At 69.5% G+C, this 208,668-nt stretch carries 184 protein-coding genes, 6 tRNA genes, 3 pseudogenes and 2 riboswitches (1 of these 195 only partly in view); of the genes and pseudogenes, 123 read left to right on the top strand and 70 right to left on the bottom strand.

The genetic code is table 11. From position 1 onward, the window contains the following. The 5 genes from FHU35_RS23575 to FHU35_RS23600 all read right to left on the bottom strand — a co-directional run. Positions 1 to 850, bottom strand: the 5' portion of a protein-coding gene (locus tag FHU35_RS23575; protein ID WP_246110527.1) for an ABC transporter substrate-binding protein. It extends 95 nt beyond the left edge of the window; 850 of the gene's 945 nt are visible here — the first part of the coding sequence; its start codon is at positions 848 to 850; the stop codon falls past the left edge of the window. Positions 851 to 953: 103 nt separating this feature from the next. Beyond that, complete coding sequence (locus FHU35_RS23580) at positions 954 to 1,484, bottom strand: DUF5134 domain-containing protein (protein ID WP_145743398.1); 531 nt, start codon at positions 1,482 to 1,484, stop codon at positions 954 to 956. Positions 1,485 to 1,611: 127 nt separating this feature from the next. Then, on the bottom strand, positions 1,612 to 2,595 hold the full coding sequence (locus FHU35_RS23585) for a hypothetical protein (RefSeq protein WP_186459578.1): 984 nt from the start codon (positions 2,593 to 2,595) through the stop codon (positions 1,612 to 1,614). Between the two features lie 126 nt (positions 2,596 to 2,721). Next, positions 2,722 to 2,794 (bottom strand) — tRNA-Lys (locus tag FHU35_RS23595). 156 nt (positions 2,795 to 2,950) lie between these two features. Continuing rightward, positions 2,951 to 3,023, bottom strand: a tRNA-Lys gene (locus FHU35_RS23600). 256 nt (positions 3,024 to 3,279) lie between these two features. Here FHU35_RS23600 and FHU35_RS23605 point away from each other — a divergent pair. Next, positions 3,280 to 4,473 carry a L,D-transpeptidase gene (locus tag FHU35_RS23605; RefSeq protein ID WP_145743404.1) on the top strand — a complete coding sequence of 398 codons (1,194 nt, stop codon included), beginning with the start codon at positions 3,280 to 3,282 and terminating at the stop codon, positions 4,471 to 4,473. Between the two features lie 120 nt (positions 4,474 to 4,593). Here FHU35_RS23605 and FHU35_RS23610 read toward each other — a convergent pair. From FHU35_RS23610 to FHU35_RS23625, 5 genes are all read right to left on the bottom strand, one after another. After that, positions 4,594 to 4,666: transfer RNA gene (locus FHU35_RS23610), tRNA-His, on the bottom strand. A gap of 121 nt (positions 4,667 to 4,787) precedes the next feature. Next, positions 4,788 to 5,429 (bottom strand): oligoribonuclease, encoded by a 642-nt coding sequence (orn, locus tag FHU35_RS23615; protein WP_145743406.1) that lies wholly within the window; start codon positions 5,427 to 5,429, stop codon positions 4,788 to 4,790. A gap of 73 nt (positions 5,430 to 5,502) precedes the next feature. Beyond that, positions 5,503 to 7,071, bottom strand: a complete 1,569-nt coding sequence (locus FHU35_RS23620) for an AMP-binding protein (RefSeq protein WP_342788583.1) — start codon at positions 7,069 to 7,071, stop codon at positions 5,503 to 5,505. Between the two features lie 254 nt (positions 7,072 to 7,325). Further along, positions 7,326 to 7,457 carry a hypothetical protein gene (locus tag FHU35_RS30225; protein ID WP_281290263.1) on the bottom strand — a complete coding sequence of 44 codons (132 nt, stop codon included), beginning with the start codon at positions 7,455 to 7,457 and terminating at the stop codon, positions 7,326 to 7,328. A gap of 298 nt (positions 7,458 to 7,755) precedes the next feature. Further along, positions 7,756 to 8,493 carry a hypothetical protein gene (locus FHU35_RS23625; protein WP_145743409.1) on the bottom strand — a complete coding sequence of 246 codons (738 nt, stop codon included), beginning with the start codon at positions 8,491 to 8,493 and terminating at the stop codon, positions 7,756 to 7,758. A 263-nt stretch (positions 8,494 to 8,756) separates the two neighbouring features. Continuing rightward, positions 8,757 to 8,848: riboswitch (TPP riboswitch) on the top strand. On the opposite strand from FHU35_RS23625, the gene thiD reads away from it, so the two are divergent. The 3 genes from thiD (at position 8,836) to FHU35_RS23640 (ending at position 10,885) form a co-directional block, all read left to right on the top strand. Further along, the gene (thiD, locus tag FHU35_RS23630; protein WP_145743411.1) at positions 8,836 to 9,633 is read left to right on the top strand and encodes a bifunctional hydroxymethylpyrimidine kinase/phosphomethylpyrimidine kinase; all 798 of its coding nucleotides are present in this window, start codon (positions 8,836 to 8,838) and stop codon (positions 9,631 to 9,633) included. It overlaps the preceding riboswitch by 13 nt. 61 nt (positions 9,634 to 9,694) lie before the next feature. Further along, positions 9,695 to 10,405, top strand: a complete 711-nt coding sequence (tenA, locus tag FHU35_RS23635) for a thiaminase II (protein WP_145743413.1) — start codon at positions 9,695 to 9,697, stop codon at positions 10,403 to 10,405. 222 nt (positions 10,406 to 10,627) lie between these two features. Next, positions 10,628 to 10,885 (top strand): hypothetical protein, encoded by a 258-nt coding sequence (locus tag FHU35_RS23640; protein ID WP_145743415.1) that lies wholly within the window; start codon positions 10,628 to 10,630, stop codon positions 10,883 to 10,885. Here the strand turns inward: FHU35_RS23640 and FHU35_RS23645 are convergent. The 3 genes from FHU35_RS23645 to FHU35_RS23655 all read right to left on the bottom strand — a co-directional run bounded on the left by FHU35_RS23645 (position 10,876) and on the right by FHU35_RS23655 (position 13,480). Next, complete coding sequence (locus FHU35_RS23645) at positions 10,876 to 11,994, bottom strand: polysaccharide pyruvyl transferase family protein (RefSeq protein ID WP_145743417.1); 1,119 nt, start codon at positions 11,992 to 11,994, stop codon at positions 10,876 to 10,878. The genes FHU35_RS23640 and FHU35_RS23645 overlap by 10 nt on opposite strands. 100 nt (positions 11,995 to 12,094) lie before the next feature. Continuing rightward, positions 12,095 to 12,514: a hypothetical protein gene (locus tag FHU35_RS23650; protein WP_145743419.1), complete on the bottom strand. Its 420-nt coding sequence runs from the start codon at positions 12,512 to 12,514 to the stop codon at positions 12,095 to 12,097. 15 nt (positions 12,515 to 12,529) lie between these two features. After that, positions 12,530 to 13,480 (bottom strand): DivIVA domain-containing protein, encoded by a 951-nt coding sequence (locus tag FHU35_RS23655; RefSeq protein WP_145743421.1) that lies wholly within the window; start codon positions 13,478 to 13,480, stop codon positions 12,530 to 12,532. A gap of 300 nt (positions 13,481 to 13,780) precedes the next feature. Between FHU35_RS23655 and FHU35_RS23660 the strand changes: the two genes are divergently transcribed. The 9 genes from FHU35_RS23660 to FHU35_RS23700 all read left to right on the top strand — a co-directional run bounded on the left by FHU35_RS23660 (position 13,781) and on the right by FHU35_RS23700 (position 28,906). Then, a complete protein-coding gene (locus FHU35_RS23660; RefSeq protein ID WP_246110528.1) occupies positions 13,781 to 15,133 on the top strand; it encodes a GNAT family N-acetyltransferase in 1,353 nt (450 codons plus the stop codon). Between the two features lie 92 nt (positions 15,134 to 15,225). Next, entirely contained in the window at positions 15,226 to 22,293 is a 7,068-nt protein-coding gene (locus tag FHU35_RS23665; protein WP_145743423.1) for an amino acid adenylation domain-containing protein, read from the top strand. Between the two features lie 45 nt (positions 22,294 to 22,338). After that, positions 22,339 to 22,527, top strand: coding sequence for an MbtH family protein (locus tag FHU35_RS23670; RefSeq protein WP_145743425.1), 189 nt, complete (start codon positions 22,339 to 22,341; stop codon positions 22,525 to 22,527). 20 nt (positions 22,528 to 22,547) lie between these two features. Beyond that, the gene (locus FHU35_RS23675; RefSeq protein ID WP_246110529.1) at positions 22,548 to 23,912 is read left to right on the top strand and encodes a DHA2 family efflux MFS transporter permease subunit; all 1,365 of its coding nucleotides are present in this window, start codon (positions 22,548 to 22,550) and stop codon (positions 23,910 to 23,912) included. Positions 23,913 to 24,010: 98 nt separating this feature from the next. After that, a complete protein-coding gene (locus tag FHU35_RS23680) occupies positions 24,011 to 24,838 on the top strand; it encodes a siderophore-interacting protein (protein ID WP_145743428.1) in 828 nt (275 codons plus the stop codon). Between the two features lie 88 nt (positions 24,839 to 24,926). Continuing rightward, positions 24,927 to 26,225 (top strand): lysine N(6)-hydroxylase/L-ornithine N(5)-oxygenase family protein, encoded by a 1,299-nt coding sequence (locus tag FHU35_RS23685; protein ID WP_246110530.1) that lies wholly within the window; start codon positions 24,927 to 24,929, stop codon positions 26,223 to 26,225. 140 nt (positions 26,226 to 26,365) lie between these two features. Next, complete coding sequence (locus FHU35_RS23690) at positions 26,366 to 27,421, top strand: LLM class flavin-dependent oxidoreductase (protein ID WP_145743432.1); 1,056 nt, start codon at positions 26,366 to 26,368, stop codon at positions 27,419 to 27,421. A 157-nt stretch (positions 27,422 to 27,578) separates the two neighbouring features. Continuing rightward, on the top strand, positions 27,579 to 27,968 hold the full coding sequence (locus tag FHU35_RS23695; RefSeq protein WP_145743434.1) for a DUF3817 domain-containing protein: 390 nt from the start codon (positions 27,579 to 27,581) through the stop codon (positions 27,966 to 27,968). Further along, the gene (locus FHU35_RS23700) at positions 27,965 to 28,906 is read left to right on the top strand and encodes a heme o synthase (protein ID WP_145743436.1); all 942 of its coding nucleotides are present in this window, start codon (positions 27,965 to 27,967) and stop codon (positions 28,904 to 28,906) included. The genes FHU35_RS23695 and FHU35_RS23700 overlap by 4 nt, the downstream gene beginning before the upstream one ends. Before the next feature lies 1 nt (position 28,907). On the opposite strand, the gene FHU35_RS23705 is transcribed toward FHU35_RS23700, so the two are convergent. Continuing rightward, complete coding sequence (locus FHU35_RS23705) at positions 28,908 to 29,531, bottom strand: maleylpyruvate isomerase N-terminal domain-containing protein (RefSeq protein WP_145743438.1); 624 nt, start codon at positions 29,529 to 29,531, stop codon at positions 28,908 to 28,910. Between the two features lie 113 nt (positions 29,532 to 29,644). On the opposite strand from FHU35_RS23705, the gene FHU35_RS23710 reads away from it, so the two are divergent. From FHU35_RS23710 to FHU35_RS23720, 4 genes are all read left to right on the top strand, one after another. Further along, the gene (locus tag FHU35_RS23710) at positions 29,645 to 31,261 is read left to right on the top strand and encodes a GTPase-associated protein 1-related protein (RefSeq protein ID WP_145743440.1); all 1,617 of its coding nucleotides are present in this window, start codon (positions 29,645 to 29,647) and stop codon (positions 31,259 to 31,261) included. Between the two features lie 225 nt (positions 31,262 to 31,486). After that, entirely contained in the window at positions 31,487 to 32,095 is a 609-nt protein-coding gene (locus FHU35_RS23715; protein WP_145743442.1) for an Rv1733c family protein, read from the top strand. 285 nt (positions 32,096 to 32,380) lie between these two features. Then, entirely contained in the window at positions 32,381 to 32,557 is a 177-nt protein-coding gene (locus FHU35_RS29425) for a hypothetical protein (protein WP_186459579.1), read from the top strand. 995 nt (positions 32,558 to 33,552) lie between these two features. Next, positions 33,553 to 35,151, top strand: coding sequence for a FadD3 family acyl-CoA ligase (locus FHU35_RS23720; protein ID WP_145743444.1), 1,599 nt, complete (start codon positions 33,553 to 33,555; stop codon positions 35,149 to 35,151). Here the strand turns inward: FHU35_RS23720 and FHU35_RS23725 are convergent. Together FHU35_RS23725 and FHU35_RS23730 are read right to left on the bottom strand one after the other, a co-directional pair. Beyond that, positions 35,126 to 36,148: an acyl-CoA dehydrogenase family protein gene (locus FHU35_RS23725; RefSeq protein WP_145743447.1), complete on the bottom strand. Its 1,023-nt coding sequence runs from the start codon at positions 36,146 to 36,148 to the stop codon at positions 35,126 to 35,128. The genes FHU35_RS23720 and FHU35_RS23725 overlap by 26 nt on opposite strands. 46 nt (positions 36,149 to 36,194) lie before the next feature. After that, the gene (locus FHU35_RS23730; protein WP_145743449.1) at positions 36,195 to 36,803 is read right to left on the bottom strand and encodes a TetR/AcrR family transcriptional regulator; all 609 of its coding nucleotides are present in this window, start codon (positions 36,801 to 36,803) and stop codon (positions 36,195 to 36,197) included. Positions 36,804 to 36,915: 112 nt separating this feature from the next. On the opposite strand from FHU35_RS23730, the gene FHU35_RS23735 reads away from it, so the two are divergent. Further along, positions 36,916 to 38,457, top strand: coding sequence for an FAD-dependent monooxygenase (locus FHU35_RS23735; protein ID WP_145743451.1), 1,542 nt, complete (start codon positions 36,916 to 36,918; stop codon positions 38,455 to 38,457). Positions 38,458 to 38,466: 9 nt separating this feature from the next. Here the strand turns inward: FHU35_RS23735 and FHU35_RS23740 are convergent, their stop codons facing one another. Next, the gene (locus FHU35_RS23740) at positions 38,467 to 39,213 is read right to left on the bottom strand and encodes an oxygen-binding di-iron domain-containing protein (RefSeq protein WP_145743453.1); all 747 of its coding nucleotides are present in this window, start codon (positions 39,211 to 39,213) and stop codon (positions 38,467 to 38,469) included. 174 nt (positions 39,214 to 39,387) lie between these two features. Next, positions 39,388 to 39,642, bottom strand: coding sequence for an HC3 family zinc finger protein (locus tag FHU35_RS23745; RefSeq protein ID WP_145743455.1), 255 nt, complete (start codon positions 39,640 to 39,642; stop codon positions 39,388 to 39,390). A 189-nt stretch (positions 39,643 to 39,831) separates the two neighbouring features. Between FHU35_RS23745 and FHU35_RS23750 the strand changes: the two genes are divergently transcribed. The 10 genes from FHU35_RS23750 (at position 39,832) to FHU35_RS23800 (ending at position 49,048) form a co-directional block, all read left to right on the top strand. Then, the gene (locus tag FHU35_RS23750) at positions 39,832 to 40,704 is read left to right on the top strand and encodes a helix-turn-helix domain-containing protein (RefSeq protein WP_145743457.1); all 873 of its coding nucleotides are present in this window, start codon (positions 39,832 to 39,834) and stop codon (positions 40,702 to 40,704) included. Positions 40,705 to 40,731: 27 nt separating this feature from the next. Beyond that, entirely contained in the window at positions 40,732 to 40,932 is a 201-nt protein-coding gene (locus tag FHU35_RS23755) for a DUF397 domain-containing protein (protein ID WP_145743460.1), read from the top strand. 128 nt (positions 40,933 to 41,060) lie between these two features. Beyond that, a complete protein-coding gene (locus tag FHU35_RS23760; protein ID WP_145743462.1) occupies positions 41,061 to 41,648 on the top strand; it encodes a hypothetical protein in 588 nt (195 codons plus the stop codon). 302 nt (positions 41,649 to 41,950) lie between these two features. Next, on the top strand, positions 41,951 to 42,286 hold the full coding sequence (locus FHU35_RS23765; RefSeq protein ID WP_246110531.1) for a hypothetical protein: 336 nt from the start codon (positions 41,951 to 41,953) through the stop codon (positions 42,284 to 42,286). Between the two features lie 30 nt (positions 42,287 to 42,316). Continuing rightward, positions 42,317 to 43,894, top strand: coding sequence for a PPE domain-containing protein (locus FHU35_RS30230; RefSeq protein ID WP_145743466.1), 1,578 nt, complete (start codon positions 42,317 to 42,319; stop codon positions 43,892 to 43,894). After that, complete coding sequence (locus FHU35_RS23775; RefSeq protein ID WP_145743468.1) at positions 43,891 to 44,643, top strand: ESX secretion-associated protein EspG; 753 nt, start codon at positions 43,891 to 43,893, stop codon at positions 44,641 to 44,643. The genes FHU35_RS30230 and FHU35_RS23775 overlap by 4 nt, the downstream gene beginning before the upstream one ends. Positions 44,644 to 44,668: 25 nt before the next feature. Continuing rightward, complete coding sequence (locus FHU35_RS30330) at positions 44,669 to 45,310, top strand: type VII secretion target (RefSeq protein ID WP_222429479.1); 642 nt, start codon at positions 44,669 to 44,671, stop codon at positions 45,308 to 45,310. A gap of 54 nt (positions 45,311 to 45,364) precedes the next feature. Then, the gene (locus FHU35_RS23790) at positions 45,365 to 45,967 is read left to right on the top strand and encodes a YbaB/EbfC family nucleoid-associated protein (RefSeq protein ID WP_145743470.1); all 603 of its coding nucleotides are present in this window, start codon (positions 45,365 to 45,367) and stop codon (positions 45,965 to 45,967) included. 58 nt (positions 45,968 to 46,025) lie between these two features. After that, positions 46,026 to 47,690, top strand: coding sequence for a toxin glutamine deamidase domain-containing protein (locus tag FHU35_RS30450; protein ID WP_425474175.1), 1,665 nt, complete (start codon positions 46,026 to 46,028; stop codon positions 47,688 to 47,690). Between the two features lie 47 nt (positions 47,691 to 47,737). Next, on the top strand, positions 47,738 to 49,048 hold the full coding sequence (locus FHU35_RS23800) for a YrhB domain-containing protein (RefSeq protein WP_145743475.1): 1,311 nt from the start codon (positions 47,738 to 47,740) through the stop codon (positions 49,046 to 49,048). 35 nt (positions 49,049 to 49,083) lie between these two features. Here the strand turns inward: FHU35_RS23800 and FHU35_RS29430 are convergent, their stop codons facing one another. Continuing rightward, the gene (locus tag FHU35_RS29430) at positions 49,084 to 49,710 is read right to left on the bottom strand and encodes a hypothetical protein (protein WP_186459581.1); all 627 of its coding nucleotides are present in this window, start codon (positions 49,708 to 49,710) and stop codon (positions 49,084 to 49,086) included. A 132-nt stretch (positions 49,711 to 49,842) separates the two neighbouring features. Between FHU35_RS29430 and FHU35_RS23805 the strand changes: the two genes are divergently transcribed. Next, on the top strand, positions 49,843 to 53,673 hold the full coding sequence (locus FHU35_RS23805) for an RHS repeat-associated core domain-containing protein (RefSeq protein ID WP_246110551.1): 3,831 nt from the start codon (positions 49,843 to 49,845) through the stop codon (positions 53,671 to 53,673). Between the two features lie 19 nt (positions 53,674 to 53,692). Then, positions 53,693 to 53,998 carry a hypothetical protein gene (locus tag FHU35_RS23810; protein WP_145743479.1) on the top strand — a complete coding sequence of 102 codons (306 nt, stop codon included), beginning with the start codon at positions 53,693 to 53,695 and terminating at the stop codon, positions 53,996 to 53,998. Between the two features lie 91 nt (positions 53,999 to 54,089). Here FHU35_RS23810 and FHU35_RS23815 read toward each other — a convergent pair whose 3' ends face one another. Beyond that, positions 54,090 to 54,713 (bottom strand): LysE family translocator, encoded by a 624-nt coding sequence (locus FHU35_RS23815; RefSeq protein ID WP_145743481.1) that lies wholly within the window; start codon positions 54,711 to 54,713, stop codon positions 54,090 to 54,092. A gap of 231 nt (positions 54,714 to 54,944) precedes the next feature. On the opposite strand from FHU35_RS23815, the gene FHU35_RS23820 reads away from it, so the two are divergent. From FHU35_RS23820 to crcB, 3 genes are read left to right on the top strand one after another with little or no spacing between them, the layout of a single operon-like run. After that, positions 54,945 to 55,427: a fluoride efflux transporter FluC gene (locus FHU35_RS23820; RefSeq protein WP_145743484.1), complete on the top strand. Its 483-nt coding sequence runs from the start codon at positions 54,945 to 54,947 to the stop codon at positions 55,425 to 55,427. Further along, positions 55,424 to 55,771, top strand: a complete 348-nt coding sequence (locus FHU35_RS23825) for a DUF190 domain-containing protein (RefSeq protein ID WP_145743486.1) — start codon at positions 55,424 to 55,426, stop codon at positions 55,769 to 55,771. Before FHU35_RS23820 ends, FHU35_RS23825 begins: the two co-directional genes overlap by 4 nt. After that, entirely contained in the window at positions 55,768 to 56,124 is a 357-nt protein-coding gene (crcB, locus tag FHU35_RS23830) for a fluoride efflux transporter CrcB (RefSeq protein ID WP_145743488.1), read from the top strand. Before FHU35_RS23825 ends, crcB begins: the two co-directional genes overlap by 4 nt. A 61-nt stretch (positions 56,125 to 56,185) precedes the next feature. On the opposite strand, the gene FHU35_RS23835 is transcribed toward crcB, so the two are convergent. Beyond that, the gene (locus tag FHU35_RS23835) at positions 56,186 to 56,962 is read right to left on the bottom strand and encodes an IclR family transcriptional regulator domain-containing protein (RefSeq protein WP_222429480.1); all 777 of its coding nucleotides are present in this window, start codon (positions 56,960 to 56,962) and stop codon (positions 56,186 to 56,188) included. Between the two features lie 153 nt (positions 56,963 to 57,115). On the opposite strand from FHU35_RS23835, the gene FHU35_RS23840 reads away from it, so the two are divergent. The 17 genes and pseudogenes from FHU35_RS23840 to FHU35_RS23920 all read left to right on the top strand — a co-directional run bounded on the left by FHU35_RS23840 (position 57,116) and on the right by FHU35_RS23920 (position 72,788). Further along, the gene (locus FHU35_RS23840; protein WP_145743490.1) at positions 57,116 to 57,667 is read left to right on the top strand and encodes a flavin reductase family protein; all 552 of its coding nucleotides are present in this window, start codon (positions 57,116 to 57,118) and stop codon (positions 57,665 to 57,667) included. A 62-nt stretch (positions 57,668 to 57,729) separates the two neighbouring features. Then, positions 57,730 to 59,303, top strand: a pseudogene (locus FHU35_RS23845) (4-hydroxyphenylacetate 3-hydroxylase family protein). Between the two features lie 27 nt (positions 59,304 to 59,330). Next, the gene (catA, locus tag FHU35_RS23850) at positions 59,331 to 60,257 is read left to right on the top strand and encodes a catechol 1,2-dioxygenase (RefSeq protein ID WP_145743492.1); all 927 of its coding nucleotides are present in this window, start codon (positions 59,331 to 59,333) and stop codon (positions 60,255 to 60,257) included. After that, the gene (locus FHU35_RS23855; RefSeq protein ID WP_145743493.1) at positions 60,254 to 61,375 is read left to right on the top strand and encodes a muconate/chloromuconate family cycloisomerase; all 1,122 of its coding nucleotides are present in this window, start codon (positions 60,254 to 60,256) and stop codon (positions 61,373 to 61,375) included. Before catA ends, FHU35_RS23855 begins: the two co-directional genes overlap by 4 nt. 5 nt (positions 61,376 to 61,380) lie before the next feature. Continuing rightward, positions 61,381 to 61,668: a muconolactone Delta-isomerase gene (gene catC / locus FHU35_RS23860; RefSeq protein WP_145743495.1), complete on the top strand. Its 288-nt coding sequence runs from the start codon at positions 61,381 to 61,383 to the stop codon at positions 61,666 to 61,668. Next, complete coding sequence (locus tag FHU35_RS23865) at positions 61,665 to 62,465, top strand: adenylyltransferase/cytidyltransferase family protein (RefSeq protein WP_246110532.1); 801 nt, start codon at positions 61,665 to 61,667, stop codon at positions 62,463 to 62,465. The genes catC and FHU35_RS23865 overlap by 4 nt, the downstream gene beginning before the upstream one ends. Then, positions 62,462 to 62,956, top strand: coding sequence for a nuclear transport factor 2 family protein (locus FHU35_RS23870; RefSeq protein WP_222429481.1), 495 nt, complete (start codon positions 62,462 to 62,464; stop codon positions 62,954 to 62,956). Before FHU35_RS23865 ends, FHU35_RS23870 begins: the two co-directional genes overlap by 4 nt. After that, positions 62,953 to 63,723: a 3-oxoadipate enol-lactonase gene (gene pcaD, locus FHU35_RS23875; protein WP_145743497.1), complete on the top strand. Its 771-nt coding sequence runs from the start codon at positions 62,953 to 62,955 to the stop codon at positions 63,721 to 63,723. Before FHU35_RS23870 ends, pcaD begins: the two co-directional genes overlap by 4 nt. Before the next feature lie 8 nt (positions 63,724 to 63,731). Then, the gene (locus FHU35_RS23880) at positions 63,732 to 64,475 is read left to right on the top strand and encodes a CoA transferase subunit A (protein ID WP_145743499.1); all 744 of its coding nucleotides are present in this window, start codon (positions 63,732 to 63,734) and stop codon (positions 64,473 to 64,475) included. Continuing rightward, positions 64,475 to 65,131 (top strand): 3-oxoacid CoA-transferase subunit B, encoded by a 657-nt coding sequence (locus FHU35_RS23885; RefSeq protein ID WP_145743502.1) that lies wholly within the window; start codon positions 64,475 to 64,477, stop codon positions 65,129 to 65,131. Before FHU35_RS23880 ends, FHU35_RS23885 begins: the two co-directional genes overlap by 1 nt. Then, complete coding sequence (locus FHU35_RS23890) at positions 65,124 to 66,335, top strand: acetyl-CoA C-acetyltransferase (RefSeq protein ID WP_145743504.1); 1,212 nt, start codon at positions 65,124 to 65,126, stop codon at positions 66,333 to 66,335. The genes FHU35_RS23885 and FHU35_RS23890 overlap by 8 nt, the downstream gene beginning before the upstream one ends. Beyond that, a complete protein-coding gene (locus tag FHU35_RS23895; RefSeq protein WP_145743506.1) occupies positions 66,335 to 67,558 on the top strand; it encodes a CoA transferase in 1,224 nt (407 codons plus the stop codon). Before FHU35_RS23890 ends, FHU35_RS23895 begins: the two co-directional genes overlap by 1 nt. Positions 67,559 to 67,619: 61 nt before the next feature. Then, complete coding sequence (locus FHU35_RS23900; protein WP_145743508.1) at positions 67,620 to 68,993, top strand: MFS transporter; 1,374 nt, start codon at positions 67,620 to 67,622, stop codon at positions 68,991 to 68,993. A 25-nt stretch (positions 68,994 to 69,018) separates the two neighbouring features. Continuing rightward, a complete protein-coding gene (locus FHU35_RS23905; RefSeq protein ID WP_145743510.1) occupies positions 69,019 to 70,215 on the top strand; it encodes an acyl-CoA dehydrogenase family protein in 1,197 nt (398 codons plus the stop codon). Positions 70,216 to 70,251: 36 nt separating this feature from the next. Then, a complete protein-coding gene (locus FHU35_RS23910) occupies positions 70,252 to 71,136 on the top strand; it encodes an HpcH/HpaI aldolase/citrate lyase family protein (RefSeq protein ID WP_145743512.1) in 885 nt (294 codons plus the stop codon). Next, entirely contained in the window at positions 71,133 to 72,110 is a 978-nt protein-coding gene (locus tag FHU35_RS23915; RefSeq protein ID WP_145743514.1) for a MaoC family dehydratase, read from the top strand. Before FHU35_RS23910 ends, FHU35_RS23915 begins: the two co-directional genes overlap by 4 nt. Positions 72,111 to 72,236: 126 nt before the next feature. Beyond that, positions 72,237 to 72,788 (top strand): DUF488 domain-containing protein, encoded by a 552-nt coding sequence (locus tag FHU35_RS23920; protein ID WP_145743516.1) that lies wholly within the window; start codon positions 72,237 to 72,239, stop codon positions 72,786 to 72,788. A gap of 83 nt (positions 72,789 to 72,871) precedes the next feature. Here FHU35_RS23920 and FHU35_RS23925 read toward each other — a convergent pair. Together FHU35_RS23925 and FHU35_RS23930 are read right to left on the bottom strand one after the other, a co-directional pair. Beyond that, positions 72,872 to 72,945, bottom strand: a tRNA-Arg gene (locus FHU35_RS23925). A 132-nt stretch (positions 72,946 to 73,077) separates the two neighbouring features. Continuing rightward, positions 73,078 to 73,677, bottom strand: a complete 600-nt coding sequence (locus FHU35_RS23930) for a DUF3558 domain-containing protein (protein ID WP_246110533.1) — start codon at positions 73,675 to 73,677, stop codon at positions 73,078 to 73,080. A gap of 93 nt (positions 73,678 to 73,770) precedes the next feature. Here FHU35_RS23930 and FHU35_RS23935 point away from each other — a divergent pair, with 93 nt between their 5' ends. The 6 genes from FHU35_RS23935 (at position 73,771) to FHU35_RS23960 (ending at position 86,599) form a co-directional block, all read left to right on the top strand. Further along, on the top strand, positions 73,771 to 75,774 hold the full coding sequence (locus tag FHU35_RS23935) for a bifunctional copper resistance protein CopD/cytochrome c oxidase assembly protein (RefSeq protein WP_145743518.1): 2,004 nt from the start codon (positions 73,771 to 73,773) through the stop codon (positions 75,772 to 75,774). Positions 75,775 to 76,151: 377 nt separating this feature from the next. After that, positions 76,152 to 77,825 carry an energy-dependent translational throttle protein EttA gene (ettA, locus tag FHU35_RS23940; RefSeq protein ID WP_145743521.1) on the top strand — a complete coding sequence of 558 codons (1,674 nt, stop codon included), beginning with the start codon at positions 76,152 to 76,154 and terminating at the stop codon, positions 77,823 to 77,825. A 29-nt stretch (positions 77,826 to 77,854) separates the two neighbouring features. Then, entirely contained in the window at positions 77,855 to 80,398 is a 2,544-nt protein-coding gene (locus tag FHU35_RS23945) for a hypothetical protein (RefSeq protein WP_145743523.1), read from the top strand. Positions 80,399 to 80,539: 141 nt separating this feature from the next. After that, a complete protein-coding gene (locus FHU35_RS23950; RefSeq protein WP_145743526.1) occupies positions 80,540 to 85,474 on the top strand; it encodes an NAD-glutamate dehydrogenase in 4,935 nt (1,644 codons plus the stop codon). Between the two features lie 65 nt (positions 85,475 to 85,539). After that, positions 85,540 to 85,965: an acyl-CoA thioesterase gene (locus FHU35_RS23955; protein ID WP_145743528.1), complete on the top strand. Its 426-nt coding sequence runs from the start codon at positions 85,540 to 85,542 to the stop codon at positions 85,963 to 85,965. Further along, on the top strand, positions 85,958 to 86,599 hold the full coding sequence (locus FHU35_RS23960) for a DUF8185 domain-containing protein (protein ID WP_145743531.1): 642 nt from the start codon (positions 85,958 to 85,960) through the stop codon (positions 86,597 to 86,599). The genes FHU35_RS23955 and FHU35_RS23960 overlap by 8 nt, the downstream gene beginning before the upstream one ends. Positions 86,600 to 86,661: 62 nt before the next feature. Here FHU35_RS23960 and FHU35_RS23965 read toward each other — a convergent pair whose 3' ends face one another. The 6 genes from FHU35_RS23965 to FHU35_RS23990 form a co-directional block, all read right to left on the bottom strand. Beyond that, positions 86,662 to 87,972, bottom strand: coding sequence for a heparan-alpha-glucosaminide N-acetyltransferase domain-containing protein (locus FHU35_RS23965; protein ID WP_145743533.1), 1,311 nt, complete (start codon positions 87,970 to 87,972; stop codon positions 86,662 to 86,664). Between the two features lie 91 nt (positions 87,973 to 88,063). Further along, positions 88,064 to 89,170: an alpha-amylase family glycosyl hydrolase gene (locus tag FHU35_RS23970; protein ID WP_425474176.1), complete on the bottom strand. Its 1,107-nt coding sequence runs from the start codon at positions 89,168 to 89,170 to the stop codon at positions 88,064 to 88,066. Continuing rightward, positions 89,161 to 89,544, bottom strand: a complete 384-nt coding sequence (locus FHU35_RS23975) for a globin (RefSeq protein ID WP_145743535.1) — start codon at positions 89,542 to 89,544, stop codon at positions 89,161 to 89,163. The genes FHU35_RS23970 and FHU35_RS23975 overlap by 10 nt, the downstream gene beginning before the upstream one ends. A 336-nt stretch (positions 89,545 to 89,880) precedes the next feature. Then, the gene (locus FHU35_RS23980) at positions 89,881 to 90,186 is read right to left on the bottom strand and encodes a hypothetical protein (protein WP_145743538.1); all 306 of its coding nucleotides are present in this window, start codon (positions 90,184 to 90,186) and stop codon (positions 89,881 to 89,883) included. 152 nt (positions 90,187 to 90,338) lie between these two features. Further along, entirely contained in the window at positions 90,339 to 91,322 is a 984-nt protein-coding gene (locus FHU35_RS23985; protein ID WP_145743540.1) for a mechanosensitive ion channel family protein, read from the bottom strand. A gap of 137 nt (positions 91,323 to 91,459) precedes the next feature. After that, positions 91,460 to 93,568, bottom strand: a complete 2,109-nt coding sequence (locus FHU35_RS23990; protein ID WP_145743542.1) for a prolyl oligopeptidase family serine peptidase — start codon at positions 93,566 to 93,568, stop codon at positions 91,460 to 91,462. 279 nt (positions 93,569 to 93,847) lie between these two features. Here FHU35_RS23990 and FHU35_RS23995 point away from each other — a divergent pair, with 279 nt between their 5' ends. Beyond that, complete coding sequence (locus FHU35_RS23995; RefSeq protein WP_246110534.1) at positions 93,848 to 94,495, top strand: HNH endonuclease; 648 nt, start codon at positions 93,848 to 93,850, stop codon at positions 94,493 to 94,495. 33 nt (positions 94,496 to 94,528) lie between these two features. Here the strand turns inward: FHU35_RS23995 and FHU35_RS24000 are convergent, their stop codons facing one another. Further along, entirely contained in the window at positions 94,529 to 94,999 is a 471-nt protein-coding gene (locus FHU35_RS24000) for a hypothetical protein (protein ID WP_145743544.1), read from the bottom strand. 400 nt (positions 95,000 to 95,399) lie between these two features. Here FHU35_RS24000 and ctaJ point away from each other — a divergent pair, with 400 nt between their 5' ends. Both ctaJ and FHU35_RS24010 read left to right on the top strand, forming a co-directional pair. After that, positions 95,400 to 95,660, top strand: a complete 261-nt coding sequence (gene ctaJ / locus FHU35_RS24005) for an aa3-type cytochrome oxidase subunit CtaJ (protein ID WP_145743546.1) — start codon at positions 95,400 to 95,402, stop codon at positions 95,658 to 95,660. Further along, complete coding sequence (locus FHU35_RS24010) at positions 95,647 to 96,147, top strand: DUF5130 family protein (RefSeq protein ID WP_145743548.1); 501 nt, start codon at positions 95,647 to 95,649, stop codon at positions 96,145 to 96,147. The genes ctaJ and FHU35_RS24010 overlap by 14 nt, the downstream gene beginning before the upstream one ends. Before the next feature lie 131 nt (positions 96,148 to 96,278). Here FHU35_RS24010 and pepN read toward each other — a convergent pair whose 3' ends face one another. Continuing rightward, on the bottom strand, positions 96,279 to 98,852 hold the full coding sequence (gene pepN / locus FHU35_RS24015) for an aminopeptidase N (RefSeq protein WP_145743551.1): 2,574 nt from the start codon (positions 98,850 to 98,852) through the stop codon (positions 96,279 to 96,281). A 220-nt stretch (positions 98,853 to 99,072) separates the two neighbouring features. On the opposite strand from pepN, the gene FHU35_RS24020 reads away from it, so the two are divergent. After that, positions 99,073 to 99,690, top strand: coding sequence for a mycothiol-dependent nitroreductase Rv2466c family protein (locus FHU35_RS24020; protein ID WP_145743553.1), 618 nt, complete (start codon positions 99,073 to 99,075; stop codon positions 99,688 to 99,690). 170 nt (positions 99,691 to 99,860) lie between these two features. Here FHU35_RS24020 and FHU35_RS24025 read toward each other — a convergent pair whose 3' ends face one another. Genes FHU35_RS24025 through FHU35_RS24045 form a run of 5 tightly spaced genes read right to left on the bottom strand, consistent with a single transcriptional unit; the run spans position 99,861 to position 105,030 of the window. Further along, on the bottom strand, positions 99,861 to 101,276 hold the full coding sequence (locus FHU35_RS24025; protein WP_145743555.1) for an MmgE/PrpD family protein: 1,416 nt from the start codon (positions 101,274 to 101,276) through the stop codon (positions 99,861 to 99,863). After that, complete coding sequence (locus FHU35_RS24030) at positions 101,273 to 102,103, bottom strand: cyclase family protein (RefSeq protein WP_246110535.1); 831 nt, start codon at positions 102,101 to 102,103, stop codon at positions 101,273 to 101,275. Before FHU35_RS24030 ends, FHU35_RS24025 begins: the two co-directional genes overlap by 4 nt. Beyond that, positions 102,100 to 102,978 (bottom strand): HpcH/HpaI aldolase/citrate lyase family protein, encoded by an 879-nt coding sequence (locus FHU35_RS24035; RefSeq protein WP_246110536.1) that lies wholly within the window; start codon positions 102,976 to 102,978, stop codon positions 102,100 to 102,102. The genes FHU35_RS24030 and FHU35_RS24035 overlap by 4 nt, the downstream gene beginning before the upstream one ends. Positions 102,979 to 103,036: 58 nt before the next feature. Beyond that, positions 103,037 to 104,233, bottom strand: coding sequence for a CaiB/BaiF CoA transferase family protein (locus FHU35_RS24040; protein WP_145743557.1), 1,197 nt, complete (start codon positions 104,231 to 104,233; stop codon positions 103,037 to 103,039). Further along, complete coding sequence (locus FHU35_RS24045; protein ID WP_145743559.1) at positions 104,230 to 105,030, bottom strand: IclR family transcriptional regulator; 801 nt, start codon at positions 105,028 to 105,030, stop codon at positions 104,230 to 104,232. Before FHU35_RS24045 ends, FHU35_RS24040 begins: the two co-directional genes overlap by 4 nt. A 191-nt stretch (positions 105,031 to 105,221) precedes the next feature. Here FHU35_RS24045 and FHU35_RS24050 point away from each other — a divergent pair, with 191 nt between their 5' ends. The 5 genes from FHU35_RS24050 to FHU35_RS24070 are packed head-to-tail and all read left to right on the top strand — an operon-like array spanning position 105,222 to position 111,427. Next, on the top strand, positions 105,222 to 106,616 hold the full coding sequence (locus FHU35_RS24050; protein ID WP_145743561.1) for an FAD-dependent oxidoreductase: 1,395 nt from the start codon (positions 105,222 to 105,224) through the stop codon (positions 106,614 to 106,616). After that, on the top strand, positions 106,613 to 108,079 hold the full coding sequence (locus FHU35_RS24055; protein ID WP_145743563.1) for a dihydroorotase: 1,467 nt from the start codon (positions 106,613 to 106,615) through the stop codon (positions 108,077 to 108,079). Before FHU35_RS24050 ends, FHU35_RS24055 begins: the two co-directional genes overlap by 4 nt. A 53-nt stretch (positions 108,080 to 108,132) precedes the next feature. After that, a complete protein-coding gene (locus FHU35_RS24060; RefSeq protein ID WP_145743565.1) occupies positions 108,133 to 109,413 on the top strand; it encodes an MFS transporter in 1,281 nt (426 codons plus the stop codon). Further along, a complete protein-coding gene (locus FHU35_RS24065; protein ID WP_145743567.1) occupies positions 109,410 to 110,777 on the top strand; it encodes an MmgE/PrpD family protein in 1,368 nt (455 codons plus the stop codon). Before FHU35_RS24060 ends, FHU35_RS24065 begins: the two co-directional genes overlap by 4 nt. An 11-nt stretch (positions 110,778 to 110,788) precedes the next feature. Continuing rightward, positions 110,789 to 111,427 (top strand): aspartate/glutamate racemase family protein, encoded by a 639-nt coding sequence (locus FHU35_RS24070; RefSeq protein ID WP_145743569.1) that lies wholly within the window; start codon positions 110,789 to 110,791, stop codon positions 111,425 to 111,427. A gap of 86 nt (positions 111,428 to 111,513) precedes the next feature. Here the strand turns inward: FHU35_RS24070 and FHU35_RS24075 are convergent, their stop codons facing one another. Beyond that, positions 111,514 to 111,696, bottom strand: coding sequence for a hypothetical protein (locus FHU35_RS24075; protein WP_145743572.1), 183 nt, complete (start codon positions 111,694 to 111,696; stop codon positions 111,514 to 111,516). Continuing rightward, positions 111,693 to 111,977 carry an HC3 family zinc finger protein gene (locus FHU35_RS30455; RefSeq protein ID WP_145743574.1) on the bottom strand — a complete coding sequence of 95 codons (285 nt, stop codon included), beginning with the start codon at positions 111,975 to 111,977 and terminating at the stop codon, positions 111,693 to 111,695. Before FHU35_RS30455 ends, FHU35_RS24075 begins: the two co-directional genes overlap by 4 nt. A gap of 80 nt (positions 111,978 to 112,057) precedes the next feature. Here FHU35_RS30455 and FHU35_RS24085 point away from each other — a divergent pair, with 80 nt between their 5' ends. Together FHU35_RS24085 and FHU35_RS24090 are read left to right on the top strand one after the other, a co-directional pair. After that, positions 112,058 to 112,912 carry a helix-turn-helix domain-containing protein gene (locus tag FHU35_RS24085; RefSeq protein ID WP_145743576.1) on the top strand — a complete coding sequence of 285 codons (855 nt, stop codon included), beginning with the start codon at positions 112,058 to 112,060 and terminating at the stop codon, positions 112,910 to 112,912. Continuing rightward, positions 112,909 to 113,100: a DUF397 domain-containing protein gene (locus FHU35_RS24090; protein WP_145743579.1), complete on the top strand. Its 192-nt coding sequence runs from the start codon at positions 112,909 to 112,911 to the stop codon at positions 113,098 to 113,100. Before FHU35_RS24085 ends, FHU35_RS24090 begins: the two co-directional genes overlap by 4 nt. 87 nt (positions 113,101 to 113,187) lie before the next feature. Here FHU35_RS24090 and FHU35_RS24095 read toward each other — a convergent pair whose 3' ends face one another. The 3 genes from FHU35_RS24095 to FHU35_RS24105 all read right to left on the bottom strand — a co-directional run bounded on the left by FHU35_RS24095 (position 113,188) and on the right by FHU35_RS24105 (position 115,716). After that, positions 113,188 to 113,619: a hypothetical protein gene (locus FHU35_RS24095; protein WP_145743581.1), complete on the bottom strand. Its 432-nt coding sequence runs from the start codon at positions 113,617 to 113,619 to the stop codon at positions 113,188 to 113,190. Positions 113,620 to 113,711: 92 nt separating this feature from the next. Beyond that, on the bottom strand, positions 113,712 to 114,152 hold the full coding sequence (locus FHU35_RS24100; RefSeq protein WP_145743583.1) for a hypothetical protein: 441 nt from the start codon (positions 114,150 to 114,152) through the stop codon (positions 113,712 to 113,714). Beyond that, positions 114,139 to 115,716 (bottom strand): DNA/RNA non-specific endonuclease, encoded by a 1,578-nt coding sequence (locus FHU35_RS24105; RefSeq protein WP_145743585.1) that lies wholly within the window; start codon positions 115,714 to 115,716, stop codon positions 114,139 to 114,141. The genes FHU35_RS24100 and FHU35_RS24105 overlap by 14 nt, the downstream gene beginning before the upstream one ends. Before the next feature lie 652 nt (positions 115,717 to 116,368). Here FHU35_RS24105 and FHU35_RS24110 point away from each other — a divergent pair. After that, positions 116,369 to 118,033, top strand: coding sequence for a hypothetical protein (locus tag FHU35_RS24110; RefSeq protein ID WP_145743587.1), 1,665 nt, complete (start codon positions 116,369 to 116,371; stop codon positions 118,031 to 118,033). A gap of 44 nt (positions 118,034 to 118,077) precedes the next feature. Here FHU35_RS24110 and FHU35_RS30500 read toward each other — a convergent pair. The 4 genes and pseudogenes from FHU35_RS30500 to FHU35_RS24130 all read right to left on the bottom strand — a co-directional run. After that, positions 118,078 to 118,452: pseudogene (locus tag FHU35_RS30500) on the bottom strand (WXG100 family type VII secretion target); the annotation flags it as partial. 26 nt (positions 118,453 to 118,478) lie between these two features. After that, complete coding sequence (locus FHU35_RS24120) at positions 118,479 to 118,808, bottom strand: WXG100 family type VII secretion target (RefSeq protein WP_246110537.1); 330 nt, start codon at positions 118,806 to 118,808, stop codon at positions 118,479 to 118,481. Next, entirely contained in the window at positions 118,805 to 119,362 is a 558-nt protein-coding gene (locus FHU35_RS24125) for a YbaB/EbfC family nucleoid-associated protein (RefSeq protein ID WP_145743591.1), read from the bottom strand. The genes FHU35_RS24120 and FHU35_RS24125 overlap by 4 nt, the downstream gene beginning before the upstream one ends. A gap of 267 nt (positions 119,363 to 119,629) precedes the next feature. After that, on the bottom strand, positions 119,630 to 120,436 hold the full coding sequence (locus FHU35_RS24130; protein WP_145743593.1) for an MBL fold metallo-hydrolase: 807 nt from the start codon (positions 120,434 to 120,436) through the stop codon (positions 119,630 to 119,632). A 48-nt stretch (positions 120,437 to 120,484) separates the two neighbouring features. On the opposite strand from FHU35_RS24130, the gene FHU35_RS24135 reads away from it, so the two are divergent. Together FHU35_RS24135 and FHU35_RS24140 are read left to right on the top strand one after the other, a co-directional pair. Continuing rightward, the gene (locus FHU35_RS24135; protein ID WP_145743595.1) at positions 120,485 to 120,790 is read left to right on the top strand and encodes a hypothetical protein; all 306 of its coding nucleotides are present in this window, start codon (positions 120,485 to 120,487) and stop codon (positions 120,788 to 120,790) included. Between the two features lie 79 nt (positions 120,791 to 120,869). Next, a complete protein-coding gene (locus FHU35_RS24140) occupies positions 120,870 to 121,679 on the top strand; it encodes an Fpg/Nei family DNA glycosylase (RefSeq protein ID WP_145743597.1) in 810 nt (269 codons plus the stop codon). Between the two features lie 126 nt (positions 121,680 to 121,805). On the opposite strand, the gene FHU35_RS29435 is transcribed toward FHU35_RS24140, so the two are convergent. From FHU35_RS29435 to FHU35_RS24165, 5 genes are all read right to left on the bottom strand, one after another. Then, positions 121,806 to 122,555: a hypothetical protein gene (locus FHU35_RS29435; RefSeq protein WP_186459584.1), complete on the bottom strand. Its 750-nt coding sequence runs from the start codon at positions 122,553 to 122,555 to the stop codon at positions 121,806 to 121,808. 54 nt (positions 122,556 to 122,609) lie between these two features. Then, positions 122,610 to 123,788 carry a GNAT family N-acetyltransferase gene (locus tag FHU35_RS24150; protein WP_145743599.1) on the bottom strand — a complete coding sequence of 393 codons (1,179 nt, stop codon included), beginning with the start codon at positions 123,786 to 123,788 and terminating at the stop codon, positions 122,610 to 122,612. A 43-nt stretch (positions 123,789 to 123,831) separates the two neighbouring features. After that, positions 123,832 to 124,458: a 2'-5' RNA ligase family protein gene (locus tag FHU35_RS24155; RefSeq protein ID WP_145743601.1), complete on the bottom strand. Its 627-nt coding sequence runs from the start codon at positions 124,456 to 124,458 to the stop codon at positions 123,832 to 123,834. Positions 124,459 to 124,518: 60 nt separating this feature from the next. After that, complete coding sequence (locus FHU35_RS24160) at positions 124,519 to 125,982, bottom strand: MDR family MFS transporter (protein WP_145743603.1); 1,464 nt, start codon at positions 125,980 to 125,982, stop codon at positions 124,519 to 124,521. 183 nt (positions 125,983 to 126,165) lie between these two features. Next, a tRNA-Gly gene (locus FHU35_RS24165) sits at positions 126,166 to 126,236 on the bottom strand. Positions 126,237 to 126,363: 127 nt separating this feature from the next. Here FHU35_RS24165 and FHU35_RS24170 point away from each other — a divergent pair. Further along, positions 126,364 to 126,437, top strand: a tRNA-Pro gene (locus tag FHU35_RS24170). A gap of 152 nt (positions 126,438 to 126,589) precedes the next feature. Here the strand turns inward: FHU35_RS24170 and FHU35_RS24175 are convergent. Then, positions 126,590 to 126,793, bottom strand: coding sequence for a hypothetical protein (locus tag FHU35_RS24175; protein WP_145743605.1), 204 nt, complete (start codon positions 126,791 to 126,793; stop codon positions 126,590 to 126,592). A 137-nt stretch (positions 126,794 to 126,930) separates the two neighbouring features. Here FHU35_RS24175 and tig point away from each other — a divergent pair, with 137 nt between their 5' ends. The 5 genes from tig to FHU35_RS24200 all read left to right on the top strand — a co-directional run bounded on the left by tig (position 126,931) and on the right by FHU35_RS24200 (position 132,243). Beyond that, complete coding sequence (gene tig, locus FHU35_RS24180) at positions 126,931 to 128,337, top strand: trigger factor (RefSeq protein WP_145743607.1); 1,407 nt, start codon at positions 126,931 to 126,933, stop codon at positions 128,335 to 128,337. A gap of 252 nt (positions 128,338 to 128,589) precedes the next feature. Further along, positions 128,590 to 129,216, top strand: coding sequence for a ClpP family protease (locus FHU35_RS24185; RefSeq protein ID WP_145743610.1), 627 nt, complete (start codon positions 128,590 to 128,592; stop codon positions 129,214 to 129,216). A 41-nt stretch (positions 129,217 to 129,257) separates the two neighbouring features. After that, positions 129,258 to 129,890: an ATP-dependent Clp protease proteolytic subunit gene (locus tag FHU35_RS24190; protein ID WP_145743612.1), complete on the top strand. Its 633-nt coding sequence runs from the start codon at positions 129,258 to 129,260 to the stop codon at positions 129,888 to 129,890. Positions 129,891 to 130,152: 262 nt separating this feature from the next. Next, positions 130,153 to 131,433 (top strand): ATP-dependent Clp protease ATP-binding subunit ClpX, encoded by a 1,281-nt coding sequence (gene clpX, locus FHU35_RS24195; RefSeq protein WP_145743615.1) that lies wholly within the window; start codon positions 130,153 to 130,155, stop codon positions 131,431 to 131,433. Positions 131,434 to 131,604: 171 nt separating this feature from the next. Next, the gene (locus tag FHU35_RS24200; protein ID WP_145743617.1) at positions 131,605 to 132,243 is read left to right on the top strand and encodes an RBBP9/YdeN family alpha/beta hydrolase; all 639 of its coding nucleotides are present in this window, start codon (positions 131,605 to 131,607) and stop codon (positions 132,241 to 132,243) included. A gap of 60 nt (positions 132,244 to 132,303) precedes the next feature. Here the strand turns inward: FHU35_RS24200 and FHU35_RS24205 are convergent, their stop codons facing one another. Then, positions 132,304 to 133,158 carry an alpha/beta hydrolase gene (locus FHU35_RS24205; protein ID WP_246110538.1) on the bottom strand — a complete coding sequence of 285 codons (855 nt, stop codon included), beginning with the start codon at positions 133,156 to 133,158 and terminating at the stop codon, positions 132,304 to 132,306. A 52-nt stretch (positions 133,159 to 133,210) separates the two neighbouring features. Beyond that, positions 133,211 to 134,047 carry a formate dehydrogenase accessory sulfurtransferase FdhD gene (fdhD, locus tag FHU35_RS24210; RefSeq protein ID WP_145743619.1) on the bottom strand — a complete coding sequence of 279 codons (837 nt, stop codon included), beginning with the start codon at positions 134,045 to 134,047 and terminating at the stop codon, positions 133,211 to 133,213. A gap of 106 nt (positions 134,048 to 134,153) precedes the next feature. Here fdhD and FHU35_RS24215 point away from each other — a divergent pair, with 106 nt between their 5' ends. The 5 genes from FHU35_RS24215 (at position 134,154) to FHU35_RS24230 (ending at position 140,339) form a co-directional block, all read left to right on the top strand. After that, complete coding sequence (locus tag FHU35_RS24215) at positions 134,154 to 135,491, top strand: L-lactate MFS transporter (RefSeq protein ID WP_145743621.1); 1,338 nt, start codon at positions 134,154 to 134,156, stop codon at positions 135,489 to 135,491. Further along, positions 135,488 to 135,604 (top strand): MFS transporter small subunit, encoded by a 117-nt coding sequence (locus FHU35_RS30460; protein WP_425474177.1) that lies wholly within the window; start codon positions 135,488 to 135,490, stop codon positions 135,602 to 135,604. The genes FHU35_RS24215 and FHU35_RS30460 overlap by 4 nt, the downstream gene beginning before the upstream one ends. A gap of 128 nt (positions 135,605 to 135,732) precedes the next feature. After that, on the top strand, positions 135,733 to 138,384 hold the full coding sequence (locus tag FHU35_RS24220; RefSeq protein WP_145743623.1) for a valine--tRNA ligase: 2,652 nt from the start codon (positions 135,733 to 135,735) through the stop codon (positions 138,382 to 138,384). A gap of 135 nt (positions 138,385 to 138,519) precedes the next feature. Then, positions 138,520 to 139,878, top strand: coding sequence for a bifunctional tetrahydrofolate synthase/dihydrofolate synthase (folC, locus tag FHU35_RS24225; protein WP_186459596.1), 1,359 nt, complete (start codon positions 138,520 to 138,522; stop codon positions 139,876 to 139,878). Then, positions 139,875 to 140,339, top strand: a complete 465-nt coding sequence (locus FHU35_RS24230) for a DUF4233 domain-containing protein (RefSeq protein ID WP_246110539.1) — start codon at positions 139,875 to 139,877, stop codon at positions 140,337 to 140,339. The genes folC and FHU35_RS24230 overlap by 4 nt, the downstream gene beginning before the upstream one ends. A 259-nt stretch (positions 140,340 to 140,598) precedes the next feature. Here the strand turns inward: FHU35_RS24230 and FHU35_RS24235 are convergent, their stop codons facing one another. Then, complete coding sequence (locus tag FHU35_RS24235; RefSeq protein WP_145743627.1) at positions 140,599 to 141,699, bottom strand: zinc-binding dehydrogenase; 1,101 nt, start codon at positions 141,697 to 141,699, stop codon at positions 140,599 to 140,601. Positions 141,700 to 141,867: 168 nt separating this feature from the next. On the opposite strand from FHU35_RS24235, the gene FHU35_RS24240 reads away from it, so the two are divergent. From FHU35_RS24240 to FHU35_RS24265, 6 genes are all read left to right on the top strand, one after another. Next, complete coding sequence (locus tag FHU35_RS24240; RefSeq protein ID WP_145743629.1) at positions 141,868 to 143,397, top strand: alkaline phosphatase D family protein; 1,530 nt, start codon at positions 141,868 to 141,870, stop codon at positions 143,395 to 143,397. A gap of 300 nt (positions 143,398 to 143,697) precedes the next feature. Further along, positions 143,698 to 144,114 (top strand): nucleoside-diphosphate kinase, encoded by a 417-nt coding sequence (gene ndk / locus FHU35_RS24245; RefSeq protein WP_145743631.1) that lies wholly within the window; start codon positions 143,698 to 143,700, stop codon positions 144,112 to 144,114. Between the two features lie 88 nt (positions 144,115 to 144,202). Further along, entirely contained in the window at positions 144,203 to 146,167 is a 1,965-nt protein-coding gene (locus FHU35_RS24250) for a TIGR03960 family B12-binding radical SAM protein (RefSeq protein ID WP_145743633.1), read from the top strand. Between the two features lie 220 nt (positions 146,168 to 146,387). Beyond that, the gene (locus FHU35_RS24255; RefSeq protein WP_145743635.1) at positions 146,388 to 147,182 is read left to right on the top strand and encodes a TIGR03936 family radical SAM-associated protein; all 795 of its coding nucleotides are present in this window, start codon (positions 146,388 to 146,390) and stop codon (positions 147,180 to 147,182) included. A 167-nt stretch (positions 147,183 to 147,349) separates the two neighbouring features. After that, positions 147,350 to 150,394, top strand: coding sequence for a translation initiation factor IF-2 N-terminal domain-containing protein (locus FHU35_RS24260; RefSeq protein ID WP_145743638.1), 3,045 nt, complete (start codon positions 147,350 to 147,352; stop codon positions 150,392 to 150,394). 69 nt (positions 150,395 to 150,463) lie between these two features. After that, positions 150,464 to 151,369, top strand: a complete 906-nt coding sequence (locus tag FHU35_RS24265; protein ID WP_145743640.1) for a hypothetical protein — start codon at positions 150,464 to 150,466, stop codon at positions 151,367 to 151,369. Here FHU35_RS24265 and FHU35_RS24270 read toward each other — a convergent pair. The 4 genes from FHU35_RS24270 to FHU35_RS24285 all read right to left on the bottom strand — a co-directional run bounded on the left by FHU35_RS24270 (position 151,354) and on the right by FHU35_RS24285 (position 158,551). After that, positions 151,354 to 152,073: a helix-turn-helix transcriptional regulator gene (locus tag FHU35_RS24270; RefSeq protein WP_145743642.1), complete on the bottom strand. Its 720-nt coding sequence runs from the start codon at positions 152,071 to 152,073 to the stop codon at positions 151,354 to 151,356. The two genes, FHU35_RS24265 and FHU35_RS24270, sit on opposite strands and share 16 nt — an antisense overlap. 449 nt (positions 152,074 to 152,522) lie before the next feature. After that, entirely contained in the window at positions 152,523 to 155,750 is a 3,228-nt protein-coding gene (locus FHU35_RS24275) for an arabinosyltransferase domain-containing protein (protein ID WP_246110540.1), read from the bottom strand. 132 nt (positions 155,751 to 155,882) lie between these two features. Then, positions 155,883 to 156,854 (bottom strand): glycosyltransferase family 2 protein, encoded by a 972-nt coding sequence (locus tag FHU35_RS24280; RefSeq protein WP_145743644.1) that lies wholly within the window; start codon positions 156,852 to 156,854, stop codon positions 155,883 to 155,885. Then, positions 156,851 to 158,551: a hypothetical protein gene (locus tag FHU35_RS24285; RefSeq protein ID WP_145743646.1), complete on the bottom strand. Its 1,701-nt coding sequence runs from the start codon at positions 158,549 to 158,551 to the stop codon at positions 156,851 to 156,853. Before FHU35_RS24285 ends, FHU35_RS24280 begins: the two co-directional genes overlap by 4 nt. Before the next feature lie 440 nt (positions 158,552 to 158,991). On the opposite strand from FHU35_RS24285, the gene rplU reads away from it, so the two are divergent. From rplU to proB, 4 genes are all read left to right on the top strand, one after another. Next, positions 158,992 to 159,300, top strand: coding sequence for a 50S ribosomal protein L21 (gene rplU / locus FHU35_RS24290; RefSeq protein ID WP_145743649.1), 309 nt, complete (start codon positions 158,992 to 158,994; stop codon positions 159,298 to 159,300). Between the two features lie 14 nt (positions 159,301 to 159,314). After that, entirely contained in the window at positions 159,315 to 159,572 is a 258-nt protein-coding gene (gene rpmA / locus FHU35_RS24295) for a 50S ribosomal protein L27 (RefSeq protein WP_145743651.1), read from the top strand. Positions 159,573 to 159,754: 182 nt separating this feature from the next. After that, positions 159,755 to 161,254, top strand: a complete 1,500-nt coding sequence (obgE, locus tag FHU35_RS24300; protein ID WP_145743879.1) for a GTPase ObgE — start codon at positions 159,755 to 159,757, stop codon at positions 161,252 to 161,254. Beyond that, positions 161,251 to 162,366 (top strand): glutamate 5-kinase, encoded by a 1,116-nt coding sequence (gene proB / locus FHU35_RS24305; RefSeq protein ID WP_145743653.1) that lies wholly within the window; start codon positions 161,251 to 161,253, stop codon positions 162,364 to 162,366. Before obgE ends, proB begins: the two co-directional genes overlap by 4 nt. A 36-nt stretch (positions 162,367 to 162,402) precedes the next feature. Here proB and FHU35_RS24310 read toward each other — a convergent pair whose 3' ends face one another. Further along, positions 162,403 to 163,674 (bottom strand): MFS transporter, encoded by a 1,272-nt coding sequence (locus tag FHU35_RS24310; protein WP_145743655.1) that lies wholly within the window; start codon positions 163,672 to 163,674, stop codon positions 162,403 to 162,405. A 134-nt stretch (positions 163,675 to 163,808) separates the two neighbouring features. Between FHU35_RS24310 and FHU35_RS24315 the strand changes: the two genes are divergently transcribed. Next, positions 163,809 to 165,419 carry a DUF885 domain-containing protein gene (locus tag FHU35_RS24315; protein WP_145743657.1) on the top strand — a complete coding sequence of 537 codons (1,611 nt, stop codon included), beginning with the start codon at positions 163,809 to 163,811 and terminating at the stop codon, positions 165,417 to 165,419. Here the strand turns inward: FHU35_RS24315 and FHU35_RS24320 are convergent. Beyond that, positions 165,397 to 167,517, bottom strand: a complete 2,121-nt coding sequence (locus FHU35_RS24320) for a RecQ family ATP-dependent DNA helicase (RefSeq protein ID WP_145743659.1) — start codon at positions 167,515 to 167,517, stop codon at positions 165,397 to 165,399. The genes FHU35_RS24315 and FHU35_RS24320 overlap by 23 nt on opposite strands. Positions 167,518 to 167,641: 124 nt before the next feature. Between FHU35_RS24320 and FHU35_RS24325 the strand changes: the two genes are divergently transcribed. The 11 genes from FHU35_RS24325 to FHU35_RS24375 all read left to right on the top strand — a co-directional run bounded on the left by FHU35_RS24325 (position 167,642) and on the right by FHU35_RS24375 (position 178,656). Beyond that, positions 167,642 to 168,796 carry a cytochrome P450 family protein gene (locus FHU35_RS24325; protein ID WP_145743881.1) on the top strand — a complete coding sequence of 385 codons (1,155 nt, stop codon included), beginning with the start codon at positions 167,642 to 167,644 and terminating at the stop codon, positions 168,794 to 168,796. 52 nt (positions 168,797 to 168,848) lie between these two features. Continuing rightward, positions 168,849 to 170,177, top strand: a complete 1,329-nt coding sequence (locus FHU35_RS24330) for a glutamate-5-semialdehyde dehydrogenase (RefSeq protein WP_145743661.1) — start codon at positions 168,849 to 168,851, stop codon at positions 170,175 to 170,177. Positions 170,178 to 170,179: 2 nt separating this feature from the next. Next, positions 170,180 to 170,761 (top strand): TetR/AcrR family transcriptional regulator, encoded by a 582-nt coding sequence (locus FHU35_RS24335; RefSeq protein ID WP_145743663.1) that lies wholly within the window; start codon positions 170,180 to 170,182, stop codon positions 170,759 to 170,761. A gap of 86 nt (positions 170,762 to 170,847) precedes the next feature. Then, positions 170,848 to 172,056: a cytochrome P450 gene (locus FHU35_RS24340; RefSeq protein WP_145743665.1), complete on the top strand. Its 1,209-nt coding sequence runs from the start codon at positions 170,848 to 170,850 to the stop codon at positions 172,054 to 172,056. Between the two features lie 30 nt (positions 172,057 to 172,086). After that, positions 172,087 to 172,308, top strand: a complete 222-nt coding sequence (locus FHU35_RS24345) for a ferredoxin (protein ID WP_145743667.1) — start codon at positions 172,087 to 172,089, stop codon at positions 172,306 to 172,308. 281 nt (positions 172,309 to 172,589) lie between these two features. After that, complete coding sequence (gene nadD / locus FHU35_RS24350) at positions 172,590 to 173,198, top strand: nicotinate-nucleotide adenylyltransferase (protein ID WP_145743669.1); 609 nt, start codon at positions 172,590 to 172,592, stop codon at positions 173,196 to 173,198. 280 nt (positions 173,199 to 173,478) lie between these two features. After that, positions 173,479 to 173,862 (top strand): ribosome silencing factor, encoded by a 384-nt coding sequence (gene rsfS / locus FHU35_RS24355; protein WP_145743671.1) that lies wholly within the window; start codon positions 173,479 to 173,481, stop codon positions 173,860 to 173,862. Further along, positions 173,859 to 174,479 (top strand): histidine phosphatase family protein, encoded by a 621-nt coding sequence (locus FHU35_RS24360; RefSeq protein WP_145743674.1) that lies wholly within the window; start codon positions 173,859 to 173,861, stop codon positions 174,477 to 174,479. The genes rsfS and FHU35_RS24360 overlap by 4 nt, the downstream gene beginning before the upstream one ends. Positions 174,480 to 174,514: 35 nt before the next feature. Next, positions 174,515 to 175,375 carry a DegV family protein gene (locus tag FHU35_RS24365; protein WP_145743676.1) on the top strand — a complete coding sequence of 287 codons (861 nt, stop codon included), beginning with the start codon at positions 174,515 to 174,517 and terminating at the stop codon, positions 175,373 to 175,375. Positions 175,376 to 175,498: 123 nt separating this feature from the next. After that, positions 175,499 to 176,311, top strand: a complete 813-nt coding sequence (locus FHU35_RS24370; RefSeq protein WP_246110541.1) for a ComEA family DNA-binding protein — start codon at positions 175,499 to 175,501, stop codon at positions 176,309 to 176,311. Then, entirely contained in the window at positions 176,308 to 178,656 is a 2,349-nt protein-coding gene (locus tag FHU35_RS24375; protein ID WP_145743678.1) for a DNA internalization-related competence protein ComEC/Rec2, read from the top strand. The genes FHU35_RS24370 and FHU35_RS24375 overlap by 4 nt, the downstream gene beginning before the upstream one ends. A gap of 88 nt (positions 178,657 to 178,744) precedes the next feature. Here the strand turns inward: FHU35_RS24375 and thrC are convergent, their stop codons facing one another. Continuing rightward, the gene (thrC, locus tag FHU35_RS24380) at positions 178,745 to 180,016 is read right to left on the bottom strand and encodes a threonine synthase (RefSeq protein ID WP_145743680.1); all 1,272 of its coding nucleotides are present in this window, start codon (positions 180,014 to 180,016) and stop codon (positions 178,745 to 178,747) included. Between the two features lie 14 nt (positions 180,017 to 180,030). Continuing rightward, positions 180,031 to 180,168: riboswitch (SAM riboswitch) on the bottom strand. 97 nt (positions 180,169 to 180,265) lie between these two features. Between thrC and holA the strand changes: the two genes are divergently transcribed. Continuing rightward, positions 180,266 to 181,252: a DNA polymerase III subunit delta gene (gene holA / locus FHU35_RS24385; protein WP_145743682.1), complete on the top strand. Its 987-nt coding sequence runs from the start codon at positions 180,266 to 180,268 to the stop codon at positions 181,250 to 181,252. Here the strand turns inward: holA and FHU35_RS24390 are convergent, their stop codons facing one another. Further along, on the bottom strand, positions 181,253 to 182,116 hold the full coding sequence (locus FHU35_RS24390) for an EamA family transporter (protein WP_145743684.1): 864 nt from the start codon (positions 182,114 to 182,116) through the stop codon (positions 181,253 to 181,255). A gap of 21 nt (positions 182,117 to 182,137) precedes the next feature. After that, entirely contained in the window at positions 182,138 to 182,944 is an 807-nt protein-coding gene (locus FHU35_RS24395) for a TSUP family transporter (RefSeq protein ID WP_145743687.1), read from the bottom strand. Between the two features lie 207 nt (positions 182,945 to 183,151). Here FHU35_RS24395 and rpsT point away from each other — a divergent pair, with 207 nt between their 5' ends. Then, positions 183,152 to 183,412, top strand: a complete 261-nt coding sequence (gene rpsT / locus FHU35_RS24400) for a 30S ribosomal protein S20 (RefSeq protein WP_145743689.1) — start codon at positions 183,152 to 183,154, stop codon at positions 183,410 to 183,412. A 59-nt stretch (positions 183,413 to 183,471) separates the two neighbouring features. On the opposite strand, the gene manD is transcribed toward rpsT, so the two are convergent. Beyond that, positions 183,472 to 184,683, bottom strand: a complete 1,212-nt coding sequence (gene manD, locus FHU35_RS24405) for a D-mannonate dehydratase ManD (RefSeq protein WP_145743692.1) — start codon at positions 184,681 to 184,683, stop codon at positions 183,472 to 183,474. A 114-nt stretch (positions 184,684 to 184,797) separates the two neighbouring features. Here manD and FHU35_RS24410 point away from each other — a divergent pair, with 114 nt between their 5' ends. The 4 genes from FHU35_RS24410 to FHU35_RS24425 all read left to right on the top strand — a co-directional run bounded on the left by FHU35_RS24410 (position 184,798) and on the right by FHU35_RS24425 (position 186,900). Continuing rightward, positions 184,798 to 185,511: a GntR family transcriptional regulator gene (locus FHU35_RS24410; RefSeq protein ID WP_145743695.1), complete on the top strand. Its 714-nt coding sequence runs from the start codon at positions 184,798 to 184,800 to the stop codon at positions 185,509 to 185,511. 147 nt (positions 185,512 to 185,658) lie between these two features. Then, complete coding sequence (locus FHU35_RS24415) at positions 185,659 to 185,838, top strand: hypothetical protein (protein ID WP_145743697.1); 180 nt, start codon at positions 185,659 to 185,661, stop codon at positions 185,836 to 185,838. Further along, a complete protein-coding gene (locus FHU35_RS24420; RefSeq protein WP_145743699.1) occupies positions 185,835 to 186,218 on the top strand; it encodes a ribbon-helix-helix protein, CopG family in 384 nt (127 codons plus the stop codon). Before FHU35_RS24415 ends, FHU35_RS24420 begins: the two co-directional genes overlap by 4 nt. Positions 186,219 to 186,519: 301 nt before the next feature. Next, a complete protein-coding gene (locus FHU35_RS24425) occupies positions 186,520 to 186,900 on the top strand; it encodes a VOC family protein (protein ID WP_145743701.1) in 381 nt (126 codons plus the stop codon). Here FHU35_RS24425 and FHU35_RS24430 read toward each other — a convergent pair. Then, positions 186,897 to 187,082 carry a DUF397 domain-containing protein gene (locus FHU35_RS24430; protein WP_145743703.1) on the bottom strand — a complete coding sequence of 62 codons (186 nt, stop codon included), beginning with the start codon at positions 187,080 to 187,082 and terminating at the stop codon, positions 186,897 to 186,899. The two genes, FHU35_RS24425 and FHU35_RS24430, sit on opposite strands and share 4 nt — an antisense overlap. A 28-nt stretch (positions 187,083 to 187,110) precedes the next feature. Beyond that, positions 187,111 to 187,956 carry a helix-turn-helix domain-containing protein gene (locus FHU35_RS24435; protein ID WP_145743706.1) on the bottom strand — a complete coding sequence of 282 codons (846 nt, stop codon included), beginning with the start codon at positions 187,954 to 187,956 and terminating at the stop codon, positions 187,111 to 187,113. 238 nt (positions 187,957 to 188,194) lie between these two features. Here FHU35_RS24435 and lepA point away from each other — a divergent pair, with 238 nt between their 5' ends. From lepA to FHU35_RS24455, 4 genes are all read left to right on the top strand, one after another. Further along, entirely contained in the window at positions 188,195 to 190,048 is a 1,854-nt protein-coding gene (lepA, locus tag FHU35_RS24440) for a translation elongation factor 4 (protein ID WP_145743709.1), read from the top strand. 74 nt (positions 190,049 to 190,122) lie between these two features. Then, entirely contained in the window at positions 190,123 to 190,707 is a 585-nt protein-coding gene (locus tag FHU35_RS24445; protein ID WP_145743711.1) for a Uma2 family endonuclease, read from the top strand. A gap of 181 nt (positions 190,708 to 190,888) precedes the next feature. Further along, entirely contained in the window at positions 190,889 to 193,330 is a 2,442-nt protein-coding gene (locus FHU35_RS24450; RefSeq protein ID WP_145743713.1) for an arylsulfatase, read from the top strand. Between the two features lie 73 nt (positions 193,331 to 193,403). Continuing rightward, positions 193,404 to 194,288 (top strand): LysR family transcriptional regulator, encoded by an 885-nt coding sequence (locus tag FHU35_RS24455; protein ID WP_145743716.1) that lies wholly within the window; start codon positions 193,404 to 193,406, stop codon positions 194,286 to 194,288. Positions 194,289 to 194,389: 101 nt separating this feature from the next. Here FHU35_RS24455 and FHU35_RS24460 read toward each other — a convergent pair whose 3' ends face one another. Beyond that, complete coding sequence (locus FHU35_RS24460) at positions 194,390 to 195,856, bottom strand: helix-turn-helix transcriptional regulator (RefSeq protein WP_145743718.1); 1,467 nt, start codon at positions 195,854 to 195,856, stop codon at positions 194,390 to 194,392. Between the two features lie 119 nt (positions 195,857 to 195,975). Here FHU35_RS24460 and aceA point away from each other — a divergent pair, with 119 nt between their 5' ends. The 8 genes from aceA to mmsB all read left to right on the top strand — a co-directional run bounded on the left by aceA (position 195,976) and on the right by mmsB (position 204,887). After that, positions 195,976 to 197,289, top strand: coding sequence for an isocitrate lyase (aceA, locus tag FHU35_RS24465; protein WP_145743720.1), 1,314 nt, complete (start codon positions 195,976 to 195,978; stop codon positions 197,287 to 197,289). Between the two features lie 249 nt (positions 197,290 to 197,538). Then, entirely contained in the window at positions 197,539 to 198,585 is a 1,047-nt protein-coding gene (locus tag FHU35_RS24470; protein ID WP_145743722.1) for an NAD(P)H-dependent flavin oxidoreductase, read from the top strand. A 57-nt stretch (positions 198,586 to 198,642) separates the two neighbouring features. Then, positions 198,643 to 199,308 carry an MOSC domain-containing protein gene (locus tag FHU35_RS24475; RefSeq protein WP_145743724.1) on the top strand — a complete coding sequence of 222 codons (666 nt, stop codon included), beginning with the start codon at positions 198,643 to 198,645 and terminating at the stop codon, positions 199,306 to 199,308. A 111-nt stretch (positions 199,309 to 199,419) separates the two neighbouring features. Continuing rightward, complete coding sequence (locus FHU35_RS24480; protein ID WP_145743726.1) at positions 199,420 to 199,941, top strand: EF-hand domain-containing protein; 522 nt, start codon at positions 199,420 to 199,422, stop codon at positions 199,939 to 199,941. Positions 199,942 to 200,146: 205 nt separating this feature from the next. Next, positions 200,147 to 201,646 (top strand): CoA-acylating methylmalonate-semialdehyde dehydrogenase, encoded by a 1,500-nt coding sequence (locus FHU35_RS24485; RefSeq protein WP_145743728.1) that lies wholly within the window; start codon positions 200,147 to 200,149, stop codon positions 201,644 to 201,646. A gap of 59 nt (positions 201,647 to 201,705) precedes the next feature. Beyond that, the gene (locus FHU35_RS24490; RefSeq protein WP_145743730.1) at positions 201,706 to 202,869 is read left to right on the top strand and encodes an acyl-CoA dehydrogenase family protein; all 1,164 of its coding nucleotides are present in this window, start codon (positions 201,706 to 201,708) and stop codon (positions 202,867 to 202,869) included. A gap of 46 nt (positions 202,870 to 202,915) precedes the next feature. Beyond that, positions 202,916 to 203,950 (top strand): enoyl-CoA hydratase/isomerase family protein, encoded by a 1,035-nt coding sequence (locus tag FHU35_RS24495; RefSeq protein WP_145743732.1) that lies wholly within the window; start codon positions 202,916 to 202,918, stop codon positions 203,948 to 203,950. A 49-nt stretch (positions 203,951 to 203,999) separates the two neighbouring features. Then, positions 204,000 to 204,887 (top strand): 3-hydroxyisobutyrate dehydrogenase, encoded by an 888-nt coding sequence (gene mmsB, locus FHU35_RS24500; RefSeq protein WP_145743734.1) that lies wholly within the window; start codon positions 204,000 to 204,002, stop codon positions 204,885 to 204,887. Positions 204,888 to 204,897: 10 nt separating this feature from the next. Here mmsB and FHU35_RS24505 read toward each other — a convergent pair whose 3' ends face one another. The 3 genes from FHU35_RS24505 to FHU35_RS24515 form a co-directional block, all read right to left on the bottom strand. After that, positions 204,898 to 206,079, bottom strand: a complete 1,182-nt coding sequence (locus FHU35_RS24505; protein ID WP_145743736.1) for a cytochrome P450 — start codon at positions 206,077 to 206,079, stop codon at positions 204,898 to 204,900. Continuing rightward, complete coding sequence (locus tag FHU35_RS24510) at positions 206,076 to 206,927, bottom strand: DUF4097 family beta strand repeat-containing protein (RefSeq protein WP_145743738.1); 852 nt, start codon at positions 206,925 to 206,927, stop codon at positions 206,076 to 206,078. The genes FHU35_RS24505 and FHU35_RS24510 overlap by 4 nt, the downstream gene beginning before the upstream one ends. A gap of 76 nt (positions 206,928 to 207,003) precedes the next feature. Further along, on the bottom strand, positions 207,004 to 207,501 hold the full coding sequence (locus FHU35_RS24515; RefSeq protein ID WP_145743740.1) for a toxin-antitoxin system HicB family antitoxin: 498 nt from the start codon (positions 207,499 to 207,501) through the stop codon (positions 207,004 to 207,006). 349 nt (positions 207,502 to 207,850) lie between these two features. On the opposite strand from FHU35_RS24515, the pseudogene FHU35_RS24520 reads away from it, so the two are divergent. Together FHU35_RS24520 and FHU35_RS24525 are read left to right on the top strand one after the other, a co-directional pair. Beyond that, positions 207,851 to 208,267, top strand: a pseudogene (locus FHU35_RS24520) (guanyl-specific ribonuclease). 50 nt (positions 208,268 to 208,317) lie between these two features. After that, a partial coding sequence (locus FHU35_RS24525; RefSeq protein ID WP_425474178.1) for a barstar family protein occupies positions 208,318 to 208,668 on the top strand: 351 nt, incomplete at its 3' end.

The raw sequence follows: 208,668 nt of genomic DNA on the forward strand, positions 1-208,668 counted from the left end.
AGGCCTGGCCCGCGCGCACCGCGCCGAGCGTGGTCCACTGCACCGAGCCGGTCACCTGGTTCATCTGCTCGCGCGCGTTGTCGCCGTAGGCTGCGTAGAACAGCATGTCGCCGTCGGCCTGGGAGATCTGCTCGCGGCTGAGCTTGGTGAAGGTCTTGTCGCCGAGCTGGTTGGGCGGGCGGTTGAGACCGGCGTCGGCGAGGATGCTGCCGATGAACGATCCCTTGTTGTAGAGCCGGATGTCGCCGGGGATGAACCGGAGCATGCTGACCTGGCGCCCGGCGGCGTGCTTGCCGATCTCGGTGGCGCGGGCCTGGTAGTCGGCGAGCAGGCGGTCGGCCTCCGCGCTCTTCCCGAGCGCTTCGGCGTTGAGGCGGAAGTTCTCCTTCCAGGTCTTGCCGACGGTTTCGGCGAAGACGGTGGGCGCGATGGTGTTGAGCGCCTCGTAGTGCTCGTCGTCGCGGGTCTTGCTGGACAGGATCAGGTCCGGCTTGAGCGCGGCGATCTTCTCCAGGTCGGGGGAGCCGATGGTGCCGACGATGTCGACCGGGCCCGCCTTCTCCGCCAGGTAGGGCTGGATCTGGGTGTTGGCGTCGGGCAGCACGGTGGCGATGGGCTTGACCCCGAGCGCCAGCACGGAGTCGAGCTCACCGGTGTCGAGAACGACCACGCGCTGCGGTGTTCTGGGAACGTGGGCCTCGCCCTTGGCGTGCTTGACGACGCGGGTCTGCTCGGGCGGCGGTGCGTCGGCGGTCGGTGTGCCGCAGCCGGCGAGGGCCAGTGCGAACGCGGCGGACAGCCCCGCGATGAGTCTGCGATGACGCAGCATGGGCACCCAATCTGTAGGCATCTTCTTGAAGTTTGGGTAGCCTAACCTCGCGGTCGGCTGGGGAACAGGTCTCCTGCTTGTAATAGTGATCATTAGCAGGGCCAAGTGTCAGCAGCTGCTCACCTCACAGCATCACCAGGAACATGTGCGCCATCGCGATCGAGAGAGCCAGCTCGACGAGCGAGCGGAGCCGGGGCGGCGGGGTGCGCGCGAGGTCCGCGGCGGCGAACCCGGCGGAGAGTACGCAGTAGGACATGAGGGTCCAGCCCAGCAGGGGCAGCGCGAGGCCGGGGCCCGTCGCCGCGACGGTCACCGGCGCGTGGTGGTGGCCCACGGCGACCAGCGGCGCCCCGGCGGCCCCTGTCTGCTGCCCGGCGAACATGTAGGCCATCGCCAGGGATCCGATCGCGTGGTGCAGGTGGGAGCCGGTGCGCAGCTTCGCCGCGCGCAGGCCCAGGCCGCACCCGAACACCACGAAGGGCACGGCCAGCACCGGTGACGACGCCCAGTGCATCACGACCATGCCCACGCCCATGAGCAGGTGAGCGAGGTCGACGTGGGCGGGGAGCCGCCGGTCGCGGCGCCCGATGCAGATCCGGGCCGTCGCCGCAGCTGTCGCGAGCACGACTGCGCCGGTCATCACCTGCTCGAACATGCGCCTCCGCCGTCGGGGGACTCCGCCGGACCGATTGTTCGTGCCGGGTGCTCCCGCAGATACCGCCTTGCGAGCAGACTTCGGCCGAGCGGTGGTGACCACGCGTGTTCATGTCCGAAGTGGACCGTCAGGACGCTTCGCGGTGCGCAAAGTCCTCCAGGGAGACGGAGACCTCGTGGCGGGTCTCGCTGTGGCGCGTGCAGTAGGTGGAGGGGTACCAGCCGGTTTCCCGCCACGCGGCGGGGAGCTTGTACTCGTGGCATCCGTCCTGGACGGCACCGGTGCGCAATCCTTCGAGCCACTCCGCGGTGATCATCGGTTCGTAGTAGGTCACCTCGCGGTTCCAGGTCCCGTAGATCCACGTGTGCCGGAAGGGCTGCCCGTTGAACTCCGGTGCCGTCGGGTCGACCAGGTGGTTGCCCATCGCCGGCTCGATCGCATCGGCGTCGCTGAAATCGGTGGGCACGTAGCGGGAATCGGGCAGCCGCTTGCCCAGCTCGTAGTCGTCGCAGTGCACCAGTTGCGGGCACGGGCCGGTGCGGATCGCCAGACGCTCGGCGTTGTCGTTGAGGTAGAAGTGCACGTCGTAGTGCGGCTTGTCGTACACCCCGAGAGGGATGTGGCCGTGCGGGTTCCAGTTGTTGAGGACGTAGGTGAACGGGAAATCCGGTTGCTGCTGGGCGTGCTCACCGAGTTCGAGCTTCTTCCCGTAGCCGCCGGAACACTCCTCCATCGGGTCGGTGCTTCCGTCGCCGTTCTTGTCGAAGCACAGCGTGCCGTCGGTGGGCGGGTCGTGCGGCAGTCCGCTGAAGCTCGCATCCGTCATCCGCACGCCGACGGAAACCGGCCGCGAACCGACGAACTGGGTGTAGGCCGTGATCTGACCGTCGCCGAGCGGTGCGGTCTCGCCGTACTCGGCGCACGGGCCGCGGTAGGAGGGCGTGCCGGCCACGAGCTGGTCCACCGCGGTGCCGGGGAGCAGCAGCGACTGCTCGCGATCGGTCACCGCGCACACCCATTCGAGCTGGTCGGCGGCGGCCTGGGTCGTGGCGACTCCGCTCGCCGCCAGGGCGCAGGCCCCTGCGGACGCGATCAAGAACCGGATCTTCATGATTCCTCCGGAGTGGTCCTGGTTGACCACGCCAGAGTCCCGCCGGGCGCTGTCCTGCCGCTTTCATCCGGATCGGGATCGCGCGAAGGCCTCGGAAATGCGTCGAGGAATGCGCGGAAAGAAGAGTGCGCCAACAGGGACTCGAACCCCGAACCCGCTGATTAAGAGTCAGCTGCTCTGCCAGTTGAGCTATTGGCGCCGGCACGTCCACCGGATCTCTCCGGCAACGCGAAAAAGATTAGCACGCGCCCGGAACGGGCTGCGCAGGAGCCCCAGGGGGAGTGCTCTGGGTCATGTTTTCGATGGAATTGAGAAACGAAAAAGGCCCGCCGAGTGGCGGGCCTTTCATTCGCTGTGCGCCAACAGGGACTCGAACCCCGAACCCGCTGATTAAGAGTCAGCTGCTCTGCCAGTTGAGCTATTGGCGCTGGTGTCCTCCAGGGTTTCCGTCCGGTCCCCCTGGCGACGTCGAAAACGTTAGCACGGGTTGTTGACGCTCCCGACGGGGGGTCACCTCCTCGGCGGAGGGCAACCGCGGGCCTCCGCTGCGCGTCCACCGCAGGTGCGGGAGGGCAGGGGATATGACTCTGAGTGTGGACCCGGTCGCCTCACGCACGGTCGGGTGATTGCGGCACACTGGTCATCAGGCGCAGGTGCGGTTTGTGACGGGACGGATAGTTGCCAATGAGTGAAAGGCATAACCCGGTCGGGGTTCCCACGCGGGTTGGCCGGTGGAGCGGTCTGCTGGTCGTCGGGCTGGTGGGTCTGCTGGTCGCCGGGTGCAGCGGCGGAGGTGCGGAGTCCGGGCAGGATGAGGGGCCGCCGGCTCCGGTGGTGCGGTTCACACCGCCCAACGGTGCCAAGGACATCTCCCCCGCGGACCCGTTGAGCGCGAGCGTCCGCGGCGGGCGGATCGTCAACGCCACGCTGACCAACTCCGAGGGCACGCCGGTGGCGGGTCAGGTGTCCCCGGACGGCGCCGCCTGGACGTCGACGGAGAAGGCCGGTTACGGCAAGACCTACACGTTGGCGGTGACGGCTCAGGGCGAGAGCGGTCCGCCCATCACCCAGCAGTCGACCTTCACCACGGTCGCGCCGAACGCGCAGACCTACGTCTCGATGATCCCGCTCGACGGCGACACCGTGGGTGTCGGGCAGCCGCTGGTGTTCCGGTTCAGCAAGAACGCACCGGCTCCGGACAAGGCGAAGGCCGAGGAAGCGATCAAGGTCGCCACCGAACCGGCCGTGGAGGGCGCGTTCTACTGGTTCAACAGCCGCGAGGTGCACTGGCGGCCCAAGGACTACTGGCAGCAGGGCACCAAGATCTCGATCGAGGTGGACGCCTACGGCCGGCAGTTCGGCGAAGGGCTGTGGGGTGAGGAGGACCGCAGGGCGACCATCAACATCGGCGACCGCGTGGTGCTCAAGGCCGACGGCGCGTCGCACCAGATGAGCGTGGAGAAGAACGGCCAGGTCCTCCGCACGATGCCGGTGTCGCTGGGCAAGCCGGAGTTCCCCTCGAACAACGGCGTGCACGTGGTCACCGAGCACCACCGCAAGAAGATGATGGACTCGACGACCTACGGGCTGCCGCTGGAGGCCGGTGGCTACCAGACCGAGGTCGAGTGGGCGGTCCGCATCTCCAACGGCGGTGAGTTCCTGCACGCGGCCCCGTGGTCGGTGTCCGACCAGGGCCGCCGCAACGTCAGCCACGGTTGCATCAACATGAGCAACGAGAACGCCCAGTGGGTCTTCAACCTGCTCAAGAAGGGCGACGTGGTCGAGATCACCAACGCCAACGGCCCGAACCTCCGCTCCTGGGACGGCTTCGGGGATTGGCAGATCCCCTGGGGCGAGTGGCAGAAGGGCAACAAGTAGGCCGAACGTCAGCGGCTGCGCCTCCCCAGCGGCGCAGCCGCTTTCGCTCACCGCAGGATCGAAAGCGGTGGTGGAAGCAGAAAGAAGGCCCGTTCCATCCGGAACGGGCCTTCTTCGAAGGGTGAGTGACGGGATTCGAACCCGCGACCCCTGGGACCACAACCCAGTGCTCTACCGACTGAGCTACACCCACCTCGGCGGCTCGGACCGACCCTCTCGGGCCTCTCCGGAGCAACGAAAACCATCTTAACGTGTGCTCACCACGGGATCGTCACCGGCTCCGGTTTCGGTGTCCGAGCAGCTCAGCGGCAGTCTCAGGACTGCTCGCGGGCCTTGGTGGTCCCGCCGACGCCCTCGGAGTCGCTGAGCAGTTCGGCCGCGACCGACTGGGCCTGCTCGCTGCTCGGCCCGGGGTGCGGGACGAACGCCGTGCGCCGGTAGTAGGCCAGCTCGCGGATGGACTCGCGGATATCGGCCAGCGCGCGGTGGGCGAGGCCCTTCTCGGGCTGCGCGTAGTAGATCCGCGGGTACCAGCGGCGGCAGAGCTCCTTGACGGAGGAGACGTCGACCATCCGGTAGTGCAGGTGCGCGTCGAGCTCCGGCATGTCGCGGGCGATGAAGCCGCGGTCGGTGGCGATGGAGTTGCCCGCCAGCGGCGCGGACCGCGCGTCGGGAACGTACTGCCGGACGAATTCCAGGACCTGCTGCTCGGCCTGGGCGAGGGTCACGGTGGACGCGCGGACCTCCTCGGTGAGCCCGGAGCGGTCGTGCATGTCGCGCACGACCTCGGGCATGCCCGCGAGGGCCTCGTCGTCGGCGTGGATGACGATGTCCACGCCTTCGTCGAGGATGTTGAGGTCGGCATCGGTGACCAGGGCGGCGATCTCGATCAACGCGTCCTTGCCGAGCTCCAGCCCGGTCATTTCGCAGTCGATCCACACTAGACGGTCATTCACTCGACGCAGCCTAACTCCCGCGACCGCGTGATCGCGGGAAGAGTGTCGTGATCGTTGGACGGGGCGACGCGGATCAGCCGTCGAGATGCGTGCGCAGCTGGGCCGGTACGACCTTGCCGGTGGCGTTGCGCGGGAGCTCGTCGAGGAAGATCACATCGCGGGGGATGGCGAACTTCGACACCCGGCCGCGGACGTGGTCGCGGACCTGGTCGGCGTCCAGGGAGCCCTTCTCGCGGGTCACCACGAACGCGGCCAGGCGCTGGCCGAAGTCGGTGTCCTCCACCCCGATGACCGCGGCCTCCGCGACGCCGGTGAGCCCGGCGATGACGTCCTCGGTCTCCTTGGGGTAGATGTTCTCGCCGCCGGAGATGATCATGTCGTCCTCGCGGCCCGCGATGAACAGCCGTCCGGAGTGGTCGAACCTGCCCAGGTCGCCGGTGGACATCAGACCGTCGCGGCTCTCGCGGCTGTTGCCGTTGGTGTAGCCGTCGAACAGCATGTCGTTGCCCGCGAAGATGCGGCCGGTGTCGCCGCGGCGCACGGCTTCGCCGTTGTCGTCGAGGATGCGCACGACGGTGCCGCGAGGCGGACGGCCGGCCGAGGACGGTGCGGCGCGCAGGTCGGCGGGCGTGGCGATGCTGACCCAGGAGACCTCGGTGGAGCCGTAGAGGTTGTGCAGCACCGGGCCGAAGGCGCGCTGGAACGTGGTGGCCAGGTCGCCGGGCAGGGCGGAGCCGCTGGCGGCCACGATGCGCAGCGACGAGGTGTCGAAGCTCGCGCGCTCCTCGGCGGGCAGTTCGAGCATCCGCTGGAGCATGACGGGCACGCCGAACATCGCGCCGACCCGGTGCCGCTGCACGGTCCGCAGCGTGTCGACGGCGTCGAACTTGCGGCGGAGCACCAGGGTCGCGCCGAGGACGGCGGAGAGCTGGAACCCGGCGATCCCCCAGGTGTGGAACAGGGGAGCGCTCAGCAGGACGCGCTCACCGGCGCGCAGCGGGATCCGGGAGAACACCGCGGCGGCGGGGTTCAGGCTCGGCGGGTCGGGCCGGCGCGCGCCCTTGGGCGTGCCGGTGGTGCCCGAGGTCAGCACGATCAGCCGCGAGTGCCGCTTCGGCCGGGCCAGGCGCTTGCCGTCGCCGGTGGCGATGAGGTGGTCGAGCGTGTCGTGCTCGGTGAGGCCTTCGACCCAGCCGAGGACCACGTCGAGGTCGCCGGGCAGGTCGGGGAGGTGCCCGGTGAACTCCTCGTCGAGGACCAGCACGCTGATGTCCTGCTCGGCGAGGACGTCGGCGAGCTGGCGGGTGCTGAGCCCGACGTTGAGCAGCACCACGTCGACGCCGAGCTTGGCCGCGGCGACGATGACCTCGACGGGGCCGTGGTGGTTGCGGGTGAGCACGCCGATGCGGGTCTTGCCGGGCACGCGATCGCGCAGCGCACCGGCGAGGCGCGTGGTGCGGCTGGCGAGCTCGGCGTAGCTGAGCGCGCCGCGCTCGTCGATCACGGCGGGTCGATCGGGGTGGCGCGCGGCCCCGACGGCGAAGCCGAGCGGCAGGGTGATGCCCCACCGGCGGTAGGCAAGCGCGATGCGCGCCAGCTTGTCCGGCCGCATCGGGCGGACGACGCCTTGTTTGACCAGCACGAACAAGGTGTGCAGAGCCGGTGCGGCATGGTTCGTGAGAAAACTGGACAATCGCCGCAATGCGCTCACTCGTCACCCCTCGTTCGTGGAACCTACTCAAGAGTAGATTGTGCCGTGAGTCGCCCTCCCGGCCAAGTCCTCTTTGTCGAGTATCCAGATCTCATGCCTGGCAAGCCCGGCCGCTCCGGGGTGACGAGGGGTGAGCGGCGCGACGGGGGAGGGGGAGCCCGCTCCCGCCGCGCCGACCCCGGGTTCTACTCGGCCGCGCTGACGACCGCGTCGCGCAAGGCCGCGCGCAGGCGACCGACCTCCAGCGGCGAGAGCACCGCCGTTTCGCCGGGTGGCGACACGATCACGACCCGGCCGTGGTTGACGAACACCGACATGTCTTGTCGCCGTCCGGCGACGTCGCGGCAACTGACGTGCCACTCCTGGTGGGGCCCCACAGTCCCAGCCTCCCTGTGCCGATCCGCTTGATGCGGTGAGGCGCGCAGCGCGCGCTTCCGGTGGGGGGACGCGCCGAGCCGGCGGGTGTGACGGCACTTCGTCGAAACGGTGGGGACGTGCGCGTGATCACAACCGGGTTCGTGATCGCCCGGACATGACTCAGGGGCGACCCCCACTACGGGAATCGCCCCTGCGCGAGCGTTGTTAGCCGGCACCGCTCGTCCGGCCCAAGAACGGTCAGACCGGGCGCACCTTCAGCCCTGCGGGCTCGGCGGAGAGCACGACAGCGCCCTCGAAATCGGCGATCGGCAGCTCGTCGCGCACCAGGCGGTGCGGCGCATCGGACGCCTCGATCCGGATCCGGCCGCAGCTCACCGACTGCTCGGCCAGGTCTTGGCCGCCGAACTGCACGCTGAGCCGACCCTCCGACACCGTGGCCGTGAGCCAACCGCCGTCGATGACCTGCTCGGTCTCGTCGAAGGTCACGGTCAGCCGGCCCTCGGCCGGGTTGTCGCCGCGCACCGCGATGTGCGAGAGCGCGACGTCCCGCTTGCCGGACTCCTCACCGGCCAGCGCGATGACGTCCCTGCTGACCTCCTCGCCCGGCTCGGTGCTGGGCTTGGGCGTGAGCACAGGAGCGCGCAGCTGCGCGGCCAGCCGGTAGGGCTGCCACGAGCCGGCGCCGATCAGGTTGACCACCGCGCTGACCGCCACGTCTGCCAGCAGTCGATCACTCCCCGGAGCAGGGGTGACCTCGATCGCGGGCACGTCGCGCTGGGAGAGCAGATCTCGCAGCGCCTTGGCGCGCTGACGGCTGTTGCGGTCGAATCCGCGGGTGATCGCCACCGTCCCCGAACCGGCCGCGACAGCAGCCTCGGTCAGGTCCGCTAGCGGCGCCCAGATCTGCGCCGGGTCCTGTGCGGGACGCTGCCGGCGAGAGCGGGCGAAGCCTGGGGCATCGGTCGTGGTTTCCATCGTCCTCCACTTTAGTCCGCGAGGAAGGGTTACCTCGCCTTCCGGTGGGTGCTTTCACGGTGTGAAATCGATCGCGGCCGCGCTGCTCCATAGGAGTGGCACGCGGCTCCTATCGGCCTACCCGCGGCGGCATTCGTCGCAATCATCGAGGCTCCTCGCACGCCGCGAGGCCAGGATGACCCATCTGGACGTGCCGGGCGAGCGCGGCCTCGACGCCCAGGGAGCGCGCGGGCTGGGGGCTTGCCCGTTGTTGTTAGGTTGGTGCCAGTGACGCGGGGTGCCCGGCAGGGCTGAGAACACACCCGTCGAACCTGACCTAGCTCGTACTAGCGGAGGGACGTCATGGCTCCCAACGTGCTGACCATCGCGGGGACCGATCCCAGCGGTGGCGCAGGAATCCAGGCCGATCTCAAGGCCTTCTCCGCCAACGGCGCCTACGGCATGTCGGTGATCACCGCGCTGGTCTCGCAGACCACGACCGGGGTGAGCCGAGTGCAGGAGGTGCCGCCGGACTTCATCACCGACCAGCTGGTGACCTTGTTCGACGACGTCCGGGTGGACTCGGTCAAGATCGGGATGCTGGCCAACGCCGAGGTGATCCGCGCCGTCGCCGCTGTGCTGGAGCGCTACTCGCCGCAGCACGTGGTGCTCGACCCGGTCATGGTCGCCAAGAGCGGGGACCGGCTGCTCGCGCCGGAGGCCGTCGGCGCGCTGCGCGACGAGCTGCTGCCGAGGGTGGACCTGATCACGCCCAACCTGCCGGAGGCCGCGGACCTGCTCGGGGAGGCCGAGATCGGCAGCCCGGACGAGATGCCCGCGCAGGCGGAGCGGCTGGCCGCGCTCGGCGCCAAGCAGGTGCTGCTCAAGGGCGGGCACCTCAGAGGTGAGTCCAGCGTCGACCTGCTGCACGGAGACGGCCTCGCGGAGTTCCTCAGCAGCGAGCGCGTCGACACCACCAACGATCACGGCACCGGGTGCACGCTCTCGGCCGCGATCGCCGCGCTGCGCCCGCAGCGGGCCGGCTGGCTGGAAGCGGTCGGCGAGGCCAAGCAGTACCTGACCGAAGCCCTGCGCGCCTCGGAACGCCTGGACGTCGGTCATGGGCACGGTCCCGTCCACCACTTCCACCGGTGGTGGTGACCGGCCGAGGGCAGTTCTGCGCGCCACCGCACCCGAGATTTCGATGTCACGAGGAGTTGCCATGAGCACGTTGCCCGCTCCGCCTGCCGGGGGGTTCTGCGCCGAGGCGTGGGAGCGCACCGCCGACCTGCAGCAGGCGATCGTCGACCACCCGTTCAACAAGGCGCTCGCCGACGGAGGCCTGGAACGGGACGTCTTCGCCTTCTACATCGTCCAGGACGCGCGCTACCTGGTCGGGTTCGCCCAGGCGTTGTCGGCCGCGGCGACCCGCGCCGATGACCCCGCCGACGCGGCGTTCCTCGCCGGGGCGGCCCAAGGCGCGCTGGTCGAGGAGCGCCGGCTGCACGCCGGGTACGTCGAGGAGTTCGGCCTGACCGACGAGGAGATCGACGGCGTCGACACCTCTCCGACGTGCCTGGGCTACACGTCCTACTTGCGCTCCTGTGCGCTCATCGAGTCGTACCCGGTGCTGCTCGCGGCGATCCTGCCCTGCTTCTGGGTGTACCAGTACGTCGGCAGCAAGATCCTCGACGCGACCGGGGACATCGAGGGGCATCCCTACAAGGCGTGGATCACGACCTATGCCGACGACGAGTTCGCCGACGCCGTGCTGGCCGCTCGCGAGCTCACCGACAAGGTCGCGGCGCGCTCCGACGCCGCGACGCGGGAGCAGATGTTCGCCGCGTTCAGCCGGGCGACCGAGTACGAGTGGCTCTTCTGGAACAGCGCGTGGGTCAAGGAAACCTGGCCGACCGCGAAATTCCTTGCCTGACAACGGTTTCACGTATCGCGGAACTCGATGACGGCTCGCCGGGAATGGCGGGCCGTCATTCGTTTCGCAGTACCCGAAAGCGTGATCTCGATTGTGAGGCGCGACACAAAGTCGTGCTGTTAACGAAGTGGCTCACACAGCGACATGCTGGGCGAGGCCCCTGTCTGAGCAGGGTGTTTCATCGAGCGGGTCTTCCGCGAGCGTGGATGGAGTTCCGGGACTGTGAGCACTTCTCTTCTGATCGTTTTCATCGGCATGTCGGTCCCGATCCTGGCGGCCGCGCCGTTCTACATCGCTGACCGCCGTCGCACCGCTCCGGAAGCCGTCGGCGGCGCGGAACTGCGTCCCGGCGTCGCGGCGCCCCAGATCTGGCCCGCGGCGGAGCCGGAGGTCGAAATCCCCCAGGCCCGCACCGCGGAGGAGGCCAACGCGCTCGCCGACACCGTGCGCATCGAGCGGTCCCGGGTGGCTCAGCCGTAGATGGACTTCGCCAGCGCCGCCTTGCGCTGCTGCAGCTCGCGCAGCGCGGCGGTGCTGAAGCCGCCGCCCGACGGACTCGCCGGAACCCGCAACCCCTCGCTCAGCTCCCAGCCGGAACCCCGTTCGATCAACGACCGGTGCTTGTTGGTGTAGTACCCGGAGTTGATCGACACCGCCACGCCGCTCGCGCCCGCCGCCGCGGCCAGCAGGTGCAGGTGGAACCTCGTCGACAGCCAGCGCTGACCTGGCCTGGCCGGCAGTCCCTCCCGCAGGATCTCGTCGAACGCGTGGAAGCGGGCGCCCGGCAGGTCGTGCTCGACCAGCGAGAAGACCTCCCGGTCGGCGCGCGGTATCCCCTCCACGAACGCCACCTGCTCCGGCTTGACCCGCCACTCGCGCAGCGTGTCCAGCAGGAACCCGGCCAAGGCGGGCACGGACTCGTCCAACAGGTCCGACTGCATGCAGATCATGACTTCGCGGACGTCGTCATCATCGGTGCGGAACAGTCCGGACTCGACTCCGAAGAACATGTCGTCCCCGGTGACGGTCGGGTTCACCAGCGCCGCCGCCGACGGCTCGTCCCGGACGTCGACGACCTCGAACTGCTCGGTCAGGCTGCGCAGCAACGCCCCGGCGCCCTCGGCGACCGGGGAGAGACCCTGCCCGGTCATCACGGCCCGGCCGCCAGACCGGTGCGCCGCCGCAGCGGTGGCCGCGAGCAGGCCGATGTGGCGCGGCCAGATGCCGTTGATGAAGCCGCCGCCGATCACGTGGAACAGATCCATCTGGGCGGCCAGCTCGATGCCCGCGACCCAGCGCGGAGCGAGTCCCGGGTTGTGGATGGCGTGCTGCGCGAACGCCGCGACAGCCCACGGCTCGTCCTCGGGGGCCTCCCAGCACAGCCGCCAGAACGTGTCGGTGAACTTGACGTTCGGGTGCAGGTGGGAGAGCAGCACCGAGCTGGGGCCGGGGTTGGGGGAGTCCAGCCAGATCTCGCTGTGGGGAGCCACCTTCGCCAGGTGCTTGAGCCAGGCCGCGGCGATCAGCTCGTCGCCGTAGTTGGGGTTGCCGGTGGTGGCGACGAGGTAGATCCGGGGCGGATTCTTCACCTGGGAGGCTCCAGCCGTAGGTTGCTAGGTTCGCTCCCGAACCTAGCAACCGGCAAAACGCCCCTGCCACAGTCGCACCGCACCCGGTGTTCGACCGTTGTCAGCTGGCCTTTTCGATCTCCGCGCGAATGCGCTCCAGGCGACGCTTGGAGCGGTTGAACTTCGCTCGGAAGCGGGTGTCGAAGATGTCGGTCGGCAGCTCGGGCATCTCCATCGGCACCGGCTCGCGAGGCGCCGGTGCGACCGCCTTGATCTTCACCGGTTGCGTCGCCTCGCCGTCGCCTTCGCTGTCGGTCTTCTCCTCGCCACCGGCGGTCTCGGCGTCCTTCGGCGCGATGTCCTTCGAGGTGGCGTCCTCGGACTCGGCGGCAGGGGCCGAGGCGGCGCCCAGCGCGTGCCTGCCGTGCGGGGCAGTGGGCTGCGATTCGGCCGCCTTGCGGTTGGCGCGGTTGAGCAGCGGCCAGAACACCAGCGTGGCCACCGCGAGACCGCACACGAACATCAGCACCAGCATTTCCACCAGCCGCCTCCCTGATCAGTTGTGCCGCGCGCTCGGAGCCTTCGCTCCGTTGGTCGTGTGCTGCGACTCGATCGGAATCGTGTAGGTCTGCACGTCGTCGCGCTGCTCGGGCAGCGTGACCTCCTGCAACCGGTGCTCCTCGGGCTCCACCGGTCCGTCGGCCTCGGCGGTGTCCGCGTTGCCCGACCCGGCCGGGTCGATCTTGGCGCGCAGGGCCGCGGTCGACCCGTCGAGCGTCCGCCGGGCGTCGTCCATCGCGGAGAGCACCGAGGTTCGCAGCTCCTCCAGCCGGTACCGCTCGACGCGGATCTCCTCCAGCGCTTCCAGCCGCAGCTGCTCGGACTCGGCGTCCCACTGGCCGCACTGCTTGCGGGTCTCGGAGATCAGCGCGTCGGATTCCTCCTGAGCGTTGGAGACGACCCGCTTGTACTCGTTGCGGATCTCCTGCCGCAGCCGGTACTCGCGGCTGCGCTGCTCGCTGATCTTCTGCTCGTGCTCGCGCTGCAGCTTGGCGCGCCGGTTCTCGACGTCGGTGACCAGTTCGCTGCACTGGTCGCGGAGCTCGGAGGCGGCCTGCTCGGCCTCGCTGATCAGCGCGCGAGCCTCGGTCTCCGCGGTGCCGCGGATGATCTCGGCCTGCCGTTTGGCCTGATCGCGCAGGGTCTGGACCTCGTCCTCGGCGATGGCGAGCATGTTCTGCACTCGCTGCGAGGCCGCGGGGAGGCCGGTGTCGGAAGATTCGATGCTCTTGAGCCGCTGTTCGGTCTGGTCGAGGCTCCGGCGGGTGTCGTCGCAGAGCTTGCGGAGGTCGTTGTTGAGCCGGACCGCTTCGTTCCGGTCGATGGTGACCATGCGCAGCTGGTCTTCCAGGACCTCGATGTGGTCGACGACCTGGTTGCGGCTGAACCCGCGGACCTGGATGTCGAAACCCGGCCGGAGCGGTACGACTGCGTCGGCGTCATCCATGGGTGATCTCCTCTCCGGACGGTAGGCCCATTCGATGAATCGGAGAGTAGGGCGGATATTCACGCAACGCCCAGTGAGACACAACGGTCGTCACCGGATCAGGTGTTGATCAATCGTGTTGTCTTGCTGACACGTCCGAGGATGTTGACACGGATCTGTCCACAGTGCACGACATCGGAGGATGGTCGATTCGTCCGGTCGGACCGATCGATCCCGATCTCCGGGTGATGGCCTGTCGACCAGCAGGATGATTAGGTTAGGCTCCGCTTACAAATCGGTGTCCTCGGAGGGGAGCGCGGCGTGTCGAACGGAGCCGACCTGGTCGGGCGACAGCACCAACGGGCCTCGGTGCTGTTGCGGCGTTGGCTGGCCGAGACTCACACGTCGGTCGCCGAAGGTCCGCTCCGGCTGACCATCGCATCCTTGTCGCTGCACGTCGATGTCGTCTACGACTCACCGACCGGAGCGCACGGGTTCGGTTCGATCAGCGTGCTCGACGAGTCCGGGCGGACGCTGGTCTCGGCGGACCCGGCGTTGCTGGCGGCGGCCTGCTCGGCTGACGCGCGGGCGCGCTCGCGGGCGGAGGCGCCGATCAACGCCCCGGAGTCGGGGACTCTGGTCGACTGGCTGCTCGACGCGCTGCCGCGTCGCGAGGTCGACCCGCTGCCGTTGCCGGACGACCTGGTGACCGTCGGCCGCTCATTGTCCAACGCCGCCGAGGCGCAGCGCTGGCTGACCAGGCACATCGAGGAGCGGCTGCTCCCCGGAATCCTCGAGTTCGACGGGAAGGACCGCGCCGGGCTCACCGCCCGGCTGCTCAGCAGGGGTGTGCTGGTGGTCGTCGGCCTGCTGGGCAGGCGGGGCGTGGTGCACGAGGAGTACCTGCTCGCCGACCTGGCGAAGCGGCTCGGCGCGATCGCCGAGCAGCACCCGCAGACCGCGGACCTGATCGACCACTGGCTGAACGATCCGACGCTGACCGACCTGGCGGCGCTCAACGGGTCGCAGCTGCGCTACCGGGACGAGACCGGCGCGGCCCGGGTCCAGCCGGTTCCGTTCGAAGTCGGCAACCCGCTGCGCACCGAGCCGCCGGCCGAGGTGCCCGGGGTTCCGCTGCCGGAGCTCGGCGACGGCTGGGTGCTGCGGCCGGTGGCGATCGCCGGTGAGGACGGCGGCCCGGACGTCGAGCTGGTGCACCGCTGGATGAACCGCGAGCACGTCGCGGTCAACTGGGAGCAGGACTGGCCGCTCAAGCAGTGGTTCGACGAGATCTCCGCGCAGCTGTCGGGTGAGCACTCGGTGCCGTGCATCGTCGCGCGCGACGGCCGTGACATCGGCTACCTGGAGCTCTACCGCGTGCAGCGCGACCAGCTGGCCCGCTGCTACTCGCACGCGCCGCACGACCTGGGTGCGCACATCGCGATCGGGGAGCCGGACGCGATCGGCAAGGGCGTGGGGTCTGCCCTGCTCGGGGCCGTCGCGCGGGGACTTCTCGCGGCCGACCCGGCGTGCCGGAGCGTCGTCGCCGAGCCGAATGTCCACAACGGAGCTTCGGTGGGTGCGTTCGGCAAGGCGGGCTTCGCCCAGGCGGCGGAGGTCGGCTTGCCGGGCAAGAACTCCGCGCTGATGGTGTTCCCACGTCCGAGTGAGTAGCCCCACGCCCGGCGGCCCGGTGTCCGGCTGTACTCCCGATCCCATCTGAACTAAGGTAAGCCTTACTTATCTTGTTGATCGTGGGGAGAGCAATGCCGTCGCGAGCTGACCAGTTTCCGCTGTCCGCTGCGCAGGCGGGCATCTGGTTCGCCCAACAACTCGACCAGGCGAATCCGGTCTTCAACACGGCCGAGCGCGTGGAGATCGACGCGGCGGTAGACCCGGAGCTGTTCGCGGAGGCCTTGCGCGCGGTGGTCGCGGAGGCGGAGACGCTGCGGATGCGCGTCGTCGACGACGGTGACGGTCCGCAGCAGGTCATCGACGCCTTCGACGCCGTCGAGCTGCCGGTCCTGGACTTCTCCCGCGAGGACGACCCGGTGGCCGTCGCCGAGGAGTGGATCCAGGCCGACCTGGTCGCTCCGGTCGATCCGACCCGGTCGCACCGGGACGGCGGCAGGGTGTGGACGGCCGCGTTGTGCAAGCTCGGGGAGCGGCGCTGGTGGTGGTACCAGCGCATCCATCATGTGGCCATCGACGGCTACGGGTTCTCGATCATCATCCGGCGGGTTGCCGAGCTCTACAGCGCGCTGGTCACCGGGGAGGACCCGGTGGAGTCGTCGTTCGCCGGCCTGGATGAGCTGATCGCCGACGAGCGCGAGTACCTCGACTCGCCCAAAGCGGAACGCGACGCGGCCTACTGGCGGCAGCGCTTCGAGGACGATCCCGACGTCGTCACCCTGACCGAGCGCTCGCGGCCGACCGCGCACACCTTCCACCGCCAGCCGGCCGCGAGCTCCTCCCTGGAGGAGCTGGGAGCCGCGGCCGAGGAGGCGCGCACGATCTGGCCGGACGCGCTGATCGCGGCCTTCGGCGCCTACCTGCACCGGATGACCGGGGCGAACGACGTCGTGCTCGGGCTGCCGGTGATGGGCAGGATGGGGTCGGTCGCGCTGCGCGTGCCCGGCATGGTCGTCAACGTGCTGCCGCTGCGGCTGCAGGTCGAGTCGTCGACCACCCGCGACGAGCTGATCGCGCAGGTGGCCAAGGCCGTGCGGGAGCTGCGCAAGCACCAGCGCTACCGCAGCGAGCAGCTGCGCAGGGACCTGATGCTGCTGGGGTCGGACCGGGCGCTGTTCGGGCCGATGATCAACATCAAGTCCTTCGACTACGACCTCGACTTCGCCGGCGCGCGGGGGACGGTGCACAACGTCGCGGCCGGGCCGGTCGACGACCTCAGCGTCCTGGTCCACACCCAGGACGACGAGCTGCGGTTCGAGTTCGACGCCAACCCCGACCGCTACACCGCCGAGGAGCTGACCGCGCACCGCGAGCGCTTCCTGCGGTTCCTGGATTCCTTCGCCGGCAGCGAGGCCGACGCGCCGGTCGGCCGGATCGACCTGCTCACGCCCGAGGAGCGCCACCTCGTCCTGGAGGAGTGGAACGCTCCGGTGCCCGGCGCCGTGGAACCGTCGCCGGCCACGCTGCCGCAGCTGTTCGAGGAGCAGGCCCAGCGCACGCCGGACTCGGTGGCGGTGACCTTCGAGGACGAGTCGCTGACCTACGCGGAGCTCGACGCGCGCGCCAACCAGCTCGCGCACCACCTCATCGACCACGGCGTCGGACCAGAGCAGCTGGTGGCGCTGGCGCTGCCGCGCTCGGCGGACCTCGTCGTGTCGCTGCTGGCGGTGCTCAAGTCCGGGGCCGCCTACCTCCCGCTGGATCCGGGGCATCCGGCCGAGCGCATCGCCTACATCGTCGGCGACTCGCGGCCCGCCATGCTGATCAGCGACCGGGAGCACGCGGACCGGCTGCCGGCAGGGCTCACGAGGGTCCTGCTGGACGACGAGAAGGCGATCGGCGAGATCGTCCGGCACTCCCAGCGCAACCCCAAGCCCGGCGAGCGCGGTCCGCTGACCAGCGAGCACGCCGCGTACGTCATCTACACCTCGGGTTCCACCGGACAGCCCAAGGGCGTGTCCATCCCGCACCAGAACGTCGTGCGGCTGTTCTCGGCCACCGAACCGTGGTTCGGTTTCACCGGCGAGGACGTGTGGACGCTGTTCCACTCCTACGCCTTCGACTTCTCGGTGTGGGAGCTGTGGGGAGCGCTGCTGCACGGCGGCAGGCTCGTGGTGGTGCCGCACGAGGTGAGCCGCTCGCCGGAGGAGTTCCTGGCCCTGCTCGAACGCGAGCAGGTCACCGTGCTCAACCAGACGCCCTCGGCCTTCTACCAGCTCAGCCAGGCGGACCGGGAGAAGCCGGGGGCCGAACTGGCGCTGCGCTACGTCGTCTTCGGCGGTGAGGCGCTGGAACTGTCCAGGTTGGACGACTGGTACCGGAGGCACCCGGACCCGCCCAAGCTGATCAACATGTACGGGATCACCGAGACCACCGTGCACGTGTCGTACGTGGAGCTCGACGCCGATCTGGTGGCGCGGCGCGACGGCAGCGTCATCGGTCGCGGCATCCCGGATCTGCGGATCTACCTGCTGGATTCGCTCCTGCAGCCGGTCCCGCCCGGGGTCACCGGTGAGATGTACGTCGCCGGTGAGGGTGTGGCCCGCGGCTACCTCGGGCGGCGCGGGCTGACCGCGCAGCGGTTCGTCGCCGACCCGTTCGGCGAACCGGGCACCCGGATGTACCGCTCCGGTGACCTGGGGCGCTGGCGGCCGGACGGGCTCATCGAGTTCATGGGCAGGGCCGACCAGCAGGTCAAGGTGCGGGGTTTCCGCATCGAACTCGGTGAGATCGAGGCGAACCTGGCGGTGCACCCGCAGGTCAGGCAGGCCGCGGTCGTGCTGCGCGAAGACGTCCCCGGCGACGAGCGCCTGGTCGGCTACACCGTCGGCGACGCCGATCCGGCAAAGCTGCGCGCGCATCTCGCCGACCGGCTGCCCTCCTACATGATCCCGGCCGCGTTCGTCGCCATCGAGGAGATCCCGTTGACCGCCAACGGGAAGCTCGACGCCAGGGCCCTGCCCGCGCCCGATGTCGCCGGGCGCGGCCGGCAGGCGCGCAACGACACCGAGCACGCGCTGTGCCGCTTGTTCGGCGACGTGCTCGGGGCCGAGGACGTCGGCATCGACGACGGGTTCTTCGAGCTCGGCGGCCACTCGCTGCTGGCGACCCGGCTGCTGGCCCGGGTGCGTGCCGAACTCGGTGCGGAGGTGGGCATCCGAACCCTCTTCGATCACCCGACCGTCGCGGAACTGGCCGAGCGCCTTCAGGTCTCGCGCGGTGGCAGGCCGGAGCTGCGTCCTGCGCGACGCCCGGAGGAGATCCCGCTCTCGTTCGCGCAGCAGCGGCTGTGGTTCCTCAACGGGCTCGAAGGCGCCAGCGCCACCTACAACATGCCGCTGGTGCTGCGGATGGCCGGCGAACTCGACCTGCCCGCGCTGCGCGCCGCGATCGGCGACGTCGTCACCCGGCACGAGAGCCTGCGCACCACGTTCCCGGACACCCTCGGCGAACCGCGGCAGGTGGTCGGCGATCACGTGCCGGAGCTCGCGGTCACCGATGTGTCCGATCTGGACAAGTCGCTGACCGAGGCGGCGCAGCGGGGATTCGACCTGGCGCAGGAACCGCCGATCCGCGTCGAGCTGTTCCGCGACGCTGAGCGCACCGCGCTGCTGGTGCTGCTGCACCACGTCGCGGGCGACGAGTGGTCGGTGCGCCCGCTGGTGCGGGACCTGTCCACCGCCTACGCCGCGCGGCTGGAAGGGCGTGCGCCGGAGTGGGAACCGCTGCCCGTGCAGTACGTGGACTACGCGCTGTGGCAGCGCGCACTGCTCGGTGATGAGGAGGACCCCGGCGGTCTGGCGGCCCAGCAGCTGCACTTCTGGAAGCAGGCGCTCGCAGGGCTTCCCGACCAGCTCGAACTGCCCACCGACTACCCGCGGCCCGCGGTGTCGAGCCACCGAGGTGAGTCCGTGCGTTTCGGCCTGGACGCCGAGCTGCACGAGCGGATCCGCGAGCTCGCCACCGAGCACCAGGCCAGCGCGTTCATGGTGCTGCAGGCCGCGCTCGCCGCGCTGCTGACCAGGATGGGCGCGGGAACCGACGTCCCGATCGGCTCACCGGTGGCCGGTCGAGCCGACGACCGGCTCGACGACCTCGTCGGTTTCTTCGTCAACAGCCTGGTGCTGCGCACCGACACCTCGGGTGAGCCGACCTTCGCCGAACTCCTCGACCGGGTCCGCCACACCGACCTGGCCGCCTTCGACAACGCCGAGCTGCCGTTCGAGCGGCTCGCGGAACTGCTCAACCCGGCCCGGTCGCTGGCCAGGCACCCGCTGTTCCAGGTCATGCTGGCCTACTGGGGCGCGGGCGAGTCGGTGCGCGCCGACATGCCCGGCGTCGAGACCTCTGCGGGCACGATCCCGGCGGGGGCGGCGAAGTTCGACCTGGCCTTCAGCCTCCACGAGAGCGCTGACGGGGACGTCCGCGGTCTCGTGCAGTACAGCACCGACCTGTTCAGCGAGCGCACGGTGGAATCGCTGGTCGACCGGTTCGTGATGCTGCTCGAATCCGCCGTGGCGGCACCGGGAACGCCGATCGGGCGGCTGGACATCCTCGGAGACAGCACCCGCAAGCAGGTCCTGGCCTGGGGCGACGCGACCGGTGACGTCGGCCCGGCGGGCACCTTCCCGCAGATCCTCGCCGAGCGGGCCCAGGCGGCACCGGACAAGCCGGCGCTCGTCTTCGATGGCACCGAGATCACCTACCGCCACCTGCGCGAGCGAGTTGCCGAGCAGGCGAAGCTGCTGGTGGAGCGGGGTGTTCGGCCCGGGGACATCGTCGGCGTGATGCTGCCGCGCTCGGCGGAGCTGATCATCGGTCTGCTCGCGGCGATGCACGCGGGCGCCGCCTACCTCGCGCTGGACCCGGAGTACCCGCCGGAACGCCTGCGGCACATGGTCGACGACGCGCAGCCGCGCCTGGTGCTCACCGATGACCTGGACGTGGATCTCCCGGCGCCCCTGGTGCACCACGGCGATCGCCCCGAAGGCGACCCGCAGCTGCCGGAACCGGAGCTCGATGACGCCGCCTACGTCATCTACACCTCCGGTTCCACCGGCACGCCCAAGGGCGTCGTCGTCGCGCACCGGGGCATCGGCAAGCTGCTGGCCACCCAGACCGAGCGGGTCGGGATCACCCCGGACAGCAGGGTGCTGCAGTTCGCCTCGCCGAGCTTCGACGTGGCGTTCTGGGAGATCTGCATGGGTCTGCTCAGCGGCGGCACCCTCGTCGTGGTGCCCTCCGAACTGCGGGTTCCCGGTGAAGCGCTGGCCGAGTACGCGCGGCACCACGAGGTGACCCACCTGGCGATCGGCCCGTCGATGATGGGCATGTTCCCGGCCGACGTGCAGCTGCCGGAGAACGCGACGCTGCTGTGCGGAGCGGAGAAGGTTCCCTCCGACCTGGTGCAGCGCTGGGGACGGGACCGTCCGATGCTCAACTGCTACGGGCCGACCGAAGCCACCGTCAACACCACGCTGTGGGACTGCGATCCCGACGCGGTGTCGAGCTCCGTGCCGATCGGCGTGCCCGACCCGGGCGCCCGCGTGCACGTGCTCGACGAGCGCCTCCAGCCTTGCCCGCCGGGAGTCGTCGGCGAGCTCTACGTCTCCGGTCTCGGGCTCGCCCGCGGCTACCTCAACCGCGCGGGCCTGACTGCCGAGCGGTTCGTCGCCGACCCCTTCGGCGGCGGGGGAAGCAGGATGTACCGCACCGGTGACCTGGTGCGCTGGCGCGCGGACGGGACGTTGGACTTCGCCGGCCGTGCCGACGACCAGGTCAAGATTCGCGGTTTCCGCATCGAGCTGGGGGAGGTCGAAGCGGCGCTGTCCAAGCACGAGGACGTCGCGCAGGTGGCCGCCGTGGTCCGGGAGGACACGCCGGGCGACAAGCGGCTCGTGGCCTACGTCGTCGGCGACTCCGACGCCGGGTCTGATGCCGCCGCGCTGCGTCGTCATGTGGGCGAGGAACTGCCCGACTACATGGTCCCCGCGGCCGTGGTCCTCGTCGACGCGCTCCCGTTGCTGCCCAACGGGAAGCTCGACCGGCGCGCGCTGCCCGCACCCGATCTCGGCGAGGCCGTCGGCAACGACATGCCCCGCAACCCCACCGAGGAGATCCTGTGCGGGCTGTTCGCCGACGTCCTGGGACTGCCCAGAGTCGGCGTGCACGACGGGTTCTTCGACCTGGGCGGGCATTCGCTGCTCGCGGCCAAGCTCATCGGCCGGATTCGCGACGCGCTGGGCATCAAGGTCAACGTCGGCAGCCTGTTCGCCGCGCCCAGCGTGGCGGGGCTCGCCGAGCGCCTCCACACCGGTGGTGACCGGGACGCGCTGGAGATCCTGCTCCCGCTGCGCACCACCGGGGCCCGACCGCCGCTGTTCTGCGTGCACCCGGCGGCAGGGCTGGCGTGGCCGTTCTCGGGGCTGCTCAAGCTCATCGACGACGAGCGCCCGATCTACGGCATCCAGACCCGCGGCCTGGCGGAACCGGCGCCGGTGGCGGGCAGCCTCGCCGAGATGGCGGCCGAGTACCTGGAGCACATCCGGGAGGTGCAGCCGCACGGGCCGTACCACTTCCTCGGCTGGTCCTTCGGCGGCGTGGTCGCCCACGAGATGGGCACGCAGCTGCAGGCCGAGGGGGAGGAGGTGCGCTTCTTGTGCATGCTCGACTCCTATCCCAAGGACGTCTGGGACACGCTGCCCACCGAGGAAGAGGCGCTGCTGGCCCTGCTCTACATGGCGGGCTACGACCTCTCCGAGCTCGATGACGGGCCTCTGACCAGGAACGACGTGCTGAAGATCCTCTCCGCCGAGGGCAGCGCGCTGGCGAACCTGGAGGAGCACAGCATCACCGCCATCATCGACAACTTCGCCAACTGCGCGGTCCTGGAGAACTCCGCCGAGCACGACGCGTTCGCGGGTGACGTGCTGTTCTTCAGCGCCACCGTCAAGCCGGCGAAGGAGTCGCTGACCAGCGAGATGTGGCAGCAGTACGTGGACGGCGACGTGATCAACCACGACATCGCCTGCGAGCACAAGGACATGACCCAGCCAGAACCCCTGGCCGAGATCGCAGCGGTCGTGCAGCGAGCGCTCACCGAGTCGGAAGGCCGAACCGGTTCACCGCCTGCTGGGCGGTGAACCGGGGACGTCGGGTGTTCGGTGGAGGAGAAGAGGAGCAAGACGATGACGAACCCGTTCGAGGATCCGGACGCGCAGTACTACGCCTTGATCAACGATCAGGACCAGTTCTCGCTGTGGCCGGCCACGATCGAGGTGCCCGCCGGGTGGACCATCGCGCACGGCCCGACCGACCGGCAGTCCTGCGTCGACCACATCGAGGTGCACTGGACCGACATGCGGCCCGCACGCTGATGCCGGGTGCGCTGCGGCGGGTGAACCCGCAGGTCGCGGTCTGCGTCTGCTACGTCGCCGCGATGTTCATGAACGGCATGGACGCCACCATCGTCAATGTGGCGCTTCCCGCGCTGGTCGAGGACTTCTCGGTGTCGGCGAGCTCGGCATCCTCGGTCAACGTCGGCTACCTGGTCAGCCTCGCGGTGTGCATCCCGGTGTCGGGCTGGCTCGGTGACCGGTATGGCACGAAGCGGGTCTTCCTCGCCGCCTTCGGCGTTTTCGTGCTCGCCTCCGCGCTGTGCGGGGTGTCGGGCGATCTGCTCCAGCTGACCCTGGCGCGCGTCCTGCAGGGCGCCGGTGGCGGGGTGATGAGCCCCGTCGCGTTGACGTTGCTGTTCCGCGCTTACCCGCCGGCCGAGCGGATTCGGCTCTCGCGCGTGCTCCTGCTGCCCACTGCGGTCGCGCCCGCGCTCGGGCCGGTGCTGGGCGGGTTCTTCGTCGAGCACCTCACCTGGCGTTGGGGATTCTTCGTCAACCTGCCCGTCGGCGTTGCGGCGCTGGTGTTCGGCGCGCTGCTGCTGCAGGAACACGTGGAGGCTCCGGGAAAGCGCTTCGACCTGCGCGGATTCGCGCTGGCCGCACCAGGTCTCGGCCTGGTGGTCTTCGCGCTGGAGGGCGTCGCCACCGGTGCCCCGGCAGCGCTGAACTGGTTCGCGGGTGCCGCCGGGATCGCGCTGCTGGCCGTGCTGGTGCGGGCTCAGCTGCGCACCGAGCACCCGATGCTGGACTTGAGGTTGTTCGCCGACAACCATTTTCGCCGGGCGAGCTTGATCCTGTTCACGTGCCTGGTGGGCTTCCTCGGCACGCTCTACGGCTTCACGCTGATGTACCAGGTGGAACTCGGTGCGTCGGCGTGGGAGACGGGCCTGGTGACCTTGCCGAAGGCGGTCGGTCTGATGATCGCCTCGCAGCTGGTCGGCTGGGCGCACCGGCGGTTCGGGCCGCGGCTGCTGATCGCGGTGGCGATGGCCGGGGCGTCGCTGTCGTTCGCGCTGATGAACGCGATCGGACCGCACGACGTCTGGATGGCGGCGTTCGTCCAGCTGGCCTCGGGCTTCTTCGTCGGCGCCGCGACAGCCGAACTGCAGGTCGTCGCATTCATGACCATCGACCAAGCCGCGACGGGCGGTGCGTCGACGCTGTTCAACGTGCAGCGGCAGGTGGCCTCGGCGCTCGGCGTGGCCATCACGGCCAGCGTTCTGGCTGCTGCCGGTCCGGGGCTGGGCTCATATCACCTGGCGATGGTGACCTCCGCCGGATTCGCGATCATCGGTGCTCTCCTGGCGTTGCGGGTCACGGAATCCGTAGTGCTGCAACGGGAACCCGTCGCGGCCGGTCGCTGAGAGATCTGAGCCACCAGGGGGAAGACAATCCTCCGATCTATGGTTAGGCTAGCCTTAACTAAACGATCGTTGGTGGAACGGAAAGGAACGCTTGGTCGATGGGAACCGCGGATCGACTTCGGCGCAACCGGCCCCCGGCACGCGACCTCGAGGTGCTGCGCACCGCTGAGCTGAGCCCGTCGATGCGTCGGGTCACCCTCGGAGGCGAGGAGCTGGCAGGCTTCCTCGACCAGCACACCGGGCCCAACATCAAGGTCTTCGTGCCGCGCCAGGGTCAGGACCGGCCGGTCCTCCCGCAGCTGGACTCCGAGACCGGCCGGTACAGCTGGCCGGAGCCGGAAGTGCAGCCGACCATGCGCACCTACACCGTTCGCCGCTACGACGAGTCGAGCGGCGAGCTCGACATCGACTTCGTGATGCACGGCGAGCACGGGGTGGCCTCCAACTGGGCCCGCAACGCCAGGCCCGGCGACCGCCTCGGCGTGATGGGGCCCGGCGGAAAGATCTGCCGCGCGGCGGACTGGTACCTGCTGGTCGGCGACGAGACCGCGCTGCCCGCGATCTCCGGCATCGTCGAATCGCTGCCCCCGACCGCGCGTGGCCACGTGCTCCTGGAGGTCGACACCGCCGCCGACCGGCAGCACGTGCAGTGCCCGCCGGACCTGCGGTGGACCTGGCTGCACCGCGGAGGCCGCTCGGCCGGCCTCTCGCGTCAACTGATCAACGCCGTGCAGGAGCTGGACGTGCCCGCCGACGTCGACGTCTCCGCCTGGGTGGCGGGGGAGTCCGGCGTGGTGCGCGGCATCCGGCGGCACCTGCGCGATGAGCGGGGCATGGACGCCCAGTCCGTGCTCGCCATCGGCTACTGGAAGCACGGCATGGCCGAGACCGAGTACCACGACAAGCACAACCACGATCGGGACTGACCGACGCGGCGAGAACCGGCCAAACCCGCGGTTTCGCCGGTACATTCACCCGCCCGCGAGTCGGGCTCCGGCGAACCGAGGGGACGACGTGTCTGCGGCGCTGAACCAAGAGGAAGTCCACGACGTGCTGGGCATCGGCTTCGGGCCGTCCAACCTGGCGCTCGCGATCGCGCTGGAGGAGCACAACCGGACCGCGGACGACCCCGTCAACACGCTGTTCTTCGAACGCCAGGCGTCCTTCGGGTGGCACCGGGGCATGCTGATCGAGGGCACCACGATGCAGGTGTCCTACCTCAAGGACCTGGTCACCATGCGCAACCCGGCCAGCGACTTCTCGTTCCTGTCCTACCTGCACGGCAAGAAGCGGTTAGCCGACTTCATCAACCACAAGACGTTGTTCCCCACCAGGGTCGAGTACCACGACTACCTGGAGTGGGCCGCGAGCCGGCTCGACGGCGTCGTGCGCTACGACTCCGAGGTCGTGGAGGTCTACCCGGTCGAGGACCACTTCGAGGTCGTCGTCCGGCACGGCGGGCAGCTCGCCGTGCACAAGGCGCACAACGTCGTCATGGCCGTAGGGCTGGAAGCCTCGCTGCCGGAGGGCGCCGAGCTGGGCGAGCGCATCTGGCACAACCTGGACCTGATGCACCGCGTTCCGGAGCTCACCGAGGAGCCCAAGCGCTGCGTGGTGATCGGCGCGGGACAGTCCGCCGCCGAGGTCACCGACTACCTGCACCGCACCTTCACCGGTGCCGAGGTGTGCGCGGTGTTCGGCCGCTACGGCTACAGCCCGGCCGACGACAGCCCCTTCGCCAACCGGATCTTCGACCCGCAGGCCGTGGACGACTTCTACTCCTCCTCGCCGGAGGTCCGCGCCAAGCTCATGGACTACCACCGCAACACCAACTACTCGGTGGTCGACCTGGAGCTGATCGAGGAGCTCTACGCCCGCTCCTACCAGGAGAAGGTGCGGGGTGCGGAGCGCCTGCGGATCTTCAACGCCAGTCGGCTGGTCGACGTCGGTGCGCTTCCGGAAGGAGCGGAGGTCACCGTCGAGTTCCAGCCGAGCGGCGAGCGCCACGTCCTGGACGCGGACCTGCTCGTCTACGCGACCGGCTGCAGCCCGCGCGACCCGTACACGCTGCTCGGCGAGCTGGCCCGCCACTGCGAGTGGGACGAGCACGGTTCGTTGCAGGTCGAGCGCGACTACCGGGTGCGGACTTCCGGGGACGTCCCCGGAGGGCTCTACCTCCAAGGCGGCACCGAGCACACCCACGGCATCACGTCCTCGCTGCTGTCCAACGGGGCGGTCCGCGCGGGCGAGATCCGCGATTCCATCGTCGCGCGTCGCAAGGCCCCCACCCGCGACTACGCCCTCACCCGCTGACCCGTGGCCCCGACTGCGGGGATTCCCATTTACCGCGAAGTCCGAGTACCGGAAGTTCCGGGTCGAATCTCGCGCGAGAGGGGAAAGACCCTGATCACGGCGCGGGAACAAGACCGCGGGCGTGGCGGTTGTACGGCGAGATGAACGCGCGCGTGAGTGGAGAGCAGGTCCGGGGTCCCGTGCGAGGAGAGGCCGCGGTGCCGCTGTCCGTGCTGGACCTGGCGACGGTGGGAGTGCAGGACTCGCCCTCCGACGCCCTGGCGGCGACCACCGAACTGGCCGAGCGGGTCGAGGCGCTCGGCTACCACCGGATGTGGGTGGCCGAGCACCACGGGATGCCCGGGATCGCCAGTTCCTCTCCCGCGGTGGTGATCGCGCACCTGGCCGCGCACACGCGGACGCTGCGGCTGGGCTCGGGCGGCGTGATGCTGCCCAACCACGCGCCGCTGGTGATCGCCGAGCAGTTCGGCACCCTGCAGGCGCTGCACCCCGGCCGCATCGACCTCGGCGTCGGCCGGGCACCCGGGACCGACCAGGCCACGGCGCGGGCGCTGCGGCGGACGGAAGGTCCGCTGTCGGCGGAGGACTTCCCGCAGCAGCTCGGCGAGCTGATCGCGTTCCTCGACGACGACTTCCCGCTGGACCACCCCTACGCCGAGGTGCAGTCCGTCCCGCGCGGACCGCTGCCGCCGGTGTGGCTGCTGGGCTCCAGCGGCTTCAGCGCGCAGCTGGCCGGGGCGCTGGGCCTGCCGTTCGCCTTCGCCCACCACTTCTCCGCGCAGAACACGCTGCCCGCGCTGGAGCTCTACCGCGAGTCCTTCCAGCCCTCCGAAGTCCTCGACGAGCCGTACTCGATGATCGGCGTGCAGGCCGTCGCGGCCGACACCGAGGAGGAGGCGCTGGACGTCGTACGGCCGATCGCGCTGAGCATGCTCAAGCTGCGCCAGGGCGTCCCCGGCAAGCAGCCCACCCGGCAGCAGGCGCGCGACTACCCCTACACCGATCTGGACCGGGCGTTCGTCGACCACTGGTTGGCCGACGCCGTGCACGGCACCCCGGACGCGGTCCGAGCGGGCCTGGAAGAGCTGCGCGAGCGCACCGGCGCGGACGAGCTCATGCTCACCGCCAACCTCGCGGACGCGGAGACGAAGCTGCGTTCGTTCGACCTCATCGCGAAGGCCTTCCGCCTCTCCTGATCCGGCCGCGAAACCTGCGGTTCTCGTGGACGGAGTGTGGCTCGCCACTCTAGGTCGAGGTCGCGGGCGGGCGCGTCTTGCGCGTGTCGTACGGTCTATTGACACCGGTGTTGCTAGGTGCCCGGTGTTGGGCACGACGCGGGATTGAGGGATTGGCGTGAAGCCTGGTGTGCTGATCTTCTACCGGATCATGGCGTACGTCACTGCCGTACTCCTGATCCTGTTGTGCGCCGCCATGGTGCTCAAGTACGGCCACTTCCTCGGCTTGTGGCCGGAAGGTTCGGCGACGCAGGAAACCGGCACGACGTGGGTCACCACGATCGGCATCGCGCACGGCTGGCTCTACATGGTCTACCTGCTGGTCGCGGTCGTGGCCACGACGCAGCTGCGGGTTCCGATGGGCCGGATGCTGCTGGTGCTGCTGGCCGGGACCATTCCGTTCGGCGCGTTCTTCGCCGAGCGCAAGGTCGTGCACTGGCACGAGCTGCGGATGGCGGGCAAGCCGATCGTGCAGCCGCAGAACGCGGAGGAAACGACCGCCTCATGACAGCCATCCCCGAGTCCCCGAGCCAGTCCGCGCAGCCCGTTCCGGAGGAGCCGGTGCGCCGCCGCACGGTGATCGGCGCCTACTTCGCGCTGACCAAGCCGCGCGTGATCGAGCTGCTGCTGGTCACCACCATTCCCGCGATGTTCCTCGCCGAGCGAGGAATCCCGTCGGTGTGGCTGGTGGTCGTCACCCTGCTCGGTGGCGCCATGTCCGCAGGCAGCGCCAACGCGCTCAACTGCGTCGCGGACTCCGACATCGACGCCGTCATGGACCGCACCAAGAAGCGCCCGCTGGTGCGCTACGAGGTGCCGCGCCGCAGCGCGCTGATCTTCGGCATCGTGCTGGGCATCGCCTCGTTCCTGGTGCTGTGGTTCGGTGCGAACCTGCTGGCGGCCTCGCTGTCGACGGCGGCGATCCTGTTCTACGTCTTCGTCTACACGCTGGTGCTCAAGCGCCGCACCTCGCAGAACATCGTGTGGGGCGGTGCGGCGGGCTGCATGCCCGTCGTGGTCGGCTGGGCAGCCGTGACCGGCAAGGTCGAGTGGCCTGCGATCGTGATGTTCGGCGTGGTGTTCCTGTGGACGCCGCCGCACTTCTGGTCGCTGGCGATGAAGTACAAGGACGACTACGCCCGCGCGGGCGTGCCGATGCTGCCCGTGGTCGCCACCACCAAGCAGGTCTCGGCGCGCATCCTCGCCTACAGCTGGGCCACGGTCGGCTGCACGCTGCTGCTGTTCCCGGTCACCAGCTGGGTCTACATCGCGCTGGCCGGTGTGTCGGGCGTGATCTTCCTGGTGGTCGCGCAGCGCCTGCACAACAACGCCCGCAAGGGCCTGGCGCTGAACCCGATGGCGCTGTTCCACCTGTCGAACTCGTACCTGACCCTGGTGTTCGTGGCGATCGCGGTGGACGCGGCGCTCACCCCCGTGATCGGCTGACTCAGCGCATCACGGGCAGCACCGGCGCGTCGCTTCGCCCGGTCGCCGCATCGATGAAGGCGATCGGGTCGGCGGTCTCGGCCAGCAGCCGGACCGTCACCTTCAGCGCTTCTCCGGCCATCGGACCCGGCAGGTCGCGCCCCACCGCGGCGGCGATGTCGGCGTAGTGCACGACGCCTTCCATCACGAAGATCCGCAGCGCCTCGCGCGCGGGCACGACCGCGAAGCCGCCGTAGTGCACGGTGCGCTCCAGGTCGGTGTCGCGCAGCCGCTCGATGGTCCGGGGAGCCACTGCCGCGAACTGCTCGACCAGCTCGTCGGCGGACGTCGTCCGCGACCGCGCTGCGGCCGATTCCTTGAGCAGCTCCGCGGTCTCCTCGGCGATGCCTCCCGGCCGTTGCATGAACGACAGCAGGTCGGCGGCGTCGTCGTGGCTGACGGGGGCGTCGGGGGAGGGAGCCTCGATGCCGGCCAGGGTGGCCGACGGGAACGGGCTGACGTGGGTGTAGACATCCTTGACCGTCCAGCTCGGCAGCCTCGTCGGACGAACCCAGTCGTCCTCGCCCAGCTCCGCGCCGAGCCGGGCCCACACCTGCCAGGTCTGGTCCAAGGCGTCAATGATCATGGTTCTCCCATCGGTTGGTCCGAGGTACCCATTCACTCACGTGGTGTCGCCTCACGCGGATAACCTTTCCGGGTGCCCTCGGTGTTGATCGACAACGAATGGGGGAGCTTGCGATGAGCGGAGGAATTCCGGCCGAGCATTCGCCGGAACCGCCCAGCACTGGTGAGCCGCCTCTCGCCGAGCCTGCGGGCAGGCGGTGGGTGCCGCGCGTCCTGACGCCGGACTCGGTGGAGGGCGTCGACGTCGTCGAGCTGGCCGACGAGTTCGCCGGGGCCCGCGGTGAGCCGCACGCGAGCCCCGCGGACAGGTTGGCCGCGGGCGTCATCGTCCTCGGCGAGTCGCTGGAGACCGGCGACTGCGGGCTGGTCGCGACCTGGCTGCGCTCGGCGCCCGCCGATGTGCGCGGGCCGGTGCTGTCGGCGGTGCTGGCCGCCGGCCCGCCGCGCGAGGTGCTCACCGACCTGGCCGCCGAGCACGCCGGCCGCGCCCGGGTCGCCTTGCTGCGCTGCGAGGTGGCCGAGGTCGTGGAGGGCGGCGCGGATGCCGACCTGGCTCCGCTGACCCCGCACCCGTGGGGCGCGGACGAGGTGGAGGAGGCCCGGACGCTGCTCGCGGAGGCCGCGGCCGCGGTCTCCCCGGATCGTGTGGACCCGCTGCTGCGCACCGCGACCAGGTTCGGCGTGGACTTACCGTCGCGCCGCTTCGCCGCCGAGCGGTTCGTGGACTGGTGGGCGTCGAACCCCGGTTCGGCGCTGGATCCGGCGCTGTGGCCGTGCGCGGACGAGCTCGTCGCGCTGCTGCGGGACACGCTCAACGAGCGGCTCAAGCACTCCGAGGTCGTGCTCACCGCGGTGACCGAGCACTGGTGGCCGTTGCTCCGGCACATCGCCACCGACCCGTTCGAGCCGCTGGACGCCGCGATCATCTCGGCGGCGGTGCGCGCCAACGGCGACGTCCGCCGCGAGACCGTCGAGAAGTTCGTCGAGCGGCTGCGCGCACCCGATCTCCCCGACACTCCGGAAGCCGTGCTGGCCGCGCTGTTCGGCGCTGCACCGCCCACTGTGGACGAACTGAACCGGTTGATCGGCGCACTGCCCGCGACCGCCGTCTCCGAGCCGGTCGCGCAACGGGCGTTCGCGGCGTTGAGCAAGGCCAAGGTGACCGCCCGCCACCTCGACGTGCTGCGCATGCTGAGCCATCACCTCGGCCCTGACCAGCGCGAGCTCTGGTCGCAGGACGGCCGGTTCCGCTCCTGGCTGGCCTCGTTCTGCCGGGGTGGTGAGGTCGGCTCGGTGGAGGACGTGTCCGAGCGCGTGCTGCGCGCGAGGATGCCGGAGGCCCTGACTGCGCTGCTGGCGGCCGAACCCCGTTCGGCGGCGCGCGCCATCGGATCGGCGGGGCAGGTCCTGCAGCGGCTGATGATGCGCGAGTTGCCCGCGGTGTGGAACGACGGTCAGGCGGAGGAGTGGCGCGGGGACCGCGCGGTCGCGCTCGCGTTCGTGCTGGCCTGGTCGGACACGGCGAGCGCCGACGCGCGCACGGCCTACGACCGGGAGCTGGAGCGCTGGGTGCGCCGTCACCGGCGGGCGGATCACCGGCGGATCAGCCGTGTGCTGCGGACATCGGCGGCCGATCACGCCGCGGGCTGGCACGAGTGGCTCCAGGAGATCGTCACGAACCCCGCCGAGGCGGATCGCGGTGTTCGACGGTGGTGGCACCGGCGCCGTTGAGTGTCTGGAGCAGTTCAGCTCGCTCACTGGAAAGGGTTGTCGTGCCGCCGAGTGACACTCAGGGTTAATCGCGGACATTCCTCACATCAAAAGTGTATGACTGGTCACGGTGGGATAACGATCGAGGTCTCTCCGGGCATACTCCTCGTGGGTAGTCACCGCGCAGGGCAACCGCCACATCACCGCCGGTGCCCGCGCCCAAGCAATTCCACGGGAGGTTCGCTCATGGGGGCGGCGCTCAAAGCGCACGCGGCATGGCTGGTCAACGCGCTGAGCATCGGACGGAACCCGCTGCGCAGACCGATCGACCGGCTCGCCGCCGGGCTCACGTTAATGCTGCTGATGGTCGCGATGATCGCGGTTCCGGTGTCCGGGATGTTCGGCGAATCCATGCACCGGGACCTCTCCGAGCGCGCGCGGCAGGCGGCCGGTGCCAGTCGGCCCGTGACGGCGGTCGTCACCAGCCCGCCCTCCCTGAGCATTCCCGTCTCCGAGGTCTACAGCCAGGACGCGGTCAGCTCCACAGCCGTCGCCGAGTGGCGGACGGGCCTGCACGAGCACAGCTCTCGCGTGCAGGTTCCCTCCGGGGCGAAGGTCGGTGACCCCGTGGAGGTGTGGGTCGACCAGCGAGGAGAACGCGTCCCGCCGCCTCCCGACGCGAGCGCGGTGACGGCCTCGGCGGTGTTCGCCGCGCTGTTGCTGCTGGTGGTGCTGGAGATCGGCAGCTTCGCCCTGATCGGTGCGGTCCAGGCCGCTGCGCGCCGGGTCGCCATGCACGCCTGGGCGCGCGAGTGGGATTACGTCCAGGGCGGCGGGACCTGGTCCCAGCGCTGACCGGACGCGCGTTGACCTGCGGTTCCTCTCGTCCTCGTCGCCCGGGAACTTGAGCCGTTGTGGCGGCACCGTTATCGAGTAGCGACGCCCGCGTAGGCTGCCGTCACCCGGTCGGGTTAAATGTTGCCGCCGAACTTGTCAGCGGGACCCGGCGCTGTGTTTGGGTACCCGCGTGGATCTCCACAGCGGAGTTGCACCTTTGACGAGTCGGTCGTTGCCGAAGACGGGCACGTCATCGCAGGGGGGAACGCCCGCCCGCTGAACGATCACGAGGGGAAGCGGCACATGGGGGAGACGCAGTCGACCGAGACGGCCGAGAGCGTGCCGATCTACGAAGAGCTGGCCAGCGAGCTGTGCGATCCGGCCGACACCACGTGGCAGTTTCCGCCCGTGCCGTCGTTCGCCTCGGAGCTCGCGGAGGCGGTCGAAGGCGGCGGGGAGTCGGCCGCGGTGGCCAGTTGACCGGATCGCCCCGGTCTCATCGACGGGTGTAGCCGGTGTCCGGCGCCGCGATGTCCACGTGCTTGGTTTCGCGGGAGAGCGCGAACGCCACCAGCGACACGAGCGCGGTGAAGATCATCCACACCGCCACCAGCCGGCCCGTTACTCCGCTCCGGATGACCAGCGCGGAGGCCACCGGCGGTGAGACCACCAGCGGGGAGAACCCGCCCAGCGCCGCACCGATCTCGCGGGACGAGGCGAACCCGGTGTAGCACGCGGGCGCCGAAGAGCTCGGCGTAGAACGCGGGCTGCGCGGCGATCATCGGAGCCAGGCCCAGTCCGGCCGCGATCACCAGCGCTCTGAACCGATGGCGGCGCTGCTTATCTGTGCTCCTCGATGCGTTCAGGGGCACGGAAAATCGATGCGGACAACGGTTTTCGCGCTGCGCCGGAAATGACGAGGTTGCCCGCAACCTCCATGTGCGGACAATTCGCGGTCATAGTGCCACAACGAATCCACCCCCGGAACCGCCCAATCCACGCACTTCGGGCGACAAGCCCGGACGCGACCACCTTGAGGTGGAACGAAGGGTTGACGCTGTGGTCACGTTGTCGACGTTGGTCGGCAGTTCCCAGTTTTAGTCCAAACCGAGGACGTTCCGCGCCCGAAATGTCGGCTCAGTTATGACTAAAACTGGGATTTGGTGCGGCGGGTGTCGTTGTCTTCAGGTGTGGGACTCAGCTGGCACCGCGGTGCCTTCCCCTGTGGGGATTTCTCACCCGGCGTCTGGCGAGTACGCCGCGACGCCGATGGCCACCCCGGGGTAAGCGGAAGACATCAGGAGTGGCGCACGGAGTCCAGGCGGCGTGTGAGGTTCCGCCACCTGCACCGCCAAGCAAAGTGATTCTGCAATGACCCCTAAAACTGGGTGCTGCCGAGGGGCTACCAAGCGGGTGCTTGCTTGGGTAGGGTCGTGCCGGGTTCGCGACGCTGGTGTCTGACCCGGGAGGACTAGATGGCTCGAGCGCAGGGCGTGGAGTCGATTCCGGCTGCTGTCCGGAACGCGGCGGAGCGCTTCAGCGAGGTCGAAGCGCTGGTGGACGGTTCGGTCCGGTTGACCTTCGGTCAGCTCGCCGAGCGCGTCCGGGAGTTGGCGCGGATGTTCGCCGCGGTCGGGGTCAGGCCTGGTGACCGGGTGGCCTTGAACTCGCCGAACACCCACCACTGGGTGCTGGCCGCCCTCGGCGCCTCCTACGCGGGAGCGACGCTGGTCCCGGTCAACACCCGCTTCACCGGGGTCGAATCAGCGGAGCTGCTGCACCGCAGCAAGGCTCGCGTCCTGGTCGTGGCCGACGAGTTCCTGGGTGTGGACCGGCTCGCCGGAATCCACGAGGCCGCGGGCGACGGACCGGGAGAGGTGGTCGCCGGACTGCCCGAGTTGCGCGCGGTCCTGCGCGTCCCGGTCGGCACCGCCTCGCCGGCGGGTCCCGGCGTGCACGACTGGGACGAGATCCGCGAACTCGCCGCGAAGGTGCCCGAATCCGAGGTCGAGCGTCGCGCGAACGCGGTCACCGCCGACGACCTCGCTGACGTGCTGTTCACTTCGGGCACCACCGGCCGTGCCAAGGGCGTGATGTCCCTGCACCGTCAGACCCTCGGCGTGGCCACGGCGTGGGCGGAGTGCGGCAAGGTCCGCAAGGGCGACAGGTATCTGCTGGTCAACCCGTTCTCGCACAGCTTCGGGTACAAGGCCGGGATCCTGGTGTGCCTGCTGACCGGGACGACGATGATCCCGCAGGCCATCTTCGACGCCTCCTCGATGCTGGACGTGATCGACACCGAGCGGATCTCGATCCTGGCCGCCGCGCCCACGATCTTCCAGACGCTGCTGCACGCACCGGAGCGCGGTGGCCGCAGCCTGCCGGGGCTCCGCCTGGCGGTCACCGGTGCCGCGACGGTCCCCGTCACGCTGGTCGAGCACATGCGCTCCGACCTGGGTTTCGACACCGTGCTGACCGCCTACGGCCTGACCGAAGCGGTCGTGGCGACCATGTGCCGGCCCGGCGATGACGCCGAAACCGTCGCGCGCACCTGCGGTCGTGCCACTGCCGGCTTCGAGGTCGTGGTGGTCGACGCCGATGGCAAGGAGATGTCTCCTGGTCAAGCGGGCGAAGTCGTGCTGCGCGGCCCGAACGTGATGCGCGGCTACCTCGACGACCCGGGGGCCACCTCGCACGCCATCGACGTCGACGCGCGGTTGCACACCGGCGACATCGGTGTCCTGGACGAACGCGGGTACCTGCGGATCACCGACCGGCTCAAGGACATGTACGTCTGCGGCGGTTTCAACGTCTACCCGGCGGAAGTGGAGCAGGCGCTGGCCTACCTCGACGGTGTTCGGGACGTGGCGGTGATCGGCGTTCCGCACGAGCGGCTGGGTGAGGTCGGCAAGGCCTACGTGGTCGGTGACGACTCGCTGACCGAGGAGTCCGTGCTGGCGTTCTGCAAGCAGCGGTTGGCCAACTTCAAGCTCCCGCGATCGGTGGAGTTCGTCGAGGAACTTCCCCGGAACGCGTCGGGGAAGATCCTCAAGCGGGTGCTCGCGGAGAGGTGAGCCGGTCCAGCAGTGCCGATTTGATCGACGGGCGCGAGCCGAACAGCAGCAGGAACGTGGCTTCCCGGACCAGCCGTTGCGCGTGACTGCCCGGCAGCACGGATCGGCTGCCGTGGTGCACCGCAGCAGCTGAGGCGGCGCGCATCGCGAGCTCGGAAGCCTGTGCTCGCGCGTCGGAGAGCTCGTCCTCGGTGGCGGCGACGAGTTGGGTTCGCGCGGCGTCGAGTTCGCCGGGGAGATCACCTGCGTCGTCGCCGAGCATCGAGATCGCGCGGCCGGCCACGCCGAGCGCGAGGGCGCCGTTGAACCGCACAGAACTCGAATCGCGCTTGAGGTACTCGGATTGCGGGACGGTGGAGACGATCCGGTCGCGCGGCACGAAGTGCCTGTTGAACCGGAGGGTCACGGTGCCGCTCGCCTGCACTGCCAAGAGATCGAGGGGTTCGGCGCGCAGCGTGTCGTTGTCCACGCCGTCGAGCATGGCGAAGACCAGGGTGTCCTCGGAGTTTCGGCCGGCGACCAGCAATGAGTCGACCATGCCCCAGCCGGTGAACCAGGGTGCGACGCCGTCCAGCAGGTAGCCGCCGACGATCGGTTCGGCGCGCAGCGGCGGTGGGCCGGTCCGCAACGCGGAACCGAGCGCGATCCCGCCCCGGCGCTTGCCTTCGAGCAAGCCGGGGAAGTAGTTCTCGCGCAAATTCCTGTTCTTGGTCGTCTCCGCGGCGTTGAGCACGCCGTGGTGCTGGATCCACACGAACGTGGTCGTCAGGCAACCGCTGGCGAGGACTTCGATGAGCCGCAGGACGGATGGGAAGTCGCCGATGTCGAGGGTCGCTGCTTGCGGTGATGCGGCGAGTCCGTAGAAGCCGTGCTCGGCGAGCAGATCGAAGTGGCTCTCCGGGACCCGGTCAGCGGCGTCGACCTCCAGCGCCGCGGGGAAGAGCACGTCCTCGGCGATGCGCCGAGCATCCTGCAACGCAGGCGACTCCTGATTCATCATCCCAGTTTCCCCCAACCTCTCGGACCGGCACGACAGGGCGTGATCAACTGCTGGCGGCTCGGTGGTGGGCCGCCGGTTCTGGCAAGCCGTTCTCGAGCAGGTCGAAGACCGCGTCGAGCGCCGAGCCCGGGTTCGGCTCCCTGCCGATGAACTGCGGTACTTCCAGGACGTACCTGGCGGCGGCGCGAGCGGTGACGTCGTGCGAGTCGCGGCCGAGCTCGACGGCGATGGCTTCGGCCAGCGGTTCTTCGCAGCGGATCCAGAGCTTGCGCTGGTAGTCCGCCAGTTCCGGTGTGCGCATGACCAGGTCGGTGAAGCGCGCGAACTCGGGGTTCGGGTCTTGCACGAACGGGCCTCGTCCGGCCATGAACTCCTTGAGCGCCTGCATCACCGTTTGGTCGTAGCGGCGTTCTCGCACGGCGTTGAGCAGGCCCTCCCTGCGCTCGGAGCCGTCGTCGAAGATCAACGCCACCTTGCCGTCGGGGACGTGCTTGAACACGGTCGGCACCGAGATGTCGACCGTGTCGGCGATCTGCTTGACGCTGACGCGGTCGTAGCCGTGATCCAAGAACAGGGCCAGCGCCGCTTCCGCGAGCGAGCAGCGGGTTTGGGCGTTCTTGCGCTCGCGACGCCCCTGCGTTGCCGGACTCATGCCCGAAGCCTAGCACGAAGAGCTAACCGAGTAAAAATATTAAGCGACTTGTCATTTTTATCGACTTGTGGTTCTCTGGGGGTGTCCGACCGACGAAGAGGGGGTGCTCGTCATGGCAGAGCAGGACGAGCGAACGGCAGTGCTGGTCGTCGGAGGCAGCCTCGTGGGCCTGTCTGCGGCTGTGTTCCTGTCCCGACGCGGGGTGCCGACGGTGGTGGTGGAGAAGCACCGGGGGAGTTCGCCGCATCCGCGAGCGATCGGCTACACCACGCGCACCGTCGAGCTCTACCGCGCGGCGGGCGTCGAGCTTCCGGCCTCGGCGTTCTCCGGTCCGCCACGGCGGGCGCGGGTTTTCAGCCTCGCGGGGGAGTGGTTCGAGGAGTCCCCGTGGACTCCTGGCGAAGCGGCTCCGCAGCAGGAGCTCTCGCCGGTTTCGGGCACCGCCATCGCTCAGGACGGTCTGGAGCCGATCCTGCGCGAGCGCGCAGGCGATCTTGGCGCGGACTTGCGATCGGGTGTCGAACTGGTCGAGCTCGCGCAGGAGGAGGACGGCGTGCTCGCCACGCTGCGGGAGCGCGATGGTGGGCGTGAGTACCGGGTTCGGGCGGAGTACGTGATCGCCGCTGATGGAGCAGGCAGCGGTGTGCGGGAGCGCCTCGGCATCGGCCGGAGCGGGCAGGGCTTGCTGTCAGTGCAGCGCAGCATCCTCTTCCGCGCCCCGATCGACCGATTCCTCGAACGCGGCGTCTCGCAGTTCCAGATCGACCAACCCGACTTCACGCCGTTCCTGACGACCTACTCCGACGGTCGTTGGGTCCTGATGCTCAGCGACGACGTGGATCTCGACGAGGACGAGCAGCGGGAAGCGGTGTGCCGGGCCGTCGGCATCCCTGACCTGGAGGTGGAGCTGATCACCACGGGCCGCTGGGAACTGGCCGCGCTCATCGCCGACAGGTTCGCCGACGAGCGGATCTTCCTGGCCGGTGATGCTGCGCATCAGCTCCCGCCCAACCGGGGCGGTTTCGGCGCCAACACCGGTATCGAAGACGTGCACAACCTCGCGTGGAAGCTCGCCGAGGTGCTGGACGGTCGGGCCGACCCGGCCCTGCTCGAAACCTACGACGCCGAGCGCAGGCCCATCGCCTGGCTCCGGCACCAGCAGATCTTCGCCCGCGCGGATTTCAAGGCCCACCTCGAAACCGAAGACCGGGCAACCGAAATCCTCGACGACGCGGCCGTCGAACTGGGACAGCTCTACCGCTCAGCAGCGGTGATCGGCGCCGACGACGCCCTACCACCCGCGAAACGCCCGGACGAATGGGTGGGCCAACCGGGCACCAGGGCCCCGCACCTGCGCATCAACGGCGATGACGCCTCTACGCTAGACCTCTTCCAGCGAGGGTGGGTCCTGCTCTCCGCAGATGACTCGTGGGCGGAGGAGGTCGAGCACGCCTCTGAAAGCACCGGTGCACCAATCGAATTCGTCCGCATCGACGTAGGCGGCTTCCCAGCGGCGTACGGCGTCGGAGCGGTCGGTGCGTCCCTGATCCGACCAGACGGCTACGTCGCCTGGAGAACGACGGCGGAGCCCGAGGGCCAGTGCGGTGCGCTGGCCGCCGCGTTAACGGCGGTGACCGTGCCGGCGAAGGTGTGAATCCGCAGATCACTCACCGGGGAGGCGTGGTTCGGCCATGCGCACCCCCGCGGTTCTCAGCCGTTCGTCGAAGGCATCCGCCAGGTCGTTGAGCGCTCGTTCGCAGTCGCCCGCGTGGGCGGGGCCGTGCATCAGGCCGAGCGTGCTGGGTCGGAGGTTCGCGAGTGAGCGGATGGTGGGCGCTGTGGACGGGGTGAGGCAGGTGGCTCCGAAGGTGTCCTCGGCGTTCAACGCCGCTCCGACGATGTCGGTTTCGGTGAGCGAGGTGGTGCGGCCGAGCGCGGTGAAGAGGTCGCCGCAGAACAGGGTTCCGGTCGTCTCCTCGAACAGCAGGCCGGCGTCCCATCCGTGCGGGACGTGCGGTGTTTCGATGCGACGGACGCGTTTGCCGCCGAGGTCCACCACCTCACCGTCCGCGAGCTGCCGGGGCGGCCGGTTGGCCATGTCGTTGATCGACAGCCGGCAGCCGAGGACGCCGTGCGCGATCTGCGAGGACGGCGCTGCCTGCAGCCACTCGTTCATCGACCCGCACTCGTCGGCCTCGAGATGTCCGAAGGTGATCCACCGCAGGCGGGACAGCGGCACGATCCGCTGCACCGCGGCGGACACCTCGGGGAACAACCCGCGCATCCCGGTGTGGAACAGCAGCGGCTCGTCCGCGATGAGCAGGAACTGGTTGAACACGAGGCCGGGCGGCTCGACGTAGGTCGAAATCCGGTGCACCCCGTCGGCGATCTCGGTGGTCTCGGTCGGCATCGCTGGTCCCCCACTCCAGCCGGTGGTATCCGAACGCGCCCAGTGTGGCCCCAACCCCCGACAGGGACCGGGGATCGGGGGACCGGGCGGTGCGTGGGGAGGTGGGCGCACCGCCCGGTCTGAGGGCTCGGCGTCGTGTCGGGGGCGCGGCGACGTCGAGCCTGGTCTGGGGAGTCAGGAGGAAGGGGCTTGGCTTCCGGGCGTCATGGGGATCTTGGCGAGGTGGTGGGCCTTGACGTTGCAGTCGGGGCAGGTGGGCCAGAACCACGCGAACGTCGAGTTGTCGGTGCGGATGCCGTCGCCGCAGAGGGCGGTGACCTCCGTGCCGTCCGGCCACCCGCCGGGAGGTCTCGCCTCGCCGATCGCGTGCCGCCGGCCCTCCCCAGGCGACCAGCTGAACGGGTGCGGCCGGTATCTCGTCTCGCCCATGCTGCAGCGCCTCCATCTGCGGTGATCTCTGGTCAGTGCGACGTGGGCCACAAGATCGGACCTACATGAGCGAAGGTATTCCATGTGTACACATGAGCCAATTACCGAACTGGGTGAACGCAGTGTCGGCACTTGTGTTGCAGGATGATCCGCAGCCACAGGCAGCGGTGAAGCCAGGGAGCGCGAGAGATGGTCGAAGAACACGTGGACGACGGGCCTGGCCCCAACCTCCGTCGTCGAGAGCTGGGCCGCGAACTGCGTCAACTGCGTGAGAAGGCGGGCAAGAAGGTCGCCGACACCTCCCGGTACGCGGGTCTGACGGTCACGACGATCAACCGGATCGAAGGCGGGAAGCAGGTCATCCTGCCCCGGAACGTGCGGTTGCTCTGCCAGTTCTACGGCGTGGAGGCCCAGCTGTCCGACAACCTCGTCCGCCAAGCCGAGGAATCCAACGAACGCGGTTGGTGGGCGATGTACTCCGACACCATGCCGGAGTGGTTCGAGAAGTTCGTGGGTCTGGAGTCAGATGCGGACGAGTTGTGGAACTACTCGCCGATCGTGGTGGACGGGCTCCTGCAAACACCGGAGTACGCGCAGGCCATGTTCGGACTCATGGCCTCGGCTGATGAGCGAACGCTCCAGCGTTCCATCGATCTCCGCACCGCGCGGCAAAACCGGGTCAACTGCGAGAAGAACCCGACCCGCCTGCACGTCGTGCTGGACGAGGCCGCGCTGCGGAGAGTGGTCGGCGGCGAAGAAGTTCTCGGCAACCAGCTCCGCTATCTCATCGAGGTGGCGGAGAAGCCCAACGTGACGATCCAGGTGATGCCCTTCTCTGCGGGGGCTCATCTTGGCCTGCAAACACCGTTCTCGATGCTCCGCTTCCCCGAGGGGTTCGACGACATGGATGCCGTCTACGTCGAGAATCTTCGAGGTGGTGTCTGGCTCGAGCGGCCGAACGACATCAAGCACTACACCGAGGTCTTCGAGCAGATGCGTGCTCGTGCTCTCACCCCGGAGGAGTCAACGGAGTTCATGGATAGCCTTGCGTCGTCCCTGTGAAACAGTTGCAAAGGGGAGGACGCGAACATGCAGGACCTCGCACGCGCCACGTGGCGGAAGTCGAGCCGGAGCACCGACCAGGGCCAGTGCGTAGAGCTGGCGCAGAACCTCCCGCAGGTCAGCGGAATTCGTGACTCGAAAGCTCCGGAGCAATGCGCTTTAGTCTTCTCCAAGCGCCGGTTCGCCAACTTCATCGCTGCGGTCAAGGCTGGTGAGCTGGACCGTTGACGCGTGGCGCTCGCCTGCGCGGCGGGGCCGTGTCGTTGGTGAGATGTGACTCCTGTCGCGGTCGCCTCGGCCGGGTGTGCGGTTAGCCTGGCGCAGTCCTGGTGATCGCTGGTGAGGAGTTCGCGACCATGAGCGACCGGGTGGGCGGCTCGAACCGGCACGGCAACGCCGGCGGACTGCGGATTTCCAAGGGGATCCTGGCCGGTGGTGCCGCCGTTTACCTCGTCACCATGGGCGTTCTGCAGTACAACTTCTCGCGAATGCACGATCAGCTCGATTCGGTCACCGCGAACCTCGCGCACACCAATCAGCAGTTGTCCGCGCTGGGCAACCTCGAATCGCTCAAGTCCGAGATGTCGAAGCTCGATCAGAACATCGTCGCGATGCGCGGTTTGATGGGGCCGTTCCCGGACATGGCGCGCAGCGTCAGCGCGCTCAACGGGCAGATCGAGAGCCTGGGAAGCACCATCGCGGCGTTGCAGGGCGACACCGCAGGGCTTCCCTCGGTGGCGGCGAGCATTCGGCAGATGAGCGCCGAACTCCGCAGCATCACCGGACGCATCGACGAGATGAACCGAAACGTAGCCGTGACCAGTGGAAACGTTGCTGACATGGGTGGCGGTGTGGGCACGATGCAGCACGATCTCGCCGAACTCCGGTCCGACGTCGCGGACATGGACCAGCGACTCAAGTACATCCCCAAGGCGCCGGGCTGATGACTCTCCACTGTGGAATCAATTTTGCCGGGTCGGCGGAAGAAGTCATGCCGTAACGGCAGGGTTGCCCAGCCGGATCGTCGCATATCTCACAGTTCGAACGGTTGAGGTAAACAACTGATCACGATGCCCCCGGCGTTCGCGGTGAGTTGCGGTGTGTGGCTAATGTTGTGTCATGGCGATCTCATTGTGCGCGCCATCGGAAAGGGGCTTCTTTCCTTGTTTTACCTGGGGGATCGATGAGCAAACCTGACGAACAGGCTTCTCAGTCGCTCGCGGAATCGACGGCATCTGTGGATGCGATGCGTGATGCGGTGGAGTCGCTGGACCTGAAGCTGGACCCGCAGGCCGGTGAGACGATCCGCGCCGCGCTCGAGGAGCGCTTGGCCTCGGTCGACTCCTGGCTGACGCAGGCGCGGAACCTCGCCCGTCAGGCGCCGCTGGGGGAGAACCCGGTAGGCACGGCGATGGCGCAGAAGTTCGCCGGCCGGGCCGAAGGCGGCGAGAACTCCCTGGTGTCCGTGCTGACGCGCTATCGAGAGGTCCTCACCGACGCGCGCGAGGCCATCCAGAGCGCGATGCGCACCTACCGGGAGACCGACCAGCGGGTCGCGGACTCCTTCCAGAAACTCATCTGATCCGCCAGCACCTGGTCGAGGGGAGAGATCATGCCTCAGGATTCACCAGACCGCGCGTTGGTGGAGACGCAGAACTGGGCTTCGCGCAGTCACCGCGAGCTCTACGACGCCGTGCACATCGCCAACGACCCCGGGCGGGTCGGGCAGCTCGCCGATGAGTGGAAGAAGCTCGGTCGCGAGATGGCCGAGTCCGCCGACCGCATGTCGGACAAGCTCCGCTCCACCGAGTCGGGCTGGCAGGGACAGGCCGCCGACGCCGCGCGTTCGGCGATCCAGAAGCTGGCGGATTGGAGCCGCGACGCCGGGGAGTCCGCGGATGCGCTGGCCGGACGCATGTCCGAGCAGGGCCGCATCATGGAGACCGCCAAGGCCGAGATGCCCGAGCCAGTCAAGGGCGGCAAGGAGATCCACGCTCGCGCGGTCGCCACTTTCGCGACCGGCGACCTGGAATCGTTCACCAAGGCGATGGACGATCTGCACACCAACCAGGAGCGTTCCTCCGGCGCGCACGAGCAAGCCGTGCGCGTGATGACGCGGATGGAGGAGTCGTCGCGCACCGTCGACGACGACACGCCCCGCTTCACGCAGCCGCCGGACCCCGTCGAGGAGCTCAAGACCCGGTCCACGACCAAGGCGGCTGCCGCGTCGACCGGTGTGGAGGGGAGCTCGACCGGCGGGGAAGCACCGACTCAGCAGCAGTCGGCCGCCGGGGCCGAAGCGACTCAGAAGATGACCCGGCCCGCGTCCGTCGGCCAGCAGCCGTCGGCTCCGCCGCTGGCCGCGCAAACCGGGCCCGCCGGCACCGGCCCGGACGGTGCGCCGCTGGCCGCGCAGACCGGCCCTGCTGGCGCCAACGCCCCGACGAAGCGGATGCAGATCCCCAAGATCGGTGGCTCGGTCGACGGGCCCACGGTTCGCGCATCACCGGTGAAACCCGCCAACGCCAACCCCTCGAACCAGAAGCCTCCGTCGTTGGAGGAGCACAAGCCCAAGAGCACCAACCCGCAGAGCACGACCGCGTTCCCGGGTGGCGACAGGCAGAACGAGAAGACCAAGAAGATGCGGTCCCTTCAGGGTCCGGACGCCGGTGGTCATGGGCCGGGAGGACGTCGTCCCGGTGGGCCGAACAACCGCGACGGCAATCGGGACCGGCGTGGGCAGATGCCTCCGATCCCGCCGACCGCCGGCCCTGAAGGCCAGATCCCGCCCATCGGAACGACGAACGCGGCGAGCGGGGGTTCGTTCGGCGGCGGCGGCGGCGGGGGAGCTGCGCCGCCGATGCCCCCCAGCGGTGGCGCAGCCGGCGGGAACATGGCCCCCGGCGGCATGACCGGTACCGGAGGAGCTCCGGGAGTCGACCACGGTGGATCCGGCCCGAGCCAGGCCGGCGGTGCCGGCGCGGGACAGGCCGGATCCGGTGGTGCAGGCGGAATGATGGGCGGTGGCGCCATGGGCGGCGCGATGGGCAACCGCGGCGGCCAGGGCGGCCAGGACGAGGAGCGCAAGGCCAAGTACGTCGAAGGCGGTCCCGTCGTCGAGGTCCCGGGCAAGGACCTCCCGCCGCCGGTGATCGGTGAGGGCAAGAAGAAGAAAAAGAGCGAAGAATGACGAAACCGGACTTCGTGCTGTCCGCCGCCGAATTCGACCTGGTCTGGTCCTCGCTCGGGTTCGGCAAGATCCCGTACCCGCTGGAGGTCCCGAGCCTCGGTGCCACGATGGAGCAGCGGTCGGACCTCACCGCCGAGGCGTTCAGGGCTCTGGCCGGACGCGGGCTCGCCGCAAATCACGAGCTCGCCCCGCGATTGGTCGACCTGCTCCGGCTGCTGGTGGACAACGACACGTCGGTGGACTTGATAGGCCACCGCGAGCAGCCGATCCGCGCACTCGCGGCCGTCACGCGACGCAACGGGGTGCTCGCCGAACTGGCCGGGGACGAACTGCGGTTGACCGAGATCCGCCCGACCGCGCTGGCCATGTCCGCAGTGGGAGTCCTGCCGCCCGGCGAACCCGGCCAGCAGCGGGCGATCTCGGTACCGGCTGACGCGCTGGCGAAAGCCCTCGAAGAGGACGAGGACGATCCCTTCGGCGGCGATGTCGAGGAAGACGTCGCGCTGGTCAAGGCCGGGTTGTCGCCGCAGGACGCGGCCACCGTGCTCGAACTGGCCAACACCCGGCGCGCGGGCGGGCAGTTCGGTGTTTCACGCGGAACCCGGCGCGCCACAACCATCGTGACCTGGTTCGACACCCATCAGGGCCGGTACCTGATGGTCAGCGCGGGCTCGTGGCTCAGCATCGCGCCCGCCGACAACAAGCGCATCGAACACCGACTCGCCGACGTCGTGGCCGCGGTCGCGTGACCACACGAGGAAGCAGGGGGAACGCATGACGTCGTTCAACGTCCAGGCCGAAGAACTGACCGCGCACGCCAGCCACCTGGACGGGCTGACGGATCGTCTGGACACCGCGATTTCGGCAGCCGAGACCGTGAGCATGTCGGACGAGGCGTACGGACTGCTGTGCTCGTTCCTTCCTCCCATCGTCAACCCGACGGAGGAGGAAGGCCTGAACGCGCTCAAGGCCGCCAAGGAGGGAGTCACCGTCACCGCCGACAACGTGCGCTCCACCGCCAGGGACTACCAGGACACAGACGACGCGAACGCGAAGTCGCTCAAGCCGTTCGACGAGGCGGTCCAGGTGAACGAGTCGGCGGTGGCGCTGCGCGGGGTTCCCGCGGTGGGCGACGGCGGTGGCGCACCGCAGCAGCAGGCGACACCGGCGATGCAGCCGCAGGAGCAGGCGTCGCCGGTGTTGGAGCAGGTGTCGCCGGTGGTGGAGCCGCAGGAGCAGGCGTCGCCGGTGTTGGAGCAGGTGTCGCCGGTGGTGGAGCCGCAGGAGCAGGCGTCGCCGGTGTTGGAGCAGGTGTCGCCGGTGGTGGAGCCGCAGCAGCAGGCTGTGTCCCCGGCGATGCAGGGTGACCTGCGGGCAGAACCCCTGCGGCCGATGGATCGCGGTACACCGGCCTAGCCGGTCGATTCACACCGAAACTGAGGACTTCGAGATGTCGACGGAGGTTGTGCGATGACGGGCCAGGGCTCGGGAGGATTCGCGGTTGCCGGGGCCGACCCCGACGAGGCGGAGCGACGCATCCAGCAGTGGGCGCAGGGTTTCGCCGAAAAGGCCCAGCGCTACCAGGAGGTGCAGGCGCAGACCGAGCAGCTGAGGCTATCGGCCAGCAGCCCGGACGGTCGCATCAAGGTGACCGTGCGCGCGGACGGCAGCATCACGGACCTGGAGTTCACCGACAAGGTGCGCTCCATGGCCCCGAACGAACTCGCCGCGCAGATCCTCTCGACGATGCACCGCGCGCAGGCCGACATCGCGAGCAAGGTCGGCGAGACCATGACCGCGACACTCGGCGACGAGGACCAGCAGACGCGCTCGATGATGCTGGACAACCTGCGCGAGCGGTTCCCGGAGCAGTCGGACGAGGAGCTCGAGCCGGAGACCTCGTCGAAGTGGGACGGTCCGGCCGAGGAGGAAGAAGCCCCCGCGCCGCCTGCGAAACCGACTCCGCCTGTCGCACCCACGGCGACGACGCCTCCGGCGCAGCCGAAGAAGCCGCGCTTCGAGGATGAGGACGACGACGAGTTCGGCCCGGACTTCGACCCGTTGCGTGATTGATCTTTTCTGATCCGACTCTTGTCGGCTGATTCTGGGGGTTGTGGTGGGTAATCCGTTGGTGGCGGAGCGTGAGGATTCGACGCAGTCGTTCAGCGGTATTCAGATCGCGGAGTCGGTTACTGATACGCAGAAGGCGATTGAGTCCGGTGATTGGGCCGCGGGTGTGATGGGCGCGGTGGGGGCCGGGCTGGATGCGTTGAGCATGGCGTTGGATCCGTTTGGTGCGATTTTTTCGGCTGGTGTGGGCTGGTTGATGGAGCACGTCGGGCCGGTGTCGGATGCGTTGGATTCGTTGACCGGTGATCCGGATGAGATCAAGTCTCATTCGGAGACGTGGAAGAACATTTCGGCTGAGCTCGAGGCCGTCAACACCGAGATGCGGGATCTGGTCAAGGCTGATGTTGCGAATTGGATGGGGGAGGCTGCTGATGCTTATCGGGCGCGTAGTGAGGACACCGCGAATCTGATTGCGGCGGCGAAGTCGGCTGCTGATGGTGCTGCGGATGGCATCGGTACGGCGGGTGAGGTTGTTGCCGGGGTGCGGACGTTGGTGCGTGACATCATCGCTGAGCTGGTGGGTCATCTGGTCAGCTGGGCGTTGCAGGTCATCTGCACGCTGGGCATTGCGATGGCGTGGGTGGTCCCGCAGGTCGTTGCCGAGGTCGCGAAGGTCGCCTCCAAGATCGCCGACATCACCACCAAGCTGGTGAAGGCGATGAAGGCTCTCACCCCGCTGCTGAAGAAGCTTTCTAAGGGCTTCGGCGACGCGGGCAAGCAGCTGAACAAGATCAAGGCCGACGGCAGCAAGAACAACGGCCCGGGAAATGCGAAGAACCCGGACGTACCGCACGCGCCGACGGGGCCTCAATCGAACGCCACGCCCAAGAAGGATGGTCCGGCATCGACATCGTCGCAGAGCGCGGACCCGCCTCCCACGTCGAAGAGCCCGGACACTCCGCCGCCCACTGACGTCGGTGCGGGCAGAGGCGGCCCAAGGGGAGACGGCCCGCCCCCGTCACAGTTCGGCGCCCCCCTCCGTCCACCGCCTCCCCAGACTCGCACGGGGCGGCCAATCGCCCGCCCGCCCAGGGGACAGCAGCAGGTTCCGCCGCAAAACCCGGTGCCTCCGCCGCAGCCGCAGGTGGTCAGTGCATCCAGTTTCGCGAACAAGCAGGAAGCAGACCAATTCATGCGGGACCATTTCGGCCCCGTGCAGCAGATCAACAAAGACAAGTTCGACGCCCAGGTTCCCGGGCACAACACCAACTGTGGCAACTGCACGGTCGCTACCGCCCACACCATCAAGACGGGGACTCCGTACCAGGTGGACCCGGCGAAGCCCATGACACTCGATGACGTGGGCAAGGGTTCTGTTCCGCACGGGTCCGCAGGCAAGTTCGATCCAGTTCCAGGCGGTTACAACGAGCTCAGCCAGTCCGTCGCTCAGCAGCCACCCGGGTTCGTCGCCTCCGTTGCGGCGAAATGGGACGGCGACGAGATCGGGCACTTCTTCAACGCGGTCAAACATCCCAACGGCGCGGTTGTCTACGTCGACGGACAGAGTGGAATGCCCGCGGACATCAGCAGGCCGCCCCGCGAGCTGTACGCGATGGGTTACCCGAACCAGAACACGGTCAACGTGCAACCGCCTGGGCCGCCGCCCAGCGCTCCGGCCGCACCAGCGAACCCACCTGCCGTGGACGACTACGACTTGATCGAGTAACCAGAACCCTTCTTGGACCCGATGCCACAGAATCGAGAAGTCGCGACATGATCGACCCGATACACAGCGCAGCCGCCTGGCTCGACCAGGCCTACGGCGGGCACATCGGCGTCATCGACCCGGCCCCGATCGTTGAGGGCCGGCACAGTTGGCTCGTCCGGTGCGGCCACCGCGACGATGCGGCGCAGCCCATGCTGGCCGGCACCATCGCCGTGCCGAAGAACGGTCGCACCCCGTTCCCGGTTGCGAATGCCGCTCCGATCGACGAAGCCCTGAACCTCGCGCCACCGCCACAGCCGGTCTTCCCAGGACAGGAACCCTGGCGCTGGCGCGTCAACGCTCGCAACTGCGTGGTCGCGATCGATGCCGTGCTACGGCGAGCTCGGGCGAGCGCGCTGCCCTGGAACCCGGACGACGAGCGACCCGACTGGTGGACTCGTCTGCTGGACGGCCATTTCCCGGACGCGACCACCACGACGCACGGCACATGGGCCAGTGCGCTCGATGTTGTCGCTGCAGCGGGGCCCGGAACGTGCGCGGTTATTTGGCTGCGACGCCAGTACAGGGGTGTGGAGGTCACCGGGCACCTGCTGTATGCCACGTACTTCAACGACGCCGTGATGGTGCTCGATCCGCAGCGCGGGATGCCTGCCGAGATCAAGGAGCAGGAGGTTCTTGAACTGGCGGTCGCCGCGTTCCGACGAGAGCCGGTGACCTCTGATCCCATCGCGGTTCCTTGGCAGTTCCCGGCCATCGATCTGGACTCCGCGGTGGCCAAGGCCGCTGCGTGGCTTGACGCCACCTATGGCGGCGAGGTGACGCTGGTGGCCCCGGCCGCCGAAGACGAGCTACGCCGAGGCTGGCTGTTCGCGTGCACCACCGAGACGTTCAAGAACACCGGTGACTGGCGTGACCAGCTGCTCGATTCCGCGCTCGTCGTCCCCAAGGAAGCGGACGAGGACCCGTTCGGCCTGCCTAACGCGGACCCGTGGCAGTTCCTCCAGCGCTGGGACCAGCACGCGCAGGATCTGCCGACGCCGCCGGACTCCGGGCCTGCCGCGTGGTTCAAGCCGACGATGCGCGAGCTCGGACCCGTTCTCGGCACGAGCAACCACGCCGATTGGGCGGAGGTGATCAACGAGATCTCGGCTCTGCCGGAGGACGCGGCCGCCGTGGTCTGGCTGCGGCGGAGGGACTGGAGAGGCCGGGAAACCGTGGGACAGCTGCTCGCGGCTGCCAACGAGGGGGGGCGGGTACGCATCGCGGACCCGCAGAACCCAACCGCTCAGCCCCAATTGGAGAGCAGTCCCTTCGGGTTGCTCGTCGTCAGCTATCGAGCCATGCCCGCACGGCTGTGACTCGGCAATGTTTCGCTTTGAGTTGAGGTATCCCCTCAACCCGGCTTCGACCTGTTTGCGCGGCTGAACTGTCTTGCTGTTCTTTCTGATCCGACTCTTGTTGGCTGATTCTGGGGGTTGTGGTGGGTAATCCGTTGGTGGCGGAGCGTGAGGATTCGACGCAGTCGTTCAGCGGTATTCAGATCGCGGAGTCGGTCGACGACACGAAGAAGGCGATCGAGTCGGGTGATTGGGCTGCGGGCGTCATGGGCGCGGTGGGGACGGGTCTGGACGCGCTGAGCATGGCGTTGGATCCGTTCGGTGCGATCTTTGCGGCCGGTGTCGGTTGGTTGATGGAGCACGTCGGCCCGGTGTCGGACGCGTTGGATTCGTTGACCGGTGATCCGGATGAGATCAAGTCTCACTCGGAGACGTGGAAGAACATCTCGGCTGAGCTGGAAGCGGTCAATACCGAGATGAAGGACCTGGTCAAGGCGGATGTCGCCAACTGGATGGGTGAGGCCGCGGACGCGTACCGGGCGCGCAGCGAGGACACGGCGAATCTGATCGCGGCGGCCAAGTCGGCGGCTGACGGGGCCGCCGATGGGATCGGCACGGCCGGTGAGGTCGTGGCCGCGGTGCGGACGTTGGTCCGCGACATCATCGCCGAGCTGGTCGGTCATCTGGTCAGCTGGGCGTTGCAGGTCATCTGCACGCTGGGCATTGCGATGGCGTGGGTGGTCCCGCAGGTCGTTGCCGAGGTCGCGAAGGTCGCCTCCAAGATCGCCGACATCACCACCAAGCTGGTGAAGGCGATGAAGGCTCTCACCCCGCTGCTGAAGAAGCTTTCCAAGGGCTTCGGCGACGCGGGCAAGCAGCTGAACAAGATCAAGGCCGACGGCAGCAAGAACAACGGTCCAAAGGGAGCGGGCGCTCCAGGGAAGAACGAGGGGCCGGCGTCCACCAAGGCCCAGAACGCGGAGACTCCGTCTGGCGAGAAAGGACCGCCGCCGAGTAGCAATGCTGCCCAGTCGACGGATCGGTCTCCCGATTCCAGCGGCCCCGGCTCGGGGCCGGGTTCCAATTCGCGGTCGAGCGATTCGCCTGCGAGCACGAGGTCGGCTAACGCCGACCGATCCTTGCGCGAGCAGGGCCCGAACCCGCGCTCCCAGGACAAGCTGAATACCTGCAAGGACCCGATCGACGTCGCCACCGGCCAGATGGTGCTCACCCAGACCGACGCCGAGTTCCTCGGCGTACTCCCGCTGGTCATCGAGCGGAGTCATTTCTCGGCGTTCCGCACCGGACGCTGGTTCGGTCCGAGCTGGATGTCCGTATTGGACCAGCGGCTCGAAGTCGACGAAGCCGGAGTGAGTTTCGCCGCGGCCGATGGCACCCTGCACCACTATCCGACGCCGGCCCTGGGGGCGTGGGTGGGCAACGGCAGGGAACCGCGACAGCTCGGCCGAACCGAGGACGGCGCTTACCTGCTCGTGGACCCGGAACAGGAGCGGACTCTGCACTTCACCCGCGATCGGCTGGAACTGACTTCGATCACCGATCGCGAGGGTCACCAGATCGAGATCGTCCGGGACGAATCCGGGATCCCGCTGGAAATCAGGCACAGTGCTGGTTACAGGGTGCGCGTCGAGACGACTGATGGCCTGATCACGGCTCTCTACTCGACCGCCGATGACGGCGAAGTGGAGTTGATGCGTTACGGCTACGACGGCACGCGGCTCACCGAGGTGATCAACGACTCCGGTAGGCCACTGCGTTTCGAGTACGACGCGGCTGACCGGATCGTCTCGTGGAACGACCGCAACGGCGAGTGGTACCGCTACATCTACGACGCTGAGGGGAGGTGCGTCCGAACCGAGGGCTCCGGCGGTTTCCTGAGCGGAACCATGGAGTACGACGTCGAGAACCGGATCACCTACTCCACCGATTCCCTGGGTCACCGCAGCGAGTACCACATGAACCAAGCGGGCCAGGTGATCAAGGAGGTCGACCCGCTGGGCAACGTCACGGCAGCCGAGTACGACGCAGCGGACCGGCTGTTGAGCTCCACCGATGCTCTCGGGCGCACAACCCGCAGCGACTACGGCGCCGACGGGAACCTCGTCGCGACCACCAATCCGGATGGCACCCAGCGCCGATGGGAGTACGACGAGCGCGATCGATTGATCACGGCTATCGCTGCGGACGGCACCTCGACGAGCTTCACCTATGACGAGAACGGCCGACTCAGCACGGTGACCGACGCGGTCGGCATGACCATCCGCCACGCCTACGACGAACACGGCAACCTCGCCGAGCTGACCGATCCTGTCGGCAACACCACGCGGTTCGAGTGGAACGCAGCCGGACTGATCCTCGCGATCACGTCGTCGACCGGCGCGATCACCAGGTACGAGCGGGACCGCTTCGGTCGAGTGGTCGCGGAAGTCGGTCCCACGGGCGAGATACTGCGGAGCGGGTGGACCGTGGGCGGGAAGCTGAGCTGGCAGCAGCAGCCGGACGGCAGCGTTGTGCGGTTCACCTACGACGGCGAAGGCAACCTGCGGGAAGGCGTCGACGAGCTAGGCAACACGAGCAGGTCCGAACTGACCCATTTCGACCTGGTGGCGGCCGAGATCCGCCCGGACGGCACCCGGCTGCAGTTCGGTTACGACACCGAGCTGCGCCTGACCAGCGTCACCAACGAGCAGGGCCTCGTGTGGCGCTACGAGTACGATGCAGGTGGCAACCTCGTTCGGGAGACCGACTTCAATGGTCGTCCCATCACCTACCGGTACGACGCGGGGGGCAACCTGACCGCGCGTACCGATGCCGCAGGACAGACCACCTCGTTCTTGCGCAACATCTTCGACGACGTCATCGAGCGGCACACCCCGGACGGGGTATCGACGTTCAGCTACGACACCGTCGGCCGGCTCGTGGCGGCGACCAACAACCACACCGAGGTGCAACTGGAGCGCGACGCCGTCGGCCGCGTGGTCGCGGAAACGGTGAACGGTCGCACCGTCTCCTCGGCCTACGACGCGCTTGGGCGGTGCACCCGGCGCACCACGCCGTCGGGTGCGGAAAGCATGTGGGAGTACAACGCCTTCGATCGACCCGTCGCGCTGCACGCCGCAGGGCGCACGCTTCGGTTCGAGTACGACAGCGCCGGGCGTGAGACCTCCCGGTCGCTGGGCTCCGGCGCGATGCTCACCCAGGCGTGGGGTACCGGCGACGAACTGCTCGCCCAACACATCACCGGCGTCGCCGGTAGGCAGGAGCGCTCCTACAGCTACCGGCCCGACGGGCTGCTCACCGGAATCAACGATTCGCGGAGCGGGGCGACGGCGTTCGACCTCGACCGCCTCGGACGGGTCACCGCAGTCCGTGCAGCGGGCTGGACCGAGCGGTACGCCTACGATGCGGCGGGCAACATCGCCGAAGCCGGCTGGCCGGTGTCCGGCGACTCGCCGCAGGCCGAATCCGTTGGTTCCCGCGAGCACACCGGCATGCTCGTGCGCCGCGCCGGTTCCGTGCGCTACGAGTACGACGCCCAGGGACGGATGGTGGCGCGGCATCAGCGGCGGCTTTCCCGAGAACCCGCCACCTGGCGTTACTTCTGGGACGCCGACGACCGGCTGAATGAGGTTCACACGCCCGATGGCTTCCGCTGGTGCTACCGCTACGACCCCTTCGGCCGTCGGGTTTCCAAGCGGTGCCTCGGGCTTGACGGCCAGCTGGTCGAGCAGATCGAGTTCAGCTGGGACGGATATGTCCTCGTCGAACAAGCACACACCTGGCCTGACCGCGCCGGAGACATTCGCATCACCGTCTGGGACTACGAACCAGGCACGGTCCGACCGGTGTCCCAGCGGGAGCGCGCACCCCTGCGGCATGTTCCGCAGCAGTGGATCGACGAGCGCTTTTACTCCATCGTCACCGACATCGCCGGTTCTCCCACCGAACTCGTCGACGACCAGGGCAGCATCGCGTGGTTCCACCGCACCACCCTCTGGGGCAACACGCTGGAGCAGGGCCGGACCGGTGCATACACGCCGCTGCGGTTCCCCGGCCAGTACGCCGATCCCGAAACCGGGCTCCACTACAACGTCCACCGGTACTACGATCCCACCAACGGCAACTACGCCAGTGCGGACCCGTTAGGTCTTTCCGCCGGGCCCAATCCGTACAGGTACGTGGCGAATCCGCATCTCTGGACCGACCCGCTCGGTCTGACTCCGTGCTACGTGTATCGGGCCGTGAACACGAGGGACAGGATGCGGCTGAGGATGGGTATGGGTTTGAAACCCAAGGCGGAGAGAATCCGAGACAGGAACCGCAGTGCGGATAGCCACGTGCTTCATGGAAGCCGCGTCAAAACTCGATTCATTTCAACGACCACGAATCTCGACAAAACTCGTCGTTACTACGATCCGAGAAACGGAGTGGTGAAGATCGACCTCAACGAGTATCGGCGGTCCGGTGGCCAGGTCCTCGACCTCTCCACCCGCGAAGGTCGGGAACAGCACCTTCGTAGCGCCACGGCCAGAGGTTACGCCCAGGGATCGAGTGAGGTCTTGCTCGACGGCGAAGTTCCCGCTTCTGCGATCGTCGCCCACAGACGTGGAAGACTTCGTGAGTGAGAGTGTTGGGAGGTCGACGATGACCGGTACGGAAGAGCGTGCAGTAGAAGCGTGGCTGGATTTCGCCACGTCGCTTCGCCTGAACGAAGGGTTCTACGACGAAAAGTACGGGGTTCTACTCGGGGCTCTCGCAGATCTCGCTGAGGAGTGGGCGGAGTTGGACCAGCTCCCCCGCAGTGTGGTCAACGTCCTCGTCGACATCTTCCCTGCGACGGAATCGACCGCGAGCTTCTACAAGCGGAAAACCAGGCAGAAGATCACTGAGGCGGCGTTCGAGTTGCACGAGGTCGTTCAGCGCTGTGTTGCCGTTCGTGAGGGAACCTGACCGGGAGAGCGACAGCGACCTCGGACTCGTCGCCACTGCCGGACAGAGCTCCATGCGTCAGTTCCAGCGAAGGTTGGACAGGGCACCCACCTCAGGCCTCGGCGGCCAGCTTCGCGCCGAGGCCGAGCAGGACGGTGGCGGTGAGGCGGTCCATCCAGCGGCGGACGCGTTCCCGCTGGAAGAAGGCCCTGGCTCGTCCTGCCGTCCAGACCAGGGCAGGGAGCCAGACGAGGCCTGCCGCGAGGTGGATGGCGACGAGCAGGGCGCCCCAGGCCGACGCGTCCGGGCCGGTGGGCAGGAACTGCGGCAGCAGGCTCATGTAGAAGACGCCGACCTTCGGGTTGAGTAGATTCGTCATCAACCCGGCTCGGAACGCGGAACGCCCGGCTGGTGCGTCTTTGGTTGGCGTCTCAGCTTTCCTGTTGCGGGGCAACGTCTTCCACAGCGCCGAGGCGCCGAGCCAGATCAGGTAGGCGGCGCCGAGGACGCGCACCGCAGTGTAGGCCAGCTCTGATGCCGTGAGCAACGCCGTCAGGCCGACGATGCCGGCCGCTCCCCACACGAGGCACCCGGTGGTGATGCCCAGGACGGCGGTGAACCCCGCTCGGCGTCCACCGAGCAGCGCATGTCGCAGGACCAGCATCGTGTCCAGCCCCGGTGTCATCACACCGAGGACCGCGACGATCGTGAACCCCCACAGCGCTGCGCTCGTCATGCCCTCTCCCATGCTCTCGCGACCATCCGCGCCAATAGTGCACACCGCACGGTCCGGCCGGTCGGCTGGGGGAGTGCAGGAGGCGCCGCCGAGCGATGCCGGAACGACTCCTCGGATATGCTTGGGGACGTTCGGCGGTGGGGCCCGCCGTCCTGCCCGCCCGGCGGGCAGGAGAACCGCAGACCGGCTGCCAACGGTCCCTACCAGTGACGATCCCTGGTAGGAGTGCGCATGTCGTCGGAGCACCCGGTTCCGCCCGTGGATGCCGATGGTGACATCGGTGTGCCCGAGCAGCGCCGTGAGCTGCGCGAACATCCCGCAGTCGTGCTCGTCGCGATCGCCTGCGGTGGCGCGCTGGGCGCCTTGGCCCGCAACGGGCTGAACTCGCTCTTCCCGCACGAGCCCGGCGGCATGCCGTGGGCGACCCTCGGCGTCAACGCGAGCGGGTGCCTGCTGATGGGCGTGCTGATGGTGCTGATCAGCGACGTCTGGCCCGGTCAACGCCTGCTGCGGCCCTTCCTCGGGGTGGGCGTGCTGGGCGGGTACACGACCTTCTCCACCTACGTCGTGGACGTCCAGCAGGCGGTCGCGGCCGGGAAACCGCAGGTCGCGCTGATCTACCTGGGGTCGACGGTGCTGGTGGCGATGCTCGCCGTGTTCGCGGGATCGGTCTTGATGACAGCGCTGCTGAAGGCGCGGGGGAGGCGGTCGTGAAGTCGCGAGGGCAGGAGCTGCGCCTGACGATCTTCGTCGGCGAGTTCGACAAGTGGCACCACAAGCCGCTCTACACCGAGATCGTGCACCGGGCCCACGTGGCCGGCCTGGCCGGTGCCACGGTGCTGCGCGGTCACGAGGGCTTCGGCGCGTCTCAACACATCCACACCAACCGGATCCTGTCGCTGTCGGAGGACCTGCCGATGGTGATCATCATCGTCGACCAGGAGGAGCGGATCCGGGCCTTCCTGCCTCAACTGGACGAGATCGTCGCCGAGGGAGTGGTTACCGTCGACGAGGTCGAGGTGATCCGCTACAGCGGGCGCGAGGAGGGGGCCCGATGACGCTGCTGTGGGTCGTCCTCGGAGCCGCGGTCGGCGCGCCGATGCGCTACCTGGTCGACCGTGCGGTGCAATCCCGGCACGACTCGGTGTTCCCGTGGGGCACGCTCACCGTCAACGCGTCCGGCTCGCTGCTGCTGGGGTTCCTGGCGGCGGCGCCGGTCAGTGCGGCCGTCTTCGCCGCGGCGGGCACGGGTTTCTGCGGTGCGCTCACCACGTACTCGACGTTCAGCTACGAAACCCTGCGGCTCGCGCAGGACCGCTCGCATCTGCTGGCCGGGCTCAACGTCCTCGGCAGCGTCGTGGCGGGCCTGTGCGCGGCGTACTGCGGTCTGCTCCTCGCCCAGGCGGTGTGAAACTCCAGGCCGCGTCGAGAACGGCGAACCGGCCGTTCGGCCGGATCGCGAATCTCCCCGGTCAGGCGCCGAGTTCCGCGCTGATCTCGTCTGCGATGCGGACGAGGACGGGGACGAGGTCGCGTTCGACGCGCTCGGGGCTCATGCGGCCCGTGGAGGTGGACGACGACAGCGCGGCGATCACCTGACCCGCGTGGTTGCGGATCGGAGCGGACGCGGCGATCAAACCGATCTCGCGTTCCTCGGAGACCAGCGACCAGCCGCGTTCGCGCACCCTCGCCAGCGTGTTGCGGAACTGGTCCGGGTTGGTGACGGTGTGCCGGGTCAGCGGCCGGAGGCCGTGATCGCCCAGGTACTGCTCGACGAACTCGGCCGGTTGCGCCGCCAGCAGCACGCGTCCCATCGACGTCGCGTGCGCTGACACCCGGGTTCCGGCGGTGGCGTTGATGTTGAGCACGCGCTTGGCGGGGACGCGGGCCAGGTACACGACGTCGCTGCCGTCCATCGCGGACAGCGAAGCGGATTCCTGCGTTTCCTCCACCAAGCGGCTCATGTGCGGCTCGGACACCGCCACGACCGCGCTCGACCCGGTGAAGTGCTGGCCGATGGTCAGCACTCGCGGCGTGAGCTCCCAATGGCTCCCGCCGGTCGGTCGGACGTAACCGAGGTGCTGCAGCGTCAACAGGATTCGACGTACGGCGGGCCGGGACAGCTGGGTCGCGTTCGCGATCTCGATCAGGCTCGGGTTCCGCCGCTCGGCGTCGAAGACCAGCAGTACTGCGAATCCGCGCTCGATGCTCTGGATGCGGTCCTGGGCTCCGATCTCCACGTCGTTCACCTGCGCATCGTCCCACAACGCCGGTCCCCAACCGCGGTTCGCCCGAGGGGAGGAACCGGACCGCTGTTGACGGTCGGGGTGCGCTGTGCCACTCTCTCTGCACGCTTTACGTACAAGTTGCACGCATAGCGTGCATTCGTGGAGGTGGGGTCAATGGCGATCGACCCGAGGGAACTGCGCCAGTGCCTCGGGCACTTCACGACCGGGGTCACGGTCATCACCTGCAACGGTGAGGACGGAGAACCGCACGGCGCGACCGTGAACGCCTTCACCGCGGTCTCGCTGGACCCGCCGCTGGTCCTGGTGTCCCTGGATCGACGTTCCCGCCTGTGCGGGCTGATCGACTCGCGGCCGTTCACCGTCAACGTGCTGGAGTCGCACCAGAAGGACCTCGCGCTGCACTTCGCGGGCAAGCCGAGCCAGCAGGTGCGGTGGGGACCGGACAGCGCCTGCGGCACGCCGCGGCTCGACGGCACCCTCGCGCACGTCGCCTGCGTGCCCTGGCGGTCCTACGACGGCGGTGACCACGTCCTGTACCTGGGCGAAGTGCAGGAATTCCTCATCCACGGCGGGCAACCCCTGCTGTTCCACACCGGGAAGTTCCACCACCTCGGCGACGACCACTCGCCGCTGCTCTGGGACGACTCCGTCGACGGGCCGGGCGGCGTCACCTTCGTCGCCGGGTCGATCACCGGCTCCAGCTGAGGCGAGCCACCCACCCGGAAGCCCTCTTTCACGTTCAGCTCACGACAGGCGAGGAGGCAGCAATGACGCTGCAGCAGGATGCCGCGAACACGTCCGCCGCGACGAACGGTCGCGTCAACAAGCCCCTGACCGGCGACGAGTACATCGAGAGCCTCAAGGACGGCCGCGAGTCCACCTGTACGGCGAGAAGGTCAAGGACGTCACCACGCACCCGGCGTTCCGCAACGCGGTGCGGATGACGGCCCGTCTCTACGACGGCTTGCACGACCCGGCCAAGCAGGACGTGCTGACCGTGCCCACCGACACCGGCAACGGCGGCTTCACCCACCCGTTCTTCCGCGCCCCGCACTCGGCCGAGGACATGAAGAAGGACCAGGCGGCCATCGCCGAATGGGCCCGCATGACCTACGGCTTCATGGGCCGTTCCCCCGACTACAAGGCGAGCTTCCTCGGCACCCTCGGCGCGAACCCCGACTTCTGGGACCCCTACGCCGACAACGCCCGGCGCTGGTACACCGAATCCCAGGAGAAGGTCCTCTACTGGAACCACGCCATCGTGAACCCGCCGGTCGACCGCCACCGCGGCCCGGACGAGGTATCGGACGTGTTCATGCACGTCGAGGAGGAGAACGACAAGGGCCTCGTGGTGTCCGGGGCGAAGGTCGTCGCCACCGGCTCGGCCATCACCCACTTCAACTTCCTGGCCCACTACGGCCTGCCGATCAAGAAGCGCGAGTACTCGCTGGTCTGCACCGTGCCGATGGGCGCTCCCGGCATGAAGCTGATCTGCCGGCCGTCCTACTCGGCGCAGGCCGGGATCACGGGCAGCCCGTTCGACTACCCGCTGTCCAGCCGCCTGGACGAGAACGACACGATCTTCGTCCTCGACAAGACCCTGATCCCCTGGGAGAACGTCTTCGTCTACGGCGACCCGGAGAAGGCGTCGAGCTTCGTTCCCGCATCGGGTTTCCTGCACCGCTTCACCTTCCAGGGCGTGACCCGCCTCTCGGTGAAGCTGGACTTCCTCGCGGGCCTGCTGATGAAGGGCCTCGAAGCCACCGGTACCAAGGACTTCCGCGGCGTGCAGACGCGCGTCGGCGAGGTGCTCGCGTGGCGCAACCTGTTCTGGGGCCTCTCGGACGCGATGGCGGCCAACCCCGAGGAATGGCTGGGCGGCACCGTCCTGCCCAAGCACGAGTACGGCATGGCCTACCGCTGGTTCATGACCGTCGGCTACCCGCGGGTCCGCGAGATCATCATGCAGGACCTCGGATCGTCGCTGATCTACCTGCCCAGCCACGCCACGGACTTCATGGACCCGAGCGTGCGGCCCTACCTGGACAAGTACGTGCGCGGCTCGAACGACTACTCGGCCGTGGACCGCGTGAAGCTGATGAAGCTGATCTGGGACTCGATCGGCTCCGAGTTCGGTTCCCGCCACGAGCTCTACGAGCGCAACTACGCGGGCAACCACGAAGGCGTCCGAGCTGAGATGGTCGCCGACGCCGACATGTCGGGCACCAGCGACTACTTGAAGGACTTCGCCCAGCAGTGCATGTCCGAGTACGACCTGGAGGGCTGGCAGGTCCCCGACCTGATCAACCCCGACGACGTGTCCATCATCGGCAAGCGCTGACGCGCTGGTCGTCCTGAGGAGCGCATCATGACCGCCACGCACGACTCACCGACCGCCGCGGGCTCGGGCGACTCGGCCACCAAGGCCTTCCGCGCCAGCCGGTCCGCCGCTTCCACCGGCCCCGCCGTCTCCCAGGAGAGGGTCTCGGAGGTCGTGACCGAACTCCTGGCCGGGATCCACGCCACGATCAGGTCGAAGAAGGTCAGCTACGACGAGTTCCAGGCCGCCAAGCGGTACCTGATCGACGTGGGGGAGGGCGGCGAATGGCCGCTGATCCTCGACGTCTTCGTCGAGCACGTCGTCGAGGACGTCGCCGCCGAGACCCAGGAGGGCACCAAGGGGTCGATCCTCGGCCCGTACCACCTGCCGGACCAGGTCCGCCTGGACACGCCCGCGACGCTGCCCCGCCGGCCCGACGAGAAGGGCACCGAGCTGCTGTTCGCCGGGCAGGTGCGGGACACCGACGGCACTCCGGTGTCCGGCGCGGAGCTCGACATCTGGCACGCGGACGACGAGGGCTACTACTCCGGGTTCGCCCCGCACCTGCCCGACGGCAACCTGCGCGGTGTCGTCGCCGCCGACGACCAGGGCAGGTTCGAGATCCGCACGATCGAACCCTCCGCGTACCAGATCCCGACCGACGGGCCGACCGGTGCGCTGGTCGAGGCCGCGGGCTGGCACCCGTGGCGTCCGGCGCACCTGCACCTGATGGTGCGCGCACCGGGGTTCCGGACGATCACCACGCAGCTCTACTTCCGCGGTGGGGAGTGGCTCGACAGCGATGTCGCGTCCGCGACCAAGCCGGATCTGATCCTCGACCCCGTGGACAGCGGGGACGGGAAGCACGCGGTGACCTACGACTTCACGCTCGAACCCGCGCGAGACCGGCGCCGAGCCGGGTGCGAGGGCGCCCGGCTCGGCCTTCCTCCGCGCTGGAAGGAGAGGACCCGATGACGGACCTGCGGATCGACGACGTCGAGACCGTGATCGTCGACGTCCCCATGCGCCGGGCGCACCGCTTCGCCAAGGCGGGCATGAGCACCCAGCCCGTGCTCTACGTCTTCGTCCGGACCGCCGGTGGTGTCACCGGCGTCGGTGAAGGCGCCGTTCCCGGAGGCCCGTGGTGGGGCGGTGAATCCGTCGAGACGATGCAGGTCATCGTCGAGAAGTACCTCGCGCCGGTGCTGCTGGGCCGTCGCGTCGACGACGTTCCGGTGATCCTGCGCGACTGCGCGGACGTCGTCGCGGCGAACCTGTTCGCCAAGAACGCCGTCGAGGTAGCCCTGCACGACGCGTGGGCGCGCCATCTCGGCGTTCCGGTGCACACCCTGCTCGGCGGGGCGGTGCGCACCAGCGTCGAGGTGACCTGGGCGCTGGGCACCGAGACCGCCGATGTCGTCGCCGATGAAGCGCTGGCGAAGCTGGACTCCGGGTTGCACACGTCGTTCAAGCTGAAGATGGGGGCGCTGGATCCGGTCGACGACGTCGCCAGGGTCGTCAGCGTCGCCGAGAAGCTCGCCAGCACCGCCGGGGTGCGGGTCGACATCAACGCCCGCTGGGACCGGCTGACCTCGTTGACCCACCTCCCCGCGCTGGCCGACGCCGGCGTGGAGATGGTCGAGCAGCCGGTGCCGGGGCACGACGTCGACGCGATGGCGGCGATCGCCGCCGCGCTGCCGATCCCGGTGATGGCCGACGAGAGCCTGCGCACGCCCGCCGACGCGCTGCGGCTCGCCCAGACCCGGGCGGCCGGGATCTTCGCGGTCAAGACCACCAAATCCGGCGGTCTGCGCGCGAGCCGGGCGATCGGTGAGATCGCCGCTGCGGCCGGGATCCCCTGCTACGCGGCGACGTCGATCGAGACCCCGATCGGCACGGCGGCCTCGCTGCACGCCGCGTGCGCCAACCCGGCGAGCGCGTGGGGGAGCGAACTGTTCGGCCCGCTGCTGCTGGCCGAGGAGATGCTCGTCGACCCGCTCGTCTACGACGCCGACGGGCTGCACCTGCCCGATGGCCCAGGACTGGGTGTCGAACTGGATCCGGCCAAGGTCCGGGCCTTCCGAAGGAGCTGATCTCGATGCTTTTCCACGTCCACATGGAGGTCGCGATCCCGCACGACCTCGATCCGGATCGCCGCGCGGCGCTCGTCGCCGAGGAGAAGGAACGCGCCCTGGAACTGCAGCGCTCGGGTGTGTGGCCGCACCTCTGGCGGATCGTCGGGAAGTACAGCAACATCAGCGTCTTCGACGTCGATTCGGGCGACACCCTGCACGCCCTGCTGTCGTCGCTGCCGCTGTTCCCGTACATGAAGATCGAGGTCACGCCGCTGGCGATCCACCCGTCGGATCTGAAGGCCCGGTCGTGAGCGCCGCGCTGCGATCCCGGCCGGCGCGGGCGACGCTCTGGCACGGACTCGACGACGTACCGCCCGACCTCGGTCCGACCGTGCTGACGATCGGGGTGTTCGACGGGCTGCACCGCGGCCACCGCAGCCTGATCGGCAGGGCCCGGCGCACTGCGGACGAGCGGGGTCTGCCGCTGGTCATGGTGACCTTCGATCCGCACCCGGCGAGGGTGCTCGGGTTGTCCAAGGACACGGCGACGCTGTCCACGATCGCCCATCGCGCCGAACTCGCCGCGGCTTCGGGGGTCGACGCGGTGTGCGTGCTGCGCTTCACCCGCGAGCTGGCCGGGCTGAGCCCGGACGCCTTCGCCGCGCACTGCCTCGCCGGTCGGCTCGGTGCGAGGGCCGTCGTCGTCGGCGCCAACTTCACCTTCGGAGCCAGGGCGGCCGGCGACGTCGACGCGCTGCGCGAACTCGGTGCCGGGCTGGGCTTCTCCGTCGAAGGCGTGCCGCTGCTGCCCGCGAGCAACGGCGCGTGCTCGTCGACGTACACCCGGAACTGCCTGCGCTCGGGCGATCTGCCCGGGGCGACGCACGCGCTGGGACGTCCGCACCGGGTCGACGGGATCCGCGCGGGCGACCGGATCGTCCTCGCCCCGAACACCGCCCTGCCGCCGACCGGTCGCTACCGCGCGACGCTGAACGGCGGAGCCGCTCTCGTCGACGTGCTCGACGACGCGTTGCGGGTGGCCGACGGCGCTCCCGGCGAGGGCGCTGCCGCGGTCACCTTCCTCGAACGAGCGGAGGGCGGATCGTGAACGACGACGTGCTGCGCAGGGTCGCCCGACTGGAGGCGCTGGAAGCCATCCGCGATCTGGACGCGCGCTACTGCCGCGCCCTCGACGACGGCGACTGGGACGCGCTGGTGTCGCTGTTCGCCGAGGACGGCGAGTTCGTCGGGCTGTCGCGCGCGACCGGCCACGCCGAACTGCGGACCTTCTTCGCGGGCCTCGCCGACGCCGGGCTCACCGCGTTCTGGCATCACGTGACCAACCTCGAGATCACCCTCGACGGCGAGGACACCGCGCGGGCGCGGTCGTTCCTGTGGCAGCCCTGCGTTCAGGACGGCGTCCCGCACATCGCCGCCGGCCGCTACACCGACTCGCTGCGGCGGGTCGACGGCGACTGGCGCTATGTCACCAAGCAGGTGTCCTTCGACTACTTCGTCCCGCTCACCGAGGGCTGGGACCACGGCCGGTTCACCGTCGCGTCCGCTGCCGCGACCTACCCAGGGAGGCCCTTCGCGTGACCACCGAAACCGCGCTGCACCACCGGATCGACGGTCCGGACGCCGCACCCGTCCTGGTGCTCGGCCCGTCGCTGGGGACCGACCTGCACCTGTTCGACGCCCAGGTGGACGCGCTCGCCGACCGCTACCGGATCCTGCGCTTCGACCTGCCGGGGCACGGGAAGAGCCCGGTGCTCGACGGTCCCTTCACGATGGCGGGCATGGCCGAGGCGGTCATCGACCTCGCGGACCGGCTGGGCATCGAGCGCTTCCACTACGCGGGGGTGTCCATCGGGGGCGCCATCGGCCAGCAACTCGCCCTGGACCACCCGGACAGGGTGCTGAGCCTGGCGGCGCTGGCCTCGGCCGCCCGGTTCGCCGATCCGGAGAGCTGGCCGAAGCGCGCCGCCAACGTCCGGGCCGACGGCACCGAGGCGATGGTCGCCAGCCGACCCGGCACCTGGTTCGTCCGGTCCTTCGCCGGGACGGAGGAGGCCCGGCGGCTGCTGGAGATGCTGCGCGCCACCACGGCCGAGGGCTACGCCGGATGCTGCGAGGCGATCTCGACGTTCGACGTCCGCGAGCGGCTGGCCGAGGTGAAGGTGCCCGTGCTCGCCATCGCCGGCGCCGAGGACCCCGCGACCCCGCCCGAGATGGTCCGGCTCATCGCCGAGAACGCCGCCAGCGGCCGGTTCGAGGTCGTCGACGACTCCGCGCACCTGCTCAACGCCGAAAAGCCCGAGCGGGTCAACGAGTTGCTCGCCGCGCACCTCGCGGCCACCGAGTAGGAGCCGACATGGACAAGACAGCGCAGACCGCGGCCGAGGCCGTCGCCGACATCGGTGACGGGTCGTCCCTCGCGGTCGGCGGGTTCGGGATGAGCGGGGTGCCGACCGCGCTGATCGCCGCTCTGCTGGAGCAGGGCGCGACGGACCTGGAGACGATCTCGAACAACCTGGGCGTCGACGGGTTCGGCCTGGGCACCCTGCTCCCGGCGGGGCGGATCCGGCGAACGATCGGGTCCTACATCGGCAACAACAAGGAGATGGCCCGGCAGTACCTCGCCGGAGAGCTCGAGGTCGAGCTGACGCCCCAGGGCACCCTCGCCGAACGACTGCGCGCGGGCGGATCGGGCATCCCGGCCTTCTACACGCCCGCCGGTGTCGGGACGCTCGTCGCGGAAGGCGGACTTCCGTGGCGGTACGCGGCGGACGGGTCGGTCGCGGTGATGTCGCCGGCCAAGGAGGTCCGCGCGTTCGACGGCGTCGACCACGTGCTGGAACACGCGCTGGTGCCCGATTTCGCGCTGGTGCACGCCTGGAAGGGCGATCGGCACGGCAACCTCGTCTACCGGCGGTCGGCCCGCAACTTCAACCCCGATTGCGCCGCGGCGGGGCGGGTCACGATCGCTCAGGTCGAGCACCTCGTCGAGCCTGGCGAGATCGACCCCGATTCCGTGCACACGGCCGGGATCCACGTCGACCGAGTGCTTCATGTGTCCGATGTGGACAAACCGATCGAGTTCAGGACGGTGCGCTGATGGCACTCACGCGGAACGAGATGGCGGCGAAGGTCGCCCAGGACCTGCCTGACGGCGCGTACGTCAACCTCGGCATCGGCATGCCGACGCTGGTCCCCGGGCACATCCCGCAGGGCCGGACGGTGATCCTGCACGCGGAGAACGGGATCCTCGGCGTCGGCCCGTACCCGAGCGAGGACGAGGTCGACGCGGACCTGATCAACGCGGGCAAGGAGACCGTCACGGTCAACGAGGGCGCGGCGTTCTTCGAGTCCTCGTCCTCCTTCGGCCAGATCCGCGCGGGCAAGCTCGACGTCGCCGTCCTCGGAGCGTTGCAGGTGGCGGCCAACGGTGACCTGGCGAACTGGGCCGTGCCCGGCAAGATGATCAAGGGCATGGGCGGGGCGATGGATCTCGTCCACGGCGCGAAGAAGGTCGTCGTGATGATGGATCACGTCGCCAAGGACGGCTCGCCGAAGATCGTCGAGAAGTGCGACCTGCCGATCACCGGGCTGGGCTGCGTCACCCGCATCGTCACCGATCTCGCCGTCATCGACGTCACCGCCGACGGGCTGGAGCTCATCGAGACCGCTCCCGGCGTCAGCGCGGACGAGGTCCGCGATCAGACCGCCGCCCCGCTGCGCGGGCGTGAGGAAGAGGAGGAATCTCGTGCGTGACGCCGTCATCTGCGAACCGCTGCGCACCCCCGTCGGCGCTTTCGGCGGTGGGCTGCGCGACGTTCCCGCGCACTCCCTGGCCACCACGGTGATCCGCGCGCTGATCGAACGGACCGGATTGGACCCCGCTGCCGTCGACGACGTGCTGCTGGGCCACTGCTACCCGACGATGGACGCCCCGGCGATCGGCCGGGTCGCGGCCCTCGACGCGGGCCTGCCGGTCAGCGTGACGGGGATGCAGATCGATCGGCGCTGCGGATCCGGCCTGCAAGCCGTGCTCTACGCCGCGATGCAGGTGCAGTCCGGCGTGGCCGAGGTCGTGCTGGCCGGTGGTGCGGAATCCATGTCGAACGCGCCCTTCTACTCCACCGGGATGCGCTGGGGCGTCAAGGGCGGCCCCGGCGTCATGCTGCACGACTCGCTGGCCCGCGGCCGGGTGACCGCCGGCGGGCAGAACCACCCCGTGCCCGGCGGCATGATCGAGACCGCGGAGAACCTGCGCCGGGAGTACGCGATCCCGCGCGCGGAGCAGGACGAGTTCTCGGTGCGCTCGCACGAGCGGGCCGCCCTCGCGCAGGCCGAGGGGCGATTCGACGACGAGCTCGTGCCCGTCGCGGTCCCGGGGCGCAAGGGCGACACCGTCGTCGGCGCCGACGAGCACATCCGCCCCGATTCGACCGCCGAGAAGCTCGCCTCGCTGCGACCGATGCTGGGCCGCGACGACAGCGAGGCGACGGTGACCGCGGGCAACGCCTCCGGGCAGAACGACGGCGCCGCGATCTGCGTCGTCACCAGCCCGGAGAAGGCCGCCGAACTGGGCCTCCGCCCGCTGGTGCGGCTCGTGTCCTGGGGCCTGGGCGGGGTGGCGCCCGCGACGATGGGCATCGGGCCGGTTCCCGCGACCGCCAAGGCGCTCGCGGCGGCGGACCTGACGTTGTCCGACATCGACCTGATCGAGCTGAACGAGGCGTTCGCCGCGCAGGTGCTGGCCTGCACCCGCGAGTGGAAGTTCACCGAAGCCGACTTCGACCGGCTCAACGTCAGCGGTTCCGGGATCTCCCTCGGCCACCCGGTCGGTGCCACGGGCGGTCGCATCCTGGCCACCCTCGCCAGGGAGATGCGCAGGCGCGATGCCCGGTACGGCCTGGAGACCATGTGCATCGGCGGAGGTCAGGGACTCGCCGCGATCGTGGAGCGGATCTGATGGGCGGGCCGCTGGAAGGCCTGCGGGTGGTCGAGTGCGCCAGCTTCGTCGCGGGTCCCACCGCCGGGATGACGCTGGCGCAGCTCGGCGCTTCGGTGATCCGGATCGACCCGATCGGCGGCGGACCGGACCACGCGCGCTGGCCCGCGGCCAACGGCGGAACCGGCGACTCCTACTACTGGACCTCGTTGAACAAGGGCAAGCGGTCGATCACCGTCGACATGCGCAGCGAGCGCGGGCGGGAGCTCGTGCTGGCGCTGGCGACCGCGCCGGGCGACGACCGCGGCGTGCTGGTCGACAACGTCGTCGGCAGGCGGTGGATGGCCAACGACGTCCTCACCGCCCGCCGGCCCGACCTGATCCACGTCAGGGTGCAGGGCTACCCCGACGGCCGGCCCGCCGTCGACTACACGGTCAACGCGGAGGTCGGCATCCCGGCGATCACCGGCGGCGAGGAAGGTGCCACGCCGGTCAACCACGTGCTGCCCGCCTGGGACCTGATCACCGGGTTGAGCGTGTCGACGGCCGTGCTGGCCGCGTTGCACCAGCGCGAACGCACCGGCCAAGGCGTCTACAGCGAGATCGCGCTCTCCGACGTCGCGCTGGCCGGAGTGGCGAACCTGGGATGGCTGTCCGAAGCCGCGGAGAACGGGCGGGACCGGCCGCGGCACGGCAACCACGTCTACGGCAGCTTCGGCGTGGACTTCGCCTGCTCCGACGGGAAGCGGGTGATGGTCGTCGCGCTCACCCCCGGGCAGTGGAAGGCGCTGGTCAGCGTCACCGGGACCGAAACCGTGTTCGCCGCGCTGGAGCAGGCGTTCGGCACGGACCTGACCGACGAGACCGAGCGCTACCGGCTGCGCGACACCATCGCCGCCGTGCTCAAACCCTGGTTCCTGGAACGGGATTCCGCGGTGGTCGCCGAGGAGCTCGACCGGGCCAGGGCGCTGTGGGGTCGCTACCAGGGCATGGCCGACGTCGTCACCGCGCACCGCGGCGGCGAGCACCCGCTGCTCGCCGACCTGCCGCTTCGCGACGGGCCCGCGGGGATCACCGCGCGGTCCCCGCTGCGCTGGAACGGCGAGCGCGGCGAACCCGGCGCGGCACCGGTGCTCGGCGCCGACACCGACCAGGTGCTCGCCGAGGTCCTCGGCCTCAGCGACGCCGAGATCGGCGAGCTGCACGACCAGCAGGTGGTCGGCGAGCGCGACCCCCGGCAGTGACACCGCTCAGGACCGTTTCCGGGAGTTCGGCTCAGCTCCCGGGAGATCGAGGAGTAGCTGGATGCCCGACGAACTCGCACCGACACCCGGAACCGGCGGACCGAGCCGGGCGGTGCTCCGCCGCGTAGGCGGCGCTGCGCTGCTCGGTTCCGCGCTGGAGTGGTACGACTACTTCCTCTTCGGTGCGGCGGCAGCGCTCGTGTTCGGCGAGGTGTTCTTCCCCTCGCAGGACCCGACCGTCGCGGTGCTGCTGTCACTGGCCACGTTCGGCGCCGGTTTCGTCGCACGTCCCGTCGGCGCGGTCGTCTTCGGCCGCATCGGGGACAAGTACGGGCGTCGTCCGGCGCTCGTGGCCACCGTCCTGGTGATGGGTCTGGCGACCACGGCGATGGCCCTCATCCCCTCGCACGCCAGCATCGGTGTCGGTGCCCCGATCCTGCTCGTCATCACGAGGTTGTTGCAGGGCATGGGATCCGGTGCCGAGTACAGCGGGGCGTCGGTCTTCGCCGTCGAGTACGCGCCGCCGAACCGGCGAGGCCTCTACGGTTCGCTGTCGGCCGCGGGCGTGTACCTCGGCATGGTCCTGTCCTCGGCCGCGGTCCTGCTCGTCACCACGCTGACCACGGAGGAGCAGTTCGCGTCGTGGGGCTGGCGCCTCCCGTTCCTGGCCAGCCTGGTGCTGGTCGCGCTGGGGCTGTGGATCCGCGCCCGGCTGGACGAGACTCCGGAGTTCGAGCGCGAGGTCGCCGAGGAGGGCACCTCCGGGCCGGGACCGTTGCGGACGGTGCTGCGCACCCAGTGGCGCAGCATGGTCCTCGTGGCCGCGCTGGTCGCCGCGCCGCTCGCCCTGAGCCATCTGTACCAGGTGTTCGCGCTGTCCTACTTGGACAAGAAGGGTTTCTCGTCCGGTCTCGGCACGCTGGGGCTGGTGATCGCGGGCGTCACGGTGATGATCACGGCGCCGCTGGCCGGCCTGGCCTCCGACCGCTTCGGCCGCCGGCCGGTCCTGATGACCGGGGCCGGGTTCGCCATCGCGTTCGCGTTCCCGTTCTTCTGGCTCGTCGACACCGGACAGCCGGTGCTCGCCGTGCTCGCCATGGCGACCGCGCAGGGCGGCAGCGTGGGCATCGCCTTCGGCGTCCAGGGCGTGCTGCTGTCCGAGCTGTTCAGCACCGGTGCCCGCTACAGCGGCGCCGCGATCAGCCGGGAAGTCGCGGCCGTGGTGTTCGGCGGTTTCGCGCCCTTCCTCGCCGTCGCCCTGTCCACCACCGCCGGCGGCGCACCGTGGCCGGTCGCGCTCTACGTGGTTGGCCTCGGACTCATCACGTTGATCGGCGGCTGGTTCGCACCGGAGACGGCGCGGCGCGGATTGGCCCGCTCGCGTCCCCCGACGTCAGAACCGGTCGAGGACGAGACCACGTCGCCCGCGCGGTAACCGACGAACTTCGCCAGGAGGAACGATGGCCAAGCTAGCCCAGACGTCCGGACTCACCGATGTGCAGTCGGAGATCCTTTCCACGGTCCGGTCTTTCGTGGACAAGGAGATCATCCCGCACGCGCAGGAGCTGGAGCGCTCGGACGCTTACCCGGCGGAGATCGTCGAGGGCATGAAGGAGATGGGGCTGTTCGGGATCACCATTCCCGAGGAGTACGGCGGCCTGGGCGAATCGCTGCTGACCTACGCGCTGGTCGTGGAGGAGATCGCGCGCGGCTGGATGAGCGTCTCGGGCGTGATCAACACGCACTTCATCGTGGCGCACATGATCTCCCGGCACGGGACGCCCGAGCAGAAGCAGCACTACCTGCCCAGGATGGCCACCGGTGAGGTGCGCGGCTCGTTCTCGATGTCGGAGCCCGACACGGGTTCGGACGTGGCGGCGATCAAGACCAGGGCGAAGCGCTCCGCCGATTCCTACACCGTCGACGGGTCGAAGATGTGGCTCACCAACGGCGGTTCGTCGAACCTGATCGCGCTGCTGGCCAAGACCGACGAGGGCGCGGAGAAGGCGCATCAGAACCTGACGACGTTCCTGGTCGAGAAGCCCGAGGGGTTCGGCGAGGTGGCGCCGGGGCTGACGATCCCCGGCAAGATCGACAAGATGGGCTACAAGGGCGTCGACACGACCGAGGCCGTGTTCGACGGGTTCGAGATCGGTGCGGACCAGGTCCTCGGCGGCGAGTCGGGCAAGGGCTTCTCGCACATGATGGACGGCATCGAGGTCGGCCGGGTGAACGTTTCGGCGCGGGCGTGCGGCATCGCGATCCGGGCGTTCGAGCTCGCCGTCGACTACGCCCAGCAGCGGCAGACGTTCGGCAAGCCGATCGCGCAGCACCAGGCGATCTCGTTCAAGCTCGCGGAGATGGCCACGAAGGTCGAGGCCGCGCACCTGATGATGGTCAACGCGGCCCGCTTGAAGGACTCCGGCGAGCGCAACGACGTCGAGGCCGGGATGGCGAAGCTGCTCTCCAGCGAGTACTGCGCGGAGGTGACCCAGGATGCGTTCCGCATCCACGGCGGTTACGGCTACTCCAAGGAATACGAGATCGAACGGCTGATGCGGGAGGCGCCGTTCCTGCTCATCGGCGAGGGCACCAGCGAGATCCAGAAGACCATCATCAGCCGAGGACTGCTGCGCGAGTACCAGAACCGCGGCTGACGGCGTTCTCGGTGCGAGGCCTGAAGGAGTGAGGACATGGACGACACGACTGGATTCCGGCCGCGGCGCTGCTGCCTCTCGGTTCCGGGCACCGACCCCGGCATGATCGACAAGGCCATTCGCGCGGGCGCGGACGAGGTGGTGGTGGACCTGGAGGATTCCGTTCCACCGCAAGGGAAAGCAGCGGCGAGGGAGCGGGTCGTCGAGTGGCTCACCACCGCCGACGACCCCGGCGTCGCGCTCGCCGTCCGGGTCAACCCGCCCGGTTCACCGTGGTGCCACGCCGACGTCGAGGCGTGCGCACGAGTCCGCGGTGTCCCGTTCTCGCTCGTGCTGCCCAAGGTCGAGACGGTCGGAGACCTCGCGTTCGCCGACCGGTTGCTGACCGGGGTCGAAGCGGCGGCGGGGAGAGCCGAACGGCTCGGGCTGCAGGCGTTGATCGAGACGGCGACCGGGCTGACCAACGTCACCGAGATCGCGGCGGGCTCGGACCGCCTGCGCGCGGTGATCCTGGGCTACGCCGACCTCGCCGCTTCGCTGGGCCGCAGCGGCACTCCGGTTCCGGGCGCCTGGTTGCCCTCGCAGCACGCCGTGCTGGCCGCCGCCCGCGCTGCGGGGATCGCCGCCGTCGACGGCCCGCACCTCGGCGTCGGAACCGGCGAGGACTTCTCCGCGGAGGTCGAGTGCGCGGCGAACCTCGGCTTCGACGGGAAGTGGGTCATCCACCCGCGCCAGGTCTCACCGGTCATCGCCGCGTTCACCCCGGACGACGCGGAGGTCCGGAACGCGCGCCAGGTGCTGGACGCGCTCGCGACGGCGCACCGCGAAACCAGCGGCGCCGTGGAGCTGGACGGGCAGATGATCGACGAAGCGGTCGCCGTCGCCGCCCGTCGTACCCTGGCCAAGGCAGGTGCGGCGTGATCGCCGAAGGGCCGTACTTCGACGAGTTGACCGTCGGACAGGTCTTCGACTCCGCACCAGGATTGACGCTGACCTCCGGGCTGGCCCAAGCGCACCGCTCCATCATCGGCGAACGCCTGGCGCTGCCGTTGGACGACGGGCTGGCGGCCTCGGTGACGGGCGACCCGGCGCTGGCCTCGCCCGCGCTGGTGTGGGACGTGGCGATCGGCCAATCCACGTCGGTGACGCACCACGTGAAGGCCAACCTGTTCTACCGCGGGTTGGTGTTCCGCCGCGCACCGCACCTGGGCGACACGCTGCGCAGTCGCACGGAAGTCGTTGCTCTGCGCCAGAACCGGGCGCGCGAAGGGCGCAGGCCCACCGGGCTCGCCGCGCTACGCATCACCACCGCCGACCAGAACGGCGAGCCGGTGCTGGACTTCTGGCGGTGCGCCATGCTGCCGTTGCGCGACCCGGCGGCGCGAACCGGCCACGCGGACGATCTCGATGCCGTCGGAACGGCGGCGTCGACCGAGTCGCTGACGGCCGTCGTCGACGGGTGGGACCTCGACCCCCTGCGCGGGCGCGATCCCGGTTCGGCTGACCTGGCCGAGGGGCAGGTGATCGAGGTCGGGGGCGGCGACGTCGTCTCCAGCGCGCCCGAGCTGGCCCGGCTCACGCTCAACGTCGCCGAGGTGCACCACGACGCCGCGGCCGGTGGCGGCACCCGGCTGGTCTACGGCGGCCACACCATCGGCCTCGCGCTGGCCCAGACGACGCGGGCCCTGCCGGGCATGGCGACCGTGACCGGCTGGCACAGCTGCGATCACCTCGGCCCGGTGTTCGAAGGTGACACGCTGCGCAGCGCGATCACCGTCGAACGCCTGGAACCGGCGCGCAACGGGACGCTGGCGCACCTCCGCAGCCGGGTGACCGCGGACGGCGCGGAGCAGCGGGACGTCCTCGACTGGAGGTTCGCGGCGCTCCTGCCGTGACGCGTGCGCTGCGCTGGGCGCGGTCAGGCTGGACGCTGAGACCGGAGTCGTCAAGGGAGCCCGACGAGGAGGGGAGCCCGTGCAACCCGCCGCGTTCTGCTGCGCCCACGTCCCGGGACCGCGGTCGTGACAACCGACCGCGGCCGGGACCCGGGCGAGCTCTGGACCATCGGGCACGGCACCAGCTCGAAGCCGGAGTTCCTCCACCCGCTGATCGAGCACGGCATCGAGCTCCTGGTCGACGTGCGCGCACTTCCCGGATCGAGGCGCAACCCGCAGTTCAACGCCGACGAGATGCCGCAGTGGCTCGACGGGATCGACTACCTGCACTCCTCCGAGCTCAGCGGTCGGCGCAAGCGGCAGGACGTCGCTCCGGAGATCAACGCCGGCTGGCACAACGCCAGCTTCAAGAACTACGCGGACCACACCCTGACCGAGTCCTACCAGCGGGGTCTCGCACGGCTGCGAGCATCGGCGGCTGACCGCAGGACCGTCGTCATGTGCGGGGAACCGGTGCCCTGGCGGTGCCACCGCCTGCTGATCGCCAACAGCCTGGTCGCCCGGGGCTGGACGGTCTGGCACCTCATCGGCGACGGACGACCCCACCGCCACGAACTGGGCGAGTGGGGCGCAGAACCGTCCGTAGCAGCAGACCGCACGGTCACCTACCCGACCTGAGCGGGCAGAGCATGATCTCGACTTCTCGGCCGGTTCTGGCGCCTGCGGCCCGGAGCCGCGCGGTTCCCTGACTTGGGGGTGGGCGCCCCCAGCAGGACTCGAACCTGCGACCTAAGGATTAGAAGTCCTTTGCTCTATCCGGCTGAGCTATGGGGGCCGTTCGGTGGGCGGTATGCCCGACGTTGTGCAGCAAGGAGGGTAGCGGTCGGCCGCATCGCATGTGCGAACGACGCGGCAACGTTGCCGAGCCGGTACACAACGGCAAGCTTTTCGACAACCGGCGAGCGGACTACGCGGGGGGCAGTTTCTGCAGGGCCGCGGTGGTCAGGCCGAAGAGCCGCTCGGCCGTGTCCGCAGCTGAGGCGTCCTTGAGCGACAGCATCGTCAGCAGCGATCTGTCCGATCTGATCGCCGTCGCGGCCGTGCAGGTCTGGTAGCCCGTGACCGGTTCGCAATACAGCCAGCTGGAGTAACCCCGCACGTCCACTTCGACGCCGCGCGGTTGCCGCTGGGCGATCGCCGGGAACGGCTCGTGGAAACCGGCGGCGGCCGTGTTGTCCGGACTGTCCGGGCTGCCGCCGAGCAGGTGCGCGCAGGCGCCCGGCACCGGGCTGCCCGGGTGCGGTGGGCCCGCCACGCCCCCGACAGGGGTGAGGTCCTCGGGTGAGAGCAGACCGCACGCGTCGGCATCGCCGCGCGGGGCCGGGATGCGGGGTGGCTGCGCGATCGCCGAGCGGGTGTGCGGCGCCTCGGACTCGGGTTGGTCCAGGAAACCCGCCGCCGGGACGGGTCGACCGGCCACGTCGGTCGAACAACCGCTGAGCGCCGATCCACCGATCAGGACGCACAGCGCGAGCACCCGCGGTAGGCGGTGACGGACATTCGGCACGGGGTAACCGTAGCGGCGAGGAGTGCGGGAGACCACGCCCAGGTGTGCCCTCCTGACCGGTGATGCCGACGCCGGGGCCGTTACGCTCGGTACGTGCCATCAGAGTCAGTCGCCGAACCGAATTCCAGGCGCAGTGCTTCCGGCACGGTCGGCGTGCTGGTCTTCACCGCAGGAGTGCTCGCGGCGTTGATCGCCGCCGCTCTGACCGCGCTGTCCGCCGGAGCCAACTACGCCCTCCTCGGACTGCCCGATCCCGGTCCCGTCACCCAGTACGGCCTGCCGGTGGTCCGGGTCATCGCCGAGACCGGGGCCGTGGTGACCATCGGTTCGCTGCTGCTGGCAGCCTTCGGCATCCCCGCGAGCCGCTCCGGCGCGCTGCTCGCCGACGGCTACGCGGCGGTCCGCGCCGCCGGCTGGGGCGCATCGGCATGGTTCGTCGGTGCCGCCCTGATGGTGCCGTTCATCTGCGCCGACGCCACCGGGCGGCCGGTGAACGACGTGCTCAGCGCCGAGGTGATGTTCGGCCTGATCGACGCGCTCGAAGAAGCCAAGGCCTGGGCGTTGACCGCGCTGATCGCGTTCCTCGTCGCGGTGGCCTGCCGGATCGTGCTGTCCTGGGGCTGGACGGTGGTCACCTTCGCCCTCGGTCTCGCCGGGCTGATGCCCGTCATCGCCACCGGCCACTCCGCCAGCGGCGGTGCTCACGACATCGCCACCAACAGCCTGCTGTTCCACCTGGTCGCAGCCGTGCTGTGGGTCGGCGGACTGATCGCCCTGATCGCCCACGCGGCTCGTGGCGGGGCGCACCTCCCTCTCGTCGCCCGCCGGTTCTCGGTGATCGCACTGATCAGCTGGGTCGCCATGGCGTTGTCCGGGGTGATCAACGCGCTCGTGCGGGTCTCGCCGGAGCAGCTGTTCGGCTCCACCTACGGACTGCTCGTCCTGCTCAAGATCGCGGGCCTGCTCGTCCTCGGCGTCTTCGGATACCTGCAGCGCAACAAGGCCGTCGCACGCCTGGAGGAGGGATCGTCCGGGCTGCTGCGACTCGGCGCCCTCGAAGTGCTGATCATGTTCGCCACCCTCGGCGTCGCGGTCGCGCTCGGCCGCACCCCGCCGCCCGGCGGCTACGCCATCGTGCCCAGCCGCACCGAGCTGATCATCGGCTACACCCTCGACGCACCGCCGGACCTCTGGCGGCTGCTGTTCGACTTCCGCTTCGACCTCGTCTACGGCACGGCGGCCCTGGTCCTGGCCGGCCTCTACCTGTGGGGCGCGCACCGACTCAAGGCCAGGGGAGACGCGTGGCCCGTCGGGCGGACCATCGCCTGGCTGTGCGGCTGCCTGACGATCCTCGTCGCCACCTCCGCCGGTGTCGGCCGCTACGCGCCCGCCGTGTTCAGCGTGCACATGGGCCAGCACATGCTGCTGTCCATGCTCGCCCCGGTGTTCCTGGTGCTGGGCGGACCGACCTCACTGGCGCTGCGCGTGTTCAAGCCCGCCGGCAAGAACCAGCCCGCCGGGCCGCGCGAATGGCTGATGGCGTTCGTCAACTCGCCGCTGACCCGGCTGCTCACCCACCCGATCGTCGCGCTCGTGCTGTTCGTCGGCTCCTTCTACGGGCTGTACTTCACCGGGCTGTTCGACCTCGCCCTCAACCAGCACTGGGCGCACCTGGCGATGAACGCGCACTTCCTGCTCGTCGGCTACATCTTCTACTGGCCGGTGATCGGCATCGACCCGGCGCCTCGTCAGCTGCCGCCCATGGGCAAGGTCGGCCTGGTCTTCGCCTCCATGCCCTTCCACGCCTTCTTCGGCATCGCCCTGATGATGTCCGCCAAACCCATCGGCGGTGACTTCTACCGCAGCCTCGACCTGCCGTGGTTCGTCGACCTGCTCGCCGACCAGCGGCTCGGTGGCGGCCTGGCCTGGGCTTCCGGTGAGGTCCCGCTGGTGGTGGTGATGCTGGCCCTGCTCATCCAGTGGTCCAGGGCGGATGATCGGCAGGCTCGGCGGATCGATCGGAAGGCGGATAAGGATGGGGATGCCGATCTCACCGCCTACAACGAGATGCTGCGCCGGCTCGCCGAGAAGGACTGATCGGTTTTTCAGGGCTTGGCCCGTGCGGTGCGAGTTCAGCTGTCAGCGGTCCTGCTGGGTGGCCGCGCTCGTTCACTGACAAGACTCCGTGGTCTTGCTGCTTCGCGGTGCCGGAAGCGGAACCTCAGACGTCTTCTGGGTCCGGGATCCGAGACTTGAGTATGAACGGATACGCGGCGCTACGGCTGTCCTCCCCAGAAGACGTCTGAGAACCCGCGGCGGTGCGAGTTGCTCAGGTGGGGTAGTGAGGAAGCGGCTTCGCCGCTTGCCTGACGTCTGGGCTTCGCCGGTTGCTTGACGTTCGTGCCTTGTCGCTCGTTCGGGTTGCGGGGGCCCGCGTGTGTGGGGGTGGGTGGGACGCAACTACGATTCAGGGCATGGCCGAGTTCATTTACACCATGAAAAGCGTGCGCAAGACGCATGGTGACAAGGTCATCCTCGATGACGCGACCATCCAGTTCTACCCGGGCGCCAAGATCGGTGTCGTCGGGCCGAACGGGGCTGGCAAGTCGACCGTGCTGCGCATCATGGCGGGACTCGACCAGCCGAACAACGGTGAGGCGTTCCTCTCCCCGGGTTACACCGTGGGCATCATGCAGCAGGAACCGCCGTTGAACGAGGAGAAGACGGTCCTCGGCAACGTCGAGGAGGGCGTCGGCGAGATCAAGGTGAAGCTCAACCGCTTCAACGAGATCGCCGAGCAGCTCGCGACCGACTACTCCGACGAGCTGATGGAGGAGATGGGCAAGCTCCAGGAGGACCTGGACCACGCCGACGCGTGGGAACTGGACTCCCAGCTGGAGCAGGCGATGGACGCCCTGCGCTGCCCGCCGCCGGACGCCGAGGTGAAGAACCTCTCCGGTGGTGAGCGACGGCGAGTCGCCCTGTGCAAGCTGCTGCTGAGCAAGCCCGACCTGCTGCTGCTCGACGAGCCCACCAACCACCTCGACGCCGAGAGCGTGCTCTGGCTGGAGCAGTTCCTGGCCAATTACCCGGGCGCCGTCCTGGCCGTGACCCACGACAGGTACTTCCTGGACAACGTCGCCGGCTGGATCCTGGAGCTCGACCGCGGGCGCACCTACCCCTACGAGGGCAACTACTCCACCTACCTGGAGAAGAAGCAGGAGCGCCTCGCGGTCCAGGGCAAGCGCGACGTCAAGCTGCAGAAGCGCCTCAAGGACGAGCTCGAGTGGGTCCGCTCCAACGCCAAGGCCAAGCAGACCAAGTCGCGTGCCCGCCTCTCCCGCTACGAGGAGATGGCCAACGAGGCGGAGAAGACCCGCAAGCTCGACTTCGAGGAGATCCAGATCCCGCCGGGCCCGCGCCTGGGCAACACGGTGGTCGAGGTCGACAAGCTCAAGAAGGGCTTCGACGAGCTGCTGATCGACGGGCTGTCGTTCAGCCTGCCGCGCAACGGCATCGTCGGCGTCATCGGCCCGAACGGCGTCGGCAAGACCACGCTGTTCAAGACGATCGTCGGGCTCGAAGAGCCGGATGACGGGACCGTCAAGGTCGGCGACACCGTCAAGCTGTCCTATGTGGACCAGAACCGCGCGAACATCGATCCGAACAAGAACGTCTGGGAGGTCGTGTCCGACGGACTGGACTTCATCCAGGTCGGCCAGGTCGAGATGCCCTCGCGGGCCTACGTCAGCGCGTTCGGATTCAAGGGCCCCGACCAGCAGAAGCCGGCGGGCGTGCTCTCCGGTGGTGAGCGCAACAGGCTCAACCTGGCGCTGACGCTCAAGACCGGCGGCAACCTGATCCTGCTGGACGAGCCGACGAACGACCTGGACGTCGAGACCCTGGGCTCGCTGGAGAACGCGCTCGAGCAGTTCCCGGGCTGCGCTGTGGTCATCTCCCACGACCGCTGGTTCCTGGACCGCGTCGCGACTCACATCCTCGCGTGGGAAGGCGATGACGAGAACCCGGCCAAGTGGTTCTGGTTCGAAGGTAACTTCGAGGGGTACGAGCAGAACAAGATCGAGCGGATGGGTGCCGACGCCGCCCGCCCGCACCGGGTCACTCACCGCAAGTTGACCCGCGGCTGATCGGAGGCGCCTTGGCGAGCGTGGCCGCTGTGGCAGAGCCCAGCTCGGTGGAAGGGTTTCTCGACCCCGCGTGGCAGATGCGGTGGAGAGTCCCGGAGCTGGCGTTGGTGCTCAGCGACAGAGCGGTCGCGTTCGCCAGGCGCACCGGTGACCGGGGCGCGCGGTTGCGCGCCGAGTCGCTGGCCCTGTTCGCCGCCAACCGGCTGGGACGCGGTGTCGCCTCCACCGGCCGCGCGCTGGCCGCGGTGCGCGAAGCGGAAGCGTCGGGCGGTGACGTCCTCACCCGGCTGCGCATCGAGCTCGGCTGGTGCGCCGTCCACGCGGGCAGCCACGAGGTGGCCGTCCGCATCCTGCGCGGGGAACTCGCGCAGGACCGCATCGAACCCACCCTCCGCGCGCACGCGCTGCTCGCACTGGCCTCGGCGCTGCCCGCGCAGCAGGACGTCGACGAGCGCAGCCAGGTCCTCGACGAGGCGGAACGCCTCTACGCCGACTGCGACGACGACCAGGACCTCGCCCGCGTGCTCAAGGCCCGGGTGTGGGTGATTCGCGCGGCGCACTGCCGCAGGCTCGGTGAGTTCGGCGAGGCCGTTTCGGCCACCGATGCCGGGCTGGGCCTGTTGCGCAGGCTCAGCGATCCGGAGGCCGAGGCGGGCGAGATCCAGACCCGGCTGCTGCTGGAACGCGTGCACGCCCTGCTCGACCAGGGGCATCGGGTGGAAGCCGTCGAGACCAGTCAGGCCGTGCTCGCCGAACCCGTGCGCGCGGCGGCCGCTGGTCCCACCGGGTGGCTCGGGCTCGCGCTCGCCACCCGCGTTCACCTGCCTGCCGGCGACCACGGGGCCGCGCTGCGCGTGCTGGCCGAGACCGCCGCGATCTCGGAGCGGCACAAGCTGGACGGCCTGCTCGCCGAAGCGCTCAACGCGCTGTCCCGCGCGCACGAGCGCGTCGAGGAGTTCTCCGACGCGCTGCAGGCGTTGCGCGGTGCGTACTCGGCGGACCGCCGGTGGCGCTCGGCCGTGCACAGCGCTCGGGTCGGCCTGCTGAGCGCCTATCCGGCGGAAGCACCGCGCAGCCGGCGGGCGTCGGTCGTGGCGTCGGTTCCCGGACCCGTGGCTGCCGCACCGGTCGCTCCGGCGCCCGTCTCCACGGCTCCCGAACCTGCGGCACCGGTCGCTGCCGAACCTGCGGCTCCCGAGCCCGTGGCTCCTGCCGCTCCCGAGCCTGGCGCCGCCGAGCCCGTGGCTCCTGAGCCGGTGACTCCTGAGCCGGTGACGACGGGGCCCGTTGTCGCTGGTCCTGACCTTGCTGAGCATGCGGAGCCGGAACTTGTCGCCGCTGAGCCCGAGGCTCCCGAGCCGGAACCGGAGCCCGAGCCGAGTTCGGTTGCCGCGGAACCCGCGACGGCGGCTCACGACGAGCCCACCGGGACCGGGCGCGGCGGGTACGCCGAGGCCCACGACGCCGCGCGGCTGCTGATGGAGGCGCTGACCAAGCGCGCCGCGGAGGAAGCCGAAGAGCCTGCGACCGCGCCGTCTGAAGAAGAGCCGCCCGCCGAGCGGCAGGCGATGCCCGAGCCGCGCGTGGCCTTCGACTCGGCCTCGCCGAGCGAGATGTTCTCGGGCGGGCAACAGCCGCCCGCCACGGAACCGCAGTCCGCCGCAGACGCTTGGTGGCCGTCCCACGAGGCTCCGAGCGCCGCCGCGGACGAGCCCGTCGCCGAGGACGCGGTCAGCGGCCACGCGTCCTCCGACAACAGCTCCGCGGGATATGAGAACGCCGGCCAGGACTACGGGGATCACGAGTCCGGCGGCTACGAGGACGGCTACGGCGAGGACGACCCGTCGCAGCGGTGGAGCGGTGATCCGCTGGCGGCCGCGGCCGACAGCCTGCGCCGCATCACCGAGGCCCACGACCGCCGCGGGCACGCTCAGCACGTCGACCCGGAGCCCGTGACGCCGCCGCAGGGCTTCCCCGCGGTGGAACCGCAGGACCATCCGGTGCAGGCCGCTCAGGACGTGCCCGAGGGGTCCGGTGGGCGCCGGTCCAAGGGCAAGTCGCTGGCCGAGATCCGCGCCGAGCTCCAGCTCCCGGCCGATCACCAGCCCTCCCGCAGGCGTTCGCGGCACGCCGATCCCGATCCGCTCGCCGCGTTCCAGCCCGCGCAGCCGGAACCGGATCCTCCGGCCAGGTCTGCCGAGGACACGGATCCGAGCTTCCGGTTCAGCCCGCCGGAGCCGAGCCCGGAGCCCGCGCCGGAGCCGAGCGCTGACGCGAGCCTGGCCGACCTGCTCGCCGACGCGCTCATGGCTTACAACGAAGGCCGCACCGATGATGCCAAGCAGCAGGTCAGCGAGGGCATCGCCGCCGTAGGATATGGCGGTCATCACAATTCCGGTTACGGTGAGCCGGGCTACGACGACAGCCACAGCGACAGCCATTCGGAACGCACCGACGACGACGCCGTCGGTGGGACCCGACGCAGCCGTCGACAGTCCACAGAGGATGATCGGCTCGGTGCCCGTCACCGCGCGCCCGGATTCGGTGGTGCGGCAGCGGATCCGTTGCTCTGAGATACCTTCCGGACATCGATCGTTGCGTCTGTTTTCACCCGCGGTACTCAGTCAGATCCCGGCCCCGTGAGCGGGAACTGACAGTCTTAGAGTGGAACCTGTTGGCACAACGAGGTGCCGTAAAGCGTGGAGCTGCCTGACATGACCTCGAATCCCGGACAAGCGCACACCGGAACGGCCGGCGAGCAGTCCGAGAACCCCGAACTGGCCAAGCGGCGGTTGCTGGACCGAGCCGTCGAGTTCGCCCCCGAACTCGGCGAGCTGCTGCGCACCTACTACCGCCACGTCCCGGCCGAAGAACTCGTCGACGACGACCCGAACGACCTGGTCGGCGCCCTCAGATCGCACCACCGGCTGGCCGCGACCCGCGCCGCCGGTCGCCCCCTGGTGCAGATCTTCAACCCGACGGGCGATGAGCACGGCTGGCACAGCCAGGCCACCGTGGTCCAGACGGTCACCGACGACATGCCGTACCTGGTGGACTCGCTGATCGCCGAGCTCGGCCGCGACAACGCGGACGTGCTGCGCGTGATCCACCCCATCGTCGTCGTCAGACGCGACCTCGCGGGCGAGCTGCTGGAGGTCCTGCCGGAAGCCGACCCGTCCGACCCGCCCTCCGGCGCCATGGCGGAGAGCTGGATGTTCGTCGAGGTCGGCCAGGTCGTCGACCCGGAGCGGCTCACCGCGCTCAAGCAGGACCTCGGCGGTGTTCTCAACGACGTGCGCGAGGTGGTCGAGGACACCGAGCGGATGCTCTCCTGCGCCCGGTCGCTGGCCGACGAGCTGGAGAAGAACCCGCCGCCGCTGCCGCACGAGGACGTCACCGACGGGGCCGGGCTGCTGCGCTGGCTGGCCGACGGGCACTTCACCTTCCTCGGTTACCGGCACTACGAGCTGGTCGAGGACGACGGCGATGCGCTGCAGGCCGTGCTGGCCTCCGGGCTGGGCGTGCTGCGCAGCGACAGCGTCGCCTCGCGGAGCCTGACCACCGGACCGGACTCCAGCGCGCTGTCGAAGGACCTGCTAGTGCTCACCCAGGCCGGTGCTCAGTCCACAGTGCACCGTCCGGTCCACCCGTTCTACGTGGGCGTCAAGACCTTCGACGAGTCGGGCCGGGTCACCGGCGAGCACCGGTTCCTGGGCCTGTTCACCACCACGGCGCTGCACGAGGACGTCCTCGACATCCCGTTCGTGGAGCGCCGGGTGCGAGAGGTCATCCACCGCGCGGGATTCCCGCTGGAGTCCTACTCGGGCCAGCGGATGCTGGAGGAGATCCAGAGCTACCCGCGCACCGAGCTGCTGTCCACGGACTTCGAAACGCTGCAGGAGACCATCACCGGCGTGCTGGCGCTGGCCGAGCGGCGCAAGCTCAAGCCGTTCCTGCGGCGCGACTCCTACGGCCGGTTCTTCTCCTGCCTGGTCTACCTGCCGCGCGACCGCTACACGACCAGCTCGCGGCTGGCGATGCAGGAGGTGCTGCTCGACGAGCTCGGCGGCACCGGCCTGGAGTACAGCACGCGCGTGGGCGAATCGACGCTGGCGCGAGTGCACTTCGTGGTGCACACCGACCCGGAGGACCAGGTCGAGCCGAACCTCGGGCGCATCCAGCAGCGGCTCGACGGTGCCATCCACACCTGGGACGACCAGATGGTCACCGAGCTCGACGCCGAGCGCTCCGGCAGGGGAGCGGGCGGCGGGCCGGCCCGCGCGCTGTCCGAGGCGATCAGCCAGGCCGGGCAGGACTACGCGTCCGGGTTCCCGGAGGCCTACAAGGAGGACTTCAGCGCCGCCGAGGGCCTGCGGGACCTGCGTCGCCTGGAGTCGCTGAAGGGCTCCGACGACCTGCGCATGTCGTTCTACGTCCCGCGCGACGCGAGCGCCGGTCAGCGCCGCTTCAAGCTCTACGTCGGTGAGCGGGTCACGTTGTCCCGGGTGCTGCCGGTGCTGCAGAGCATGGGCGTGGAGGTCGTCGACGAGCGGCCCTACGACCTGACCCTGGAGGGCTCCGGGAACCGGTTCTACATCTACGACTTCGGGCTGCGGCTGGACTCCGGCCTGCTCGACAACACCGACCCGCAGCTGCTGGACTCGCTCCGGCAGCGCTTCGAGGACGCGTTCCGCGCGGTCTGGCTCGGCGACGCCGAGGTCGACCGGTTCAACGCGCTGGTGCTGCGGGCCGGGCTGAACTGGCGGCAGGCCGCCGTGCTGCGCGCCTACGCGAAGTACCTGCGTCAGGTCGGAATCGCCTACACGCAGGACTACATCGAGGACTCCATCCTCGCGCACCGCACCACGACGACCGCGCTGGTGCGGCTCTTCGAAGCCCGGTTCGACCCGGCGATCGGCGAAGCCGACCGCAAGACGCGCGAAGCCGAGCTGACCGAGTCGGTCAACGAGCTCATCGACGAGGTCACCAGCCTCGACGTGGACCGGATCCTGCGCAGCTACCTCAGCCTGATCCGGGCCACCCTGCGCACGAACTACTTCGTCGACATGGCCGAGCGCGAGCGCCCGTTCCTGGCGTTCAAGCTGGAGCCGCGCGAGATCCCGGGTCTGCCCGAGCCCCGGCCGCAGTTCGAGATCTTCGTGTACTCGCCGTGGGTCGAGGGCGTGCACCTGCGCTTCGGTTCCGTGGCGCGCGGTGGGTTGCGCTGGTCGGACCGGCCGCAGGACTTCCGCACGGAGATCCTGGGACTGGTCAAGGCCCAGGCGGTGAAGAACGCGGTGATCGTGCCGGTCGGCGCGAAGGGCGGCTTCGTGGTCAAGCGCCCGCCCGTCGCCACCGGCGACCCGGCGGTGGACCGCAAGGCGTCCCGGGACGAAGGCGTGGCCTGCTACCGGATGTTCATCTCCGGCCTGCTGGACCTCACCGACAACCTGGTGGGCGGCGAAGTGGCCCCGCCGCAGAACGTGGTGCGCCACGACGGCGACGACACGTACCTGGTCGTCGCGGCCGACAAGGGCACGGCGACGTTCTCCGACATCGCCAACGAGGTCGCCCAGTCCCGCGGGTTCTGGCTCGGCGACGCCTTCGCCTCCGGTGGCTCGGTCGGCTACGACCACAAGGCCATGGGCATCACCGCCAAGGGTGCGTGGGAGAGCGTCAAGCGGCACTTCCTCGAACTCGACGTGGACACCCAGAGCGAGGAGTTCACCGTCGTCGGCGTCGGCGACATGGCCGGTGACGTGTTCGGCAACGGGATGCTGCTGTCCGAGCACATCCGGCTGGTGGCCGCGTTCAACCACATGCACGTGTTCATCGACCCGAACCCGGACGCGGCGGTCTCCTTCGCCGAGCGGCGCAGGCTGTTCGACCTGCCGCGTTCCACCTGGGACGACTACGACCGGAGCAAGATCAGCGAGGGCGGCGGCGTGTGGTCGCGGTCGCTGAAGTCGATCCCGCTGAACCCGCAGATCCGGGAGGCGCTGGGCATCGACGAGTCGGTGCGCAAGCTGGCGCCCGCCGAGCTGATCAAGTGCATCCTGCTGGCACCGACCGACCTGCTGTGGAACGGCGGCATCGGCACCTACGTCAAGTCGGCGACCGAGACGCACGCCGAGGTCGGCGACAAGTCCAACGACCCGGTGCGCGTCAACGGCGGCGACCTGCGGGTCAAGGTCGTGGGCGAGGGCGGCAACCTCGGCCTGACCTCGCTGGGGCGCATCGAGTTCAGCCGCGAGGGCGGCAAGGTCAACACCGACGCGCTGGACAACTCCGCCGGTGTGGACTGCTCCGACCACGAGGTCAACATCAAGATCCTGCTGGACCACCTGGTCACCGACGGCAGGCTCACCGGCCCGCAGCGCAACGAGCTGCTCGCCGAGATGACCGACGAGGTCGGCGAGCTCGTCCTGGCCGACAACCACAGCCAGAACGGGGTTCTGGGCATCTCGCGGTCGCACGCCGGCCCGATGCTGCCGGTGCACGCCCGGCAGGTCGCCGCGCTGGAGGAGTCCGCGGGCCTGGACCGCGAGCTGGAGGCGCTGCCGACCAAGAAGGGCTTCCGCGACCTGGAGAAGGCCGGTGAGGGCCTGACCTCGCCGGAGCTGGCGACGCTGATGGCGCACGTCAAGCTCCAGCTCAAGCGGGACGTCCTGGCCAGCGGCCTGCCCGACACCGAAGCGTTCGCCGAGCGGCTCCCGGAGTACTTCCCGGAGCCGCTGCAGGAGCGCTACGGCGACGCCATCGCCGCGCACCCGCTGCGCCGCGAGATCATCACGACGTTGCTGGTCAACGAGATGGTCGACGGCGCGGGCATCTCCTACGCCTACCGCCTGGCCGAGGAGCTCAGCGCCTCCACCAGCGATGCGGTGCGGGCGTTCGCGGTCGTCACCAACGTCTACGACCTGCCCCGGTTGTGGGCCGACATCGACGCGCTGGGCGGTTCGGTGCCGATCGCGGTCGCCGACGAGATGGTGCTGGAGACGCGGCGGCTGCTCGACCGAGCGGCCCGCTGGATCCTGACCAACCGGCCGCAGCCGCTGGCCATCGGCGCCGAGACCACCCGGTTCCGGCCGGTCGTCGAGGAGCTGCGGCCGACTGTGCGAGGGTTGCTGCGCGGCCGCGCAGCCGAAGGCGTCAGCGCGCAGGTTCAGCGCTGGGTCGCCGCAGGTGTGCCGGACGCGCTGGCCGAACGGGTGGCGGTGCTGCTCGACGCCTACGCGTTGCTGGACATCCGGGAGGTCGCCGAGCTCGCCGAACGCGACGCCGGCATCGCGGCCGAGCGCAGCCCGCGCGAGAGCGCCGAGCTGTACTACGCGCTGTGGGCGCACCTGGACGTCGAGCGGATGCTCATCGCGGTCAACGAGCTGGAACGCGGCAACAGGTGGCACGCACTGGCTAGGCTGGCGTTGCGAGATGATTTCTACGCATCGCTGCGTGCGATCACGGTCGACGTCCTGCGCACCTCCGAGCCGGAGGAGGGGTCGGAGGAGAAGATCGCGCGGTGGGAGTCGACGAACGCAGCGCGACTGGCGAGGGCCAACTCGTCGCTGGAGCAGATCGTCAGCTCCGGGCGGCTTGACCTGGCCACCTTGTCGGTGGCGGCGCGTCAGCTGCGCAGCATGGTGCGGTGACAGCCGGGGGTGGCGGTTCCAGCCGGGACCGCCACCCCCGAAACCAGGTAGGAGGGACAGGCCCAGTGGGCGCGTACGTAGCCGAGGTAGCCCTGCGCTGGTCCGACATGGACGCGTTCGGCCACGTCAACCACGCCAGGACGATCACGTTGCTGGAGGAGGCACGAGCCGATCTGCTGTTCACCGAAGCGGAACGGCAGGGCCTGCTGGGCATGGCCGAGGGCATGGTGGTCGCCCGGATCGTCATCGACTACCACGCGCCGCTGCTGTACGCGGCCAAGTCGTTGCAGGTCCGGATGTCGGTGCGGGACCTCAAGGCCGCGTCGTTCGTGATCGACTACACGGCGTTCGCGCAGGAAGCCGTCTGCACGGCGGAAACCCTGATGGTGCCCTACGACCTGAAGGCCGGACGGCCCCGTCGGCTCACCGAGGACGAGCGCGGGTTCCTGGCGGAGTGGCGCGCCGAGCAGTTGGAGCCGGGTCGTGCCTGAGCTCCGCATGCCCGACCGGGTCGAGCGCGACGACCTGGGTGCGTTCGTCGCCCGTGCTGTCCGGCTGGACTCCCAGACCATGGTCCGGATGCGGAACCGCCCCGACAGCGACCGGATGGACGTGTGGGCGGCCACCCCGTTCGACGCGCTGTCCACCCGAGTGGTGGAGGGCTCGGTCGATCCGGCGGACCTGACGATCTCCGGGAACGAGCTGCTGGCGACGTTGACCGTCGCGGGCGGTGAGGTGATGGACCCCGGCGCGCCCAAGGACCTGCTGTGGCGCTCGGAGCTGCCACCGGCCACCGGGTGGAAGCGCGTCGACGACCTACCGGCCCAGCTGGTCGGCGAGGTCGCGGAACGCGGAATCGACGTGGCCAAGGAGAACGTCGGTCCGAAGGGCACGCCACCGGCGTCGCTGCTGGACCAGGAGGTCTTCACGGTCCACGGCTCCGGCTACGACGTGAAGGTCCCGCTGCGCTGCCTGTTCGTCCTGTCCGGCATGGGGTTCCTGGTCGGCACCCCCGCCGAGACGGAGATCGTGCGGGTGAGCGCCACGGACTCCTGGCTGCGCCTCGACTCCCGCTTCGGCGCGGTCGTCCGCCGGCGCCACGCCCTCCTGCCGCTCCTGATCTGACCTCCGACCTGGGTCGGGGAAGTTTTCATGAGAACTTCCCCGATCAACCCCCTCGGTCGGCGTCAGGAGGTGGTGCGCTGCGGGTTCCGGGACGTCGTGGTCCATCGGACGATGTCGCTGACCAGGGCTTCCAACGGGCCGCGGCGGAAGAAGTGCCGCCAGCCGTAGGTGAAGGCGAAGGTGGCGACCAGGAACACCTCGGGCATGAAGGTGTTGATGAGCGCGACCATCCCCTCGGGCTGGTGGCCGTCGCGCGGGAACCACGGCAGGTTCGGGTCGTCCATCGGCAGCGCGGGCCCCAAGCTCGCCAGATGCGCCAGGTTCTCCGGGACACCGCTCAGCGGCCAGCCACCGGTCGTGATCTGCCAGGCCAGTGCCAGGGCGTGCGCGGCGTACAGGGTGAGCGCCATCGACCCGGCCTTGGCCAGCGGAGCCAGCCATCGTCCGGTCCGGTCTGACAGCTCCAGGCAGATCGACAGCACCAGCAGCGCGATCCCGCCCGCGCCCAGCAGCTCGAACGTGGTCCCGCTGTGCGCGTTGGCCGCCAGCAGCCACTCCGGGTGCCCGACCGGGATCGTGCCCTCCACCGGGCTCGGTGGGCCGGCAGGCATCAGGAGGAACGAAGCCTGGTAGCCGACCAGCGACAGCGCCAGGCCGATCAAGCCGATCCGCAACCGCACCCGCAGGGACTTCAGGTCCAGTCGTCCGACCGCCAGTCCCGCCAGCACCAGCGGCAGGTACGACGCGGCCGGGTAGAACCCGAGCAGCAGCAGGTCGAAAAGCCCCTCGTGGGCGATCAGGTGCCCGGGGTCGACGCTGTTGACCAGCGAGACCAGAGCCGACAGGGGCGTGTCCGCAGCGATCCAGCCACGCAGCACGAACGACAGCTGCGGCCCGATGGCGGCGCTCACCGCCGCCGCGATGATCAAACCGCGCGCCCGCAGTCGCAGGAACGGCACCGCGAGCAGGAAGTACAAGCCGTAGAACGGGATGATCACCGTCAGCAGGAAGCCGGTCGCCTCGGTCGCCTTCGCCAGCGCCAACCCGAGCACCAGGAGCACCACCGCGCGCACCGCGACTCGTCGCTTCGCATCGCGCAACGCCTGGCCCGTCGGCGGTGTCGTCCGCCCGGTCATCAGGGCCAGCGACACACCGGCCAGGAAGGTGAACAACGCGGTCGAGCGACCGGAGAAGAACTGCGCCACCACCACCTCGGGCCAGCCGCCTGCGAACGGCACGCCGAAGTGGATGCAGAACATGCCGAACACGGCGATGAATCGGGCGACGTCCACGCCCACCAGTCGGCCCGGCCGCCCGGCGGTGGTCGGCCGCGCCCGACGAGGTGAACTCCGTTCGGGCGCAACAGCAGTCATGGCATCCAGCTGAGATCGGGGAACGATGACCGGAAATCTACCGACCGCTTCCGGGCCTCCGGTCACCTGCCCGCGTGTTGCGAGGTCCCGCTCACACCAGCCACGCGGCGCTGCCGGGCGGCAACTCGCCCTCGACCAGCGGTCGAGAGCTCAGCAGCACTTCGCCGGGAGGCAGCGGAACCGGTTCCGCCGAGGTGTTCAACGCGCAGATCAGGGTGCTGCCGACCCGCCGGAACGCGAAGCAGTCCTCGGGGGCGCCGAACCACTCGACCTCGTCGCCGGTGAACGCCGGATGCGTCGCCCGCATCTCCAGGGCGTGCCGGTACAGCGACAGGGTGGACTCCTCGTCCTCCAGCTGCGCCTCGACGGTGAAGTGAACCCAGTCGTGCGGGATCGCCGACCAGTCGGCCCGCGCGGCGGAGAACCCGAACGGCCGCATCAGGCCCTCCCACGGCATCCGGATCCGCTCGGTGCCGGGCAGGCCCAGTTCCTCACCGTGCCGCAGGCAGACCGCGCCGGGCAGGGCCAGCTGCACCATCGCCATCGCGCGCACCGGTGTCAACGCCGCGTGGTCGCGGATGCGCGTGCTGTCCCGGCTCGCCATCGCCCACGCCGGGCGGGGGCCGGTGGAGCCCAGGACCGTTGTGATCGCCTTCTGCACCGGGCCCGCCGAGAACCCCGCCACGGCCAGGTCCAGGCCGAACAGCAGCTGCCAGTTGCCGGTACCGCTGCCGATCACGATGCGGTCGGGGTAGTCGGCCAGCACCGCGCCGACCGCGTCCGCCGGGTCGTTGCGCGGCGCCAGGTGGAAGCCGTCGATGCCGTTGTCCAGCCACGGGCGCAGCACCGGGCCGGGCTCGGTGCGCGAGGGATCGACGTCCATCGCCAGGAGCACCCTCAGCCCGTTGCCGTGCGCCTCGCCCAGGAGCCTGTCGAGGGCGGGGGAGGCCGGGTCCGTGCCGGCCATGCCTGCCAGCACGATCGCGTCCACGCCCAGCAGCTCCAAGTAGCCGAGCCTGCCGCGGATCCCGTCGAGATCGCCGACGCCGTCATCGTCGGCGTCGGCGAAGGCGCCGACGTCGATCTGGTAGCAGACCGCGTCGTACCACCACGGTCGTTCGCCGTGGTCAGCCCGCGTGCCCACCTGCCGCATCTCCAGGTCCTTCGCTCCTAGATCGGGTCCGCCGCTCAGAACCACGAGTTGATCATGCTGTTGGCGGCCATCTCCAAGTACTGCCAGAGCTGGTCGCGGTGTTCCGGCTTCAACTTGGCTTCGTCCACAGCGATGCGCATGCAGCGAAGCCAGGCGTCGCGCTCGGCCGGGCCGATCTTGAACGGCGCGTGCCGCATCCGCAGCCGCGGGTGTCCGCGCTGGTCGGAGTACGTGTGCGGGCCACCCCAGTACTGCATGAGGAACAGCCGCAGCCGCTCCTCGGCCGGCCCGAGGTCTTCCTCGGGGTAGAGCGGGCGCAGCAGCTCGTCCTTGGCCACCTCTTCGTAGAAGCGGGCCACGATCTGGTGGAAGGTGGCTTCGCCGCCGACCTGCTCGTAGAAACTCTCCACGGAAGTCACCCTTCCATCCTCTCAGGTGCCGAACTGGACGTTTCAGTGGTCGGTCAGCTGCTGTCCGTGGTGCTGTGTGAGGCTCATGATTACTCAGGCTTACAGGGAGTGAAGCTCATCGCTCGATCCCGGCCGCTGACCCCTGCTCCAGTCCGTTGCCGCATGGCGGACCCCTGCTCCAGTCCGTTGCCGCATGGCGGACTCCTGCACTCTGTGCCCACGCCCCGTCAGGAGGTTATTGATCTCCGTCAACGGAATCGAGCCACGAATCCTGCTGGAAGTAGTCGTCGTCGTTGATTTCCTGGATTCCGCTGAGGCTTTTGTCTGAAATCCCCATCTCGACTTTCAGGCCAGTCCAGAAAACCAGAACGCGGCGAAGGCCAAGGTCACCGCCAGTGGCAGGAGGACGAAAACCTGCCAGGTTTTGACCACGCGTCCTCCCAAGTAGTTGACCACGATGCTGAGCACGCCCATGAATCCAGCCAGCACTCGATAGCTCGTCACTTCATCGAATAGCAGGAACGCCGATACCGTGATTGCCATCGCTGGCAGGACGTAGAGGCCCCGGTGGTTCCGGCGCCAGTCCGCGCTCCGATCAATGACCGGCTTCGGAAATGCGGTGCCAGGATTGGTTGCTGCGTCGGGGGCCATGACTTCACCCTTCCTCTAACACCACACAAGAGTCACCTGTCACACGGCCATGGGCAGACAGGCGCCTGGACCTGGTCATCAGGCAAGGCCGAGCGCCCCACAGAGCGAAGATCCCCCGGCCGATGTGGTCGGCTCGGGGGATCGCTCGCTGGTCAGCTCGTCGTGGAAATCGTGCTGGGGGGTAGGGGGCGGCCGTTGGGGTACGGGGGTTCGATGGCCGAGTCGTCGTAGGCGCGCTTGACGTCCACGCGGAGTCTGCGCTGGACCGCCCACTGGCGCCCGGGCCTGACCTTCACCGTCAGGCGCAGGGTGACCGTGTCCGAGGTGATCTGGTCGACGCCCAGCATTTCCGGAGGCTCCAGGACGTCCTTGGACAGGGGCTCCCGGGAGGTGGCGTCGGTGGCGACCTTGCCCGCGACCTCGATGGCCTTCTGCACGTCCGAGTTGTGCGAGATCGGGAAGTCCACGACCGCGACGGCGAATCCCTGAGACGAGTTGCCCACGCGCAGGATCTCGCCGTTGCGGACGTACCAGACGGTGCCGTTGATGTCGCGCAGCGTCGTGACCCGCAGGCCCACCGCCTCGACCGAACCGGAGGCCTCGCCCAGGTCCACGACGTCACCGACGCCGTACTGGTCCTCGACCATCATGAACATCCCGGACAGGAAGTCCCGCACCAGGTTCTGGGCACCGAAGGCGACCGCCACGCCCAGCACACCGGCCGAAGCCAGCACCGGGGCGATCTGCACGCCCAGGATCTGCAAGATGTATATGACGGCCAGGCCGAAGATCACGAACGAGGTGAGCGACTTCAGCACCGAGCCGATGGTCTTGGCGCGCTGCCTGCGCCGCTCGGAGAGCAGCTCGGAGGTGAGGCTGTCACCGCGGCGCTCGCGCAGCGGCGAGAGCAGCTTCGGCGGTTTGCCGTTGCCGCGGGTCAGGCGGTTGATCGTGCGGTGCAGCAGCCATCGCACCAAGAAGGCGATGACCAGCACCAGCACGATCTGCAACGGCTTGGCGATGAGCAGGTCGGCGTAGGAAGCCAGCCACGCGTTCTGGGTCCAGTCGAAGACCGCCTGGCACCAGCGCTCGGTCGGGTCGCACGTCGGCGGCTGGGATAAGAGCGGCAGGTTCATGGGTACGGGGGTTCTCCACGTGCTGTCGATCGTCGGGGTTCGCCGTGAGGCGGCGAGGGACCGACCGGTCCGAACTTCGTGCGCGCCCCGCGGCGCACGACGATCGAGAACCGGTACGCCAGAACCGAGTTCGGGGCTCAGTCCAGAGCGAGACCGGTCGCCTCCGCGAGGAAGGTGAGCTGGTCGGTCGTCAGCCCCACGGTACGTGACACGGAGCGGGCGGCATGCCCCACCTCGGTCTCACGACGGATCAGAATAGGACGTTTGTCCGGGTCCGAGCTAGTGGCGTGCTGCAGCTCCGCGCACATCTTGCGCGCGTGGTTGGGGTCCACGCGTGAATCGGACTCGAAGACCGTGAACAGCACCGACGGGTACGCCGTGTGCTCCGTCACGTTGTGATACGGCGAATACGACAGCAGCCAGCCCAGCTCCTCCGGGTCGTCGGCCGTGCCGTACTCGTCGTTCCAGGTCCGGCCGAGCAGGAATCGCTCGTAGCGCACCATGTCCAGCAGCGGAGCCGAGCAGACCACCGCCCGGTACAGCTCTGGCCGCTGCGTGAGCGCGGCACCCACCAGCAGGCCCCCGTTGGAACCGCCGGAGATCGCCAGCTGGTCCGAGGTCGTCCAGCCCTGGTCGATCAAGTGCTCGGCGGCGGCGTGGAAGTCGTCGAACGTGTGCTGCTTGCGCTCCCGCATGCCGTCGACGTGCCACTCCTCGCCCTCCTCACCACCGCCGCGCAGCGCAGGCAGCGCCCACACGCCACCGGCGGCCACCCAGGTCAGCGCCGAGGGCATGTAACCGGGTTCGCGGGAGAGCGAGAAACCGCCGTAGCCGGTCAGGAACACCGGGCGCGGCCGGTCCGGCTCGGCGACCGGCGCCAGCACGAACATCCGCACCTCGGTGCCATCGGCCGACCTGTAGGTGACCTGCCGGGTGTGGACCTCGGGCAGCTCGACGGCTCCCGGGGCGCTCGTGTCCAGCTCCACCGCCCCGGTGGAGCGGTCGTAGGCGTGCACGCACGGCGGTGTCGCGAAGTCGGTCCAGCCGATCCACAGCCGATCGCGGTGCCGCTCGGTCGCCGAGTCGACCGTCGTCAGCGCGGTGACCTGGCCGGTCCCGGGCAGTGCTACGTCAGCGGTGCGGGCGCCCGTGGCCGGGTCGTGCAGGGTCAGCTCGGAGACCGCGTGCCTGGTCCGGAGCACGATCAGACGCGGTGCTTCGCCGTCGAAGTAGCGGACCGCCTCCAGCACCGAATCGGGGTCCTCGGCGATCAGCTCGGTCCAGTTCTCCGGTTCCGGAGCGCTCGGGTCCGCCACGCACAGCCGCCAGCGCGGCGCGTCCTTGGTGGTCATCACGTACATCCGGCCGTCGCGCTCCACCCACGCGCCGACCCGGTAGCCGTCGGTGGTGTCCACGATCTGCCGCAGGTCCGGGACCTCGTCGCCCTCGGAGAGGTCCGCGATCCACACCGAGTCGCGGCGCGCGGTGCCCATGCTGCCCTCGATGATCAGCCAGCGACCGTCCCGGGAGACGTGGGTGCCGTAGTAGAAGGTGTGGTCCAGGCCCGTGCCGTGCACCAGCACGTCCTGCTCGGGATCGGTGCCCACGCGGTGGCGCCACACCCGGCGGTGGAACTGCTCCTCGCCCTCGGGCACCAGCTCCGGCGACAGCCGGCGGACGTAGAAGTACTCCTGGCCGCCGGGCAGCCAGGAGATCGTCGAGTAGCGGCAGCGGTCGATCGGCCCCTCGACGAGCTCGCCGGTGGCCACGTCCATGACGTGCAGCAGCGACTCCTCATCGCCGCCCATCGAAACCTGGTAGGCCAGCCGGTCGCCCTCCAGGTTCGGCACCCAGCTGTCCAGCGTCGTCAGTCCCGACGGATCGAGCTCGGTGACGTCCAGCAGCACGCGCTCGGTCCCGTCGGCCTCGCGCACGTGGAGCACGCCGAACTCCTGGCCCGGCTCGCGGCGGGTGAAGAAGGCCCGCCCGGCCCGCCAGAGCGGAGCGCCGACAGCGCCCGCGGCCAGCAGCGAGCGCAGCCGCCCGGTCACCGGCTCCCGGCCGGGGAGCGAGCTCAGCCAGGTGCGGGCGAGCTCGTCCTGAGCCGCCGACCACGCCTCGGTGCTCGGCGCGGAGGCGTCCTCCAGCCACCGGTACGGGTCGGCCACCTCGCGGCCGTGCAAGGTCTCCACGATCTCTTCGCGAGCGGTGGCGGGATAGCTCAAGGGGCTTCGAACGTCGGTCACGATCGCGACGATACGTGCACGCGCGGGGCGTTGGAGAGGGTCTGAGTGCCGTGCGGACCTGATTCACCCGACGTGATCAACCGTTTTCGGCTCGCTTGATCGACAATGGTGACCGCAGCGCCGGAACGATGAGACGTGTCGGCGGTGACCGCCTAGCGGCACCGCTCACCTGCGGAAACAGGTCGTGGATCGTCGTCTTCGGCGTGACGTGGCGAATCACACGTGCGTTCGGACCAGGTTCTGTGCTGAACTTTGGCCGACACCGGTGGAGGTGGTCGCGTGCCAGACCGACAACCGATCCGACAACCGGCGCTGAAGGCCGCAGGCCTCGCGTCGCGGGCCCCGTTGTGCCCGACGAGCCGAGGCTCCGGGGCAGCGCACACGGATCGGCCTCCCGGGCACGCCACCTCGTGGCGCAAACGTCGGGTCCTCCTGCTCAACACGACCTTCGAGCCGCTCACAGCCCTCCCGCTGCGACGCGCCATCGTGATGGTCGTCTGCGGCAAGGCCGAGGTCGTCCACGGCGACTCCGCCGGGATGACCCTGCACTCGGCGAGCGCCGAGCTCGAGATCCCGTCGGTGATCAGGCTGAGCAACTTCGTGCGCGTGCCGTACCGCGGCCGGGTTCCGCTGACCCGGGCCGCGTTGATGCTCCGGGACAGTCACCGGTGCGTCTACTGCGGCGCACGAGCGGAAACGATAGATCATGTTCTCCCGCGCAGTCGCGGTGGGCCGCACACTTGGGAGAACTGCGTCGCCTGCTGCACGAAGTGCAACCACCGCAAGGCCGACAAGACGCTGAGCGAGCTCGGCTGGCGGCTGCCGTTCGCCCCGCAGGCACCGCGAGGCCGGCACTGGCGATTGCTGGCCGGTCTGTCCGAGACCGACCCACTCTGGTTGCCGTACCTGGGCGAGTCGGCCGCCTGATCTCGTCAGCGGGCGCGTCCGCGCCGGTGCGCATCAGCTGATCCGCACACCGCGGTCGCGCCCGCTGATCCGGACACCGTCGTCGAGGCCGCTGATCCGCACACCGCGGGACTGGCCACTGATCCGCACGCCACGGGACTTCCCGCTGATGCGGACACCGTCATCGAGGCCGCTGATGCGGACGCCGCGGGACTGGCCGCTGATGCGGACGCCGTCGTCCAAGCCGCTGATGCGGACGCCATCGCGTTTCCCGCTGATGCGGACCCCACGGGACTTGCTGCTGATGCGGACGCCGTCGTCCAAGCCGCTGATGCGGACGCCATCGCGCTTCCCGCTGATGCGGACACCGCGAGAGTTCCCGCTGATGCGGACGCCGTCGTCGAGGCCGCTGATCCGGACGCCATCGCGCCGATTGCTGATTCGCGCTCCGTGATCAGCGAGTGGCTGGCCGATCATCGGAAGGGTGAGTGCGTTGGGCTGAGTGGCGGCGTCGATGATCGTCATTGTGTGCCTCCCGCATACATAGGGTGCTGTCCGGCGCATGTGATCAAATATGCAAGACCCATACAGGTGAAAAACTATGATCAGAAACCGCTCGGAACAAGCCGCCAACCCGCCGCGCAATGCCCCCGTCCGGGCCGACTCCGTTTGGGTGCCGACATTCCCCTGAACGAGTTACTATAGGTGATGCGCATCACAAGTGAAGTGGGGTTGTGCGAATACGCGAAGTATCCGGATTCCGCTTGACGGGTGATCATGAACGCCGAGCTGGTCGTGCCGCGCCAGCGAACTCGTCACTGCGGGCGAAGTGCCGGGTGATCCACGGCGGAGGGCTCGAAATCTAGGTCAAAGCACGTGCGAGTGGGCACACACGAGGCCTTGGTCATCGGCTACCGTACTGGGCGTGACTGTCGTGGAGAGTGTGCTGGTCCTGGCGGTGATCCCAGCGACCATCTTTGGCGTGATCGTGCTCATCGCGATGTGGCCCAGGCTGTCCCGTGCGCGCTACCGCGCCGGGGAGGACTGGGATTTCGCCCCGGTCTTCTGGTCTGCCAACCCGCAGGGAGTGAACGCCGCGGTACCGGCAGCGGACGGCGAAGGAGAGGTCGTGCCGGACGACGCACGGCCCGTCACGGCTCGGGGAGGCGCACGTGGCACCTGGTGAGATCACGGGTCAGCCCGCAGAGGCCGGCCAGCTGGGCACCGGCGAGGCGCGGATGCCGACCGGCCGCATTTCCGTTGCGAGGCGCGTCGAGCCGGAGCGCCCGCGGCTGCCCTTCAGCACCGGCGAGCTGTCCCAGCTGGACGAGGCGATGGCGGTGGCGAGCCGCAGCACCGGCCTCGAGTTCGCCGTCTACCTCGGCGACCTCGGCGAGGACACCCGCAAGCAGGCCGAGGAGCTGCACGCCAACCTCGGCTCGCAGGCGCCGGACGGCGTGCTGATCGCGGTGTCCCCGGGACAGCGCAAGTTCGAGATCGTGACCGGCGAAGAGGCCTTCCGCCGCATCCCGGACCGCAGCTGTCAGCTGGCCGCCATGAGCATGGTCGCCTCCTTCAAGGAGGACGAGCTCATCGACGGTCTCGTCGGCGCTGTGCGCATGCTGGCCGATGCCGCGGGCACGTCCTTCAAGAAGCACTCCGACCACCACTGACCCGCAGCGCGAAACCGCCCCGGCCCATGAGGACCGGGGCGGTTTCGCGTCTCCAGGCGCCTCTGACGACGATGCGCGGAGGGCGGTGATCGCTCCCGCGACCGGGTCGCGGGAGCGATCTCACGCGCTGGTCAGGAGCGGTCGAAGCCCCTGGCTGCGAGAGCGCGGACGATGCCCGCGCGGCCCTCGGAGACCAGTCGCCGCAGTGCGGCGGGCCGCTCACCGGCCAGCCACGCGTCGGCGGCGGCGACGGTCTCGTCGGTGACCGCCCAGGACGGGAACAGCCCGATCACCGTTGGCTGAGCCCGCTCGCTGGAGCGGCGCTGCCAGACCTCGTCGATCGATTCGAAGTACCGCTGCACGTACGGCGCGAGCAGCTCGCGCTGGGCCGGGTGCTGGAAACCGGCGATGATCGCGTCGCTGACCGCGTTCGGGAGCTGGTCGTCGTGGACCGCGCGCTGCCAGGCCTTCTCCTTCGCCCCCGTGGTGGGGATGAGGGAGCGGGCCCGCTCGGCGCGGCGGCGGCCGGTCGCGGTCTGGTCGGACTCCAGCTCCGCGTCGATCTCCGCTTCACCCGCCGCACCGTGCGCGACCAGGGCCTGCAGCAGGCCCCAGCGCAGGTCCGTGTCGACGGTCAGGCCCTCGAGCGGAGCCGAGCCGTCCAGCCAGCCGCGCAGCTCGTCGACCTGCTCGTCGGACAGCACCGAACCGGTCAGCGAGTTGACGAACGCGAGCTGGTGGTCGGAGCCCGGCTCGGCGGCCCGCGCCAGCTCGAACAGCCGCGAGCTGAACCGCTTCCAGCCCTCCGGCTGCCAGGACGGGTCGGCGTAGGAGGCGAGTGCGGTCTGCGTCTGCAGCAGAACCCGCTGCACCACGCCGATCTGGCTCTCCGCGCCGATGCCGCTCTCCGCCGAGGCGCCCAGCACCAGGGTCACGAAGTCGCGGGCCTTCAGCTCCGCCTCGCGGGTCATCTCCCAGGCGGTCGACCAGCACAGCGCGCGCGGCAGCGACTCGTCGATGTGGCCGATCCGGTCCACCAGGGTGGCCAGCGACTCCGGGTCGAAGCGCAGCGAGCAGTAGGTCAGGTCGTCGTCGTTGACCAGCACCAGCTTGCCCCGGTGCACGCCGACCAGGTCCGGGACCTCGGTGACCTCGCCGGTGACGTCGAGCTCGACGCGGTGCTTGCGCACCAGCTTGCCGTCCTCGTCGTCGTAGACGCCGATCGCCAGGCGGTGGGTGCGGTGCTCACCGGCACCCGGGCGTGCGCCGCTCTGCACCACCGAGAACTGGGTGAAGCGGCCCTCGTCGTCGGTGCTGAAGCGTGGGCGCAGCATGTTCAGGCCCGTGGTCTCCAGCCACTGCGCGCTCCACCAGGACAGGTCGCGGCCGGAGGCCTCCTCGAGCGCCTTGAGCAGGTCGTCGAGGGTGGCGTTGCTCCACGCGTGCCGGTCGAAGTAGACCCGCAGGCCGGCCAGGAAGTTCTCCAGACCGACGTAGGCCACCAGCTGCTTGAGCACCGAGGCGCCCTTGGCGTAGGTGATGCCGTCGAAGTTGACCTCGACGGCCTGCAGGTCCGGGATGTCCGCGGCCACCGGGTGGGTGGAGGGGAGCTGGTCCTGGCGGTAGGCCCAGGACTTCTCGACGCTGGCGAAGGTCGTCCACGCGGCGTCGTACTCGGTGGCGCCGACCTGCGCGAGCACGCTGGCCCAGGTCGCGAAGGACTCGTTGAGCCACAGGTCGTTCCACCACCGCATGGTGACCAGGTCGCCGAACCACATGTGCGCCATCTCGTGCAGCACGGTCTCGGCGCGACGCTCGTAGAGGTAGCTGGTGACCTTCGACCGGAACACGTAGTCCTCGAGGAAGGTCACGCAGCCCGCGTTCTCCATGGCACCCGCGTTGAACTCCGGCACGAAGCACTGGTCGTACTTGCCGAACGGGTAGGGAACGCCGAACGCCTTGTGGTAGAAGCCGAATCCCTGCTTGGTCTCGGTGAACAGGCGCTCCGCGTCGAGGTGCTCGGACAGCGAGGCGCGGCAGTAGATGCCCAGCGGGATCTCGTCCTGACCGTCCTCGCCGGGGAAGGTGTCGCGCCACTCGGCGTAGGGGCCGGCCACCAGCGCCACCAGGTAGGTGGACATCGGCCGGGTGGTGTCGAAGGTGTGGCGCTTGCCCTGGGCGGTGTCGGTGACCTGGCCCGCCGCGTTGGAGATGACCTTCCAGGTGGCCGGTGCGTCCACCGTGATCTGGTAGGTCGCCTTCAGGTCGGGCTGGTCGAAGCAGGTGAACATCCGCTTCGCGTCGGCGGTCTCGAACTGGCTGTAGAGGTAGACAGCGCCGTCGACGGGGTCGATGAAGCGGTGCAGGCCTTCACCGGTGTTGGTGTAGGAGCAGTCGGCGCGCACCACGAGTTCGTTCTCGGCGGCCAGACCGGGCAGGCGGATTCCGGTGGACTCGTCGTAGTCGGAGACGTCGAGCTCGACACCGTTGAGCACCGCGCCGTGCACCTTGTCGGCCATCAGGTCGATCCAGGTGTCGGCGCCGGTCTGGTTGCTTCGGAAGCGAACCGTGGTCGTGGAACCGAACGTCTCCACTTCCACACCGCCCGCGCCGGCGGACAGATCCAGTTCGACCACATAGGACTGGACCTCCAGCAGCGCGGCGCGCTGCTCGGCCTGTTCGCGGGTGAGGTTCGGCGGTGCCACGGATCACCTCGTAGTTCGTAGGGGACGGATCACGGCCGGTTCGGATGCCCGGCGCAGGCATCAAATCACGTCCGGGCGGGCTCGCGCTCCCGGGCGTGCACCACCGTGATCGTCGGCGTGTCGGCACTGTCGGGAAGACAAACGGCCTCGTGCTCGTTACTACTCGAAGATGGGGTGTTCGGAACCGGGCACCAGGGAAGACCGACTGCTGGAGGCACGGATGACCACGGCTGCCCGCCCACGGGTGGACTTCTACTTCGACCCGGCGTGCCCGTTCGCCTGGGTGTCGTCGCGCTGGATCCTCGAGGTGGCCAAGGTCCGCGACATCGACCTGCACTTCCGGGTGATGAGCCTGGCCGTGCTGAACTCCGGCCGCGATCTCCCCGAGGAGTACCAGGAGCTGATGGCGAAGGCGTGGGGCCCGGTGCGGGTCTGCATCGCCGCCGCCAAGCACCACGGCGAGGAGGTCCTGGAGCCGCTGTACACGGCTATGGGCACCCGCCTGCACGACCGCGCGAACAAGGACTTCACGCAGGTCATCGCGGAGTCGCTGGCCGAGGTCGGCCTGCCCGCCGAGCTCGCCGATGCGGCCACCAGCACCGAGTACGACGAGGAGCTGCGCGCCAGCCACCACGCGGGGATGGACCCGGTCGGCGACGAGGTGGGAACGCCCACCCTGCACGTCGACGGCGTCGCCTTCTTCGGTCCGGTGATCACCCGCGTCCCCAAGGGGGAGGAGGCCGCGAAGATCTTCGACGGCGCGGTCGCCATGGCCAGCTACCCGTACTTCTTCGAGCTCAAGCGCAGCCGCACCGAGAACCCGCAGTTCGACTACTGATGCGCGGGTGGTGGGAAAATTCCGACTGTTCCCACAATTTTCCCGAATGACCGCCATGACCTGCGGAAATGCCTGCGCTGTCGGTTTTTCCCGGTCATCACAGTTCACGACCGTCCACAGAGGCCGAAGTCGTTCGACGACGACTTCGGCCTCGCGGGCGGCACGAGGGCTCACGCCGGTTGCGCGGCTCGCTGCAGTCCGGACATCACCTCGGCGACCGGGCGGTCGTCGCGCAGGTCCCACAACGAGGCGACGATGCCCGCCGCTCGGTCCCGTCCCACGGCCCGCTCGGCGTTGCCGGTGAACTTGGCGGCGAGCTCGTCGGCCGACAGCGGGCGTTGCGGCCCTCCCCGGTTCTCCCGGATCCGCTCGGTCACCGAGGTGCCGTCGTTGAGCTCGGCGGTGAGCACGGCGGGGAACTGGCGCGGGAACCCGGCGGTCGCCTCGTCGTCGGCGACCACGCGCACCCGCTGGGCGAGCTCCAGCCGGCGCGGGTCGGCCGCGGCGGCGTCGGTGAAGTCCTCGTGGAACACGCCCAGCCCGCCGCCGCCGAGCAGCGCAGCGGCCACGGTGTAGGGCCCGGAGAACGCCGCGTGATACCCGGAGCGGGGATGCCGCTTCTCCTCCGCGGGCTCGGCGATCGTGCGCAGGACCGGCGCGGGCACCCCGAGCACCAGCTCGCGGACCTGGTCGGCGGTCACCCCGCGCTCGCGCATCCGCAGCGCCGCGTCCACCCCGGCGTGCGTGAAGTGGTTGCACGGGTAGGGCTTGAAGAACACCCCGGGCGTTTCCCAGTCCTCGCCGAGGCCGTCGGTGACCCGTTCCGGGTGCACGCGCTCACCGCAGAACGCGCGCAGGAACCCGAACCGGCCCTCGATCACCGTCGGCGGCCCGGTCAGGCCGTGCCGGGCCAGGTCGGCGGCGGCCACACCTGCGTGCGCGGCCCAGCCGCAGTGCACCCGCTTGATGGTGCCGCCGGTGCGGTTGGCCTCGATGACGCCGGCTCCCATGCTCGCGGCGATGCCGATGACCGAGGTCAGCCGTTCGGCGTCGAGCCCCTGCAGCATGCCGGAGGCGACGGCAGCGCCGACCGCGCCGCAGATCGCGGTCGCGTGCTGGCCGTGCTCGAAGAACACCGAGTTGCCCAGCTCCTCGTCGTAGCCGGCCATGCCCAGGCGGCAGGTCACCTCGATGCCCATCGCCGCTGCGGCCAGCAGCGACCGGCCACCGGCACCGGTGCGCTCGGCCGTGGCCAGGGCCGCGGGGACCACCGCCGCCGACGGGTGCAGCACCGAGGGCAGGTGCGTGTCGTCGAAGTCCAGGCTGTGCGCGAGGGTGCCGTTGACCAGTGCCGCCGAGGGCGCCGGAACCCGTTGTGCCAGGCCGATCCCGGTCGACTCGGGAGTGCCGGACCACTCGGTGGCCACCGCTCCGGCGATCCGGGCGGGTTCCTCGCGGGTGGCGGCCAGCGAGTTGCCGACGACGTCGACGATCCGCCGGACCAGGTCGTCGGCGAGGTGGTCGGCGACGCCGTCGGTGGCCAGCCGGGCACCGACCTCGCCGATCCGCTGCGCGGGAGTCGTCATGCCGGGATCACCGCCAGCGGGCGGACCGGAGCTCCGGTGGCGCCGACGACGCGCAGCGGCGCGAACACGGCGAGGAATTCGCCGAGCCCCGCTTCGGCGGCGTCCTCGCACGCCATGTGCTCGACGATGTGGATGCCGTTGTCGACCAGCAGCACCCGGTGGACCGGCAGCACGCGGTGCCCGGCTCCCGCCGGGATCTGCTCGTAGGCGGTGGTGTCGGTGCCGGTCGCGACGATGCCCCGCTCGGCCAGCCAGTGCGCTCCCTCCACCGTCATGCCGGGGACGCCGGTCTCCTTGCCGACGTAGGCCTGCGGATCGCCGAACAGCCTGCCCCAGCCGGTCCGTACCACGGCCACATCGCCCGGTCCGGGTTCCGCTCCGGCTCGCTCGGCGGCCCGTTCCAGGTCCTCGGCCGTCACGCCGTAGCCGGGTTCGAGCACGTCCACGCCGCGCGCTGCGGCGACGTCGAGGAACACGCCCCGAGTGACCATCGGGGGGATGGACTCGGCGCCGTGCACCGAGTGCTTTCCGCCGCGCTGGGCCTCGGCGGCGTCGACGCCGCCGTGCAGCAGGCCTTCGTGGCTGACGTGGGCGAGCGCGTCGACGTGGGTGCCGGTGTGCCCGCCGGTGACGATGACCTCGTTGGACGCCGACCCGCCGTCGGGGCGGACCGCGTCGCCGTGCCTGCGTTCCAGGGTCATCCGGAACCCGGGGTGGTTCGGCGAGCCCGCCATCCCGGTGTAGAGCGGGTGGCCGAGCTCGATCACCCGCGTCCCGGCGCGGACTGCGGCGAGCAGGTCGGGGCCTGCGGCGGTGGGGCTGGTCACGAAGTGCTCCTTCCCGGCCTGGCTCCGGCCGGTTCGTCGTGATCGTCAGGGGTGTCGTCGAGCGCGTCGGCGAGTTCGGTGACCCAGCGGGCACCGGCGACGACGGCCGGGTCGACGAAGCGGCCCCGGTCGTCGACCCACGCCGAGGAGTCGCCCGCGACGTCGAGGGAGCCGAGCAGGGCGCGGGCCTGCTCGACCTCGTCGCGGTCCGGGGTGAAGGCGCGGTGGACCGGTTCGATCTGCGCCGGGTGGATCACCGAGCGGCCGAAGAACCCCGCGCCGCGCAGCGCGGTGCTGTCCTCAGCGAGCCCGGCGGTGTCGGACAGGTCCGTCCAGACGCTCGCGATCGGGCTGGGCAGTCCGGCCGCGCGGTTGGCGGTGACGATCCGGGCGCGGCCCCACGCCAGCTCGCGGCGATCGCGGATCCGCAGGTCGGCGGCCAGATCGGTCTCGCCGGGCGAGACGCCGACGACCAGCGGGTGGCACTCGGCGAGCTCGAAGACCTGCCGCAGACCGCGGGCGCTCTCGATCAGCAGGTGCAGCGGGAGGCCGGTCCGCTCGGCGATCGCGACCACGGTCGCGGGGTCTTCCGCCTTGGGGACGCGCAGGCCGGCCGCTCCGCTGCTCGCCAGTTCGGACGCGTCGCCGTCGGCCCAACCGGTGTCCGCACCGTTGATGCGGACCCAGACCTCACCGGGCCGGGACTCGCACGTCGCACGAGCGACTTCCCTCGCCTGCTCCTTGTGCGCGGGAGGCACCGCGTCCTCCAGGTCCACCACGACCGCGTCGGCGGGCCCGTCGAGCGCCTTGCGCACGAGGTCCGCGCGGTGGCCGGGTGCGTAGAGCCAGCTGCGGGCCAGGCCGATGGTGGTCACGGGCAGTCCGCCTCTCCGCGCTCGTCGGCGGTCGCGTCCGGTTGCCGGCGGCCGGGTGTCACACGACCCCCTGCTCCCGGAGCCGGTGCAGCTCCTCGGCGTCGACGCCGAGCTCGCCCATGACCTCGGCGGTGTGCGCTCCCAGCCGGGGGCCGGTGGTGCGCACCGATCCGGGGGTCTCCGACAGCCGGAACGGGGTGTTCTGGAAGCGGACCGGGCCGAGCTCGTCGTCGTCGATCGTCACGATGCTGCCCAGCGCGTTGAAGTGCGGATCCGCGAGCACGTCGGCGGCGGTGTAGATCGGCGCGACCGCGGCTTCGGCCTTCTCGAAGGCCTCCACGACCTCGTCTCGGTCGCGGGCGGCGATCCAGGACCCGACGGCGGCGTCGAGCTCCTCGACGTGCTCGGCGCGGGTCGCTCCGCTGGCGAACCACGGTTCGTCGATCAGCTCGGGGGCTCCGACCAGCCGCATCACCCGCTCGGCGATGGAGTGCGCGCTGGTGGACACGGCCACCCACTGGCCGTCGGCGCAGCGGTAGGTGTTGCGCGGGGCGTTGTTGGTCGAGCGGTTGCCGGTGCGCGGCTGCAGGACGCCGAGCTGGTCGTAGGCGATCAGGCCGGGGCCGAGCAGGTGCAGCAGCGGCTCGATGATCGCGGTGTCCAGCACCTGCCCGCGACCCGTGGTCTCGCGGGCGCGCAGCGCGGTCATGATGCCGAACGCCGTGGTCAGCGCGGCAACGCCGTCGGCGAGTCCGAACGGCGGCAGCGTGGGAGGACCGTCGGGTTCACCGGTCATGGCGGCGAACCCGCTCATCGCCTCGGCCAGCGTCCCGAAGCCGGGACGGCTGGCGTAGGGCCCGGTCTGGCCGAAGCCGGTGACCCGCGCCAGGACCAGGCGCGGGTTGCGGGCGGAGAGCTCGTCCCAGCCCAGCCCCCAGCGCTCCAGCGTTCCGGGGCGGAAGTTCTCGATCACCACATCGGCGTCGGCGGCGAGGTCGAGGAACAGCTCCCGTCCCCGAGGGGTGGACAGCACCAGCGTGATCGCTCGCTTGTTGCGCGCCAGCATCTTCCACCAGAGCCCGACGCCGTCCTTCTGCGCTCCGTGGGTGCGGGCCGGGTCGCCTCGCGGGTGCTCGATCTTGATGACGTCGGCGCCCTGGTCGCCGAGCAAGGTCGCGGCCAGCGGGCCGGCGAACAGGGTGGAGGCGTCGAGGACCTTCAACCCCTCCAGCGCAGCCGGGTGGTCGTGGCTCATGTCGTCCTTCCGGTGGAGGTGGGGACGGCGCGCGCGGGTGCGGTGCCGCCGAGCTGAGCGGTGATCCGGTCGGCGGTCTCGATCAGCTCCGGGGCGGTGGCGTCGACGAACTCCTCGGTGACGCGGAATCGCGGTCCGCACACCGAGACCGCGCCGACCAGGCCGCCGGGCCCGAACACCGGCACGGCCACGGAACCGGCGTCGCCCTGGCGCTCGCCTGCCGAGGCCGCGTAGCCGCGGTCGCGGATCTCGACGAGCTCGGCGCGCAGCGCCTCGGGGTCGGTGGGGGTGGCCGGGGTGAGCGCGGTGAGCTCGCCCGCGAGCATCCGGTCGACCTCGTCGGGGTCGGAGTGGGCGAGCATGCACTTGCCGGACGAGCCGGCGTGCAGCGGGAACCGCCTGCCGAGCTCCACCGACATGGTGATCTCGTGGTTGCCGACGACCTGGTCGAGGTAGACGCGTCCGCCGTGGACCTTCGCGCTGATCGTGACGGTCTCGTGCAGCCGATCCCGCAGCTCGGCCAGGTAGGGCAGGGCCGCCGCCCGCAGGTCCGAATCGCGCAGCGCACGACTGCCCAGCGCGGCAGCGGCGGGCCCGAGCCGGTACTCGCGGCTGTCGGGGTCGTAGGCGATGAGGTTCCGGCTGGACAGCGACTGCAGGATGCGGTGCACGACCGCCTTGGACAGGTCGAGCTCGCGCGACACCCGGCTCACGCCGAGCGTCGGCGGCCCGTAGGTGAACAACAGCAGGACGTCGGCCACCCGTTCGGTCGCCCCGGTCCCCGTCGATTCCGCCACGCGGCCCTCCTCCTGCCGTACGTACCGCTGGACGGAACAAGAATGTGGTCCTGTCCAGCGGCCTGTCAAGAAGTTTCGCCGCACTTCTTGCTTTTGAACAGTACGCCTGGTGTTATCGACCTCACCGAACGGCCGGACGGAGTGTTCCGTGTAGCGGAACGAAGATCGTCGGGCTGGGACGAGGAGGAACGATGACGTTCGACGTCGACCTGGTGGTCGCGGGAGCCGGTGGCGGACTGACCGCCGCGATCCGCGCTGCCGAGCTGGGTCTCGACGTGCTCGTGGTGGACTCCGATCCGAACTTCCGCCGCGGCAACAACACGTCGATGTCCACCGCGATGATTCCGGGACCGGGCTCGCGGTTTCAGTCGGCGGCCGGGGTCGACGACTCGGCGGAGCGGTTCGTCGCCGACATCGCGCGCAAGACCGGTGGTCGCGCCGATGTCCGCGTCGCAACGGCGCTGGCCGACGTCGGCGCGGAACTCGTGGAGTGGCTCGCCGACCACGTCGGGATGCCGATCGAGCTGCCCACCGACTTCACCTACCCCGGCCACTCGGCGCCCAGGGTGCACAGCCTGCCCGGCAGGCACGGCTCGGCCCTGCTGCGTCACCTCATCGACGCCGCGGAGCGCAGCGAACGGGTCGACCTGATGGTTCCCGCCCGACTGACGGATGTCGTGACCAGGCCGGACGGCGGTGTGGTCACGACCGTCGAAACCCCGGACGGCGGGCGTGAGGAGGTCGGGGCGCACGCGGTGCTGCTGGCCACCAACGGCTACGGCGCCGACGCCGAGCTGGTGGCGGAGCACCTGCCCGAGATCGCCGGTGCGCACTACCACGGCGGCGAGCACTCCCGCGGCGACGCGCTGCGGATCGGCCGCGAGCTCGGCGCTGCGACGGGCTTCCTGGACGCTTACCAGGGCCACGCCGCGCTCTCGGCGTCCGCCCGAACCCTGGTGACCTGGACGGCGGTGATGCACGGCGGAGCCGTCGTCGACCTCGAAGGGCGCCGGTTCGGCGACGAGACCACCGGCTACTCCGAATACGCGGCCGCGCTCGCCGCCCGTCCCGGCGGGCGCGGCTGGCTGGTGTTCGACGAGCGGATCGACGGGCTGTGCCGCGCTTTCGGCGACTACCAGGACGTCCTGGCGGCAGGAGCGGTGCGCACCGCGAACTCGGCTCCCGAACTGGCGGCGACGATCGGAGTTCCGCCCCAGGCGCTGGAATCCGAGCTCGACGCGCTGGCCGGGGTCGCAGCGGGGGAGGCGGCCGACCGGTTCGGCCGGACCGCCGCCCGAGCGCTCGTCGCACCGCTGCACGCCGTCGAGATCATCCCCGCGCTGTTCCACACCCAGGGCGGACTGCTCGTCGACGAGCACGCCCGCGTCCTCGACCCCGCCGGCGACCCGGTCCCCGGGCTCTACGCGTCCGGCGGGGCGGCCGCCGGGATCTCCGGCCACGGCGCAGCCGGTTACCTGGCCGGCAACGGCCTGCTGCCCGCGCTGGGCCTCGCTTACCTCGCCGCCGGGCACCTCGCCCGGTCGCGCGCCACCACCCGCCCCCTCACTCCGGAAGGTGCACGATGACCCGGCCCGACTTGATCATCCGCGACGTTCGCGTGGTCCGCCCCGGCGGCGGCGAGCCCGTCGCCGCCGACATCGCCGTCACCGGTGGCGTCGTCTCCGAAGTCGGCCCCGGGCTGGCCGTTCCGGAGGGAACCGAGGTGCACGAGGGACGCGGACAGCTCGCGTTCCCGGGCGTCGTCGACGCCCACCAGCACTGGGGCATCTACAACCCGCTGTCCGACGACACCGCAACGGAGAGCCGGGCGTGCGCGCAGGGCGGCGTGACGACCTCGCTGACCTACATGCGCACCGGGCAGTACTACCTGAACCGGGGCGGCCCCTACTCCGAGGTCTTCCCGGAGGTGCTCGCCGCGGCCGAGGGGAAGTCCTACGTGGACTACGCGTTCCACCTGGCGCCCATGCAGTCCTCGCACATCGACGAGATCCCGTCGCTGGTGCGCGACCACGGCGTGACGTCCTTCAAGATCTTCATGTTCTACGGGAGTCACGGCCTGCACGGACGTTCCACCGATCAGAGCGACTTCCTGATGATCCCGGAGGGCGAGCGCTACGACATCGCCCACTTCGAGTTCGTGATGCGCGGCATCCAGGCCGCCCGCGAGGCGAATCCGGACATCGCCGACCAGATCTCCCTGTCCCTGCACTGCGAGACCGCCGAGATCATGACCGCCTACACGCGGCTGGTCGAGGAGGAGGGGTCGCTGTCCGGGCTGGAGGCCTACAGCGCTTCGCGCCCGCCGCACTCCGAAGGCCTGGCGGTGACCATCGCCTCCTACCTCGCGCACGAGACCGGGCTGCCCACCATCAACCTGCTGCACCTGTCGTCGGCGAAGGCGATGGAGGCCGCGATGCTGATGGCCAAGACCTTCCCGCACGTCGACTTCCGGCGGGAGGTCACCATCGGGCACCTGCTCGCCGACGTCACCACGGCCGACGGGATCGGCGGCAAGGTCAACCCGCCGCTGCGCCCGAGGGCCGACGTCGAGAAGTTGTGGGATCACCTGCTCGCCGGTGACGTCAGCTGGGTCGTGTCCGACCACGCCTGCTGCCGCGAGGAGAAGAAGTTCGGTCAGCAGCCCGACGACGTGTTCTCGGCGAAGTCCGGGTTCGGCGGAACCGAATACCTCCTGCCCGGTCTCGTCGGCGAGGGCCGCAAGCGCGGCCTGCCGATGTCGACCGTCGCCGAACTCGTGTCGACCAACCCGGCCCGCAGGCTCGGACTGCCCACGAAGGGCGACATCGCACCGGGTTTCGACGCCGACATCGCGCTGGTGGACCCGGATCGCTCCTTCGTGGTGGACCCGGCGGACTCCGAATCCACCCAGGAGTACACGCCCTTCCGCGGCATGGAGATCGGTTCGACGGTCGAGACGACGTTCCTGCGGGGACAGCGGATCTTCGACGAAGGCCAGGTGCGCGGCGAACCGCGAGGCACCTACCTGCACCGCCCGACGGGGCGTTGATCCCCGCTCCTGAACAACTCGCGTGAGAGCGTGCCGATTCGAGGGAATCCACCATGAGCACACGGTTCCGCTTCGTGACGCTGGGGCTGATCGTCAGCCTCATCGTCATCAACTACATCGACCGCAGCGCGGTCTCCTACGCGGTCGAACCGCTGGAGGCGGCCTTCGGGATCACCACCGCGCAGTACGGGATCATCAGTTCCGTCTTCTCCGTCGGCTACATGGTCGCGGCGTTCCTGTCCGGGCCGCTGGTGGACCGGTTCGGGTGCCGCCGGGTGCTGCTGACCGCGGTCGCGCTGTTCTCGGTCACCACGGCGCTGATCCCCGTCGCCGGATCGTTCGCGGGCCTGCTGATCATCCGGCTGCTGCTGGGGATCGGTGAGGCACCGGCGTTCCCGGCGGCGACCAGGACGGTCAGCCGCTGGCTGCCGATCCGCGAGCGCGGCGTCGCCCTGGCGCTGTGCGGCGGTGTCGCGGTCTCCGGCAGCTTGCTGATCTCCGGTCCGCTGCTGACCGGGCTGATGGAACTCGCGGGCTGGCGCGGGATGTTCTGGACCCTGGCGGTCTTCGGCGTGGTCTGGGCGGTCTTCGCGAGCTGGCTGCTGCGCGACCTGCCGCAGGAATCGCGGCGGGTCAACGCCGCCGAGCGCGCGCTGATCGCCTCGGACCAGGAGGCGGAGGCCGGTTCGGGTCGTGCGCCGGTGCGGTGGCGCCCGCTGCTGACCAACCGGAACCTGTGGGTGGTCGCGGGCGGCTACTTCGCGTGGGGCTTCATGTTCTGGGGCTTCATGTACTGGCTGCCGTCGTTCCTGTCCCAGGCCTACGGGCTCAGCGTCAAGCAGGCCGGCGCGTTCTCGATCGCGCCGTGGGCGTGCGGCATCGTGGGCGCGCTGGCGGGCGGCGTGATCGTCGACCGGGTCTACCGGCGCAGCCCGAAGATCCGCAGCAGGTTCGCGGTGATGGGCGTGGCGCTGCTGCTGGCCGGGTGCTCGCTGGTGCCGCTGGCGATCGCGCCCACCCTGACCGTCGCGTTGATCTCGATCTCGCTGGGCGTCGGGTTCGGCTTCATCACCGGCGGGATCTGGTGGGTCGCCTCCATCGATGCGGCCCCGGACCAGCCCGGCAGCGCGGCGGGATTCGCCGACGCGGCGTTCGCGGCCTCCGGGATCGTGGCGCCTTCGGTGATGGGCTTCATCGTGTCCAGCACGGGGAGCTTCACCAGCGGTTTCGTCGTGATGGCCGGGCTCGCGGTGGCCGGTGCGCTGCTGATGCTGCTGGTGCCGCGCGAGCGCGTCGAGAGCTCCGAATCCGCGACCGTCACGAGCGGGGCATGACCGTGGCCGAGCGGGGATCCCGGCAGGACCGCGTTCGCGGCGCCGTGCAACACCTGGGCGAGTGGGCGGCCGAGCTGCGCTGGTCCGACGTCCCGGACGAGGTCCGGGAACGGGTGCTGACCGTGCTGGTCGACGCCGTGGCGGTCACCGCGCTCGGCTCGCGCGAACCCGCGCAGCGGGCGTTCGTCGACGCCTGGGACCCGCCGGCCGGGCCGGCGCCCCTGTTCGGGACCGGCCGGTCGGTCGCGGTGGACGCGGCCGCGTGGTTGAACGCCACGGCGTCGGTCCGGCTCGAACTCGACGACGGGCACCGGCTCGCAGGCGGACATCCTGCGGCGCACGGCTTTCCGGCCGTTCTCGCCCTGGCCTCGCGAGCGGCGACCACGGGTGCCGACCTGTGCAGCGCGCTGCTGGTCGCCTACGAGGTCGCCGCCCGGTTCGGTCGTGCCACCCGGCTCCGGCCGGGAACCCATCCGCACGGCAACTGGGGCGTGGCCGGTGCCGGTGCGGGCTGCGCCCGCGTCCTGGGGCTGAGCGGTGACGACGCGGCGGTCGCGATCGACGCCGCGAGCGGTCTGCCGATCGCGGGGCCGTTCTCCGCGGCGCTGGACGGGAACCCGGTTCGCGACGCCTGGGTGGGCGCGTCGAACCAGTCCGGCCTGGCCGCAGCGCGATTGGCCGCCTCCGGGACCGGGCACCTGACCGGGGTGGCGGCGGAATCGCTCGGGGACCTGCTCGGCGTCCTCGACCCGGCCGCGCTCGACGACGGCCTGGGGGAGCGCTGGGAAGTCCTCGGCGGCTACTTCAAGCAGCACTCGTCCTGCTCGTTCACCCACGCCGCGGTCGACGCGGCGCTGTCGCTGCGGGAGCGCATCGACGGCGACGCGGGCGAGGTGCTGGTCGAGATCCACTCGCTGGGTGCGCAGCTCGACCGCACGAGGTGGCCGACGCCGCTGGCCGCGATGTTCTCGCTGCCCTTCGTCGTCGCCACCGCCCTGCTCCGGGGACACGTCGTCCCGGCCGACCTGTCGCAGACCGCGCTGGCCGATCCCCTCACGGCCGACCTCGCCCGGCGCATCACCGTCCGCGCAGCGCCCGACCTGGACGCCCGGCTACCGGCGGAGCGCCCGGTCCGCGTCACCGTGGACACGCCCGGCGGCAGGCACGTCGAGGAGCGCCCGAACCCGGTCGGCGACGCGGATTTCCAGCCCTTCACCGCCGACGACAGGTTTCGCGTCCTCGGCGACCTGCTCGGCGCCCCCGAGGTGGTCGCGGACGCCCGCAACCACCTCGCCGAGCTCCCGGGCGCGGCGGACGCGGGGGAACTGCTGCGCTCGCTCGGTTCGGCGATCCGCTTCCGATGAGGAGGAACCGCATGCTGATCCACGCCGTCACCCCGATCGCCGTCGGAGCTGCCGAGGTAGCCCGCCGCCAGGCCCGCTACAACGCGCTGTCCCCGGCGGAAGTCCAGGTCGTGCTGACCGACTTGCCCCCGGACGGTCCGCGCGCCCTCAACACCGCCGACGACGTGCGCCGATCCGAGAAGCTGGTCGCCGCAGCCCTGTCCGACGCGCCGGAGTGCGACGCCGTGCTCCCGGATTGCGTGCTCGACCCCGCGGTTCCCGCCGACGGCGGTGCGCTCGGCGGCAGGCCCGCCCTCGGCCTGCTGCGGCTGACCGTCGGCGCGGCGGTCGCCGCCGGGCACCGGATCGGCGCGATCACCCGCAACGAGGCGATCGCGGCCGAACTCCGCGACCGCATCACCGCTTACGGCTGGGACTCCTCGTTCCACGAGGTCAGCGTCCTGGACCTGGCCGTGGAGGACATCACCGACCCGGACCGCTGGGCCGCCGCGATGCGCCCCGCCCTGATCGCGGCCCGGGACGCCGGAGTCACGGCAGTGGTCAACGGCTGCTCCGCCGTCGACACGACGGCCCAGGACCCGGACCTCCCGCTGGTCCTCGACCCGATCCGCACCGGCCTCGCCGTCCTAGCCGCACTGCAGCCACGCTGAACTGCGCAAACCGACATTTGGCGCCGGTCAGGCGGGTACCGGTGCCGACACCGCCGGGGGAAGTTTTCGGTGTCGGCACCGGAGTTTCAGCTCTCGACCGCGCCGTCGACCGTGGTGATTCCGACTCTCAGCGATCGAGCGAGCTCGTCGCAGACGCGCGCGAGGACTTCCAGCTCGTCGGACTCATGGCGATCCAGTTCCACGTTCCGTGTGGTGGCGTCGATGGCGATCGCCGCAGCTCGAAGCTTGCGGCCCAACTGCGCGGTCATGGCGCTGATCCCGGGTGAGCCCCTATGGAACCGGGCATCGGCACGCCTGCGAGCGCATGGGCGGCCTCGTTGCACCTGGGGCAGGTGCTCCAGAACCAGGACATCTCGTCGAACGACGCCGTGACGCGCGCGCCGCACAACGTCTCGGCACTCGACCCGGCCTCGACGGGATGGTGCGTGGCATGCCGTTGACCATCGCCAGGAGTCCAGCGAAACGGAAGCGGACTGTACATTGAGCGACCTCTCTGTGGCGGAGAGAAACCATTTGGACTCGGAGTCATAATTCTGGCTCCGAGGCCAAATGATCAATCGCTAGATCGAGCGGTGTGACCAGCACGTATCCACACCTAGGATTTGGCTCATGGTCGGAGCCACCGAACGCAATACCCCGAAGGCGCGCCTGCTCGGAGCCGAGCTTCGCGACCTGCGCAAAAAGGCGAGAATGACCGTGAGGGACCTTGGCGCCGAGCTAGGTCTCGCGCAGGGAACGGTGTCCCGCTACGAGCGAGGTGAGCGGACTCCGGAGATCGCCTACGTGGCCCGACTGCTCGGCGTTCTCGGAGTGACCGGCGACCGCTACGACGAACTGATCGAGTTCGCCAAGACGGCTTCAGAACCCAACCTCGTCGCCGACAGCCGCTCAGGCATGCACTCCCACCTGATCGAACTCTCCGAGTACGACAGAGCAGCGACGCGGACGACGCATGTCGCCCCGCTGGTCGTGCCGGGGCCGTTCCAGACGCGCGCGTACGCAACCGAGATCATGTCGACGGTGCCGCCCGACGAACGCGAAGTGCGGATTGAGATGAGGATGGCGCGACGTGAGGCGTTGTACTCCCAAGACGCAGCGATCGGCTTGATCGCAGAACGCGTGCTTTGCGAAACGATGGGCAGTGAAGCGGTCATGCTGGAACAGCTCCAGCACCTCGTGGCCCTCGCTGAGCAACCCAACATCGACATCCGAGTGATCCCGTCCTCGGTCCGGACCTGGACTTTGGCTCACAACGGTTCGTTCATCTTGTACGAGTTCGCCAAGGCTGCGCCTACAGTCCACCTCGAGCACTACCGAGGTCCGGTGTTCCTGTACGACACCACCGATGTCGACGCCTACCGGCAAGCGCTCGATACCCTGACCACGACGGCCATGAGTCCTGAAGAATCCGCTGATCTCATGAGCGACATCGCGAAAAAGCTGGAAGGGATTCCCCAGTCATGAAGTTACCGACGAACTGGCGCAAGTCGTCCCGCTCCAACCCGAACGACAGCTGCGTCGAGGTCGGCCGCCTCGGCGATTCCGCCGCAGTCCGCGACACCAAGGACCGCGAGGGCGGCTACTTCACGGCCAACCCCACCCAGTGGGCGATGTTCCTGGACGCGGTGAAGTCCGACCGCTTCAACGACTGATCAGACGGCGACGGCCCCGGGCTCTACGGTCGGGGCCGCCGCCGCACTTTCCGACCGAGATCCGGCACTTTCACGCTTTTCCGGAAGTTAGCTGATCTTTTCGCGGAACCAGGCGGGCATGTGCTCATCGGTCCGCGGATAGCGTTCGAGGTCAACCTGGAACTCCTCTGCGGACGGGGTTCCCCACTTGGGCTCGACCTCGTAGTTGTACTGGACCCGATACGTGTCAGGCTGGTCGACGGTGAACTGGATGGAGAACCAGGTTCCCTGTCCTTCGGTGTACATGCCGTGGCGCAACGTCTGGAAGTAGCGCCAGATGTACGCCGGCGGATCCCAGTGCTGGATCTCGTTGTTCTCCGTGATCAGTCCAACGGAAGTCTGGATGTGCTTGCCGACATGGCGGTACTCGAGAACGAGCTTGGTCCAACCCTGCTCCGGGAGCGCTTCGACGAGCCGAAGTGTCAGGTCGCTGAGCAGCTCGTTCTGCTGCTCAGGCGACAACTGAAGTGGTGCGGTCATGGTGGTGCTCCTGGCATCGTGTGCGGCTGGCATCGCGGTCGATCGCCCTCAACGGTACTTGTTGCTGGGGTGAGTGGGGCGCCTTGTCATCTCTACAGGTTGGTGCCGCCCTGAACAGGTGATACTTCTGCGATCTTGGCTCTCAGCCAGTGGGGGACTGAAGCGTCGTCTCGCGGGAAATCAGCTAGATCCTGGACGAATGCCATGGGTGGGATCGGAGGCCGCCAGTCGGGGAGCTCTTCGTAGTTGTAGCTGATCTCCTGGTGTGCAGGCGGTTCCAGCTGGAGCGACGACGAGAACCAGGCTCCCCTGCCGAACTCGTACATCTCACTGCGAAGACTCACGAAATCTTGCTTTGCTGCCACAGGAGTCTCCACTTGCGCGAAACCTCCTCCGGACAGTCGCACGGAAAGATCGAACTGCTGGATTGAACTCGTCATCAGTACCGTTGAGTTGATGCGGGACCAACCTGCGGGGGCCGCTTGGCGCAGCGCTTCAGCGATACGCGCAACGATCAGTTCAGGATTGGCCATTCCGCACACCCCTGTCGTCTTGGAAGTTAACCCGTTCCCGAACGTTGGCGAACTGGCGCTCTCTCACGTGCTCGCTTTGCACGGCCCCGGTCTCCGGATCGAAAATCACTTCTCGCCAACGCATGGTCGCCTGGGTTGCGGTGCCGCTGGAATCGCGTTCGTCAATGCGCACCTGATATTGCTCGATGGTGCGCCCTGCTTCTGGGTTGTGATATGCCGCGAGCTCCTCTTCCTGGGCTCGCCAGGAAGATTGGTTGTTCCAGCCGTCATTGTTGTTGCCGCTGTTGGAGGCTGCCATCTGCGAATACATGTTGATGTATTCGCCCGGTCCGCCCATTTCGTTCGCGGCGAGATGGCCGCCCGCGTATCCGTCCTTCGCCTCGGGGTGAGCGAGGCTGCCTTCGCGTCCGGATCTGCCCTGCGCGGAGAATTCTCCGTTGTCGTCCCGGAAGCGATCTCGTGAACCAGGGAAACTCGGCGATCCGGTCATCGCCTCGGTGCGGCCATGTTCATTGACGCTGAAATCCCATTGGTGGTTGACCCGATAGCTGGCGCCTGGGACCAGTGGATACCCGAGGTCCGGGTTGAAGTGCTTGCCAGGGGTGTCGGAAGCTCTGTCAGTGGGCTTGTTGCCAGCGTCTGCTTCCACCCACTTCACTTGTCCGTTCTCGTCGGTGAAGAACGTCGTCCGCAGTCCGTTGACGTGGTCGACCTGGTATGCGGTGCTCGCTGCCAAGGGCTGCTCGCCCCGGAGTGCGGTGGGCACGCTGGGGTCCATTGGGATGGGATTGCCCTGGTCGTCCAGAATTGGCCTACCGGTCTTGGGGTCGACCTCGAACGGTCCATCGGCGTCGTGTGGAGTCTTGTTGCGCTGGATCTGCTCCGGCGGATCAACGTTGACTCGGTCACGGTATCCGGGGTGATCCGGACGGTCGTAGTCAACGAACCGCTCGTGGAATTCGGATGAGCCGGGCGAATACGTGGTTGGAGTCGGAATCGGATCGAGCGGGACGCCGTCGACGTTCGATGGCCAATTCCCGTCCGCGTCCGGCCTGGGGACGGTGCTTGGCTTCGAATCGACATCGGTGTTGTCCGTATCGCGTGGTGCCCTCTTGCCCCGAGCCTCCGCGTCCTCCGGAGCCTCGCCCGGGCTCTTCCCATCTCGGGTCGGGTGGAAGCCGTCGTTGCTGGCCGGGGTGGCCGTGCCGTCGGGGTGGTGGGTGTTCCAGCCGCCGTTCGGGGGCCAACCGGGCCTGCCGTCGGGGCCCATGTCCGAGGAGAAGACCCTGCCGTTGCCGTCAGACCACGCGAGTCCGGTGGGTGCGGTGACCGGGGTGCCGAGTTCGTTGGCGAGGTCTCGGGCGAGGCCGCTGGTTCCCGCGTCGCAGGACAGGAGGCGGACCGGTTTGGTGCCGTCGAAGTTGGGGTCGCGGCGGAGCATGTCGGCGAATTCCTTCGCGCTGAAGGTGTTGTCGCCGATGCGGACGCGGCCGTCGGGTAAGGCGTGGGCGTCGACCGTGTGGTGGACGCCGTCGTCCGGGACCCGGTTGGCCAGGTCCTGCATGTTGGGGTCGCTGTGGAACGACGAGCCGGCCGGGGTGTCCTGGCGGGTCGACTCGGCTTCGTCGATCTGGTCCTGGCGCTCCGGCGTTCCCGGTTCGGCGTCCTGCGGCTGACCGGAATCGTCGTGGCCGTGCGGCTTTCCGTCGGAGTCGCTGTGCGGGTCGGAGCCGTCGTTGTCCGGGCGCGAGCTGTTCGGGTCGTCGCCGTCGGGACGCTGGCCGTTGTCCTGGTTCGTTCCGTCAGGTCGCTGACCGTTGCCGTCCGGGCTCGTCCCGTCCGGTCGCTGACCAGGACCATCGGGACGTGGCGAGGAACCGTCGGGTCGCTGCCCCGAAGCATCGGGCCGCTGACCGGGACCGTCCGGTCGCTGGCTCGCGCCGTCGGGACGTTGCCCGGGTCCGTCCGGCCGCTGCTGACCCGGTCGCGGTCCCGACGAATCCGGGCGCGGCGAAGTCGCATCCGGTCTCGGGGGCGTGGCGCTCGGGCCCTGCGGGTTGCGCTGCGGCGGGACACCACCGTCGGGCCTGGTGCTCGGGCGGGAAGGGGCGTCCGGGGTCGTCTGACCTCGGGAAGCGGCTGCCGGACGGGACGTGTCCGGGCGAGGGCCCGCATCGCCGCCCGCCGGGCGAGCTGCCGCACCGGGAGAACCGGACGTGCCGGTCCAACCGCCACCGCTGCCCGGGCGGTTGCCTCCTCCGGAAGGCGTCGAAGCACCGCCGCCCGCGCCGGGGGCACCTCCCATGCCGCCGCCCATCGCACCGCCACCGCCGGCGGCCGGCTGGTCGGCGCGCGGTGCTGCCGGGGCGGGGCCGGCCGCTGGTGCTGCCGAAGCCGCCGGTGCTGCCGGAGCGTCCACGTTGGACGCGGACGTGCTCGCCGGCGTGCTCGGCGCGCGGTCGGAGTCGTTCGGCAGGGTGCCGCTGAACGAACCGCCGCCGGAACCACCGGAGTGCGAGCCGGAGGAAGACGATCCGCCGCCGCCCGCGTGGGCCGCGCCGGCACCGGAAGCGCCTCCGCCGCCGGAAGAATCACGGGAACCGGAGTCGTCGGAATCGGAAGACCGCGTGGAAGCGCCGCTGTCGCCGCTCGACTGGGATGAGCCGCCCGAGTCCGGCGAGGGCGAGTGCCCGCTACTCGTGGTGGAACCGCTGTCGGACGGTGCGCTGTCCGCACCGGAACGGGAATCCGAACTCGAAGAAGCGCCCTCCGGCGCGCTGGACGGCGAGTCCGAGGACGATCGCGCTTCCGGACCCGACGAGCCCGCATCGGACGACGACCTGGGTTCAGAACCACCGGAGGCCGAGCTGTCCGACGAGCCGGAGCTGCTGGACGACGCGCTGTCCGAGGAACTGGAGGACGACGGGCCATCTGAACCGCCGGCAGATGACGGGCCGTCCGAGGAACCGCCGGAGGAGCTCGTGCTCGATCCGCCCGAATCCGAAGAACCGCCGGAGTCCGGGGAACCCCCGGAGCTCGAATCAGGCGACGAGCCGCCCGAATCTCCGGAGGAAGAGCCGGAACTGGAGGGCCCGCTGTCGGACGAGGACGCCGACGAGTCCGAATCCGATGAGGTCGAGCCGCCCGACTCCGAGGACGAGCTCGGCGAATCGGACGAGCTGCTGGAACTCGACGACGAACTCGAGTCCGACGACGAGCTGGAGGAATCACCGGAAGAGCTGGAGGTGCTGGAATCGGAGGACGAGCTGGACGAGCCGTTGCTCGACGAACCGCCGTCGGTGTCGGGCACGTCGATGCCACCGCCGCCGAAGTGGTCCTTGGCACCGCCGAGACCGCCCATGCCCGCGCCGGTGGCACCGCCGGACACCGCGCCCGTGCCGACGTCTCCCCAGTCGACCTTGCCTTCCATGATCGCCTGCTCGGCGACGCTGCCCACCGCGCCTTCCGCGGCGCCGAGGGCCCCTTCCTTCACGGCTTCCTTGCCGATGGACTTCGCGGCGCTCTCGGCGGCTTCACCGGCCGCGCCGCCTGCGGCGTCGCCCGCCGCCCGGCCCGCTGCCGCACCCGCGTTGCCCGCGGCGTCCCCGGCGGCATCGCCGACGGCGTCACCGGCGCCCTTGCCGAACGCCTTGCCCGCGCCCTCGAAGACGCCGCCCACGGCACCGCCGATGGCGCCGCTGATCGCGGCTTCCTTGAACTTGCCGCCGTCGAGCCCGTCGCGGTTGCCCATCGCGATCTGCGTGCCCTGCACCGCGAACTCGATGGCCACCGAGGTGGCGACCTCGATGGCGACGTTCTTGAGGATGCTGAAGACCAGCTGCTTGAAGATCTGCAGCACCACGGCGCGCGTGATGCCCTGAGCTGCGGCGACACCGGCGGTCGACGCGCCGAAGGTGACCGGTGCGGCGGCGAGCATCGCGGCGATCTGGATCGCCAGGGCGATCAGCGAGGCGATGATCGTCAGCTTGGTGTGCTCGACGTCGAGCGCCGCGTCGTCGCAGGCCTTGCCGAGCTTCTCGCACGCTTCTTTCAGCTTCGGCAGAGCGGAGTCGCCGCTCGCGCCGATGTCCTTCCACAGCTTGGTGAAGGCTTCGCCGGTCTCGCCCTCCATCGCGGAGTTGACCTGCTGCGCGCCTGCGTTGCCCGCGTCCTGGACGCTCGTGATTCCTTCGGCGGCGGTGCGCCACGCGTCGCCCATCCGACGCATCGCGTCTTCGTCACCTTCGGGCCAGGATTGGCCGACGACGATCGGCAGCAGCCATTTGACCTCGTCGGGCATCTCGATGCTCAAGTGAAGTTCACTCCCTACCGAGGCATGTCCGAGCCGGCTTTGCCGATGCCGCCGGCGGAGTCGGCGTCGCCGGACTCGGTGTCGTCGGCGGTGGCCTTGAGGTTGTCGTCGATGTCGCCGAGCGCTTTGACGACCTTCTTCAAGGTGTCGAAGACGCTGTCGCGGCCCTTGGTGTAGTCGCCGCCGAACTCCTTGCCGGCCTCGTCGGCGCCCCAGCACTCGCCCTCACCGTCCAAAGAGGACTTGAGCGTGCTGAGCACCTGGTCGAGGTCGTCGCCGGAGTCGCCGATCTTCTTTCCGCCCGAGCGGATCTCCTCGGGCTGCATCCGCATCTTGCCGCTCATCGGCGGCCCCCTCGGCGGTTGTTCTCCCAGTCGTCGTCCCAGTCGTCAGGTCCGGACCGCACCTGCGGCGCAGCGGCCGCGCGCCCCTGCTGGGACTCCTCGCTGCGGCGGCGCGCGCGTTCGGCGTCGGGGTCCGGCGGCTCGACCAGCGGTCCGCTGTTGATGAGGCCCTGCAGCGACGGCATGCCGGGGACTTCGGGCACGTTCGACACGTCGGCCTCGGCGGAGAAGGTGCTCTGCAGGTTCCGCTGCGCGATGCCGGAAGCCTCGCGGACCACGCTGGTGATGGTGCGCGCCAGCTTCTCCGGGTTGGTGCGCTCGAACGCCTTGTCCGACAGCCTGACTTCCTGCACGGTCCCGGTGGCGTCCACCCGCACGGTGACCATGCCGTCGTCGGAGGACGCCTCGAAGGTCTGCGCGGCGGCGGCTTCCTGCTTGTCCTGGATGTCCGCGGTCCGCTTGCGCAGGTCAGCGAGCATGTCGTCGATCTGGTTCCGCAAAGCGGCGTTGCGCGCGGCCTTCTCCTCGCGCCCGAAGTCATCCCGCCCAGACATCTCGGCTCCCACCCATCGCTGCTCGTCGAACCCACGGCGCCACCGGCAACCCGGCCCCGCCTCCCCAGAGACGGCCCGAAGGAGAATCTACTCGGTGCCGCACATGTTCAGATTGACGGCGAAGCAGATGAATCGGTGCCATGTCCAGCCAGATTGACTCCATTTGGAGCATCGGTCGGCTCGGACGTTCGGGTCGGCACGAGTGGTTCAGCAGGCAAGACTCCCGCCCCGGCTGGTTGAAGAGGACGCGGAATTCGATGCTCGCGATCAGAATGCGCGGGACAGGGCCGTCGAGGTCGTGTCTGCTGGGTAGGGCGAGCGGTGAACGGCCTCGTCGCGGGTGATCCGGCCGGCCAGGAATTCTTCGCGGATCCTCGCGAGTTCCGCGATCTCGTCGCGCTGCGTGCGGACGAATTCCGGGCTGACCGGGGCGCCGTGTCCTGGTACGACGATCTCAGGACCGATCGCCAGCATCGCGTCCAGCGTGGCGGGCCAGCGGTCGAGGTGGGCCTCGTCGAAGTCCGGGGGAGCACCCTGCTCGACGAGATCACCGGCGAACGCCACCGCGGCGTCCGGGACCGCGACGACCAGGTCGTGATCGGTGTGACCGAGGCCGAAGTGGCGCAGCTGCGCGGTCCTGCCTCCCAGGTCCAGGTCGACCCGGTCGGTCACCAGGTGGTCCGGTGCGGTCGGGGAGGAGGCCGCCAGGGCGTCGGCGGTGTCGGTGTCGCCGGTGGTGCGGTAGTGGGCGACCCACTGCTCGCGCTGGTCATCGGCGGTGCGGGCGAGGTGGGCCGGGCAGCGCTCGTGAGCCCAGACCGGTGCGGGCAGGAAGGCCGCGGTGCCGAAGCAGTGGTCGAAGTGCCCGTGAGTGAGGGCGATTCGGAGCGGAGCTCGGGTGATCCGGCCGACCGCCTCGGCCAGCTCCGCGCCCTGCCGGTGATCGCCCCGGGTGTCGATCAGCAGCGCGGCCTCGTCGCCGACGACCAGACCCGCGGTCAGGTCGAGTTCGGTGTGACGACGTGCGAAAACCCGCTCCGCCACCTCGATCCAGGTCCCGTCCGCGCTGCTCACGGGTGCAGCCTAGTGGGGCCGCCGGGCGAGCTCTGGGAGACTTCGGCGATGCGTTTCCTCGCCGCCCTCACCGCGCTGCTCGCGACCGCCGTCGGGGCAGGTGCGCTGCTCGTCGCCAACAGCGCGTTGTCGCCCGTGCTGATCGGGGGGCCCGGTTCGATCTGCCCCCAACCGGATTGCGCGCTGGGTGCCGGGTTGTGGCTGATCGCCGGTGCGGTGGCGGTGGTGCTGGTCGCGTTCCTCGCCGGTTTCCTCCGCGCGGCCGAGCGGCCGGTGCGCCGGGGCCTGTGGATCGCCCTCTGGTGCACGCTGATCTACCTGCTTGAATCGGTCGTGATCTGGATCCTCATCTGAGGCGGCCCTCGGCGGTTCCCGCGCGTTCGTGTGCTTGACTTTTCTCCCGCGCACACGACGAGTTCGGGAGGACGGGGACGTGCCCGAAGGCCACACGCTGCACCGGCTCGCCGGGGTGCACCAGGAGCTGTTCGCGGGCGCCGCGGTCCGGGTCAGCAGCCCGCAGGGCCGCTTCGCCTCCAGCGCGGCGTTGCTGGACGGAGCCCTGTTCGAGCGGGCCGAGGCGCACGGCAAGCACCTGTTCCACCGCTACGCCGGTGACCGCGTCGTGCACGTCCACCTCGGGCTCTACGGGACGTTCACCGAGACGGAACTGCCGGCGAGTGAGCCTCGCGGCCAGGTGCGGATGCGCGTCGTCGGCCGGACCCACTTCGCGGACCTGCGCGGCCCCACCCGGTGTGAACTGCTCACCCCTGACGAGGTCACCGCCGTGCGCGACCGGCTCGGACCGGACCCGCTGCGGACCGACGCCGAACCGGAGCGGGCGTGGGCGCGGATCTCGAAGTCGCGGACCAGCATCGCCGCGCTCCTGATGGACCAGAAGGTCCTGTCCGGTGTCGGCAACGTCTACCGGGCCGAAGTCCTGTTCCGCCACGGCATCCCGCCCATGACGGCGGGCCGCGATCTCGGGCGGGAGCGGTGGGAGCTGGTCTGGGACGACCTGGCGGCGCTGATGGCCGACGGGGTCAAGGTCGGACGCATCGACACCGTCCGCCCGGAACACCTGCCGGAGGCCACCGGCCGAGCACCGCGCCAGGACCGCCACGGCGGTGAGGTCTACGTCTACCGCCGCGCCGGGATGCCCTGCCTGATCTGCGGCGATGAGGTCGTCACGGAGGACCTCGCCGCCCGCAACCTCTACTGGTGCCCCACCTGCCAAACCGCCTAGCGGGGAGAGTGCCGGCGGCCGCCGCGAGGGAGCCGTTGCTCACCAAGTCCCAGTTTTAGTCCAAACCGAGCCATGATCATGTCCGTTTTGCCCGCTCAGTTTGGACTAAAACTGGGACGGGGTGACCTAGAAGCCGAAGCCGCCGAAGTCGAAGCCGTCCATACCTCCGCCGTCGAAGGTGCCCGGGTCGCCCATGCCGTCGGGGCCCATGCCGTCGGCACCCGCGCCGTCCGCGAAGCCGTCGGCGTAGGCGGCCTCGGCGGGGACGCTGGCCATCCCCATGAACATCGCCGACATCAGCACGTACGACCCGGCGGTCCACATCCCCGCCGCCATGGCCGGCTTCCACCACGGTTCGCTGTACCAGCCCTGCGGAACGGGTTTCCCCGCCACCGTGCCGCCGGGGTAGTAGTGCGGCGTGCGCTCGCTCGGATGCGGTGAAGCGACCTGCGTCCGGCCGTCGACCTCGACCTCGCGGTCCTCGCTGACGTGACCCGCGTACCGCTGGCCGGACAGCGCCGGGAGCTCGGGTCCCGGATCCATGTCCATCGCCTCGCGCGCGGCGCGCACGTAGTGCAGGCCCTCCATCGCCGACTCGGACGTCAGCCGGGCCTGCTTGGACGTCGTGGCCTGGTCGAGCTGGGTGAGCGCGGCGCCGTGCCGCTCGGACGCATCGGCGAGCGCCTGCTTGGCGGCGTCGTTGGTGCCGATGAGGTTGAGCACCTGCCCGCCCAGCCGCTCGACCCAGCGCCTGGCCTCGGCCTTGTCGTCGGCCAACTGCTTGCGCTGGTGGTCGAGCACCTTCTGCCGGGACCACCACACGGCGGCGCCCAGCACGACGAGCGCGATCAGGAGAAAGACGAGTGCACTGGTCATCCCTGCCTCCTCGGGGACGCCGTTGCTCTCGACGGTACTCGCGCGGGCGCAGTGCTAGAAGGCGTCGGGGCAGCTCGGGGGCAGGTCGGTGGCCAGCGCGCGGGACGCGGCAGTCAGCGCACCCGGCTCGAGCTCACGCACCCGCCCGGCGGCGGCGAGCTGGAGCAGCGTGGTCCCGCCGAGGTAGGCGGCGGCCAGGTCGGCGACGTCCAGCGCCAGCTGAGCCGGGGCGGTCGTGGACTCACCGCTGAGCCGCCATCGGCCCTCGTTCCACGGGCAGAACGAGTCGGTGACCTCCAGGACGACGTCGCCAGGGAGCTCGCGGGCGGCCAACGCAGCGGGCACGTCGATCAGCCGCAGCCACAGCCCGTCGACGATCCGCTGCTCGGCCGAGCGCGGGTCGGTCAGCAGGTGCACGACCGGCTCGTTGATGGCCGCTTTGCCCCAGAACACCGTGCGGACCAGGTCGAACTCGGTCAGGTACCGCCACAGCGCGGCGTAGGCCTGCGGCGTCTCAGCCACAAGGTGGGTGACCTCCAGCTGGTAGTCCGGTCCCAGCTCGGTCCACCGCTGCGTCGGCCGGTAGATCACGTGGCCTGCGGGGTGCAGCGCGTAGCGGGAGGGGTTCCGGCCCTGGCGCCCCTGGCGCATGTGCTCCAGCGGCTCCCACGACCCGTCCCCGCGCCCGGTCCAGCCGATCCGGTCGGCCGCGACGCGGGCGTGCTGCTCGTGGATGACCGGCAGCGCGCGATCCCGGGCGACCTCGCGCACCGGCCGCTCGTCGATCTCGACGTCGGCGCGGAAGCGGGCGCCGGTGGGCAGCGAGAGGTGGTTCTCGAAGGTCGCCATGCCGTAGCCGAAGCGGCCGTAGATGGCCCCCTCGGAGGCGTAGAGCGCCGCCAGCGCGACGCCCGATTCGCGCAGGTCGTCGAGCTGCCGGCGCATCAGCGAGGACAGCACGCCGCGTCGGCGGTGACCGGGCCTGACGCCGACGGTGGTCACCCCGGCCAGCGGCGAGGAGCGCCCGCCGGGCAGCGTGATCGTGAGGTCGTAGTGACCGGCTACCCCGATCATCTCCGCGCCGTCGCAGACCCCCAGCGCGGTGATGAACGGGACGAGTGGGCGGAACCGGGTCAGGTCGGCCTCGGTGTCCTCCAGGAAAGCGGCCCCGAACACCGCCGGGAAGGCATCCTTCTCGGCAGCGTCGAGCTTCCTCGCTTCAAGATTCCCCATGGAGCATTGGTACCGCCCCAGCGGAATCGAAGCGACCGCTTTTTCAGCCGCCCAGCGGGACCTCGGCGATCGTCTCCCACTCGGTGCTGGAGTGGTCGCGGCTCATCTTGACCAGCGACAACGCCGAGACCTTCGCGGTGGCCGATTCGACGATGGTGGCCTGCAGGGTTGCGATGGCGAAGATCGCCGGACCGTCGGTGGTGGAGTGGGCGAGGCTGACGTGCTTGTCGATGTCCTCGGGCTCGGACGGGACCGCGTCGGGGCCCAGGACCTCGGAGGTGGCGTCGCGGACGGCGGCCCGCAGGTCGAGGACGCTGGACTGCGGTTCAGCGGGCAGCGCCAGCGACTCGGGCAGCACGACCGCGTGGTGGAACGCCAGCGTGAGCGGGAGCACCCCGGCGAGCTTCGGGCGGGTGGCCTCCAGCAGCGTGTCGATGCGGGAGGAGTCCACCTCGTCGGTGAAGCCGATCTCCTGCACGAGGATGTGCATCCATTCCAGCGGGACGAGGTCGAATCCGGGCAGGTCGCGCAGCGCGTACTGGTAGTCGTTGACCAGTTTACGCAGACCGGGCTGGTCGGCCAGCGGCAGCACCCAGGCGTAGCCGGTGCGGCCCGCGTGCCAGTCGGTGCGCCAGCGCGTGTGATTGCGAACCTGATCGGCATGTGGCATGTCGGTCACCCCTCACATAGTGCCCGGACGTGTCCGGAAGTGGGGCGCGCTTGACCTATCTCACGGCTCGGAAGGCTCGGGTTCACCCTGCCGTGCTGCGGCTTTCGGGCGGTCGAGAGTGGCCGCGGCATCGGCGTCGCGCACCCGCAATGTCAGCACAATACCCAGCACCGCGAAGGCCGCCGAGACCAGGAAGGCACCGTGGAACGCGCCCAGCTGCGCATCAGCCACCATCGCTGGTGCGGAGGGGTCCACAGTGGATTGGTTGTGCTGCATGAGCATGGTGAGCACGGTCGCCACGACAGCGGTGCCCAGGGCGGTGGCGACCTGGCGGGTGACGTTGAACATCGAGCTGGCCATGCCCATCGCAGGGCCGGAGATCGCGGCGAACGTGGCGGTCTGGACGGGGGTCATCAGCAGGCCCATCGCCACTCCCTGGGTGGCCAGCAGCAGGCCGAGCGCCCACAGCGGTGTGCTCAGGTTCTGCACCTGCAGCAGTCCGCCGATGATCAGCTGGACCGCGAAGCCGGCGAGCACGAGCCGCTTGGGGCCGATGCGCCCGTAGACCCGGCTGACGACCTGCGTGGTGGCCAGCATCGCGATGGCCTGCGGCATCATCGTCAACCCCGCGAACATCGGCGACACCCCGCGCAACGTCTGCAGGTAGAGCGGGATGAGGAACAGCACGCTGAACATCGCGCCGGTCATGGCCAGCAGCAGCAGGTTGCCGGTGCCGAACAGCCGGTCGCCCAGCAGCCTGAGGTCGAGCATCGGGGACTCGACGCGCAGCTCGCGCCACACGAGCCCGCCGATGAGCAGCACCGAGGCGATGAGGCTCAGCCACACGGCCGGCGCGGCCCAGCCGATCTGCGCGCCCTGGTCCAGACCGACGAGCAGGGTGGCCAGGCCGGTACCGGCGAGCACGAACCCGGGCACGTCGAAGCGGCCGGGGTCGCGGGTCGTCTCCTCCTTGAGGAACAGGAAGGTGAACAGCAGCGCGAGCGCCCCGACCGGCAGGTTGATGAAGAAGATCCACCGCCAGCTCGCGTACTCCACCAGGACACCGCCGATCAAGGGCCCGAGCATCGGGGCGACGGTGATCGGGATGGACAGCACCGCCCCGGCCTTGGCTCGCTCGTGCGCCGGGAAGGCGCGGAACATCATGGCCTGCCCCACGGGCACGAGCATGCCGCCGCCGACGCCTTGGAGGATGCGCGAACCGATGAGCATCTCCATGGACACGGCCATCCCGCACAGCATGGAGGCGAGGGTGAAGATGATCACCGCGGCCTGGAAGGTCTTCTTGCTCCCGAAGCGGTCGGCGATCCATCCGGAGGACGGGATGAACACCGCGAGGCTGATCATGTAGCCGGTCAGCACCCACTGCAGCTGTGCGGGGTCGACCCGGAACTCGCGGCCCAGCGTCGCCAGCGCCACGTTCAAGATCGTGACGTCCAGGATCTGCATGATCAGCGCCAGCACGAACGTGATGCCGACCAGCCACTTGTACTCGAGTCGCCGCACGAATCCCCCCGACATGACGAATCGGAAACGCCTTCAGCATCCCCCACGTGCTCGCGATACCCAAAATGGTTTCGACGCAGACCACAGGCGTCTCAACAGCCCAAACCGCACCACGGGGAAGGACCCGGACAACAAGAAGGGCGGAGTCCCGATTCGTCGACCGGGGAACTCCGCCCTGTTCTGAGCGGGCGACGGGAATCGAACCCGCGTAGCCAGTTTGGAAGACTGGGGCTCTACCATTGAGCTACGCCCGCGTGCCGGTTTCGCCTGTTCCCCGCGAGTGCTCAGCGGGCCGTTGACGACCTTGCGTGCCACAGCTTAACCGGTCGCGATAGGCTCTTCGCAACGCACCCGGTTGATCCGGGCGCGTCGCACGTCGGACGGGGTGTGGCGCAGATTGGTAGCGCACTCGCTTTGGGTGCGAGGGGTCGTGGGTTCAAATCCCGCCACCCCGACGTGTCAGCCGGCCGCTCGCAGCTCTCGCGAGTGGCCGGTTTTGCTTCTCCCGGGCGGTGCGTCCCGGTCTTGGCGGGCCTCGCGGTAACGACCTGGTGAACAACACCGATTTCCCAGGCGTGCGTGATGCGATTCTGGCCGGACCCGGCGTTCAGCGGTCGGCTGCGGTGGTGTGTGCGGTGCTGTGCGCAGCCGTGGTGGGGCTGGTCGCCGTCTCCCTGTGGGTTCCCGGCCCGCCCGCCGCACCGGCGTCGTCCCCGGCGGTGGGGATCGTGACCGCTGTGACGCCCACCGGCCCGGGGGTTCCACCCGCGCGCTGAGCTGGCCCGGCCAGCGGCTGAGCGGGCACGTTCACGCCCTTCTCGCAACCCCAGACCGTGTCCCCCGGCGGGAAGCAATAGACTCGGTGGTCAGCCCGGCATTGGACGTGGTGTTTGGCCGCGCCCTGAAGCCAGCGCCGGGGAATCAAGCACGTTCGCACTAGGAGACCACGTGAAGAGCACCGTCGAGCACCTGAGCCCGACGCGCGTCCGGATCAACGTCGAGGTGCCGTTCGACGAGCTCAAGCCGAACTTCGACCGCGCGTACAAGGCACTCGCCCAGCAGGTCCGCATCCCCGGCTTCCGGCCGGGGAAGGTCCCGGCACGGGTCCTGGAGAGCCGCGTCGGTCGTGGACCCGTGCTCGACGAGGTCGTCAACGAGGCGGTTCCGGCCAAGTACCTGGAGGCTGTCAACAGCGACGAGCTGCGCACCCTCGGTCGCCCGGACATCGAGGTGACCAAGATCGAGGACGGCGCGGAGATCGCGTTCACCGCCGAGGTCGACGTCCGTCCGGAGATCACCATCCCCGCCTTCGGCGAGCTGTCGGTGAGCGTTGACGACGTCGAGGTCGCGGAAGAGGACGTCAACGAGCAGCTGGACTCGCTGCGCGCTCGTTTCGGCACCCTGGCCGGCGTCGAGCGTCCCGCGCAGGAGGGCGACTTCCTCAGCATCGACCTGTCGGCCACGGTCGACGGGGAAGAGGTCGAGGACGCCCAGACCTCGGGTCTGTCGTACGAGATCGGCTCGGGCCAGCTCGTCGAGGGCATCGACGACGCGGTGATCGGCGCGACCGAGGGCGAGACGAAGACCTTCACCACCAAGCTGGTGGCGGGTGAGTACGCGGGCAAGGACGCCGAGGTCTCGGTGAAGGTGAACTCCATCAAGGAGCGCCAGCTGCCGGAGGCCGACGACGAGTTCGCTCAGATGGCCAGCGAGTTCGACACGATCGACGAGCTGATCGCCGACCTGCGCGAGCGCCTGGGCCGGGTCAAGAAGATGGAGCAGGGCATGCAGGCCCGGGACAAGATCCTGGACGTGCTGCTGGAGACCATCGAGGTCCCGCTCCCGGAGAAGGTCGTCGAGCAGGAGATCGAGGCGCGCCAGCACGACGCGGTGCACCCGTTCGACCACGACGAGAAGGCCTTCGAGGCTTGGCTCGAGACGCAGGACAAGAACCGCGAGCAGTTCGACGCCGAGACCCGCGAAGAGGCCGAGAAGGCCGTCCGCACCCAGCTGGTGCTGGACACCATCGCCGATGAAGAGGGCGTGTCGGTCTCGGACGAAGAGCTGACGCAGCGGATCATCTACCAGGCGCAGCGCTTCGGCATGAGCCCGGACCAGTTCGTCCAGCAGGCCCAGGAGTCCGGCCAGATCGGCGCGCTGTTCGCCGACGTCCGACGCAGCAAGGCGCTGTTCTCGGTGGTCCGCCAGGCCACCGTGACCGACTCCGCCGGCACCGCGCTGGACATGGACGAGCTGTTCGGCCCGCAGGAGGACGAGGGGACCCCCGAGGTCGTCGAGGGTGACACCGCCGAGTCCACCGAGGTCGAGGCGAAGGCCGACACCAAGTCGGAGTGACCCGGCTCTCGCCGGACAACTTGATATGCATGCTCTAAGCGAACGTGGGCGGTACTGGGAAGCTGGTGCCGTCCACGTTCGTTAGGGTCGGTTGTAGCGGATCACCCGAGTAGGGAAGCAGGACATCACCCTGCGGTCAGCGAGGACGCCCGGTCGTTCGTCGGGTCCACATTGGAAGGACTGCGGCGAGCTCCGGCAAGACCCGAGCGGCCAGGGTGGACAAGGGCCCATTGTGGGAGAAGGCAGGGAGACGTGACGCAGCACCTGACTGTTCCGGCGTCCGACGCGCAGGCGCCGTCCATGCGGACGGGCACGAACGGACTCTCGCTCAACGACTCGGTTTTCGAGCGGCTGCTGCGGGAGCGGATCATCGTCCTCGGCTCCCAGGTCGAGGAGAACATCTCGAACCAGATCTGCTCGCAGCTGCTGCTGCTGGCGGCCGAGGACCCGGACCGCGACATTTCGTTGTACATCAACTCGCCGGGTGGTTCGGTCACCGCGGGCATGGCGATCTACGACACCATGGAACTCATCAAGCCCGACGTGGCCACCGTCGCGATGGGCATGGCCGCGTCGATGGGGCAGTTCCTGCTCTCCGCGGGTGCCAAGGGCAAGCGCTTCGCGCTGCCGCACGCCCGGATCATGATGCACCAGCCCTCCGCCGGACTGGGCGGAACCGCGGCTGACATCGCGATCCAGGCCAAGATGTTCTCCAAGCACAAGGAGGAGATGGCGGGCCTGATCGCCGGGCAGACGGGCAAGTCCGTCGAGACGATCATGGCCGACTTCGACCGGGACCGGTGGTTCACCGCCGAGGAAGCTCGCGACTACGGGCTCGTGGACTACGTGGCGAGCGCGGCGAACCTGCCGACCAGCTGATCAACCCCGCACCCGGACCTAGTTACGAGGAGTCACCCGTCGTGAACCCTTACCAGTCGTTGCAGTCCCGGTACGTGCTGCCGTCGTTCGTCGAGCGCACCGCGTACGGGGTCAAGGAGTCCAACCCGTACAACAAGCTGTTCGAGGAGCGCATCGTCTTCCTCGGCGTCCAGGTCGACGACGCGTCGGCCAACGACGTGATGGCGCAGCTGCTGTTCCTGGAGTCCGACGACCCGGACCGCGAGATCCAGATGTACATCAACTCCCCCGGTGGCTCGTTCACCGCGATGATGGCCATCTACGACACCATCCAGTACGTGCGGCCCGACGTGCGCACCATCTGCCTGGGCCAGGCGGCTTCGGCGGCGGCGGTGCTGCTGGCCGCGGGCACCGAGGGCAAGCGCCAGGCGCTGCCGAACTCTCGCGTGCTGATCCACCAGCCGTCCGTGGAAGGCATCTACGGTCAGGTCTCCGACCTGGAGATCCAGGCCGCCGAGGTGCAGCGGATGCGCGACCTGATGGAGTCCTCGCTGGCCAAGCACACCAAGCGCTCCCAGGAGCAGGTGCACGAGGACGTCGACCGCGACAAGATCCTCACGGCTGAGCAGGCCAAGGAGTACGGCATCATCGACGAGGTCGTGCCGTACCGGAAGCTCTCCCAGCAGCAGTCCTGACGTCGGCGTTCCCCGGGGGCTGCGCGCCCCCGGGAAACGTTCCGGCTGCGCGAGTTCCGGTCGGTGGTCCTGACGGTGGTGCGGGCGCCACGCCCGGCCGCCGGGATCGCGACACGCCGAGCGCGACGCTGGTCACAGCACGCACGGCGATGACGGACACTGTGAGTCTCCCCGAACTCGGGGAACGACAGGTACCGTCGAAGGCACATACGGTCAGGCACGCTGTTCGGAGGGCGTGCCGGAGGGGACGGGGTCAGCGGTCATGGCACGTATCGGTGACGGCGGCGACCTGCTGAAGTGCTCCTTCTGCGGGAAGAGCCAGAAGCAGGTGAAAAAACTCATCGCCGGCCCCGGCGTGTACATCTGCGATGAGTGCATCGATCTCTGCAACGAGATCATAGAAGAGGAGCTGGCGGAGGCCGGTGAGGTCAAGCTCGACGAGCTGCCCAAGCCCGCGGAGATCCACGAGTTCCTCGACCAGTACGTCATCGGGCAAGATCCGGCCAAGCGCAACCTCTCGGTCGCGGTCTACAACCACTACAAGCGCATCCAGGCCGGTGAGCGGCGCGAGGCGCGTGGTGAAGAGGCCGTCGAACTGGCCAAGTCCAACATCCTGATGCTCGGTCCGACCGGCTGCGGCAAGACGTACCTGGCGCAGACCCTGGCCAAGATGCTCAACGTGCCCTTCGCGATCGCCGACGCCACGGCGCTGACCGAGGCCGGCTACGTGGGCGAGGACGTCGAGAACATCCTGCTGAAGCTGATCCAGGCCGCCGACTACGACGTCAAGCGCGCCGAGACCGGCATCATCTACATCGACGAGGTCGACAAGATCGCTCGCAAGAGCGAGAACCCGTCGATCACCCGTGACGTCTCCGGCGAGGGCGTGCAGCAGGCGCTGCTGAAGATCCTGGAGGGCACCACCGCGAGCGTTCCGCCGCAGGGCGGCCGCAAGCACCCGCACCAGGAGTTCATCCAGATCGACACCACGAACGTGCTGTTCGTCGTGGCCGGCGCGTTCGCCGGGCTGGAGAAGATCGTCGAGGAGCGGGTCGGCAAGCACAGCGTCGGTTTCGGCGCGGAGCTGCGGTCCAAGAGCGACGTCGACACCGCCGACTACTTCTCCGACGTGATGCCCGAGGACCTGATCAAGTACGGCTTGATCCCCGAGTTCATCGGTCGTCTTCCCACGATGGCCAGCGTCACCAACCTCGACAAGCCGTCGCTGGTGCAGATCCTCACCGAGCCGCGCAACGCCCTGGTGAAGCAGTACAAGCGCTTGTTCGAGATGGACAACGTGGAGCTGGAGTTCACCAAGACGGCGCTGGAGGCCATTGCCGATCAGGCCATCCTGCGGGGCACCGGGGCGCGCGGTCTGCGCGCGATCCTGGAAGAGGTCCTGCTGCCGGTCATGTACGACATCCCGAGCCGCTCGGACGTCGCCAAGGTCGTGATCACCGAGCAGACCGTTCGGGAGAACGTGAACCCGACGATCGTCGCCCGGCAGGCCTCGCGTCGGGAGCGTCGCGAGAAGTCCGCCTGATCCCTCTCTTCACGAGCACCCCGTGCTGGTTCCGGCACGGGGTGCTTTTGCGCGCGATCACTCGAAGCGGTCATTCCGGGCGAGTCTCGGGCACCCGGTGCCACGATCTGCGGCGCCGCGGTGAATAGTTGATATTGATGGGTGGCAACGACGAATCCGGGAGTGCCTGCCATGAGCGACATGCACGTTCTGCTGGTCCACGGGATGACCGGTGCCGGGCCCTGGCATTGGCAGCCGTGGCTGGCGGGACAGCTCCGCGACCACGACGCGACGGTGCACGCGCCGGTGCTGCCGGACCCGGATCGGCCCGATCTCGGCCGCTGGCTGCCGGTGCTGCGCGAACGTCTCGCGGCGGTGCCGCCGGAAGCGGAGCTCGTGGTGGCCGCGCACTCGTGCGGGGTGGCGCTGTGGTTGCACCACGCGGCCACGGTCGATCCTGATGACCGCCGCGCGGATCGGGTCCTGCTGGTCGCCCCGCCGGACGCGGAGTGGGACCACCCGGACGCCCGCGACATCACCCCGTATCCGGCGGACGCGACGTCGCTGCGCCGCGCGGCAGGCATGACCCGCTTGGTGGTCGGTACCGGTGACGCCTACCTGCCGATGCACCGCGCCCACGCCCTCGCCGAGGACCTGCAGGTGGAGATGGACGTGATCCTCGACGGCGGGCACCTCAACACGGACGCGGGCTACGGTCCTTGGCCCTCGGTGCTGCGCTGGACCCTCTACGGCTCGGTCCCGCTCCACGACCGCTTCGACGGCGACGCCTACACCGCGGGTCGCTCCCAAGAGGGACTCCGCCTGGTCTGAAGCACGACGGAGTTCACTGGAAATCGGATGAGCTCCGGCGAGTCGTCGGTGCAGGTGAGCTCAGGGGCTGATGTGGCCGCCGATGAAGTCGACGAGTTCGGGCAGCGCCTTGCGGAAGTAGGTCTTGTTGTGGCGTCCCGGGCTCGTCGAGGCGTAGGTGGGGTCGGCCAGCCGGATGAAGCGGCGGGTGCCGTCGATGAAGCGGTCGCCGTTGCCGCACCAGACGCCGACCGGCAGGTCACCGAGGCTCTTGACGTGGCGCAGCGGGTCGATCGCCGTCCACTCCGCCTCGTTGGTGAACGCGCGTCGTTTGCGCATCTCGCGCCAGTTCGTGTGCAGGGCGGGCGCGACCACGCCCGCGGCGCGCAGCGGCTCGCCGAGTTCGCGGCGGCGCCGCGCGTAGACCAGGGCGCCGAAACCGCCCATCGAGATCCCCGCGGCCGCGATCGGCCTGCTCAAGCCGCGCTCGGCCAGCCACCGCGGTACCTCTTCGAGCAGCATGCTCATCGCGTCGTCGTCGGGACGGCGGTGCCAGTAGTTGTTCGGACCACCGTCCACGGACAGCAGCGTGAACGGCGGAATGCGACCGGCCGCAACGGAGTTCGAAAGCCACATGGGCAGGCCGGCGACCGAGTCCAGAGCGTCGCCGAACCGCCCGTGCAGCATCAGGCACACCGGAAGCCCTCGCGGAGACACGCCCGCCGGGTGGATCGCCACCATGTCCACGTGCTGCTTGCGGGCTTCGGAGTAGCGCCGTTCCACGGAGACGTTCTTGGCGAGCGAGACGCGCTGCTCGACCTGGTGCGTCGTGCTGTCGGTGCTCAGCCCGAGACCGGTCGCCGCGAGTCCGGCGACCCCTGAGGTCAGCAGCGTGCGCCGCGACAGCGGGCCGCCGATCGATCGTCGGTGCGGCAAAACCAGTCCTCCTCGAAGCCCCGCCCATCATCCCAAGCGCGGACGCGGTCCGTCACGCGGATTCGACGCTCGCCACACGCTCCTGTCCCGTGTAGACGTTCATCGAGGATCCGCGCAGGAAGCCGATGAGGGTCATGCCTTGCTCCTCGGCCAGGTCCGCGGCCAGTGAGGACGGTGCGGACACGGCTGAGAGCATCGGCACACCGGCCATCGCGGCCTTCTGCACCAGCTCGAACGACGCCCGGCCGGACACCATCAGCACGCAGCCGGTCAGCGGTACGCGGCGTTCCATGAGGGCCCAGCCCATCACCTTGTCCACCGCGTTGTGCCTGCCCACGTCCTCCCGCGCCACCAGCAGCTCGCCGCGGGAGTCGAACAGGCCCGCCGCGTGCAGCCCTCCGGTGGAGTCGAAGACCCGCTGGGCCGCGCGCAGCGCGTCGGGCAGCCCGATGAGGGTTTCGGCGTCGATGCTCAGCGGATCGGAGGCGGGGGAGTGCTGGGTGCGCAGCTTCACCGAGTCCAGCGCGGCCTTGCCGCACACCCCGCAGGACGACGTCGTGTAGAAGTTGCGCTCCACCGAGGCGTCCGGCATCGGAACGCCGGGGGCCAGCGCGATGTCGAGGACGTTGTAGGTGTTGCGCCCGTCGGGTCCGGGGCTGTCGCAGTAGCGGGCGGTGGCCAGCTGCTCGCGATCGGTGATGACGCCCTCGGTCAGCAGGAAACCGTGTGCCAGTTCGACGTCGTGACCCGGTGTGCGCATGGTCACAGACAGCGGCTTGCCGTTCACGCGGATCTCGAGGGGCTCCTCGGCGGCGAGCGTGTCCGGCCTGGTCCGCTTGCCGTTCGCGGCGATCCGAAGCACCGGTCGTCGCACGGTGACGCGTCCCATGGGCCCTCCTCGAACTTTGTTTCGGTTTGAATGAGATGGGGCATTCGAGGCCGTTCCCAACAGTATGCTCGGCGCGCTGATCAACGTCGCGAAGCCGGGAGGCCCAATGGTTTCAGGGCTGCTTTCACCCAGTCGAACAGTCGCTCCACCGGACTGGAGCAGATGGCTGATCCCACCGGCAGCGCTGGCGGTGCACCTGTCGATCGGGCAGGTCTACGCGTGGAGCGTGTTCAAGCCTCCGCTGGAGGACGCCCTGGGCCTGTCGGGCACCTTGAGCGCGCTGCCGTTCCAGCTGGGCATCGTGATGCTGGGCCTGTCGGCCGCGCTGGGCGGCACGATGGTGGAGAGGCGCGGTCCGCGCTGGGCCATGACCGTCTCGACGGTCTGCTTCTCGCTGGGGTTCCTGATCTCGTCGCTCGGCGTCGCGCTGGGCCAGTACTGGCTGGTGGTGCTCGGCTACGGCTTCGTGGGCGGCATCGGGCTGGGAATCGGCTACATCTCGCCGGTGTCGACGCTGATGAAGTGGTTCCCGGACCGGCCGGGCATGGCCACCGGCATCGCCATCATGGGTTTCGGCGGCGGTGCGCTGATCGCCTCGCCGTGGTCGACGCAGATGCTGGACACCTTCGGCGAGGACCGCTCCGGAATCGCGCAGACGTTCCTGGTGCACGGCGTGGTCTACGCGGTGTTCATGTCGCTGGGCGCGCTGCTGGTGCGCACCCCGGCTCCGGGCTGGAAGCCGAAGTCGATGCCCGAGCAGGTCGCCAAGCCGATGATCACCACGGCCGACGTGACGGCCAAGAACGCCTTGCGCACCCCGCAGTTCTGGTTGCTGTGGATCATCCTGTGCTGCAACGTCACCGCGGGCATCGGCATCCTGGAGAAGGCTTCGCCGATGATCGTGGGCTTCTTCTCCAACAGCACGACCCCGGTGGCCACCGGAGCGGCGGCAGGGTTCGTGGCGTTGCTGTCGCTGACCAACATGGCCGGTCGGTTCGTGTGGTCCTCCGCATCGGACGTGGTGGGGCGCAAGAACATCTACCGGCTCTACCTGGGCGGCGGAACGCTGCTGTACCTGGGAATCCTGCTGTTCGGCGCGACCGGCGTCCCGGTGTTCGTGCTGTGCGCGATCCTGATCCTGTCGTTCTACGGCGGGGGCTTCTCCACCGCGCCCGCGTACTTGAAGGACCTCTTCGGCAACCTGCAGGTCGGCGCGATCCACGGCCGGCTGCTCACGGCGTGGTCGGTGGCCGGCGTGCTCGGACCGCTGATCGTCAACGCCGTGGCCGACGCGCAGGAAGCGGGCGGCGCGAAGGGCCCTGATCTGTACGCGGTCTCGCTCTACATCATGATCGGGCTGCTCGTTGTCGGGTTCATCGCCAACGAGCTGATCCGGCCGGTCGACCCGAAGTTCCACGAACCGGTGAAGGGAGCGGACGAGTGACGTCCACGAACCGCCAAGTCCTCCTGGTCATCGCCTGGCTCTGGGTGGGTGTCCCGTTCCTCTACGGCCTCTACGAGCTCATCACCAAGGTCACCAAGCTCTTCACCGGCTGACCTGACGGGTGTGGGAGGGCGCGGCTCGCAGCGGGCCGCGCCCTCGTGCTGCGCGTCACTTCTGCGCTGCGGGCGGGCGGTGGTATGCCCGGGCGGGACGCCATCCGGGCACTCGTAGAATTCGGCGTGTGACACAGACCCACGCAGCCGCAGCCAACCGTGAACTCCCGTCGTCCTGGAACCCGGCCGACGTAGAGGCAGAGCTGTACGAGCGCTGGGTAGCCGCCGAGTACTTCACCGCCGACCCCCACAGCGACAAGCCGCCGTTCACGATCGTCATCCCGCCGCCGAACGTCACCGGCAGCCTGCACATCGGGCACGCCTTCGAGCACACCCTGATGGACATCCTCACCCGGCGTCGCCGCATGCAGGGCTACGAGGCCCTCTGGCTGCCGGGCATGGATCACGCCAGCATCGCGGTGCAGGCGCTGGTCGAGAAGCAGCTGCGCGAGGAGGGCGTCGACCACCGCGAGCTGGGCCGCGAGAAGTTCCTGGAGCGCGTCTGGCAGTGGAAGGACAAGCACGGCGGAGCGATCCTGTCGCAGATGCGTCGCCTCGGTGACAGCGTCGACTGGTCCCGCGAGCGCTTCACCATGGACGACGGCCTGTCCCGCGCCGTCCAGACGATCTTCAAGAACCTCTACGACGACGGCCTGATCTACCGCGCCGAGCGGCTGGTCAACTGGTCGCCCGAGATGCGCACCGCGATCTCCGACATCGAGGTGGAGCACAAGGAGGTCGAGGGCGAGCTCGTCTCCATGCGCTACGGCGACGGTGACGACTCGATCGTGGTGGCCACCACGCGGGTCGAGACGATGCTCGGCGACACCGCCATCGCGGTGCACCCCGACGACCAGCGCTACCAGCACGTCGTCGGCACCGAGGTCGAGCTGCCGCTGACCGGCCGCAAGATCCCGATCGTGCCCGACGAGCACGTCGACCCGGAGTTCGGCACGGGTGCGGTCAAGGTGACCCCGGCGCACGACCCGAACGACTTCGAGATCGGCAAGCGGCACGACCTGCCGATGCTCACGATCATGGACGAGCAGGGCCGCATCGCCCACACCGGAACCCGCTTCGACGGCATGGACCGCTTCGAGGCCCGGGTGGCGGTGCGCGAGGCACTGCGCGAGCAGGACCGCATCGTCGCAGAGAAGCGGCCCTACCTGCACAGCGTCGGCCACAGCTCGCGCTCCAAGGAGCCGATCGAGCCGCGGCTGTCGCTGCAGTGGTTCGTCAAGGTGGGCCCGCTGGCGCAGGCCGCAGGCGACGCCGTGCGCGACGGCCGGGTCGCCGTGCACCCGCCGGAGATGTCGAAGCGCTACTTCGACTGGGTCGACAACCTGCACGACTGGGCCATCTCCCGGCAGCTGTGGTGGGGCCACCGGATCCCGATCTGGTACGGACCGGGCGGCGAGGTCGTGTGCGTCGGCCCCGACGAGGAGCCGCCGCAGGGCGAGGGCTGGCGCCAGGACGAGGACGTCCTCGACACCTGGTTCTCCTCCGGCCTGTGGCCGTTCTCCACGATGGGCTGGCCCGACGAGACCCCGGAGCTGGAGAAGTTCTACCCGACGTCCGTGCTGGTCACCGGCTACGACATCCTCTTCTTCTGGGTCGTCCGGATGATGATGATGGGCCTGTACGCGATGAAGGACCGGGACCCGGCCGAGGCCGTTCCGTTCAAGACCATCGCGCTGCACGGCATGGTCCGCGACGCGCACGGCAAGAAGATGTCGAAGTCCGCGGGCAACACCGTCGATCCGATCGAGTGGATGGACACCTACGGCACCGACGCGCTGCGGTTCACCCTCGCGCGCGGAGCCAACCCGGGCACCGATTCGCCGATCAGCGAGGAGTGGGTCTCGGCGTCCCGCAGCTTCGGCACGAAGCTGTTCAACGCCACCAAGTTCGCTCTGATGAACGGTGCCCGCGTGCCGTCGTCCGAGCTGCGGCGGGAGTCGCTGACGGACGCGGATCTCTGGATCCTCGACCGCCTCGACGCCCTGGTGTCCCACGTGGACGACATGCTGGAGGACTTCCAGTTCGCCAAGGCGACCGAGGCGCTCTACCACTTCACGTGGGACGAGTTCTGCGACTGGTACCTGGAGCTGTCCAAGGTCCAGATGGATGGTTCGCAGGAGCGGGTCGAGAGCACCCGCGAGGTCCTCGGGCACGTCCTCGACGTGCTGCTGCGCCTGCTGCACCCGACGATCCCGTTCCTCACCGAGACCCTGTGGACGGCGCTGACCGGCCGCGAGTCCGTGGTGATCGCCGACTGGCCGAAGGCCACCGGTGCTGAAGCCGACAGCGGTGCCGCCGACCGGATCTCGGCGACCCAGAAGCTGATCACCGAGATCCGCCGGTTCCGCTCCGACCAGGGCCTCAAGCCCGGCCAGAAGGTGGCGGCGCGGCTTGGCGGGGTCGAGCAGCTGGGTCTGGCCGAGCACGTGGCCGCCGTGCGGTCGCTGGCGAAGGTGACCGAGGCGGGGGACGACTTCACCTCCTCGGCCTCCATCGAGGTCGGCCTGGCGGGCGGGACCGTCGACGTCGAGCTGGACCTCTCCGGCGCGGTCGACGTCGAGGCCGAGCGCAAGCGCCTCGCCAAGGACCTCGCCGCCGCGGAGAAGGAGCTGTCCGGAGCCGACAAGAAGCTCGGCAACCAGGCGTTCCTGGACAAGGCGCCGGCCGACGTGGTCGACAAGATCAAGGCCCGCCGCGAGGTCGCGGAGTCCGACATCGCGCGCATCACCGCCCGGCTGGAAGCCCTCCCGCAGGGCTGACGCACGTCGACGAGGGGTCCTCTTCGGAGGGCCCCTCGTCGTGCTGAGCGGGGCTGGGCGGCCGCTCACCAGGAGAGACGTAGACTTCAACCTCGGCATTTTCGTCGTTGGCAGGGGAGTGGGCACTTGACCGGCATGGATCCCGGTGCGTTGCACGAGTTGCGCGTGGTGGAGGCCGAGCTCAACGAACGCTGGCCGGAGACCAAGATCGAGCCGTCGCTGGATCGCATCCGCGCGCTCACCGACCTGCTCGCCGAACCCCAGAGCAACTATCCGGTCGTTCAGATCGCGGGCACCAACGGCAAGTCGTCCACGACGCGCATCATCGACGCGCTGCTGACCGGGCTCGAACTGCGCACCGGCCGCTACACCAGCCCGCACCTGCAGCTCGCGACCGAGCGCATCGGTGTCGACGGCGCCCCGATCAGCCCCGCCGGGTACGTCGAGGCGTACCGCGACGTCGCTCCCTACGTGTCCATCGTGGACTCCCAGAGCGACGTCAGGATGAGCAAGTTCGAGGTGCTCACCGGCATGGCCTACGCGGCGTTCGCGGACGCCCCGGTCGACGCCGGGGTCGTGGAGGTCGGGCTCGGCGGCAGCTGGGACGCCACCAACGTCGCCGACGCCAAGATCGCGGTGATCTGCCCGGTCGCGCTCGACCACGCCGAGTACCTCGGCACCGACATCGCCGGGATCGCCCGGGAGAAGGCCGGAATCATCAAGCCGGAGTCGGTCGTGGTCATGGCCTCCCAGCCCGTCGAGGCGCAGCAGGAGATCATGAACCGGATCGCCGAGGTCGACGCGACCGTGGCGCGCGAGGGCCAGGAGTTCGGCGTGCTGGAGCGGACCGTCGCGGTCGGCGGTCAGCTGCTGAAGCTGCAGGGCCTCGGCGGTGTCTACGACGAGATCTTCCTGCCGCTGCACGGCGAGCACCAGGCCCGCAACGCGGCGCTGGCGCTGGCGGCCGTCGAGGCGTTCTTCGGCGCCGGTGCCGATCGTCAGCTGGACGTGGACCGGATCCGCTCCGGGTTCGCCTCGGTCATCGTGCCCGGCAGGCTGGAGCGCGTGCGGGCGGCACCGACGGTGCTCGTCGACGCCGCCCACAACCCGCACGGCACCCGCGCGCTGGCCGACGCGCTGAGCTCGGAGTTCAGCTTCCGCAAGCTCGTCGCGGTGGTCGGCGTGCTGGGCGACAAGGACGCGCGCGGCATCCTGGCCGAGCTGGAGCCGGTGGTGGAGGAGCTGGTGCTGACCCGCAACTCCTCGCCGCGCTCGCTGGACCCGGACGAGCTGGCGGGGATCGCGCTGGACATCTTCGGGCAGGACCGGATCATGGTCGAGCCCCGGCTGGACAACGCGGTCGAGCAGGCGATCCAGCTGGCGGAGGAGACCGACGACCCGGGCGAGTCGGTGTCCGGCGGAGGTGTCGTGATCACCGGATCCGTGGTGACCGCGGGAGAGGCCCGCGCCCTGTTCGGCAAGGAGCCCGCGTGAGCGAGACGGGAGCGGTCGTGGCCGAGGAATCGGAGCCTGAGAAGGGCCTGCCGGAGGCGCCGGAGGGCGTGCGGGACCCGTGGAAGGGCTTGCGCGGCATCATGGCGGCCACCCTGGCGCTGGAGTTCATCACGTTCCTGCTGGCGCTGCCGGTGGTGTGGAAGTTCGGCGCGGGAGTCTCCAGCGCCGGCTTCGTGATCGTCATCGTGCTGTCGGTGCTGATGCTGGCGGCCGCCTTCGTGCAGCGCCGCCCCTGGGGGCTGGGGTTCGCGCTGGCGCTGCAGGTGGCCATGATCCTGTGCGCCTTCATCCACGTCTCGATCGGCATCATGGGCGCGATCTTCGCGCTGATCTGGGCCTACGTCCTGCACCTGCGCAAGGACATCGCCAAGCGCATGCGCGAGGGCCAGCTCTACGACCAGCTCGGCCACCCCCCGGGCTACCCGGAGGGCACGGACTAGGAGCTTGTTCGGGAGTTCTTCTGCGTGGCGGTGCGGGTGGCGGAACCTGAGCGCCTTCGTGGTCTCCGTGCGCCGCTCCTGATGTATGCCAATACACGGCGTCGGCGGCGTACTCGCCACGAAGGCGCTCAGAACCCGCGGCGGTGCGGGCTGAGTCCCACACCTGAAACAGCGGCTCCGCCGCACTCCTCAACAGCTCCTAGCCCTTTACCTGCGGAAACCTCGGGGCCATTCCAGTATCGCGCGGCTTTCGCCCGGGTCAGGCGAGGTCGACGACGGCTCGGCCGAGGATCTCGCCGCGGTTGAGGGCGTCGAAGGCGTCCTGGACCTTCTCGAAGGGGTAGCGGCGGCTGATGGCGTCCTGCGGGCGCAGGTGCCCCCGGGCGACCAGGTCGAGCAGCACCGGCATGTCGCGCCGGGGCTTCGCGCCGTAGGAGCCCTTGATCTGCAGCTTGCGCCTGGCGATGGTGGCGAGGTCGAACTCGCCGGTCGTGCCGCGGGCCGCGATGCCGACCACGACCACCTGGCCGCCCTCGACGACCGAGTCCCGGGCGACGTTGAAGGTGGGCACCGCGCCCAGCGCCTCGAACGCGACGTCCACGCCGCGCCCTCCGGTGAGCTCGCGGATCACCGCGGGAGCGTCCACCTCGGACGAGTTGACGGTGTGCGTGGCGCCGAGCCGGCGGGCGCCTTCGAGCTTGTCCTCGCTGATGTCCACCGCGATGATCGTCGACGCGCCGAACACGGCCGCCAGCTGGATCAGGGCCGAGCCCACACCACCCGCGGCCACCACCGCGACGGTGTCGCCGACCTGCACGTTCGCCGCGTGCCGGAGCGCGCCGTAGGCGGTCATCGTCGAGCACCCGACCGAGGCCACGTCCGAGAGCTCGATCCCGTCGGGAACCCGGTACACCGAGGTCGCGGGCGTCACGCAGCGCTCGGCCAGCCCGCCCTGCGAGTACATCCACACCGGTTCGCCGCCGCTGCGGTGCAGCCGGGTGTCGTCGTCGTAGAGCTTGCCCTGACCGCGGTTGAACCGGAAGAACCGCTCGCAGATCTCCTCGTTGCCGCGGGAGCACTGCCCGCACTGGCCGCACGGCATGATGAAGCTGGTCACGACCGGATCGCCCACCGACAGCCCGCTCACGCCGGAGCCCAGCTCGGAGATCACGCCGGCGACCTCGTGGCCGAGCACGGCCGGGGTCGGGAACGGCAGCTCGCCCTTCATCACGTGGAGATCGCTGTGGCAGGCGCCGCAGGAGTGCACGTCGATGGCGACCTCCCCGGCCCTCGGCGTCGGATCTCCCAGCTGCTCGATCTGCAGCGGTGCGTTGGCGGCGGTGTGCACGGCGGCGCGCATCGTGACCTCCTCGTCAGACCGGCCAGTCGGTTTCTCCGGCCGTGAAGCTAGCCGTCCGTCGCGCTGCGCACCAGGGCCCGCGCGGAAGCGGGATCTGCACACCGAAGTTTCACCTGCCCGTTCACCTGTGGTGATCGCCGCGCGGTCTGGCCGGTCTAGAACCGGGGCATGACCGCCGAGAACCTTTCCCGCCGCGAGCTGCTGCGCCGCGGAGCCACCGGTGCCGGCCTGCTGGCCGCGGGCGCGCTGCTGCCGGGCACCGCCTTCGCCCGTTCCGGACGTCCGGTGCTGACCCACGGCGTCCAGCTCGGCGATCCGCGCCCGGACGGAGCCGTGGTGTGGACGCGGGCCGACCGCCCGTCCCGCATGTTCGTCGAGATCTCCGCCCGCGAGGACTTCCGCGACGCGCTGCGCGTTCCCGGGCCGGCCTTGACACCCGACACCGACGGCACCGGTGAGCTGCGGCTCTCCGGCCTCCCCGCGGGTCATGAGGTGCACTACCGGGTCACCGCGGAGGACCTGGACGGCAGGGTCGTCAGCGAGGGCCTGACCGGCAGCTTCCGGACCGTGCCGCAGGACCGCAGCGACGTGCGGTTCCTGTGGTCCGGGGACGTCGTCGGCCAGGGCTGGGGCATCAACCCGGACATCGGCGGCATGACGATCTACCGCGCGATGGCCGACCGCGAACCGGACTTCTTCCTGCACAGCGGGGACACCGTCTACGCCGATGGACCGGTGGAGGAGTCGGTGACGCTGCCCGACGGCCGGGTCTGGCGCAACGTCGTCACCCCGGAGAAGTCCAAGGTCGCCGAAACCCTCGCGGAGTACCGGGGGCAGTTCGCCTACAACCTGCTCGACGAGAACGTGCGCGCGTTCGCCGCGCGCGTCCCGCAGCTGATCCAGTGGGACGACCACGAGGTCACCAACAACTGGTACCCGGGCGAGATCCTGGACGACGACGACTACACCGAGAAGCGCGTCGACGTGCTGGCCCAGCGCGCGTTCCAGGCGTTCCACGAGTGGCAGCCGATCCGCAGGCAGGACGCCGTCGACGGACGGGTCTACCGGAAGGTCTCGCACGGCCCGCTGCTGGACGTGTTCGTGCTGGACATGCGCAGCTATCGCGACCCGAACTCCGCGGGAACCGCACCGGAGCGCATCCTCGGCGACGAGCAGGCCCGCTGGCTGGTCCGCGAGCTGTCCGCATCGAGGGCGACATGGAAGGTCATCGCCTCGGACATGCCGATCGGCGTCATCGTCCCGGACGGGGACAAGATCGAGGGCGTCGCCAACGGTCTGCCGGGCGCCCCCAACGGACGCGAGTCCGAGCTGGCGCGGGTGCTGCAGGAGATCAGTCGCCGGCAGGTCCGCAACGTCGTCTGGCTGACCGCCGACGTGCACTACTCCGCGGCGATCAACTACTCGCCGCAGCGCGCCGCGTTCACCGGCTTCGACGAGTTCTGGGAGTTCGTCTCCGGGCCGCTCAACGCGGGTGCCTTCGGTCCCAACGAGCTGGACCCGACCTTCGGGCCGGAGATGGCCTTCGTCAGCGCTCCCGCTCGCCAGGGCGCGTCGCCGATGGAGGGCTTCCAGCACTTCGGCGAGGTCACCATCGACGGCGCCACAGGACGACTCACCGTCGACCTCCGAGACCAGCAGGGCACCTCCCTGTGGAGCAAAACCCTCGACCCCCGCTGACCCCACCCAGGTCCCGGCTCTGCCACCAGACGGATTTCCATGGAATTCCGGGTCGTGGTTTCAGCGGGAATCGGGCGGGTTCGAGGTTCGGGGGAAACGGGACCTCGGGTACCAGGGCCTCGGGCCCCGATTTCAGGGGAGATCCGGATGCTGATCTCCGTTGAAATCCGTCATCAGATCGGAAGCAGTGATCGATTCGGGCCCCGGGAGTAAGGGCTTCACCTGCGTCGATACGCTTGCGGTCAAATCGGGCGCTGGGATCTCTGCGCCTGGCGCAACCGTGATGTGAGGAGAGAGAACGTGAGCGAGCGCACTCTGGTGCTGGTCAAGCCCGACGGTGTGGAGCGAGGCCTCGTCGGTGAGGTGATCAGCCGGATCGAGCGCAAGGGCCTGAAGCTGGTCGCGCTGGAGCTCAAGAACGTCGACCGCCAGCTCGCCGAGCAGCACTACGCCGAGCACGACGGCAAGCCGTTCTTCGAGAGCCTGATCGAGTTCATCACCGGTGGCCCGGTCGTGGCGGCCTGCGTCGAGGGCACCAACGCCATCGCGGCCTTCCGCCAGCTGGCCGGCGGTACTCACCCGGTCGAGAAGGCCGCCCCGGGCTCCATCCGCGGCGACTTCGGTCTGGAGGTCCAGTTCAACCTGGTCCACGGCTCGGACTCGCCCGAGTCGGCGGCCCGCGAGCTCAAGCTCTGGTTCCCCGAGTTGGGTGCCTGAGACCCCTGAAGGGCGATCAGCCGGGCGCATCGCCCGGCTGAAATCGCCCCCGGTCGGCGCTCGGGCGAGGCACCTCTACCCTGGTCGGGTGGCTGCGGAGTCCGTTTTCGACAGGTTGGAGCCCCTGCTGGCTCGGGTGTCCAAGCCCGTGCAGTACGTGGGCGGCGAGCTCAACTCGACCGTGAAGGCGTGGGAGGACACCACCGTTCGGTGGTGCCTGATGTACCCCGACGCCTACGAGGTCGGGTTGCCCAACCAGGGCGTTCAGATCCTCTACGAGGTCCTCAACGAGCAGCCGGACGTGCTCGCCGAGCGCGCCTACGCGATCTGGCCGGACCTCGAAGAGCTGATGCGCGAGAACGGGATCCCGCAGTTCACCGTGGACGCGCACCGCCCGGTGGGCGCCTTCGACCTCTTCGGCATCAGCTTCGCCACCGAGCTCGGCTACACCAACCTGCTCGGCGCGCTGGACCTGGCCGGAATCCCGCTGCACGCGGTGGATCGCACCGACGACCACCCGATCGTGCTGGCCGGTGGGCACGCCGCGTTCAACCCCGAGCCGATCGCCGACTTCCTCGACGCTGCCGTGCTGGGCGACGGCGAGGAAGCGGTCCTGGAGATCACCGAGGCCGTCCGGCGCTGGAAGAACGAGGGATGCCCGGGTGGTCGCGACGAGCTGCTGCTGCGGCTGGCCGAGTCCGGCGGTGTCTACGTCCCCAAGTTCTACGACGTCGGCTACGCCGAGGACGGCGGTATCGCCGAGGTCGTGCCCAACCAGGAGCGCGCCCCGTACCGGGTGTTCAAGCGCACCACGATGGAGCTCGACGACTGGCCGTACCCCAAGCAGCCGCTGGTCCCGCTCGCCGAGAGCGTGCACGAGCGGATGAGCGTGGAGATCTTCCGCGGCTGCACCCGCGGCTGCCGCTTCTGCCAGGCCGGGATGATCACCCGTCCGGTGCGCGAGCGCTCCATCGAGGGCATCGGCGAGATGGTGCAGCGGGGCCTGGAGAACACCGGGTTCGAGGAAGTCGGCCTGCTGTCGCTGTCGTCGGCCGATCACTCCGAGATCGCCGAGGTCACCAAGGGTCTCGCCGACCGCTACGAGGGCACCAACACCGGTCTGTCGCTGCCGTCGACCCGGGTGGACGCCTTCAACATCGACCTGGCCAACGAGCTGTCCCGCAACGGCCGCCGCTCCGGGCTCACCTTCGCGCCCGAGGGCGGCAGCGAGCGGATCCGCCGGGTGATCAACAAGATGGTCTCCGAGGAAGACCTGATCCGCACCGTCTCGGCGGCCTTCGCCAACGGCTGGCGGCAGGTCAAGCTGTACTTCATGTGCGGCCTGCCGACCGAGGAGGACACCGACGTCCTGCAGATCGCCGAGATGGCCAAGGAGGTCATCCGCGCTGGTCGCGCGGTGTCCGGACGCAAGGACATCCGGTGCACGATCTCCATCGGCGGGTTCGTGCCCAAGCCGCACACCCCGTTCCAGTGGGCCTCGCAGACCGACCCGGAGACCGTCGACGACCGGTTGCGCAAGCTCCGCGAGGCGATCAACACCGATCGCTCGCTGGGTCGCAACATCGGCATGCGCTACCACGACGGCAAGCCCTCGCTGATCGAAGGACTGCTCTCCCGCGGTGACCGCCGCCTGGGCCGGGTCATCGAGCGGGTGTGGCGCGAGGGCGGCCGCTTCGACGGCTGGAACGAGCACTTCTCCTACGAGCGCTGGGTGGACTGCGCGGAGGCCGAGCTCGCCGAGGTGGGCGTCGACCTGGCCTGGTTCACCACCCGCGAGCGCACCGAGCACGAGATCCTGCCGTGGGACCACCTGGACTCCGGACTGGACAAGGAGTGGTTGTGGGCCGACTGGCAGGACGCCCTGGAAGCTCGCGAGCAGGACGACTGCCGGTGGACGCCGTGCTTCGACTGCGGTGTGTGCCCGACGATGGGCACCGACATCGAGGTCGGCCCGACCGGGCGAAACCTGCTGCCGATCTCGCCGGTCGGGCAGGGCTCGCCGGTGCGGAACTCGGCGTTCACCAACGGCTGACCTGCGTGTTCGTGCGCGAACATGCGGCCGCGCACGAACGTGCGTGAAGCCCTCGGCCGGGTACGGTCTGAGTCGAAAAACTTCCCGCTGGGTGTTGTCACCTCGCGGTTGAGCAAGCAAGCATCGGCATCGTGAGCGGTCCTGGGGGACCGGCGATGACGATCATGGTCGGGGAGGCATTCTGAGTCGGAGAGATCATCCCAATCCTTCGGCGCCGCCGGTGCAGAAGCTGCGCCTGCGCTACGCCAAGAGGGGGCGGCTGCGGTTCACCTCGCACCGGGATGTGGCGCGCACGTTCGAGCGCGCGCTGCGCCGGGCCGGCGTCCCGATGGCCTACTCCCAGGGCTTCAGCCCGCACCCGAAGGTGTCCTGGGCCGGAGCCGTGCCCACCGGCGTGTCCAGCGAGGCCGAGTACGTCGAGCTGCAGTTAGTCGAACGCGTCGAGCCCGAGGCCCTGCGCGCCGAGCTGGACGCGGCTCTGCCCGAGGGCATCGACCTCCTCGAGTCCGTCGAGGCGCGTCCGGGTCCGCTCGCGGACCTGCTCCAGGTCAGCAGGTGGCGGCTCGACCTGCCCGGCACGGACGTGTCCGAGTTGCGCAGGGCGGCCGAGCAGCTGATGGCCGCCGACAGCGCGCTGGTCGAGCGGATGACCAAGGACGGGCGCCGCACCATCGACGCCCGGGCCGCGCTGCTCGAGGCGGAGGTCTGGGAGGGCCCTCGGCCGATTGCGCAGCGTGATCAAAAACGCGACGCGAACGCCCGTGTGGACGATTGGCCCGGGGCGTCCGCACCGTATGGGATACTCGTAACGGTCGTGCGGCAGACAACACCCGTCGTACGGCCCGACGACGTACTGAGCGCCCTGCGTGTCGTCGCCGGTCTGGCACCGTCGGCCGCCACGAGCGCGACCCGGCTGGAACAGGGTCGGCTCGATGACGGGGGAGGCATTGCCGACCCGTTGGCCCAGGACTCAGGCGGCGACCGGACTCCGGCGGGAGAGCCCGCGGTCGGGTGACGGACGTTGTGACGTCGTCGACCCGCCGTACGGCTTCCCGGCCTGCAGGTCCGGGGCGGAGGGACCACGAAGAATTGCCGTCGCCCGCGGGCGGCGGAACCTAAAAGATCGCACATGCCTCTGTGCGGCCGCGTCCACCCGGACGCGCCCGGGGGCGGAGGAGCTAGATGTTGAACATGGACACGCCCGCTGGGAACAACGCCAGCGGGCAATCGCCCACACCCACCCAGGATGAGCAGGGCACCATCGAGTTGCCCGCGAAGCTCAGGGTGCACGCGCTCGCCAAGCTGCTGGGAGCCAGCAGCCGGGAGATCATCAAGGCGCTGGACGAGCTCGGTGAGCCCGTCCGCAGCGCCCAGTCGAACATCAACCGGGACCTGGCGCTGCGCGTCGTGCAGTCGCTGAACCCGGAGCTGGTCGCCGACGACGGTGAGGACGCGGCCGAGGCCGCCCCGGCTGCCCAGCAGCAGGATTCCGGGCAACAGGCGTCGGGCAAGCCCGAAGCCGAGGCACCTGCGTCGGAGAAGAGCGCTTCGGTGCCCGCCGCGGACTTCGCGCCCGCTCCGGCCGGATCGGAATCCCAGGACTCCTCGGCCGGGCTGACGCCGGCGTTCGCCGCTCCGGAGGCCATGTTCCTGGCCCCGCAGGCATCGGCGCCGAGCAAAACCGCCAAGCCCGAACCGAAGCCCGAACCCGAGCCCGAGCGGGAGGCCGCGCCGGCGGAGAAGGCCGCCGAGCCCGCTGCTGACGCTCAGACCACGTCCGACGACGGTCAGGACGAGTCCGCCGACGACGGAGACGACGACTCCGGCAGCCGCCGCCGTCGTCGCCGTGGCCGCCGGGGCCGGGGCCGCGGCCGCGGTGCCGACTCCGACAACGAGTCCGGTGGCGAGGACGGGTCCGAGGACAACCAGTCGGAGACCGCCAAGACCGAGTCCGGTGAGAGCTCCGAGGAGTCCGAGGAGCAGTCCTCCGAGTCGGACGGCCAGTCCGAGGGGAGCCGTCGTCGTCGGCGGCGTCGTCGCCGCAAGGGCTCGTCGGACGACGAGAGCGGCAGCCGCGAGGACGACCCGCCGAACACCGTCGTGCACGTCCGCGAGTCCGCTCCCGAGTCCTCTCGGCAGGACTCCAGCGACGACGAGGTCCGCGCGATCAAGGGCTCGACCCGCCTGGAGGCCAAGCGCCAGCGTCGCAGGGACGGCCGCGAAGCCGGGCGTCGCCGCGCACCGGTGCTCTCCGAGTCGGAGTTCCTGGCCCGTCGCGAGTCGGTGGACCGCAAGATGGTGGTCCGCCAGAGCGGCGACCAGACCCAGATCGCGGTCCTCGAGGACAACGTCCTCGTCGAGAACTTCGTGACCTCCTCGGGCACGGGCTCGCTGGTCGGCAACGTCTACCTGGGGCGCGTGCAGAACGTGCTGCCCAGCATGGAGGCCGCCTTCGTCGACATCGGCCGGGGCCGCAACGCGGTCCTCTACGCCGGTGAGGTCGACTGGGACGCCGCCGGGCTGGCGGGCAAGGCCCGCCGCATCGAGCAGGCCCTGCAGACCGGCGACAGCGTCCTGGTGCAGGTCACCAAGGACCCGATCGGTCACAAGGGCGCGCGCCTGACCACCCAGATCAGCCTGCCGGGCCGGTTCCTGGTCTATGTCCCGGGCGGCGGCGCCACCGGCATCAGCCGCAAGCTGCCCGACACCGAGCGCAAGCGCCTCAAGGAGATCCTCAAGCGGATCGTTCCGGAGAACGCGGGCGTGATCATCCGCACCGCCTCCGAGGGCACCAGCGAGGACGCCCTCGACCGCGACGTGCGGCGGCTGCAGGCGCAGTGGGAGGTCATCAAGGAGAAGGCCGAGACCCCCGGCGCGAACGCCCCGCAGCTGCTCTACGAGGAGCCCGACCTGCTGATCAAGGTCGTCCGCGACCTGTTCACCGAGGACTTCTCGTCGATGACCGTCCAGGGCAACGACGCGTGGGAGACCATCGAGGCCTACGTCCAGCACGTGGCGCCCGACCTGGAGCCGCGGCTGGAGAAGCACGTCGGCAAGAACGACGTGTTCCACGAGAAGCGGATCAACGAGCAGATCTCCAAGGCGCTGGACCGCAAGGTCTGGCTGCCCTCCGGCGGTTACCTGGTCATCGACCGCACCGAGGCGATGACGGTGATCGACGTCAACACCGGCAAGTTCACCGGCTCCGGGGGCAACCTGGAGGAGACGGTCACCCGCAACAACCTGGAGGCCGCGGAGGAGATCGTCCGCCAGCTCCGGTTGCGCGACATCGGCGGCATCATCGTCATCGACTTCATCGACATGGTGCTGGAGTCCAACCGCGACCTGGTCTTGCGCAGGCTCACCGAGTGCCTGGGCCGGGACCGCACCCGCCACCAGGTGGCCGAGGTGACCTCGCTCGGCCTGGTGCAGATGACTCGCAAGCGCGTGGGCACCGGCCTGCTGGAGGCCTACAGCAGCACCTGCGAGCACTGCCGCGGACGTGGGCTGACGGTCTCCACCGAGCCGATCAACCACCAGCACGGCCAGGGCGGTGGCGGCAACAACGGCCAGAGCGGTGGCGGCAACGGCGGTGGCCGGCGCAACCGCAACCGAGGCAAGCAGCAGGACGCCGAGCAGCAGGCCCCGGAGTCGAAGAACGGGCAGAAGTCCGACTCCAAGCAGGACTCCAAGTCCGAAACCAAGGGCGACTCCAAGCAGGACGTCAAGCAGGAGTCGAAGCAGGACTCCAAGCAGGAGTCGAAGTCCGAGACCAAGGCTGAGGCGAAGTCCGAGGCCAAGGCCGAGGAGCGCAAGCCCGAGACCGCTCCGGCCGAGCCGAAGCAGGCCGAGGCCAAGCAGGACGAGCCGAAGAAGGCGGAGGCCAAGCAGGCGGAGCCCGCCAAGCACGCCGAGCCCAAGCAGGCGGAGCCGGTTGCGGAGTCGAAGCCGCAGGTCAGCGAGGCCCCGGCCGCCGCGCCTCAGCCGGTCGAGGCGACGCCGGAGCAGACCGAGCCCCAGTCGGACTCCAACGGAGCCCGGCCGCGCCGCAAGGCCGTCCGGTCCGCCGGGAGCGCGGGCGCTCCGGTCCAGCCGCTCGTGGTGTCCAAGTCCGAGCAGCCGCAGTCGACCGGTGACGGCCTGGCCGACGTCGAGCCGGCGACCCCGGTCCGCCGGACCCGTCGTCGCGCGGTCTCGCGCCCGTCCGGTCCGCCGGTCGAGGACTGACCCGATCAACACCGGAAATGGCCGATCCGTTCAAGAACGGGTCGGCCATTTCCGCTTAACGTCGGTGGCATGACTCGTTGCACACCGCAGCGCTTGGCCGCCGCCGAGCGCTTCATCTGGCTCACGGCTCGGGTGCTGGAGCAGCGCCGTTTCGAACACCTCCACGCCGAGGGCTCGGCGGACGCGGTCCGCACCGCGCTGGAGGCCTACCGCTGCGCCGACGGCGGCTACGGCTACGGCCTGGAACCTGACGCTCGCGGACCGATCAGCCAGCCGCTGCAGACGTGGACGGCGCTGACGATCCTGGACGAGATCGGGCGCTGCGCCGAGGCCGCACCGGCCATCTGCGACCACCTCCAAGCCATCACCCGCCCCGACGGCGGCGTGCCCGGCGGCGACGTTCGCCTCGGCGACTACCCGCACGCGCCGTGGATCCCGGTGGTCGAGGAGCCGGAGGGGAACCTGCTGTCGACCGCGCTGCTGGCCGGGGTTCTGCACAAGAACGCGGTCGCGCATCCGTGGTTGTCGGGGGCGACCGAGTTCTGCTGGAAGAACATCGACGCGCTCACCCAGACCCACCCGTACGAGGCGATCGCCGCGATGGCGTTCCTGGACCACGTGCCGGAGCGGGAGCGGGCCGTCGAAGCCGCGGAGCGCATCGGCGGGTTGATCCGCGAGGCCGGCTACGTGCTGCTGGACCCCGAGCGCCCCGAACTGGCACGGGTGGCGCCGGGCTACGCCTCCGGCGAGATCCCCGGGGTGTGCGACTACGCGGCGAGTCCGTCGGGCCTGGCTCGGCGGTGGTTCAGCGACTCCGAGCTGGAGCGGGGGTTGGATTACCTGGCCGCGCAGCAGCACGAGGACGGCGGTTGGCCGATCCACTGGCTGGAGTGGTCACCCAGCACGGCGCTGGAGGGCAGGCCGCGGGTCACGCTCGACGCGCTGCGCGTCCTGAGCGCCTACGACGAGGCCTGATCCCGCGCGAAGTAGTGCCTCGGCGTCGTGCCGGCGAGTCGGCGGAACTCCCTGGTGAGGTGGGCCTGGTCGGCGTACCCGCAGAGGTGGGCGAGGTCGGCGAGCCGGTGCTCGCCGCCGCTGCGGACCGCCCGCTGGAAGCGGAGCACGCTCACCAGCGCCCGCGGTCCGTACCCGACCGCGTCACCGATCCGGCGCCGCAACTGGCGTTCGGAGGCGCCGATCCGGTCGGCGAGGCCGCTGACCGACGGCGGTCGCGGATCGTCCAGCGCGGCGACCGCGACCGCGGCGGTGCGGTCCGGTTCCCACTCGGCGAGCCGTTCCCGCGCGAATCCCTCCAGCAGCGACGGTGCCAGCGCGGGGCGTTCGGCGATGGCCTCGGCGAGATCCCGTGCCCGGGTTCCCCACAGCTCGGTGGCGTCGATCTGGCAGTCCTGGGCTTCGGCTGCGGGAATGCCGAGGAGGAGCCGGGCTCGCCCCGGGAGGGCGCGGATCCCGAAGATCGGTGTCCCGGCGCCCAGCGAGGAGGTCCAGGGCCGGGTGTCGGGGCCGACGACCTCGATCCGGCCGGCACGCCAGATCAGGTCCACGCAGCCGTCGGGCACGACGAGCTGCGAGCCCGCGGCGACCGCGTTCTCGTGCCCCCAGATGCACGAGACGACACCCCGCAGCCCGGCCGAAGGCGACGATTCCCAATACCCCACACCACGAGTATGCGACGCCCCACGACACGCAACCCCCGCAGCACCCCGCGTCCGCCTCCGGCGTCAGCGCGACGGGGTCGGGGGAGGTGCGTGCGCGGGCAATTCCCAGTTTTAGTCCTAATCAGGAGGCTTTCGCGCCCGAAATGTCCGCTCAGTTAGGACTAAAACTGGGATTTGGTGAGGCGGTGCCGTTGCTTCGGGTGTGGGACTCAGCTGGCACCGCCGCGGGTTCTCACGCGTCGTCTGGCGAGTACGCCGCGACGCCGATGTCCACCCCGGGGTAAGCGGAAGACATCAGGAGTGGCGCACGGAGTCCAGGCGGCGTGTGAGGTTCCGCTACCCGCACCGCCAAGCAAAGTGATTCTGCAATGACCCCTAAAACTGGGAATTGCCGAGGAATGCGAGAGGCCCGGCCCCCTGCGGAAGGGAGCCGGGCCTCAGCTGCGGGGTCAGTTCTGGTCTGAGTCGAAGGACGGGATGTCCGTCCTGTCGTCGGAGCTCGGCATGTCGCCCGGCAGCTCCAGGCCCTTCGTGAGCGGGCCCGGCGACCAGAAACCGGAGTGGGTCTCGTCGTGCAGCCGCAGAGCGGCGGAGGCCGGCAAGGCCTCCGGGTTGTACGGATGCACCTGGTACAGCGAGCCCCAGTCCTTCTGCGGATCGTTGTTGAGGTACGTCGGCAGGAGGCGGGCGCTGGAGGAGACGTTCATCCAGCCGAACGTGCCGCCGGCGTCCGGCGAGGACCAGCCCTCACCGGTGCCGCGGACCTGCTCGCCGCCGCTCACCCGGAACTTCGGAACCTCGGCGATGCCGTTGTAGAGCCCCGAGATCTCCAGGCACGGGTGCACCAGTCCCGCCGGCCACTCCACGAAGGCCGGGTCGTTGCCGACGAACTGCGTGAGCTGGGTCAGCTTCGGGACGCGCGGTGCCGACGCCGCCAGCCAGCCGGTCTGCCCCAGCGACTGGTCCACCAGCACCAGCCGCAGCTTCGTGGCGTCCTTCGCCTCGTCGCCGAGCATGTAGCGGTGCTCCCGCCAGCCCGGAGGCGGTCCTTGCTCCACCGGGGTGCGGTGGGTCACCTGGAAGCCCTGCGGGGTGTCCTTGCCCAGCTCGTAGTACACCTGGTTCGCGCCGGTCTCCGAGCCGGCGATGCTGATCGCGACCGGCAGCTTCCTGGACGCCGCTTCCTCCGGGATGTCGTACCAGGGGGTGCGCAGCTCGCCGGTGCCCTGCCCCTCCTCGTCGTAGCTGCCCCAGACCGGGGCGTCCGGACCGCCGAACTGGTTCGGCGGACGCCAGCTCGGCGCGTCCGGGGAGGACTCGTCGGTCGGCGGCACGCCCGGGTCGTTGAAGCCCACCTGCTTGGGCTGCAGGTACTGCTGGGCGCTCTCCTGGTTGGCCAGCCGCTGGGGTGGCAGCTTCAGGTCGGGCCGCTGGGCGGGGGCCGCGACCGTCGGTTGCTGCGGCGACGCCTTCAACACGCCCTCGCGCGGGTTCGTCTCCACCCCGACGGAGTCGGACAGACCGCAGCTCTGCTGGGTGAGCTGCTTGATGTTGTCCGTGCCCAGCGTGTAGCTCGGGCCCCGCTCGACGATGCCCTTGCCGAACGCGGCGAGCTCGCCGAGCACCAGCAGCGCGCACAGCACCGACAGCGGTGCGGTGGCCCAACGCAGCGCCAGGTTGCGCTTCTCCTTGCTGTCCCAGCTCTCGTCGACGACCGTCGGGTTGTTCTCGTCGATCCTCAGGTGCTCGACGACCGCGACGATGCCGGTGATCGCCGCCACCACGAGGATCATCGTGCTGACCTTGTAGCCCTTGATCGACGGCGGCTTGTCGAACCAGGGGATCCCCCAGCCGGAGACGTACCACCAGGCGTTCGGCCCGGTGACCGCGAAGGCCAGGATCACCAGCAGGCCCGTCACGAACGCCATCCGGTTGCGCCGGGAGCGCAGCACGGTCGTGCTCGTGGCCAGCGCGGTGAGGGCGGCGAGCGCGCCGCCGACCGCGGCGAAGATGCCGAAGTGGTGGGTGTGCTTGGTGGGCGTGAGCGCCAGCACCGCGAAGGACATCGCGGCCACCGCGAGCAGCCGTCGGCTCGGGCCGAGCGCCGCACCGCGGATCCGGCCCCGGCGCAGCAGGACCACACCGCAGGCCACGACGCACAGGATGACCAGCAGCACCGGGAATCGGCGGCTCAGCGAACCGTCGGCGCTCTCGCTGAACAGCAGCAGGTACCGGCTGAGCTCCTCGTACCAGCGGCCGTTGGGACCGAAGGTCGTCTTGAGCTCCATCGCGTCCATCACCGACTGGTACGTCTGGTCGTAGAACACCAGCGTGAGGATCACGAACCCGGACAGCGAGATCGGTGCCAGCACGGGCAGCCAGCCGAACTGCTGAGCTCGTTTGCGCACCATGCGGAACAGCGGTTTGAAGCCTGCGATGTAGGGGAGCACCGCGATCAGCCCGTGCGGGTTGACCCCCACCGACAGCGCGGCGGCGACCAGGCCCAGCGCGGCGGGCGTCAGCCGCTCGGTGGCCACGGCCCGCTCGACGGCGCACAGCGCCAGCAGCGAGAACAGCACGACGACCGGTTCGGCGCGCAGTCCGTTGTTGTAGGGCAGCCAGAAGGCGAGGAACACGGCCGCGGCGGCCCAGCCCGCAGCGTTGCTGCGCCGGACCTGCTGGCCGAGCCTCGGCAGCACTTCGCGGGAGATCAGCAGCCAGCTGATGATGCCCATCAGCAGCGCGGGCAATCGAACCCACGGTGTCGCCGTGGAGACCCGGGCCCACAACGAGTAGACCTCGTAGAACCAGCCGAACGGCGATTCGGGGTTGGCGAACCAGCGGTAGTAGTTGCTGACGTACCCGGCGCTCTGCTCCGAGCGCACCATGCTCAGCACGTAACCGTCATCGGAGGTCATCGCCCCGATCAGCCACCAGATCCCCAGGGCGGCGAACACCGAGATGTCGCGCAGGGTCGGCTTCCACCAGCGTCGCGGTGCCAGTCGTGGCGCGCGCCTGCCCGCCAGGGTGTCCAGGCGGCGCAGGCACATCACCGCACCGATGAACGAGGCCAGGGTGAGCGCGATGACCGTCGTCTTCAGCGGCGTCGCCCAGGAGCTGAACCGGTTGTCCACGCGGGCCTGGAAATCCAGTCCGCGCACGTCGTCGCGCTTGTCGTCCAACGAGGAGTAGATGCCGGTCACCTGCGGGCGCTGGTCGCCGGTCTGGTTGACCCAGCGCTCCTTGCCGAGGGTGGCGGTGGTGCCGTCAGCGTCGGCGCGCACCTTCATCGTGCAGTCGCCGGCGGGCAGCGGCGTGGTGCCGATCTGCTGGCCCTTGGAGTAGAGCAGTGCCTGCCCGTTGTCGACCTGCAGCGAGAGGCCGGTGAGCTGGCCGGAGTCGGAGTCCGGCGGGTTGGTGCTCAGCAGGGACGCCGGTCCCTCGGTTCTCGCGTCCAGGCTGCGCGCCGAGGCGCACGGGATCTTCGCGTCCAGCCACACCGGTTCGTAGGTCACCAGTGGGGCCGAAACCGATTGGGTTCCTTCCGCTGTCGGCCACCGCAACGTCCCCACCTTGTGGTTGACGGGGAGGAACGGAACCAGGAGCGCTAAGACGGTGCCCACCAGCCCGAGGAGCGAGGCGAGCAACCGCAACTTCTTCGCCGACTCTTGCTGCACGGGGGAGACCCTACGGCCGATGACAGGGTGTGTTCTGCCGCCCCCCGGACTATTTCGCAAATGCGTCAGGTAATGCGCAACGCCTTTGTCAGGAGTCCGTTACCTCGGTGTGTTCGAAAACGAAATATTTGGTCACGAAGCGTGTTGTTCGGAATTCCTCGTTCCGGACGTCGTGTCCGCTACCAGCACCGTCACATCGTGGTCGCGGCCGGTGCGGTGCAACACGAGTTCGGCCAAAAGACCCAACGAGATCATCTGAACCCCGAAGATCTCCAGCAGAATGCCGAGGGTCAGAAGTGGGCGGGTGCCGATGGACTCGTCGGTGAAAAGCCACACTCCGGTCAAGTAGAGCAACACCAGAGTTCCCAGGGTTCCCGCGATCATTCCCAGCCCGCCGAACAGGTGCGCAGGACGGCGTCCGTACCGGGTCAGCGCCATCACCGTCAGCAGGTCCAGCGCGCCGCGCGCGTAGCGCTCCAGCCCGTACTTCGACGTGCCGTGCTGCCGCGCCCGGTGGTTGACCGTCCGCTCCACCACGCGGTAGCCGAGCTGGTGCGCCAGCGCCGGGATGTAGCGGTGCAGCTCGCCGTACAGCGGGACCCGGCGGTAGACCTCGGTGCGCGCCGCCTTCAGCCCGCAGTTGTGGTCGGACAGCCGCAGCCCGGTGATCAGGCCGGTGAACCAGTTGAACACCTTCGACGGCAGGCGCTTGCCGAGCGGGTCCTTGCGCTCGGCCTTGTGCCCGCTGACCAGGTCGGCGCCGGAGTCCAGCTCGTCCAGCAGCCGGGGGATCTCGGCTGGATCGTCCTGCAGGTCCGCGTCGAGGGTGACCACGAGCTCGCCGCGCAGCTCTGCGACGCCGGAGGCCAGAGCGGCGGCCTTCCCGAAGTTGCGGCGAAGCCGGATGCCCCGGATCCGCGGGTCCATCGCCGCGTGCTCGGCGATGACCTGCCAGCTGTCGTCGGTGCTGCCGTCGTCGACGACCACCAGCTCCCAGTCGCGGTGCTGGCCGGTCATGGCCTCGCGGATCTCGGCGAAGAGCTTCGGCAGGCTGTCGCGCTCGTCCTTGGCGGGTGCGAGCAACGAGACTTCCGGGACACTCATTGCGCCACCTGCGGTTTCTCGGTGAGCGGCCGGATCCACCAGCCGTCGGGGAACTGGAAGGCCACGCGGAGCGGGCCGGGCTGGGCGGGCGCCACGGCCTGGAAGCCGAGGCCGCTCTCGATGCCCGGCGTCGCGGCCTCGGCGTCCGAGCGCGGGATGTCGACCACTCCGCCGCCGACGACCGTGCCGGTCTGGTCGAGCACGGCCACGCAGCGCGCGCGTTCGATGCCGGAGATCGCCCAGCCCTTGATCATCCGCGCGCCGCCCTGGACCTGGTCGGTCTCGGCGTTGAGCACGACGTCCCGTCCGTCCGGGCGGGGTTCGCGCAACGAGTCGACGCTGGGCGTGCGCCAGTGCGCGGTGCTGACCCGGTCGCCGATGGTGAGCCCGTCCGGGCAGCCCAGGGAGAATTCGGGGGAGAAGGGGTAGTGCCCGAGCGCCTGGAGTCGCGGCAGCAGCTGACCCGGCGACGGGAAGCGGGAGGTGAACGCGTCGGGGTGGCCGATCCGCGCGGCCACCGCGAGCAGTTGCTGGTTGGGTGCGTCGGCTCGCACGCTCTGCGCCATCGGCGCCCCGAGGGCGACGGTGGCCAGCACCGTGCCGCCCACCGCGGCCGTGCGGAACCGCGGCCAGCGGGCCCAGGCGACCACGATGACCAGCACCGCGATCCACAGCGCGGCGGTCATGCTGTTGTACCGGCTCTGCAGCCCGGCCGACTCGCCGAAGGCGGCGCGTGATCCGGAGATCATCACCGCGCAGCCCAGCGCGTACAGCGCGAGTCCCCACCAGGGAGCGGCGACCCGCCGCTCGGCGGTGGTCTGGTTCGCGTGCAGCACCAGCACGCCGAGCCCGGCCACCCCGGCCAGCAGCGCGACCGAGGGTTCGGTGCCGGTCCACACCATGCCGAGCATGCTCAGCCCGGCCAGCATCGCCTGCGCCGGATCGTCGGTCGGCGAGCTCCCGCCGCCGCCCTGCGGGCCGCGCAGCACCAGCCAGGTCGCGACCACCACGACCCCGACGATCATCGGTGTCGCGATCCACTTCCGGCGGTCCCCGCGCAGCCACGCCACGAGGGACAGAGCCGGCCACACGGCGAAGGAGGTGCCGTAGCTGATGGACGCCAGCAGTCCGAGCACGACGGCTGTCACCCGGCGCTCCCGGTGCATCGCCAGCAGAGCGCCCAGCACCAGCAGCATCGCCAGGATCCAGGAGGCGCCGCTCATCGAGCGCACGTAGTTGTGGATGCCGTGCGGGTTGAACACCAGCGTCGAGGTCGCCGTGATCAGCCCCGCCCGCTGCCACGGGGTGAGGTGCTTCGGCAGCATCGCCAGCACCAGCAGGACGCACCCGGCGCCCATCGCCAGCACCGCGAGTCCCAGCGGCTGGTTGAGCCCGTGGCCGAGGCGTGCGCTGAGCCAGAACAGCAGGCTGGGCAGCACGAAGGGGTGCTCGTTGCGGAATCCGAGCAGCGCCTCCGGGCGCAGCGAACCGTCGGGCCCGGTGATGTCGAGGAGCACCCACCAGTAGTCGTAGAAGTGCATCTGCGGGTAGCGCAGGATCTCGCGGAGCATCATCAGCGGCGGGACGACGGCCGACAGCCCCAGCAACAGCGGACCGAAGCGCCGAACCGGTCCGGGGACGGTCGGTGTCGTGGGTGGAACGGCCGCGCGGTCGGTTTCCGTGGCGATGTCAGTCACTGTGCGTTTCCCCAGATCATCAAGAGCAGCCACCGACGGTAGCAAGGCCAGGTCACGCAGGTGGTCGAACGGGGTGATCTGGCAGGGAACCGCCATCGGCGCGGGGGCGGTTCGCCGGTGCGCGGCGAGCTCGCTTATGCTGTTCCGGCTCGCCCGTCAGCGCGTGGCCCGAGGGTCCGCACTGGTGGTACCGCCCCGGTCGACCGGGGACGGAAACCTGGTCTGTATGATGGGCGAGAACTTCTCGCCGCCGGACGGGCGGAGAGATTAAACGCCTGTTTCGAGTGCGGTCGCTCGCGCGGTCCTCGCTGTTGAGACAGGAACCCACCGAGACGCTGCACCGGCGGCGTGGTAGGAAGCCCCGGCTCTCGCGAGCCGTGGCGGACGTCCGCCGCACACTGGTGAATTAGCGAAACCGAGCAGCAGGAGACTTCCGACTCATGTACGCGATCGTCAAGACCGGCGGCAAGCAGTACAAGGTGGCTGTCGGGGACGTCGTCCAGGTCGAGAAGCTCGAAGGCGAGCTGGGCTCCGAGGTCGCGCTCCCGGCCGTTCTGGTCGTCGATGGCTCCGATGTCACGACCGACGCCGACGCGCTGACCAAGGTGTCGGTGACCGGCGAGCTGGTCGAGCAGACCAAGGGCCCCAAGATCCGCATCCACAAGTTCAAGAACAAGACCGGCTACCAGAAGCGCCAGGGTCACCGGCAGAAGCTGACCCGGGTGAAGGTCACCGGCATCAACAAGTGAGGACCTGAGTAGTCATGGCACACAAGAAGGGCGCATCCAGCTCTCGGAACGGCCGCGACTCGAACCCCAAGTACCTCGGGGTGAAGCGCTACGGCGGCCAGGTCGTCAAGGCCGGTGAGATCCTGATCCGTCAGCGTGGGACCAAGTTCCACCCGGGTCTGAACGTCGGTCGTGGCAACGACGACACCCTGTTCGCGCTGTCCGGCGGTACCGTCGAGTTCGGGCGTTACCGCGGCCGCAAGGCCGTCAGCGTGCAGCCCGTCGAGGCCTGATCCGGCTCTCGACGCAGGCCAGCAACTTCCCGGCGAGGGGCGGAACCGGCATGACCGGGCCGCCCCTCGCTTTGTGCTGTCATGGGTGACCTCGGTCGCGGCCGGGAAGCGCACCTGCCGCGCCGCTGTTGCAATCGAGACCAAGAGCTCCACCCGCCGGGCGTCCGCTCGGCTTGATCTTCCTGGAGGCATTCGTGTCGCGGTTCGTTGACCGCGTGACCATCAGCGTCGCCGCTGGCGACGGGGGAAATGGCTGCGCCTCGGTGCACAGGGAGAAGTTCAAGCCGCTGGGCGGACCGGACGGCGGCAACGGCGGCAAGGGCGGCGACGTGAGCCTGGTGGTCGATCCGGGCGTGCACACCCTGCTCGACTTCCACTACCGGCCGAACGCGCGCGCGGTGAAGGGCCAGCCCGGCAAGGGCGGTCATCGCAACGGCGCGCAGGGCGATGACCTGGTGCTTCCGGTTCCCGACGGCACGGTCGTCCTGTCCCCGGACGGGGAGGTGCTGGCTGATCTCGTCGGCCCCGGCACCACGTTCGTCGCCGCGGCCGGCGGTCGCGGCGGTCTGGGCAACGCCGCGCTGTCGTCCAAAGCCCGCAAGGCACCGGGCTTCGCGCTGCTCGGCGAGCCGGGTGACGAGTTCGAGCTGGTGCTGGAGCTCAAGTCGGTGGCCGATGTCGGCCTGCTCGGCTTCCCCTCGGCGGGCAAGTCCTCGCTGATCTCGGTGATCTCGGCCGCGAAGCCGAAGATCGCCGACTACCCGTTCACCACCCTGGTGCCCAACCTGGGCGTGGTCACCGCGGGCGAAACCGTGTTCACCGTCGCCGACGTCCCGGGCCTGATCCCGGGCGCGAGCCAGGGACGGGGCCTGGGACTGGACTTCCTGCGGCACATCGAGCGCTGCGCAGTGCTGGTCCACGTGGTCGACTGCGCGACGCTGGAACCCGGCCGCGACCCGCTCTCCGACATCGACGCGCTGGAGAACGAGCTCGCCGAGTACACCCCGGCGCTGGCCGAGGAGCAGGGTGGCGCCGATCTGGCGACGCGCCCGCGCGTGGTGGTCTTGAACAAGATCGACGTCCCCGAGGCGCGCGAGCTCGCCGACTTCGTGCGCGCCGAGGTGGAGGAGCGCGGCTGGCCGGTCTTCGAGATCTCCACGGCCTCCCGCGAGGGCCTGCGCGAGCTGAGCTTCGCGATGGCGGCCGAGGTCGAGCGCTACCGCGCGACCCTGCCTGAGCCCGAGCCCGCACGCGTGGTCGTCCGACCGGTCGCGGTCGACGACGGTGGCTTCACCGTCGAGCCCGATCCGGAGGAGGAAGACGCCTTCATCGTGCGCGGTGAGAAGCCGGAGCGCTGGATCCGCCAGACCGACTTCAACAACAGCGAGGCGGTGGGCTTCCTCGCCGATCGCCTGGCGAAGCTGGGCGTCGAGGAGGCGCTGGGCAAGAAGGGCGCCGAGCCGGGCAGCCAGGTCACCATCGGCAACATGACCTTCGACTGGGAGCCGTCCACCCCGTCGGGGATGGCCAGCGTGCTCGGCCGACGCGGTCATGACCTGCGGCTGGAGTCCGACGACCGGATTTCGGCGCACGATCGCAAGGTCGCCAAGAAGGCGCGGCGGGGCACCTCGCTCGACGAGTTCGGTCGCTACGTCGGCGGCGAGGAGGAGGACGACGAGTGAGCCTCTCGGCGACTCGGCAGGCGGTCGCGGCCGCACGGCGGATCGTGGTGAAGGTCGGTTCGTCGTCGTTGACCACCACCGAGGGAGGGCTGGACGCCGAGCGGTTGTCCGGTCTGGTGGACACGGTCGCCAAGCGCGTCGCAGCCGGGGGCCAGGTCGTGCTCGTCTCCTCGGGCGCGATCGCCGCCGGGATCGCTCCGATGGGTCTGCGCCGCAAGCCCAAGGACCTCGCGACCCAGCAGGCCGCAGCCTCGGTCGGGCAGCTCGCCCTCGCGCACGCCTACGCCGAGTCGTTCGCCCGCTTCGACCTCACCGTCGGCCAGGTGCTGCTCACCGCCGATGACGTGGTGCGCCGCAGCAACTACCGCAACGCGCAGCGCACGCTGAACCGGCTGCTCGGGCTGGGCGTGGTCCCGGTCGTCAACGAGAACGACACCGTGGCCACGACCGAGATCCGCTTCGGCGACAACGACCGGCTGGCCGCGCTCGTCTCGCACCTGGTCGGTGCCGATGCGCTGGTCCTGCTGTCCGATGTGGACGCTCTCTACGACGGTGATCCGCGCAAGGGCGGTGCGAAGGTGATCCGCGAGGTGACCGGCGCTGCCGACATGGCCGGGGTCGACGCGGGCAGCACCGGTGCGTCCGGGTTGGGCACCGGTGGGATGGCGTCGAAGGTCGCGGCGGCGAAAGTCGCCTGCACCTCCGGAATCCCGGTCCTGCTCACGTCGTCGGCCAACGCCGAGAGCGCTTTGGGATCGGCGGACGTGGGAACGGCGTTCGCCGCGACCGGGAACCGCCTGTCGGCCCGGCGGTTCTGGCTCGCCCACGCCGCCGGGGCCAACGGCCGCCTCTGGCTGGACGACGGCGCGGTCGCCGCGGTCGTCAAGCGCCGCCGGTCCCTGCTGGCCGCCGGGATCACCGCGGTCGAGGGCGCTTTCGACGGTGGCGACGTCGTCGAACTGCTCAACACGACCGGCAAGGTCGTGGCCCGCGGTGTCGTCGCCTACGACGCCGACGAGCTCCCGACGCTGATCGGTCGCTCCACGCACGACCTGCCGCCCGAGCAGCGCCGAGAGGTTGTCCACGCCGACGACCTCGTGCCGCTGCGTTGATGGGGAAGTTTTCATGAAAACTTCCCCATCCCACGATCAACGGAGTTCGGTGTTGCGGGTCTCGGGCAGGGTGCGGATCACGAAGAACGCGATCGCCGCACCGATCGCGATGTAGTAGAAGAACCCCGTCGAGGCGCCGAACTCGGCGAAGGCCTGGATGACCAGGGGAGCGGTGCCGCCGAAGACGGCGACGGTGAGGTTGTACCAGGCGCCGATGCCCAGACCGCGCAGCTCGGTGGGGAACAGCTCCGACATGATGGCCGGGGCGATCGAGGTCATCGCCGTGTAGAGCCCGACACCGATGCAGAACACGACGAGCAGGCTGCCCAGCCCCGGTCGCACCAGGCTCGACAGCGGCACGATCAGGACCGCGATCGCCGCGGACCACACCAGCAGCTGCGGCTTGCGGCCGTAGCGGTCGGAGAGCGCGCCCATCGGGTACTGCAGCGCGATGAACAGGGCCGTCGCGATGGACAGCGCGAGGAACACGTCGGTGGCGTCGGCGTCGCGGTTCTTCACCGCGAACGGCGTCAGCGCGCTGAAGAACGTGTAGTAGCACAGAGTCGAGAGCATCGAGAACCCGATGAGCTGCCCGACCGCCTTGGGGTGCTCGCGCAGCGTCAGCATCAGCGGGTTCTTCAGCGCCTCGGCCTTGGTCTTGTTCTCCTCGTACTGCTCGGTCTCGGTCAGCGTGCGCCGCAACCACATGCCGAGGAGCCCGAGCACACCGCCGATGATGAACGGGATCCGCCAGCCGTAGTCCGACAGCTGCTGCTCGCTGAGCGCGGACGTCAGCCCGAAGCCGAGGAGCGACGCGATGAGCAGCGCGGCACCCGTGGAGATGTAGAAGAACGACGAGTACCTACCTCGCCGGGACGGCGGTGCGATCTCGGCGAGGTAGGCCGACGCGTTGGAAACCTCGCCACCGAGCGAGAGGCCCTGCCCGATGCGGGCGAGGATGAGCAGGATCGACGCGAGCCAGCCGATGGAGTCGAACGTCGGCAGGATCCCGATGATCAGCGACCCACCAGCCATCAGACCGATCGTCACCAGCATGGCGGTCTTGCGTCCGCGCAGGTCGGCGAAGCGCCCGAGCAGCCAGCCGCCCAGCGGCCGGAAGAAGAACGCGAGCGCGAACGTCGCCAGCGTGTTGATCAGCGCCCACTCGCCGGGGAAGAACGCGGAGGCGAAGTAGACGCTGAACGCGGCGTAGATGGTCCAGTCGTACCACTCGATGGCGTTGCCGATGCTCGCCGCGACGAGCGTTCGGACCGGGAGCTTGTGGGCCACCGCTTCGTCCTGGGACATCGCAACCTCCGCATCGCGCCCGGTGTGGGGTGCCGACACGTTAAGCCTTCGCCCGGATGCGCGGAAGGTCCGATTCCCAACTGGAACCCGGAAATTCGCTGGGCCCATCGCGTTCGTCGCGGCACACTGCCTTGATGGACGCGGTGCGCGGTGCGGCGGACGAGCTGGTCGAGCTGCTCGTCGAGGAGAACCCGCTGAACGAACTGCTGCAGGGCCTGCCCGGGACCTCCGACCGGCTCAACGATCCGGCGGAAGACGCGGAGGCGGATCTGCGCGAGCGCGCGCTGCGCATCGCCGCCACCGCTCGCGACCTCGACGACGACCTCACCAGGGCGGTGGTGATCGCCGAGGCGGAGGGCGTGGCCACCCGCATCGGCTCCCGCCTGGTCGAGCACACGATGCACGACTCGGTGGTCTCGCCGCTGGGCAAGGTCCTGGAGATGATCCCGCAGCAGCGCCCCGACGGACCCGCTCAGGAGCAGGAGTTCCTGCGCATGCTCGCGGCGGTCCCGGAGTTCCTGGCTCGCAGCGCCGAGCGGCACCGCGCGGGTGCGCGCGCCGGACGGCTGCCGGTGGCACGCCGGGTCCGGACCGCGATCGAGCACCTCGACGCCCACCTGGCCGCGCCGCACGACGATCCGCTGCGCAGGCCCCCGCTGAGCTCGGACGAGGAGCGCGACCGACTGCTCGCCGAGGAGATCCGTCCCGCGTTCGCCGCCTACCGCGAGGTCCTGCGCGAGCTGCCGGGCAGGCCCGACGGCCGGCCGGGGCTCTGCTTCCTCCCCGACGGCGAGCAGACCTACGCGTCGCTGGCCCGGATGCACACCACGACCGACCGCACGCCGGAGGACCTGCACCGGACCGGTCTCGACCTGCTGGCGGAGCTCGACGAGGAGTACGCCGCGATCGGCTCCCGGGTGTTCGCGACGTCCTCCGCCGCCGAGATCCGGGAGCGGATGCGCACCGACCCCGACCTGCGCTGGTCCAGCGGGGACGAGCTGCTCGCCGCCGCGAGAGCCGTTGTCTCCCGGGCGGAACGGGCCGCACCCGAGTGGTTCGGCCTGATGCCGGCGCACCCCTGCCGCGTCGAGCCCTTTCCCGCCGACCAAGCGCCGGACGCCGTCGGAGCCGCGTACCTGCCCGGCCCGATCGACGGTTCGCGGCCGGGCACCTACTTCGCCAACACTCACGCCGCCGAGCAGCGGCCGCGATTCCTCGCCGAGGCGCTCGCCTTCCACGAAGCCGTGCCCGGCCACCACTTCCAGATCAGCATCGCCCAGCAGCTCACCGACGTGCCGACGATCCGCAAGGTCGCCGGTTTCAACGCCCACATCGAGGGCTGGGGACTGTACTCCGAGCGGCTCGCCGACGAGATGGGGCTCTACAGCGACGATCTCAGCCGCTTGGGGATGCTCGCGATGGACTCCACGCGCGCGGCTCGGCTGGTCGTCGACACCGGTCTGCACGCCTTCGGCTGGACTCGCGAGCGGGTCGTGGAATTCCTTCGCGCCCGTACGCTCTTGCCCGAAGTGGAGGTGCAGAGCGAAACCGACCGCTACATCGAGGCTCCCGGCCAGGCGCTGTCCTACATGGTCGGACGGCTGGAGATCCAGCGGCTGCGGGAGCAGGTCGAACGCCACCCGGCGTTCGACCTGCAGGGCTTCCACGACCTGTTGCTGGCCCACGGCCCGCTGCCGATGTCGGCGCTGGCCGAGCTCGTGGCTAGCTGGTCGAAGCGAGCGTGAACGGCAGCGCCGCGGGTGCTCCGGCCTGGCGGAGCATGCGGCCCACGACCGTTGCGGTCCAACCGGTGTCGGCGTAATCGTCCATCAGCAGCACCGGACCGTCCAGCGACGACAGCGTGCCCGCCAGCTCCTCGTCAATCTTGAACTGGCGCCACAGCGACGCCACCCGCTGAGCGCTGTTGGTGGCCCGGTTCGGTGTCGTGTTCGGGTTGGTCAGGACCTCGCCGAGCAGCGGCAACCGGCCGACGCCCGCGATGCGCTCGGCCAGGCTCCGCACCAGCTTCGGCCGCGTCCGCGACCCCAGCGCCACCACGCCGACGGGCCGCTGCTCCCACTCCCAGGCGGCCAGCACCTTGATCGCCGCCTGGAAGAGGTCGTCCGGCAGCTCCTGGTCGGGTGCCCCGGTGGCCAGCAGTTCGCGCAGCCGGTTGCCCCAGCCGATGTCGGTGAGCCTGCCGATCGCGCGGCCCGTGGTGGTCTGCTCGGAGGCGGGCAGCTTGCCGGACGCCTCCACGCCGAGCGCGGACATGCCGCTCGGCCACATCTTGCGCGGCGCGATGTCCACGCCCGGTCGCTGCAGCCGCTCCTGCGCCTGCTGCACGGCCTGCTCGTCGACCTCGGCGGAATAGCCCGCGCCGGTGCAGTTGTCGCAGCGCCCGCAGGGTTCGGCGTGCGGGTCGTCGAGCTGACGGCGCAGGAACTCCATCCGGCAGGACGACGTGGTCTGGTACTCGATCATCGCCTGCTGCTCGGACTGCCGTTCGGCCTCGATCCGCCCGTAGCGCTCGGCGTCGTAGTGCCACGGTTCGCCGGTGGCCTCCCAACCGCCCTTGACCCGCTGGACCGCGCCGTCGACGTCGAGGACCTTGAGCACCATCTCCAGCCGGTTGCGGTTCAGCTCCACGTGCGGTTCGAGCGCCGCTGTCGAGAGCTTGCCCTGCTCGGCGAGCGTGTCGAGGACGGCCCGCACCGTGCGCTCCGGCGGGAACGCCAGCGACGCGAAGTAGCTCCAGATCTCGCGGTCTTCCGGTCCGGGCAGCAGCAGCACTTCGGCGCGCTGCACACCGCGCCCGGCGCGGCCGATCTGCTGGTAGTAGGCGATCGGCGAGGACGGAGCGCCGATGTGCACCACGAAACCCAGGTCGGGCTTGTCGAAACCCATGCCGAGCGCGGAGGTCGCGACCAGCGCCTTGACCTTGTTGTCGAGCAGGTCGGCTTCGGCCTGCTCCCGCTCGGCCGGGTCGGTGCGACCCGAGTACGCCGCCACCTCGTAGCCCTGCTCCCGCAGGTAGGAGGTGATCTCGTGGGCCGCCGCGACGGTGAGCGTGTAGATGATGCCCGAGCCGGGCAGTTCCCCGAGCTTCCCCGCCAGCCAGCCGAGCCGGGCCTGCGCGGTGGGCAGCCGCACCACACCGAGCCGCAGGCTCTCGCGGTCCAGCGTGCCCCGCAGCACCAGCGTCTCCTGCGGATCGGTGAACTCGCCGCCGACGCCGAGCTGGTCGGAGACGTCGGCGACCACGCGGTCGTTGGCGGTGGCCGTGGTGGCCAGCACCGGAACGCCCGGGGGCAGCTCGGTCAGCAGCGTGCGCAGCCGCCGGTAGTCCGGGCGGAAGTCGTGGCCCCAGTCGGAGATGCAGTGCGCCTCGTCGACCACCAGCAGACCTGCGCTCTGGGTGAGCTCGGGCAGGATCGTGTCCCGGAAGTCGGGGTTGTTCAGCCGTTCCGGGCTGACCAGCAGCACGTCGACCTCACCGGAGGCGACGCGCTCCTCGATGTCACCCCACTCCTCGGGGTTGGCCGAGTTGATGGTGGCTGCGTGCACGTCGGCGTTGGCCGCTGCGGAGACCTGGTTGCGCATCAGGGCCAGCAGCGGCGAGACGATCACCGTCGGTCCTTCGCCGAGCTCGCGCAGCAGCGCGGTGGCGATGAAGTAGACCGCCGATTTGCCCCAGCCGGTGCGCTGGACGACCAGCGCGCGACGTCGTTCGAGCACCAGCGCGCGGATCGCCGCCCACTGGTCCTCGCGCAGCGCGGCCTCGGGGCCGGCCAGTGCTCGGAGTCGTTCTTCGGCGAGTTCTCGCAGCGCTTCTTCGTCCACGTCCCGAATTCCTACCGGATGCCGCCGACGCCACGCGTCCCGGGCCGTGCTGGCGTGTCGAAACCGCTTGCCCGGCGGTGGCTGATCGCAGGAAGCTGGAGCGACATCGTGATCTGGGGGCGTGATGGAGGAACTGACGGCTGAGGGCTTCGACGTCGACCCGCAGGCCTGCTATCGAAGATGGGCCGAGCACGGACCGGTGGTGCGGGTCCGGTTCGCCGACGGCCGCGCGGGTTGGGTGGTCACCGGTTACGCCGAAGCCCGCGCCGCTCTGACCGATTCGAGGCTGAGCAAGTCCGGCGCCAACGAGCGCTGGCGCGACGGCGGCCAGGGCCGTCCGGAGCACACCCACATGCTCGACTCGGACCCGCCGGAGCACACGCGACTGCGCAAGCTCGTGAACAAGGCCTTCACCCCGGGTGCTGTCGAGAGGATGCGGCCGCGCATCGAGGCGATCGCCTCGGGCCTGCTCGACGACGTGGAAACCCGTGGCGGGATCTTCGACCTGCTGGAGTCCTTCGCGGTACCGCTGCCGGTGACGGTGATCGGCGAGATGCTCGGTGTGCGGGACGCGGACATGGCGGAGTTCCGGCGGTTGTGCACCGGGCTGTTCACCGCGCGGCCTGAGGCGGATTCCTGGCGGCTGTTGCACGAGTTCCTCGGCGACCTCGTGCGGTCCAAGCGCGAACAGCCCGCGGACGACCTGCTGTCCGGGCTGGTGCGGGCACGTGATGAGCAGGACCGGCTCAGCGAGCGCGAGCTGGTCACGACCTCGTTCTTGCTGCTGTTCGCCGGGCACGAGACCACCGTCAACCTGATCGGCAACGGCACCTGGGCGCTGCTGCGCAACCCGCGGCAGTGGGCCAGGCTGCGCGATCACCCCGACGAGGTCGTGGGCGTGGTCGAGGAGATGCTGCGCTACGACGGTCCCGTCGGGCTGGCGACGTTGAGGTACGCGTCGGAGCCGCTGAGCATCGCCGGGGTGCCGATCGTCGAGGGCGATTTCGTGCACGTTGCGATCGACGCCGCCAACCGCGACCCGCAGCGCTTCGCCGAACCGGAGGTGTTCGCACCCGACGGCGATTCCAGCGGGCACATCGCCTTCGGCCACGGCATCCACCACTGCCTGGGCGCACCGCTGGCCCGCCTCGAAGCCGAGATCGCGTTCACCCGGCTCGTCGAGCGGTTCCCGGACCTGCGGCTCGCCGAACCCGAGCCGGACCGGGTGCCCGGATTCCGCTTCCGGGGGTTCAGTGCGCTGCCGGTCACCCCGTCCTGAGGAGCGGGAAATGCGTTTCCGGGCGCGTGCGGGCACGGATTAGGCTGGTGGGGTGACCGTCATCGAGTTCCCCACCTCCGACAAGGCGACCGGCGACGAGCTGCGCGAGCGGGTGCGCGAGGCCGCCCGCCGAGCCCGCCAGGCGTCCGCCGCCCTTGCCCAGGCCACCCGTGGCGCCAAGGACGCGCTGCTGCAGGACATGGCCGCCGAGCTGGTCGAGCGAGCCCCGGAGGTCCTGGAGGCCAACGAGCGCGACGTGGCCGCCGCCCGCGAGTCCGGGACGCCCGAGGCGATGATCGACAGGCTGAGCCTGAGCACCGGCCGCGTCGAGGCGATGGCCGAGGGTTTGCGCACGGTCTCCGGGCTGCCGGACCCGGTGGGGGAGGTGCTGCGCGGCCAGGTCCTGCCCAACGGCGTCCAGCTGCGCCAGGTGCGCGTGCCGCTCGGCGTGGTCGGGATCGTCTACGAGGGGCGTCCGAACGTGACGGTCGATGCCGCGGGGCTGACGCTGAAGTCCGGGAACGCGGTGCTGCTGCGCGGCTCGTCGTCGGCCGAGAACTCCAACACCGCCCTGGTGCAGATCCTGCGCGACGTCGTGGCGCGGCACGATCTGCCGGTCGACGCCGTCCAGCTGCTGCCCTGCCACGACCGGGCCTCGGTGCACCACCTGATCACCGCTCGCGGCCTGGTCGACGTGGTCATCCCGCGCGGTGGCGCGGGTTTGATCTCGGCGGTCGTGGAGCAGGCGACGGTTCCGGCCATCGAGACCGGCGTCGGCAACTGCCACGTCTACGTCGACTCCAGCGCCGACATCGACATGGCGCTGCGGATCCTGCTCAACTCCAAGGTCCGTCGCCCCAGCGTCTGCAACTCGGCGGAGACGTTCCTGGTGCACGCCGACATCGCCGGGGAGTTCCTGCCCCGGGCGATCGCAGAGCTGCGGGAAGCCGGTGTCACGGTGCACGGCGATGAGCGGGTGGTCGAGGTCGGCGGCTCGAACGTCGTGCCGGCCACCGAGGAGGACTGGGACTCCGAGTACCTGTCGCTGGACATCTCCGCCGCCGTCGTCGAGTCGCTGCCCGCCGCCGTCGAGCACATCCGAGAGCACGGCTCCGGGCACACGGAAGCCATCGTGACCAGCGATTTCCGTTCCTCCCAGCAGTTCACCGCGCAGGTGGACGCTGCTGCGGTGATGGTCAACGCGAGCACCGCCTTCACCGACGGCGCCGAGTTCGGGATGGGTGCCGAGATCGGCATCTCCACCCAGAAGCTGCACGCGCGCGGCCCGATGGGGCTGCCGGAGCTGACCTCCACCAAGTGGCTCGCCTACGGCGACGGCCACGTGCGGCCGGGTTCGGCTCCGGCGAAGCCGGGGAGCTGAGCTTGACGCAGGCGCCGCGGCGGAAGCGCGATTCCGCCGCCACCAAGGAGGCGTTGCTGCAGGCCGCTTCGGAGTTGTTCGCCGAGCGCGGTTTCAGCGCGACGACGGTGCGCGACGTCGCCGCGCGCGCCGGGGTCAACCAGGCCCTGCTGTTCCGCTACTTCGGTTCGAAGCAGGAGCTGTTCGCCGCGGTGCTGACCCGCAACAGCGAGCAGGTGATCGCCGAGCTCTCCGCCGCGGAGCTGCCGAGGCAGCTGCTGATCAACCTGCTCGACAGCGCCGAGCCCAACGGCGAGCACCCGCTGGTGGCGATGCTCCGCTCGTGGAGCGATGAGCGCGCAGCCGAGATGCTGCGCGGTGAGCTCGGTGCGCGCTACACCGAGCGCTTCGCCGAGCTCACCGACGCCGATGACGCGGAGCTGCGGGCCGATCTCGTGCTGGCGTGGGTGTTCGGCATCGGCATGGTCCGCTCGGTGCTCGGCAAGAGTCCGCTGGCGGAGGCCGATCCCGAGGTCATCGCCCGTTACGTCACCCGTGGTGCATCTGTCCTGCTGGAGCGAACGGACCTTTCGGGCGATCGCTGATCGGAGGCGTGCGCAGCGCTTTTCCCCGGCGTAGCGTGACTTTGTAAGCGACTGCTTACACACGTTGTCTCGCGCGGGAGTTGTGCATGACCACCACGGAGCCGAGGACGTATCCGTTCAACGTCGTCGAGGCGCTCGACCTCGACCCGATCTACGCGCGGTTGCGCGCGCAGGAGCCGCTGAGCCGCGTCAAGCTGCCCTACGGCGAGGAAGCGTGGCTGGCCACCCGCTACGAGGACGTCAAGGCCGTTCTCGGGGACCCGCGCTTCAGCCGGGCGGAGACGCTCCAGCACGACGAACCGCGACTGCGCCCGCGCCAGCAGACCGGCGGAATCCTGAGCATGGACCCGCCCGACCACACGCGGTTGCGCAGGCTGGTCGCCAAGGCGTTCACCCAGCGGCGGGTCGAGAAGCTGCGCCCGCGCACCCAGGAGATCGCCGACGGCCTCGTCGACGGGATGATCGAGCGGGGCGGTCCGGCCGACCTGGTCGAGGAGTTCGCCCTGCCGCTGCCGATCGCGGTGATCTGCGAACTGCTCGGCGTCCCCTTCGAGGACCGCGAGCGGTTCCGGGTCTGGTCGGACGCGTTCCTGTCGACCAACAAGCTCTCGCCCGAGCAGGTCACCGACTACATGGACCGGATGATGGACTACATCGCCGGTCTGATCGCGCAGCGCAGGGCGCAGCCTGCCGACGACCTCATCACCGGGCTCATCGCCGCCCGCGACGAGCAGGACAAGCTCTCCGAGGACGAGATGGTCCGGCTCGCGGCCGGGATCCTGGTCGCCGGGCACGAGACCACCGCCTCGCAGATCCCCAACTTCCTCCACGTGCTGCTCACGCACCCGGATCAGCTGGAGCGGTTGCGCGCCGACCTGGACTGCGTTCCGGCCGCGGTGGAGGAGCTGCTGCGGTTCGTGCCGCTGGGTGTCGGCGCCGGTTTCGCCAGGTACGCGACCGAGGACGTCGAACTCGGCGGTGTGCTGGTGCGCGCCGGCGAGCCGGTCCTGTCCAGCGTCGGCTCGGCGAACCGGGACGAAGCGATCTTCGAGAACCCGGACGAGCTGGACCTGGCCCGCGCCGAGGCCTCGCACGTCGGGTTCGGTCACGGTCCGCACCACTGCCTCGGCGCGCAGCTGGCCCGGCTGGAGCTGCAGGTGGCGCTGCGCACCCTGCTCACCAGGCTTCCCGGGCTGGGCTTCCCCAACTCGCCGGAGGCGGACGTGGCGTGGAAGACCGGACTTCTCGTTCGGGGTCCCCGCCGGATGGTGGTGTCGTGGCAAGGTGTCCGGTGATCTCGCTCATACGGAAGAAGAGGTGAGCTGATGAGTTGGTCGATCGAGATCGACGCGAACACCTGCATCGGGTCGGGCATGTGCGCCGGGGTCGCCCCGGACCACTTCGAGCTGGTCGAGGGCTATTCGACGACCTTGAAGGATCGGACCGAGCCCTCCGACGACGTCGTCGACGCCGCGGAGTCCTGCCCGGTCGAGGCGATCCTGGTCAAGGAGGTCGCGACCGGGAAGGTCGTCGCCCCGGAGGAGTGACTCAGGTCACGGTCTTGCCGCCGTCATGATTCCCGGCGCGCGCGGGTCTCACCTGTGCGCGCCCGAGAGGCAGCGCCCGTGGTCTGAGGTGGGCCCCCAGCCGCCGAAGATCGCGCAGGGCCGCGGGGCCCGGTCGAGGGGGGAGCCTGGACCGGGTTCCGCGGTTTGCCGCGGGACCGGTGCGGGGGTTGAGGGACACCCGCGCCGGGACCGTGGTCTCCGACACCCCGGGACGCCCCGCCGACGTGCCTGGTCGCGATGTTTCTCTAGGGTTGTCAGCTATGTCTCGCCGCCGGATCGGGGTCATGGGTGGCACCTTCGATCCCATTCATCACGGACACCTCGTCGCCGCCAGCGAAGTGCAGGCCCAGTTCGGTCTCGAACAGGTGATCTTCGTGCCCACCGGGCAGCCGTGGCAGAAGAGCCACGAGATCGTCTCGCCGGCCGAGGACCGCTACCTGATGACCGTGATCGCCACCGCGTCCAACCCGCGGTTCCTGGTCAGCCGGGTGGACATCGACCGCAAAGGGCCGACCTACACCGCTGACACGCTCACCGACCTCCACGCGGAGTTCCCGGACGCCGACCTGTACTTCATCACCGGAGCCGACGCCCTGGAGCAGATCCTGTCCTGGCACCGGGTCGAGGAGATGTTCGAGCTCGCCCACTTCATCGGAGTGACGCGCCCCGGCTACTCCCTCAACAGCGCGCACCTGCCCGACGGGTCGGTGTCGCTGGTCGAGATCCCGGCGATGGCGATCTCCTCCACCGGCTGCCGCGACCGCGTCCAAGCGGGCCTGCCGGTCTGGTACCTCGTCCCGGACGGAATCGTCCAGTACATCACCAAACGCGGCCTCTACCGCGACCCCGCAACCGAGTGGGGCCCGTAGCGGGGAAGTGGGGTCCGGAAGCCCGAGCGCCCGCAGCAGTTCCCAGTTTTAGTCCAAACTGAGCCGACATTTCGGGCACCGAAGGTCCTCGGTTTGGACTAAAACTGGGAACGGCCGAGTCGCGCCCGGGTGGGACGAGGTCGGACTGGGTGAGTTGAGGTCGAGGGTGCCGCTCGGGGATAAAGGACTCATGTGAGGAGGCCGGGCGGGTCCTCACCGGGACCGGCGGCCTATCCTGCTACCCGGCGTGGGCACACCGAGCCCCGTCGAGAGGAGTGACGTGGCAGCCACCGACAACGCCCGCGAGCTGGCCCTGATCGCCGCGCAGGCGGCGGCCGACAAGAAGGCCACCGACGTGGTCCTGCTGGATGTCTCAGAGCAGCTGGTCATCACCGACTGCTTCCTGATCGCCTCAGCTCCCAACGAGCGGCAGGTCGAAGCGATCGTCGACTCGGTCGAGGAGAAGCTGCGCGCGGCAGGAGTCAAGCCGGTTCGGCGCGAGGGAGCCCGCGAGGGGCGATGGGTCCTGCTGGACTTCGTCGACGTCGTGGTGCACGTCCAGCACGCCGAGGAGCGCTCCTTCTACCAGCTGGAGAAGCTGTGGAAGGACTGCCCGCAGATCGAGTTCGTCGACCAGAGCCTGCCGGCAGAGGAAGACGAGTGAGCCTCGACCGGCTCGTGCTGTGGCGGCACGGCGAGACCGATTACAACCTCGCCGGCCGCATCCAGGGGCACCTCGACAGCTCGCTGACCGCCAACGGCATCGAGCAGGCCGAGCAGGCCGCGCCCACCGTCGCGTCCTTCGATCCCTCGGTGGCGGTCAGCTCCGATCTGAACCGCGCCCGCACGACCGCCGCCGCCTACGCCAAGGTCAGCGGTGAGCCGGTCAAGCTCGACAAGCGACTGCGGGAAACCCACGTCGGCGAGTGGCAGGGCCTCAGCGGGGCAGAGGTGGAGCACGGCTGGCCGGGTGCGCTCAACACGTGGCGGGCGAGCCCGACGTGGGCCCCGCCCGGCGGCGAGTCCCGCGTGGAGGTCGCCGCCCGCGCCCTCGACGTCGTCACCGAGCTAGACGGCCAGTACGAAGGCACCGCGCTGCTGTGCGCGCACGGCGGGCTGATCACCGCGCTCACCGCGAAGCTGCTGGCCCTGCCGGTGGAGCTGTGGCCGGGCCTGGGCGGCGTGCGCAACTGCCACTGGGTGGTCCTCAAGCGCCGCGGTCCGAGCGACCACCGCTGGCGGCTGCTGGTCTTCAACGCGGGTGCGCAAGACCACGCGTGATCGCATCTGCCGTCTGACGTCGTAGGGTTGCGCTCGTGTCCATTGCCGTCGTCACCGACTCCACGGCTTACCTGCCGTCCGGGTATGCAGCGCGGTACGGGATTCGAGTCGTTCCGCTGCACGTCGGCGTGGACGGCGGGAAGCCCGTCGACGAGACCGCGTTCACGCCCGGCGACCTCGCCGAGGCCTTGGAGAACAAGCACCGGGTGACGACCGCGAGCGCGACCTCCGGCGAGCTGGCTCGCGCGTACCGGCAGGCGCTGGACGACGGCGCCGAAGGCGTCGTCGCGGTGCACCTGTCCCGGCAGCTGTCGGGAACCTGGGACGCTGCGCGGCTCGCCGCCCGCGAGACCGACCCGGAGCGGGTCCGCGTGATCGATTCCCGGTCGGCGGCCATGGGCCTGGGCTTTTCCGTTCTCGCCGCCGCTGACGCGGCTGCCTCGGGTGCCGACCTAGCCGAGGTCGAGCACACCGCAGCGGTGACGGCCGCGCGCACGACCACGGTGTTCTCCGTGCAGACCCTGGAATACCTGCGGCGCGGCGGGCGCATCGGCACGGCGGCGGCCGTGCTGGGCACGGCGCTGTCGATCAAACCGCTGCTGCACGTCCACGACGGGCGGATCGACGCGCTGGAGAAGGTGCGCACCACCACTCGCGCGATGGCCCGGCTGCGCGACCTCTCGCTGGACGCAGCGGGGTCCGGGTCTGCGGCGATCGCGGTCCACCACCTCGCCGCCGCCGACCACGCCGAAGAGCTGGCGGGGCGCTTCTCCGCCGAGCTGGGGGAGTCGGTGGAGTGCGTGGTGTCGGAGGTCGGTGCGGTCATCGGGGCGCACATCGGTCCCGGATCAGTGGGCGTGGTGGTTCTCCCGAACGGGTGGCATTTCAGCGGGTGAATCCCCTTCGTGGCGCGGATTCCACACCATCGAGCTGAATCCCGGCGACATTCGGTCCACAGTAGTCAGATACACGAAAAATAAACGTGCACAGCGTCTTTCGGTCGCGCTACCGTCGTCGACATGTTCGACACCAAGCTCTTGCGCGCCACTGACGACGACTCCTACGAGCAGCTCGACACGCGGTCCCGGCTGCAGACGCTGCGCCGCGAGGCAGAGCACGACGAGCCCACCCAGCGGATTCAGCCCCACTACTCGGTGAACCCGCCGGACGGCGCCCGAAGTTCGCCGTGGTCGCGGTTCGCGGAGAGATGGCTGCCCGAATCACTGCTGCGATCGAGAATGGACCCCGGACGCGCCGGAGCGCTCGCTCTGTCGCTGGTCGCGGTCCTCGTGCTCCTCGGCGTGCTCGTCTTCGCCTGGTCCGGCCGTCCGGTGGCCGAGTCCGCACCGCCACCACCTCTTCCCGCTCCGCCACCACCGGTGTCGACGAGCGCTGCCGCACCGCCCGAGCTGGTGGTCAGCGTCGTCGGCCTCGTGCGGCATCCCGGTCTGGTCACCGTCCCTGCCGGTGCGCGGGTCGCCGACGCCGTGTCCGCGGCGGGCGGGCCGTTGCCCGACACCGACCTGACCGGGCTCAACCTCGCCCGCCGCCTGTCCGACGGCGAGCAGCTCTACGTCGCCATCCCGGTGCCTCCGGGCGCCCAGAGCGGCCAAGCCGGGCAGACCGGCGCCGGTGGCGACGGCAAGGTCGATCTCAACACCGCGACGAAGGAGCAGCTCGATGGACTACCCGGAGTCGGCGAGGTCACCGCCGACCGAATCCTGCAGTGGCGCACCGAGCACGGGCGGTTCGACTCGGTGGATCAGCTCGGCGAGGTCGGCGGGATCGGTGACTCCCGGCTGGCCAAGCTCCGCGATCTGGTCCGGGTGTGATCCGCCCGCTGGACCTGCGGCTGGTCCCGGTGGCGGCGGCGGTCTGGGTGGTGACCCTGTTCGGCCTGTGGGCGGGATGGTTGCCAGCAGCCGCATCGGCACTGGTCGCGGTGCTGCTGGCCGTGATCGTCCGGGTGTTCTGGCGGAAGCCTGGTTCCAGGGTGGTGCTGGTGGTCCTGCTGCTGGCCGGCGTGGCGGCGAGCAGCATCGCGTTGCAGACCCACCGCGTCGAGGAGCATCCGCTGCGGCACGCGGCGGTGACCGGTGATCCGGTGACCGTCCGGGTCGAGCTGACAGCTGCGCCGAAACCGTTGCGCGGGGCGGCGTTCGGCGCCAGCAGGGCGCAGGACCGCTCGCTGGCCCGGGCGGAGCTGGTGGCCGCCGAGATCGCCGGGCGCCGGTACGAGACCGGTGGTTCGGTCGTCCTGCTGGTGCCCACCGAGTCGTGGCGCGGGCTGATCGCCGGACAGCGGCTCACCGTCGAGGCGAAGGTGGCGCCACCGCGCGAAGGTCAACTCGTCGTGGCGATGCTGCCGGTGTACCGGGAACCGGGTGAGGTCGCGGCACCGCCCGCGTGGCAACGGCTGGCCGCGAGCATGCGGGCGGGACTGCGCGAGATCGCCGCCGGGAACCTGGGCCCGGAGGCCGCGGGTCTGCTGCCGGGGCTGGTCGTCGGAGACACCGGCGGTCTGGCGCCGGAGGTGGAACAGGACTTCGAGACGGCCGGCTTGAGCCACCTCACGGCCGTGTCGGGAGCGAACCTGGCGATCGTCTGCGGCGCGGTCCTGGTGCTGCTTCGCCTGTTGGGGCTCGGGCCGGTCGTGTGCGCGATCGGGGCGAGCGCGGCGCTCGTCGGGTTCGTCGGGCTGGCCGGCCCGGAGCCGAGCGTGTTGCGCGCTGCGGTGATGGGGGCGATCACGCTGCTCGCGCTGGTGCTGGGCCGGCGTCGCTCGGCGCTGCCGGCGTTGGCGGCGAGCGTGATCGCGCTGCTGCTCCTGCTGCCGGAGCTGGCGACCAGCGCGGGCTTCGCCCTGTCGGTCGCGGCTACGGCCGGGTTGGTGCTGCTCGCGCCGGTGTGGGCGGCGGCGCTGCGTGAACGGGGCGTGCCTGTCGGTCTGGCCGAGGCGATCGCGGTCCCGGTGGCCGCGCACGTGGTCACCGCGCCGCTGATCGCCGCGATCTCGGGCGGGGTGAGCCTGGTGGCGGTTCCGGCGAACCTGCTGGCCGCCCCGGTGATCGCCCCGGCGACGGTGTTCGGGGTGCTGGCCACGGTCACCGCGCCGGTGTCGTCGTGGGTGGCGTGGGTCTGGGTCGAGCTGGCGGGCCCGGAGCTGGAATGGGTGCTGCTGGTGGCCGATCGCGCCTCGGCGGTACCGGGGGCGGTCGTCGATTGGCCTACCGGTACGGGCGGCGGCCTGCTCCTGGCGGTGCTCGTCCTGGTCGGTCTGATCGCGTTGCGGGGGAGGAGGATTCGACTTCTGGCCGTGGTGGCGGTGTTGCTCAGCGCGCTGATCGTGCTGCCGGTGCGCACCATGCTGCCGGGGTGGCCCGCGCAGGGCTGGAGCGTCGTGGCCTGCGATGTGGGACAGGGCGATGGACTGGTGCTGTCCACCGGCAGACCGGGGGAGGTCGTGGTGGTCGACACCGGTCCGGATCCCCGCCGGGCGGCGAACTGCTTGCGGCGCTTGGGAATTCACCGGGTCTCGATGGCGGTCCTCACGCACCTGCACGCCGACCACGTCAGCGGGCTGCGGACGATCCTGGGCGAAACCTCGGTCGGTGCGGTGGCGATCGGACCGCTGCGCGAACCGAAGTGGGCCTTCGACGACCTGGTGCGCGACGCCAGGGCGCACCGCACACCGGTCGTCACGCTGCAGGCCGGTCAACGACTGGGCTGGCCGGGGCTGGTCCTCGACGTGCTCGCCCCGGACCCTGCCGTGACCCGGACCCAGACCGCCGACGACGCCAACGATTCGTCACTGGTGGTGCGCGCGACGACCACGGCCGGTCGCGTGCTGCTCACCGGTGACGTCGAACTGCAGGGGCAGGGGCGCCTGGTGTCCTCGGGAGCTGATCTGCGAGCGGAGGTGCTCAAGGTTCCGCACCACGGATCGCGCTACACCACACCGCGCTTCCTGCAGGCGGTCCGGCCGAGACTCGCGCTGATCAGCGTCGGTGCGGGCAACGACTACGGGCATCCGAACCCGTTCGTGACCGGCGCGCTCACCCGCGCGGGCTCACGGGTGCTGCGCACCGACCAGGAAGGAGACATCGCCGTCCTGCCGGGGCCGCAGGGGCCTCGCTTCGTCGCGCGCGGAGACCCGCTGCGCGCCGACGAGAGATGACCACCCGCAGCGGAAACGACGAAGCGGGTGGCGGTCCGCAGGGACCAGCCACCCGCTCGCAGGAGAGGAGTGCTCGCCTACAACCGAATCAGAGGCCGAGGGCCTGGTTCACCGACTCGGTGCTCGGTGCGACGGTCGCCTTCGGGCCCAGCTCGCCCTCGACGGCGTCCAGGGTCTTGAGGCCGTCACCGGTGATCAGCAGGACCGTCTCGGCGTCCGGGTCGATCTTGCCGGCTTCGATGAGCTTCTTGGCGGTCGCCACCGTGACGCCACCGGCGGTCTCGGCGAAGATGCCCTCGGTCCGGGCCAGCAGGCGGATGCCCGCGCGGACCTCGTCGTCGGTGACGTCCTCGATGGCACCGCCGGTCTTGCGGACGACGTCGAGCACGTAGGGGCCGTCGGCGGGCGCGCCGATGGCGAGCGAACGCGCGATGGTGTCCGGCTTGACCGGCTGCACCACGTCGTGGCCGTTGCGGTAGGCGGTGGAGACGGGGGAGCAGCCGCTGGCCTGCGCGCCGAAGATCTTCACCGGGCTCTCGTCGACGAGGCCGACCTGGCTGAACTCGTTGAAGCCCTTGTAGACCTTGGTCAGCTGCGAGCCGGAGGCGATCGGCACCACGATCTGCTCGGGCAGGCGCCAGCCCAGCTGCTCGGCGACCTCGAAGCCCAGGGTCTTGGAGCCCTCGGAGTAGTAGGGACGGACGTTGACGTTCACGAACGCCCAGTCCTCGTGCTCGCCGGCGAGCTCGGTGGCCAGCCGGTTGACGTCGTCGTAGTTGCCGTCGACGGCCAGCAGCGAGCCGTCGTAGACCGCGCTCATCAAGATCTTGGCGCGCTCGAGGCTCTTGGGCACCAGGACGACCGAGTCCCAGCCGGCGCGGGCGGCAGCGGCGGCCACGGCGTTGGCGAGGTTCCCGGTCGACGGGCAGGCCAGCACCTTGAACCCGAACTCGCGGGCGGCGGCCAGCGCGACCGCCACGACGCGGTCCTTGAAGGAGTGCGTGGGGTTGCCGGTGTCATCCTTGATCCAGATCTTCTTCACCCCGAGCGCCTTGGCGAGGTTGTCCGCCTGGATCAAGCGGGTACAGCCGGGCTCGGTGTTGGGGATCTGGTCGACGTTGCCCGGGACGGGCAGGAACTGCTTGTAGCGCCAGATCGAACGCGGGCCGGACTCGATGTCCTCGCGGCGGATCTTGCCGAAGTCGTAGGCGACCTCGAGCGGCGAGAAGTCTTCGAGGGAGACGAACTCCGGGGCCAACGGCTGCCGGTGTCCCTCTTCTTTGGACACCAATTCGACGGCATTGCCGAGATCGAACTTCTTGCCAGCGGTCGTGTTGGCGTGGGCAGCAGCAGCAGTCATCGCGCGAGGTCCTCTCCTCATCTGTCCCGCGGACGGGTCGGAATTGGCACCTGTTTGCGTCCGTGACCTCGCGCCGGAATTTTGCGCGATGCATCGGACGAACGGTTGCCGGGGCTTCAACGGGCCGTTCCCTCTGCCCCTCTGGATGAGCTATTCGGTTGTGAAGGCAACGTTAGTTGAACGACTGCGTTCCTGGCCAGTGCGCATCCAGATGCCGGGACTGTCGCAGACCCGTGGGACCATTCGTTCATGAGCTCCCCGACCGTTGTCGCCGACCCGCTGCACCTGGTGCTCGGAGACGAAGAGCTGCTGGTCGAGCGCGCGATGTGGGCCGCTGTCGGAGCCGCGCGAGCGGCCGATCCAGAAGCGGATTTCAGCAGGGTGAAGGTGAGTGACCTCACCCCTCCGGAGCTGGCCGAAATGCTGAGTCCCTCGCTGTTCGCAGAGGCTCGCGTGCTGGCGGTCGAGTCGGCGCAGGACGCGGGCAAGGAGATCGCGGAAGCGTTGCTGATGCACGCCAAGCAACCTGCTGAGGGCGTGACCCTGGTCGTGCTGCACAACGGTGGCGGCCGGGCCAAGCAGGCCAAGGAGCTGCCCACCGCGCTGAAGAAGATCGGCGCGCGGGTCACCGAGTGCAAGAAGATCACCAAGCCCGCCGAGCGTGAGGCGTTCGTCAAGGACGAGATCCGCAGGGCCGGTGGCAAGACCGACTCCGGCGGGGTGAGCGCGCTGATCGAGGCGGTCGGGTCGGACCTGCGCGAGCTGTCGGCTGCGGCGTCGCAGCTGGTGGCCGACACCGGCGGCAAGATCGACGCGGACGCCGTGGGCCGCTACTACCGGGGCCGGGCCGAGGTGACCGGGTTCGCCGTCGCGGAGAAGGCCGTGGTCGGCGATCGGGCGGGAGCCCTGGAGGCGCTCCGCTGGGCGATCCAGCTCGGCGTGCCGCACGTGCTCATCGCGGACGCCCTGGCCGACTCGGTCCGCACCATCGGCCGCGTCGCCGCAGCGGGCGGCCGCAACGACCCGTACCGGCTGGCCGGGGACCTCGGCATGCCCGCGTGGAAGGTCAAGAAGGCCCTCTCGCAGTCGCGCGGCTGGACCCCGACGAGTCTTGCCGCAGCGTTGCAGGTCGTGGCCGAGGTCAACGCGGGGGTCAAGGGCATGGCGGCCGACGCCGACTACGCCCTGGAGAAGACGGTCCTGCGGCTGGTGTCGCTGCGCAACCAGCGCGGCTGATCAGGCCACGCCGATCAGCACGACACCGGCGAGCACCACGACCGCACCGGTCATCCGCCGGGCGGGCTGCGCCTCGCCGAGCACGCGCCACGCGAGCAGTCCGGCGAGCACGATGCTCAGCTCGCGAGCCGGGGCCACCAGGCTGACCGGCGCCATCTGCATGGCGAACAGCACCAGGATGTAGGCCAGGGGCGAGAGCACCCCGACGGCGATGATCTCCCGCCGGTGCTCGGTCCAGATCCGGCCGAGCGCGTCGCGCCTGCGCACGGCGTAGGGGGCGAGCAGCGCGCTGCGGGTGGCGTTGTTGGCCCAGTCGTACAGCAGCGGTGACAGCGCGAGTCCGGTGACGGCGTGCGCGTCCCACACGGTGTAGGTCGCGATCAGCGCCCCGGTGAGCAGCCCGAAGCCGACCCCCGCGAGGTTCGCCCCCGCGCGCGGTACCCCGTCGGACAGGCCGATCACGAAAACTCCGGCCACCACCAGGGCGCCGCCGCACAGGCCGAGCCATCCGGGACGCTCCTGCAGCACCAGCACGGCCACCACCATCGACAGCATCGGGCCGGTTCCCCTGGCCAGCGGGTAGACCACGGACATGTCGCCCACGGAGTAGCCGCGCTGCAGCAGGAGGAAGTAGCCGAGGTGGATGGTCGCGCTGACCAGGACGCCGAGCGTCCAGGCGCCCAGCGGAGGGACTCCGGTGATCAGCAGCGTCACGGCCGCCACCGGCAGGTACAGCACGGACGAGCAGGTCGCGGTCAGCCACACGAAACCCGCGCCGGACGAACCGGCGCGCTTGGCGAAGAAGTTCCAGCCCGCGTGCGCGAACGCGGCCAGGACCACGAGAAGGACAGCGGCAGCGCTCATGAGTGTCCGGAGCCTACAACCTCAGCCGCTGAGGGCGATCTTCCAACCGAGGCTGAACACGAGCCCGACCACGACCGTCAAGAACACCCGGCGGACGAACGCCGACCCGCGGCCCGCGGCCAGCGCCGCACCCAGCACGCTCCCCGTGATGTTGCAGGCCGCCATCACCAAACCCAGTCCCCACAGCACTTTTCCGGCCGGGATGAAGAAGACCAGCGCTCCCAGGTTGGTGGCGACGTTGACGACCTTCGCGGTCGCCGAAGCCGAGACGAAGGCGAAACCGACCAGGCTGACCAACCAGAACACCAGGAACGAACCCGTTCCGGGCCCGGCGATGCCGTCCCAGAACCCGATCACCGCGCCACCGAGCAGCATCAGCGCCAGCTGCAATCGCCGCGCGAACCGGGGCGCGTGCACCGAGCCGAGGTCGGGTTTGCGCCAGGTGTAGACGCCGACCACGACCAGGGCGACGAGCACCACCACGTTGAGCACCGAGGACGGCAGCGCATCGGCGAGCGCCGCCCCGCCCAGCGACCCGATCAGCGCCACCGCGGCCATCGGAAGCGCAGCGCCCCAGTCCATCGGCGTGCGCTTGGCGTAGGTCCTGGCGGCGGCGGAGGTTCCGGCGATCGCGGCGATCTTGCTGGTGGCCAGCGAGTAGATGACCTCGCCACCGGGCATCAGCATCAGCATCGCGGGCAGCTGGATGAGCCCACCACCGCCGACGATCGCGTCCACGGCTCCGGCCAGGAACGCCGCCGCGCAGAGGATCAGCAGCCCGGCGAGGGTGAGGTCGGCGAATCCGGGCCAGTTCAACGCGGTGAGCACGAGGTGTCACCGTATTTCCTGCGCACAGTCGAATCCGAGCGGTTGTGAGCACCCTCGCGGGATCCGGACCACCTGGAGAACCCGCAGGTGAGGGGTGTTAACCTGGATGACCGTGTCGTACGGCATTCCGCCGTGGAGGAAACCGGTTCCCGGACCGGGCCGATCGAGTGCGGCACGCGATTCAACTGACGAGGAAGAGGCGCACCAGTGGCCAACATCAAGTCCCAGATGAAGCGGATCAAGACCAACGAGGCGAACCGCCAGCGCAACAAGGCTGTGAAGACCACGCTGAAGTCCGCCATCCGCAAGTTCCGCGTGGCCGCTGACGCCGGCGAGAAGGACAAGGCGATCGAGCTGCAGCAGGTCGCCGGCCGTCAGCTGGACAAGGCCGCTAGCAAGGGCGTCATCCACAAGAACCAGGCCGCCAACAAGAAGTCGGCCATGGCCGCCCGCGTGAACAAGATCTGAGTCTTCTCAGTCGTCGAAACGGCCCCTCTCCCAGTCGTGGAGAGGGGCCGTTTCGCGTCTCACCAGTCGTGCATCGAGCCGTCCCCGCGGCGGTTGACCGGCAGGTACCGGGGCTCGTAGGGGAACCGCTCCGCGGCGTGCTCGTCGACCCACACGCCCAGACCGGGTTCGTCGCTGGGATGCAGGTAGCCGTGGGCGAAGGTGTAGCCGGAGTGGAAGACCTCGGCGGTCTGCTCGGTGTGGCCCATGTACTCCTGGATGCCGAAATTGGGCACCGCCAGGTCCACGTTGAGCGCCGCCGACAGCGAGATCGGGGAGAGGTCTCCGGCTCCGTGCGATCCCGTGCGCACCCCGTAGAGCTCGGCCAGCGAGAAGATCCGCCGCAGGTGCGTGATGCCGCCCGCGTGCGACACCGAGGTCCGGATGTAGTCGATCAGCCGCTCGGTGATCAGCTGCTGGCAGTCCCAGATCGAGTTGAACACCTCGCCGACCGCGATCGGGGTGGTGGTGTGCTCCCGGATCAGCCGGAACGCGCTCTGGTTCTCGGCGGGGGTCGGGTCCTCGATCCAGAACAGCCGGTGCGGTTCCAGGTCCTTGCCCAGCCGCCCGGCCTCGATGGGGGTGAGCCGGTGGTGGACGTCGTGGAGCAGGTGGAAGCCGAAGCCGAACCGCTCTCGCACCGCTCCCAGGACCTCGGGTGCGTGCCGCAGGTAGGACTCGGTGTCCCAGTGGCCCTCCTCCGGGACGTTCGAGGAAGCGGGTTCGTAGAACTCGCCCTGGGCCGGAACGCCGTAGGACTTGTCGACGCCGGGGACCGACGCCTGCGCCCGGACGGCCAGGTAGCCCTGGTCCAGGTGTGCGGCGACGTCGTCGAGCAGCGCCGGGATGTCGTCGCCGGTGGCGTGGCAGTAGGCCAGCACGCCGTCGCGGGCCGGCCCGCCGAGCAGTTGGTGCACCGGTAGCCCGGCGACCTTGCCCTTGATGTCCCACAGCGCGACGTCGACGGCGGCAATCGCGGTCATGGTCACCGGACCGCGCCGCCAGTAGGCGCCCTTGTACAGGTACTGCCAGGTGTCCTCGATGCGCTGCGAGTCGCGGCCGATCAGCAGCGGGCAGACGTGGTCGCGCAGGTAGGACGCCACCGCGAGCTCGCGTCCGTTGAGCGTCGCGTCGCCCCAGCCCACCACGCCGTCGGCGGTGGTGAGCTTGAGCGTGACGTAGTTGCGGCCTGGCGCGGTGACGATGACCTTCGCGTCGACGATCTTGGACAACTCGGTCCTCTCAGTCGGTACGGCCGCCGCCGATCCGGGCGGGCCAGGTGAATATCAGCGCTACCATACAAGCGGTGGGATCCCACGGGTCAAGGTCGTCGATAGGGTGTGGCCATGGCGAGCACGGAGGGCAAGACCTTGGCGAGGGTGGCCGCGCACCGCGAGATCAGGCGCCGCATCATCACGCTGCAGCTGCCGCCCGGGCATCCGCTCTCGGAGAACGAGCTCGCCCGGGAACTGGAGGTGTCCCGGACGCCGGTGCGCGAGGGCCTGCTGCTGCTCGTCGAGGAGGACCTGGTCCGGGTCTTCCCGAAGCTCGGATCTTTCGTGGCCAGGGTGGACCCGCAGCGCATCGCCGACGCCCAGTTCGTCCGCGAAGCCGTCGAGGTCGCCTCGCTGACCGATGCTGTCGAGCACCGCACCGACGAGGACGTCGAAGCCCTGCGCGACCTGCTGCGACAGCAGCGCGAGGCAGCCGAGGACGTGGATCGGTTCTTCGAGCTCGACGAGGCCTTCCACCAGCGCCTGCTCGCCGCAGGTGGTCACGCCAACTCCTGGCGCACGGTCGAGCAGGCCAAGGCCCACCTCGACCGCGCCCGTCGCCTGGGCCTGCGCACGGTCAGCCCGGTCTCGTCCCTGATCGACCAGCACGCCGAGATCGTCGGCGGCGTTGAATCCCGCGACCTCGACGCCGCCGCCTCCGCCCTCCGCGGGCACCTGCGCGCCGTGTTCGAGGACGTCGAGCGAATCCGATCGGAGTCCCCCGAGCTCTTCGTCGGCAGCGCCGACGAGCGCCCGGTCAGACGCAGCATCACCGTCCTCCAGTGACGGCTCAGGTCGCTCAATCGTGAGGCGGCCCGTCGTTCTACCGTCATCGCCGTTCGAAGGTGATACGCTGTATTACGGCAGGTGAAGTTGAAGGTATCTCGGATTGTCCCCGGCAGCTTGCTTCATGTGACGCGCCACGGTGTCTCGATGGGCGAGATCGAGCAGGTCTTCTTCAACATCGTGAGAATTGGCAGAAACCGGCGGAACAGGGCGGCTGCTTTTTCCGTGGAGGGGCTGACGGACGGTGGGCGTCGTGTTCGCGTGAACTTCGATTACGACGCGGATACGCGGACAGCGATCGCCATTAGTGCGTGGGAGGTGCGATGACGGAGAACCAAGATCCTGACTTCGAGTCGATGAGCTACGCGGAGTTGGCGGAATGGCAGTACGCGCACCGCGAGGAGTTGGATGACGAGTTCGAACGCGGTGAGTACGAGCCCGTGGAAGTGGAGATCTCCCCGAATCTGGAGGTGACCCGGTCCTTCCGGTTGCCCGCGATCGACGCCGAGCTGATCGACCAGGCCGTGGAGCGCTCGGGGCTCAGCAGGTCGGAGTGGATTCGCGATGTTCTGCTAGCGGCGGCGAAGGGGGAGGGCGATTCCCCGGTCTCGAAGGTAGATCTGCAGCAGGCGCTGGAACTGCTGCACCGCGTGGAGAACCTCGTGGACCCCGCTCACCAGCACGTCGCGCATCGTCAGGCCAGCTGATCGCCCGGCGCTAGGGCCTGAGGTCGGCTTGGCGGCGATCGACCAGCACGCCGACGAGCGCCCGGTCAGACGCAGCATCACCGTCCTCCAGTGATGTTGGGTGGGCTCGTTCGGGTTCCTCTGGGGCTGCGGGCGGTTGTGGTCCGAACCGTCCATGATCAATGCCTGAAATGCCCGGTCAATTCGGACCACAACCGTCACGTGGTGAGCAGGAAGCACTCCGGCGGTCGGCCTCGCTCCGGCCCGTGCTCCTGGGGTTGGTGCTGGGCGTGGGGGGTGGCTTGGCGGTAGAAATGCGGGCATGGAGGTCTTGAACAGCCGGATGATCCTGCGGCCCGCCGATCACAATCGGTCGGTGCGGTTCTACCGCGACGTGCTGGGATTGGCGGTGTGCCGCGAGTTCCCCGGAGGCACGGTGTTCTTCCTGGGTCAGGGGTACCTGGAGGTCTCCGGTCGAGGGGACCAGGGGCCGAGCCCGGATCAGGTGCTGTGGCTCCAGGTGCGGGACCTCCGCGCCACCTTCGACGAGCTCCGCGATCAGGCCGTCACCGTCCTCGCCGAACCCGAGCACAAGCCCTGGGGTTTGCACGAAGGCTGGATCGCCGATCCCGACGGCATGCGCATCGTCATCGTCGAGGTTCCCGCCGATCACCCCATCCGCCGTGACACCCGCGGCGACTAACGCTCCTTCACGCCCGCGAGGAATTCGCTGAACGCCGCTGCGCTGAAGGTCAGCACCGGCCCGTGGCGATCCTTCGTGTCCCGCACGGCCACGACGTCAGGAGTCAGCGCCACCTCCACGCAGTTGGTGGTAGTGGTGTAGCTGCTCGTCCGCCAGTCGTGCGGTGCAATCCGGGTAGACATGTACGGACCCCTCGCATTCCGTCGCCCTCTACTCGAACTCGACCGCCATGCTTGCGATCAGTTCGGCTGATTCTCGCTCATCGAGTGCGATCTTGAGAATGCGTCGCAAGGCCTCGTCGTAGATCTGGATCTCGTCCGCTGCCTCGATGAAGAGCTGGGAGGTGCGGTTCTCCGTGAACACCACGGGAGGTGCCTGCGGGAGCGAGATCCTCGCGAATGACCCGTCAAAGCCCGGGTGCAGTCCGGCGTCGGCCGGAACGACTCTGATCGCGGTGCTGGAGTGCCGAACGACATGGCACAGGTATTCGTACTGTCGGCGCATCACGTCCTCTCCGCCGACTCGTTGCCGGAGACCGCGCTCGTGGATCAGAGCCAGAAACCGCGGCGCGTCTGGTTTGAGCAGCACGCGATGCCGAGTCAAGCGCGTGACCATGCGGTTCTCGATCTCCTCCGGAGGCACGAGTGCGACCTCGCGCAGGACGGTGCGGGTGTATTCCCCGGTCTGGAGAAGGCCGGGGATGAGGCTCAGCTCGAAGTTCACGATCCTGGTCGCCGTCGATTCGAGTTCGATGAGCGTGCGCTGGTTGGCCGACATCTCCCGGCGCTGCCACCAGCCGAGTGCGCCGGAGGCAACCTCCCGGGACAGTTGCAGCAGCTCAGCGCGGCTCTGCCCGGTCACGCCGTAGAGCGCGAGCATGGCGGCGATGTCTTCGACCTTGGAGCCGCGCCGGCCGAACTCGATGCGGCTGACCTTGCTCGGCGAGAAGCCGAGGCGCTTGGCGACCTGGTCGGCGGCGAGCCCGGTGGTGGATCGTGATCGGCGCAGCTCGGCGCCCAGCTGGCGAGCGCGCACGGAGGGCGCTGTGTTCCGCATGGTGATCATGCTGACCCCGTGCGGGCGCTCGATGAAGCGAACACCCCGCAGGTTCCCCCCAAGGCGGTGGGGCGTGCCACCCCGGCAAGCGGGTGTCCGGGAGTTGGGCGTCGGACACGGGGCGTGGCGTGGGACTATGGGGTGACCCCTGCGCGTCATCCGCCTGGGGAGCCCGGGCCGACGTCTGCCGACGAACGCCGACAGCCGTAGGAACGCCGCCGACATCCGAGGAACCCGAGTGAGCAGTTTCGCCGACACCACGTTCACGCAGCCGGAGCGGATCCGGAACTTCTGCATCATCGCGCACATCGACCACGGCAAGTCGACGCTGGCCGACCGCATGCTGCAGCTGACAGGTGTTCTGGGGGAGCGCGCCTACCGGGCTCAGTACCTCGACCGGATGGACATCGAGCGCGAGCGCGGCATCACGATCAAGGCGCAGAACGTGCGCCTGCCGTGGGTGGTCGAGGGCGACGAGCACGTGCTGCACATGATCGACACCCCCGGGCACGTCGACTTCACCTACGAGGTCAGCCGTTCGCTGGCCGCGTGCGAAGGCGCGATCCTGCTGGTCGACGCCGCGCAGGGCATCGAGGCGCAGACGCTGGCGAACCTCTACCTCGCCATGGAACACGATCTGCAGATCATCCCGGTGCTCAACAAGATCGACCTTCCGGCCGCCGAGCCGGACAAGTACGCCGCCGAGCTCGCGCACATCATCGGCTGCGAGCCCGAGGACGTGCTGCGGGTGTCGGCCAAGACCGGCGAGGGCGTGGACGCGGTCCTCAACGAGGTCGTGAAGCAGGTTCCGGCGCCGCAGGGCGAGGCGGACTCCCCGCCGCGCGCGATGATCTTCGACTCGGTCTACGACACCTACCGGGGCGTGGTCACCTACATCCGGGTCGTCGACGGCAAGATCACCCCGCGTCAGCGGATCAGGATGATGTCGACCAACGCCACCCACGAGCTGCTGGAAGTCGGCATCATCTCGCCGGACCCCAAGCCGTCGAAGGGCCTGGGAGTCGGTGAGGTCGGCTACCTGATCACCGGTGTGAAGGACGTCCGCCAGTCCAAGGTCGGTGACACCATCACCGCCGAACGCAAGGGCGCGACCGACCCGCTGCCCGGCTACCGCGAGCCCAAGCCGATGGTCTACTCCGGGCTGTACCCGATCGATGGCTCCGACTACCCGATCCTGCGCGAAGCGCTGGAGAAGCTGCAGCTCAACGACGCCGCGCTCACCTACGAGCCGGAGACCTCCGGCGCGCTGGGCTTCGGTTTCCGCTGCGGTTTCCTCGGCCTCCTGCACCTGGAGATCACCCGGGACCGGCTGGAGCGCGAGTTCAACCTGAACCTGATCTCCACCGCGCCGAACGTGGTTTACGAGGTCGAGATGGAGGACGCCACCGAGCTGGTGGTGACCAACCCGTCCGACTGGCCCGAGGGCAAGATCAAGGACGTCTCGGAGCCGATCGCCAAGTGCACGGTGATCGCCCCCTCGGAGTTCGTCGGCACGATCATGGAGCTGTGCCAGGGCCGTCGCGGTCAGCTCGACGGCATGGACTACCTGTCGGAGAGCCGCGTCGAGCTGCGCTACACGCTGCCGCTGGGCGAGATCGTCTTCGACTTCTTCGACCAGCTCAAGTCCCGCACCCGCGGCTACGCCTCGATGGACTACGAGGAATCCGGGATGCAGGTCTCCAACCTGGTCAAGGTGGACATCCTGCTGCAAGGCGAGCCGGTCGACGCCTTCAGCGCGATCGTGCACCGCGACGGCGCTTACGCCTACGGCACGAAGATGGCCACGAAGCTGCGCGAACTCATCCCGCGCCAGCAGTTCGAGGTGCCGATCCAGGCGGCCATCGGTTCGCGGATCATCGCCCGCGAAACGATCCGCGCCATCCGCAAGGACGTGCTCGCCAAGTGCTACGGCGGTGACATCAGCCGGAAGCGCAAGCTGCTGGAGAAGCAGAAGGAGGGCAAGAAGCGGATGAAGACCATCGGCCGGGTCGAGGTCCCGCAGGAAGCCTTCGTCGCTGCGCTGTCCACCACGGAAGCCAAGGACGACAAGTCCAAGGACGGCAAGAAGTAACTCGCTGTGCATGACCGGTGACCGAATGTCGGCGCCCTCTGGTTGACTTTCCGTCGATCGGAAAGGAGGGCGCCATGTCTGTCATGGCAGAGACGACCGGTCCGCACGGCATCGTCCAGAGTCGCCCCTTCACGGTGCACGACCTGGAGGCGATGCCCGATGACGGCCACCGGTACGAGCTCCTGGACGGGGCTCTTCTCGAGACGCCCGCGTCCGGCTACAAGCACCAGAAGGTAATTCTCCGGTTGGGAGCGCTGCTCGACGCGGCCTGCCCGGACGAGCTCGAGGTGTTGCCCGCGCCGTTCGCGGTGCGTCCCTCGGTCACCGTCGAGCTCCAACCGGACCTCCTGGTCGCTAGGGACGAGGATCTCACCGAGGCGTACCTGCCGGCTGCGCCGGTCCTCGCGGTGGAAGTTCTCTCGCCGAGCACGAGGCTCAACGACCTGAACTCCAAGAAGGCGTTCTACGAGCGGCTCGGTGTGCCGTGCTACTGGGTGATCGACCCGCTGGAGCCGAGGCTGACCGCGTTCGAGCTGGGTGAGGACGGCGAGTACGAGCGGATCGTCAAGGTCGCCGGGACGGAGGTCTTCGACGCGGCGAATCCCTTCGCCGTGCGCGTCGTTCCCGCTGAACTGATCGGTCGCCGCCGGAAGGCGTGAACTCGCAGCCCCCTCCGCGAGGGTGGCTTCGCGGGTATAGAGATCGTCTATCGGGCGGATCGAGAATGGGTCTGCTCCTCCGCTGGCCTGGGCCGAGTCGCTTCATAAGTGATCCGGGTCTCGTTCTCACGGCTCGGACGGCGGTTGTGCGGCCCGGGCACGTGGCTAGCATTCGCTCGTCATGGTCCGTGCTGCTCGGGGTCCCACCGAGCGCATCGGCGTTTCCCTCGGTGCGCCACCGAAAAGTGGCGGGCTCGACGCTGCCTGGAGGTTGCTGGTGGACTTCTCCCGCGAACGCTTGCCGATCCCCGATCCTCAGCCGCCCACCGCGACCTCCCTCGACGCCCGCGATCAGAGCCCGGCCTTCCAGCCGCGGCAGCCGCTGCGCCCGCCGCAGGGAGCGCCGAACGTCGTCGTGGTGCTCCTCGACGACATGGGATTCGGTGCTCCGAGCGCGTTCGGCGGGCCCTGCAACATGCCCACGGCAGAACGGCTGGCCGGTGGTGGCCTTCGCTACAACCGCTTCCACGTCACCGCGATCTGCTCGCCGACCCGGCAGGCGCTGCTGACCGGACGCAACCACCACTCCGTCGGCATGGGCGTCACGACCGAGATGGCCAGCGCCGCACCCGGTTACTGCGGTGTCCGCCCGCTCAGCGCCGCCACGATCGGCCAGATGCTGCAGGGGAACGGTTACAACACAGCGGCTTTCGGCAAGTGGCACCAGACTCCGGCGCGAGACGTCAGCGCGGCGGGGCCTTTTGACCGGTGGCCCACGGGCGAGGGCTTCGAGAAGTTCTACGGCTTCATGTGCGCCGAGATGAACCACTGGTACCCGGTGCTGTTCGACGGGACGAAACCCGTTGAGCCCACCCGCAAACCCGAAGACGGCTACCACCTGTCCGAAGACCTGGTGGACAACGCGATCGACTGGGTGCGGGACCAGACCTCGCTGAAGCCCGACAACCCGTTCTTCGCCTACCTCCCGTTCGGCGCCACCCACGCGCCGTACCACGTGCCCCAGGAGTACCGGGAGCGCTACCGGGGCAAGTTCGACCACGGTTGGGACCGGCAGCGCGAGATCACCCTGGAGCGGCAGAAGGAACTCGGCGTGGTCCCGCAGGACGCCGAACTGGCGCCGTGGTCGGAAGATGTGCCGCACTGGGACGAGCTCTCCGCCGAGGAGCAGCGCTCCGCGGCGTCGCTGATGGAGCTCTACGCCGGCTTCGCCGAGCACACCGATGACCAGGTCGGACGTCTGGTCGACGCGCTCGACGAGCTCGGCGAGCTGGACAACACGCTGTTCGTCTACATCCTCGGTGACAACGGGGCCTCCGCCGAAGGCGGTTTGGGCGGCACGCTCAACGAGCACCGCTTCGCCAGCGGCATCCCGGACAGCGCCGAGTACATCAACTCCCAGGACGCCGCGCTCGGCGACGCGACCACGCACGCGCACTACCCGGTCGGCTGGGCGCTGGCGATGAACACGCCCTACCAGTGGACCAAGCAGGTCGCGTCGCACCTGGGCGGGATCCGCGACGGCATGATCGTGCACTGGCCGGACGGGATCGCCGAGCGCGGCGGGCTGCGCGACCAGTTCCACCACGTCATCGACGTGGTGCCGACGATCCTGGAAGCGGCGGGCCTGCCGCACCCGACCGAGGTCAACGGCGTGGCGCAGCAGCCCGTCGAGGGCACCAGCATGCTCTACAGCTTCAACGACGCCGAGGCGCCGGACCGGCACCGCGTGCAGTACTTCGAGATGGTCGGCAACCGCGGCATCTACCAGGACGGGTGGATGGCCGTGACCCGGCACGGAACGCCCTGGGTGATGGTGCAGGACGGCGTCCGCCGCTCCTTCGACGACGACCGCTGGGAGCTCTACGACACCAACGTGGACTGGACGCAGTCCCACGACCTCGCCGAGGAGCACCCCGAGAAGCTGCGCGAGCTCCAGCAGCTCTTCCTGGTCGAGGCCGCCAAGCACAACGTGCTGCCGCTGGACGACCGGATGACCGAGCGGGAGAACCCCCTCGAAGCCGGTCGGCTGGACCTCATGGGCGATCGTCGATCGGTGACGTTCCACGCGGGCGCCAAGCGGCTCACCGAGGAGACCGCGCCGAACGTCAAGAACCGCTCGCACACCCTGACGGCGCTGGTGGAGGTGCCCGAGGCCGGTGCGGAAGGCGTGCTGGTGGCCCAGGGCGGCCGGACCGGCGGCTGGTCGTTCTACCTCCACGACGGGAAGCCCTGCTACGCCTACAACTACTTCGGCTCGGTCGTCCAGCACGTCCGGGCGCGAGAAGCGGTGGGCGCCGGCGAGCACGAGATCAGCGTGCGGTTCGACTACGACGGCGGCGGCGTCGGCAAGGGCGGCGCGGTGACGCTGCGCGTGGACGGCACCGACGTCGCCTCCGGCCGGGTGGACGCGACGATCCCGTACTACTTCGCCTTCGACGAGACCTTCGACGTCGGCGTCGACCGGGCGAGCCCGGTCACCGACGACTACGTGCCGGTCGACAACGCCTTCACCGGTGGGCTGCGGCGGCTGCGCGTCGACCTCGACGACGACCAGTGGTCGGACGTGGAGGCGGCGTCGGCCTTCCGGACCGCGCACGAGTAGGAGCTCGGCCTGGCGATGTCCCGCCTGCCTGGTGTAATGCCGGGCAGGCGGGTCTTTCGCGTGGGGAGGTGTCATGGACCGGCGGGAGTTGGAGTACTTCCTGGCGATCGTCGAGCACGGCAGCTTCACCGCGGCCGCGCAGGCGATGCACGTGGCCCAGCCCTCGCTGTCGCACGCCGTCCGGAACCTGGAGAAGGAGCTCGGCGGCAAGATCTTCCACCGGCTCCCGCACGGGGTCGCGCTCACCCCGGCCGGGGACGCGCTGGTGGAACCCGCCCGGCAGGTGATGCGGGACCTGAGCACGGCCGCGGCCTCGGTCCGCGAGGTGCTCGGGCTGTCCGGCGGCCGGCTGGACGTCGTGGCGCAGACGACGCTGGCCGTCGACCCGCTCGCCGAGCTCATCGGCGCTTTCCTGCGCGAGAACCCCAAGGTCGCGGTCACCATCGCCGACCCCGAGCTGGGGACGGACGTGACCTCCGCGGTGCGGGCCGGTGAGCGCGAGCTCGGCCTGGTCGATTCCGAGCATCCCATCGGGGATCTGGAGAGCATGGTGCTGCGAGGCCGGGAGATCTTCGCCGTGCTGCCGCCGGGCGCAGCGCCCGGTCGGAAGCGGTTGAGCGTGCCGGAGCTGTCCACCCTGGACTGGATCGCCACCCCGTCCGGCACCGCCACGCGGGCGGTCATCGAGGACACCGTGGGACCCCGCGGTGGAGGACCGACTTTCGCGGTGGAGACCGCGCACCAGGCGATGATCGTACCGCTGGTGCTGGCCGGAGCGGGCGCGACGCTGCTGCCGCGCGCGATGGCCCGCGACGCCGCCGCGCGGGGCGCGGTCGTGCTGCCGCTGCGGCCGAAGGTGGTCCGCCGTGGCGTCCTGTTCTGGCGACCAGGGCCCCTCTCACCAGCAGCGGCGCAGTTCGTCGCTATGGCTGAAACCATCGCCGAACTGCGCCGCTGATCTGAGGTGGGGGAAGTTCTCATGAAAACTTCCCCCACCCCAGAACCGCGGTGACCTGCGGCGATGGGATGGGGGAAGGAAGTTTTCATGAAAACTTCGGCTCAGCCCTGGTGGGCCTCGACGAAGGCGTAGACGTCGGCTTCGTCGACGCCGGGGAAGGTGTCGGCGGGCAACGCTGCCAGGACGTGCGAGTGCGCTCGGGCCGACGGCCAGACCATGCCTTCCCAGCGGCTGGCGAGCTCGGCCGGCGGGCGCTGGCAGCACTCGCCGTTCGGGCAGCCGGACTTGGAGTGGTTGTTGGTGTCGCGGCCTCGGAACCAGCGCGACTCGGTGTAGGGGACGCCGAGGGTGATCGCGAAGTCCCGGCCGCGGCTCGGGTCGACGTGCCCGACGCACCAGTGCGTGGCACCGGGCTTGTCGGTGTACTGGTAGTAGGTCGAGTAGCGGTCCGGCGAGGCGAAGACCTGGCGGCCCGCCCAGTACCGGCACATCCGCTGGCCCTCGATCGCGCCCGTCGGGTCGGTGGGGAACGCCAGCCCGTCGTTCTCGTAGGCCTTGTGGATGATGCCCGTCTCGTCGTTGCGGACGAAGTGGCAGACCAGGTCCAGGTACTGCGTGGCGAGGTTGGTGAACCGGTGCGCGGCCATCTCGTAGGACACCGAGAACACGTCGCGCAGGTCCTCGACCGCCAGGTCGCGCTCGGACTTGGCCTCCTGCAGGAAGGGCACCGCGGTCTGCTCCGGCACCAGCACGGCGGCGGCGAAGTAGTTGGCCTCGACCCGCTGCCGCAGGAAGTCGGCGAAGTCGCGCGGCTGGTTGTGGCCCAGCGTGAGGTGCCCCAGGGTCTGCAGCAGGATCGTGCGCGGGCTGTGCATGCCCAGGGATTCGCGCCGCAGGAAGATGCGGCGGTTCTTCATGTCGGTCACCGACCGGACCGAGCGCGGCAGATCGGTGACGAACTTCAGCCCGAAGCCCATGTGCGTGGCGATGGACTGGATCAGCCCCTCGGACAGCGGGCCGCCGTGGTAACCGACTCGTTTGAGCAGGTCGCTGGCGGCCTTCTCGATCTCGGGGAAGAAGTTGTTGTGGCGGCGCATCATGCCGCGCAGCTCCGCGTTGGCCTTGCGGGCCTCCTCAGGAGTGGCGACCTTCTGGGTCTCCCTGCGCCGGAGCTCCTCGTAGAGCGCCAGCACGTGTTCGAGCGCCTCGGTGGGCAGTCGCTTGCCGACCTTCAGCGGCGGCAGCGAGAGCCGCTGGTAGATCGGGTCGAGCTGAGCCTTCTCCACCGCGATCTCGAGCTCGGCGCGCCGGTTCGGGGCCTTCTTGGACAGCAGTTCGTCGACGGAGGTGCCCAGCGCGTCGGCCAGCGATCGCAGCAGCGACAGCTTCGGCTCGCGGTGGCCGTTCTCCAGCAGCGAGAGCTGTGACGGCGCTCTCCCCACGCGGTCGCCGAGCTCAACAAGAGTCAATCCAGCGGCTCGGCGCAAGTGCCTGAGCCGCTGACCAAAGACCAGAAGGTCGTGTTCCGTAGAAAAACTACGGTCTTCTTCGCCGGGGAACTCCGTCATGGCGTTGATGCTAGCAGAAAAATCCTGAAAATTACCTAGAAAATCTGGCCCGGTTTCGCTTGGCAGGTTGCAATATTGATTGCAGCAGGTCGCCAGCGATCCCGGAAGGGGAAAAAATCATGAGCATCCGCGAGCAGGCGAAGAAGGCCTCTGAGGAGCTGCAGCGCGAGTGGGACACCAGCCCGCGCTGGAAGGGCATCGAGCGCACGCACTCCGCTGAGACGGTCGTCCGCCTCCGCGGCTCGGTGCAGGAAGAGCACACCCTGGCCCGCCAGGGCTCGGAGCGGCTGTGGAAGCTGCTGCACGAGACCGACTACGTCAACTCGCTGGGCGCGCTGACCGGTAACCAGGCGGTCCAGCAGGTCCGCGCCGGCCTCAAGGCCATCTACCTGTCCGGCTGGCAGGTCGCCGCCGACGCCAACCTGGCGGGCGAGACCTACCCGGACCAGTCGCTGTACCCGGCCAACTCGGTCCCGCAGGTCGTCCGCCGGATCAACAACGCGCTCAAGCGCGCGGACCAGATCAACTGGGCCGAGGCGCTGGACCCGGAGAGCGAGGCCATCGAGGGTGAGGACACCCACTGGCTCGCCCCGATCGTCGCCGACGCCGAGGCCGGTTTCGGTGGTGTCCTCAACGCCTACGAGCTGATGCGCGGCATGATCGGCGCCGGTGCGGCGGGCGTGCACTGGGAGGACCAGCTCGCTTCCGAGAAGAAGTGCGGTCACCTGGGTGGCAAGGTGCTCATCCCCACCAGCCAGCACGTCAAGACGCTGAACGCCGCTCGCCTGGCCGCCGACGTCGCGGGTGTGCCGTCCCTGGTCATCGCGCGTACCGACGCCGAGGCCGCGACGCTGCTGACCAGCGACATCGACGACCGCGACAAGCCGTTCCTCACCGGTGAGCGCACCGCCGAGGGCTTCTACAAGGTCAACAACGGCATCGAGCCCTGCATCGCCCGCGCCAAGGCCTACGCGCCGTACTCCGACCTGATCTGGATGGAGACCGGCACGCCGGACCTGGAGATGGCCCGCAAGTTCGCCGAGGCCGTCAAGTCCGAGTACCCGGACCAGATGCTGGCCTACAACTGCTCGCCGTCGTTCAACTGGAAGAAGAACCTGGACGACGCGACCATCGCCAAGTTCCAGCGCGAGCTCGGCCACATGGGCTTCAAGTTCCAGTTCATCACCCTCGCGGGCTTCCACGCGCTGAACTACAGCATGTTCGACCTGGCCAAGGGTTACGCCACCGACGGCATGACCGCCTACGTCGAGCTGCAGGAGAAGGAGTTCGGCTCGGAGGACCGCGGTTACACCGCCACGCGCCACCAGCGCGAGGCCGGTACCGGTTACTTCGACACGATCAGCACTGCAATCAACCCGGACTCGTCGACCACCGCGCTGGCCGGTTCGACCGAGACCTCGCAGTTCCACTGATCGTGTGGTTGATGGTGGCCGGCGCGCCTGCTGCGCCGGCCACCCCCTGAACGCACCAGCGGCCCTGTGGCGGGGTGTCGGAAAAATCGCAATGGTGCGAGTGAGCGGGAACCCAAGGCGTCGGGTTCCCGCTCACTTCTTTTTGTGCCCCTGATCTGGTGAAACCGGGTCGGGCGCGTGCTGGAACGGTGGTTCGGGAACTCCGAACACCGGTGCTGGGGCAGGTTGTTCGGAGGTAGCGTTCTCAACATGATCGTGGAGTCGAGGGTGCCGCTGGTCGCGGCGCCGATGGCCGGTGGGCTCAGCACTCCGGAACTGGCCGCGGCGGTGAGCGAGGCGGGGGCGCTGGGGTTCCTGGCCGGCGCGATGCTGACCGAGGACCGGCTGGCGGAGCAGATCTCGCGGATCCGGTCGCTGACCGGCGAACCGTTCGGGGTGAACCTCTTCGTGCCCAGCGACCGGCGGGACGTCGACCTCGACGGCTACCGCGCGCGAGTCGCGGAGACCGGTGCGCGGCACGGGGTCGAACCGGGCTCGGCCGACTGGGACGACGATTCCTACCCGGCGAAGGTGCAGCAGCTCATCGAGGAGCGGATCCCGGTGGTGTCGTTCACCTTCGGGCTGCCCGAAGCGTCCACCGTGGACGCGCTGCACGCGGCGGGCTCGGAGGTCGTGATCACCGTGACCACCGCTGACGAGGCTCGGCAGGCCGCGCGGGTGGGCGCTGACGCCGTGTGCGTGCAGGGCATGGAGGCCGGTGGGCACCGCAGCGTGTTCCACGACGACCCCGAGCAGCCGGGCGGCGGCCCGATGCTCGGCCTGCTGGCCGCGATCCGCTCGGTGCGCGCGGCGGTGAACCTGCCGATCATCGCCGCAGGTGGTCTGGTGCACGGCGCCGACGTCGCGGCCGTGCTGACCGCCGGTGCGGTCGCCGCGCAGCTGGGCACCGCGTTCCTGGTCTGCGACGAGGCGGGAACCGCCGCGGTGCAGCGGGACCAGATGGCCGACGGCCAGCGGTGGACCGAGGTCACCCGCGCGTTCAGCGGTCGTCCCGCGCGCGGCCTGGTGAACCGCTTCATGCTCGACAACCAGGACGCCCCGGCCGCGTACCCGCAGGTGAACAACCTCACCAAGCCGATGCGCGGAGCCGCGGGCAAGGCCGGTGACGCCGAGGCGATCTCGATGTGGGCAGGTCAGACCTACGCCCAAGCCCGCCCGATGCCCGCTGCCGACCTGGTCGGGCTGCTGCGCGAGGAGGCGCGCGACGCGCTGCGGTCGGTCTCCGGGCGACTGTGACGCTCGCTGCCGGAAATTCGCTGTGGTCGGTGCCGTTCCTCCCGTAGTTTGGCGCTCATGAGCGTGGTGTCGTCGGTGAACGTGGCCTTCCTGCGGACCGGGGAGTGGACGGGGCGTGTCGGCAAGACCGGGATCGACAAGCGGTCGGTCGACGGGCCGGTCCGGTTCACCGAGGCCGGGGTCGACGGCGATTCGGTGTGCGACACCGACCACCACGGCGCCTGGTACCAGGCTGCCTACGCCTTCGACAGCGAGGAACTGGCCTTCTGGTCGGCCGAGCTGGGCAAGGACCTGGTGCCCGGCAACGCGGGCGAGAACCTGACGCTGTCCGGTGTGGACAGTTCCGCGGCGCTGATCGGCGAGCGCTGGGAGATCGGTGGTGCCGTGTTCCGGGTGACCGGCTCGCGCCAGCCGTGCCGGGTCTTCGCCGGCTTCTGGGACGTCCCGGGCCTGGTCAAGAAGTTCACCGCGCACGGGCGCACCGGTGCCTACCTCGCGGTCGAGCGACCGGGCGAGATCAGCGCGGGCGAGCAGCTGCGCGTGCTGTCCCGGCCCGAGCACGGCGTGCGGGTCGACGAGCTGTTCGCGCTGCTCATGCACAACCGCGAGGACCGGGCCGAACTGGCCGAGCACGTCGCGGGCTGCCTGCCGGACCTGCCCGGGCCGTGGCGCGAGTACGTCGCGGACAAGATCGACACCTTCCGCTCGGCCGCGCGGGCCTGACCCGGGCAGACACGGTGCGTCACCAGCGCCGAGGACGATCACTCGCACGCCCGGCGGAACGCCCCGACCGGGCTGTTGCCGCCATCGCGACGCCCCTGCCAGGTTGGTTCGATGGCGAGCGACTTGCAGCGGAAGAAGGCCTCCGTCGTGTTCACCGCGATGGACGTCAACGGCGACGGGTTCTTGGAGCGCGCTGATTTCGAGGCGCTGACCGAACGGTGGGCGCGCATCCGCGGTGAGGACGGGTCGACTCGGTTGCGCGAGATCATGATGCGCTGGTGGGACGCGTTGAGCGCGACCGCCGACGAGAACAGCGATCAGCGGATCACGCAGGAGGAGATGCTGGCCGCGGTCGAGAACCTGGGCGCGATGCTCGACCTGGTGACGGCGACCGCCGAGTCGATGTTCGAGGCGGTGGACGAGGACGGCGACGGCCGGGTGACCGCAGCCGAGTACGCCCGCATGATCCAGGCGTGGACGGGACGGGAAGCGCCGACCGACCTCGCGTTCGCCCGGCTCGACCTGAACGGAGACGGGGAACTCCGGAGGTCGGAGTTCGTGACCCACTGGGTGGAGTTCTGGGTCGGGGACGACGGTGAGGAACCGGGGACCCATCTCTTCGGAGAGGCCTGACCGCCCTGAGGACATCCAGGGCCGCGCATCCCGCACCCGCCCTCCTCACCTCCGCAGGTGGATAAACCGGCGTGAAGTGCGCAGAATCGATACTGTGACGCGTCACACCCTGTTGCGTGCGCGTTCCCTGTGGGCAAAATTCGGTCTACAAACAGTTTGGCTTCCTAGTATTTCGATGGCCGGTTCGGCGGAGGTGCGGTGCGAGATGACACGCGAGCTGGAGCACTTCATCGGAGGCAAGCGGGTCCCGGGGACCTCCGGCTCCTTCGGTGACGTGTTCGATCCCAACACGGGCCAGGTGCAAGCCAGGGTCCCGCTGGCCTCGGCCGACGAGGTCACCTCGGTCGTCGACAACGCGGCCACGGCGCAGCCGGCCTGGGCGGCGACGAACCCGCAGAAGCGGGCGCGGGTGCTCATGCGGTTCGTGCAGCTGGTCAACGACGAGATGGAGGACCTGGCGCGGCTGCTGGCCTCCGAGCACGGCAAGACCGTGCCCGACGCGAAGGGCGACATCCAGCGCGGTCTGGAGGTCGTCGAGTTCGCGATCGGCATCCCGCACCTGCTCAAGGGCGAGTACAGCGACAGCGTCGGCACCGGCATCGACGTCTACTCGCTGCGCCAGCCGCTCGGCGTCGTCGCCGGTATCACGCCGTTCAACTTCCCGGCGATGATCCCGCTGTGGAAGGCGGCTCCGGCGATCGCCTGCGGCAACGCCTTCGTGCTCAAGCCGTCCGAGCGCGACCCCTCGGTCCCGCTGCGGCTGGCCGAGCTGTTCATCGAAGCCGGCGGCCCGCCGGGGATCTTCAACGTGGTCAACGGCGACAAGACGGCCGTCGACGCGCTGCTGACCGAACCGCGCATCGAGGCGGTCGGCTTCGTCGGATCCTCCGACATCGCGCAGTACATCTACTCCACGGCCGCTGATCACGGCAAGCGGGCGCAGTGCTTCGGCGGCGCCAAGAACCACCTGATCGTCATGCCCGACGCCGACCTCGACCAGGTCTGCGACGCGCTCATCGGTGCCGGTTACGGCTCGGCGGGGGAGCGCTGCATGGCGATCTCGGTCGCCGTGCCCGTCGGCGAGGCCACCGCGAACGCGTTGCGGGACAAGCTCGTCGAGAAGATCCAGGATCTCAAGATCGGCACCAGCTTCGACGCCGACGCCGACTTCGGTCCGCTGGTGACCAAGCAGGCGTGGCAGCGGGTGCAGGACCTCGTCGGTGCCGGTGTCGGCGAGGGCGCGGAGCTGGTGGTCGACGGGCGGGGCTATTCCAAGCCGGGGCACGAGGACGGCTTCTTCACGGGCGCCTCGCTGTTCGACCACGTCACGCCGGAGATGCGGATCTACCAGGAGGAGATCTTCGGCCCGGTGCTGTCGATCGTGCGCGCCGCCGACTACGAGGAAGCGGTGCGGCTGCCCAGCGAGCACGAGTACGGCAACGGGGTGGCGATCTTCACCCGCGACGGCGACGCCGCGCGCGAGTTCGTCAACCGCGTCAACACCGGCATGGTCGGCGTGAACGTGCCGATCCCGGTGCCGATCGCCTACCACACCTTCGGCGGCTGGAAGCGGTCCGGATTCGGCGACCTCAACCAGCACGGCCCGGACTCGATCCGCTTCTACACCAAGACCAAGACGGTCACGTCCCGCTGGCCCTCCGGACTCAAGGAAGGCGCCAGCTTCACCATCCCGACGATGCACTGATCGTGCGGGCGGGACCCGGCGATCCCGGGTCCCGCCCGACTGCGCGAGGAGGAGGCGACGTGTCCGTCGCAGCAGTGGCGAGTTCGCCGTTCGAGCTCACCGATGACCAGCGCGCGATCCGGGACACCGCGCTGGAATTCGCCCAGGAGCAGCTCGCCCCGCACGCCGTGGAATGGGACCAGGAGAAGCACTTCCCGATCGAGGCGCTGCGCGCCGCCGGTCAGCTGGGCATCGGGGGCGTCTACATCGACGAGGCCCACGGTGGCAGCGGGCTGAGCCGGTTCGACTCGGTGCTCATCTTCGAGGCGCTGGCCACCGGTGATCCCTCGATCGCCGCCTACATCTCCATCCACAACATGTGCGCGGGCATGATCGACCGCTTCGGCACCGACGCCCAGCGGGAGCGCTGGTTGCCGCAGCTGTGCACGATGGAACGCCTGGCCAGCTACTGCCTGACCGAACCCGGAGCCGGCTCGGACGCCGCCGCCCTGCAGACCCGAGCGGTCCGCGACGGCGAGGACTACGTGATCACCGGGGTCAAGCAGTTCATCTCCGGCGGTGGCAGCTCCGACGTCTACGTCGTGATGGCGCGGACCGGCGAGCCGGGCCACAAGGGGATCTCGACCTTCGTGGTGGAGGCCGGAACCGAGGGCATGTCCTTCGGTGCCAACGAGAAGAAGATGGGCTGGAACGCCCAGCCCACCCGCCAGGTCATCTTCGACGGCGTCCGCGTCTCCGCCGACCAGCGCCTCGGCGACGAGGGCATCGGGTTCCGCATCGCGATGGCGGGGCTCGACGGCGGCAGGCTCAGCGTCGGCGCGTGCTCGCTCGGCGGTGCGCAGGCCGCGCTGGACAAGTCGCTGGAGTACGTGCGGGAGCGCAGCGCGTTCGGGTCCAAGCTCAGCGAGTTCGAGGCCCTGCAGTTCAAGCTCGCCGACATGGCAACGGAACTGGAGGCCGCGCGCCTGCTGCTGTGGCGGGCGGCCTGGGCGCTCGACACCGGGGACCCGACGGCGACCCGGTCGTGCGCGATGGCCAAACGACTGGCCACGGACGTGGGGTTCACGGTCGCCAACGAGGCACTTCAGATCCACGGTGGATACGGATACCTTGCGGAATACGGCCTGGAGAAGATCGTCCGCGACCTGCGGGTGCATCAGATCCTGGAAGGCACCAACGAAATCATGCGGCTGATCATCTCCCGCGGTCTGCTGGCGGCCTGACCGCCGCCGCGGGGGCAGCACCCTGCACAACGATGGAGTTCGCACCATGACTGAGTCCGAGATCCTGGTCAGCGAGCACGGCGCGCTCGGGCGGATCACGCTCAACCGCCCGAAGGCGCTCAACTCGCTGACCCTCGGCATGGTCCGGGAGATGACCGAGGCGATCGAGCGGTGGCGGCACGCCGAGCACATCCGCGCGATCATGATCGACGGGGCGGGCGAGCGCGGGCTGTGCGCCGGTGGCGACGTGCGCGCGCTGCACGACGCGGCCAAGGCGGGCGACGAGTCGCTGCCCGCGGCGTTCTGGTCCGAGGAGTACCGCCTCAACTCGGCGCTGGCCAACTACCCGAAGCCGGTCGTGGGGATCATGGACGGCATCTGCATGGGCGGCGGCGTCGGCATCTCCGCGCACGGCTCGCACCGGGTGGTCACCGAGCGCTCCAAGGTCGGGATGCCCGAGACCGGCATCGGGTTCATCCCCGACGTCGGCGGCACCTACCTCATGTCGCGCGCACCCGGTGAGCTCGGCACGCACCTCGCGCTGACCGGCGGTGCGGTCGGCGGTGCGGACGCCCTCTACTGCGGCCTCGCCGACCACTACGTCGACAGCGTCCGGCTGCCGGAGATCGTCGAAGACCTGGCCGGCGGGGACGTGGACGAGGTGCTGGCCCGCTTCGCGGCGCCGGTGCCCGAGCCGTCGCTGGCCGAGCATCGCGAGTGGATCGACGCCGCGTACCAGGGCTCCGACGCCGAGGCGATCCTCGTCCGGCTTCGGGAACGCCCCGAGCAGGCCGCGAAGGAGGCGGCGAGCGCCATCGAGTCCAAGTCGCCGACCGCGCTCAAGGTCACGCTGCGCGCGCTGCGCAGCGGGTACGGATCGCTGGAGCAGGCGCTGACGCAGGAGTACCGGCTGGCCATGGCGTGCGTGCGGATCGGCGACTTCGTCGAGGGCGTGCGCGCCACGCTCGTCGACAAGGACCGCAACCCGCAGTGGTCGCCCACCACGTTGTCCGAAGTGGACGACTCCAGGGTGCAGAAGTTCTTCGAGCCGGTGTCCGACGAGCCGAAGCTGTTCGGCTGAGCGCGGATCGCCGGGTCTTGGCGGAAGTTCGAGCAGAAAGGTTGTGACAATGGCTGTCATCGGTTTCATCGGGCTCGGTCACATGGGCGGTCCGATGTCGGCGAACCTCGTCAAGGCCGGGCACACCGTGCAGGGCTACGACCTCGTCCCCGCCGCGCTGTCGGCCGCGGCGGACAGCGGCGTGGCCACCGTGGGCTCGATCGTGGAAGCGGTCAGCGGAGCCGACGCGGTGATCACCATGCTGCCCAGCGGCAAGCACCTGCTGGACGCCTACGACGAGGTGTTGCCCCACGCGGCTGAGGGCGCTCTGCTGATCGACTCCTCCACCGTGGACGTGGCCGACGCCAGGGCGGCCCACGAACGGGCCCGGGAAAGCGGGTTCGGCAGCATCGACGCGCCCGTCTCCGGTGGCACGGCCGGAGCCGAGGCGGGCACGCTGACGTTCATGGTCGGCGGCTCCGAGACCGACTTCCACCGCGCCGAGGACGTCCTGGAACCCATGGCGCGCAAGGTGATCCACTGCGGCGGCCCCGGCAACGGCCAGGTCACCAAGATGTGCAACAACCTGATCCTCGGGGCGTCGATGATCGCGGTCAGCGAGGCGTTCGTGCTCGGCGAGCGCCTCGGCCTGTCCCACGAGGCGCTCTACGACGTCGCATCGATCTCCACCGGTCAGTGCTGGGCGCTGACCACCAACTGCCCGGTGCCCGACCTGGTGGAGACCAGCCGCGCGAACCGCGACTACGAGCCGGGGTTCGCGGCGGCCCTGATGCTCAAGGACCTCAACCTGGCCCTCTCCGCGGCGGAGCAGTCCGGCACCGACGCGTCCATCGGGCGCCTCGCCACGGACCTCTACCGCCGCTTCAACGAGGAGGGCGGCGGAGGCCAGGACTTCGGCGCCATCATCAAGTCGATCCGGGAGCACTCCGGCTCCTGACGGGGACCTCTCAGGTGCGGACCCGGAGTTCGTCGACACCGCTGATGTCGAACGAGCGCAGGAACCTCGGCGGGTTCTCCGGGTCCGCGCTCAGGTTCGGGAACCGGTCGAGCAGGCGGTCCAGGGCGATCCTGCCCTCCATCCTGGCCAGCGGTGCGCCGAGGCAGAAGTGGACTCCACGGCCGAAACCCAAGTGCGGGTTGGGGTCCCGCCTGACGTCGAAGGCCATCGGGTCGGCGAAGCGCCGCGCGTCCCAGTTGGCCGCGCCGAGCCGCACTGCGGTGATCTGGTCGGCCGGAACCTGCTGCCCGCCGAGCTCGGTGGCCTCCGTGCTCGCCCGGTAGACCACCGCGAACGGGCTCAGGTAGCGCAGCGACTCCTCGATCGCGCTCGGCAGCAGCGCGCGGTCGGCCCGCACCGCGGCCTGCTGGTCGGGATGGGCGTCCAGGCACAGCACGGTGTTGCCGACCAGCAGCGTCGTGGTGATGTGGCCCGCCAGCAGCAGCACGGTGGCGAAGTTGACGATCTCGTCGTCCTTGAGCCGCTCACCGTCGACCTCGGCCTGGAGCAGGTCGGTCAGCAGGTCCCGGCGGGGGCTGCGGCGGCGCTCGGCGGCGTGGCCGAGCAGGTACTCGCCCATCTCCGCGACCATCCGCATCTGCCGGTTCGCCTCGTCGCTGTCGACGTCGATCTCCCGCGCGTTGAACTCGGCGTCGGTGGTGAGCAGCCCGTCGGCCCACTCGCGGAACTGCGCGCGGTCGTCGGCCGGGACCCCGAGCAGCTCGGCGATGACAATCACCGGCAGCGGGTGCGCCAGCTCGGCGACCAGGTCGAACTCGCCTTCCAGCGGTGCGAGCAGTTCTCCCGTCACCTCCGCGATGCGAGGTTCGAGGTCGGCCACGACCTTCGGGGTGAAGGCCTTGCTGACGAGCGTGCGCAGCTTGCGGTGCCGGGGCGGGTCCATCTGCAGGAGATTGCCCTCCTGCATCGGGTTCTCGCCCTCGAACCCGAGCGCGCGGGTGATGTTGGAGGAGTACGTGCCCGGGTCGCTCAGCACCTGGGTCGCCTCGGCGTGCCCGTAGACGTTGAGCACGCCGGTGCTCTCGTCGAGGAGCACCGGGGACTGCGGCGGGGTGCCGCGCATCCAGAACTTGCCGGGGTCGACGCCCCACTGGTCTGCTGGGCAGGTCATCGCACTGTCTCCGTTCGTCGGACGGTGACGTCGCCGAACCCGGTGCGGGCGTGCACCTCTGCGGTCTCGGCGCCGGGTTCGGGGGACTCGGCGTGGTCCATGTCGTTGTGCACCCGGCCGTACTTGGCGTCGAGGTCGAGCCACGCCGTGGTGCCCGGCCGGATGCCGATGCGCAGTTCGCCGAGCGAGGTCGCCAGCTGCACCGAGCCGCGCACGATCTCGTCGATCTGGATGCTGCCGTTGGCGGTGCGCGCCTCGACGTCGGCCGACGATCGCTGGACGATGATGTCCCCGTTGGCGGCCTTGAGCTTCAGGTCGCCGCGGACCTCGCCGATGCGGGTGGCGCCGTTGGAGTTCTTCACCACGGCGGTGCCGTCGATCCGGTGCAGCTCGACCTGGCCGGTGCCGGTGCGCACGTCGGCGTTGCCGGCGATGTGCCGGGCGGTGACGCGTCCGCCTGAGGTGGCCGCGCGCAGCGCACCGGTCTCGTCGACGTCGATGCTGCCCATCGCCGTCTTGAGCCGGGTGTCTCCGAGTCGCCCCTCGGTCTCGAAGGATACGGCCCCCGCGTCCCCGGTCAGGCTGGAGCCCGCGGGCAGTTCGACGGTGATCTCGACGGACCCGGGCTTGCTGAACAGGCCGCGCGATTTCGGTCCTCTGATCTGGAGCGTCCCGCCGGCCAGCGACACGTCCACCTGCTCCGCGGCTGTCGCGTCGGCCTTGGCGGATGCGTCGGTGGGTCGCACGTCGACGTCCGCGCGAGCGCGGTCGGTGGCGACGATGCGCGCTGCGCCCCAGGCGAACTCGATGGTCGCCGCAATCGGCTCGGGTGTGTCGAATTCAGGCATGGCGGTGCCCTCCGAAGGTGGTGTGAGAGCGTCTCCGCTGGTCGGAGACGTGTGGTGACGCGGTGTCGGGAGCGCCTCAGCGCACCCAGCCGGTGAAGCGCTGGCCGACCTTGCCGTGCGACCTGGCGCGCGGGCGGTCGCCGTCGAGCGCTGCCGCGGCGGCGCGCACCAGCCAGGCGTTGACCGACAGGTGCTGCGCGCCCGCGGCTTCCTCGACCCGGTTCTTGAGGTTCTCGGGCAGCCGCAGGTTGATCCGCGACATCGCGCCCTCGTCGGCCTCCGGCACCGGTGGCGCGGTGGTGCCGGTCCCGATGGTGTCGTCGTCGGTGGGGGCGGCCGGTGTCACGACGAAGCCGGGCTCGCCTCCGCGCAACCGCACCTCGACGGAGCCGGGGGCGAGATCGCTGGTGATCTCGTCGGCGGCCGCCGACAGGGCGTTGAGCAGCATCAGGCGGATCGCCGATTCCATCGGTGCGGTGAGGCGTTCGGCGAGTTCCCGGGCCTCGTCGCCACCGGTTTCGGCGGCCGCCGCCAGATCTCGGCGAAGGCTGTCGACGTACGTCGTGAGATCCATGATGCCAGAATGGCACCACGGTGGCACACCGCGCAACCGAATTTCCGCTCGGAGGTGCCGTGCCCGGGGGTCGGGGGTGCGCGCAGCGCCGTGGTGCCGCGCGTACGCTGCGCGTGTGTTGGAGTTGCTGGTCGAGTGGTACGACGGCGTCGAGCTGTGGTTGGTGCAGCTCGTCTACCCCCTGCAGGTAGCCCTGGTCCTTGCAGTGCTGGTGCCGTTGTGCTGGGGAGTGGCGCGGGTCGTCGACCGCGCGGTGGACGGCGTCGAAGCCAGGTTCACCCGCGTGCGCGGCACCGGAACTCCCGTCGGTCACGACGACGGTGAAAACCGGGCGGAGGAGAAGGACGGCGTGAGCTCGCGCAAGCGCATTTCGTCGGCGTTGGTCGGGCCTGGTCGCCCTGGTCGTTGCTCGGGTGGTTCGGCAAGGACGTCGTCGCCGACTCGCCGAGCACCGAGGTTCCCGGTGCCGATCAGTCCGGACTGCAGGTCCAGCAGCTGTCGAAGCTGCCGCCGGAGGCGGACAAGACCTACAAGCTCATCGTCAAGGGCGGGCCGTTCCCGTACTCGGGCAAGGACGGCTCGGTGTTCGGCAACCGCGAAGGCGAAGCTTCCCAAGCAGAAGTCCGGTTACTACCACGAGTACACCGTGCCCACGCCCGGTTCGAAGGACCGCGGGGCGCGACGACTGGTCACCGGGAACCAAAAAGAGGTGTACTACACCGGTGATCACTATGAGTCGTTCGTGGTTGTGGATACGGCGGGTTGAGTGCCATGTTCGGAGCGAAACTGGCAAGCAGGTTGCGGAAGGAGCAGCCGGTGAGTGATCAGCCGAACGCGGAGCTCACGACGCGCGAAGCGGTCGAGACCGCCGAGGAACGAGGGGCGACGGCCCACGTCCTCGACGGGGTCGACCTGACCAGCAAGCGCTTGACGCTCGACGGCATCGCCGCGGTCCTGGACTTCCCCGAGTGGGCGGGCCGGAACCTGGATTCCCTCTTCGACTGCCTGACGGACCTCTCCTGGCTGTCCGAAGGAGAGCACGTCCTGATCTGGACCGGCTTTCAGGACCTCGCCGACCACGATCCCAAGGCGTTCAACGGCATCAACTCGGTCCTCCGGGACGCGGCGGAACGGCCCATGTGCGGCCGCCGCTTCACGGCAGTGCTG

Origin of the sequence: Saccharopolyspora dendranthemae, from assembly GCF_007829955.1 — a bacterium.
Classification (GTDB): Bacteria; Actinomycetota; Actinomycetes; order Mycobacteriales; family Pseudonocardiaceae; genus Saccharopolyspora; species Saccharopolyspora dendranthemae.

Coding starts and splice junctions, on each gene's coding strand:
- FHU35_RS24070 (WP_145743569.1), top strand. CDS start 110,789: ATGCTGATCCACGCCGTCACCCCGATCGCCGTCGGAGCTGCCGAGGTA.
- FHU35_RS24310 (WP_145743655.1), bottom strand. CDS start 163,674: ATGTCCCAGGACGAAGCGGTGGCCCACAAGCTCCCGGTCCGAACGCTC.
- FHU35_RS23625 (WP_145743409.1), bottom strand. CDS start 8,493: ATGGAAACCACGACCGATGCCCCAGGCTTCGCCCGCTCTCGCCGGCAG.
- FHU35_RS24345 (WP_145743667.1), top strand. CDS start 172,087: ATGAGTTGGTCGATCGAGATCGACGCGAACACCTGCATCGGGTCGGGC.
- FHU35_RS23585 (WP_186459578.1), bottom strand. CDS start 2,595: ATGAAGATCCGGTTCTTGATCGCGTCCGCAGGGGCCTGCGCCCTGGCG.
- ettA (WP_145743521.1), top strand. CDS start 76,152: ATGGCCGAGTTCATTTACACCATGAAAAGCGTGCGCAAGACGCATGGT.
- FHU35_RS24460 (WP_145743718.1), bottom strand. CDS start 195,856: ATGACGGAGTTCCCCGGCGAAGAAGACCGTAGTTTTTCTACGGAACAC.
- FHU35_RS24495 (WP_145743732.1), top strand. CDS start 202,916: ATGACTGAGTCCGAGATCCTGGTCAGCGAGCACGGCGCGCTCGGGCGG.
- FHU35_RS24215 (WP_145743621.1), top strand. CDS start 134,154: ATGGTTTCAGGGCTGCTTTCACCCAGTCGAACAGTCGCTCCACCGGAC.
- FHU35_RS24415 (WP_145743697.1), top strand. CDS start 185,659: ATGGGCGAGATCGAGCAGGTCTTCTTCAACATCGTGAGAATTGGCAGA.
- FHU35_RS24155 (WP_145743601.1), bottom strand. CDS start 124,458: ATGCCACATGCCGATCAGGTTCGCAATCACACGCGCTGGCGCACCGAC.
- FHU35_RS24075 (WP_145743572.1), bottom strand. CDS start 111,696: ATGACCGCGCAGTTGGGCCGCAAGCTTCGAGCTGCGGCGATCGCCATC.
- FHU35_RS23720 (WP_145743444.1), top strand. CDS start 33,553: ATGGCTCGAGCGCAGGGCGTGGAGTCGATTCCGGCTGCTGTCCGGAAC.
- FHU35_RS23680 (WP_145743428.1), top strand. CDS start 24,011: ATGGGAACCGCGGATCGACTTCGGCGCAACCGGCCCCCGGCACGCGAC.
- FHU35_RS23910 (WP_145743512.1), top strand. CDS start 70,252: ATGGACGACACGACTGGATTCCGGCCGCGGCGCTGCTGCCTCTCGGTT.
- FHU35_RS23715 (WP_145743442.1), top strand. CDS start 31,487: ATGGGGGCGGCGCTCAAAGCGCACGCGGCATGGCTGGTCAACGCGCTG.
- thiD (WP_145743411.1), top strand. CDS start 8,836: ATGGCTCCCAACGTGCTGACCATCGCGGGGACCGATCCCAGCGGTGGC.
- FHU35_RS24090 (WP_145743579.1), top strand. CDS start 112,909: ATGAAGTTACCGACGAACTGGCGCAAGTCGTCCCGCTCCAACCCGAAC.
- FHU35_RS23895 (WP_145743506.1), top strand. CDS start 66,335: ATGGGCGGGCCGCTGGAAGGCCTGCGGGTGGTCGAGTGCGCCAGCTTC.
- FHU35_RS23730 (WP_145743449.1), bottom strand. CDS start 36,803: ATGAGTCCGGCAACGCAGGGGCGTCGCGAGCGCAAGAACGCCCAAACC.
- FHU35_RS24340 (WP_145743665.1), top strand. CDS start 170,848: ATGACCACCACGGAGCCGAGGACGTATCCGTTCAACGTCGTCGAGGCG.
- FHU35_RS24455 (WP_145743716.1), top strand. CDS start 193,404: ATGGACCGGCGGGAGTTGGAGTACTTCCTGGCGATCGTCGAGCACGGC.
- aceA (WP_145743720.1), top strand. CDS start 195,976: ATGAGCATCCGCGAGCAGGCGAAGAAGGCCTCTGAGGAGCTGCAGCGC.
- FHU35_RS24000 (WP_145743544.1), bottom strand. CDS start 94,999: ATGACGATCATCGACGCCGCCACTCAGCCCAACGCACTCACCCTTCCG.
- FHU35_RS24120 (WP_246110537.1), bottom strand. CDS start 118,808: ATGAGCGGCAAGATGCGGATGCAGCCCGAGGAGATCCGCTCGGGCGGA.
- FHU35_RS24105 (WP_145743585.1), bottom strand. CDS start 115,716: ATGCAGGACCTGGCCAACCGGGTCCCGGACGACGGCGTCCACCACACG.
- FHU35_RS23880 (WP_145743499.1), top strand. CDS start 63,732: ATGGACAAGACAGCGCAGACCGCGGCCGAGGCCGTCGCCGACATCGGT.
- rplU (WP_145743649.1), top strand. CDS start 158,992: ATGTACGCGATCGTCAAGACCGGCGGCAAGCAGTACAAGGTGGCTGTC.
- FHU35_RS24235 (WP_145743627.1), bottom strand. CDS start 141,699: ATGCGCGCCGCCGTGCACACCGCCGCCAACGCACCGCTGCAGATCGAG.
- FHU35_RS24470 (WP_145743722.1), top strand. CDS start 197,539: ATGATCGTGGAGTCGAGGGTGCCGCTGGTCGCGGCGCCGATGGCCGGT.
- FHU35_RS23900 (WP_145743508.1), top strand. CDS start 67,620: ATGCCCGACGAACTCGCACCGACACCCGGAACCGGCGGACCGAGCCGG.
- FHU35_RS23800 (WP_145743475.1), top strand. CDS start 47,738: ATGATCGACCCGATACACAGCGCAGCCGCCTGGCTCGACCAGGCCTAC.
- FHU35_RS24430 (WP_145743703.1), bottom strand. CDS start 187,082: ATGTCTACCCGGATTGCACCGCACGACTGGCGGACGAGCAGCTACACC.
- FHU35_RS24325 (WP_145743881.1), top strand. CDS start 167,642: ATGGAGGAACTGACGGCTGAGGGCTTCGACGTCGACCCGCAGGCCTGC.
- FHU35_RS23980 (WP_145743538.1), bottom strand. CDS start 90,186: ATGGCCCCCGACGCAGCAACCAATCCTGGCACCGCATTTCCGAAGCCG.
- FHU35_RS30455 (WP_145743574.1), bottom strand. CDS start 111,977: ATGACTCCGAGTCCAAATGGTTTCTCTCCGCCACAGAGAGGTCGCTCA.
- FHU35_RS24065 (WP_145743567.1), top strand. CDS start 109,410: ATGACCGTGGCCGAGCGGGGATCCCGGCAGGACCGCGTTCGCGGCGCC.
- FHU35_RS30230 (WP_145743466.1), top strand. CDS start 42,317: ATGCCTCAGGATTCACCAGACCGCGCGTTGGTGGAGACGCAGAACTGG.
- folC (WP_186459596.1), top strand. CDS start 138,520: ATGGATCCCGGTGCGTTGCACGAGTTGCGCGTGGTGGAGGCCGAGCTC.
- mmsB (WP_145743734.1), top strand. CDS start 204,000: ATGGCTGTCATCGGTTTCATCGGGCTCGGTCACATGGGCGGTCCGATG.
- FHU35_RS23690 (WP_145743432.1), top strand. CDS start 26,366: ATGAACGCGCGCGTGAGTGGAGAGCAGGTCCGGGGTCCCGTGCGAGGA.
- FHU35_RS24240 (WP_145743629.1), top strand. CDS start 141,868: ATGACCGCCGAGAACCTTTCCCGCCGCGAGCTGCTGCGCCGCGGAGCC.
- FHU35_RS24095 (WP_145743581.1), bottom strand. CDS start 113,619: ATGACCGCACCACTTCAGTTGTCGCCTGAGCAGCAGAACGAGCTGCTC.
- FHU35_RS24025 (WP_145743555.1), bottom strand. CDS start 101,276: ATGACGACTCCCGCGCAGCGGATCGGCGAGGTCGGTGCCCGGCTGGCC.
- FHU35_RS24445 (WP_145743711.1), top strand. CDS start 190,123: ATGTCTGTCATGGCAGAGACGACCGGTCCGCACGGCATCGTCCAGAGT.
- FHU35_RS23805 (WP_246110551.1), top strand. CDS start 49,843: ATGAAGGCTCTCACCCCGCTGCTGAAGAAGCTTTCCAAGGGCTTCGGC.
- FHU35_RS23775 (WP_145743468.1), top strand. CDS start 43,891: ATGACGAAACCGGACTTCGTGCTGTCCGCCGCCGAATTCGACCTGGTC.
- FHU35_RS23885 (WP_145743502.1), top strand. CDS start 64,475: ATGGCACTCACGCGGAACGAGATGGCGGCGAAGGTCGCCCAGGACCTG.
- FHU35_RS23710 (WP_145743440.1), top strand. CDS start 29,645: ATGAGCGGAGGAATTCCGGCCGAGCATTCGCCGGAACCGCCCAGCACT.
- FHU35_RS23755 (WP_145743460.1), top strand. CDS start 40,732: ATGCAGGACCTCGCACGCGCCACGTGGCGGAAGTCGAGCCGGAGCACC.
- FHU35_RS24125 (WP_145743591.1), bottom strand. CDS start 119,362: ATGTCTGGGCGGGATGACTTCGGGCGCGAGGAGAAGGCCGCGCGCAAC.
- FHU35_RS30330 (WP_222429479.1), top strand. CDS start 44,669: ATGACGTCGTTCAACGTCCAGGCCGAAGAACTGACCGCGCACGCCAGC.
- FHU35_RS24100 (WP_145743583.1), bottom strand. CDS start 114,152: ATGGCCAATCCTGAACTGATCGTTGCGCGTATCGCTGAAGCGCTGCGC.
- FHU35_RS23985 (WP_145743540.1), bottom strand. CDS start 91,322: ATGAACCTGCCGCTCTTATCCCAGCCGCCGACGTGCGACCCGACCGAG.
- FHU35_RS24315 (WP_145743657.1), top strand. CDS start 163,809: ATGGACGCGGTGCGCGGTGCGGCGGACGAGCTGGTCGAGCTGCTCGTC.
- FHU35_RS24425 (WP_145743701.1), top strand. CDS start 186,520: ATGGAGGTCTTGAACAGCCGGATGATCCTGCGGCCCGCCGATCACAAT.
- FHU35_RS23905 (WP_145743510.1), top strand. CDS start 69,019: ATGGCCAAGCTAGCCCAGACGTCCGGACTCACCGATGTGCAGTCGGAG.
- FHU35_RS24450 (WP_145743713.1), top strand. CDS start 190,889: ATGGTCCGTGCTGCTCGGGGTCCCACCGAGCGCATCGGCGTTTCCCTC.
- fdhD (WP_145743619.1), bottom strand. CDS start 134,047: ATGGGACGCGTCACCGTGCGACGACCGGTGCTTCGGATCGCCGCGAAC.
- FHU35_RS23740 (WP_145743453.1), bottom strand. CDS start 39,213: ATGCCGACCGAGACCACCGAGATCGCCGACGGGGTGCACCGGATTTCG.
- FHU35_RS23820 (WP_145743484.1), top strand. CDS start 54,945: ATGTCGTCGGAGCACCCGGTTCCGCCCGTGGATGCCGATGGTGACATC.
- FHU35_RS23670 (WP_145743425.1), top strand. CDS start 22,339: ATGACGAACCCGTTCGAGGATCCGGACGCGCAGTACTACGCCTTGATC.
- catC (WP_145743495.1), top strand. CDS start 61,381: ATGCTTTTCCACGTCCACATGGAGGTCGCGATCCCGCACGACCTCGAT.
- FHU35_RS24515 (WP_145743740.1), bottom strand. CDS start 207,501: ATGGATCTCACGACGTACGTCGACAGCCTTCGCCGAGATCTGGCGGCG.
- FHU35_RS24050 (WP_145743561.1), top strand. CDS start 105,222: ATGACGTTCGACGTCGACCTGGTGGTCGCGGGAGCCGGTGGCGGACTG.
- FHU35_RS24510 (WP_145743738.1), bottom strand. CDS start 206,927: ATGCCTGAATTCGACACACCCGAGCCGATTGCGGCGACCATCGAGTTC.
- FHU35_RS23840 (WP_145743490.1), top strand. CDS start 57,116: ATGGCGATCGACCCGAGGGAACTGCGCCAGTGCCTCGGGCACTTCACG.
- FHU35_RS23765 (WP_246110531.1), top strand. CDS start 41,951: ATGCGTGATGCGGTGGAGTCGCTGGACCTGAAGCTGGACCCGCAGGCC.
- FHU35_RS24280 (WP_145743644.1), bottom strand. CDS start 156,854: ATGAGTGTCCCGGAAGTCTCGTTGCTCGCACCCGCCAAGGACGAGCGC.
- FHU35_RS23700 (WP_145743436.1), top strand. CDS start 27,965: ATGACAGCCATCCCCGAGTCCCCGAGCCAGTCCGCGCAGCCCGTTCCG.
- FHU35_RS23760 (WP_145743462.1), top strand. CDS start 41,061: ATGAGCGACCGGGTGGGCGGCTCGAACCGGCACGGCAACGCCGGCGGA.
- FHU35_RS23725 (WP_145743447.1), bottom strand. CDS start 36,148: ATGAATCAGGAGTCGCCTGCGTTGCAGGATGCTCGGCGCATCGCCGAG.
- FHU35_RS24370 (WP_246110541.1), top strand. CDS start 175,499: ATGTTCGACACCAAGCTCTTGCGCGCCACTGACGACGACTCCTACGAG.
- FHU35_RS23855 (WP_145743493.1), top strand. CDS start 60,254: ATGACGGACCTGCGGATCGACGACGTCGAGACCGTGATCGTCGACGTC.
- FHU35_RS23605 (WP_145743404.1), top strand. CDS start 3,280: ATGAGTGAAAGGCATAACCCGGTCGGGGTTCCCACGCGGGTTGGCCGG.
- FHU35_RS24040 (WP_145743557.1), bottom strand. CDS start 104,233: ATGAGCCACGACCACCCGGCTGCGCTGGAGGGGTTGAAGGTCCTCGAC.
- FHU35_RS24135 (WP_145743595.1), top strand. CDS start 120,485: ATGCGTTTCCTCGCCGCCCTCACCGCGCTGCTCGCGACCGCCGTCGGG.
- FHU35_RS24475 (WP_145743724.1), top strand. CDS start 198,643: ATGAGCGTGGTGTCGTCGGTGAACGTGGCCTTCCTGCGGACCGGGGAG.
- FHU35_RS24505 (WP_145743736.1), bottom strand. CDS start 206,079: ATGACCTGCCCAGCAGACCAGTGGGGCGTCGACCCCGGCAAGTTCTGG.
- FHU35_RS24480 (WP_145743726.1), top strand. CDS start 199,420: ATGGCGAGCGACTTGCAGCGGAAGAAGGCCTCCGTCGTGTTCACCGCG.
- FHU35_RS24485 (WP_145743728.1), top strand. CDS start 200,147: ATGACACGCGAGCTGGAGCACTTCATCGGAGGCAAGCGGGTCCCGGGG.
- FHU35_RS24150 (WP_145743599.1), bottom strand. CDS start 123,788: ATGGGGAATCTTGAAGCGAGGAAGCTCGACGCTGCCGAGAAGGATGCC.
- clpX (WP_145743615.1), top strand. CDS start 130,153: ATGGCACGTATCGGTGACGGCGGCGACCTGCTGAAGTGCTCCTTCTGC.
- FHU35_RS23815 (WP_145743481.1), bottom strand. CDS start 54,713: ATGACGAGCGCAGCGCTGTGGGGGTTCACGATCGTCGCGGTCCTCGGT.
- FHU35_RS24420 (WP_145743699.1), top strand. CDS start 185,835: ATGACGGAGAACCAAGATCCTGACTTCGAGTCGATGAGCTACGCGGAG.
- tenA (WP_145743413.1), top strand. CDS start 9,695: ATGAGCACGTTGCCCGCTCCGCCTGCCGGGGGGTTCTGCGCCGAGGCG.
- FHU35_RS23950 (WP_145743526.1), top strand. CDS start 80,540: ATGACCTCGAATCCCGGACAAGCGCACACCGGAACGGCCGGCGAGCAG.
- FHU35_RS23750 (WP_145743457.1), top strand. CDS start 39,832: ATGGTCGAAGAACACGTGGACGACGGGCCTGGCCCCAACCTCCGTCGT.
- FHU35_RS24260 (WP_145743638.1), top strand. CDS start 147,350: ATGTTGAACATGGACACGCCCGCTGGGAACAACGCCAGCGGGCAATCG.
- thrC (WP_145743680.1), bottom strand. CDS start 180,016: ATGACTGCTGCTGCTGCCCACGCCAACACGACCGCTGGCAAGAAGTTC.
- FHU35_RS29435 (WP_186459584.1), bottom strand. CDS start 122,555: ATGACCAGTGCACTCGTCTTTCTCCTGATCGCGCTCGTCGTGCTGGGC.
- FHU35_RS23580 (WP_145743398.1), bottom strand. CDS start 1,484: ATGTTCGAGCAGGTGATGACCGGCGCAGTCGTGCTCGCGACAGCTGCG.
- FHU35_RS23655 (WP_145743421.1), bottom strand. CDS start 13,480: ATGGATGACGCCGACGCAGTCGTACCGCTCCGGCCGGGTTTCGACATC.
- FHU35_RS24085 (WP_145743576.1), top strand. CDS start 112,058: ATGGTCGGAGCCACCGAACGCAATACCCCGAAGGCGCGCCTGCTCGGA.
- FHU35_RS24055 (WP_145743563.1), top strand. CDS start 106,613: ATGACCCGGCCCGACTTGATCATCCGCGACGTTCGCGTGGTCCGCCCC.
- crcB (WP_145743488.1), top strand. CDS start 55,768: ATGACGCTGCTGTGGGTCGTCCTCGGAGCCGCGGTCGGCGCGCCGATG.
- FHU35_RS23705 (WP_145743438.1), bottom strand. CDS start 29,531: ATGATCATTGACGCCTTGGACCAGACCTGGCAGGTGTGGGCCCGGCTC.
- holA (WP_145743682.1), top strand. CDS start 180,266: ATGAGCTCCCCGACCGTTGTCGCCGACCCGCTGCACCTGGTGCTCGGA.
- FHU35_RS24435 (WP_145743706.1), bottom strand. CDS start 187,956: ATGCGGAACACAGCGCCCTCCGTGCGCGCTCGCCAGCTGGGCGCCGAG.
- FHU35_RS23810 (WP_145743479.1), top strand. CDS start 53,693: ATGACCGGTACGGAAGAGCGTGCAGTAGAAGCGTGGCTGGATTTCGCC.
- FHU35_RS30225 (WP_281290263.1), bottom strand. CDS start 7,457: ATGTCGGTGTTCGTCAACCACGGCCGGGTCGTGATCGTGTCGCCACCC.
- FHU35_RS23965 (WP_145743533.1), bottom strand. CDS start 87,972: ATGACTGCTGTTGCGCCCGAACGGAGTTCACCTCGTCGGGCGCGGCCG.
- FHU35_RS24390 (WP_145743684.1), bottom strand. CDS start 182,116: ATGAGCGCTGCCGCTGTCCTTCTCGTGGTCCTGGCCGCGTTCGCGCAC.
- FHU35_RS23735 (WP_145743451.1), top strand. CDS start 36,916: ATGGCAGAGCAGGACGAGCGAACGGCAGTGCTGGTCGTCGGAGGCAGC.
- FHU35_RS29425 (WP_186459579.1), top strand. CDS start 32,381: ATGGGGGAGACGCAGTCGACCGAGACGGCCGAGAGCGTGCCGATCTAC.
- FHU35_RS24020 (WP_145743553.1), top strand. CDS start 99,073: ATGACCACGGCTGCCCGCCCACGGGTGGACTTCTACTTCGACCCGGCG.
- FHU35_RS23745 (WP_145743455.1), bottom strand. CDS start 39,642: ATGGGCGAGACGAGATACCGGCCGCACCCGTTCAGCTGGTCGCCTGGG.
- rpmA (WP_145743651.1), top strand. CDS start 159,315: ATGGCACACAAGAAGGGCGCATCCAGCTCTCGGAACGGCCGCGACTCG.
- FHU35_RS24265 (WP_145743640.1), top strand. CDS start 150,464: ATGACTCGTTGCACACCGCAGCGCTTGGCCGCCGCCGAGCGCTTCATC.
- FHU35_RS29430 (WP_186459581.1), bottom strand. CDS start 49,710: ATGACCGACCAGCTCGGCGATGATGTCGCGGACCAACGTCCGCACCGC.
- FHU35_RS24200 (WP_145743617.1), top strand. CDS start 131,605: ATGAGCGACATGCACGTTCTGCTGGTCCACGGGATGACCGGTGCCGGG.
- nadD (WP_145743669.1), top strand. CDS start 172,590: ATGTCTCGCCGCCGGATCGGGGTCATGGGTGGCACCTTCGATCCCATT.
- FHU35_RS24410 (WP_145743695.1), top strand. CDS start 184,798: ATGGCGAGCACGGAGGGCAAGACCTTGGCGAGGGTGGCCGCGCACCGC.
- FHU35_RS23665 (WP_145743423.1), top strand. CDS start 15,226: ATGCCGTCGCGAGCTGACCAGTTTCCGCTGTCCGCTGCGCAGGCGGGC.
- FHU35_RS24060 (WP_145743565.1), top strand. CDS start 108,133: ATGAGCACACGGTTCCGCTTCGTGACGCTGGGGCTGATCGTCAGCCTC.
- FHU35_RS23790 (WP_145743470.1), top strand. CDS start 45,365: ATGACGGGCCAGGGCTCGGGAGGATTCGCGGTTGCCGGGGCCGACCCC.
- catA (WP_145743492.1), top strand. CDS start 59,331: ATGACCGCCACGCACGACTCACCGACCGCCGCGGGCTCGGGCGACTCG.